Source organism: Bacillus sp. AR4-2, from assembly GCF_008274865.1.
GTDB lineage: Bacteria > Bacillota > Bacilli > Bacillales > Bacillaceae_G > Bacillus_A > Bacillus_A cereus.
Map to the genome: position 1 here is coordinate 2284102 of NZ_CP031062.1, position 230686 is coordinate 2514787.

The window sequence follows — 230686 nt, forward strand, 5'->3', positions numbered from 1 at the left end:
TTATCTGTTTTCTTAGATCACTTCAATCATATTGAAATGAACATGAATTGTTCGTCCGTACGCCATGTATTTTCTGGTGGAGAAGAACTAAGTTCAGGGTTAGTTAGACGATTTCAACAGAAATGGAATTATAGTGGACAAGTGAAATTAACCAACTTTTATGGACCAACTGAAGCCACTATTTATGTGAATGCATTTGATATTCAGCCTAATCAAGAATTTGTTTCTATTGGGCAGCCAATACAGAACACGCAATTATATGTATTAGACCAAAATCAACGCTTGCAATCAATAGGAACTGAGGGTGAGTTATATATTGGTGGTGCTGGTTTAGCGCGTGGATACTTAAATCGTCAGAATCTTACTACTGAAAAATTCATTTCGCACCCATTTCGATTGGGGGAACGACTATATCGAACAGGAGATTCAGTAAGATATCTAACTGATGGAAATATAGAATTTATAGGTAGAATGGATCATCAAGTCAAAATGCGTGGTTTTAGGATTGAATTAGGAGAAATTGAAGCCACTTTAGAAAAATGTTCGTTTATTAAAGAGGCTGTCGTATTAGTTAGAGAAGACCGTCCAGGTGATCAACGATTGGTTGCATATGTAATAAGCGATGGAAATACCGAGGAGTGGAGAGAGTATTTACAAAACCAATTACCGAATCATATGATTCCAGCGCACTTTATAGAGTTAGAACACTTCCCACTTACTCCGAATGGGAAAATTGACCGAAAGGCCTTGCCAGCACCTGATGAGCAAGCTATTGAAGATTTAAATGTGCTACCTCGGACGCCATCGGAAGAGCTTATTGCCTCGGTTTGGAGCCAAGTGTTAGGAACAGAAAATATTGGTATTCAAGATTCCTTCTTTGAACGTGGTGGGCACTCACTACTTGCTACTCAAATTGTCTCTCGATTGCAAGAACTGTTCCAAATTAAAATTCCATTACGTGAACTTTTCAAGCACGATACAGTGGAAGCATTGGCGAAACGGGTGGATCAGTTACGAAAAGAAGATAAAAAACGAGAGGTTGCTCCCCTTGTACCTATGAAACGAGAAGAAATTATCCCACTTTCCTATGCGCAGAAACGTCTATGGTTTATTGATCAATTAATGCCAAATAGTGCTATGTACAATATTCATGCAGCGTGTCGCTTAACAGGTGAATGGTCAATTGAAGCATTGGAGGCCGGATGGAATCAATTGTTGGAGCGTCATGAATCATTAAGGACGATAATTCTAGAACAAGAGGGTGAACCTTTTCAACAAGTTCAATCTCATGTATTCAGACATATTCCTCAAACGAATCTAACAGATCTCTCTTTGGAAGATAGGGAAAGAGAAATGAAACGGCTCATTCAAAACGAAGCTGAGGAACCATTTCATTTTGGACAAGATCCTCTGATTCGAACACGAATATTGAAAGTGGACAGGGAAGAATGGATTCTCATTTGTACGATGCATCATATTATTTCAGATGGATGGTCAATGGGAATCTTACTTGAAGAATGGATGGCTTTTTATGAAGGAGCATTAAGCAGAAAACCGGTGGAATTGAAGGAATTATCTATCCAATATGCAGATTTTGTCATGTGGCAGAAGGAATGGCAAAAAGAAGAAAATTTGAATCAGCACCTTCAATATTGGAAGGAAGAATTATCTGGGGAACTACCGGTTTTACAATTACCGATGGATCGTCCTCGACCTGCAGTTCAAACCCATCGTGGTGCAAGTCAGTCCTTAATAGTGGCGAATTCCCTACAGGAAAAGCTCAAAGATTTAAGTCTGCAAGAAGGATGCACTTTATTTATGACATTGATGGCAGCGTATCAAAGCTTCCTTTCTCGTTATACAGGACAGGATGACATCTTGGTTGGAAGCCCAATCGCTAATCGAAATGTGAAAGAGATTGAGGGATTAATAGGTTTCTTTGCAAATACGTTGGTTTATCGAGCTGATTTCAGTGAAAATCCGTCGTTCCAAGAACTTTTGTCGCAGGTAAGAAAAAAAGCACTAAAAGCATACGAGTATCAGGACATCCCATTTGAGAAAGTGGTAGAATCCGTAAAGCCGGAACGGAATACAAGTCATTCACCAATATTCCAAACTATGTTTACTTTACAGAATGCGAAGCAAGAATTTCCTCAGCTATCTGAAAGACAAATGGAACTCATGGAAAGCCATGCTTCTGTAGCGAAATTTGATTTGAGTTTATTTGTTACTGAGACGGAAGAAGGATTATCACTAACCTTTGAATACAATACTGATTTGTTTGATGATACAACCATTGAACGTATGGCAAGTCATTTTGAGCATTGGTTAAATCAAATTGTCTCTCATCCAAAAGGTGTATTATCAGAACTGAATATGTTATCGAAAGTAGAATATAAGCAACTACTAGAGGAATGGAATAAATCGCGTGTTATAGATATGGAAGAAAGTACGATTCATACAATGTTTGAAGAACAGGTGAAAAAAACACCAGAAGCAATTGCAGTAGTGTGCGAAGATGAAGAACTAACATATCGAGAGTTGGACGAACGCTCGAATCAGTTGGCACATTATTTACAAAAAAATGGTGTAACATGCGAATCATTAGTTGGGATTTGCGTCACACGTTCATCTGAGATGATTGTCGGTCTCTTAGGAATTATGAAGGCGGGAGGAGCATATGTCCCAATTGATCCAGCGTATCCGGAAAGTCGACTACAGTACATTTTAGAAGATGCTCAAATAAAGGTACTGGTGACACAGGAAAAGTTACAACAAAAAATGGTTATACCTAAACTCGTCAACGTGATTTGTATTGATAGTAATCGAGCAGAAATAGAACAAGAAGTAACTACGGTATGTACGAGTGAAGTGACGGGCGATAACTTAGCCTATATTATCTATACTTCAGGTTCCACTGGAAATCCAAAGGGAGTAATGATTGAGCACAGGAATACAGTAACAATGATTCATTGGGCGCATCATACGTATTCCCGAAAGGAATTAGCGGGAGTGTTAGCTTCAACTTCGCTATCTTTTGATTTATCCGTTTTTGAAGTATTTGTTCCCTTAACGATGGGTGGTAAGGTGATTGTCACTGAAAATGCTCTACATCTAGAGAAGTTGTCTACCAAAGGTGTAACTTTGGTTAATACTGTACCATCGGCAGCGAAGGAACTGGTTCGAGCAAAAACAATCCCTTCTTCGGTAAAGGTGATGAATTTGGCTGGAGAACCATTGCCATATTCGCTTGTTCAAGATGTATACGAGAGAAGTACGATCGAAAAGGTGTACAACCTATATGGACCGTCCGAAGATACTACGTATTCCACGTATATGGAATTAGAAAAGTGTGACATGCATAGGGTACCACCAATTGGTAAACCAATATTCAATACAGAAGTATATGTACTGAGTGCCGAACAAAAAATGGTTCCAATTGGTGTAGTTGGTGAGCTATACATTGGTGGATCAGGGTTAGCGCGTGGATATTTAAACCGCCCTGACTTAACGCAAGATCGTTTTATACCGCATCCGTTTAAAGAAGGAGAGCGAGTATACCGGACTGGAGATCTAGTAAGGTATTTACCAGATGGAAATTTGGAGTATGTTGGACGAATCGATCATCAAGTGAAAATTCGTGGGTTCCGGATTGAACTAGGAGAAATTGAAGCGACATTACAAAGGCATACACTGGTTAACGAAGTTATTGTGATGGTGCAGGAAGATTATCCTGGCGATCCGCGTTTGATCGCCTATGTTGTAGGAGACGGGGATGCTCAAAAGTGGCGTGATTATCTCAAGGATCAACTACCAAATTATATGATTCCAGCCTATTTTGTTGGATTAAATGCATTTCCACTCACTCCTAATGGGAAAATTGATAGGAAGGCCTTACCAGCACCAGAGAGACAGGAGATAGCAAGTGGTTATATTGCTCCTCGTACGTCTACGGAAAAAACAATCGTTTCGATATGGCATGAAGTTTTAGGTATGGAAAACATCGGAATTCAAGATTCATTTTTTGAAATTGGTGGCCATTCACTACTCGCTACGCAAGCTGTTTCCAATCTTAAAGAGGCTTTTGGAATCGAGATACCATTGCATGATTTATTTATGTTTCATACGGTGCAGCAATTGGCAGAACAGATTGATCAATTGCTCGATAACAAAAATCAAGAAATGCAGAATGATAGTAAGGAGAATGTAAGTCTTCAAGACTATGTTCAAAAAGAAGCAGAAGTGAGTAATGATGAAGAATTATTGGAACTACTTAAGCAATTAGAGGAGCTATCAGAGGAAGAAGCACAAGGGATATTCGAGAGTAATTTGATTGAGGAAGGGGTAAAAAAATGAGAAGTGATTTACTTGCAAAGCTGAGTTCACTTTCTCCTGAGAAGAGAGCATGGCTTCAGAAGCAAATGCAAAAAAAGGAGAATAAAGAAGCACTCCCGTTGTCTTATGCACAACAACGCTTGTGGTTTATGGACAGATTTAATCCAAACAGTTCTTTATATAATATTCCAACGGTATGGCATCTAAAAGGAAATTGGATACCTGAAGCATTAGAAAAGGGATTCAATCGACTCATTGAACGCCATGAATCATTACGAACTGTTTTTAAAGAAGTAGGAGAACAACCTGTGCAACAAATTGTCGAATTCCTTCCTAGAGCATTACCTGTAAGATATTACTCTCAACTTCCTCTAGAAGTAAAAGAAAAAGAGGTAGATAGTTTAATTGCGAGAGAAGCGCAAGAACCATTTGATTTAATAAATGGTCCTTTAATTCGTAATCAGCTTGTTCAATTAGAGAAGGATGAATGGTTATTACTGTGTACGATGCATCATATTATTTTTGATGCTTGGTCCATTGGTATATTCATGAATGAATTACTTGCTTTCTATGAAGAAGAAACGGGCGGAAATCCTGCTAAATTAAGTTCACTATCCATTCAATATGCAGACTTTGCGAAGTGGCAAAAGGAGTGGTTGCAAGGTGATGTGCTAAATCGTCAGCTTACGTATTGGCAGGAAGAATTGTCTGGTGAACTTCCTATCTTACAACTGCCAGTGGATCGACCTCGACCGGTTAAACAGACTTACTCTGGGGCTACGCATCATGTAATTTTTCCTTATAAATTGCTCAGTCAATTGAAGGATATAAGTCGACAAGAAGGATCTACTTTATTTATGACTTTAATGGCCGCATACCAGAGCTTTCTTGCTCGTTATACGGGACAAAAAGATATTCTAGTTGGTAGTCCGATTGCAAATCGAAACCATAAGGGAGTAGAAGGATTAATTGGTTTCTTTGTTAATACGTTGGTTTACCGATCAGATTTGAGTGGCACCCCTACTTTTCGAGAGATTTTGAACCAAACAAAGAAAAAGGCGTTAAAAGCTTACGAATATCAAGATATACCATTTGAAAAAATAGTAGAAGCTGTGCAACCTGAACGAAGCATGAGTCATTCCCCTATATTTCAGACCATGTTTACGCTACAGAATATAAAACAAGAACGACTAGATTTGCCTGATAGAAGTATTGAAATGGTAGAAAGTAATATGTCTATTGCTAAATTTGATTTGAGCTTAACTGCCTATGAAGTGGAAGAAGGTCTATTCGTCTCATTTGAATACAACACGGATTTATTTGATAGTAGTACCATTGCACGTATGGCAGGACATTTTGAGAACTGGCTAAATGAAATCACGTATCATCCAGATGAATCATATGCAAAGCTGTCAATGTTATCGGATAATGAGCAAAAACAACTCCTAGAAGAATGGAATGATACGGACGTAGTTTATGGTCACGATTGTATGATTCATGAGCTATTTGAGCAGCAAGTTGCACGGACACCTGATGCAGTGGCGGTAGTTTATGAGGGGGGAAAGCTAACGTATCAAGAACTTAATGAAAAATCGAATCAATTGGCACATTTTCTACAAAAACGAGGTATCGGACCTGAATCATTGGTTGGTATATGTATTGAACGTTCTCCTGATATGATTATCGGTCTCTTTGGGATTTTGAAGGCAGGTGGGGCTTATGTCCCACTGGACCCAAGTTATCCCGAAAACCGCCTGAGATATATTTTGGAGAATTCACAAATTCAAGTGCTGTTAACAAAAGAAACACTACAGGACTGGTTACCTAAAGATATTCAAGCAATTTGTTTAGACCGGGATCAAGTGATGATTTCTAAAGAGAGTAATTTAGCTCCGGTAAGTGGAGTAACAGCAAATAACTTAGCCTATATCATATACACTTCGGGTTCGACGGGAAATCCAAAGGGGGTAATGATTGAACATCATTCCGTTATCAACCGTCTACAGTGGATGCAGAAAAAATACCCATTGTCCGAGGAGGATACAATCCTACAAAAGACACCGTTCTCATTTGATGTTTCTGTCTGGGAATTATTTTGGTGGTCATTTGTAGGAGCACGTGTTTGTTTACTTCCACCAGGAGGAGAGAAAGATCCTGCGGTGATTGAGGAGTATATTGAACGATATCGTGTGTCCACCATGCACTTTGTTCCGTCGATGTTATCTACTTTTTTAGATTATATGGAACTATATAATTCGAAAAGGGATGTATCGTCTTTAATTCAAGTTTTTACTAGTGGAGAAGCGTTAAACACTGAGCAGGTTCGCCGGTTTAAGGGGATCTTTTACAATGTTCAGCAAACAAAGTTAATTAACTTGTATGGTCCTACTGAAGCAACTGTGGATGTGACTTATTATGATTGTGATTTAGAAAAAGAAGCAATGCTTATTCCGATTGGTCGTCCGATTGATAATACAGAGTTGTATGTGCTAGATCAATATCAACAAGTGGTCCCGATTGGTGTGGCAGGGGAACTTTACCTTGGAGGAGTAGGATTGGCACGTGGCTACTTCAATCGACCGGATTTAACTATTGAACGTTTTATTCCGCATCCTTTTAAGGACGGGGAACGATTATATCGAACGGGTGACTTGGTGAGATATATGAATGATCGTAACTTAGAATATATTGGAAGAATAGATAACCAAGTTAAAATTAGAGGATTCCGAATTGAATTGGGAGAAATTGAAGCAGCTTTACATGATCACTCATCTGTAAAAGAGGCAGTCGTGTTGGTGAAGGAAGATCGACCAGGAGATAAGCAGTTAGTAGTTTATGTAGTGGGTGAAGGGGATACTGGAGAGTGGCGTGAATATCTCAAGAAGCAACTGCCACATTATATGGTTCCGGCATACTTTTTCAAAATTGAAGGTATGCCACTCACTCCAAATGGTAAGGTGAATCGGAAAGCCTTACTGGAATTAGAAGAACAGTTCATAAGTGAAGATATTACTTCATCACGAACACCAGTGGAGGAGCTTATCGTTTCCGTTTGGAGTCAAGTGTTAGGAATGAAAAATATTAGTGTTCAGGATTCCTTTTTTGAAATCGGTGGTCATTCACTACTAGCTACTCAAGTAGTGTCACGTTTACAGGGAATTTTTCAAATTGAATTACCAGTACGTGAACTATTTGAATATACAACGGTGGAGTCACTGGCAAAGCGATTAGATCAGTTACGTAAAGGAGATAAAAAACGAGAGATTCCGCCGCTAATACCAATGAAACGAGGAGAAGCTATCCCACTATCTTATGCCCAACAACGCTTATGGTTCATTGATCAATTTACACCTAATAGTGCCCTTTACAATATGCCAATGGTATGTCGCCTTACAGGGAATTGGCTACTTGAAGCATTGGAAACGGGATGGAATCAACTAATAGAACGTCATGAATCACTGCGGACGGTCTTTCACGAAGTGAACGGTCAACCCGTACAGCAAATTGAACCGTATGCTTTTCAATCAATTCCGAAAACGGATTTAACTATGCTTTCTTCTGAAGATCAAGAAGAAGAAGTTAAACGTTTAATTCAACAAGAAACAGAAGTGCCATTTGATTTAACAGAGGGTCCATTAATCAGGACAAGTATTTTGCATGTGGGAGAGGAAGAATGGATACTCCTTTGTACTCTACATCATATCATTTCAGATGGATGGTCAATGGGAATCCTACTTGAAGAATGGATGGCATTTTATGAGAAAGCAACGGATGGAAAGGTAGCGGAACTTGAACCATTACCGGTTCAATATGCAGACTTTGCTCAGTGGCAAAAAGGATGGCTAAAGGAGGAGGTGCTTAATCAACAACTCCAATATTGGAGGGAAGAATTGTCTGGGGAGCTTCCTGTACTCCAACTTCCTATGGATCGCCCGCGACCCGCAATACAAACTCATCACGGGTCGACATACACTCTGGTTCTGCCAAGCAGGCTACATGATAAATTGAATGAACTTAGTCGAAAAGAAGGGGCTACACTCTTCATGACGCTTTTAGCTGCATATCAAAGTTTTCTATCTCGTTATACGGGACAAGAAGATATTCTGGTCGGAAGCCCAATTGCGAATCGGAATTATAGAGAAATTGAAGGACTAATTGGTTTCTTCGTTAACACGCTGGTTTATCGAGCTAATTTGAGTGGTAGGCCGACATTTCAAGATGTACTATATCAGGTTCGTCAAAAGGCATTGAAGGCGTATGAATATCAAGATATTCCATTTGAAAAAATTGTAGAAGTTGTGCAACCGGAACGAAGTACAAGTCATTCGCCAATCTTCCAGACTATGTTCATCTTGCAAAATATGAAACAAGAGTTTCCGATGTTATCTAGTAGAAGTATTGAAATGATAGAAAGCCATAGTCCAATTGCAAAGTTTGATTTAAGTGTAATGGCAGCTGAGACGGAAGAGGGATTACTTTTTACTTTTGAGTACAATAAGGATTTATTCAATGCTACTACTATTGAACGGATGGCAGGACACTTTGAGAAATGGCTACATGAAGTTTCTCATCGCCCACAAAATCCGTTGCATGACCTGAGCATGCTATCAGAACCCGAGCGTACTTTGTTATTAGAAACATGGAATGACACTGTAATGGAAATGTCTCATCAGGGTCTTATTTGCGACAGATTTGAGGAGCAAGTAGCAAGGCGTCCGGATGCGATTGCGGTAGTTGATCAAACAAAACAGTGGACTTATGGTGAACTGGATGCACAAGCAAATCAGTTGGCAAATGTTTTACAGCGAAAGGGAGTAGCCCCAGAGTCAGTGGTAGGAGTTTATCTTCCGAGGTCAGCTGAGCTGATGGCAAGTTTACTAGGCATTTTAAAAGCTGGTGGAGCTTATGTCGTTTTAGATCCGTTGTATCCAAAATCAAGGTTAGAATACATGATTGAAGATGCAGGAATTCAATTTGTAGTGACGGCGGAAGGACAAGAAGGACATTTCGCACACGTCGAAATGGTGAGGTTAGAAGAATTAACGGTGGAAAGCGTAATCGCACCTACACGTCAAATAAATCCAGAGAACTTAGCCTATATTGTCTATACCTCTGGTTCTACAGGAAAACCGAAGGGTGTCATGGTTGAATATCGCTCATTAATGAATATGGTTTCTTGGCATCAGGAAGTTTATCATATTTCAGCAGAGGATCGTGCGACTCAGATTGCAGGGGTTGCTTTTGATTCGGCTGTTCAGGAGATTTGGCCGTATCTAACTACTGGTGCAGCACTCTACTTGTCAACAGAGGAACTGAGAATTAATCCAGAAGCACTAAGGGACTGGCTCATTAATTCACGAATAACAGCTAGCTTTGCACCTACGCCTATTCTGGAAAGACTCTTGAAATTATCTTGGCCAGATAAAACGGATCTTCGTTTTATCATTACTGGTGGGGATCAATTAACACAGTATCCATCTAACGATATTCCTTTTGCGGTAATTAATCAGTATGGTCCATCGGAAAATACAGTCGTTACCACAGATAGTTATGTACCTATAGGAGTGACAACAGGTACGCCATCGATTGGTCGACCGATTGCGAATACAGAAGTTTATGTATTAGATTCTCATCTTCAGCTAGTACCAATTGGGGTAATTGGAGATCTCTATATTGGAGGGAAGAGTCTTGCACGTGGATATGTTAATCGTCCGGATCTTACAAAGGAAAAATTTATTCCACATCCTTTCAAGTCAGGAGAACGTCTCTATTACACAGGAGACAAAGCAAGTTATCTTTCTGATGGTAATCTCCAGTTCCATGGTCGTATAGATGACCAAGTGAAAATTCGTGGTTTCCGGATTGAATTGGGAGAAATAGAAGCTGTTTTGCAGTCACATTCCTCTGTAAAAGAAGCAGTTGTATTGGTACGAGAGGATAATCAAGGTGATAAGAGATTAGTAGCTTATGTAGTTGGTGAAGGAAGTGTCCATGAATGGCGAGAACATCTACAAACACATTTACCAAATTACATGGTTCCAACAAACTTTATTGAGATGGAATTTTTACCACTTACACCGAATGGAAAACTTGATTTGAAGGCATTACCTATACTTAGTGAACAATCCGCTGAAAATACTGTATACCCACGAACTCCGCTGGAAGAACTTATCGCTTCAGTGTGGAGTCAAGTGCTAGGAATAGGAGACATTGGTGTTCAGGATTCTTTCTTTGAGCTTGGTGGTCACTCTCTACTTGCTACACAAGTGGTCTCACGCTTACAGGAAGTCTTTCAAATCAAATTGCCAGTACGTGAACTGTTCGAATATTCAACGATCGAGGCATTAGCGAAACGAATGGATCAGTTACGTAAGGGGAATGAAAAACGAGAAATTCCACCATTGGTGCCGATGGAACGCGGAAATAATATTCCACTATCTTATGCCCAACAGCGCTTATGGTTTATTGATCAATTTGCACCTAATAGTGCCCTTTATAATATGCCAATGGTATGCCGCCTTACAGGGAATTGGTTACCTGAAGCATTGGAGTTGGGATGGAATCAGTTGATAGAGCGTCATGAATCTTTGCGGACGGTATTTTATGAAGAGGATGGCCATCCTGTGCAGCAGATTCAACCGTATATTTTCCGTTCTCTGCCACAAATGGACTTAACTAAGCTTTCATTAGAGGAGAGAGAAAGAAAGTTGGAGCAATGGATTCAAACTGAAGTCGAATCTCCATTTGATTTAGAACAAGGGCCATTGTTCCGTGGACAAATTATAAGAATTTCAGAAGAAGAATGGGTTCTTCTGTGTAATATGCATCATATTATCTCAGATGGATGGTCGATGGAAATCTTACTTCAAGAATGGATGGCATTTTATGATAATACGATTGGTGAAAAACAAGCAGAACTGGAACCACTACCAGTTCAATATGCCGATTTTGCTCAGTGGCAAAGAGAATGGTTGAAAGATGAAGTACTATATCAACAACTTGCATATTGGAAGGAAGAATTATCTGGTGAGTTACCAGTCTTAATGTTACCAATGGATCGTCCGCGTCCGCCAGTGCAAACCCACCATGGATTAACTCATAATGTTTTGTTATCGCGCCCATTACTGGATAAATTAAACGAACTAAGTCGTCAAGAAGGGGCCACACTTTTCATGACCTTATTGGCATCGTATCAAAGTTTCCTTGCTCGTTATACGGGACAAACGGATATTATTGTTGGTAGCCCAATTGCAAATCGAAATTATCGAGAAATTGAGGGGCTGATTGGTTTCTTTGTCAACACCTTGGTTTATCGAGCTGATTTAAGTAATGCACCGGCATTTCAAGAGTTGTTGTCTCAAGTGCGGATAAAAGCATTGAAGGCGTATGAGTATCAAGATGTTCCGTTTGAGAAAATTGTAGAGGTTATCCAACCTGAACGAAATACAAGCCATTCTCCGATTTTCCAAACCATGTTTACTTTGCAAAATGCGGGACAGAAGCTACCAGAACTACATGGAAGAAATATAGAAGTAATGGAAAGTAATGCTCCAATCGCTAAGTTTGATTTAAGTTTAACAGCTGCAGAAGTGGAAGAGGGTTTATTACTTACTTTTGTTTATAGAACTGATTTATTTGACAGCTTAACTATTGAATCCATGGCTGAACATTTTGGAAACTGGTTGAATGTAATCGTGGAGAATCCTGATAAATCATTGGCTAAGTTGCCTATATTATCAGGATTACAGCAAAAACAGTTGAAAGATTGGAATAATAATGCTGTAGCATATCTACGGGAAAGTACGATTCATCAGCTGTTTGAAGAGCAAGTAAATCGTACACCTGATGCGGTAGCAGTGGTAGATGAAAAACAGCAGTTAACATATCGAGAGCTTAATGAAAAAGCTAATCAATTGGCCCACTATCTTCAGCAATGTGGGATTAGGAATGAATCATTAGTTGGAATTTGCTTTGAGCGTTCAGTTGAGATGATTGTTAGTATTATGGGGATCTGGAAGGCTGGAGCAGCATACGTTCCATTGGACCCATCATATCCAGAAAGTCGCATACGATATATTTTGGAGGACACTGAAATTCAAGTATTAGTTACGAATGAGTCATTAGAAGGTTGGATACCCAAAGAAGTCAAGGCAGTTTGTCTAGATAGGGATCAGGCAATGATTTCAAAAGAAAGCATTCTTTCACCAAAATGTGAAGTAACAGGAGAAAACCTAGCGTATGTTATCTATACTTCGGGATCGACGGGGAACCCAAAGGGTGTCTTGATACAGCATCATTCTGTAATAAACTTGTCGCATGGTTTACAAAAAGAGGTTTTCGAACATGAGATACCATCTAACATGCATGTCGGTTTAAATGCTTCAATTGCCTTTGATGCATCTATTCAGCAATTACAAATGTTGATTTATGGTTCAAGTTTGTATATTATTCCAAGCGAAGTACGAAGTGATCCGGAGCAGTTTGTAGCTTATATTAGGGAGAACAAGTTAGAAATCTTTGATATAACACCTTCATTGCTTCAATTACTTATAGATGTCGGATTGTTAGAAACGTGCGATGGCGTTCATGTTCCAAGTAAGGTACTGGTTGGTGGTGAAGCAATTATGCCGTCATTATGGGAACAGCTAGTAGAGACTGATAAAATCCAGTTTTATAATGTATATGGTCCTACAGAATGTACGGTTGATGCAACATGCTATCATATCAAAAAAGATAGTAGGAGAGTAACAATTGGGCGTCCATTGCCTAACATCCAAACTTATGTATTAGATAGAAATAGGTTGCCAGTTCCAGTTGGTGTGATGGGGGAACTTTATATCGGAGGAGCAGGTCTAGCAAGGGGGTACTTGAATCGTCCAGAGTTAACATCCGAACGATTTATTTCTCATCCATTCAAAGAAGGCGAGAGGTTATATAGAACAGGTGATCTTGTGAGATATCTTCCTGATGGTAATATAGACTACTTAGGAAGAATGGATAATCAAGTGAAGATTAGAGGATTTCGAATTGAACTTGGAGAGATTGAGTCGACTTTACAAGAGCATGACTTGGTAAAAGAGGCAGTTGTAATGGTTAGGGAAAATCAGTCGGGAGATAAGAGGCTGGTAGCTTATGTAGTGGGCGAAGGCAGTTTAGAAGAATGGCGAGAGTATCTTAAAACAAAACTGCCAATCCATATGATACCTTCCTACTTTGTCGAAATGAAAGAATTACCGCTAACCATAAATGGAAAGATTGATCGGAAATCGTTACCTATACCAGATTATCAAGGAACACAAGAAGGATACGTGGCCTCAAGAAATGAACGTGAACATAAGCTTTCTATCATTTGGGAACGTGTGCTAGGTTCAAAACGTATTGATATGAATGATAACTTCTTTGAAATTGGTGGAGATTCAATTCTTAGCATTCAGATTGTCGCGCGCGCGAAGCAAGCTGGTTTACAATTGACACCAAAACAAATATTTGAACACCAAACGATTGCTGAGTTGGCGCAAGTAGTCAAAGAAGAACAAGGTGTACAAGCTGAACAGGGAATTATAACTGGAGAGACGATACTTACACCTATTCAGCAAAGGTTTTTTGCACAAAATCATCCTAACCCACATCATTGGAATCAATCCATGTTCTTTAGAACGAAAGAGAAATTGGACATAGGATCACTGGAAAAGGCGGCAGGTAACCTTCTACTTCATCATGATGCTCTGCGTTTAAGATATGAACGTTTACCTAATGGGGTTTGGAAACAGTGGAATGAAGGAATAGAAGAACAATTGATGCTTACTGTCATTTCATTAGACGAAGTGCCGGAAGCGGATTGGCATCAGGTTATTCAAAAAGAGATTAATGTTGCACAAGAAAGTTTGAATTTACATGATGGTCCGCTAATGAGAATGGTGTATTTTGATGAAGGTGAGCACGCTGGCCGATTATTTTGGACAATTCATCATTTAGCCGTGGATGGTGTTTCTTGGCGAATTTTATTGGAAGATTTGCAAACAGCATATACGCAAGTAGTCCAAGGGCAGAAAATTCAATTACCTATGAAGAGTACATCTTTTAAAGAATGGTCGGAGAAATTACATCATTACGCTGAAACTGGACTATCAAAAGAAGTGCTACATTACTGGGAGGAGCAGGCTGAACAAGACGTAGTTAAATTGCCGGTAGATGGTACTATAAGTAATCCAGTAAGCGCAGTAACTGAGGAAATTACTGTGGTGTTAAATGAGAATGAGACCCGTATGTTATTGCAAGAGACTTTAAGCACTCACCGTGTCCAAATCAATGAAGTATTATTAGCAGCATTAGTACAAGCTATGGCAGCATGTACGGGGCAGCCGATATTGAGCGTAGATTTAGAGGGACATGGTCGAGAAGAGATTATTGAAGATGTTGATTTATCGAGAACTGTGGGATGGTTTACAAGTATTTACCCAGTTCATTTAAATATTACTAGTGCTCATACGCCAATTGCAGCATTAAAAGCAGTTAAAGAACAAGTTCGCAAAATTCCTAATAAGGGTGTTGATTATGGGGTGTTGCGTTACATGAACGCAACAATGTGTGAGCAATTAAGCTCCCAATATACACCGTCTATTAGTTTTAACTATCTTGGACAATTTGACCAAATGTTTTCTAGCGATGCAATGTTTATTCCGGAGAATGAATTTAAGCGTTTAGATCATGCTGCCGGTTCCAAGCGATCGCATGTAATTGATGTAATTGGGGTTGTAACGGATGGAAAACTTCAGTTCACTTGGGTATACAATGTTGGACAATTTGCCAAATCAACGATTCAAAGTATTGCACAGAATATGCTATATCAACTGAGTACATTGATTCAATTTTCAGATAGAGAATCTGCACTGACCATTTCGGATTTTGCAATGACTAATCTTAGCCAAGAAGGTTTGACAAATGTACTAAACAAAATGCATCGCGGAAAGAACAATCAGATTACTGATTTATATCCACTATCACCTTTGCAAGAAGGTATGATTTTCCACACATTGCATGACCAAGGGGATGAACATGTTGCACCGTATATAGTGCAATTGAGTTTTATGATTCGAGGAAAAATGAATATTCCTACATTTGAGCAGGCGTGGAAATCTGTAATTCAGCGGCATGAAATTTTTCGTACAGCATTTGTATGGGACGAAATTGAAGAACCTGTACAAGTGGTGTATGAAAATATACCATTTAAAGTGAACAAAGAAGACTGGCGTACAATGACAAGTGAAGAGATAGAGGAAAAAAGAAAAGTCTTTTTGGCATTAGATCGAAAACAAGCCTTCCAATTTGATGAAGCACCATTGATGCGGGTAACAGTCATTCAAGAAGGTGAGGAAGAATATCGGATTGTTTGGACCCATCACCATATTTTACTGGATGGATGGAGTTTACCATTGGTCTTTAATGAATTACTTACAGTCTATCAGAAGAGAATGAATGGAGAAGCTGTGAAATTACCTAAGTCCTCACCATATAAGAAATATATCCAATGGTTAAGAGAGCAAGATAAGGAGCAGGCGGAACAATTCTGGAGAGAGAAGCTAAAAGGTTTTACTGCGCCAACTTTGCTGGGCTTAGAAAGTAAAGAGGAAGAAAAAGGTTACACAGAGAAGGTTACGTATTTATCAGAAGAGCAGACTCAAGCGTTACAAGGATGGGCGAAACGCAATAAACTTACTTTGAGTACAGTAATTCAAGGTGCATGGGCATATCTCATGAGCCGATATAGTGGAGAAAATGACATTGTTTTTGGTGTAACAAGCACAGGGCGTTCTACGGAGATTATTGATGTTGAAAACATCGTAGGTCCTTTCATTACAACGTCACCGACGCGAATTCAATTGATGGATGATATAAAATTAATAGATTGGTTGCAGAAGATACAAGAGGAAGAGATAGAAAGAAGACAATATGAGTACGCTTCTTTGACAGAGATTCAGGGGTGGAGTGAAGTTCCTAGAGGAATACCGCTGTTCAATAGTTTATATGTGTTTGAAAATTATCCAGTGAAAGAGGAGTCTTCAGAAAATCTGGAAATTGGTGAATTGGAAGGGGTAGAACAAACCCACTACCCATTAGGGTTAGCTGTAGTTCCAGGAATCCAGTTATCGTTAAAGTTAATGTATGACCGTAGTAAGTTTAATAGAGTAACCATTGAACGAATGCTGGGTCATTTACACCAAGTGTTAATGCAAATGCTTAAAAACATTGATCAAAATCTATCGGAGCTAGTATATATTACGGAAGCTGAACAAAGAAAGCTATTGGAAGAATGGAATAATAATACTATATCCTATCCACGTGAGAATGCAATCCATCAACTATTCGAAGAGCAAGTAAATCGTACGCCTGACGCGTTGGCAGTGGTAGATGAAAAACAGCAACTAACATATCGAGAGCTGAATGAAAGAGCTAATCAATTAGCCCATCATTTACAGAAATGTGGAATTGGGACAGAGTCATTAGTTGGCCTTTGCTTTGAGCGTTCAGTTGAGATGGTTGTTGGTCTCATGGGAATTTGGAAGGCTGGAGCAGCCTATGTTCCATTAGATCCATCGAATCCGGAAAGCCGCCTACAATATATTTTAGAAGACACAGGAATTAAAGTGTTAGTTACAAATGAAGTATTACTAGGCTGGATACCTAAAGACATCAAGACAGTTTGCCTAGATAGGGACCAAGCAATGCTTTCTCAAGAAAGCAAACTTTCACCAATATGTGAGGTAACAGGGGAAAACTTAGCGTATGTTATCTATACTTCTGGTTCGACAGGGAATCCAAAGGGGGCTTTAGTACAGCACAATTGTGTAATAAACCTATCCTATGGTTTACAAAAAGAAGTTTTCTCACATGAGATACCTAATAATATGCGCGTCGGTTTGAATGCGTCAATTGCCTTTGATGTATCTATTCAGCAATTACAAATGTTGCTTTATGGTTCAAGTTTATATATTATCCCAAGTGAAGTTCGCACTAATCCGGAACAATTTGTGTCCTATATTAGGGAGAATAAATTGGAAATGTTTGATATGACACCTTCATTACTTCAATTACTAATAGATGGAGGATTGCTAGAAATAAGTGCTGATGTTCATGTACCAAGTAAGATATTAGTCGGTGGTGAAGCAATTATGCCGTCATTATGGGAACAGCTAGTAGAGACTGAAAAAATTGATTTTTATAACGTATACGGTCCTACAGAATGTACGGTTGATGCAACGTGTTATCATATCCAAACAGATAGTAAGAGAATAACAATTGGACGCCCATTGCCAAACGTTCAAACTTATGTATTGGATAAAAATTTGTTACCTGTCCCAGTTGGTGTAACAGGTGAGCTATATATTGGTGGTGCAGGTATAGCGAGAGGATACTTGAATCGTCCAGAATTAACAGCAGAGAGATTCATCCGTCATCCATTTAATGAAGAAGAGCGTTTATATCGTACGGGAGATTTGGTTCGTTATTTACCTGATGGTAATTTAGATTACTTGAGAAGAATTGATAATCAAGTGAAAATTAGGGGCTTTCGTATTGAACTTGAAGAGATTGAAGCGAGTATAGAGAGGCATCCATTGGTAAAAGAAGCAGTAGTTTTGGTAACAGAGGATAAATTAGGAGAGCAGAGATTGGTTGCTTATGTAGTTGGAGATGGTAGTATGCATGATTGGCGTGAATATCTCAAGACACAAGTACCGAATTATATGGTTCCCGCACACTTTATTAAGGTAGACGAGATTCCTCTTACAACGAATGGAAAAGTTGATCGAAAGGCATTGAACAATTTAACTATTCTAAGAGAAAATAACTTTTCTACAACAATCATTCCAAGGGATGAAATTGAATATCAGTTGATTAAAATCTGGCAGGATGTGTTACAGATAGAAGATGTCTATGTAAATGATGATTTCTTTAATAGAGGAGGACACTCTCTCCTTGTAATTAAATTAGTTTCAAAAATTAAGGAGAAGTTTGGAAAAGAGATTAAGGTGTCTACATTGATTAAGAATCCAACAGTGGAAGGAATCGCATGCCTTATTCGTGATAAGCATGATATGACGAAATCAGTAGCAGCGCTAGTTCCACTACAAGAATCAGAGAAAAGATCTTTCTTCTGCGTTCATCCGTTTATGGGGAATGTATTCTGTTACATTCAACTAGCAAGATTGCTTAAGAACCATTGTTCATTTTATGGTTTACAGAATCCTCTTATAGAAAAGAAAGAAATTGACGAGTTAACTTTGCCGGAAGTAATTCAACTTTACATCGAAGAAATCAAACGTGTTCAGCCAGAAGGTCCATATCGTCTTGGAGGATGGTCTTTAGGCGGTGCAATTGCTTATAAAATCGCAACTGTACTAAAGAATAAAGGTGAGGAAGTTGAGTTGTTGATACTAATGGATACTAAAGTACCTTCAGAGCAGGACTATAAAACAACGGAGGATATGCTCTCATATACATGTGAGCATTTCATTCCTAGAGATTTTACTGAGCAGGGGGAAGGCCTCTTCCATGAACAAGATATGCTTGTAGAGCGATTAATTATGGAGGGAGTACTCCCGCCTGATGCAGATCTTATGAATTTGAAGCAAGTTATCAATGCTCATAGGAAATGCCTGAACTTAATGGCAGAGCATGATTTAATACCATACTCTGGAGAAGTTCTCTACTTTAGTGCTGAGGAAGGAAAAGAGTTGTTTACAGATTGGGGACCTTTATTAAAAGGTAGAGTAAATAGGTATTCAGTCCCTGGATCACATGAGGAAATAGTAGACTTCCCCGCAGTTGAAAAGATAGCTAAGTATCTATTAAATGAATTTGAAGGGATAAAAGAAACATCCCTTTCATTAACTGAAAAGTAAAGAGTGCAAAAGATGCAACGCTATGAACGAAAAGGGCAGCCCAATAACTGCAAATAAAGTGTAGGCAATAATGAATATATCAAGAGTATTACTTTTTAAGAGGATAATGTAAAAAGTAATTGGTAGAGACATAGAAATCTTTGTAATAGAAGCGAATGCCTGATGATATTACTAAGGAAAGGTGCATATTTTCATTGATATGTAAATATGCACCTTTTCTATTGTATTTGCAATTTAATAAAGTTAATTTGAATTTATGTAACGCACATATATGAAGCCATCTTTTAAAAAAGGAAGTGATTTATCATACACATTCAAGCTGTGAAAATACCAAAGAATATTGAAAGTCATTTGTTTAAGCAACTTAGTAACTTGGTTTCAAATGAGAAGAAAGAACGAATAAAGCGTTTATTAAACTCATGCGACGTTAATAGGACCCTGATAGGGGATTTACTAATCCGATCTCTAATCTGCCAAAAGTATAAAATTAATAATGAAGAAATTAGATTTAAATATAATGAGTATGGAAAACCTTTTGTTGAAAATTTTTCTGACTTTCATTTTAATCTGTCACATTCAGGAGAATGGGTGGTTTGTACTACTGCTAATTTTAATGTGGGTATTGATATAGAAAAGATTTCAGAGATAGAGGCTCTTAAATTAGCAAAAGAATTTTTTTCAGCGGATGAATTTTATGATATATCTAATATGAATTCTGATGAACAAATTAATTGTTTTTTTGATTTATGGACATTAAAAGAAAGCTATATAAAAACGATTGGAAAAGGGCTTTATATCCCGTTAAATTCATTCTCTATAAAAAAAGAGTCACGAACTTTAATTTCATACAAGAATATACCTAAAAACTTTTACTTTAAACAATATAACATTGATCCAAATTATAAGTTATCTGCTTGTGCAACAAGGGATGAATTTCCGCAAGAGATAATAATTAAAGACATTTATGCAATTTTCCAAAATATATACAAATTTGAAAGTAAGGAGAAAATCAATGCAGAAGACTAAACTTTTTTGCTTTCCACATGCTGGGGGATCTGCTTTTAGTTACGCAAAATGGAAAAATCACTTTAATCCATATATTGAGGTAGTCCCGGTAGAGTTAGCTGGTAGAGGATATAGAATTGAAGAAAACTTGTACCAAAGTATGGAAGAGGCAGTAAATGATGTCTACAATAAAATAGTTATGCAGATAGATGATTCGCCCTACATTCTATTCGGGCATAGCATGGGAAGTTTGATCGCCTATGAAGTAGCCAGAAAAATAAAAGATTCTAAAAACGTATCGCCTAAATTTCTTGTTTTGTCCGGTAGAAATCATCCAAATAGTAAAATAAAAAATATCCGACATAATCTTTCTAATGAGCAATTTAAAAGAGAAGTTATTGCAATGGGAGGTACACCATCTGGGGTACTGCAATCAGAAGAATTAATGGAGATCTTTCTCCCTATTCTAAGAGCAGATTTTAAAATCGTTGAGACGTATATTCATGACAAAAATACACAACCATGTGATATTGATTTTCTTATATTTAATGGGGAAAATGATGAATTTACTACATATGATCAAGTAATAAAATGGGAACGATACACAAGTAAAACGTGTACTTTTCATTCTTTTGAAGGTAATCATTTCTTTCTAAATGAAAATATTGAAGAAATAGCAAAGAGTATTATAGGAAAGTTAGATTCTAAAAGATTATCGACTAGTTTTTAGGATTTTTCAAAGTATGCTCATGCCTAAGAAACAAAAATATTAATGATGAAAAATACAGGCATTGCTGAAATTTTATTGAATATATGCATAGAAGCCTAAACGAACTGTTTAAATGCAGAAACTCTAAGCAAAATGTATATGAATTGACTTTAGTTTAAGCTTACCTATAATACCATCTAGATTCTTTATTATACTTAATACAAAGTACATAACAGTTAGGGATGCAATATGTGAAGTAAAAAGGCGGACTCTTATAATTATGAGTGGGCCTTTTGGTTTTATGGATATCAAATTAGTGAGCAACATTTCAAAGGGTATCTTGTGATATAACTAAGTAGAATTTTTTAAACAAGGGGATGATGAGATGAATAAATTGAAGGGGAAAATTGCATTGGTAACAGGGGCTAGTAGAGGGATAGGCCGAAGTATTGCCTTACATTTGGCACAGGCTGGTGCGTTAGTCGTTGTTCACTATAGTAAAAGAAAAGAAGAAGCAGAAAGTGTAGTGGATCAAATTAAACAAGATGGCGGTTCCGCGTTTGCGATTAGTGCAAACTTAAGTACTTTTAATGACATTAATAAATTGTATGCAATGATGGTCAATCTCTTCAAAAATATATAGGTGATACTACATTTGATATCCTTGTAAACAACGCTGGGATTGGGCAGGTGTTAACGTTAGAGGAATCTACGTTTTTTTAGTAGGCTCTTTCTAGCTAATGATAAGGTACCAGCAAATAAACTATTTTGTCTAATTGACAAATAGAAAGTTTACATAACGTTTTTCTGGTAAACAATTCTGAGTCAAATAGTGTGATCAATTAAGTTATTTAGTGCATCTTTCATCATAAATATCTAAAACTACATATTTATGAAATTTTCACACTATGTTTAGTCCTAAATCATACGATTTTAATACAAAATACTATAATTTGATTAATAATAGTAGTGAAAAAAATATTAAATATATCTAAGTTTTAAAGCTAATAGCTAATGTTAGAAGCTGGTGTACCGCATAATAGCACATATGCAAGTATTAAAGTCTAGAACTCATCTAGTAGCGTTATGTACAATAAGGAAATTATGGGAAATAGACAACAAAATGCTGAAATCCAAACAGTACCTGTAAAAGAGGGAGATTATATAGAATTTACTCATATAGAAGGGGAAGCAGCAAAGGAAAAAACACGCACGACTTTAACTAACCTTGAGAATGGAAAACAGGAATATATTGGAAATAGAGGAGCGTATCGGGCTACATCTACAGGATTAATTAGATAATAAACGTATAAAAAAGTTGGGGAAATCCCCAACTTTTTTATCATTTTAGTCAAGAAGGTTCCTTCTTCAAGGAATGCGAAGTGAGTAGGTAGAGATAAATTGGCTTCGAATAAGGGATGGCAGGAAGCTTTATCAATAAGTATGCAAATATTTTAAAAACTAATTTTTATACAAAAAGTGTATACTTACGACAGGAAAGTTTACCTTAACCAACAATTTTGTTTTTAGTAAATTTAAGATGCGTAATTAATATGCATTTTTCGAGGAAAATGTAGAATTATGTCAAATTATCTTCATTTACATGACCATGAACGTGGTATAAAAATGAAGCATATTCAAAATTATTAAAGGGGCTGAAAAAATGATTAAAAAACTTATTATTGGTTCTATTGTTTTAGGAACAGCAATAGGAGTAAGTAAACCTACATATGCTTCAATAAATGATTCTCCATCACAGTTTCAAGATAGGGGAGATGCCCAGGTTCAATCAATACCATCGCCATGGCAGTATTTAGGGCAAACTTCTAGGGAACTTCAAATTAAAACTAAGGATCCAAAAGTGCTTGCTTTTGAATTAGCAAAAGAAGCTCCATTTTACGAAGATGAATTAGTGGATGTTTGTTCTGCAATCTTAAGAGAAAATGTAGATGTAATATATTGGACAAGTAAGGAATGGGCTAGATTTGAAGTAGAAAATTACGAGTTTAAACATGAAATGAAAATTTATAGAGATAAAGAACGTCAGCAATTAATTACTTCACTAGAATCATAAGAAAATAGAGGCTATCTTTAATAAGATATGCATCCAAAAATGTAGACAGGAAAAGAAAGCACATAAAACTGTTTCGATATTGGAAAGTAAACTAAAAAAACAAGTATAATTACTTGTTTTTTTTAGTTGCAGTAATTATTTAGAAGGTTTAGCTTGTGTATGATCACCTACATTTATTGGATAATCATAATCCGCTCTACACCATGATTGGGACATAAAAGCTAGAAAGATATCAATCCATTTATTCTTAAATGGAATTAATATTCCTCCGTCATGGTATGTTTCGTTATATTTTGAAAAATCATTTCACAAACAATATGTAATCCTCTATGGCAACATTATTAAATTTGAACGATATTAACAGAACTTTGTTGATAATTAGCTAAAAAAGTATTGTACGATTAAATGTGTTATGTTACATTTACATTACGAATTTGTTACTTAATATTATAAATGTTTCGGTATTGTTTCTTTATATTTCTGAAACATTACAAAATCTATAGGTGTTTTATGTGTATAGGAGTGTGTGTAGTAAAGAGTCTGAGTTGAAAATACGTGCACACTTTAAATTTCCTTTCTGTCTGAATGAAGAAGACTACCAACTAATTAAAGGGTTTAAAGTAACAACTTTAAATAAAATGTGCTTCCTTTCCCACACAAAAATTAGTACATATTTAAAGTACAGCCTAGTTACTACACAGACTCTTGTACATATAAACATTAAGGTGAAATAAAGATATGGATTTATTACATAATAAGCATTACTTAGCTAAACGTAAAAATATTATCTGTGCATTTTTATGAAATGTTAAAATACCTAGATGATATTTTTTGAAGATTTCTTGGATATGTTTATGAATAACAATTTCTAATACTTAATGATTCTCTATTACTTAAATATCCAATAATTTATGTGATTGGATTTATAGGATGTATGTACATTCACTTATATAGGGAAAATGAGGTTTTTCATATGAAGTATAGTTACAAAGTGTTTATATTTATTTGGACAATTATTTTATTGTTTTTTCTACTTTATTATGGTTACAGTGAAATTTCCGAAACCGAGCAAGTGCCAGTCATAACAATCAAACAATAAAAATAAGAGATACTAAAAAAGCAAAATATAATAAAAATAGATACCCTAAAATGTTTAAGAACAGGAACAATTACATACATAAACAACCTTACGATTTCCATGCATACCCCGCGTCATTTGGGCAATAGGGGGAAAAGTATTATTATTTGGCGTGCGCAATCTTCCGTCACTAGTAGAAACGGAAATTTCCTTATCCCTGCTGAAGGAGGAAGATGTCTACCTGCCAGGGATCGGATCTATTCTGCATCTAGAAACATTGGAATTAAAATTGTAGAAAACAAATAGTGAAAAGGGAACATATCTTGTGTTTCCTTTTTTATTCTTGTAGATAAGTCTGGGGAGAAAAAGGGGATTTCTGCACGAAACATAGATCTTATTGATATACTAATTGTGCTTTACGTATAGCTGGGAGTGGATGTGATGGCATTTGCAATTGCTGCGAGATTCCGTCATTCTTTTCATGAAATTGAATTATTAGACATTCCAAATATATTGTTTCCGAGTCCTTGCGGATTTTCATATTTCCAAGGCCGTTGCTTCGCTATTCTTGTTAACTGTTTATCATGATGAACACCGCAGGACTCTTTGTAAAGGCGGAAATTGATTATAGGACCATATGTACAAGTTGAAGGGGAATGGTAAATTGTTCAAAATAATGGTTATAGAGTACAAATAAACATTAAGCAGTATAAAGACTTTCTTAGCGTCTTTGCCTCAAATTCTAACTTAATTGAAAAGAGCCTCCATTACTTTATTGGAGGCTCTTATTTTTCACTTCAGTACAGAAGGTGATATTTTTTCTAACCAGAGAATGCCATCATATTGTTCTGTCGGAATCATGATTTCTTCTTTTAATTTATTTCCCCAATAACTTGCTGCAGTAGGAGTAAACATCCATGAAGTTTCTGGTCGGTTACTTTCTCCTTTTAAGTTAACGAAAACATGGGGACTTCCTACCGGGCTGATGATTTTTTCAACGCTTGGTTCTTCATGTTCATTATGTACAGGAATAACATCTTCATTAACATCATCCCAACTGCTGCCACTATACGCAAATACACCAATTGTGTCCATTTGGTCTTTGATACGCTGTGGAAGATAATCCATCATATTTGGGCCAACATAATTGTATTGCTGCATCTTCGTAAAGTCTAATATCATTTTTGAAATATGTTTTATTTTTATTGTAATACCTATCCTGTTCAATCAACTCTGACACTGCTGTATCAAATTCACTCTTTACTTCAGGATTTACTTTTTGCAACCATTCTTTTGCATAAGAGCGGAATGAAGATTTATAAAACAAATTCATATCAAAACCAGCTAATGTGAGTGGCTTTCCTTTTTCTTTTTGTTCTTTCATATAGGTAAATAATTGTTCAAGTTCCTCAGTTTTCCATACAGAGTATAAGGATTGTTTCATCGCTTCTGTAGCGGTTGAGTTATCAAAATTTTGCTGAACAGCTGCTGCTTCCCAAAGCCCTGTTTCAAATGCAATCACATCATATTCCAGGTGTAACAGCTTGAGAGGAAGTGCTGGAAGACGGGATCCCTAAGAAAGCAAAAAAACTAGGTGTGAAATAATCAGTTATTTGTGATGGTGGATTCTCCTAGGTGGAGGGTTCGCCGTTTTTTATTATATGTTATGTTGTGGTTTTTATATAAAGCATATTGAAAAGATGGATTAAATCTTCTGGAATGATGTCTCCATAATTAATAACTTGTACAATAACCTTTCAATTATCACTAAATCCATTCATATCAACAAGTTGTCCCATATATCCCTTTGTAGCAATATCTTTTAAAGTACGCTAAAAATACCCTTTATTTTATCTTTATCTTATCTTTACCTTATCTTTAAATTTTTATATTAAACTTGAAACCTTAAAGTATTGATATATGAGTCTAAAAAGGGCGGGAGATAGATGTTCATTACATAGTTTGTATATAACCAATTACCTTTGAAAAATTGAATTTCTTATACGAGGAGGAATATATGAAGGATACAAGTAAAAAACAAATTATAAAAGTGTTCCTTATTAGTATTTTAGGCTTAGGAACAATACTTGGAATGCTATATTTTAATCATAAAACCAATATTCAACAAAATAAAGCGCAAGCCACCGAAAAACGTGTATTGCAATATGAGTCTACCTTAAAAAAAGAATTAGAAAAATATAATTTAGGAGAGAAAACACCAATTTTATTAGGAATTATGTATCAAGAGAGTAGAGGTGAGGGAAACGATCCTATGCAGTCATCTGAATCACTTGGATTAAAGCCAAATGAAATTCAAGAGACAAGCTTGAGCATTGAACAGGGGGTAAAGCACTTTGCTAAAATGTACAAATATGGAACGGACAAGGATGTTAGCATGGATACAATTATTCAAAGTTATAATATGGGCCCAGGGTATATTGATTTTATTGCTAGTCAAGAAGTTAAACAACACTCGGAGGATTCGGCCAAAAAATTTTCTAAGATGAAAGTTGATCAAAATCCAGCGATGTATACTTGTGGTGGAAATAAAAATAATTTTAGGTATCCATATTGTTATGGTGATTTCACATATGCCACAAAGGTAAATGAAAAAACAAAACTTATTGAAGAACTTCTTCGAAATGTACATAGCTTTTCTAAATAAGTTGCAGAATGAAATATAATGATACCATCAGTTATTAACAATAATATCTAAGAAAAAACTACTTTCTGTCTTAATTAACATAATTTTCAAAAACAAATCCCGTGGATGTTAATATTTGTTATATAATATATTTGTCAAAGCATTATCCCTAAAGTTTCTAAAGTCAAGCTGTAAGATAGTTTGTTTGGCCCGTATTTTCACCTTAAAAGTGGAGTTTAAATATAGTTGCAATTTTTTGAGGGGGGAAAAGTAAATGTTTATAAAAACAGAAAGATTATTAATACGAAAATTTGAGTTCAAAGATTGGCAAGCTGTTCATGAGTATACATCAGATATCAATGTTATGAAATACATACCTGAAGGGGTTTTTACTGAAGAAAATACAAGAAACTTTGTGAATGAAAACATTGGTGAAAACGCTAAAAACTTTCCTGTAGTATTAATTGATAAAGATATTCTGATTGGTCATATAGTTTTTCATAAATATTTTGGTGAGCATACATATGAGATTGGCTGGGTGTTCAATCCTAAATATTTCAATAAAGGATATGCTTCTGAAGCAGCACAAGCTACATTGAAATATGGCTTTAAGGAAATGAAATTACATAGGATTATAGCTACATGTCAGCCACAAAATACCCCATCATATCGAGTAATGGAGAAGATTGGAATGAGAAGAGAAGGCTATTTCAGGAAGTGTATACCACATGGGAATGAATGGTGGGATGAATATTATTACGCTATTTTAGAAGAAGAGTAGTGCCTTGGAACGCATCATTTAAATTGACACTCCTATTCCTAAATAGGTAAGTTGACTATCTTTATTGGAGATTCTTGCTACTAAAGGCGAAGTTTATTTCCGGTATCGCTGACGTGCAAAACTTTGTATAATCTGATCTTATCTCTAAATCACAACTGTTACCCCATCACCATCAAGTTAAAGTTTCATTTTATTTTGCTAACTTGAGGGTGATGTGACGTAACCTTAATTATTTAAAAATTTTAAAAAGGCCCCTTAGCCATGTTAAAGGGACCTTGATCACGCAAATGATCTGTAAGCCAATTCATTTTTGATATACAGATCATTTGTATGATAATTTTTATAAATAATTGCTAAATAGTGAATTTACATAAATGCTTTTAGAAGTTCTTGAATTAATGGGATTGCTCCACCTATAAATTTTAAAACTGCCATTGCGATTTCCATATTATTCTCTCCTCTTTTTCGTATTAAAATGTAATAAATCTTTATAACCTTATTATAGTAAGCGCTTACAATAATAACAATACATTTCCGTATGCAATATTGCATATTTATACATTAGATCTCTATTATTCATTTTTTAATGGTACTATAGCGAGGTGAGAGTCTTTAAGGGTTCTCTTTAATAGGAGGAAATATGGAAAGAGTGCAAGCGATTTACAGTAATCAAAAATTTAAGAGTTGGGTTAAACAGGTATTAGCTGTAGGAGGAGTAATAGGGTGCTGTTATTTGGTGTTATATGTTTTCTGTTTCTTAGTTATCATGTAAATAGTATACAACTAAACTAGTAGAGTCTTGCCTAGAGAGGTAAGGCTCTTTATTGTAGTACCTGGAGATGAGCAAACTACATACAATATCTCTCAGGTTTTTCAGATCACTTTGTAGGATTCCTTGTTTAGAACACTAATTCATATCATTGAAAACAGAATTCTATGGATAAAAAATATGTTTTTACTAGATACATACTAAAAAGATAAGCATAAATTATATTAGATTTTGGCAAAATCTTTTTGAATTGGAAAAGGATTTAAATCTTACTTATAGATTTGATTCCTTTTTATATACCATAATCCTTATATTGATACGTAAATATAATACAGTAATAATAAATTAAAAGCAAGAATTTTAGTAGCGGTACGTTCACACATCCATCAACTTAAGATTTTCAAACAAAAAATTCTTTTTTTAATTGATTAATAGTAAACGAGAAAGATTGGCAAATTAACAACTAAAGAGATTTCTTCAGGTAAAATCTATCAAAAGGTCCTTTACAAAATTTATACATAAGTCAATTATAAAATCATGTAAATATTATGTATTTTTGTAAAAGAAATTCATTGACACTTGTGTATATAAGTAACTATACTCGTTACATCAAATTGAATGCGTGATAATACGATTTTATTATTATTACAAACATGTAAATATAAAAATAGAAAATCTCAATTTGATAAATACAATGGTAGAGGTGTTTATTTTAATGAAGCACAAATTAATTGCAACAGGTATCCTTGCAGGAGCTATATTATCCTATTCTTCTAATATTTTAGCAGATACTCATAAATTCCCTGATGTTCCTACATGGGCTGATAAATCAGTTAACTATTTAGTTGATAAACAGGTATTAAATGGTTATCCAGATGGAACTTTTGGTTCAAATGACTCTTTAGACAGAGCTTCGGCTACAAAAATTATGACAAAAGTTTTAGGTATAAAAATTGATCCTAATGCAAAACCATCTTTTACAGATTCACAAAACCACTGGGCTACTCCTTATATTGCTGCTGCTGAAAAAGCTGGTATTGTTAAAGGTGAAGGGAATGGAATCTTTAATCCATCCGGAAAAGTAACTCGTGCTGCTATGGCTACCATGCTAGTAAATGCATATAAACTACAAAGCACAGCAAATCATAACGAGCAGGTTAGATTTGAAGATTTAAAAGGGCATTGGGGAGAAAAACATGCCAATATTTTAATAGATTTAAAAATTTCTAATGGTACCGAGAACGGTTGGCAACCAAATAGATTTATAACACGTGCTGAAGCTGCTCAACTTACTGCAAAAACAGATATGTTACAACAAAATTTAAACGATGAAAAAGAGGTTATTACTGCTACCTCATATGAAGATTTAAATTTAACAGTGGCTTCGAAAATTACAGCTCAAGAGATTGATAGTTTTATTGCAAAATATCATTCAGATAGTCCCTTAGTTGGACATGGACAAGATTTTATCAATGCGCAAAATCAATATGGCGTGAGTGCTCATTATTTAGCAGCGCATGCGATTTTAGAATCTGGATACGGAAAATCAGAAATCGCATATCAAAAACATAATTTATTCGGTCTACGTGCATATGATGGAGATCCGTTTAAATATGCGAAATATTTACCAAGCTACGGCGATAGTATTGCTTATAATGCTAATTATGTACGAGAAAGATATTTAGAAGAAAGTGGTATGTATTATAACGGGTCAACATTAACTGGCATGAACGTGAAATATGCATCAGATAAAGGCTGGGCTAAGAAAATTGCGGGTATTATGGAACGTATTAAACCGTTTCGTGTAGAAGACTATACATATGCAAAAAAATTACCAAAGAATCCTGAAACATTAGATGTCGACGCGTTATCTAATGAAATTCCATATAAAATGTATGCAGACGGTTCAAGCTCAAATGTTGTATCATCAGCTACTTACTATCAGGTACCTTATCCATTTAATTTAAAAATTAAAAGTAGACCAGATGTAGCTGTCGAGGAGAATAAAGTTGGTACAGTAACTCCTGGAACAACCATCTTTATTTATCGTGAAGATCCGAATGGATGGGTAGAATTCTCTTTTGAAGCTAATGGAGAAAAATATTGGACATTAAAAAATAAATTAAGTATGTAATTAAAAAGATCTATTTCACTAGTTTTAAAAGTATGGGATTGTACAATTGATTCTCTAGATTGGAAATACAATAAATTACCCGTTGATGTAGCAGCTGCAAAGATTATTCAAAATGTCTTAGCAGGTGCGACATCCGCATACTTTTTTTGGAAAATGTTGCGCAAAGTAGGTTCATTTTCAGCACTATCTCCTGGTTTACCGTAATCTTCAAGGATGTAATATTCCTTATCTTAAATGTATATATTGAATATATGAATATATTGTGTTATGATGTGAATTAGAAACTCGCGTGTTTCAAATACAACATTTTTATCTTATTGATGACCTCTTATCTTTCCGTAAGAGGTCCTTTTTTATCCCTCCGTATTGCATAGCCGCTAAAATACTATGAAAAGATACTAGAGACTACTACAATGTGATATTCTCTAGTATTTTTTCTTTATCCATATTATCTATTGTTGGGTAATCGATGAATTATTAATTTTTGTATAATTTTCACAAAATAACTTTGAACCATTATTTATTTCAATATAAAATAATAAAGGAGTATATATGAATAGGTATGTCCTTTTTATGTGATGATAATGCGGATTGAAGCGTAATACTGAAACGGTAAATGAGAAGAATCAGGGCCGAAACAGATAGTAAGGAAAGTAAAACAGTAACAGCAGACAATACTTATAATGAAAACGTTCATAATGGACTGTCTATGGATGGAGAAAAAATACGAAAAGATAAAAGGGGCAAATGAATATGAACAGAGCCTTTAAAGGTACCGTATTAGCAGGGATAAGTGTGGGTTTCTTGCCAGCTGGTTGTACAAGAGAAACATATGTCCTAACGCAGTCCAGAATATAAGCAAGTAGATTAAGTATTCTAAGCAGATAAATGAAGACTATAGCGATGAAGAAATTGAAAGACAACTAAGAGGTATAGCATCCTGACTTTCTAAATAACATGAGTGTTTCTATAGAATGAATCCTTAGGAGGGCTATTGTGGAACCTTTAATCAATGCTATTTTATACTTTGTATTTTTATTTGGAGCACTGTTTCTTATACTGGGTACTGCATTGGTTTTATTAATCGCGGCTGCATTACCAGTAATCTGGAAGAAGAATCTATCATTCCTAATGATTAGCTTAGGTATAAATATACTTGTCATTCCATTGTCTTTTTTTATTGGCGGGATGGCAACAGATTCCCCTGGTAGTACGATACACGATTTTTGGGAAGTATTTTTGTTTATTCAGATATTTCCGTTTCCCCTAGTACTGCTATCTTTAGTTTGGTGGCTTGTGCGTCGAAAAAAAGCAAAAGTTCATGTGTAGCGTTTTTAATGCAAATAAGCTGTCCGTTTGGGCAGCTTATTATATTTATTACTAAGCGTGATTATTTCCAAAATGAATGCAATACCACTATACAGTTAAATTGAAGGTGAACCATATTGAAATCTTATCAAACTTTAGCCCACTTGTATGCATTAGGACTAGGCTGCGGACTTTGGAATAGAGAGGAGGTTATTTCATGGTGCGATAGTTTGATTGAAGCAAATGATCACCCGCCATATGAAATTATGGAGATATCTTTAATGTCTAAAGCAAAGCTGATATATATAGAATCGGCTTTACTGTCATATAGCCGCATAGTTGATGAAAACCCCTCGGTAAACATCCTTCTTTCAGTCTTAAATGAAAAGTTAGTAGCTCAGAAATGGAATATTAAACAAGCTATTACTTGCTCTACTCGATTACTAGTAAATAGAGGCCTGTATTGGGAAGAAGAATATTTTGATTTATACAGCCTTAATGATAGCTATGACTTAGCACAGGAAGGTATCCATTTTAATGAAAAAGATGTGATTTCTGCTTATATCGATACATTAGGTGTTTTTCGCGTCCATTTTAACGAGTTTGAAGATCTCTATTTACAAGTCATGAAACAGAAGTGGCAAGGGTAGAAGGCAGGAAAAAGAATCATTGAATCGTAAGAGTTACTTCCTGTATTTATCACCAAATTTATCTAGCCAAGACAAATCTGTCTTCGTGTTGATGAATTTTTGTCTCTTAATAACTTAATGCTATCGTTTTTAATTTTTCCGACAGCAAGCAAAGTTAGCATGTTTAATGCATAATGAGACGCCTGTAAATGAGCATTACTATTTAAATTTTTACCAGAGAGTAATTTAGTTAATTAGTAGAAAAAGGAAGGGGCCTATTTGGCTCCTTCCTTTTTCTCATACATACATAACGCTTGTTGACAACTTATGAAATAATAGCATTCATCGCTATTAAAATATAACATTAAAAGCAATTAATTAGATATGTAATTTTGCATATATTGTACTATTTCATGAATAGGAACAAAACTATTTATCTCTTTCTGTATGGAGACAAATAGATTTAGGTTTACTTAAGGTAAGAAGACCTGATCATTGATTACTGGTTAAACCATATTTCTACGTATTTGAAAAAAATATTTTACTGGATTGCATGTTAAAGAGAGTGAGGACTTTATGAAATGTAGGGTGTTCCTTGATTTCTTACTCGTGATTTTACTAGGAGGATGCATTGGAAAAGAAGTTACGTTATATACAATTTCAAAAGGGGATATTAGTCAGTGTATCCAAAGATGCGCTCCGCTTCCTGTTTCCTATCTTACTAAATTACCATTCCAAGCAAATTCCTTCTCTTTCAAACAATTCATCCATTGAATAAAGATAATTTGGCCATACGTATCGGAGGACATGAAACCTTTTCAATAAGATTTGGAATATATTTCAATATAATTCCGATACTATAACAGATCGAAAATTTCTCTATTGGAGGTATATAATGGCATATCCATTTCGTAACTTAGTATTTGAAGGTGGCGGGGTAAAGGGAAGCGCTTATATAGGTGCCATCCGTGCACTAAATGAAGAAGGGATTTTACCAGAAATACAACGATTTGGGGGTACTTCAGCAGGAGCGATTACTGCATTACTTTTAGGTCTTTCTATTCCATTCGCAGATCTTGTAAAAATCCACAAAGACATGAATTTCAAAGCGTTTAAAGATGATGATTTTTCGATTGTACAAGATAACATTCGTTTATTTTTTGATGGTTTTGGTATCTATAAAGGGGATTTCTTCACTGAGTGGGTAGGAAAGATTGTTGAAAAGTGGACAGGGAGTAAGGACACAACTTTTCAGCAGTTGTATGACAAAACAGGAAAAGACGTGTTTTTCCAAGGAACGAACGTTTCTACACACGAGCTTCGTACGTTTTCTCGCGAAACGACACCTGATGTCCCGTTAGTAGTTGCTGTGCGGATTTCGATGTCCATCCCATTCTTTTTTAAATCTGTGGAATGGGATAAAGATTATTATGTAGACGGAGGTGTACTCGATAACTACCCAATTCGTTTATTTGATCGGAAAAGTTTTGTGAATAAGGAAGAACACTTCACGACCACAGATACGATTGACGAGGTTAATAAATTGATAAGCAATATGGAGGATCATTCTACACTAAGTAGCTTACACACGAAATACAATGCATCTTTCTTTGATCCTACAGATGAAATTGTCTACAACAAAGAAACACTAGGTTTCCGTTTAGAATCCCAGGCCGAGGTTGCCATGTTAAAACATATCGCAACTTCAACAGAACATCATATTGGCCATTCTCTTATTCATTTTGCATGGAATTTGTCTCAAACGATGATCAAAGGTCATGAGAGTGGAAAAACAACCAAAGAAGATGCTGCCCGCACTGTATTTATCAATACATTCTTTACGCCGTCATTTAATTTCGATATCACAGAAGAAGAAAAGAAAACACTCATGAATTCAGGCTATACTTCTACTAAAGACTATCTACATCAGTTTAATACGTCTGAAGTAAAAATGTTTAATCGACCATAAAGCCGAGTGTAATGCACTTGGCTTTTTTTAATCGTCCTGTAAATTTTTTTAGTAGCTAATAAAAATTCAAATAGACTATGCATAGAACAAGAGAGAGGAGATAACAGAAAGTAATAAATATAAGTTTTGATGACCTCTTATTTTGTAAAACTAGGGTGTAGAAAGGGTGAAACAGGTGGAGGAAAAACGAATTATGATTTATAAAATTTTTCGGCTAACACAGTACAAAAGAGAATCCTAAAACCGTGGATGGGAATGTATCAAAAATGAATAGAGTAAAAAGACGGATTTCTTGTGAAAGTAGGGATTTACTTTTTCTTTCTACTGATAATAAAGCGTTATGTAGACTGGAAATGTATAAGGTATTCATTGCTATTCCTTCAAAATGCTAATGTTACATCATATTAAAATAACCTCTAATTTAAGTATTGAAATTCTCTAAATCTCGATGTATTATATTCTTGTATTTTCTCACTTTGCAAATCCGAGAAAACATCATCACTTCTGAAAGAACCTGAACTCCAGCGGGTTCTTTGGATTTACTTGAACTTATTTTTGAATCATTGTATTATATTTTCGAGTCTTACTTATATAAATCATTATCAGGAGAATCTGCAAATTTGCAGGTTCTTTTTTTATTTTATTGAAAGTAAACTTTTAGCCAGTCGTTTATTTTCATATTATTGGTTTTTATACGTGTTTGGTAAAAAATCAATGAGTTGCAAAAACATCTCTATTTTTATTCCATAACTTTCTAAATTTTGTTCGCGATAGTTTGATATTGTAAAAAAAGAAAATATGTGGCACGATATCACTTTGTTTTTTATACAGCTTTGTAATTAAACTATAATATTGTATTTTTTCTTCATTATTGAAATTAGTAATAATAAAATGTATTATTGAAAAGCACAATTTATAATTCAAGTAATCAAGCATATGTACCCATAATAATTCGAACATTCAGAAATTATAATATTGTCTAAAAATGAGGTGAGATTCATAGAAACAGTACATATTAAGTGGTATGGCATGTATAGTATAAATGACTTTTATAATAGGGAAGAAGCTTCTAAGAAGGGGCTATTTGCAATCTCTAGAGTATATGCTAAGAATGTAACATTGCTCTATATAGGACAAACCAAAAGAAGCTTTATACAAAGGATAAGAGAACTTAATAAAGAGTGGACTTTTGAGGAGAGCGAATTAAAGATTACATTAGGAATAATAGAATTTCCTAGTGGTGAAATTTACTCTGAAAAGAAGGTGAAAGAGATAAAATCTCTTTTGATTTTACGACATACCCCATTAGAAAACGAAACATCTTTATTATACTATAGAGGGAAATTTAATTTAAAAATTATAAATAAGGGAAGAAGAGGCTTAATTGTTAAAAAGCTTTCTACAGGAGATCTAATGTGGACGTAATTGGAATCACCTTTGAATAAAATTGAAGGTTTCTTAAGTGCAGAAGCTTATCAATTTTTAATGTATTAAACTATTTTGAATAACATATGTCAGATGCTTGAAAAAACACAAATTTTATTATGATATGAAATCCTGTATGGAAAGTGTAGTTTATTTCTATTGTTTAATAAAAATATTAAGAATTTTAGGGATAATACATAAAGAGTAGAGGAGAAAGTAAACACGGAGGTTTGAAGAATGGGACAAGTAAGCAGATTTCAGGAAAAACAACAGAATCGTCGTCAAAAGGCAATTTTTAATATTGCATTTACTTTGGTATTAGTGACAGTTGGTATAGTGACATACCAATTGTTTACCCCTTCTAATACATCAACGAAAGCAATTGCTCAAGAAAAGAAAGTAACAAAGATAGAAGAGAAGAAAACTGAAGATAAAGAAACAGCAAAGATAGAAGAGAAGAAAACTGAAGATAAAGAGACAGCAAAGATAGAAGAGAAGAAAACCGAAGATAAAGAAACAGCAAAGATAGAAGAGAAGAAAACTGAAGATAAAGAAATAGCAAAGATAGAAGAAAAGAAAAGCGAAGATAAAGAAGCAGCACAGTTAGAAGGGAAACAAAAAGTAGAAAAATTGGTAAAAACGAACGGAAATGAAAATAAAGAGGAAGAAAAAACGGTATCTCAAGAAAAGGATCTTCAAACTAATCCTTCATGGAAGCCAATTGGTACAGAGCAAGGAGCAAAACCTGAAATGAAATTTAAAGAAGGAACAGTAGATTGGAGTGAGATGAAAAAAGCAATCTCTTATGCTGTTGATGTTCCAGAGAGCCAATTGATTTTCGATTTTATTGGAAATAATGGTAATAATAAAGCCTACGGTAATGTACGAGATAAGCAAAGTAATAAAAAATATAAGGTTAATATTGATTGGATAGAGAATCAGGGGTGGAAACCAGCATCTGTACAAGTGGTAAAATAAATAATAGAAATGTAATTATGTATTTAAAAGTTTACTTTTGTAAAAACTCAAAAAAGAGTCCGTATTAATCGGGACTCTTTTTATTATGTTGACAGCAATAATTACTTGGACTCATTTGTTAGATGCTGATGCGGACAAACTTGGAAGTCTATTAAAAAAATAATCTATGCGTCTACTGTATGTAGGTAAATAAACCTCACGTTCAAAAACAAAAGGTAACTCAATTATCAAACTCATATAAAGTTTCAATCTTGTCTAAATACCCATTAGGATATGCAACTGATTATCCATTTTTCTTTACATAATCTCCAGATACAGTCCATATCAACTATAGATTCTTGTCTTATGCTAAATGTAATCAAAAAGCAAGTAGATAAAGATAATGACTAAAACATTAACTCTAGATACTTTTTTGATGAATATTACAAATAAACAGGAGGTAATGAAAAATGATTAAAACATTATTAGCAGGGACAATTTTAAGTACAGGATTATTAGCGGAGGTGCAGGAGGTGCAGAAGATGTAAAAACAGATGAAAAATTACATGTTGTTGCAGATAAAAGCGGAAATATTACACATAAAGAAATTAATAAAAATGAAATTCCAAAAGATGCAGAACCAGCAACTCCTAAAGAAGATGTAAAATAAAATAATTAAATTCAGAAATCTAATAAAAAAGGACTGGGCATAGATTGCCCGGTTCTTTTTTATTTTGTGGGTGTTTTTGCCCATCGCCTCGAAAAGGGGGAATAAGAAAAACATAGCATGAAAAATCCTGATAAATAAGGGTTTTGAGTTGCTTTTGAAATGTATATTTCAAAACATATACAATTGCATTGACACGTTTTAAATATTATTAAGTTTTATTTTTGAAATGAAAAAAGCTCGATTTTCAGTTATGTCATAAAGTGTACCTTTATAAACATCGACTTTTCAGTGCCAAATAGTCCATATTTAGCAGAAAAATAGCCTTAGCGTGCACCTAACACCTTAAAATGCGTCCAAATTGTGTCTAAACGTACATTATCAATAGTCAACAATGCATAAAATTTTCGTCTTTTTTATTACATGAGGCTTTTCATGTTTATAAACCAAAAGATTGGATATATGATTCAAATGGTGGAGAGTCTATTCACGAATATCCGATAAATAAAGAGAATTACGCGCTAATGGGATTAGAATTTAAGCTATTAGATAAAGCAATGATTGATAAGAACACAGAAAATGTTAATCAGGCATTATATGATTGGACAATTGTACGTAACTATCGCTATAAAAAATGGCCACAATTGATTGGAGAAACAAAAGCTGAAGCAATAGAGGGTTCAGCACGATATCTAGAGTATCGTTATAGTAACTTAACTGGTGGGAATCTTATAGTACTTGCAAAGAAAGAGAAGCCATATCAGGTTATTTTTATGGAGGCGTTCAACTTTATTGCTAATGGACAGGCAGAATCTCCATTGTTATTTGGAACGTATCCTTTATGTTAAGATTTGAATAAGAAGTTCGTTTTTTCTGATAATTAATATTTATAAAAATTGTATAATTAATATGCGTAAGTGATTTTAAATTTCATTAATGTATTCCTTTTCATCTGAATGAATTATTTATTGCAACAGGTTTCCCGTCCAAAATAAGATGTTCAAACAAAGGACAATATAAGTATCTTTATAATGATTTTTCAATATAATCAATGTGTTTATGAAAGGAACTCTGTGTTATTTTTGCTTTTTTACTAACTAATACAGCTTCAAACAAAGGACACAATTGCTACATACTAAGTGTAATTTATTACCCATTCAAAATTCTGTCTATTCAATCTTTCTAAAAATAAAAAAAGATTAAACTCATAAATATACAAGTTATAATGAGGGCGTCGAGACACAATTTATTACCTCTAGAGAAAATATCAAATCTCGTTTAGGGTTTAAAAATTCTTAAAGACCTTGCCAGTAATTTTCTAAAATTGGACATACTGACATGATTACTATACGGAGGGGAGTGGATTAGAAGGGAAGTTTATTCAACTCAATAAAGAAAGCGCTATCAAATGAAACTTGTTTTGAATCGATCATTCTAATAACTTAGATTCAACTACAGCTAAAAATAATGAATTATGGGGGTGCTTATATGAACATGAATGTAGCATCTATTAAAGAAAAAAAGATTGTTAAATACAAAAGTTGTTTTGATGTGATTGGGCCCATAATGATAGGCCCTTCAAGTTCACATACTGCAGGTGCTTTGGCTATTGGAACAGTTGCTAATAAATTATTTCAAGGTCTTCCCAAAAAAGTTGTGGTAAAGTATTATGAATCATTTGCTGAAACCCATAAAGGTCACGGAACTGATTTTGCAATTATTGCTGGTATATTAGGCTTTGCTGCTGATGACAGCAAAGTGCCAGATGCTATTAAAATAGCAGAGTCTAAGGGAATTGACATTACCTTTATTGAAAAATTGGGTAATAGTCCTGCTGGTCATCCAAATACGGCAGATGTATATGTAGAGGATGAAAGTCGAAGTATTAGAGTGATGGGTATTTCGGTCGGTGGTGGGTTGATTGAAGTCAAACATGTTGAAATTGATGGATTTAGCTTAGATCTGCAGGGGCCATTGCCAGTTGTTATTGCGATTTCGGAAAGAGCTGACTTTGAATTTGTTTTACGCAGGATCTTTAAACAATATGATGTGGAAATTAACAGCTTTCATAGTTTGGAAGATAAAACAAAATATTTGTATGCATTCGCTTTGGATTCGATATTGCCTGGTAATGTTCAGAAGGAATTAGGAGATTTAAGCAATATTGCTAACCTTATTATTCTTTAGTTACATTAAGGAGTGAAAAATATGTATATGTCTATAAAAGAGATTGTGGATGCAGCTAATAAAAGCAAAAAGCCAATTTATAAATTAGCAATCGAACAGGAAATCAAACAAACTAAAACTTCTTATGAAGAAGTTTGGAGTAAAATGGAAAGAAATTTAGCGACTATGCAACATGCAATAAATAAAAGTATCGAAGGCGACGGTGTATTTTCTCCAACCGGTTTAACCGGAGGGGATGCTGTAAAAATTAAAAACTATCGAGAAAATAGGAAAACTCTTTCTGGAGATTTGATGGTGTTAGGGATTCAAAGTGCTATCGGTGTTAATGAAGTAAATGCTGCATTAGGAGCTATTTGTGCGACTCCAACAGCGGGTGCGAGTGGGACGATTCCGGGAGTCTTATTTAGTATTAAAGATACATTGCAGTTAAGTCATGAAGATATGATTCATTTTCTATTCACTTCAGCGTTATTTGGAACGATAGTCGCAAACAACGCTTGTATTTCAGGGGCGTACGGAGGATGTCAAGCTGAAGTAGGAAGTGCCTCAGCGATGGCGGCTGCAGCTGCTGTAGAAGCTGCGAGTGGAACGCCACAGCAATCTTCTGAAGCTTTTTCGACCGCATTACAAAATTTACTCGGTTTAGTTTGTGATCCGGTCGCTGGTTTGGTAGAAATTCCTTGTGTAAAGAGAAACGCCATTGGAGCGACAAATGCTTTAGCAGCAGCAGACATCGCATTAGCCGGCGTAAACAATATCATCAATGCTGACGAAGTTATTGAAGCAATGTATAGGGTTGGAAGACAGATGCCCCGTGAGTTAAGAGAGACAGGTTTAGGCGGAATTGCGGCTACACCTACAGGGATTGCCATTAAAAATAAAATCTTTGGGGAGAAACAATCAAATCAATAAACAGCTATCGAGTATATTGTGAAATGTTTAACAATATGTACTCTATAGTTCGCCTAAGGATGTCTGTATGTTGGGGGAATTATCAATAAAATATACTACTATATAATTAAAATATTTTGTAAGTGGTAAAAAAACCTTCAGGTTGATGCTTCGCTAACTTTTTGATTTTGATTAATTTAGAAGAGGGATATTCGTTGAGGTGCACTATATAAGCAATTCATTTTTCAAGAACGGTCTATATTCCTATACCTTAAATAGAGAATTGAGAATAGGACATAAGGAGGAATTATTATATGAATGGGAATACTGCAAAAAACATAGAATTTCAAGCTGATAATACTGCAGTACAAAATGAGAATTATCTAGACCATAAAAAGTGGCATAAACAGGATACTACCTGGGCATTGAGCCTTTTTGGAACAGCAATTGGAGCAGGGGTACTTTTTTTACCGATTAATGCAGGTTCAGGTGGTTTATTATCATTGCTGTTAATTACCATACTTGCCTATCCTGTTATGTATTATTCACATAGAGCGCTCGCTAAAATGATTTACGCTTCGAACTCTGCCGATGAGGGGATTACAGGTACTATAAGAGAGTATTTTGGAAATAAGGCAAGTATCATTTTTAACATTGTATATTTTGTCTCCATTTATACGATCGTGCTGATGTACTCGGTCGCACTTACAAATACCGCTAGTAGTTTTATCGTGCATCAATTGCACATGCCGGAGCCTCCAAGGGCCATTTTATCGCTTGTCTTAGTACTCGGTCTTATCGGTATACTAAATTTTGGTCAAGATATAACTGTAAAGATCATGAGCATGCTAGTGTATCCTTTTATAGCTTCTCTACTTTTTATCGCAATATCTTTGATTCCACAGTGGAATACGTCAATGCTTAGTTTTTCAAGTGTTTCTACTGCCTCAACAGGAACAGGATATTTAGGAATTATATGGATGATACTTCCAATTATCGTATTTTCGTTTAATCATTCGCCTATGATTTCATCATTTGTTGTGAAGCAGAGAGCTAGTTATGGAATAGACGCTACTGATGCCAAGTGTGCTCAAATACAAAAAGTTTGTTATATCATGACATTCGCTGTTGTTATGTTCTTTGTTTGGAGCAGTACTTTAAGTTTGACTCCAGATGATCTTAAGGTGGCAAAAGAACAGAACTTGTCAATCCTATCATACCTTGCTAATGAGCTTAATTCGCCAGTAATCACTATTGCAGCTCCTATGATTGCATTTGTGGCTATTACAAAGTCTTTCCTTGGCCATTATATAGGAGCGTATGAGGTAATGCGTGACATGATTATCAAGTCCGGTAAAAAACGTGGGAAAGATATAGGAGAAAAAACAGTTAAGACAATGATTCTTACTTTTGTTGTATTAACATGTTGGTATGTTGCTTATACAAATCCGAGTATTCTTGGAATCATTGATGCCCTTAGCGGTCCGCTAGTTGCTGCTATCTTATGTCTATTACCAATGTATGCAATTCGTAAAGTGCCTGTACTAGCTAAATATAGAGGTAAGATGAGCAATGTATTTGTCATTATAATAGGTATACTTACTGTACTAGCAAGTATTAAGTCACTATTCTAATCCACTATTGTTAGTATTGATGCAAAAATCGTGGGATATGAAAAAAGAAAGATTCTTGTCGGAACTGAATTTTATAGTGTTGAACCAAAGGGGGCACGGTTTTGGACAAACTTTTCATCTTGGAGAGTTTGTCTTTTTTTGATTATGTGCATAACTTTTTTACTAGCTATATGAAGTTCTTTGATAACTTGATATAGGAGGTGGTGGGGAGAAAATAGAGTGCGAAAACCGTACCATTCGGTTCCTGCGTAAAATATCAATCGTACCAAGAGAACGTCCAAGCGTTGGACCTTTAGGAGGGTACACCCCGAAGTTACGCTCAAAGTGTTGAAAGGCTACCTTTGTCACTCAATAGTTTTTATATTTCTATTCATTACCAATGTCACATAATACAAGAAAGATAACCATGAAACAGATATCAAAAAGATAGAAAATGATTATTTTGCTATTTTCTTGCTGTTTAATAAATTAAAAGACACCTTAAATTAAGGTGTCTTTTTAATTACACATAAAACGAAGGGTTAGATTAGCCAAACGCTATAAAATCTAGGGGAGTATTAATTAAATAATATATAGTTATCGAGTCAATAGAATATACTTCTTGAAAAATTCGATATTTATTATTTTTAAGAATTATACATTTTTTTATATTTTAAAAATAAATATCGTATATTCTAGATTATTATTATACAATATATCAATTGAATTATATATAAGAATGGAGAGTTTTAATTGAAATTATTAAGAAACAGTAGGGTTGGTACAAAACTAAACATATTAATAGCTATATCAAGTATCGCTTGTATAGTATTATCCCTAATAGGTTTTTCGGGACTAGAAAAAGGAAAGAATGCTTCCTCTAATATGTATGAGGACAGCTTATTGCCAATTGAATGGATAGGAAATGTAGAATCTAACTTTTATCATGTTAATATGAATTTTATGGAAATAATGGTGTCCAAAGATGAAAAAAGAATGAACGATTTAATAAAAGAAATGGATGGAATTCGAAAGGAAAACGATCAGTTATTAAAGCAGTTTGAAACTAAAGTTATTTCTAATAAAGAAAAAGAACTATATAGCAAATTTCATGAAGCGTTTAATGAATTAAGAACTCTGATGAAAAAAGCACAAGAATTAGGGAAATCTAATAATGAGGAAGCGTATGCCTATTATCTAAAAGAAATTGAACCTAATATGCAAAAAACAATTCAGTCAATTCGTGAACTAATTATATATAACAGCAACAATGCAAACCAGTTACAGAAAGTTAATAATAATAGTGCTCAAAATACAATGATAATGTTTGTGGTTATATCAATTTTAGCAATTGTCATAGTTATATTTATTGGATATATTATTAAATTTACTATACGAAAACCGCTTATTTTATTACAAAATGATATGGAAAAAGTAGCTGCAGGTGATTTAACAATACGTACGTCTTATAAAGCAAATAATGAGTTAGGAATTATTGTACAGTCTTTCAATAGTATGTTAGATAACCTACAACAATTAATTGCGAATGTTAAGGTGACAACACAAGAGGTGATTTCTTCTACGGAGGGGGTTTTACAAGACACAAAGCGAGCATCTAATATTTCAAATGAGGTTGTTCAGACCATTTCTGAAGTAAAAGAAAAAATAGCAGGACAGGTAACTAGCATTCAAGAGAGTTCATCCTCAATGGAAGAAATAACAATTGGTGTGCAAACAGTAGCTGAATCTTCAGCAGTAGTTGCTGAAGTAGCAGTAACAACCACAGAACAAATACATACCGGTAGTGAAGTGATAAAGCACTCTATTATTCAAATGAATAGTGTTCATGATGTTGTCGAGGAAACATCAAAAGTAATAGATAGACTTGTTACACGTACACAACAGATTGATACAGCCCTGGATGCAATCACTAATATTGCTGAGCAAACGAATCTTCTTGCTCTAAATGCTGCTATTGAAGCGGCACGTGCTGGAGAGAATGGGAAAGGATTTGCAGTGGTTGCAGCAGAAGTGAGAGATTTAGCTGAAAAGTCTAAAGAGTCCGCAAATGAAATTAACCATTTAATTAAATCTATTCAACAAGATACTCAAGATACAGTTCAAGTCATGCAAAAAGGAGAACAAAAGGCAGCAGAAGGAAAAGAAGCGGCCCACAAAGCGGATCAAACATTCTCATCTATTATGAGAGATATTGATAAAATTACAAGTCAAATTCAAGAAGTTTCTGCAGCAACAGAAGAGATGTCTGCCGGCACAGAAGAAGTAAATGCGTCTCTTTCACTAGTATCTGATACTGCAACACAAGTAGAAAGAGAAACAATTCAAACAGTACAATCAATTCAATCACAAGCAGTTTCAATCAAAGAAATTTCAATTCAATCCAACAGGATGAAAGAAAAGGTAGAAGCATTAACTGAATTGCTTTCAAGATTTATTATTACGGAACAAGAAAAAAATTAATAAATGTGGATACAGTAACAATAATATATTCTTATTTTTATCAAAGTGAAAATTTTTGTAGAATAGATGGGATGGAAGGGAATTAAATGAATAATGAACTAAAGTATAATATTTACGAATTACAACAATTCATTCAAAAAATTATTCTGATATTAAAACAGCATGTGATATTGCTATTTATCAAGAAAATAATTCTAAATATCTAATTTCATTAGGATTTTTAAATAAATCATATATAACTTATTTAGAAGCTAAAAGATTTTATCGTGAAAATGAAGAACTTGCAAGTGTAGAATTTGATAATTTCTTTGATGCGTATGATAAATTAGAACACGAATTAAAACAAGTTATTTCAAGAGAAGATAAAAATCCTTCATTACTACATAGTAGACTTAGTCAGTTTCAGCAGAAAGTTGAAAATATAAATGACCTAATAAAAGTAATACAAAATGCTCGTTAATGAATGTTTTTTGCTTTGGTATATAGAAAGTAAACATTAAAAACATTTTAGAAAGAATCCGTTTTGTAAATCCATTTATCGATACTTTTTATGAGAGAGCACTTACAGGGAGTGCTCTCTTTTTATGGGTTATGTTGGAATGTAAAAAACACTTAAACTAATGGTAATTAATGTAAATCTATATTATTAAAGTTAAAGTAGTTATCAAATCTTAGGAAGACTCCCTAAGGTGCCTTAAATTAGTAAAGCGCAGTATCCCCTTTTTAATTCATTTATTCATTAATTCATTTATTTATTTATTTATTTAAATATTAATAATAAGATTGAAAATGTTATAATTAGTAAAGATTTCTAATAATTAGATTGAGAGGATACAATATTATGGGTTATAAGTTTCGTAGAATTATCCAAGTTTCTCCGGGTGTGAAAATTAACTTTACATACACTGATTCGGGAGGAAGAACCGTTCCGCCTGAATCAAGAGTAACAACTTATGTACCTGGCACCGGAATCTCGTATACACCACGAATAGCAGAGTCAAATAACTATTATAAACAACGAGGATTTCAAAGACAAAACACTCCCTATCCCACTATGAATGAACAGGATTACAATACGATAAAAGCATTTGAGCCGGTAAGAGAAACCAATACTTACCTTGTTACTGCTTTTCGTAAGAAGGATAATCAAGTAAACTCCGTGGGTAGAAAACTAATGAAACCACTTTCCATAATTGCAGGCATTTTTGCAGGCCTATTCTTACTTATGATGCTTGTTATACCTGCTCTATTCCTGGCAGTCATGTCTTTCCTATGCTATAAAAATATAAAAACACCATTTGCAGTTGTATGCCCAGAATGTGATGCTGAGAATCTATTCATTTTTGAAGAAGAGAAAATTGCTTGTCGTAAATGTGAGAGCACTCTTATTATACAAAAATAAAAGACGTTCATTTGAGCGTCTTTTATTTTTGTTTGGACTTTTATTTTCAAAATCATAAAATTGGATTCATTTACAAATAGATTAGAGCTCCACTTCTTGTAGGAGGGTCGTACTTATTAGTTTTTCAAGTAACAATCACTTTAATCCAATGTTATCAATTTCTAAAATATGTTACGATTTGAACTGGGAGGGAAATATATGAAAATGAAACAGGAAGATATGTATAAAGAACTAATAGATAAGAAAAGAACGGTTACTATATTTTTAAAAAGTGGTGTTCCGATACGAGGAAAAATACTTTCAATGGATACATACTTCTCATTTTCTGAATTCTGATCTTACTGATACCTGGTCTATTGGTTATTCTTTTTATTTAAATGCAATTAATGAAAAAAAGTGAATGCTATACAAAATATGGTTATAGAGCATCCGGAATCGCCAGTAAATAAGGGGAATATTATTTGTAAATTGATTGATCATGGTCATATTGCACTTACTAAACAAAGTTTTACAGAAACCCAACATGGAAATAAATCTAAAAAAGAAATAAAAGAGAAACAATATTATAAAATACTTAAAGATAAGTTTAATATTTTTTAGACAAATTTTATTTCTCTTCATCTCTATTCATTCATGGAGAGAAAAGGTTCTTATAAAAAGAACTTAATATCTGATCAGTTGTTAAATTATCATTTTAAATATATAATTGAATTTCAAAAATATGTGATTTAAATCACATATTTTTTTGAAATTATTTATTATTTGAGGTGTATAGAGTGGGGAAATCTCGCGAACAAACAATTGAAAATATTTTAGAAGCGGCTAAGAAAAAATTTGGAGAGAGTGGATATGATGGTACAAGTATCCAAGAAATTGCAAAAGAAGCAAAGGTGAATGTTGCTATGGTTTCGTATTACTTTAACGGAAAAGAGAATCTTTACTTAGAGGTATTTAAAAAATATGGTTTTGCAAAAAAACTACCGAATTTTCTTGAAGAAACGAAACATAATCCTAAAACTGCTCTAAGACAATATTTAAATTTCTTTATTACACATATAAAACAACATCCTGAAATTGGAACGCTTGCATATGAGGCAATTATCAAAGAAAGTTCACAATTGGAAAAAATAAAACCATATATTATTGGGAATTTTGGACAATTAAAAGAAATCTTATTGGAAGGGAAAGAACAAGGGGTTTTTCATTTCTTTTCGACAAGCCATGCTATTTATTGGATTACCTCCATAGTCTTATTTCCGAAATTTAAAAAGTTTATTGATTCGATGAATCAAAGTGACTCCGACGATATGCAAACAGAGTGGATAACAGATGATCTTGTAAACAGAATTATTTCTTCATTAATACATAATCCTACATTATAAAATATCCCTTATTTAAAAATGAATCGACAACTGATTCAATTTCCCGATTCATGAAATTACTAAAAAGTATTTGGAGTTATAACCACTGGTATTTCACATCCTTAAATAATTGTAAGTGCCATTATTTAGAATGTATCGGTATAAAAGTACATAATCCTTTTTTTAGATGATAAAAAATTAAAAACTGCTAGTGCCATATGTATGTGTTGAATAGGATTAGTTACGTTATAATTTGTAAGTTTATAAATTACATAGATAGAATTTTTAAACATTTTACATTTCTAAATAAAGTTAAAAATCCACATCTACAGAGGTATTGGTGGGTGTGGATTTTTTAATTTTTTAGAGTAAGTGACTAAGATTTCTATGTCATAGGAGGGCTCTTAATACAGTATGCAAATCGTGAATTGTTTGTATACAAACATGAGGTAGTATCTCACTATATAGATATGCGATTAGGCATATTTTATTTGATGAATTATAACTCTTATCTCCAAATATCTAACGAGACCTTACTAGAGATATTGGATTCGTATAACGAATATGTAAATAAAAAATAAAAAAATTAAATAATTCATATGAAAGGATGGGAAGAAGAAAGTAATTTAATAATGTTACTCCTTGAATTATATTATCTATAAATACATGTAATGTAATATGAAATATTACATATTTAAATAATTACTGTATGTAAAATGTTATATTCTTTGATGGAATATATAATTGGAGGAAACATTATGAATAAGAATTTAAAATTTACTCAAATGATGATTGGGATTAGTACGGTGGCATTATCATTTGGAAGTATTCAAACACAGGTATCAGCAGAAGAAAAAGTACCCTATAATATCTTACAGATAAAACCAATTGGGACAGAAACTTCAAAAGATGAAATCGTACATGTTACAAAAACTGACGAAACATTGACTTTTGAAGAGCGTTTAAAAGTAGGCGATTTTTCACAACGTCCTACTCTGGTTATGAAACGTGATGAAATTCAATTAAAGCAAAGCTACTCTCTGGCAGAACTGAATAAAATGCCTGATAACGAACTCATTGACACACTCTCAAAAATTTCTTGGAATCAAATTACTGATTTATTTCAATTTAATCAAGATACGAAAGCATTTTATCAGAATAAAGAACGCATGAACATTATCATTAATGAATTAGGACAACGAGGAAAATCGTTTACTAAAGAGGACTCAAAGGGCATTGAAACATTTGTTGAAGTACTACGTTCTGCTTTTTATGTGGGATATTATAATAATGAATTAAGTTACTTAAAAGAGAGAAGCTTCCATGACAAATGTTTACCAGCATTAAAAGCAATTGCAAGAAATCCCAACTTTGCATTAGGTACAGCCGAGCAAGATAGGGTAATAGCTGCGTATGGAAAATTAATTAGTAATGCTTCTAGTGATACTGAAACAGTGCAGTATGCGGTAAATATTTTAAAACACTATAATGATAACCTTTCTACGTATGTAAGTAATTATGCAAAAGGACAAGCTGTATATGAAATTGTAAAAGGAATTGATTATGATATACAGTCTTATTTACAGGATACGAATAAGAAACCTAATGAAACAATGTGGTATGGAAAGATTGATAACTTTATAAATGAGGTTAGTAGAATTGCTCTCGTGGGGAATATAACAAATGAAAATAGTTGGTTAATTAATAATGGCATTTATTATGCAGGACGTTTAGGGAAATTTCATAGTAATCCAAACAAAGGATTGGAAGTTATTACACAAGCGATGAACTTGTATCCTCGTTTAAGTGGAGCTTATTTTGTAGCAGTAGAACAAATGAAAACAAACTATGGTGGAAAAGATTATAGTGGAAATGCAGTAGATTTACAGAAAATACGTGAAGAAGGGAAACAACAATACTTACCTAAAACATATACATTTGATGACGGATCTATTGTCTTTAAGACGGGAGATAAAGTAACAGAAGAAAAAATTAAGAGATTATATTGGGCAGCCAAGGAAGTAAAAGCACAATATCACCGTGTAATTGGAAATGATAAAGCACTAGAACCAGGTAATGCTGATGATGTACTAACAATAGTAATTTATAATAATCCAGATGAATATCAATTAAATAGACAATTATATGGATATGAAACAAACAACGGTGGAATTTATATTGAAGAGAAGGGGACTTTCTTTACATATGAGCGTACGCCAAAGCAGAGTATTTATAGTTTAGAAGAGTTGTTCCGTCATGAATTCACTCACTATTTACAAGGAAGATATGAGGTTCCTGGTTTATTTGGAAGCGGAGAAATGTATCAAAATGAACGATTAACTTGGTTTCAAGAAGGGAATGCAGAATTTTTTGCAGGATCTACACGTACAAATAATGTTGTTCCGCGTAAAAGTATGATAAGTGGCTTATCATCTAATCCAGCAAGCCGTTATACAGCAAAGCAGACTTTGTTCTCAAAATATGGATCATGGGACTTTTATAAGTATTCCTTTGCACTACAGTCATATTTGTATAATCATCAATTTGAAACATTTGATAAGCTTCAAGATTTAATCCGTACAAACGATGTGAAAAATTATGACTCATATCGTGAATCATTGAGCAACAATACACAATTGAATGCAGAATATCAAGCGTATATGCAGCAGTTGATTGATAATCAAGATAAATATAATGTACCGCAAGTAACAAATGATTATTTAATTCAACACGCACCAAAGCCGCTAGCTGAAGTGAAAAACGAAATTGTGGATGTAGCAAATATAAAAGGTGCCAAAATTACAAAATATGAGTCGCAATTCTTTAATACATTTACCGTGGAAGGCAAGTACACAGGTGGTACATCAAAAGGTGAGTCTGAAGATTGGAAAGCGATGAGTAAACAAGTAAACCAAACTTTAGAGCAGTTATCCCAAAAAGGTTGGAGTGGTTATAAAACAGTTACAGCCTATTTCGTAAACTATCGTGTGAATGCAGCTAACCAGTTTGAATATGATATTGTTTTTCATGGTGTTGCAACAGAGGAAAAGGAAAAAACGACTACTATAGTAAATATGAATGGACCATACAGCGGGATAGTAAATGAAGAGATTCAATTTCATAGCGATGGTACAAAAAGTGAAAATGGAAAAGTTATTTCTTATCTATGGAACTTTGGAGATGGTACTACAAGTACAGAAGCAAATCCTACCCATGTATATGGAGAAAAAGGAACATACACTGTGGAACTAACAGTAAAAGATAGTAGAGGAAAAGAAAGCAAAGAACAAACAAAAGTTACTGTAAAACAAGATCCGCAAACAGGTGAATCTTATGAAGAGGAGAAGGTACTCCCGTTTAATACGCTTGTAAAAGGAAATCTGATTACTCCTGATCAAACAGATGTTTATACGTTTAATGTTACAGATCCAAAAGAAGTAGAGATTTCTGTGGTAAATGAACAAAATATTGGGATGACATGGGTACTTTATCATGAATCAGACATGCAAAATTACGTAGCTTGTGGTGAAGATGAAGGAAATACTATAAAGGGAAAATTCGTAGCGAAACCAGGGAAATATTATCTGAATGTGTATAAATTTGATGATAAAAATGGTGAATATTCACTATTAGTAAAATAAATTCATTTCCGATATGTATACGAGAGTTGTATTTTAGGAGGAGTCTGTCACGATAGGCTCCCCCTATTTTTTTATTTATAAGGATGAAACTAAGCTTCCAACCTGTGTTCCGATTGGGAGGCATACAGGTGACACTCCAGGATTTAGTACTTTTGCTGAAGTACACTTGACGGAGAACGCATGCTTGTTATCAGGTTTGAGTAATACGAAAAGCGCTAACAGTCAGGATTCTTCTTCCATTTGGTGAAAAAGAAAAAATTTCCACGGAACAATAATTTCTCAAGTAGAATATTTTGTTATGTGGAAAATAAAGTAAAATGAATATTTACGTTATAGAAGAAGTGCTGTAAAATATTGTTTATATTAAGATTTTTTGTATATTTCAATAATTAATTCTATTGGCTTTCATTCCAATCAAAAAACTGTCATAAAAAAAGAGGGGGGAAGACATTATTTGCTAAAATTTGTTTGTAAAAGCTTTTAACCTGTTAAGAGCAATCCTAAGGTAGACTATTAATTTCTTTAATAATTTTTGCTTTCCTTTAGTACTTGGCATAATGCATTAAAAAGTTTAAATTTTGAAAGGAGAATTTGACATTTTATATATATAGTATTTTTTATTGTATTCCTAACCATTCAAAGAGAAGGGGATGTGATTAAGGTGAATAATACATATAATGAAAAGACGCATACATTGATTAAACAATTATTAAAAAAGTTTTCACCAAAAGTTCCTGGCTTTGCATATATGGCCAGTTTTGATAGCGGAGTAACGTATAAAGGTGCAGTTGGCTTAGCTTCTATAGAGGAAAATCTACCGATAACCACAAAGAGCGTTTTTAATATCGCTTCAGTTTCTAAACAATTTACAGCGTTTTCTATATTACTCTTAGAACAAGAGGGAAGATTGAGTTTAGATGATTCAATTGTAAAGTTTGTCCCTTCTATAGGAACATATGCTGAACCAGTAACATTGAGGCATCTAATTCATCATACTGGCGGACTAGTTGATTATATGGAATTGGCTCAAGCAGAAAATATTAAATTTACTGATATATTAACTGTGGAACAATCGCTAAAACACCTTAATGGTCATCAAATTGCAAGGTTCCCTGTTGGCACAAAATTTGAGTATAGCAATACAGGATATTTTTTATTGTCATTGGTGGTAGAGAAGGTAAGCGGGAAGTCTTTACGTCAGTTTGCAAAAGAACGTATTTTTGATTCTTTAAATATGAAAGACACAACAATTGTAGATTGCTACCCAACTACTATATCAATTGCTAGGGGGTATTCAAAGAATGAACAAGGAGCATATATGGTCTATGAAAGCCCTTGGGAACATACAGGTGATGGGGCAGTTCATGCAACAGTCGAAGACCTGGTAAAGTGGGGAGAAAATTTAACTACAGGTACCGTTGGCCGAAAAGAACTTGTTAAAAGAATGAGCGAAATAGGCCTGGAAATTTCTCCAACTGGGGAAACGATTATTGACAATGAAGATTATGCTTTTGGGCTAAGGCTTGCAGAAGGTTTTAACTGTCGATACTTGGAACATTCAGGTAGCTGGGCAGGTTATCGTTCATACTTCATGCGGTTTCCAAAAGAATATTTGACTGTTGTAGTACTAAGTAACTATGATGGATTTGACTCTAAAAAATATGCTAATGAAATAGCAGGAATTATTTTAGAAAAGTAAAAAATAGGGTGTAGAAGAGTATCTGGATTTGGTTAACCACACGTTGTTTTAGGTGTAATTGATTTTGGGAACGGAAGGCAGGCATATATTTATGCCTGCTTTTTTGTATTAAAATGAACATAGATATTAATTTTTTGTAAATATGGAACAATGTCATTACTTACAATGTCTATTAAGCGTTGAAACATTTTTTATTTAATAAATTAAGAAAGAAATAATGATTTTTAATTAAGGGAGAAGATTGAATTGAAAAAATTATGGATGCTGTTTTTCATTTGTTTCGCAGTTATGTTGGTAGGATGTAATAAAAACGAACCGCCAAAACAAGCATTTGAAGAATATATTAATTTATGGAATGATAAAAAGTTTGCAAATATGTATGATCATTTATCAGATCATGCCAAAAAATCGATTTCTAAAAAAGAATTCACAGAAAAATATCAAAAAATCTATGAGGGGATTGGAGCTAATAATTTAAAAGTTAAAATGAAAGGAGAGAATACGAAAGATAAAGAGCTTTTTCTTTTTGAAGTTAAGATGGATACGGATGTAGGACCAGTTTCATTCATCCATGAAGCAAAACTTGTGAAAGATAAAGAGTCTTGGAAAATAGATTGGACGCCAGACTTCATTTTCCCAGGTATGAAAAAAGATTACAAAGTACGTATGCAAATAGAGCAAGGAAAACGCGGGGAAATATATGATCGAAATGGAAAAGGGCTTGCAACGAATGGTAAAGCAACTGAGGTTGGAATTATTCCAGAGAAACTAGGCGAAACAGCAGCGCAAACGAAAGAAATAGTAGCACAATTACTTGATATGTCTACAGAAGAGGTTGAACAAAAGCTCACAGCGAAATGGATAAAACCAGACTCCTTTGTACCAATTGGTATTTTAAAAGAGGGAACCAGACAGAATGATTATATTGAATTAGAAGGAGTTTCATCTCGTCCAGTAAATATTCGTACGTATCCATTAGGTGAAGCAGCGGCACACTTAACTGGATATATAGGAAAGGTGAATGCGGAGGAGTTAAAATCACTTCAAAAACAAGATTATCAAGTAGACGATTTAGTAGGTAAGACTGGTTTAGAGAAAGTGTTAGAAAATAAATTGCGTGGTGAAAAGGGTGGACGCATATTTATAGAAGATGAGAATGGGAAAGAGATTAAAAACGTAGCAAAAAAAGAAGAAAAAGAAGGAGAAAATGTTACGTTAACAATTGATGCTGCAATTCAAGAAAAAATCTTTAATGAGATGAAAACTGAAGCAGGATCTAGTGCAGCGGTCAATCCTAAAACGGGTGAAACAATCGCACTTGTAAGTAGCCCTGCTTATAATCCAAATATAATAGTTAGAGGAGCATCGAAAGCCCAGCGAGAAGCATGGAGTAACGACTCGAAACTACCAATGATGAATCGCTTCACACAAGCATTTGTACCAGGTTCCGTATTTAAAACGATTACAGGTGCAATTGGTTTGGAAACAAACACAATAAATCCGAAGGAAGAATTTAAAATTCAAGGATTGAAGTGGACAAAAGATTCATCTTGGGGAAATTACTATGTAACGCGTGTGAAGGATGCAAGTCCAATTGATTTTGATAAGGCAATGAAGTACTCTGATAATATTTATTTTGCTCAACAAGCTTTGAAAATAGGAAAAAATCAGTATGTAAATGAACTGAAGAAATACGGTTTTCATGAAAAATTACCAATCGAATACGAATTTCCTATTTCAATCATTGCAAAAGATGGGATAAAAAACGATATCCAACTAGCAGACACAGGCTATGGACAAGGACAAGTATTAATGACGCCACTTCATTTAGCATTAACATATGCACCGATTGTGAATGAAGGGAATATTCCGTCGCCTCATCTTTTAAAAGAAGCAAAAGTAGCGGGGAATTGGAAAGAAAATGTGGTTTCTAAAAAGAATCAAGAGATATTAAAGAATGCATTAATCAAAGTCATTAATGACCCTGATGGCGCAGGGAGAATTGCAAAGGTTGATGGTGTAACGCTTGCTGGTAAAACTGGTACAGCAGAACTGAAAGAGTCGAAAGAAGCAGACGGAAAAGAACTGGGATGGTTCGCAGCTTTCGATGCAAATGCGCCAGACATGATTGTTACCATGATGATTGAAGATGTAAAAGGAAGAGGAGGAAGTAATGTTCCAGGTGAAAAAGTAAAACATGTATTTCAGAAATAACACTTAATTATAAGGTGAATTTTTTCACTACATTTATTATATGTTTACTTAACTCAAAGGTATAAATTGGGGGGAATATAGAGCAATTAAATTTCAAAAAGCATTCTTTCTAATCAAGAATGCTTTTTTGCTGCGACTCTAGAAAGTTAATACCTTATCTTAATTTTCATTTCTGAAAAGTTGGCATTGCTAATGGTAAATAGAAGAGTATAGCAAATTGAAATGGATAAGTGGAGTGTTACGTTAAATTTAAAAAATAGATTACTGTAAGTGGATTTTTATCATTGTATGCTTTACTGGTTTTTTAGTAGTATTATTCTGCCTGAAAAAAGATAAACAATGGAACAAATGAAACTTGTATCTTGTCTATATATTGAAACCATAATAAAAGTGAGGGCAGTTTTATGTTTATTCAAATAAGTTTGAGGTGTGGAAATGGAACAGACGTTTATTGAAAAGTGTAATCATGATGAGCTGGACTATGTTATAAAAGACTATTGGCAAGATGTATGGAATTATTCATTTATTATTACGAAAGATCCACACTTATCAGATGATATCACGCAAGATGTATTTATAAAGGTGTTTAAAAATTGGAATTCATTTCGAAAGGAGTCATCTATTAAAACGTGGTTATTAAAAATTACAAGAAATACGGCAATAAACTATTTGAAATCATCCTATTTTAAAAGGATATCTTTAATAGGATTTTTTAGTGACGATAAGCAATCCTTGTCAGCAGAGCAAGAATTTTTTAACCAAGAAGAAATGAATGAGGTGTGGAAGGTTGTATTAAAACTACCTAAAAAGCACCGTGAAATAATCATATTGGATGCAAAATATGAATTATCTTATGAAGAAATGGCTGAAACGTTAGGAGTATCCATTGGAACTGTAAAATCGAGATTAAGTAGAGCGAGAAGTAAGGTTTCAAAATTAATAGGGGAGGGTAGTAGTGATGAACAATAAACAAAATCCTGACTGGTATAGAAAAATAAAAAAAGGCCCAATGGAGAATCGTAAAGATGAAGAAGAATTTATTTCTAAAATAAAGCAGTCTATATACGAAAATAATGAAGTGGATTTTGTAAAACATAAAAGACCATTTCGTAAAAAAGCATTACCTATTGTAGTTGTTTTAGTTTGTACAATGTTATTTTTCATTGTTCAACAACCTTGGCTTGATGATAATAAATCACCAGTACAAAGTAGTACACAAATTAAGCCTAAAACAAAAGATGAGTCTGCTCAAGATCCATCATTAAAACAATTTATGAATGAACTATATCAAAGTACGAACTCAAAAAATGAAAATGACCTGTACAAAGCGTTAAATGATGAAGTTCTATTTAAAGGGAAGAGTTATAAGAAGGATGAACTGAAGTTTGATGAAGATATTTTTCATGAGTTGCAAGTCGCCCTTACAATGGGGGGAGAGTTTGCAAATGATACAAAGCAAGTATATAAAGTACCAAGTGGATTGACGGAAAGTAACCAACCAAAGCAAGCACATTTTATATATGCAACTGTTACTGGAAATAAAACAAAAATTTTAGCAGAACCAAAGCGAGAATCACAAGTTTTATATGAAGTATCTAATGAAATGGTAAAAGCTTGGATTCCAGAAAAAGTGCAGAATGATGGATATATAAAAATATCGACAATTAACGGTAATACTGGATATGTACAGAAAGAGTACGTTTTAACTGATATTAAATATTCATTTATGTTCGAAAAGAATAATGAAGGTATATGGAAAATAATAAATATAGATTCTATATGGTAAAAGAGGAAGGTTCACTTTAATGAACCTTCCTCTTTGTTTTTATTCTCTTTTTGAAGAGTATTCCAGTACTCTAAAATTTCTGATGTAACGAGAGCGGCAATGTTTTTTTCGGAATTACTGCCAGGAATAACGACAGAAATAGCAATTTGTGGATCTTCAGTAGGAGCATATGCAATGAAAAGAGAATGATTTATCATTCTTTCTTGCTCATTTGGAAAACCTGTAATACCTGTTTTACCTGCGACGTCAAAGGGCAACTTTTTAATTTCCTCTATATTTTGACTCATTCCACCTTGCACGACACTCCAAAAGTTCATCGGGTAACGATTTGAACTTTCTAAAATGGGTTTAAACTTTTTTGTTTCCTTACCATCTTGACCAATAATCGCACTTACGATTTGAGGTTTATATTTATCACCTTTACTTGCCAATGTTGCTGCATATTGAGCGAGTTGAAGAGGAGTATGCACTTCATTTCCTCCCCAAGAGGCATTTAATAAAGCAGAAATCCCATTTTCAAATTTATTAGATGGATGGAATTCATATTGTCCGTCTTCTTCAAAGGGCAAATCAATCCCGGTTTTAGAACGTAGGCCGAATTGCATTAAATAATCTGTCCATATATGTGCCACTTTTTCTATATTTCCATTATTTTGGTTGAATAAGGGCAGAGCTACTTTTGCTGTCATAAATGTGTTAGATGAATTAATGATAGCCTGCCTCGGTGTAATCTCACCTGTTGGTGTTCCAGGTGCATTCGTAATGTTATTTTGATTATCATACTGAAAAGTACCTTTATCTAAATAAGTATCTTCGGGTTGAAAAAGTTTTTCGTTTAATCCAATTAAAATAGTAAGTGGTTTTATAGTAGAAGCCATATTTACATAAGATTCACCATACTTTAATTTTTGAATCGCTTTATTTTGCGAAAGAGATTTAATATTTTCTTTTCTAGAAGATACATGTGTATTTAATATATTTGGATCAAAAACTGCCGAGTTGACCATAGTTAAAATCGCGCCAGTTTTTGCATCGCTCACTACAGCATAACCAGCTTTAGCATCAGGTGTTTTCTTAATTTGCGATCTTAATGCTTCTTCTGCCTTTTGCTGCAACTCAGAGTCTAAAGCTAGCCGTACATCTTTTCCTTTTTGTACTTTTTGAATGTTCCATAAGAACTTTTTATTATTCAAGTTAAAAATAAGAGTTTTACCTGGTTTTCCTTTTAAATCATTTTCATATTGCAGCTCAATCCCGCTTTTTCCAACAGCCATATGCTTTGGATTAAGGTCATTTTCTACATACCCAATTACTTGTGAACCAATTTCGTGTTTAGGATAATATCGAATCCATTCATCTTTAATTATTACATTATTGGGTTTGTTTTTGTTTATGAATGCAAGTTCATTCTCAGTTATATCAGAGTATAACGGTATATCATTCATAGTCTGCTTTTTACAAGATTGTTGTAATTGAGATTTTATGTTCTCTGTAGAAATATCATGTTGAAACTCGCTTGAAAATTGATTGAAAAAAGCTAATGTGCTTGATGTATCTTGTCTCGATAGCTTTTCATCATTAGAAGTGCAATATAGAGACTTAACTTTCTTATTTGTAGCTAGTATTGCACCATTTTGATCAAAAATCTTTCCTCTTTCAGCTGAAGAAGTTGCGATAGTAATTGAAATGAAGTTGATTTTTAATAAAATTAGTAAAATCAAACCTACAATAGAAAGAACCGCAAATAATCTCCATCTTTTTGTATGTAACATATAACCCTCCCTTATGTAGCCTACTTCATCTTATATTTAATTATTTTTTTTGTAAATGTGGAACAACTGTATTGTTTAGGTTGTCTATTAAGTATTACAGCATGAAGAAAGGAATAATTAGCATGAAAAATTACTAGCACGTTTATATGTAAGTTTAATAAGAGTCATTATACAGTTTAGCACTTCTAATGCAAGTGGCAAAAAATAGAGAGAAAACAAGAAGGGAGAGTTATTAATTCCGTAGCTAAACGAAAAGGAATGGTTGCTTACAAGGATTAAGCAAAAAATTGAGGCGATATTTATAACCGATTATCGGTATCTAATATATAAGGAATGCTTTTAGTATTTGTAGCAATTCCTGAAAGGATTAAATGGAGGATTTATGAAAGAACAAAAAGGCAAGAAGCAGAAGACATATATATCTATTCGATTAAATATAATGTTCCTTTGCATATTTGTACTATTCTCAGCTATTATTATGCAGCTAGGAAAGGTACAAATCGTTGAGGGAGAGGCTTATAAGAACCAAGTGGAAAGTAGTCAAAATGCAATAACTAGTATTCCAGTTCCACGTGGACAAATTTTAGATCGAGAAGGGAAAACAGTTGTTAATAATAAATCTCTTCGCACAATTACGTATACAAGGATGAAGGGAATTACGAGTGAAGATATTTTAAAAACAGCAAAAGACTTGGCGAAAGTACTTGAAATACCTGAACAAGATATAAATAAATTAACAGATATCGATAAAAAAGATTTTTGGATGCAGTTGAATTCGAAACGTGCGGAGACAAAGATTACTAAGAAAGATATAGAAAAGTTTAAAGAAAAGGGTATAGAGGGAAAAGAGTTAGATAAAAAAATAGAAGACTTAAGAAGAGGTCGTGTTACAGAGGTAGAATTAGCAGAATTAACAGCAGAAGATTTAAAGGTGTTAGCTATTAAAAGTAAAATGAGTTCAGGTTATCAACTAACACCACAAATCATTAAAAAAGATGTAACAGATGAAGAGTATGCGCGGATAAGCGAAAATCTTGCGAATTTTCCAGGAGTAGATGCAACTGTTGATTGGGAACGTAATTATGTAAACGGTAATTTATTTCGTTCTGTATTAGGAAATATTACGAGTAGTGAAGAAGGATTACCGAAAGAAAATTTAGATTCTTATTTAGTACGTGGATATAACCGTAATGATCGTGTTGGAAAAAGTTATATTGAACAACGATATGAAGATGTATTACACGGCACAAAAGAAGAAGTGAAAAATATTACTGATAAATCAGGAAACATTGTTAGCGCAGAAATAATCTCTAAAGGAAAAAGTGGTAATAGTTTAACATTAACGATTGATATGGAATTACAAAAGAAAGTTGAAGAAAGTATAGAGAAAAACTTGAGAGCTTTTAAGAGTTCAGAGCCACTGCTCGATCGAGCTTTTGTTGTCATGACGAATCCAAAAAACGGACAAATTTTATCAATGGCAGGCAAAAAGATTGTAGAAAAAGAAGGGAAAATAGAGGTTGAGGATTTGGCATTAGGAAACATGACAACTTCGTATGAGCTAGGGTCAGCTGTAAAAGGTGCTACTTTATTAACTGGATATGAGACAGGGGCAATACATCCAGGAGATCAATTTTATGACGCGCCGATGAAATTTAAAGGTACACAAGCTAAGAAATCGTGGAATGTATCCGGATTTGGTAATATTAATGATTTACGGGCTTTACAAGTATCTTCGAATGTATACATGTTCCAGACAGCATTAAAAATTGCGGGAGTCAATTACGTACCAAATGGCTCATTGGATATTAAACAAGGAGCATTTGATACGATGCGCTATTATTTCAAGCAATTTGGTTTAGGTGTCCCAACAGGTATTGATTTACCGAATGAAATAATTGGACAAACGAGAAAAGTAGATAGTCAACCTGGGTTTTTACTAGATTTTTCTATCGGTCAGTATGATACGTATACGCCGTTGCAATTAGCGCAATATATTTCAACGATTGCGAATGGTGGTTATAGAATGCAACCTCAAATTGTACAAGAAATACGAGAACAATCAATAAAAGAAGAGGTCGGCAAAGTTATACGTTCCATAGAGCCTGTCGTATTAAATCGAATTGATATGAAGAAAGAACATATTGATCGGATAAAAGAAGGGTTTAGATGGGTATTCCAAGAAGGTGATGGAACTGGCGTGAAATATTTCAAAAACGCGCCATATAAACCAGCAGGAAAGACAGGAACAGCCCAAACTGTATATGGTGGAGATGACCCGATTGGCAGAAATGCAAAAGGAGAACGTATGGAATGTTACAACTTAACGTTAGTTGGATATGCTCCATATGATAATCCAGAAGTAGCATTTTCCGTAGTAGTTCCATGGCTTCATGATGATAAAAATGGAATTAATTCTATAATTGGAAAGGAAGTTTTAGATGTATACTTTGATTTGAAACAGCAACGTATACATGGTGAATCTACTAGTACAGGTAGTTCTAAGCAAAATTAAGATGCTTTTCTCAGGGAAGAGAACCTGTTTGTATAAAGCCATTTATAAGAAAAAAATGAAATGTGAAATAAGAGATAGCGGCGATCATAGCTACTATCTCTTATTTTGTTAATAACTCTCATACTAGCTATAAAATTTTTTTCAGTTTATGGAACAAATTTGGTTCGGTGATTGTCTATTATGTGTACGTATAAAAAGGTACTAAAAATTTGGAAGGAATGATGATTTTGAAAAATAAGAGGATGTTAAAAATAGGAATATGCGTTGGTATATTAGGTTTAAGTATTACAAGCCAAGAAGCTTTTACAGGAGGGGCACTGCAAGTTGAAGCGAAAGAAAAGACTGGACAAGTGAAACATAAAAATCAGGCGACGCATAAAGAGTTCTCTCAACTTGAGAAAAAATTTGATGCTCGATTAGGTGTATATGCGATTGATACTGGTACAAATCAAACAATCTCTTATCGATCTAACGAAAGATTTGCCTTCGCATCAACCTACAAGGCTTTAGCCGCAGGAGTATTACTACAGCAAAACTCAATTGATTCATTAAATGAAGTAATCACCTATACGAAAGAAGACTTAGTGGATTATTCACCTGTTACAGAGAAACATGTAGATACTGGAATGAAACTAGGAGAAATTGCTGAGGCAGCTGTTCGTTCAAGTGATAATACTGCAGGGAACATTTTATTTAATAAAATAGGAGGACCTAAAGGATATGAAAAAGCGCTTAGGCATATGGGGGATCGGATTACTATGTCTGATCGCTTTGAAACAGAATTAAACGAAGCTATTCCAGGAGACATTCGTGACACTAGTACAGCGAAAGCTATTGCTACGAATCTTAAAGCTTTTACGGTCGGAAATGCACTTCCAGCTGAAAAGCGTAAAATTCTTACAGAGTGGATGAAAGGAAATGCTACAGGAGACAAACTTATTCGTGCAGGCGTACCAACTGACTGGGTAGTTGGAGATAAATCAGGTGCTGGCAGTTACGGGACAAGAAATGATATTGCTATCGTTTGGCCTCCAAATAGAGCACCAATTATCATCGCAATTTTATCTAGTAAAGATGAGAAAGAGGCAACTTATGATAATCAACTCATTGCAGAGGCAACTAAAGTTATAGTTAAGGCTCTTAGGTAATAGTATTTTAGTTTTCGCATTTTTAACATGAAAGTATTAAAAGTATAAAGTTAGAAAACGACTCTTTTCGTGTGATAAGAGTCGTTTTTGTATTCTTATTATTAAAAAGGTAAAAGTAAAAATATAACGAATATATATGACATATCTCATATGAAATTTCATGTACTGTATTATTTTATTAATTTAAATAAATTTCAAGAAAGTATAATATAATTCAGTTAGCATATAGAAGTGTTTGATGAGAATGTAAAGGAGAAAATATGAAAAAAGAAGATTAATAGAATTGTAGATTATTTGTATATTAGTAGGTTTTACAATCTTTTTATATTTACAGAATAATTTAATAAGTATAACTGAGATTAAAATAACCTCTAGTAAAATACCATCCTCTTTTAAAGGGTATAAAATTCTACAAATTTCAGACTTACACAATAAAAAATTTGGTGATAATCAAGATGTGTTAATTCAAAAAATGAAAAGTATAGACCCAGATATTATTGCAATTACGGGTGATTTAATTGACAGTAAATCATACGATGCAGAAGTTAGTATGCAATTAATACGAGAAATGGTAAAGAAGTATCCTGTATATTTTGTGACAGGAAACCATGAACAATGGTCTGGAAAGTATAACAGTTTAGAAAAAGAGTTGAAGAAATATGGTGTCAATGTTTTAAGGAATGAACATGTAGGCATTCGAAAGGGTGAGCAAGAGATAAACTTGCTAGGTATTGATGATCCAGAGTTTGGTACTGGAAACCGTGATGAAGGAAATATTATAATAGATGAAATTAAAAAAGCAAAAATTGAAATGCAGTCAGATAGATATAATGTATTATTATCCCACAGGCCTGAATTTATAAAGGAATATACGAATGAGAGGTTGGATTTGGTTTTATCGGGACATGCTCATGGAGGGAAAGTTAGATTGCCATTTATCGGAGGATTAGTTGCGCCAAATCAAGGTGTTTTATCTAAATATACAGCAGGTTTATATGTAGAACAAAATACATCAATGGTAGTGAGTAGAGGATTAGGAAATAGTATCATTCCGCAAAGGATTTTGAATAGGCCAGAAATTGTAGTCGTGCAGCTAAATTAAGCTGTACGATTTTTTTTATACAAAAATGAGTAAAGGGGCTTTCTGTATTTTGCAGGAGTAAACATTACAATTTTGTTAAAAATTTTCTACGTTACATAAAGTAACAAAATTTGACCCTCAGTGTTTGTTATAGTGTAAATAATCAAAAAACTTAAAATTTGTCGAGTGAAAATTGTGATAAGTAATTCATATAAAAAACTTAAAGGGGTGTACACATGCATAAAGAATATGAAATTGAAGAATACACGGCGATTGAGGAACAGATCCATTATTATTGTAAATGTTTATTAGTAAGTCATCCTGATCAAATAATAAAGTATTTAGAAAAAAGGTTAGAAAAATATGCAGAAACATTACAATATGCACATTTATATCCTGACACAGTTATTTTACCGTTACAGCAATTAGTTATCGAATATTCTTTAGACGTTGCTAGAATTCGGAAGTATATGAATTTAAAAACGTAAAGTGAAATTTATAGTTTAAATGAAACAGAGTCGACTTTAGGAAATGAAATTCTAATGTCGACTCTGTTTCATTGTTTAATATCGGTGATTGAACATACATACTAATCAACGAAGTTTGACATATAATTAAGCAAGAGTAAAATAAAAGTGAGTACTCACTCATTTTTATTGGAAAAGGAGGATGAAACGTGCAACAACCTTCAATTATTTTACGGACTGTATCAAAAAGTTTTGGAAAAAAAGAAGTGTTACACAATCTTTCATTGCAAGTTGAAAAAGCAGAGATTTTTGGTTTTGTTGGACCTTCTGGATCGGGGAAAACAACGCTCATTAAAATGATTGCAGGTATTAATGAGGCAACGAAAGGTGAAGTGCTTGTTAATAATACTAATATGCCTAATTTAAATGAAATGAAACGAATTGGTTATATGGCCCAGGCGGATGCATTATATGAAGAATTGTCAGCATATGAAAATGCAGATTTTATAGCAACGATGTATGGATTAAAGGGAAAAAGTAAAAAGACAAGAATTGCAGAGGTTTTTGAACTTGTACAATTGTCACAGTATATGAAAAAGCAAGTACAACAATTTTCAGGTGGAATGAAAAAACGCTTATCATTAGCAATAGCACTCCTCCATGAACCAGAAATATTAATTTTAGATGAGCCTACAGTGGGGATAGATCCGCTTCTTAGGAAAACGATTTGGGAAAAATTTTATGATCTTAAAAAGAAAGGCACAACGATTATTGTAACGACGCACATTATGGATGAAGCTGAATTTTGTGAGCGTCTAGGATTAATTAGAGAAGGGAAACTAGTTGCGGTTGGAACAACTGAAGAATTGAAAAAACGCGTGTCATCTGGACGGATTGAAGATGTCTTTTTGTTGGAAGAGGTGGTGTCATCATGAGAGTTACTGGTGTAATCATTCGTATTATTCGCCAATTTTTTCGAGATAAGCGTTCGTTAGCGATGATGTTTGGGGCACCAATGTTATTACTTTGGCTATTATCGCTAGTGTTTACACAAAAAGACTATATACCGCAAATTGCTGTTGTTGATATGCCCGCTCAAATAGTAAAAGTGATGAAAAATCAAGAAGCGTCAATTTATGAATACAGTAAAGAAAACGCGATTTCTGAGTTAGAAAAACAAAAGGTAGATGCAATACTTCGAATAGAGAATGGAAAAATGAAACTTCTGTTGGAAGGTAGTGATTCGTCAAAAAATCGTGCTGTACTTCAAGTATTGCAAAAAAGCACAGAGAAGAATGATGTATCGATTATGAAACCTGAAGTAAATTATTTACATGGCTCTAAAGACTTTACGATGTTTGATGGGCTTGGTCCTGTATTAATTGGTTTCTTTACATTTTTCTTTGTATTTATATTATCAGGTGTATCTTTCGTAAGAGAACGTTTAAGTGGTACGCTAGAAAGGTTATTATCCACCCCAGTAAGAAGATGGGAAATAGTCGCAGGGTATATTATTGGTTTTGGAATCTTTGCCTTTATACAATCCATTATTATCGTAAGTTTTTCCGTTTATATTTTAGATTTATACGTAGCTGGCTCCATATGGCTAACGTTACTTATTACATGTATGCTCTCTTTAACTGCACTAACATTAGGTACGTTTTTATCGGCATACGCAAATAATGAATTTCAAATGATTCAATTTATACCGCTTGTTATTGTGCCACAAATCTTCTTTTCTGGATTGTTTCCAATGGAATCTATGAATAAGTGGCTACAAATGTTAGGGAAAGTATTTCCACTCACATACGGCGCTGACGCAATGAGACAAGTGATGATTCGGAATCAAGGGTTTACAGAGATTGCATTAGATCTTACTGTATTATTACTTTTTTCACTATTATTTGCAGTAGGAAATGTATTTGCTTTAAAGAAACATCGCAAAATATAATAATAACAAAAAGGAGCTTTATAAATGCAGAAGGATTGGCTGGAGGAATTAATAGCTGCAACTAATACGGATAAACGAAATGAACGTCAAATGCGAATATTAGAGGCGGCTGTTGATATGTTTGGAGAAAAAGGATACGCTTCAACTTCAACAAGTGAAATTGCAAAACGGGCTGGTGTAGCGGAAGGAACCATCTTCCGCTACTATAAGACGAAAAAAGATTTATTACTAGCGGTCGTAATGCCAACTTTAACTAAGTTCGCTGCACCATTTTTCGTTCAAACCTTTGCAAAAGAAATATTTAAATCAGAGTATGAATCGTATGAAGGACTTTTAAGGGTTGTAATTCATAATAGATTTAAATTTGCTCAAAAACACTTTCCTATGATAAAAATATTAATTCAAGAAGTACCATTTCAACCAGAACTAAAAAATGAAATACAGCAATTAATAGAAACAGAACTTTTTTCACATTTCAAAAAATTGATTGTGAAATTTCAAGAAGAAGGAGAGATTATTGAAATACCGTCATCTTCCGTATTACGTCTTACTTTATCAGCTGTATTAGGTTTATTATTAACACGATTTTTATTATTGCCTGAAGAAAAATGGGATGATGAAGCGGAAATTGAAAATACGATTCAATTTATATTGTATGGATTAACTCCACGAATTTAAGCGTTGAAATGTGAATTACATACATTACTTTTAAGTAAAAATAAATCGCCTTTAAAAAGGCGATTTATTTTCATTATATATTTTTGATAAATAAGTACTTGTTTACTAAAAACATTCTAAATCAGCGTGTTTCTTTGTCTCTTTTTCTAAGACCTAATAATCCTGCTAGTCCTAATAAACCAAGCCAAGCCCAATTATTATTTCTATCACGATTATCATTTAAATCATTTGTTGTATTAACATTTCGAGTTCTTACATCATTATTAACTCTGTCTAAGTTATTGTCATTTACTCGAGTTGAAATATTAGTGTTATTAACTCTATTCATATTATTTCCATCGTATTCAGCTTGCGCAGATGTACCTAAAAACATAATAGATAGTGCTAAAACACTTAAAATAGATGATAATTTCTTTTTCATAACAATCCCTCCTTTCTTAATCATTAATTTCTCCGAAGCATGTGTGTATTATTCATTTCACAATATCTAAACCTTCATTAATTGGGCGCACATTTATAGAAAATAGAGTTGAATGATTGTTAATATATCATTGGATATATATTTCTCATAAAAATAAAGGAATCAAACTTTGCTTAAAATGTTAATCTTAGTACAATTTATATTATACGGACTAGCACTAAGGAGGTAATGAGATGCGACAATTTGCAAAACCTACAATCGTCGTAAGTAAATGTTTAGAATTTGATGCTTGTCGTTATAATGGAGAGATGATTCCAGATGTAACAATACGAAATTTGCAGCCATTTGTTACATTTATACCTGTTTGTCCAGAAGTGGAGATTGGATTGGGAACTCCTCGTGAAACGATACGAATTGTAGAAGAAAATGGTATGAATAGACTTGTGCAACCGTCGACACGAGAAGACGTTACTGAAAAAATGGAGCAGTTTTCAAATGACTTTTTACAAACGATATCGGATGTGGATGGTTTTATTTTAAAGAATCGTTCACCAAGTTGTGGTACGCGTGATGTGAAAATTTATTCTGGTTTTGAAAAAGCACCAGCAAAGGGAAAAGGAGCTGGCTTATTTGGCGGAGCAGTAGTAAAAAATTTTTCGCATCTTCCTATTGAAGAGGAAGGCAGATTGTCGAATTTTATTATTAGAGAGCATTTCTTTACAAGGCTATTTACAATCGCATATTACAAAATGATTAAACATAATAAAAATATGAAAGACCTTGTATCGTTTCAGTCGGACAATAAATATTTATTTATGGCATATAATCAGGTGAAACAAAAGGAATTAGGGCGTATAATTGCAAATCACAAAAATGAAAAGATTGAAGTGGTATTTGAAAACTATGAGAAGACTTTATATGAATTATTTATGCGTGCGCCCCGTTATACATCGAATGTAAATGTATGCGAGCACATTTTTGGATATTTTAAAACAAAGCTAAAAAAACAAGAAAAAGATCATTTTATAGAACTGTTACAAAAGTATGCAGAAAAGAAAATACCACTTAGTAGTTTACTTACAATTTTAAAATCATGGGCCATTCGATTTGATGAAAAGTATTTATTAAGACAAACGTATTTCGAACCATACCCTGAAGCATTAGTAGAAATTTCGGATTCGGGAAAAGGTAGAGATTATTAAACAATAAATTACATAATTCGACACAAAATCTCCTATGTTGTTGTAGAACAATGTAGGAATTTTTTTGTGCATTAGTACAGAATCTGTTTTAAAATTAAGTTATGACAGAATTATAGCAATTGTCTAACTAATATTCTTGTCTTTTAAGTTGTTATGTTTGTAGTAGAAACTCGCACGCTGTCGAAACTCAATATTCGATAAGGGGTGTGTAGCGGAATGGAATTTACTCTAACTCGCGAAAAACAAATGATTAAAGAAATGGTACGTGACTTTGCTGAAAAGGAAATCGCACCGAAAGCTGTATATTATGACAAAACTGCAGAGTTTCCATATGAAACATTTCAAAAAATGGGCGAACTAGGATTATTAGGCATCCCATTCCCAGAAGAGTATGGAGGTTCAGGTGGCGATACGGTATCGTATGCGTTAGCAGTTGAAGAAATTGGTCGCGCTTGTGGTGGCACCGGTTTAAGCTATGCTGCAACAATTTCATTAGGTGCTTCTCCAATTTATTATTTCGGTACAGAAGAACAAAAACAAAAGTATTTAGTTCCAATGGCATCAGGTAAAACATTAGGTGCCTTCGGATTAACGGAGCCGAATGCTGGATCAGATGCAGGTGGTACTCAAACGAAAGCGGTATTAGATGGTGATGAGTATGTAATCAGTGGTGAGAAGTGTTGGATTACAAACGCAGAGTATGCAAATACAATTATTGTAACCGCTGTCAACGGTGTTGAAGAGAATGGTAGAAAACGTATTTCTGCATTTATCGTGCCTACTACGAGTGAAGGGTTAACGATTTCAAGTCCTTACGATAAGATGGGTGTTCGTGCTTCTAATACTTGTGAAATCGTACTTGATGGTGTTCGTGTACCGAAAGAAAATATTCTTGGTGATGTAAATAAAGGTTTTAAACAATTTTTATATACACTTGATGGAGGGCGTATTTCAATCGCAGCATTGGCAGTTGGTATTGCGCAATCAGCCTTTGAACGTGCATTGCAATATGCGAAAGAACGTCAACAATTTGGAAAGTCAATCTCTAATTTCCAAGCGATTCAATTTAAATTAGCTGATATGGCGACTGAAGTAGAGTTAGCTCGTAATTTAGTACATAAAGCAGCTTGGTTAAAAGATAACGATAAACCTTTCGGCAAAGAAGCGGCAATGGCAAAACTATTTGCATCGGAAGCGGCAAGCCGTATTGCAAATCAAGCAGTACAGATTCATGGTGGATATGGCTATATGCGTGAATATGAAGTTGAACGACATATTCGTGATGCGAAGCTATTAGAAATTGGTGAAGGAACTTCTGAAATTCAACGTCTCGTAATTGCTAGACATTTAGGATGTAGATAAAAGGGAGGAATCACTATGTTTCAAAAAATATTAATTGCGAATCGCGGGGAAATCGCTGTTCGTATTATGAAAACTTGTCAAAAACTTGGTATTCGCACTGTTGCTATTTATTCTGAAGCAGATGAAAATGCCCTTCATGTGAAAATGGCAAATGAAGCTTACTTAGTAGGTGGACCGCGTGTCCAAGAAAGCTATTTAAACCTTGAAAAAATTATTGAAATAGCTAAGAAGACAAATGTAGAAGCAATTCATCCGGGTTATGGTTTATTATCAGAGAATCCGTCTTTTCCGGTTCGCTGCAAAGAAGAAGGAATCGTATTTATCGGTCCTTCAGAAGAAATCATTACGAAGATGGGAAGTAAAATCGAATCACGTATCGCAATGCAAGCAGCAGATGTCCCAGTAGTCCCAGGTATTACTACAAATATTGAAACTGCTGAAGAAGCAATTGAAATTGCAAAACAAATTGGTTATCCATTAATGCTTAAGGCATCCGCAGGCGGCGGAGGCATTGGTATGCAGTTGATGGAAACTGAGCAAACGCTCACCAAAGCGTTTGAAAGTAATAAAACAAGAGCGCAAAACTTCTTCGGTAACGGAGAAATGTATTTAGAGCGATATATAGCAGATGCGCATCATATTGAAATTCAGCTTTTAGCAGATACACATGGTAACACAGTGTATTTATGGGAGCGTGAATGTTCGGTACAGCGCCGAAATCAAAAAGTAATCGAAGAAGCACCTTCACCATTTTTAGATGAAGGTACACGAAAGGCGATGGGAGAAGTTGCTGTACAAGCTGCAAAAGCACTTGGCTATACAAATGCAGGTACAGTTGAGTTTCTTGTAGATGATCAGAAAAATTTCTATTTCTTAGAAATGAATACGAGATTACAAGTAGAGCATCCAGTGACAGAAGAAATTACGGGATTAGACCTTGTAGAACAGCAACTCCTTATCGCAAGTGGAGAGAAACTATCATTTACTCAGGATGATGTAAAACGTAGTGGTCATGCCATTGAAGCTCGTATTTATGCAGAGGATCCGAAAACATTCTTCCCGTCACCTGGGAAAATTACAGATTTAACATTACCGTCAAATGTACGAATTGATCACTTCTTAGAAAATCATGTAACGATTACACCTTTCTATGATCCAATGATTGCGAAAGTCATTGCACATGGCGAGACTCGTGAAGAAGCAATTTCGAAATTACATGATGCTCTAGAAGAATTAAAAGTAGAAGGTATTAAAACGAACACGCCAATGCTACTGCAAGTTTTGGAAGACGAAGTGTTCAAAGCGGGTATTTATACAACGGGTTTTGTAACGAAACAACTCGTTAAAAAATAAGATCTAACAATATTAAGGGGGAAAAAATGATGACGAAAGTATACGCATCGATGGCAGGAAACGTTTGGAAGATTGTTGTAGGAGTAGGAGATACAGTAGAGGAAGAGCAGGATGTCGTCATTTTAGAATCTATGAAAATGGAAATCCCAATCATTTCAGAAGAAGCCGGCACAGTTATGAAAATTAATGTGCAAGAAGGCGATTTTGTAAATGAAGGAGATGTATTATTAGAAATTGAATAGGGAGATATAGGGGGAAGCGAATTGAAACTACCTAATTTTGCTGTCATTAAAGAAGTCGGGCCACGTGATGGCTTACAAAATGAAAAAAAGATTGTTGGCACAAAAGATAAAGTAAAATGGATTCAACTACTTACAGAAGCAGGATTGTCGTATGTTGAAGTTTCCTCATTCGTTCACCCAAAATGGGTCCCTGCATTAGCAGATGCAAATGATGTATTTTCTGAGCTGAAAAGGGATCCAAATGTTACATATGCTGCGCTTGTTCCGAATCAAAATGGTTTGGAACGAGCTTTTTTGCAAAATGTAGATGAGGTGAATGTTTTTTTATCAGCAAGTGAATCTCATAATAAAAGTAATATTAATAAATCGATTAAAGAAGCATTAGTTGTAATTGAAGATATAACAAAACAGGCATTATTCGAAGGAAAAAAGGTAAGAGGCTATGTTTCTACTGTATTTGGATGTCCTTATGAAGGGGATATAAGTGTTACAGCAGTTGACGAATTATGTAATCAACTATTTTCATACGGCATTTATGAAGTTTCTCTTGGGGATACAATCGGTGTAGCGAATCCATTACAAGTAGAACAAGTATTAGAACATCTATTAAAGAAGTATGATGCTTCGCAGTTTGCCATGCATTTTCATAATACGTATGGAATGGCTCTAGCAAATGTAGTTAAATCATTAGAATACGGTATTACAACATTTGATAGTTCTTGTGGTGGACTCGGGGGCTGCCCTTATGCACCAGGAGCATCAGGTAATGTTGCTACTGATGACCTAGTACATATGCTCCATAAATTAGGAGTTCAAACGAATATAGACGAAGAAAAGTTATTGCGAGCTAGTCAATTTATTCAAAGTAAGCTAAATATCCAATTACCGAGTCATGTGTATAGAGCGCTTCAACATAAAACGATAAGTAGGTGAGAAGATGCTACAATTACAAAACATTTCAGTTGATTATGTAACACCTCACGTTGTAAAGATTTCGTTATATCGTGAAAGACAAGCAAACTCATTATCTTTAGCGTTATTAGAAGAGTTACAAAACATATTAACTCAAATAAGTGAAGAGTCCAATACGCGTGTAGTTATTCTAACAGGTGCTGGTGAAAAAGCATTTTGTGCTGGTGCTGATTTAAAAGAACGTGCTGGTATGAATGAGGAACAAGTTCGCCATGCTGTTAGTATGATTCGCACGACTATGGAGATGGTTGAACAATTACCACAGCCAGTTATTGCTGCTATAAATGGAATCGCACTTGGTGGTGGTACGGAATTAAGTTTAGCTTGTGATTTTAGAATTGCTGCTGAATCTGCAAGTCTTGGTCTTACTGAAACGACACTTGCAATTATACCAGGAGCGGGTGGTACACAGCGCTTACCGAGATTAATTGGTGTTGGTAGAGCGAAAGAATTAATTTATACAGGTAGACGTATTTCAGCGCAAGAAGCAAAAGAATATGGTTTAGTAGAATTTGTTGTACCAGCTAATTTACTTGAAGAGAAAGCGATTGAAATAGCAGAGAAAATTGCTAGTAATGGACCTATTGCTGTTCGATTAGCAAAAGAGGCAATTTCAAATGGTATTCAAGTTGATTTACATACCGGATTACAAATGGAAAAACAAGCGTATGAAGGTGTAATCCATACGAAAGATAGATTAGAAGGATTACAAGCATTCAAGGAAAAACGCACACCAACGTATAAGGGGGAGTAAATATGTTAGATCAAAAACAACAATCTAATTCATTTGAAGAACGAGTTGAAACGATTAAACAAGGCGGCGCACCAAAGTATCATGAACAAAATAAAGCAAAAGGAAAATTATTTGTTCGAGATCGTTTAGCGCTTCTATTTGATAATGGCGAATATGTAGAAGATGCATTATTTGCTAACTGTGAACAAACAGGCTTACCTGCGGACGGCGTTGTAACGGCAACGGGTAAAATACATGGTCGTACTGCGTGTGTAATGGCCAATGATTCTACTGTAAAAGCTGGATCATGGGGATCACGCACAGTTGAAAAGATTTTACGTATTCAAGAAACAGCTGAAAAACTACGTGTTCCGTTATTTTATTTAGTTGACTCTGCTGGAGCGCGTATTACAGATCAAGTAGAAATGTTCCCAGGACGCCGTGGTGCAGGAAGAATCTTCTATAATCAAGTGAAATTATCAGGTAAAGTTCCTCAAGTATGCTTATTATTTGGACCTTCTGCAGCTGGTGGTGCCTATATTCCAGCCTTTTGCGACGTTGTAATGATGGTAGAAGGAAATGCATCTATGTATTTAGGATCTCCTCGTATGGCTGAGATGGTTATCGGTGAGAAGGTAACTTTAGAAGAGATGGGCGGGGCTCGTATGCATTGCTCTGTATCAGGATGCGGAGATGTTTTATGTAAGACAGAAGAAGATGCGATTACACAAGCAAGACAATACATTTCATATTTTCCAAACAACTACTTAGAAAAGACTCCATTGGTTACACCTCAAGAACCGAAACAATTCGATAAAACGTTAGAACAAATCATTCCAGAAAATCAAAATGCTCCTTTCAATATGAAAGATCTCATTAATAGAGTTATTGATGAAGGTTCATTCTATGAAGTGAAAAAATTATTTGCTCAAGAGCTAATTACAGGCTTAGCACGTATTGATGGTAAGCCAGTTGGTATTATTGCAAATCAGCCGCGTATGAAGGGCGGCGTATTATTCCACGATTCAGCTGATAAAGCTGCTAAGTTTATTAATTTATGCGATGCATATCATATTCCATTATTATTCCTTGCGGATGTACCAGGATTTATGATTGGTACAAAAGTAGAGCGTGCCGGTATTATTCGCCACGGTGCAAAAATGATTTCTGCAATGAGTGAAGCAACTGTACCGAAGATTTCTATCGTTGTTCGTAAAGCATATGGCGCTGGTTTATATGCGATGGCAGGTCCAGCATTTGAACCAGATTGCTGTCTGGCATTACCGACAGCCTCTATTGCGGTAATGGGTCCAGAAGCTGCGGTTAATGCTGTATATGCAAATAAAATTGCAGCTTTACCAGAAGAAGAGCGTGCTAGCTTCATTGCTGAAAAACGTGAAGAGTATAAGAAAGATATTGATATTTATCATTTAGCATCAGAGATGGTGATTGATGGTATTGTTCATCCAAACAATTTACGTGAAGAGTTAAAAGGACGTTTCGAAATGTATATGAGTAAATATCAAGTATTCACAGATCGTAAACATCCTGTATATCCAGTTTAAAAGCCCTATTTAGGGCTTTCTTGCTCAAAAAGTTAAGGAGGGGAAAACATTGAAACAAGCAGTTTGGTTTCCAACAGAAGAGTACAAGGAAAAAACACGTTTATATGGTTGGATGAAATCATTGGGATATGAAGACTATGAAACTTTTTATAATAAATCTATTGAGGAAACAGCTTGGTTTTGGGGAGAGGCAGAAAAAGCAGTAGGCTATCAATGGATGAAACCTTATACAGAAGTGTTAGACTTAGAAAATGGTACACCGTTTGCACAGTGGTATAATGGCGGAACATGTAACGTTGTAGAATCAGCTTTATCTCGCTGGCTTGCGGATGAAGAGACGAGAATACAGCCAGCACTTCAGTACGAAGGGGAAAATGGAACTTCAAAATCATTTACATATGAAGAGCTTGACAACTGGGTAAGCCGTGTTGCAAATGGTTTGAAACACGCGGGTATTGAGAAAGGTGATCGTGTAACAATTTATATGCCGATGATTCCAGAAACAGTTGTTGCGATGCTAGCTGTAATGAAAATCGGAGCAATTATTTCACCAATATTCTCAGGCTTTGCGTCTGATGCAGTCATGACACGTGTGCAAGCGGCAGGTTCAAAAATGATTATTACCGCAGATGGATTTTCACGCCGCGGTAAAATTGTTTCTTTAAAAGATGAAGTAGATAAAGCTTGTGAACATTGCCCAACTGTTGAAAAAGTTGTTATCGTTCGTCATGCAGGAAATGATTTTACACCACATAACTATGATTTTTCGTGGAGTACGCTAGAAAAAGAAAAACCATTCATACATGCCGAGGAAATGCAAAGTGATGATCCATTAATGCTCATTTATACATCAGGAACGACTGGTAAGCCGAAAGGAACAGTACACACGCATGCAGGATTTCCTTTGAAAGCAGCTTTTGATGCAGGATTTGGAATGAATATTAAACAAGGTGATCGTGTATTATGGGTAACTGATATGGGCTGGATGATGGGGCCGTTTCTATTATTCGGTTCACTCATTAATGGAGCAACGATGGTTATGTACGAAGGTGTTCCAGACTTCCCAGAAGCAGACCGGTTATGGGAGACAGTTGATAAATATGAGATTACTCATCTAGGTATTTCGCCAACGTTAATCCGAGCATTGATGGCAAAAGGTGATGAGTATGTCAATAAACATTCTTTAAAGAGTTTGGAAGTATTCGCATCAACAGGAGAACCTTGGAATCCTGATCCATGGATGTGGCTGTTTGAAACAGTTGGAAAAGGAAATGTCCCAATCTGTAACTACTCAGGTGGAACTGAAATCTCTGGTGGGATTTTCGGTAATGTTCTTATTAAGCCAATAGCACCGATTAGTTTTAACGCATCTTTACCAGGAATGGCAGCTGTCGTACTGGATGATCAAGGTAAACCAATTCGAGATGAAGTCGGAGAATTATGCTTAGAGAAACCTTGGGTAGGTATGACGAAAAGCTTCTGGGAAGATGATGAACGTTACGTAAACACATATTGGTCGCGTTTTGAAAATAAATGGGTCCACGGTGACTGGGTCATTTACGATGGTGAACAATATATCATCACAGGGCGTTCAGACGATACGTTAAATATTGCAGGTAAACGTATTGGACCTGCTGAATATGAATCTATTCTTGTGAAACATAACGATGTAATCGAAGCTGCTGCAATTGGTGTACCTGACGAAGTAAAAGGTGAAGTTTGTCATTGTTTTGTAGTGTTAAGAGACCATGTAACATTCACAGGGGAATTAAAGAAAGAATTAATGAGTTTAGTAAACTCTCATATTGGAAAAGCGTTGTGTCCTAAAGACATCCACGTTGTAGAAGATTTACCGAAAACACGTAATTCTAAAGTAATGCGCCGTGTTATTAAAGCAGCTTACTTAGGAAAAGAGTTAGGTGATTTATCATCGCTTGTAAATCCTGAAGTAGTTCCGTTTATTCAGGGGTTACAGTCTAGTAAATTATAAAGTTAGAAAGGATCTCTGTATAAATAGAGATCCTTTTTTATGTTTATAAAAAGAAAAGAAGTGAATTTGATGAAGAAGAAAAATTCTACTATTAGTGTTAAGTATGTCTGTTTTATAGTTTTTATTAAAATACGATACTGTGGCATGTTTATTCATTGGAGTAATTAAATTTTGTTAAGGATGAAATTCAATAAAAGCGTTATTTTAATAGGCTGTTACGAAATTTAATTTGAAAGGCACATCCAAATGATAAAAAAAGAGCACTATAAATCAGTGCTCTTTTTATTAGAAATTGCTTAGTTCTTAAAAATAAAATCTTTACGGACAATTCACAATGGTAATAATGACGCTAGCCATTGTTCCAGGAGAATCAAGAAGTGAAGCAGTAACGGTTACTGTTCCAGGCCCATTAGCGGCTAGAAATACAGCGGTAAAGTTACCTGAGGCATTGGTAATGACAGCAAGAGGAACCATGAAAGCAAGAGATGGGTTACTAAACGAAAAACTGACCACTACCCCTGGAGTAGGAATACCGTTTACTAATACTTGACCCGAAAAAAATAAAGTATTATTTCCTTGAGTGGATACACATGCTGTGGTTTCGTTAGAAGTCAAGGTAATAGATGCAGGTCCAGCAGGAAGATTAAATCCAGTTGGTCCAGTTGGTCCAGTTGGTCCAGTTGGTCCAGTTGGTCCAGTTGGTCCAGTTGGTCCAGTTGGTCCAGTTGGTCCAGTTGATCCGGTTGGTCCAGTTGATCCAGTTGATCCAGTTAATCCAGTTGATCCGGTTGGTCCAGTTGATCCGGTTGGTCCGGTCGATCCAGTTGGCCCAGTCGGTCCAGTTGATCCGGTTAATCCAGTAGCTCCTGTAGAACTGGTGGGACCGGTAGGGAATTGAAAAGGTTGAACAGGTGGAAGTGTAGGTCCAATAGAACCCGGATTAAGTGCAGCAAAAGATAAAAACTCGTCCATTATTTATCACCTCTAAAAATCGTATTACTAATAGTAAATGTAATGATAGAGCAAAGTGAAACGGACAAGCGGTTTTATTTTAACAAATTAAACAAAGTAGTTATATGATAGAAAGAGAGATTAGTATGATTCCTTTAGAAATTAAATATAAAAAGGCGATTATCTTCAAATCGCCTTTTAGGTAATGCCGTGTAATTTTATTCAGTTATTTGAAATATAGTTTCATTCGGTTTGGAAAATCCATACAGTTTCCTTGCGAATTTTAAAATTTCTTCTTCACTACTTGTTAAAGCCTTGACATCCTTGTTAAGGGAATGACCATCCTTCTTTACAGAAGATAATTTTTGTTGTTCCGTATTAAGTGTGATTTGTTTTTCTTTAATCATTTCTTGTTGGTTATTCAGAGAATATTGAAGGACAAAAATTATAGGTAATATAAAAGCCAAAGTAGTTATAATACGGCGTCTTGTTTTTTTAATACTACCTTGTTGGGTATTAGGATTCACTTGCTGTGAGGGTATATTAGGATTTGATTGGTGTGATGATACTTTTGGGATGTTTCCCATTAAAATGCCTCCATTACTGATTGTCGAATTTAAACCGTTTAATAGTATTATAAATGTTCAATAAGGATTTTAGAAGATATTTTAATATAGGTGAGTTTTGTAAAGTTTAAACAAAATCTTTATTTAAATAAAAGAAACCCCGCTTGTCTCTCGGGTTTCTGAAGGCAATGAAAGTACTCGACTAATTAAAGATTCCATGAATTTTTTGGTGAAAATACTGGTGAATTCGTCTGAATTAATGAGGGCATCTAAAGCTTTATACGTACGTGAAGTAATTAAAAATCGATTTATAAGAGTTAGCTTGTTTTTTCTTAATAGCCCACCTAATCAGTAAATACATATATCTGTTGAAATCTTTACGTGTTCATTGATAAAAAGCTGACTATATTCAGTCAGCTTTTTGTATAATACATTCTAGTATTTATCGGTTCCAAAAGACATATTCTTTCCTTTAAGTTGGCATCGAAAATATTACCAATTTTTCCTTTTACAATGGCAACAAATAAAGAAACATTTACAACGACACTTATTTCGTTTAGAACTCCAATCGTCATCACAATGACACTTTTCTTTAGATTTCCACCAATCATCATTACAATGCTTTTTCTGAGAACTCCAATTATCATCACAATGATGCTTTTCTTTAGATTTCCACCAATCATCATTACAATGCTTTTTCTGAGAACTCCAATTATCATCACAATGATGCTTTTCTTTAGATTTCCACCAATCATCACAACAATGCTTTTTCTGAGAACTCCAGCAATCATTTTTCCAGGACATTTATTTCTACCTCCTTTCAATAGTGTTCATATTATTCTATGTTTTAATAAAAAAATGGCTTGTTTATTAACCTACTATTTTATCTTTATATGATAGAGTGTCTTCTACTTGATATAGAATTCATACAAACTATGCTAATTTTTAAGAGAAAGTGGAGAGAACTACTACTAGTTATGGTATTTTTCAATAAACACTTGTTGAAGAAAATGTTCTGATTACAAATAATATCTTATTTTCGAGTACGCTTTTTAAATGTATATTTCACAATGAAAAATGGGAAATCCACAAATAAAGTCTATGTATATGTGAGTTAATGGGAAAATCTAGTGTGTTTTTAAGGGGCGTCTTATTTAAAAGAAAAAAGGTTTGTTTTAGAAAGTGGTGTCTAAACATTAAATGGAGTAGGACTAAATTCACGGCCGCTCATTAAAAAGCTTTTAATTAGGAGAAGTCTGTTTTTATAATGAATAATGAAAAGAAAGTTTGGTACAATTGTTTGTTTTTTTCTTTTTATGTGTTTGCCTCGTACCCTTTTAAGCTAGTGGACATACTTTACTAATAGAAAGGATTAGGGGGTGAGGTATTGGGTTCTCGATTTAATAATTGTAAAAAGAAGTGTACATGTAAACAAGATGATTGTTGGGAAGTATTCGAAGAGTGTAAAAAAGAACAGCATGAGAAATGTGATAATTCTTGTGTACAAGGAATTAGAGATGAACTTAAGAAATTAATTAATCGAACAGTTCAAATTAATACAGAGGGACGTACTTATGTAGGTACTGTTTCGTCTGTAAGTTGTGATGTAGTTAGGCTTGCGGCTATTCCTGGATCGGTTGGAGTAATTATTTCCATTTGCAAGATTGAAGCAATTTTCCCACCGGTTACAACGGTTACTGCTGACTTTGATTTTAATGGTATTGATGTAGCAAACAAAGCATAATTATGCTGCTTTTTTGTAAAGCCATTCACATGAATGGCTTTATTTTAATTTTATATAAAAGGAGAATATATTCTTTATATAGAAATAAGTTTGAGGTTATAAAGCATGATGTACGAAAGGAGCAAGGAAGTGATTAAACTAGAAAGCTTTAAGAAATCTGATTTTAAACAATTAATAAATTGGATTAATTCCGAAGAATTTCTAATACAATGGTCAGGAAATGCATTCACATTTCCTTTAGACCAACAGCAATTAGAGAAGTATATAGAAAGTGCAAATACACTCGCTTTCAAAGTAGTAGATGAAGAGACTTCAGACGTTATTGGACATATTTCGCTTGGGCAAATAGATAATATTAATAAGTCCGCTAGAATTGGAAAAGTATTAGTTGGTAATACGAAGATGAGAGGACGTTCTATAGGAAAACATATGATGAAAGCAGTACTTCATATTGCTTTTGACGAATTAAAACTACATAGAGTAACTCTTGGTGTGTATGATTTTAATACATCGGCCATTTCATGTTACGAAAAAATAGGGTTTGTAAAAGAAGGCTTATTAAGAGAGTCAAAAAGAGTAGGAGAAACGTATTGGAATTTATGGGAAATGAGTATGTTAGAATATGAATGGAAGAAGTAGCAACGATAGTAATTTATAATTATATTATGTTGACAAAGGGGTTTGGTGGTTATAGTGAATAATAAAACAAAAATAATTTCAATTGCAGCTGTTTCGGGAGGAGGTAAAACTACAATTACAGAAAGATTAAAGCATAAGTTTAAAAACTCAAAAGCTCTATATTTTGATAGTTATACATTTGATAACTCTCCTGCTGATATTTGTAAATGGATTGATGATGGGGCGAATTACGACGAGTGGGTATTAACACCATTAATTCATGATATTGAGCAACTTATACAAAATAATACCTTAGACTATATTATTGTAGATTATCCTTTTGCATACTTAAATAGTGAGATGCGAAAATTCATTGATGTAACTATATTTATTGATACGCCTTTAGATATTGCGATGGCTAGAAGGATTTTGCGAGATTTTAAGGAAGGTACAATAGATGAAATACATAATGATTTGGAACATTACATGACATATGCGAGAAAAGCTTATTTAGAGGCAATTCATACTGTTAAGCCGAATTCAGATATCATATTGGATGGTTCTTTATCTGTAAGTGAAATAATTAATCACGCTGTAGAGGAACTTGGCCGAAGAGAAGTGATTGTCAATGGTTAAATGTATAGAGGAATATATACAAGTTGCTGATTTTAAAATGTATACGAAAATATTCCAAGGAAAGAAGCAGCAGCCTGTTATTATATTGGAATCAGGCTATGGTGATTATTCGAAGGCATGGAATCAAACTGCTGAAGAACTGACGGAATATGGTACGGTACTTACATACGATCGGGCTGGATTAGGCAAAAGCGGGAAGAGTTCCAAGAAACGTATTAGTTCTGAAATGGTAAAAGATTTGAGAACATGCTTAAATCTTTTACAACTGAAGCCACCTTATATTTTTGTAGGACATTCTTTTGGTGGTATAAATGCACGTTTATTTACTGATTTTTATCCTGAAGATATGTTGGGAATAGTTTTGGTTGATTCGACACCAGAAAATTATAAAGAAGCATTTTTGCCAATCATGTCTCCAGAATTTCAAGAAGCTTACTATAAACAATTTGTACATGAAAGTTCTTATGAAGAGTTTATGTTTAGTCTGGGTGAAGCAGATAAATATTGTCAGTCGACGAGAGATATTCCACTCGTCGTGTTAGCTGCTGGTAAAAAAGCTTTTTATTCGCAAGATGCACAAATAAAATGGTTACAATTGCAAGAAGAATTATTAAGATTATCAAACAAAAATAAACTAATAATTGCAGAACAAAGTGGTCATTATATTCAAAAAGATGAACCACATTATATAACAGATGCTGTTAGGTGGATAATTGAAGTAAGGGAAAGATAAATGTGTACACTTTATTTCAATATAATTGGCAAGTAAGAGATGATTGGTTTAAGTGGTGTGAACAACTTTCAGAGGAAGATTTACTTTGCAAACTGGGGGTATGTTAAAAACATGATTTCATATTGTAGATGTAGAGTATAGTTGGATTAGTGCTCTTAAAGGATAAGAAGATAGCGAACCGCAATTTAAAGATTATCAATCAATTCAAAAAGTGAAAGCGTTATCTGATTTATATAAACGAGAACTTGAAGTTTTTTTGCAGTCATGATCATCTAGCCTAGAATGCTAGCACACTTAAAATAAGCCGTATAAAAAGTTAATCATTGGTGCTTTGATTATATAACGTCGGCGAAATAAATAGTGTGAAGGACAGCTATTCTAACAAGTATTTTATGTAACGTTCGTATATTTAAATTTTCTTGTAATTAATCGAATTCTAATTTTTTAGAAACGGATAATGAGGTATGGGTGTTGATCTTTTTTATTGAATAAAATGGATTGATTTTTCGGATTTTCATTACAATATAAAAATTAAAATTTTGTTAGTTGTTAAAAAAAAGATGAGAAAAAAATAGAAAAAGAGGGCTAATGCCCGCTTTTTCTTTTAATTTGGTAATTAATCACAGATTGGTATCCCAAGCACTCTTAGAGCTAATGCTACTTGAAGGGAAATCTCTAATCTAGCAATTTCAATACCAGCTACTGAAAGAACTAAAAAAGGTTGTCCGTTTACAAATACAACACAACTATCCATAGTTAAGCCTCCTTTCTAGTAATCTACTATAGTATATGAGTAGAACTTTAAAGTGTAATAGTTCGATTGTTGGATTTAATAGAATTAATAGATTAACCCATTTAAACTAAACAAACGAATACAACGAAAGGAAACAGAGATGGATGTATGCCTCAAAAAATATAGGTTTTAAGACATGTAATGGGATATGAAATTCATCATATTGGTCAGTTATCTATATGGGCGAGAGAGTTAAACTTGCAACTAGTTTCAGCAAATTTGATTGGAAGAGGATGATAGAATTAAAAACCGACTTGCATCTCAAGCGCAAGTCGGTTTTATATATAAGAAGATTTCTTAATTGAAATCCTCGGATTTTTTCTGACGTATATGTAAAAACATTAAGGTGGTAATGATTAAAAAAATCATTATAGTTTGTATAATTAAATTTTTAAACTGAAGCAATATTGTCCAAGATGTAAGGGCGTCTTTAAAAGCTTGGAGTGCAGAGTACGAGGAAGGATCAAAACCATACTGGAGCAACTTTTTTGTTTCAATAAATGAAATATTTTCTTCATCTGCATCTAATATTACTGAAATTAGTCTAGTATCTCCAAGTTTTGCTGTACTGACAAAACTATAATTACCGTTAGTTGAAAAACTAGTTTGTAAGCCATCAACACCTTGAAGTTTAATGTTTTCATTAAGGGAATATATCATTTTATTCGTATTGAAAACCTGGGAATCTTTGAAGGTAAATTGGTAAGAGGTTAGTTTCGTAATATTCAATACATCTGGAAAATCTTTTACTAATCGTGCTGCTAGTTTAGCTGCGTCTATTGCTGTTGTAGTTGATTGTTTATTTGTATCATGATTAATTCCAGTAGAGTTTAGAAATGGAGATGGTTGTAATAACTGTAGTTCTTTTGCTTTTTTATTCATTAATATTGTAAAGTTATCTTCATTTCCAGCAATGTGTTCTGCTAGAGCGAGTGCAGAACGATTATTCCCTGCTAGTAGCAATGCATGAAGTAAATCACGAACCGTTGTTTTATCATTCGATGTTACTTGTATAGGGCTTGTTTCTACTCGGAAAACTTCGTTACTTATTTGTACTAAGTCATCTAACTGTATCTTTCTATCATTTAGTTGCTCCAATACGATATATTCTGTCATTAATTTAGATAAAGCAGCTGATTGTACTGGAGTTTCTTCATTTTTTTTATAAACAATTTCACCTGAATTAGCATTTATTAAAATAGCTGATTTAGCTTGAATAATCGGACCATTTACATAAAGGTAAAAATATAAAACGATAAGTGCAGTAATGAAAAAAGATAATAATAAAATAGCGAATTTTTTTAAGAATTGCATAAGCGATCCTCCTATTATGACATCAATAATAGTATTGTAAAAAGGAATGCTTAATTAGGAAGAAAGAAAAGGTAAAGAATTTCTAAAGAATTATAAAGGATTATTAAATTTAGGGAAATAATAGAAAAAGTTCAATTTCTTATATGATAAGAAATTGAACTTTTTATTTGTAATATTAACATTTGTATGGGAGTAGTTTTACAGTGAATGTTGTTTTTTCGTCATCACTATATACTTCAATTGTTCCTTTATGCAACTCGACTATACTTTTTGCAATTGCTAATCCAAGTCCAGATCCACCAGTGTTTGTAGAGCGAGATTTCTCAACGCGATAAAAACGTTCAAAAATATGAGGTAAATCCGTACTAGGAATAGGTTGTCCGTAATTTGTTATATCAATTGTGATCATATTATTGCTTTCATAAGCAGTAAGGTCAATATAGCGACCTTCGCTTCCATAAGCGATAGCGTTTATAATAAGATTTTCAAACACACGTACTAATTTGTCACCATCAGCTAATACCATGAGCTTTTGAGACGGGAAAGAAGGCCGACATTCTATATTAGCTTCTTGAACCTGTATGCGGAATTGAACAGTTAATTGTCCAAGTAATTCTACAATATCAATAGGAACAGAATACAAGCTTAATTCTTTATTTTGAACACGTGTATATTCGAACAAGTCATTCATTAATGCATTAAGACGAGTTACTTTATCGTAAATGACTTGAATATAGTATCGCAATTCCACTTCATCTCTATAATTATCATGATGGATTAAATTTACGTATCCAACTATAGAAGTAAGGGGAGTGCGTAAGTCATGTGATACATTTGTAATAAGTTCACTTTTTGCTTGTTCAGCTTGTCTTTCTTCATCAATGGAGACTTTTAATTGTTCAACAATTTCATTGACCCCGATTGCTAATTCTTCTAGATAATTATGATTTACAATAGAAACTTTATGATTGAAGTTTCCATTTGCAATATAACGAATTTCTTCTATCATTTTTTTTATACAAGTTTCATAATAAAGTTTTTTCTCGTGACGATAAAAAATGTAAAGATAGGATGAAAAAATAGAAAATAAAAACAAATAAGATACAATCATCATCCATAAAGACTCTTTAATCCCTTTATACTTTTCATAACCAAAAATTCGAATGAATTCTTTACCGAGTTCGGTTAGAGTAAGTGAACTTTCAATTACACTCGTAACGAGGCGATAAATAATTAATTCAGTAATAGGAGTGAGTGTGATAGCTAATAAAAGCCAAAAAATAAGTTTCCATTTAGGAATATCTTTTAATATATCAAATGCTTCATTTCTCAATTTTATAGCCAACTCCCCAAACAGTATGAATAAATTTTTCTCCATTTATTACTGTTTCAAGTTTATCTCGTAAGTTGCTAATATGGACCATTACCGTCTTATTTGAACCATAACCATCTTCATTCCAAACGCGTTCGAAAATTTCTTCTGAACTAAATACTCTTCCTGTATTACTCGCAAGTAAATATAAAATATCGAATTCAATAGAGGTTAGTTTAATGTACTCTCCATTTACTTTAACTGTATGATTATGTTTGTGTATTTCAACAGAGCGAATACGAATAATACCATCTTCATTCTTTTGCGAAGTAGCATTTTGGAAAGAGGATCTTCGTAATAAAGCTTTCACTCTAGCTACTAATTCTAATGGATTGAATGGTTTGATCATATAATCATCGGCACCTGTCATAAGGCCTAATATTTTATCCATATCTTCTGCTTTTGCACTAAGCATTAGAATTGGTACAGTATTATTTTCACGCACTTCCTGACAAACTTCTAATCCGTTTCGTTTTGGCATCATAATATCCAAAATCATAAGGTCAACTTCATATGTAGAAACCTTTTGCAATGCTTCATCGCCATCATAAGCTTTATAAATGTTATAGCCTTCATTTCGCAAATAAACAGCAAGTAATTCAACAATTTCTTTATCATCATCAATAATTAATATGTTTTTATTCATTGTGTAGTTCCTTTCCTTACAAATCATCAACATTACTATAATATCAAACATTTATGTACTTGTAGCGATGATTCTGTATAAAATTTCATGTAACGTATTAAAAAGGAGTAAAAAGATTAATATCGAATATAAAATAACAAAGATATTTAGATTCTACATTATAATGAAAGGTAGTTATAAGGGGGATTTTCTATGTTATGTAATGATAAATATTCATTTACTCCAACTGGAAAAATAGAAAATGATATTAAAGCTTTTCTACTAAAATATAATAAAGAGTTTACATATAAACATTCAATTCGTGTGGCAAATGAGGCAAAAAAGATTGCAGAAAAGTTTCACGTAGATAAAGAAAAAGCAGCAATTGCAGGATATTTACATGATATTAGTGGCATTTTTCCAAACGAGGAGCGGATTGCAGTTGCTGAAGAATTTGGTGTAGAAATAGTGGAAGCGGAAAGAAAGTTTCCTATGATTATTCATCAAAAATTATCGAGGGTAATCGCAAAAGAAATATTTAAAGTCGAAGATGAAGAGATTTTAAATGCAATTTGTTGCCATACAACGTTGCGTAAACATGCAACGAAGATGGATTTAGTATTATTTGTTGCAGATAAAATAGAATGGGATCAAAAAGGGACACCACCATATTTAATAGAAATAAAAAAAGGATTGGGAAAATCTTTGGAAAAAGCAGCTTTTGTATATATTTCATATTTGTGGGAAAGGAAAGATACATTGAAAGTTATACACCCGTGGCTAGAAGAAGCATATTGGGATTTAAAAAGAATTGTACAGTAGAAAGGACAAGGAAATGCAATTAAAAGAATATATGAATCAAACATTTCCAGAAGTTACATTAGGACCCTACTTATTATCTCAGTGGGAAAATCATTTGCATTTTGATTTCGGAAAAGATAAATATCAAATTGTAGAAGGAACCAACGATTTAAATATGGAATACTTTTCTCAACTATATACATATAATAAATTCTTATTTGAAGACATATTTTCAAAAGAAGATGTAGTGTTTGTAGTGACAAATGTTTATAGATTTAAAAAGGAAAACATAAAAACTCCACAGAAAATAAATGTATACAATAAATATATTAAGAAAAGAGATTTAAGATTTCATATAAGACAAGAAACATTACCGTTTCTATTTGAAGATGAAGAAGCAGATTTATATTGTACATATCAATTTTCTTTAAAATGTCTCGTAGAAGATATTAAGTATGAATCGCTTATACAAGCTGCTAATCATGAGGATTTTTCTGATTTGTATCCTCGATTTGGACAAAAAAAGAAATTTTTTATCCAGATGTATTTCTCATTAATGCAACGAAAGATATTGTCATGTTTATGTATGATGATAGAGGATGTGAAGTAATTGCGAAGAATAAAGAAATAATACGAGATTTATATAAGAAATACAAAGAATGGATTCCAGATTATGAACGAGAAAGTATAGATAACATATTTAAATGACAATAGGGGAAGTGAAGCGTGTAATGAAACGTATTGCAATTGTATCTGCATGGGAACCAGAACTGACGTATTTGCATCAACATTATCCAAGTGAACGTGTTGAAAAAAGGGCAGCTTGGGAATTTCATTTTCATACTATTAATGAGTTGGAAATTATATCAGTTGTTACTGGTGTCGGTAAAGTAAGCTGCGCTAGTTGTGTACAATTGTTAATTAGTGAGTTTCAGCCAGATGAGTTGTTTATGACAGGAATATGCGGAAGTTTATCAAACAAGGTGAAAAACGGTCATATTGTAGTCGCACTAAACGCAATACAACATGATGTTACTGCTGCTGGTTCAGGGGAAGATGTTTTTAATTTATATAACGGTAGAACAGCACCTATTGAAACAACAAAATCACTTGTAAGAAGAATAAAAAAAATACGATCGTATGATCCGATACATTTCGGTACATTTTTATCAGGAGATCAACGTATTCGTAGTTCGGAAATGAGATATTTACTCCATACCGTATATGGAGCATTGGCAGTTGATCAAGAAGTAGCAGCTTTCGCCTATGTATGCCAAATAAATAAAAAACCATTTCTCTGTTTAAAAGCTGCTTCAGATCAAGCAAATGATAAAACGAAAGAAGAACAAAAAATCTTTAAAATGCTAGCATGTGAAAGAGCATGTGAGCATTTAATTGCTTTTTTACGTGTTTATGAGGTTAATGTAGTAAATAATAGATAGTTTGTTATAAAACAAATCAATAGTGAGTTATATGTAGGGAAATGTCCGCTCATTTCAAATTAAGAGCTGAAATTTATAATAGATGGAATATATTATATGGGTACACGTTGAGTTTAATATAAGCAGTTGGAGGGCAATTTTATATGATTCAATATAAAAGGTGTAGTGAAGTAAATATTGATTTAGTATATGAAGCTTTTAAAGATGGATTTTCAGATTACATTATTAAGATGGAGGTTTCAAAAGAGGATTTTATACAACGTTTTTTGGGACCAGAAGGTAATTTGCTAGAACATTCTTTTCTTGCTTTAGAAGAAGGCAAACCTGTTGGCGTAATACTAGGTGGTATAAAGGATTATGAAAGTATAAAGACTATGCGCTGTGGAACATTAGCGGTTCATCCTAATTACCGCGGTATTGGTGTAAGTCAAAAATTATTTGAACTGCATAAAGAAGAGGCGATTCAACATGGATGTAAGCAACTTTTTCTCGAAGTCATTGTAGGAAATGACCGAGCGATTCATTTTTATAATAAGTTGGGCTATGAAAAAGTGTACGATCTTTCTTATTATAATTTAAATGATTTGACTAAAATAATGAATAAAGATTGTAAGGATAGTGAAGTAAACCAATTAGAATTTCCAACTTTTAAAGATGAAATTCAGAAATGGTTAAACTTCCATATAAATTGGCAAAATGATATTGATTATATCAAAAAAACAAATAATGTATTTTATGGTGCATATGTCGATAATGACTTAAAAGGCTCTCTATGTGTAAATAAACAAGGTAAAATTAGTTTTATTTTCGTAGACAAAGATTATAGAAATATTGGTGTTGGGATGAAATTATTACAAGTAGCAAGAGAAGAATTAAATTTATCAAGTTTATCAATTGGGTTTCCTAACAATAATTTACTGGAAGGTTTTCTTAAGAAATGTGGATTTGAAAAGAATTCTTTAGCGCAATATGAAATGTATTTATTACTCTAAGAGCGGAAAGATTTATTCTTTTCGCTTTTTATTTTGCTGTTATGTTGGTAAATGCTCCGCAACTATAATTTATAATGAGAGGGATTTTGTTTATCCTTAAGTTATTTTTTAAATTGTCAATTTCATGCTAATAATTTTCTTTGTATAATATTCTAATTTTATGTAGAATAGATACGATGGGAGGGGATGAAATGAATAATGGATTAAAGTTTAAGATTTTTGAATTGCATTGTCTCGTTCAAAAGACTTATTCTGATATTAAAATAGCGTGTAATATTGCTATTTATCAAGAAAACACTTCTAAATATTTAATTTCATTAGGATTTTTAAATAAATCATATATGACTTATATAGAAGCAAAAAGATTCTATCGCGAAAATGAAGAGCTTGTAAGTGTAGAATTTGATAATTTCTTTGATATGTATGATAAATTAGAAAACGAATTAAAACAAGTTATTTCAACTGAAGATAAAAATCCTTCATTGCTACATAGCAGACTTGATCAGTTTCAACAGAAAGTTGAAAATATAAATGACCTAATAAAAGTATTGCAAAATGCTCGTTAATGAATGCTTTTTTCTTTTTTGTATAGAAATTATGTATTAAAAACATTTTAGGGATATTACATATTAAAGAGGTGGCTTTTGTTGATTACAAAAGTCATCTTTTTATGTTAGGAATAGATTGTATACATTTTAGCAGTTTTATATAAATAATAGAAATTTATACGAGGTAAATATCATGGGAAATAAAAAAGAAATAGCTATAGTTGCATTAACTACAGGATTCGTTTTAACAAGTGTAACACTATATGGAGTAGGTCATGCAGAGGAACCTGGTCAAATGCAAGTTGAAATTCAAGAGGATTCGTTCCGTACAGGTAATCTGACACAACCATCAAAAAAGGCACCAGAGAATGTAGTGAAAGATGCACTTAAGGAAAATACGGAGCATGCTTTGTCTCCAAAACAAGTTAGTGCAGAAACAGGAGTAGATTACAAAGTTCTTCAAAAACGTGGTTCTTATGATGGAACTACACTTGTGCGCATGCAACAAATATATGAAGGAAAAGAAGTATATGGCCACCAGTTGACTGCTCACGTAGATAAAAAAGGTATTATTAAAAGCATTTCAGGAGCTAGCGCACAAAATTTAACACAAGAAGATTTAAAGAAACCTATTAATTTATCAAAAGAAGAAGCAAAACAATATATTTATAAAAAGTACGGAAACGATACTAAATTTATTTCTGAGCCAGAAGTTAAGGCAGTTATTTTTGTTGATGAAAATCATGGGGAGGCTAGCAATGCATATCAAGTTACATTTGCTGCTACAACACCAAATTATGTATCTGGAACTTATTTAGTGAATGCTCATAATGGTGAAATGTTAAAAGATATGGTACAAGAATCAAGTTTGAAAATAAGTGAAGAGTATGTTGAATCCGTTAAGGAAAATAAAACTAGCAATTTCACATCATTAACTGGAACAGGAAAAGATGATTTAGGCGTAACTCGTACATTTGGTATTTCTAAACAGACCAGTGGGAATTATGCACTTGCTGATTACACAAGAGGACAAGGAATTGAGACATATGATGTAAATTATAGAGATATTACAAATGAAGAAAGTTATTATCCTGGTATACTAGCAACTAGTGTTTCAACAACATTTAATGATCCAAAGGCGGTAAGCGCTCATTTCTTAGCAACAAAGGTATACGATTTTTATAAAGAAAAATATAAGCGTAATAGTTTTGATAATAAAGGAAAAAAAGTAGTTTCAGTTGTACATGCATGGGATTCTGGAGGAACAAATGATCCTGAAAATTGGGAGAATGCATTTAGTACTAATATTAATAACATTAGTATGCTTTTATATGGAGATCCTATGGTAAAAGCATTCGATATAGCGGGTCATGAATTTACACATGCAGTTACATCAAGTGAATCTAACCTTGAATTTTCAGGAGAATCTGGGGCAATTAACGAGGCATTATCGGATATTATGGGAACGGCTATAGAGAAATACATAAATAATGGGGAATTTAACTGGACAATAGGAGAACAAACTGGATCGACTTTTCGTAATATGAAAAATCCAACTGCAATTAATTTTTCAGAAGGACTACCGTATCCTGATGATTATAGTAAATATAATGATTTAAATGGAGAGGATTATGGAGGCGTTCATTTTAACTCAAGTATTATTAATAAAGTTGCGTATTTAATGGCACAAGGTGGTACTCATAACGGTGTAAATGTAAATGGTATTGGTGAAGATAGAATGTTTGATATTTTCTATTATGCAAATACTGATGAATTAAATATGACTTCTAATTTCTCTGAATTGAAATTGGCATGCCTTAAAGTGGCAACTAATAAATATGGAGCGAACTCAATTGAAGTTCAAGCAGTCCAAAATGCTTTTGATGCGGCAAAAATTACAGGAACGGTGAAAGAAAACGAAAAAACAGCAGAAAACCAAGCTCCAGAGTTAACTGTACCGTTTACGATTACACTACGTGTAGGTGATACGTTTGATCCAATGAGAAATGTAAAAGCTGTTGATAAAGAAGAGGGTGATTTAACAAATAAAGTAAAGCATAAAGGCGATGTAGATACTTCAAAACCAGGTACATACATTGTGGAATACTTAGTCGTTGATTCCCAAGGGAGAAATACAACGGCTAGACAGACTGTAATTGTAGAGGGAAATGGAGAAACATCAGATTTAGAACCTAAATTAACAGTGCCTGTTGGAGCGACAATTCATGTAGGAGATTCATTTGTTCCAATGGCAGAAGTATTAGCTATCGATAAAGAAGACGGTGATCTCACTTCTAAAATCAAAGTTGATGGTGAAGTAGATACAACTAAAGCCGGTACTTACGTATTAACGTACACGGTTACAGATTCTAAAGGTCATGAAGTAACGGCGAAGCAAACTGTAACGGTCAAAGTTAGAGAAGAAGTTAAAAATGATAAACCAATACTAAAAGTACCTGCTACAACTTCAATTACTGAGGGTGATCAATTTGATCCATTGGTAGGGGTATCAGCTACTGATAAAGAGGACGGTGACCTTATTTCTAAAGTAGCGTATGAAGGAACTATAGATACAACTAAAGCTGGTACTTATGAAATAATATATAGTGTTAGAGATTCCGTGGGTAATGAGGTAAATGCAATACAAAAAGTATTAGTGAAAGATAAAGAAACTAGCAAAGCTAATGGCCTTGCTAATAAGGAAAATAAGAGTAATATCTCAAACAACAGTAATAGCGATAAAAAAGAATATACATATAAGGAGCTTCCAAAGACGGGTGTAAGTACAACTAACAGTGCAGCAATCGGCATATTGATGATTATTACAGGCACAGTACTCACTTTTGTTCGCAAATTTAGAAAGATACAAAAATAATAGTAGGGATCATTCGTTTGAAGAAAAGAGTTCATTATTCAAAAGAAATAAAATAGAAAGTAAGTAAAACAAAATATGGATTTTTTACTTAATAAGATTTTAGTAGTTAAGCGGTGCATTTGGCTTCTATAAAAATTTGTAGTTGGATCATGTTCTGTCTACAAAACTACATTACATAAAAAACACGTTACTATTCTCATTAAAATAAAAGAATAGTAACGTGTTTTTTGGTTTGGAAAAAGCATAAATCCTATAGTTCATGAATCTGGGAGTGCTTCTAATCTGCCATTGATGAGTTACTGAAAACATTTTGTTTTAATGGAAGTTTCACTCTAAATGACAACATGAGATTTTCGATATTTACCAGGTGTTTCATTGGTGAATTTTTTAAAAATTTTAGTGAAATAACTTTGATCGCTAAAATTAAGCGAAGCGCATATGTCTGATAAAGGATAGGTGGTGAAAGTTAATAATTTCTTTGCTTCTTCGATTCGTTCACGTTGAATGTACTCAATTAATGAAATACCGACTTCTTTTTTAAATAATATAGATAAATAATCTGAATTCACATTTGCAAATTTAGCAAGTTGTTTAACAGATATTGGATTGTAAATATTTTTAAAAATGTAGTTTTTACAAATAGCAATAGTCTGTGAATATTGCTGTGTTTTTTGTGCCTTTACACGGTCTGCAAAGGTACAAAAAGCATTTTTTAATAAATCCCAAACAGATTCTTTGTCTTTTGAATCTTCTGTTCTTTGGATATGTAAATCATAAATTTTGTAAGCAATCCCAGATGGAAGTCCCCCTTTTATCGCATATCTAGTAGCGAGCGTGATGGATGAAATACAAATGTTTTTATGACGTCTTAATTGATGGAATGAAGATAAAGATGAAAGAGTCTCTTGTTGGAATTCGTAATAATATTTGAGTACGGTTTCTTTATCCCCTTCTTCTATAGAACTAAGTAGTTGCTGCTCTATATATAAATTATGATAAATAGATTCGTCTTTTTGCATTGAAATATATACATCTTCGTTTAAGATGCTGCTATGACTTATATGAAGTGAGTCACTGTTATTTGAAAAGGTGCTTACATCTGAATTTTTTTTATAGAGAATGTTATAGAACAATATCGCTATATTTACAAAGAAATTTTGATCTTTGACTGACAATGAAAAATAATGGTCTCTTGTTCTTTTATAATTTGGAATAAAATTAAGGTTACTATCCGCTTTACTTGTAGAAAAATTTACATGTGTCAAGGGCCCAATAATAACAGTACCGTTCACCATATAATCGCTCTTTATGTGAATTAAAATAAAGTGCCCTAGATATTCGTGAGTTCTGAAGATGGGGGAATTATATGTATCATTTCTCTGAAAAAGCATATGTAACTGTTCTATTTTTGATGTATATAACGAATGTGAATCATTTTTTGATTTAAATTCTAAAAGAATATTTTTGTTACAATCTAAAAAACAAACTGGAATTTCGAAAGATTGAAAAAACACATTGCAAATGTACTCTATCTCAACTAGACTGAGTTTTTTAGTCATATTCTTCCTCCTTACAGTTATGCGTAATAGTTAAATAAACATATATTCCTTTTTCATAAGTAGATACGGAAAACCTTTATCAATAAAAAATATAAATAAAAGTTATAAACTTCTAAGAATAATACCATAATTTAACATGAATAGCACATATTATTTGAATATACAGGTAATAGTTTTGGACAGTAACGTAAAATATGAATCGTCACACTTATTTGTTGGTTATTACTTATATGTATTAAAAAATGATTAAGATTGGATTTTAAATAGGGATAGGAAGTGAGAAATGAATAGATTGACAGTAAGTGACTAGTCGAAATTAGCAGTGAAAGCTATTATGTAACAAATGTAATGATTCTTGAAATAGGGATATACGTGTAATTTAGGGGAGAAAATTACATATATCATGTGGAGAGACAACGTAATAATAGAAGATAAGAAAAGTGAATAAGTGATTGTAAACAATGGATTGTTGGACGACTATGTTTTATGTTATTCGTTTAAATCTGATACTTGGCACACTATTGCTTTTAAGAAGGTAATAGTAATAAAGAAATTTTTAAAATGATAGAAGTAGTAAAGGGGATAAGAGAAATGAAAAAAATATTTAGTGTGCTTTTAGTGTTATTCTTAACATTTTCTACATGGTCTAGTGTATTAGTAAAGGCAGATTCACCATCTAAAGGTACTTTAACGATTCATAAGTATGAACAAGAAAAAGATGGAGCGCAGGGACTAGAAGGTGACGGTTCTGCAAATCAAGAGGTGCCAAAAGATGTGAAACCATTAAAAGGTGTAACGTTTGAAGTGAAAAGGGTTGCTTCTTTTGAAAAAATTTCAAACGATGGGAAAATCGTAAAAGAAGACGTGAAACCTGTAATGGGAGCCACTCCAAATCAAGTAGTAACAGATGATAACGGACAAGCTGTATTAAAAGATCTTCCGCTAGGACGTTATGAGGTGAAAGAAGTGGCAGGACCTCCACATGTTAATCTAAATCCCAATACGTATACAGTGGATATCCCATTAACGAATAAAGAGGGTAAGGTGCTAAACTATGATGTTCACATGTATCCCAAAAATGAGATTAAACGTGGTGCAGTGGATTTAATAAAAACTGGTGTAAATGAAAAAGCATTAGCAGGTGCAGTATTCTCTTTATTTAAAAAAGACGGTACAGAAGTGAAAAAAGAGTTAGCAACAGATGCTAATGGCCATATCCGAGTGCAAGGATTGGAGTATGGAGAATACTATTTCCAAGAAACAAAAGCTCCGAAAGGCTATGTAATAGATCCAACTAAACGTGAGTTTTTTGTTAAGAACTCCGGAACAATTAATGAAGATGGAACTATTACTTCTGGTACAGTAGTTAAAATAGAAGTGAAAAACTATGAAGAACCAACAATTGATAAAAAAATTAACGGAAAAATGGAAGCGTTACCAATAAATCCGTTAACTAATTATAATTATGATATTAAAACATTAATTCCAGAAGACATTAAGGAATACAAAAAATATGTGGTAACAGATACTTTGGATAATCGTTTAGTGATTCAAGGAAAGCCAATCGTGAAAATTGATGGAGCAGAAGTAAATGCAAACGTTGTTGAGGTAGCTATAGAAGGTCAAAAAGTAACAGCTACAGTAAAAGATTTCACAAAATTAGATGGTAAAAAAGAATTTCATTTGCAAATTAAATCCCAAGTAAAAGAAGGAGTACCATCTGGTTCGGAAATTTTAAATACAGCAAAAATACATTTTACAAATAAAAATGATGTAATTGGAGAAAAGGAATCTAAACCTGTAGTTGTTATTCCGACAACTGGAATAATTGAGTTAACAAAAATTGATAGTGCTAATAAGAATAAATTAAAAGGTGCAGAGTTTGTACTTAAAGATAATAATGGAAAAATAGTTGTCGTAGCAGGAAAAGAAGTAACAGGTGTATCAGATGAAAATGGTGTTATTAAATGGTCTAACATTCCATATGGAGACTATCAAATTTTTGAAACGAAAGCACCAACATATACAAAAGAAGATGGTACAAAAGCATCTTATCAATTATTAAAAGACCCCATTGATGTAAAGATTAGTGAAAATAATCAAACGGTTAAATTGACGATTGAAAATAATAAAAGTGGATGGATTCTTCCGGTAACGGGTGGCATAGGAACGACTCTTTTTACTGTAATAGGCCTTACGTTAATGCTTACAGTGGCATTTGTTTTCTTTAGAAAAAAGTTTGCTAGAAATTAAGATTTTAGGAACATGTAACTATGGGAAAAGGGGAGAAGCAAAATGCTTCCCTCTTTTCGATATTTAAGCATATACAGAGGTGGAAATATGAAACGAAATCTTGTTTTTGGGGGTATTTTTTTATTTGGATTAGGTATTTTTTTATATCCTACTATTAGTAATTGGTTGGCGACTCGTGCACATTATTCTGAGATTAGCTCTTACGATAAGAAGATCAAAGCGCTACAAAAGAAAGAAGTCGAACGTAGGGAAAAAGAAGCAGCCGAATATAATAAACAAGTTCAAACTTCTGCGAAAACATTTACAGATCCATTTTCTGAAAAAAAAAGTAATTATCAAGCGTATGCTGATGTGTTAAATTTAGGAGATGTAATGGGGTATATTGAAATATCGAAAATTAATATAAAACTGCCAATCTATCAAGGGACCTCTGAGGAAGTATTGGGTCGCGGGATAGGTCATTTAGATTTTTCTTCGCTCCCGGTAGGTGGAGAAAGTACGCATACTATTTTAACAGGGCATCGTGGTTTACCATCAGCAAAATTATTTACAGATTTAGATAAGTTGAGCAAAGGAGATCTTTTTTATATTCATTCTTTAGACAAAGTTCTTGCTTATAAAGTAGATCAAATTAAAGTAGTGTTACCACACGAAACGGACGATCTACAAATTGTACAAAAAAAAGATTATACAACTTTAATTACGTGTACGCCTTATGGAGTAAACACCAATAGATTGCTAGTTCGAGGTGTGCGTGTGGAGTTAAACGAGAAAGAAAAACAAAAAGTGAGTACAGAGATATTTATATTTAATAAGTGGACTGTAATAGTTCCAATCCTATTGTTATGTGTGTTTCTAGTCGTAATTTATAAGAAAAGGTTAACTAGATAGAATGTATTTATTTATCCTGCATTAATGGGAAGTGGGACCGGAAATTCAGAGATAAGTAAAGAAGGTATATAGGGGATTGAAGTAAATCATCATTAATAAAAATTTCATTTTATTCGACTATAGAAAAAATACGGTAAAGGTGGGAACAAAGGAATTGAGGCTACGATTAAAGCTGGTAAGTATTCATTTTATTGTTTTGTTAATGTTAAGTGTAAGTTTTTTCGTATATGTACCAAAAGAAGCATATGGATCCACGACAAACCTAGAAAGTCTAGGTGATATATCGCGTTATAATGCTGTTGTTTTTGGTAACCATAAAGCAGTAGGTGGCGACATTGAAGGGGCAATTGCAGTTCAAGGTGACATGGATGCATCGGGGTATACGATTGTAGGTGCTGCAGCGGGAACATCTAATATAGTAGGTGAAAAATGGGTTGATGAGGGATATCCGTCTTTGTTATTGTCTGGAAAATTTAAGAAATCAAGAGAAGAATCTTTTATCATTCAAAACGGAATAGTTGTAATGACAAAAGAGAGTGATCCAGATCGCATAATACAATCTTCTTATGATCGTATCGTTTATAAAGAAAAACTAGAAATTGACGCGAAATTTAATGAATTTCGCAATATAGTGAACCAAGTCAGTAAAAATGCAGGTCAATATAAAACGAATACCCCAATTCCAAATATGAGTCATGGAATCGGAAAAGATATAAACAATCCTAATATTTATGTTTCATCAGAATTGACAGGGAAAATCAATTTAGATATAAGAGATGTATTTTTACCGAGTGCTAAGGACAAAGATTTTATTGTTATGTATTCGGATGCGATAGAGGTTACATTTAAAAATGGGGCTATTCTATATGACAAGAACAATATTGGAAGGGCTACGGATATAATTCCCACATCACAACCCTATTCTCCTAATTCACCATTTACTGAGCTATACAGTAAAATGATTTGGGTTTTTCCTAATGCGAAAAAGATCACAACAGAAGGATATGGTGTTGTTGGAAGTGTGTTTGCTCCCAATGCTGTATTAGAAACAAAAGGCGGTTCGATTAATGGACAAGCATTTGTCGGTGCGGTACAACAAACTGGTGGATTTGAGTTTCACAATTTCAAATTTAACTGGAAACATTGGAACAAGCCTAGTACAGGAAAAGTAAAAATAAAAAAGGTTGATAGTAATAATGATAATAAAAAATTGGTGGGAGCAAAGTTTAAAATTGAAGATTCAAAAGGAAAAATAGTTGGAGAACTAGTAACAAATGAAGAAGGAGAAGCGATATCAAAAGACTTACCAACAGGAAACTATACCGTAGTGGAAGTAGAAGCACCTAAAGGTTACGAATTATTAAAAGATAACATAACTGTAAAAATAGAAAAAGATGCAGTAGTAGAAATTAAAATAGGAAATAAGAAATTGCCAGATCCAATGGGGAAAATGAAGCTTGTGAAAGTAGACATAAGTGATAAAAATAAAAAACTAGCAGGGGCAAAGTTTCATATAGAAGATTTAAATAAAAAAGTAGTTGGAGAACTAGTAACAAATGAAGAAGGAGAAGTAATATCAAAAGACTTACCAATAGGAAACTATACCGTAGTGGAAATAGAGGCGCCTAAAGGTTATGAATTATTAAAAGATAAAATAGCTGTAAAAATAGAAAAAGATACAGTAGTAGAAATTAAAATAGGAAATAAGAAATTGCCAGATCCGAATGGGCAATTTGAAATTGAAAAAGTTGATGATACGGATAGTGAATTAAAGCTAAAAGGCGCTGTATTTCAAGTGTTAGATAAAGAAGGGAAAGAAGTTAGTAGATTAATAACGGATGAAAAAGGAAAGGTAATTTCCAACCAATTAGCAATTGGAAAGTATACGATTAAAGAAATAAAAGCACCGAACGGATACATGTTACTTAGAGATCCAATAGAAATAGAAATTACAGAAGCAGTAAAGACACAAAAAATAACAGTGAAAAATGCGAAGAATAATTGGGTAATTCCTAATACTGGTGGGAGCGGAACAACAATTTTTTACGTGATTGGTATTATGCTAATGTTTGGTGTGCTATATTTCTGTAAGAAAAATCGTATATTATGAACTAATTTTATAGAGTTAGACAGATTGTTGCGTTAGAGAGTTTTTAGGGCATGAGTTCGGTATTGTACTGGACTCATGTTACTAAATTTGTTGAAGGAGGGAGCATAATAGTAAACATAGAATATATTAATGAATTAAAATATTTAAGAGGTGAAAATGGTGGTAATAAAACAAGACGAAATTAAAGTAGTTGTCGGAGCTGGAGTGTTTAATAATAATCCAGGCTGGATTCAAACACAAGAAGATGAACTTAACTTACTAGATAAAGCTACGTGGGAAGAAAGATTTGAATACAACTCTATTTCAGCTATTTTAGCTGAGCATGTATGGGAACACCTTACTTTTGAAGAAGGTGTAAGAGCAGCTGAAATTTGTTATGAATTTTTAAAACCATCTGGTCATATTCGGTGCCGAGTCCCTGATGCATTCTTTCAGGATGAGGCATATCAAAATATAGTTCAAATAGGGGGCCCCGGTCCGAAAGATCATCCAGCAGCAAGTCATAAAATCGTTCATAATTATAAAACATTAACGAAAATGTTTGAAACTGCTGGATTCGAGGTAGTTTTACTTGAATATTGTGATGAAAATGGTCGGTTTTATTACAACGAATGGGATGCAAACGACGGTGTTATTTTCCGTTCGAAAAGGTATGATTCTAGAAATAAAGGCGATAAACTTGGTTTTCCATCGCTAATTGTCGATGCGATTAAGCGCTAATCATTCAACAAAAAAAGGAGTTAATCCTATGATTTCATAAGTCGCAAATGCGGCTTTTTTATTTGTACGTAAATCTATATTTAATTTTCAATACTATATAACTCGATTTAGAAAATATTTAAGTTTTTCTCAGCGTCATTCGCTTTAAATTAACACTTCGTTGACATAAATATTTATTTTATATTTATATTCGTGTAAAATGAAATAAGAACATATATTCTATATAAGGAGGCAATCAAAATGATAGCTGAAATTGGGAAACTAACTGATGGATATATTGTAAAATTTGAACGTGAATTTCCATATACGGTAGAGGAAGTTTGGTCTGTATTAACAGAAAACAGTAAGCTGAAAAAATGGATGTCCAATTTACAGATTGAAAGCCTTAAAACTGGTGGAATAATAAAGTTCGACATGATGGACGGTTCATTCATAAATATTGATATTTTAGAGTGTCAACTAAACTCAGTACTTGAATTTACTTGGGATAAAGACCGTGTCCGATTTGAAATACATAAAGAGGAAAATGGTACTCTTTTACTTCTTAAAGAGTACATTCATGAATTAACAGATCATACACCGAGAGATGTAGCTGGTTGGCATATTTGTTTAAATCTTTTTTCTTGCGTTTTAGAAGGAGAAGAGAAAGAATTTTCTAAAGATGAATGGCAACAATGGTTTGAAATATACAAGGGTAAGATTCATGAAGTTAGAGGATAATTACATAATAGGTAATATTCATTATGTAATTATTATATTATAAAAATGCTTTTATGGATAAATAAGAATAGAGGTTAATATGAAAGTAAATCAATTAATTGCTAATAACATAAATAAATTAGATGCAACTATACCGTTTAATAAATCGTTTGGAATTGCTGGGTTATCTGGATCGGGTAAAACAACTTTTTGCCAAACAATTGGTGAAGAGTCAAAAAAACGATTAGTTTCTTTATTACCAAAGGCTGAATATCAATATTTATTTCCTAACATTATGGAAACAAATTTTAGTGCTATTAAGATGGAAGAAATGCCATTAGTACTTTTTTTAGGGAAATCATCGATTTCGTCTAATCCACGTTCAACGATTGGTACTCATACTGGTGTTTTTACAGAGGTTCGGGAAAAACTTGCTGAAGTATTTAATCTTTCTCCAGAGGTCTTTTCATTTAATAATCAATTAGGCTGGTGTACTGGTTGTAAAGGCCGTGGTACTACAAAAAATGTTGAGTGTAAAAAATGTAAGGGAAAACGTTATAGTGAAGAAATTGAAAAACATGAAATTGATTTGTTGGCCAAGCCACATTCAATTTCAAATATTAATGATTTAAGTGTTGAATCTATTCTTTCAATAGCAAAAGAATTAAATATTAGTGAAGAAAAACAGCATATACTGCAAAATATTATTAATATGAACATTGGTTATTTAACATTAAATCGAATTATGGGTACGTTGTCAGGTGGAGAGTTAACACGACTTTATTTGGCTGAATTCATGGCAGTAAGTGAAAATGCTGTAATTATTATTGATGAGATTTCAGTTGGACTTGATCATGAAACATTATTGAAAATTTTGGAAGAGATTAAACGATTAGGGTGTAAAAATCAAATTTGGCTTATTGATCATTCAGATACGGTACTAGATACAACTGATGAGCAATTGTTCTTTGGACCTGGTAGCGGAAAATATGGCGGGAAAATTGTGAAAGAATCACCAAGACCAAAGTCAATACTGTGGGATCGAAATAAAGAAATACCAACAGAATATTATACATTCTATGATTTATATTGCCGTAATATCCAAATGGAGGAGTTTCAAATTCCTAAAAACAGGCTTGTAACGGTTACAGGAGAATCAGGATGTGGGAAATCTACACTTGTCAATGAATGTCTAGCTACAGATTTCTTGAAAAGATATCCAAAAGATAAATTAGTTATGGTGGGACAAGACCGAAATCAATCAATTACAAGTCGATCAACTGTAGCAACTTTCCTAGATATTAAAAAGAAACTAACAAAGTATAGTGAAGACATTGATGATATTTTTGAGCGCTCGATTGAGGATATTATTGATGAACTTCCAAATGAAGATATCGCTTATAAACGTTTGAGCCTACTAATTAAGTTAGGACTTGGCTATTTAACATTAGAGAGAAAAACACAAACATTATCGACAGGTGAGTTTCAATGTGTTCATTTAGTTTCGGAATTATTTGCAAACACTAGAAATCCACATACATTATTCATTTTTGATGAGCCTTCAAAAGGTTTATCACAAAATATTTTAAATCAATTTATCGATAGTATTAGAGGTATTCTGCAAGATGAATCAGTTTCTATCATTATGATTGAGCATAATCGTTACATGTTAGAAAGCTCTGATTATATAGTTGATTTTGGAAAAAGGCAGAATGAATCTGTAGAGCATTTGGATGTTGTTAATCATGAGGATTACTATCGTCAAAAAAGTAATGTGAATAGCACAGAGAAAATAAATATCTCTTCAATGCTTAAGCAGAAAAAAGGAGTTCACTATTTAGAAGAAAATCATATTAACTATTTTAAAAATGCCGAAAATGTTTATAAGGGCGGTATTTTAAAAAGTTTATCATCAATGGCTAGGTTAATTTATGGTGAATATGAATCTGATACAATCGCACCTGTTATTGCTATTGATCTTGAAAAACATTTATATAGTCAATATAGTTTCTTATATGAGCTTGGTGGATTAATTAATCATATTGTAGCTGCTCATCCAATTAATAAAGATACGAGAAGTTTTGATTTCTATTCACAGGACAATCATTGTCCATCTTGTTCTGGACGTCTTCAAATTGAAGTTTTTGATAAAGATATTGCCATTCAAGATAAAAGTGTTCCATTTTGGGATGGGCTATTCGATCCAGAAATCATGAAGGTATTAAAATTTTATCAGCATGAAAAAATAGAATTTCTATTCGAAGAAATAAAAAATGAGCTTGGTCACGATTTGTCAAAGAGCTATAATGATATGTCAGAAGAAGAAAAGCATACGTTTTGGTATGGATATTTTGAAAAATCATTTTATGATAAAAAAGGAAAGACACGTAGAACATGGGTAGGGTTTAATACAATTATTGGTGGATATATTGTTATTTCAAAAGCACCTATTAAAGAAGAAATTAAGAGTTCAAAAAAAATGATGAAATGTCCAATTTGTGAGGGGACGGTTTTAAATCATCATAAACCACTTAAATTTGGTAACGTAGATATTCGTGAAATAATCAATCAGCCTATTAATAAAGTATTGAAAACAGTTGGTGATTTACCGGCACTTGTTAAATTGAAGTCTATTGTTGGTGGCGATATGGTATTGACGGAAGATATTTCTTTATTGCCAAGAAAAGCACAAGTTGCACTGAAGATGTTTGAATTAGAACAAGCAAGCTTTTCAAACTATGAAATGGTGTTACAAAATGTCTTACCATTCTGGGGCGAAATAAAAGGAAATATCGAATCCATTAGTGTTAATAATCAAGTAACTGTTTGTGATTTCCCTAATGTTTATGAAACGAGAGAAACCATTATAGATAAGTATTTCACAAATGGTAAATATAAAAAACTTACGTATGTATACGAAGCATTTGGATACAAAAAATTAGTTACCCAAATTAATAAAATTAAAAAAAGTAATCCATGTCCATTTTGTAAAGGTAAGAAAGTGATAACCGAAGATAATCTACATGATGGTGTCTTTAAACTAACAATTCCATGTGTAACTTGTAATGCAAGTGGTATTAATGACGAAGGGTTAAAAGAAGTTGTCGAGGGCGTGGATGTACAAACGTGGTTAACTGGAAAAGCAAGTGATGTTGTGAATGAAAGCTTATTAACAGAAGCGGTTGGAAAAATACCAATTTTTAATCGCATACGTGAGTTGGATAAACGAGATATGATGGCGGTTTATGAATGTTTAGAGAAAAATAACTGATGATGGATTGTCAATTGTAGTAGTCATAAAATAGGAATATAGGTTTTTAATTATGTAAATATAACATGTTAAATTATCGTTTAAATCGTCAAAAAAACGATTGACCCTCACACAATGTCATTGTTTAAGATAAAGTTGAGCTTCAAAGTAGATGTAACTTATAGGAGGAAATCATGTTTAAAATAGGGGATTTTTCAAAACTATCTTCCATTAGTATACGAATGTTGAGACACTACGATAAAGTGGAATTACTACAACCAGTAAAAGTCGATGAGCAGAGTGGATATCGATTTTATTCAGCAGACCAATTAAAAAAAGTAAATCAAATTCAAACGTTAAAAGCTATGGGGTTTAATATTGCTACCATCAAAGAAATAATAGAATGCGATAATATAGATACCATAAAAGAGCAATTTTTAAATCGTAGTGCTCAAATTAAAGAAGACATGAATAACCTCCAAAAACAATTACGTCTCCTCGAAGACTCAATGAAAACGATGAGAGAGGATGTTGTTGAGATGAATTATCATGTTTCAATAAAAGAAATTCCAGAAAGAACTGTAGCTAGTGTTAGAAAGATTATTCCATCGTATAATTGCGAAGGTGATTTATGGAGTGTATTAATGCAAGAAATTCAAATGAAAAATATTAGTGTTGCCCAACCGAGTTATAGTATTGCGGTTTTCCATGATCATGAATACAAAGAAAATGATGTAGATATAGAAATACAGCTAAGTATTCTAGGTAAGCACGAAAATACAAAAGACGTTACATTTAAAAATATGGAATCGACTCATGTAGCTTCTATAACAGTTAATGGAAGTTATGAACAGATGACAGCTGTAAATGAGGCTGCGGCAAAATGGATTGAGACAGAGGGTTACAAATTAGCAGGCCCGATGTTTAATATTTATCATGTGAGCCCAGCGATGGAATCCGATCCTAATAAGTGGGTTACAGAAGTTTGTTATCCAATAAACAAATAAGTAATAAAAAAAGGCATGTTTTATGCCTTTTTTTATTTTATTAATATCTCAAAATATATAATTTTTCCTCTTTACAGTTTTCGTATCGGACTACATAAGGCAATAAAGACTTCAATTATTTTAGTAAAAGCAGCTAAAGCAAATATAAATACAGGATTGTAGGCTGAAATAATTCCACCTACTAATGCCCCCAATGGCATAGATAATCGTGTAAGTACACGAGAAAAACCTAAAACACGTCCTTGCAAATTGGATGGAACAGTTTCCTGCCGAATTGATGTAACAATCGTATTCCATGTGATATTACATGTCATCGCGATACCGAAAGCAATTCCGGGAGCAAGCCAATATGTACTCCATAAAGCAAATGTTAATCCAAGCGCTCCACAAAATAGGAGTAAAGGAATAAGTATACCACGTCGAAATTTCTTTTCTAAAGGAACGGCAATTAAGCTTCCTAAAAGCCCACCTATTCCTATTAAAGTATAATTATAACCACTTTGTGCGGAGGTAAGATTTAATGTCGATAATAAATAATACATAAGTACACCTAAAACAGCACTTGCTCCAAAGTTACCTACCATAGCTTGAAGTGACAAAGCTATATTTAACCGATCATTTTTGAGCCATTTAAATCCATCAAACAAATCATTTAGTACATTTTGCAATATTTTTTTATCAGTATTCTTTTTATTTAAGTTTTTCATAGAAGGTAATATAATCACAGTAATTAATGTAGCAATAAATGAAAGAGCATTAATCCAAAGTACTTGAAAGCCGCCAATAAAAGATATGAAAAGCCCAGCTATGATTGGACCAAACAAACTAGCCAATTGATTAACCATTTGATATAAAGAATTAGCCTTCGTTAATGATGCACCTGCGATGTGTGGAATGACTGTAACTGTTGTTACATCAAAAAGCATGGACATAACTGCTAAGATAAAAGTAATTACGTATAAATGCCAGACTTCTAATATATGTAATGCATGTAAAATTGGTACGAGACTTACTAAAATAATATTGGTAATATCCGCCATCCAAAGTAACTTTTTTCGATCATATCGATCAACTAGTACACCAACTAAAGGGCCAAATAAAACGATTGGCAATACGTTTACAGCAAATAAAGAACTCATAATTACAGCTGAACCAGTTAATTGATAGGCAATCCAAGGCAGTGCAAAAGTATATAATGAATCCCCGATTCGTGAAATGAGTAAACCAAAAATAAAAATCTTGTATTCTTTTGAAAAAATTGTCTTGACAGTTAATCTTCGTTCTTGTACAAATTTCACAATTGTATGAACCACCTTTAGTAAAGAGGAATTTGAAAATAATCCGTCCAATACGTATTAAATATAGAATTCTGTAAGAAGTTGTTGAATCCTACCTTTATAAGGTTAATTTTATATAAAAGTGTAGGGAATAGAAATTAGGGCGGCTTTTATTGGATGAGGCGGTATGATTCGAGAACAAAAGGGGTTGCTGGATAAAGAGTTAATCTTATGACCTTTTCCGCAATTATTGTTGTTAGCAGAACTTTTGAAAGAAGATCCTACATTAATATATCCCTTTTTTAGTTAATAATAGCCTCCTTAATACTAGTTAATACAAGGAGGCATTAAATTTTTAATAATTAATGATATGTGTACCCTCCATCAGGAAATAATACATTACCCGTAGTAAAACTATTTTGCATTAAATATAGGACAGTATGTGCAATTTCATCATTATATCCAGCTCGTTGTACAAGTGAAAGAGATTTATAAGCTTCGTAAGCAACTAGTCTATTTTCATTTTGTTCATTTTCTCTTTGTATTGTTCCAGGAGAAACCACATTAACTCTAATAGGAGCTAATTCCACAGCTAAGGCCTTCCCTAAACTTTCAATAGCACCATTGCAAGCTCCATAAGCAGGCGCACCTTTAAGTGGTCTTTGACTAAAGGCACCGGACATTAACACGATCGATCCAGAGTTTGAAAGAAAAGGAATTGCATATTTTACGGCATAATATTGAGGCCAAAACTTTCCGATGAAGCTACTTTCAGCAATTTCCTCTGTAGAGGTAATTGGTCCAAGTGTATAAGAGGCTCCCGGTGTGAATAAATGATCAAAGTTCCCAACTGTCTTGAAAAAATTTTGTAATTGCTCTTTATTTTGATTATCCAATATATAAGTTTGAAGATGATTGTTATTTATTACTTCTCGAGCAACTTTTAATTTTTCTTCCGAGCGTCCGGCAATAATAACATGTGCGCCTTGTTTAATTGCTTGAGTTGCTGTTGCTAATCCAATACCAGAACTCCCGCCAATGATAACAATACGGCTATTTTCTAATGTAGTAATAGACATATTTTAGCCACTCCTTTAATAAAAAACTTTAGAATATAACTGTGCTATGCTTTTATTATTCGCTAAAAGGGAGCAAGTGAAAAGTACGCACTTTATATGTACATAGTCGCAAATTTCGTACTAATTGCTATTTATGCGGATAAGTAATACGAAAAATTTCTACATATTGTTTATCCCGCATTAACGGGCAGTAAAACTCTCACCTCAAAGTTAGGAAAATGCAAGGAAGTTAGGTAAGAGATCAACTGCCCGTAAAAGCCCGATTGGTTCAACTAATAATCAGTGTGGGATGAACAAAACCCCCACTGATTAAAGTTTCACTTTATGATATCTGAGGAGAGGTGAGAAAAATGGATTTACAAGAACCGAAGTTAAAAGGGGTAATAGCAACATTACAAATAATCGGTGGGAAATGGAAGCCACTCATTTTGTTTATTTTGCTAACAGATGGAACGAAACGTTTTGGTGAATTAAAGAGATTAATACCAGATATATCTCAAGGGACGTTAGCAAAGCAATTACGTGAATTAGAGCAAGATCAACTAATAAAACGCGAAATTTATCAAGAAATACCACCTAAAGTAGAATATAGCTTAACTGAGCATGGAAAAACAGTCAGTATTGTTTTGGATAGTATGTGTAGTTGGGGAAGAGGGCATTTAGAATATATAGATAAAGATAAACAATAAAAATATTATGTAAACTTATTGTGGTTTGAAGGGAAATGTTGTTTTAATAATTTGTATTTTATAATATATAATTAAGGAGTGTCGTAGGTTATTATACATATTTAATTTATTTTTACAAAGGGGAAATAATAAGATGAACGAATTAGAGTATAAAAGCTTCTATGATAAAGTAGGAAGATTAAATGGATGGGATTTTAGTAAAATAAAATGTGAAACTGTAGGAGATACATGGGACTTTTATAGTGAGGTAAAAGAAAGGTGTAAACCATCACATATTTTACTTGATGTTGGTACAGGCGGAGGAGAAAATGTACTTAACATAGCATCATCAGCTAAATTGTTGATTGGAATTGATAATTCTAACGGCATGATTGAAACGGCACATTCCAACTTGAAAAAATCAGGTGTACAAAATGTTGAGTTTCTTCAAATGGGTTCTGAAGCTTTAACATTTCCACATGCACATTTTGATATTGCTTCAAGTTGTCATGCCCCGTTTCTGGCATCTGAGTTAGCGAAAGTAATGAAAAAGGGTGCTTTTTTCTTAACGCAACAAGTAAGTGAGAATGATAAATTAAACCTGAAAGAAGCATTTGGCAGAGGACAATGCTTAGATGAACGAGATGGCACTTTAAAAGAAAAGTATATGGATGAACTTATTAGTGCAGGATTTGATCTCGTGCAAGTACGTGAATATGATGTTACTGATTATTACAGTACGTCTGAAGATCTCATTTTCTTATTAAAACATACGCCTATTATTCCTAGATTTGGAGAAGAGGAAGAAGATTTTACTATTTTACAAAAGTTCATTGAAACGAATAGTTCTGAAAAAGGGATTCGTACGAATTCAAAAAGATTTATGATTATCGCTGTTAAATTATAATATATTTTAGTGTAAAAGCTGCTTTTCTTTAAATGAAAAGCAGCTTTTTGTGTGGAAAAGAATACAGGAAATACTTGAAAATAATAGAAATAAATAAAGTATAAATTAAAAAATCAAAATATGGAGGATAAATGTTTTGAAACGTTACTATATTAGCAATGAAAAAATAAATGTACATATTACTGAATGGGGGAATAATGACAAGCCCGTTATCTTTTGTTTACATGGATTAGGTAGTACGAGTTTAAGTTTTATAGAAATTGCTGAAGAATTAAAAGAAGAGTATAGATTTATCTCCGTTGATGCACCTGGACACGGTAAAACCCCGCCATTTGAAAGAACAGAAGATTATGAGATGCAAAATTTAGCAAATTGGTTAAATGAAATAATAAATGAATTGAGAATCGAACACTTCTATTTTCTATCACATTCATGGGGAAGTTTTGTAGCGTTATTTTATTTGTTAAATCATCCAGAAAAAGTACAAGGAAGTATTCTTATTGATGGTGGATATCAAACAAAAAGGCTTCAAGAAGAAGCGTTGGAAGAAGAAATTGCTTATTATGAAAAAGACTTTGATGAATACGTTTTTAATAATTGGGACGAATTTTTCAAAAGTGAAAAAGAAGCTTATACTAGGTGGTCTTCATTGTTAGAAGTTGCTGTAAAGGATCTAGGGATCGAAATGGATAATAAAGTATGGTGGCATGCCAGGGGGAATACAGCTAGTAATATAATAAGAGGTATGCATAAAGATGAAACGATAGATATATATGAGAAGCTACCGGCTAATATTGTATTACTTCGAGCTACAGTCCCACAAGTTTGGGCGGATTATAGAGATAAGACAGTACATGTTTTTAAAGAGAAAACGGACAGTATAGTAAAAGTAATTCCTGATACTACACACATGTTGCACTGGGATAAACCAGAAATTGTTATAGTGGAAATAAAAAATAATTGGAGCTAACATATTCATACTAAAGTTGTAGTTTCTATATGAAAAATCCATCCTTCCGTTTGATTTTATCTATTTATAAGTGTAATACAATACGAATAGATAATAAGAAATGAGGGGAATGTAAAGTGATTACACATATATCAGATATAAAACTACAAACGGTTTCGATAGAAGGGGTAAAACAAGTTTATAAGGACATATTATCTTTTCCAATAAAAAAAGAAACAGCATCCTTCATTCAATTTGAAGTAACACCTTATACAACAATTAGTTTTCAAGAAGTGTATGAACCAATTGCACCTGCACATTTTGCTTTTGAAATCCCATATTCAAAATTCCATGAAACAGCAAGATGGCTTGAGGAGTCTGGATTACTCATTGTGAAATGGAAAGATGGTCATATAATTGATGAAGAGGATGGTCGATTCAATTTATACTTTAAAGACGGAGATGGAAATCTACTCGAAATTATCGCGCATAGTTATGTTAAAGAAGATGTATTAGTACCGCAGTCACCTTTAAACATTTTATATGTAAGGGAAATTGGTCTTCCTGTTAAAAGTGTACCTGTTTTTACGGAATGGCTAAAATCAAATCTAAATATGAAAACGATGGAAGACGGGGATATTTTTAACTTTGTAGTTGGTGGCACTGCTTATGTCGTCGCAACTTGGTGGCAGCGACCTTGGATTCCAATCGCGATGAAAGCTCTATCACCGAAAGTACACGTTTCTTTTGGAACACCAGACGTCGCATTTTTACAGCGAATCCAAAATAACTTTAAGAAAAATAGTGTATCATTTGAATGTAAACGTAATGAAGTATCATTTATTGAGCAAGGATATACATTTTCAATTGTGCATACATCAGAGTTTCATTCTGATATTCCTAAACAATTAAACTTACCGCTTTCTATTTAAGGATGAAAAGCGGTAAGTTTTTTGTATATTCGTGAAAAAGGTTTTAGCTAGGGTTACAGTGAATTTAAAGAGAAGTATAAGGTGTTATTTTAATTTATGTTAAGGGGAGAAATGAAGTGGTTTTAGGTAATCCAATTGCAAAAGGGAATACTGCAGAAATTTATTTAACTGATGATAAGGTTGTAAAATTATTTAAAGATTACCTCCCAGATACAGAGTCTATAAAGGAAGCAAAAAAACAAAAATATGCGTATTCATGCGGACTGCCAGTTCCAAACGTATTTGAAGTGACAAAGATACACGATAGACAGGCAATTATTATGGAATACGTAAAAGGGGACAGTGTTGGTTATCTCCTACTTAATAATTTAAATGAGGCAGAGCGTTATATCGGACTTTGTGTTAATGAGCAAAAAAAATCCATGCTATACATGTGAATACAGATGAAATGGAGTTAATGAGGGAAAGGTTAGAGCGTCAAATTAAATCTGTACATAAATTGGATGAACGCAAAAAGAAGGATATATTACAAAAATTAGATTTTATTACATTTGATTATAGGCTATGTCATGGAGATTTTCATCCATTTAATTTGATTTTGGATAAGGAAGAGAAAGTGAAAGTTATAGATTGGGTAGATGCTAGTTCAGGTGATATTCGCGCAGATGTATTTCGAACATACTTGTTGTACTCACAATCTTCGGTAGAATTAGCTGAGATGTATTTACATATATATTGCAGTCGTACCGGCATATCAAGAGATGAAGTTTTTCAATGGGCTCCTATTATTATTGCAGCTAGATTTTCTGAAAAAGTATCACCGCAAAATGAAGTGTATTTGAAAAGATTATTGAATCAGTATTTATAAGTCATAAAAAAGGTTGTCAGCTAATTAATAAATGCTGTTGTTTAACCAAAGTTTCCTTGCAGTTAAACAACAGCATTCTTAAATATTGATATAGGTATTATTATTTTCGATCTTCATCCTATAAAGGTTCATAATCCGTACTTGTTCCTCCGTTAATTCTTCTTTATCCCAATACATATGTATTAAGCTATATTCAAAAATCTCCTTTAATTTAATAAATAACGGAAACTTGTCTTTCATCTCTTTTGGTAGCTCATTTTCCTCTTGGTAGCCTTCAAATAGTGCTTTTGTAATAGAATACTCATAGTCAACGATATTCCCATTTCCAGCAAATGAATATTCTATCGCACTATAAATAGGAACGGCTAAATCGAATATGTAAAAATGTTTTTGGAATGAATCCAAGAGAATATCAACTTAACAAAATGCCTATTCAATCATTTGTTAAACTAAATTTAAATAAAGAAGGGGCGTTTAAAATGAATATTTCTAGAAAAATAGAGGTTGAACAGTTACGAGATAGGAAGAGTGAGCTATTTGATAAAGAGGTACTTAACATATTAAATGGTCAAGTTATGTATGAAGAATTTAAAAACGAAAAGCTAATGGGTGATTCTGATTATGCCCCATTTAATGAGGCAATGTGTGTGAACTCGGCTACTACTCAAGTTTTTAATGAAGAGTTTATTAAAACAAGAGCGAAAGGACATAACAGTTCAGTAGAAAGTTATATAAAAAAGGTTATAGATCCGTTAGAAAACCTTTTTACGAAAAAGTATAAATGTATTGTTCTATGGTTTGGTGAAGATATGTTTTGCCAAATGAACCTACTTACCATACTTTCTCACCTTGAACAGTCTGCTTATGAAGGGAAGGTATACTTAAATAGCTTTAGAGAGGATGAATTTAAAGTAAATCAAATTGAACTTGAATTGGGGAATTATTCTTCTATATACAATGAAGTATTAGTAAACCATAAAAAGACCTCTCATAAAGTACCACCTGTAATGTATCAGGCTATAGACTTATTTTTAGAAATGTTAACAGAAGATAATGCAGTAATGAAATTCATCTCTAAAAATAAAGATTTATCAACTCGTGAATTATTAATAAAGTTGTTTTATCTTTTTCCAACAATCGGATATGGAGATACTCAGTACATAGAGCTGATTAATAAAATAAAGAAGAAAGCTACACCCAAAATATAGGTGCAGCTTTCTTCTTATAATTGCTCAAGTAATTCTAATTCTTTTTCTACAAATAGCATTAGTTCTTTAATTGTTTCACCAGAAAAATCAAAACGAATACCGGCTGCATCATACACTTCTTTTATAGATTGCGAGCTTCCTAGTGATAATGCCTTTTTATAATTTTCTAGCGCTTGCTTAGGATCCTCTTTATATTGTTTATACATTTGTAATGCACCAAGTTGGGCGATCGCATATTCAATATAATAAAATGGTACTTCAAAAATATGGAGTACAGGTAACCAACTCGTTGCTATCCAGTTTTCGTAGCCATCAATATGTATGACGCTAGACTGATAATGTTTTTGAAGTTGTAAGTATTTTTCATTTCTTTCTTCAGAAGTATGACTTGGATTTTCATACAGCCAGTGTTGAAATTGATCGACAATAAGCATAATAGGTAAATATGAAATAACATCTTTAAAGAAGTTAATTTTTGCTTGTTTTAAATCTTTTTTGTCTGTATAGAAGGTATCCCAATAATTAAGCGAGAATAACTCCATTGTCATACTGGCTAGCTCAGCTGTTTCAGCTGGAATTTCTATATACTGTCGTAATTTTAATGGTTTTATGAGTTCGTTATGAATACTATGACCCATTTCATGTATAAAAGTGACAATATCATCTTGTGTATAATTTAAGTTCATAAAAATATAAGATAATTGTGAAGCTGGTAAGTACTCACAAAAGCCACCAGCTGCTTTTCCTTTGCGGCTTGTTAAATCAAGACAATTGTGTTTATACATTCGGTTTAAAAGTGCTGAAAATTCAACATCTAGTTTATTAAAGATATGAGTGCTCTTTTCAATTAAATCATTTTCATTTGCAATAGGTTTAAGTACTTTTTGATCTGGAGTTACAGCTGATACATCCCACGGGCGAAGCGTATCAATTTGCAGTTTATCTTTTTTCTCTAGCAATATTTTATCTTTAAGAGGCACAACATACTTACGTATGGATTCAGCTAGTTCATAGCAATCTTTCGCTGAATAATCAAAACGCTCGTATTTTTTGAACATATAATCGCGATAATTCTCTAGTTGAATATTTTTTGCTTTTTGATGGCGAATTTCAATTAATTGATTTAATATATTTTGGAGTTCTTTTTCAACAGATAAAAATTGTTCAGAAATAATGGTTTTTGCCTTTTTACGGGTGTCACGATTCGAATCTTGTAAATAGGATTGTAATTCTGTTATCGTTTTTTCTTCTTCGTCCCAAATTCCACTTAATCCTCCAGTGATTTCAAAGTACTCTGTGATTAATTTGTCTTCCTTTATTTCTAATTCGATATTTTCCTCACAAAATAACTTTTGAGCATTTTTTATTTTTGTATCTAATAAACCATATACGTTAGAATCTAATTCCATTCGAAAAGGTGACTCTAAATATTTATTATCCAATAAATTTTGATACCGCTTTAAAAGTGGCTTTACAAATTGTTGATCATGTTCAAAAGTATCCTTTATTTCTTCATCATCCGTATTACATTGAAAGGCGATGTAATGTGATCTTAATTGTTCTTCGATGTCCCAAATTACTTTTGACTGCTCTTTTAACCAATTTTCAAGGTCTAGTTTTGAAGAAATCATTTTATTTAATAAAGTCGAAAGAGTTTTTTCCAATTGTAGTACATTACTAATATCAATCGTATTTACACGTTGCATTATATATCCCTCACTTTTTATGTATTCATGGAGATATTCTATTTATTAATTGTAATTCCCTTTTTAAGAGGAGAAAATGTGAAATAATGTTAAATTATAGAAGGTATTTATATGTGAAAGTAAAAGTTTATCGTAAATGAAAATTTACGGAGGGAAGTGCAATGAAAAGAGGAAAGAAGTTGATTGTATTTTTATTTTCAATTGCTTTATTGTGTGCTTGTGAGCCTGAAATGGAAGAATCTAAAAGTGAAGATTCTATAGTTATGGGTATTGCTACAGCGACAGTCAAGCAGGAATCTTTTTTTAGTGCTGCTATATGGGATGAAAAAGCAAGAATAGTAGATTTAGAGATTGCTGATAGCGAAAATGCTAACGAAATAAAAAAAGAAATTAATAAAAGATTGCAAATTCAAGGCATTATGTCCTATAAAGTAAATATATCTCAAAGAAACAAAGAGATTGTAAATGCAGAACAAAGATGGCAGTTAGTTTTTGGACAGATATTTGATGACGTATTGAGAAAGAATGGATATGAATGGTTTGGTATTCAGCAAATAAATTATAAAAAGAATCAACCTGTTACCATTGATATAAAAACTAAGATTAGCGATGATGAAGTAGGGGCGAGAGAACTTGGACAGAAAATAGAAAAAGAAGTTGAAGGGGTACTTAAAACAGAAGCAGTAAAGAAATGGATTGAAAATGATTCATATGCTATTGGGATTTACGATATAGATGATCGGAAAATTAACTAATTGAGGAATGAATGCTATATAAATGAAAAATCTATAGAATTACTGAAGGAGGTGTAAGATGTATAAGTATTTACATATTTTAAACGACATAGAAAATATGATTCAAAATGGAGAAATAAGAGAAGGAAAGAAATTACCGTCTATACGGTCACTCGTTACGCAATATGAATGTAATAAGGCAACAGTTATACGTGCTCTTCATGAATTAGAAAAGCGTCACATTATATATTCTGTCCCTCAAAGTGGATACTACGTTGTTAAAAAATCAGAGAGTACTATAGAAAATAACGAGATAATTGATTTTGCCTCCTCAGCACCAGATCCAGATGTTTTTCCGTATTTAGATTTTCAACATTGTATTAATAAGGCTATTGATACGTATAAAAATGATTTGTTTGTATATGGAACGCCGAAAGGCTTACCATCTTTAATACCAGTTATTCAAAAACAACTAGCAAATTATCAAGTCTTTACAAAAGAAGAAAATATTTTTATAACATCCGGTGTTCAGCAGGCACTTGCTATATTAACTTCTATACCATTTCCGAATGGAAATGAAACTGTATTAATTGAACAACCAACATATCATCTATATATTGATTATCTAGAAATAAATAAAGTTCCTGTAATCGGTATTAAACGTACGAATGAAGGTATCGATTTGAATGAATTGGAGCAAATATTTCAAACCGGAAAAATAAAATTCTTCTATACGATACCGAGATATCATCATCCGATTGGAACGTCTTATTCTAAAGATGAGAAAGAAAAAATCACACTATTGGCTAAGAAATACAATGTATTTATAGTGGAAGATGATTATTTAGCAGATTTAGAAACTGATTCAAAAGCAGATCCATTATATAGCTTGGATAATTGTAGTCATGTCATATATTTGAAAAGTTATTCGAAGATTATTTTTCCAGGTTTACGGGTTGGAGTTGCGGTCATTCCACCATCCATTGCAAATGCGTTCTATACATACAAAAAGATACTAGATATTGATAGTCCGATGATTTCTCAAGCGGCTTTAGAAATTTATATAAAGAGCGGTATGTTTGAACGTCATAAAAGTAAAATTAATTCTTCCTACTATAATAGATCAATAAAACTAGCAGAAACATTAGAAAAAGTGCAAAATGAAGATCCATCATTATTTACATATAATAGACAAAACACATTTGGAATACACACCTGTTTAGAAATGCAGAAAAACACAGTTACAGAAACACTTATACAAAAATTAGGTGACATGCAAATAAGTGTCGATACTATTGATAAGAATTATATGAGGAATTTCCCTAAAGAAAAACTATTAAAATTAAATGTTTCGAATGTAAAAGAAGATAAGATTGAAGAAGGTATTCGTAAAGTAATTGGGGAAATCAAGCAATTAAGACAGTTTAATTTTCAGTTTAGAAAAGAATAATTTGAATTAGGAGGTTTGTTTGGTTTTGAGGCGAAAAATCATTCTCTTGTTTGTATGTAGCGCTATAGTAGTTGGTGTAATGGTTGTGGCTAAATATAAAAAAAGAGAATCAATGCATAGCAGTTGCAAAGTATTCAAGAGGTATTATCGTAGATCAAAATAACGAACCTATAACTAATGTGAAAATTTATGAAGATTCAATTGAAAGTAAGATGCGTAGTATTTCAAATGCACAAGGTGAATTTGAAATACCACATGGAGTTTGTGGTGAAATTGCATTAAAATTAGTTACTCAGAATGGGGAAGTCTATACGAGAAAATATGATAAGAATCATGTATAAGAAGAAAACTAAAGGTGAATAAAATGAAACCATTACAGAGAAAAGTAGCAGTTGTGGACGGAGCAACTATATATGTAACTGAATAACTATATGTTTTTTAAGAGCGCTCTTAAAAAAGAGTGCTCTTTTTCATTAATGTAAATATTTACTTAGCATCTTTTTAAAATGATTTTTATCATAATTTACATATTGCGTAGCTGTATTTCGTATTGGATCTCCGGCATAAAATCTTTCATACAATTCGTGTCTAGATCCTAATGGACTTCCAAAGATATCCCAGGCCAACTTAAATAATTTTGTGCGTTGTTCGGCATCTATATTCGTTCCTTTAAAGTACTTTTTCAATAAATCAGCTATCGGACTTTGGAAGTCATTCGAGCTCGAAGGAAGTTGAATGAACCCACCTGCTCCAATTAATTGTAAAATTTCTATTGCACGGGGATAATATTTGGAACCAAGATTCCTTGCAGTTTCGATATATTTAAAATTCGGCAAATAAGTTTTCGTTTCATTTGTAGTACCTTCAACTTCTGCAGCAATTAAAAGTGCGCGAATTGTTTCGATTTGCATAATTAATTCCCCAAGCTTCTCTTGAACATGCAAATAAGTAGTAGCACCGATCGCTTCAGCAATTTCACAAGCAATTGCAGTTATAAATTCTAGCTTTACTATTAATCGTACAATTGCTTGGTGATAAGCTAAACTACTAGAAGCTACATCTGACTTTATTGCCCATAACGCTTCAGGGTTGTTATATAGTAAGACTCGTTCCCATGGTACAAATACATTATCAAAGATTAATAGTGCATCAATTTCATCGTACTGTGAGCTAAGAGGGGAATCAACTGTAATTGAATGTGTATTCGCAAATGGTTCTCTACAAACCATATGTAATCCAGGGGAATTGGCTGCCACAATGAGAAAGTGAGCTAAATCTTTTTGAGTATCAGTCAGTTTTGCTAATGGATAGATTAATAAATCATTTGAATAAGGAGAAGCAGTACCAATCATTTTAGCACCACTTAAATAAATTCCATCAGAAGTTTTTTTCGTAACTCTTAGTAATCCTAAGTCGTTTGTATTCAACATTGATTCTGTAGATCGATTTATTTGTGGATCACGTTGAACTACGCTTAAGAATAAGTGATTATCTCTCGATTCTTCATAATAAGATGTAATTTTATCTGGAAACTGTGCATCGAATTTTTTATAAAAATATTTTGATACGTACCAGCCAGTAAGTCTCGATCTTGCGTAATCAGATAGTCTACTCATTACACCGTCTGTAGCATAACTCCACGTTTCAAAAGCGGTTCTCCTCATTAATAATTCGTTATAGGAATTCGGAACTAAAAAGGCTGTATGAACAAATTCTTTCGTTTTTGGACTAACATATCCAACAGAATCTCTTCGTATTGGATCATCAAACAATGTAAATAAATTAGAAATGGTACTTAATGTTCCTGCAAAATGTTTGTCTGTAGTTACATCTACTTTTTGACCATAGAGCCAAACGTTACGACCATCTTGTAAGCTCTTTATATAGTAATCTTTCAAATTTTGCATATTTCCTCCTTCTAAAGACTATTCATATATTTGGACATCTTTTAATGGTGGGGAATATACGTGGAAAGTTATTACTGCTGAATCTGTAGCATTATACATTTTATGCACAGTATCTTTTTTTACTGTGAAAATATTTCCCTCTGTAAACTCTTCAATCCGCTCGCTATTATTTTCGTACGTTATATTTTGTAACGTACCATTGACTATTAGTATACATCCTACAGATATTCCATGATCGTGCACAAAGGTCTTTGCTTTGCTGGGGAAATTTAATACTAAAATCTCTACAAATTCAGATTGATAGATAATGTTCCTTCCGTATTCAAGGTTAACTGGTGAAGTAATAAAAGGAGCTATTTTATGAAGTGAAATATTTAATGATTGAATAGTGTGTATTAAATTGAACGTATCGTAGTTACATAGGTTATTAAATGCCTTTCTTATGTTATGAATCAATTGCATGTACAACTTCCTCCTAAGCATTTGCAGTGAAAGAAAGTAATCTCCTATTATATCGTGTGTAGTCGATTACATAACATTGTATTGAATAAATTCAAAAAGGTGACTGGTTTTAATTGGGTAATATTTGCTCTAGACTACATGGTAATTAATTCCTTTTTTATGGTATGCTTGAACTATAGCCCGCTTTCTATTGGAAAGGTGATGAAATAAATGGCAGTTCTTTTAGTGGATAATCTATATCAAATGTCTATTGTTTTACTGATCTTATGTTCATTTTGTTTTTATAGATATTTAAAGAAAATAAAAAGGGAAAGAAAGCTTACAGGTTTTGAAATTACAATGTATATCGTGACGCAACTTGCGTATTTCATTTGGGCGGCAACGACTTTTCTTAAAATGTTATCAGAATAGTAATCTTAAAGTATTAGACGCTGAACAGAAAGGTACAGGAGCATTAAAGGTATAAACGTGGGCAAGGGTAATTTATCATCTATTAGGTAAATAAATTTAGTCGAAATCTAGATGGATAACAATATTACTTATAACATCTTTATAAAAAGAGAGGATATAAATGGAACAATATAAGTTAATTGTAAAAGGGCCTAAACAACTTGAGTGGGAAACAAATGAAATTAAGGACATACAGGACGATGAAATTATCGTTAAAACAATCGCAGGAGCGATAAGCATTGGGGCCGAGTTACCACAGTATAATGGATCCGATATTACGGAAACGAATCCTTCTTATCCAAGAAAAACTGGATATGAAAGTTATGGTGAAGTAATTCAAGTTGGTAATCAAGTAACACATGTAAACGTAGGTGATAAAGTAGTTTCTTTTTATGGACATGAAACGATAGGGATAGTTAAGGTACATAAAGTAATTCGAGTGCCTAGTTCTATACAACCTAAAGTTGCTTTATTATCCATTCTTTCATGTGATGCTGCTAAAGGAGTATTGAAACTAAACCCGCGACATGATGAAAAAGTACTTATAACTGGAATGGGAGTTATTGGTTTGTTCGCTTGTTATTTCTTAAAATACTATGTAGGCATTGAGCACGTGGATGTTGTTGAGCCTAATAAAAATAGAAGAGATTTTGCAAAGAAGTTTGGTCCAAAAAACATATATGATTCAGAAGAGAAAATAATAGAAACATATAATTATGGTTTCGAATGTTCTGCTACAAATAGTGGGTTCCATACTTTGCAAAAAGCTCTTAAAACTAATGGTAAAATATGTATACTATCTGATGGTAATATAGAAGAACTAACATTAACTGCTAACTTTTATCAGAAAGAATTGCAAATCATTGGATCAAGTGATGGATACGATTATCAAAAGCATGCAGATTGGTTTTTTGAAGAAATAGGAAAAACACCATTTATAGAAGAGATCTTTCAACATGAAATACATTATACTTCACTCATACAATGCTTTGATGAATTGAGTTTAGGGATAATTAAACCATTAAAAGTATATGTTTCATATGAATAACGAAAAAAATGAGCAAATATTTGTCACATACCTTACAAATGTTTCGTCACATTTATGATTACTAAATGAGGAGGAACATATATGAAAATATTTGTAGCAGGTGCAACGGGTGTAATAGGACGTTCTTTATTGCCAATGTTAATAAAAAATGGGCATACAGTTTTTGCGATGATCCGTAATACTTCACAAGTAGAAGCAATGAAAAAGGTTGGTGCCATACCAGTAATAGCTGATGTATTTAATAGAAAGGCTGTATTTTCTGTATTAGAAGAAACAAATCCCGATGTAGTTATTCATCAATTAACGTCATTATCTTCATGGGATTTTGAGGATAATGCAAAAATTAGAACAAAAGGCACTCGTAACCTTGTCGATGCAGCTAAAAATGTAGGGGTACAGAAAATAATCGCTCAAAGTATTTCATGGGCGTATGAACCAGGGGATACATTTGCGACTGAAAAAGATTCACTACATATTACTGCTTCCATGCCTCGACAAGTCACTGTTAATGGCATATTGAAATTAGAAGAAGCTGTTACTGAGTTACCTGAATCGGTAATACTTCGTTATGGCACATTATACGGACCAGGAACATGGTATGCGGAAAACGGATTAATAGCAAATCAAGTTCGTAATAATGAGATTATTGCATCAGATGGGATAATCTCGTTTATACATGTCGAAGATGCTGCAAGAGCTACTATGCTAGCCCTTAATTGGCCTTCAGGAATCGTAAATATTGTAGATAATTATCCAGCAACTAGTAAAGAATGGTTACCAATATATGCAGCGGCGATAGGGGCACCTAAGCCTAAAGTTCAAGATGGGAAAGATAGTTGGGAAAGAGGAGCTTCCAATAATAAGGCGCGTAAAGAGTATGGTTGGATACCTTTATTTCCATCATGGTCTGAAGGGTTTAACAACTTAATAGGTAAGTAAAACACAACTTTAATGGGAATGATAGTAAAATACACCATTAAAGGATTGGGTTATTATGAATATAATTTTGGAAAGTATTATATTAACTTTTACTGGAATAATTGTTTTGAAAATGACAGGTAGTGCATCTGTCAGCCAAATGACAAGAGCTGAAATCATTATAGTTGTATCAATCGGCCGTATTATTGTGGAACCTGTATTAAGTAGAAAAGTAGTCCCATCTATATTTGCGGCTATCATATTTGCAAGCATACTACTTATCATTCATTTCTTTGAATTGAAATCAAGGAAGGTGGAACAATTTCTAAATGGAAGTAGCATTATAATTGTTGAAAACGGAGAGATTGTAAAAGAGAATTTGATGCAGGCAAAAATGTCGGAGCAACAACTATATATGCAATTAAGAGAAAAAGGAATCCATGATGTAAAGAGTTTACAGCAAGTTACAGCGGAACCGAATGGTCGTATTGGTTATCAATTAATAAAAGAAGCACAACCAATAACTTTAGAAATGTTAGAAAAAGTATTAGATCGGTACAATATAAAAAGATAATTTCTCGTGAGAAAAAGCCAATACTATAACGGAAGTATTGGCTTTTTTATTTTTCTACAAATGTAAGGATTAATAAAATAGGGTGGATTTTAAACCAATCATTATAATAGATATAGGCTTATAATTGTGCTATATTCAATGGACTTATAGTGAATGTGGTAAAAAATTAATTTGGCATAGGTAGACGCAGCGTTAAAATTTATAAGTTTTTAATGTGATACTAAAAATGGATTGAAAATAAGGAGATAGATACATAATGGAATTTTGGGAATCAAGTTTTATCGAAAAACAAACGATGTGGGGATTTGAATCTACAGAATCTGCAATTTTGACAAAAGATTTTTTTTTCTTGAAAAGAACGTTAAAGACATATTAATTCCGGGTATTGGATATGGAAGAAATGCAAAGGTTTTTATCGATAATGGTATAAATGTAACAGGTATTGAAATTTCAAAAACAGCCATTGATTTAGCAAAGCAAAATGGACTAGAAGATATTAGTATCTATCACGGTTCGGTAAATGAGATGCCTTTTAATAACAAACTGTATGATGGGATATTTAGTCATGCACTTCTTCATTTGTTGAATGAACAGGAAAGAGAGAAATTTATTGAAGATTGTTATAATCAGTTAAAACCAGGCGGATATATGGTTTTTACAACTGTTTCTCAAAAAGCCCCAATGTACGGAAAAGGAAAACAGCTGGAGCAAGACTATTATGAAATAATGGAAGGCGTAAAAATGTTCTTCTATGATTCTGAATCTATAAAACGAGATTTTAATCAATATGGATTAGTACAAGTTTCGGAAATTGATGAACCAAATAAGAACGTGGTAAATAAACCTTCAATCAATTTTTTTACGATAAAATGTAAGAGAGAACTATAATTAAAAGTTATTAAGAATGATTAAAGATGTTTATATATTGATTATGCACAAATAAAAAGGACAAGCATATAATAGAAGTACCTATTAACTTTAAGTAACCTTAACTTTCTTTAATAGGATATCTCAAAATCCCCAAAAAGAGCACTTGCGGAAACAAGTGCTCTTTTATTTTTTGTTTCATAAATATTTATAGTTGCAAATTTCGTGCAATAAAAATAAATCTGAGAGAAATAATCATATCTTTATTATACGATTATTTTTGAACTACAAACGTTATAGCATTTGTTTTTAATTGAATGTGTCTTTCATTACGAACTATATTATAAGCTAATTCTTTTAATTCAACTTTTACTTCTTTCCATCCTTTATAAATGCTTTTTAATAGACGTATTATTTCTTCGGTTGGGAGATTAATTTCAATTAAAGCTTCTAATTCTTCATTCGTTTTTAAATCAATTTCTTGTATGTTAGAGTTAATAATCAAACAATTAATACCGCCGTTTTTTGTCCCTTTTTTCATAGAATGAAGTACGTTTTTAAAATCTTCTTCTGATTTGACATGTTCTAAACTTGATACTGCAACGATATAATCATAAGCGTTAGAGTCAATATGATAGTTTTCAATTGCTGCTTGTTCTGTTTTTATAACCTCGAATACATCATGTTCTTTGCTATAAGTTTGTAGCTTTGTTAAAGCGGAATTAAGTAAATCAACACATGTAACAGTGCCGCTAGTATTTCTTAACTTTTGTGCAATTGGAATGCTATTTCTACCGACGCCAGAGCCAAGATCAAGTACTTGCAAGTTGTTTTGTCCTTCAAAGTGATCCATCAAGTCCATAACTATTTTAACCGGTTTGTACAGCCAAGAGCCAATTTCAAATAGTTTATATTGTTCATAGCAAAGGTCGTGATATTTCTTTTCTTCTTGTCTTATGTAATCGATACGGTTCACATTGTTTCAGCTCCAATATTTTTATTACAAAATGAATAGGTGGGACAGCCTTTAACATTTGTTTGAATTCGAAAAATACCACCAGCATGTGGATACTCTTTTAATTCGTCATCCGTCATTCTTGTTCTGGCTGTTGTAACATATAAATCAGTTAAGTTAGGCCCACCAAATGTACATGATGTTACATATAACGCAGGAATTGGAATACTTAATATTTGTTCTCCAGTAGAGGGATTCCATCTAGTTATTTTTGAACCTCCCCAATGTGCAATCCATAAACAACCTTCTTCGTCAATTGTCATACCATCAGGTAGACCATCATTTTCAGAGAAAATGATTACATCACTTGGATTATGAATTTCTCCAGTACGTATATTATATTGATAGCGAACCACTTTTTTAGTAGGTGTATCTATAAAGTAAAGGTATGTATGATCAGGTGACCAAGCGATTCCGTTTGAAGTATTTACATGTGAAACTTTTTTCTCTACACTCAAATTATGATGTAAACAATATAAGGAACCTGCAGCATTCATACCGTATGTATCTGTAGAACCTGCCCAGAAACGACCAGCTGGATCACATTTTCCATCATTGAAACGATTTTCTATTAAATGTGGTTCAGGGTCAAAAATATGTGTCAGTTTTTCGGTATTTACATTAATAGAATAAAAGCCTTTTTCCATAGCTAAGAGTAGTACATCCTCTAAATATGGAACAACACAGCCAATTTGTTGATTGAGAGCAATTACTCGGTTCGTATTAGCGGTAGGATTGTATATGCATAATTTTCTCTCCATAATATCAACCCAATATAAAAGTTGCTTTTTTCCATCCCAACATGGTCCTTCAGCTAAACTTGCTTTAGCATCTAAAACTAATTCTATATTACTGAACAAGATGTTCACCTCGCGTTATAAGATATTAATATAATTCGATAAGAATAGAGGTAAACCTTTTAGTCAAAGGATATTAAAATTTATACTGTAGAAAAATGACCTTCTCACAAGTGATTAAAAAAGTGTATAAACAAGGAGAGGAAAATGCATATGATGTTTTATGAGATTGTTTGCTTTTCTTGTAAGAATATATTTCGTGTTTACGAAGGCAGTGAAAAATATAAGCGATTTAAAGAGAAACCAAACGGGGTATATTGTTGTGATGAGTGTAGTCATAAAATTCAATTAGAAGCGATAAAGAATTTTTTTAGGTAATTAAACTAAAATTCCGGAAATCATAACTTAATTTTTATTTTAGAAGATTTTTTAAGAATAATGTCTAAATATAGAATGTAAATAAAGATGAAGTATACACAAAACAATTCGTTTAATCGATAAGTATATATTATGAAAATTGAGTTAGAAATAAAAACGGCAAGCTAGAATTCGCTTGCCGTTTTTTTTATAGTTTTGTATGTATTTGTATACCTTTTGCTTTTTCTTTTTCGTTCTTTACGCGTACAATTAAATTATAAGATCCAGATTTTGGTGCTTCAAAAGAAAGTAAACCTTCTTTTTGAGAAGTGACTTCTTCTTCGTAAATGACCTTATCGTCTTTAGTGATTTGTAATAAAATTGTACCCTCTTCAACGGTTGCATCAAAAGGAAATTGTACATTTCCTTGTTCAGTTTTGATCGTTTGTACATCGTAATACCCTTTCAGGGAGCCAATGTTTAAAGTTGTTTCGCCGTTTTTTTGAACCTTGGTGACTTTTACTGCTGTATTACCACATGCGCTTAATAATACAACAAGAGTTAGAATGAGAAATAAACGTAGTAATTTCATAGTGATCCCCTTTTTATCATTATAAAATTTTTCCAATGCGTAAATTAGTTTATCATTTTTTTATAAACAAATATATACATTAAAACTAAAAGTTGTTATTTAGTGATAATCTCTTATATACCATTTGGTTTCTATTAGTCTAAGAAACTTCAGTACATGTTGAATATTCGATTAATAAAATGTTATAGGAGTTAAATATTTTATCTTACTATTAGATTACTTGAATAAAAAGAAAACACCGAAAGTATATATAAAAGCAGGTACTTTCGGTGTTTTCTTTTTTACTATCGTGAATACATTTTCGGACATTCATCACCACTTGGCTCATAAAAACAATGGCTTTTAAACTGTCCTACAAATGGCTGATTATACCATTCAGGTGGACAAGCTCCGACTGGACGGAAATACCAAAGAGCCCATCGTGCAGGCCAGCGCCATTGACCTTGTAAAACTTTTCGTGCGATTTCTTTTTCTGATTCACGAGCGCGTTGATAAAAATATCCATATTGTACTGCTTCAAATCCGCCGGGGCTTTGATATACAGCGTCTCGTACGGTACGGAGTTGTTTAAAATCTAAGCAATCACAAAATACACGGTTTACTACAACGCATCCAACTAACTCCTCACCTTGGCGACCTTCGCCTTCAGCTTCAGCACGAATTAATCGAGCTAGTAAATCAACATCACTTTCGTTGTATGGAATAAGGGGCATAGTGATACCACCTTTCTGTTATAGTAAAGAGTGTATGTTATAAAACAATCTGCGTGCTTTTTTACATAAAAATAACATTTAATTTTAAGAGGAGCTTGTATAAAAAGAGCTAATTAGTAATAGTAGATAAATACAAAAGGGAGAGGTATTATGTATCGAATTCATAAAGACCATATTATTTACTCAATGTCACCAGAAAATAAGCCTTGTATGGAAGTGGAAATTGGGAGCAGTCTTGTATTTGAAACATATGATTGCTTTGAAAATCAAATCGATTCTGAAGATGTTGTGTTTCAAGAATTAGATTGGAACCGAATTAATCCGGCCACTGGACCTGTATATGTTAAAGGAGCAGAACCTGGCGATATATTAGCCGTAACGATTGAAAAGATTAAAATTGCAGAGCAGGGCGTTTTGACTACAGGTGCAAACCTTGGTGTAATAGGTGATGAGTTAAATGAAAATACAGTGAAAATTGTCCCAATACATAATGAACATGTTTTGTTTTCAAGTGAACTACAAATCCCGATTAATCCAATGATTGGGGTAATTGGTACTGCACCGAAAGAAGAGAGCATTTCATGTGGCACACCGCATGATCATGGCGGGAATATGGACTGTAAAGAGATTAAAGAAGGAACAACATTACTACTACCAGTTAATGTCCCAGGAGCACTATTAGCGTTAGGTGATTTACACGCAGCGATGGGTGATGGTGAAATTGGTGTTAGTGGTGTAGAGGTTGCTGGTGAGGTAACGGTAACAGTTCAAATTATAAAAGAAAAGAAATGGCCGTTACCAATGGCTATTCAAAAAGGAAAAATGATGACGATTGCTTCAGAGAAATTGTTAGATGATGCAGCAAGTCGTGCTGTACATAATATGGTAACATTTTTACATGAAGAATTAGCAGTGTCTAAAGCTGATGCAACTCTTTTATTATCGGCAGCAGGTAATTTAAAAGTTTGCCAAGTTGTGGATCCGTTGAAAACGGCGCGTATGGAATTAGGGATGGATTATGTGGAGAAACTAGGATTTACTTTTAGTAAATTTCATATTAAATAGATAAGGGACGAAAAAGGATACCTTTGTATAAAAGCATCCTTTTTTTAATTTACGGATTTTGTGAAAAGAGGTAGTATTTATTTTATATAAGTATATTTGAGATTGTGGATTAAAAAGGAGTTCAATAATGGTCAAAATTATGATTGTAGAAGACGATATGAAAATTGCAGAACTATTATCAACATATGTTGCGAAATATGGTTATCAAGGAGTTATTGTATCGGACTTTCAAAATGTATTAGACATTTTTTTAGATGAACAACCAGAGTTAGTTTTATTAGATATTAATTTACCGAGTTTTGATGGTTACTTTTGGTGTCGTCAAATTCGTGGTGTTTCTACATGTCCGATACTATTCATTTCGGCTCGTGAAGGTACGATGGATCAAGTTATGGCGTTAGAAAACGGTGGCGATGATTTTATTCCGAAGCCTTTTCATTATGAAGTTGTAGTGGCGAAAATTCGTAGTCATTTAAGACGTGCATATGGAGATTATGCACCGAAACTAGAAGAGCGAATGATTGAGCAACAAGGCCTTTGTTTATATCCTGAAAGACTTGTATTGAAACTTAGAAACGAAGAGATTGATATAACGAGAAACGAAGCTATTTTATTAGAGACATTAATGAAAAATTATCCGCGTGTTGTGAGTAGGGAAGTGTTGTTAAATAAATTATGGGATAGCGAATCTTATGTTGATGATAATACATTAAGTGTAAATACAACACGTGTGCGTAAAAAGTTACAAACGTTACATATAGAAGGTGCGATTGAAACGATTCGTAGTGTTGGATATAGATTGCATATTACTTGGGATACTGGTATAGAAAAATGATAAGGTTGTTTATACGTGATCATATACCACTTATTTGCTTTACTATAATTCAACTACTAGCTATATTTCTCGTATATTGGTTTGATGGGCATAATCATATTACAACGGCGTTATATGCAATGTTTCTAGGTGTTTTCTTTATGGGAAGTTATTTAGTGTTTCGTTATTTTACACATCGTTCTTTTTATGAGCGCTTAGCAAACCCGATGCAATCTTTGGATGAATCTGTTCAAAAATCTGATTTTGCAGCTGTATCGGCTGCTCTTCAAGAACTACTTGAGGTGCAATATCGACATTATCAAAATCAGCTGCAAATGCAAGAGAGAAAAAATAATGACCATTTAACCTTTATGAATCAATGGATTCATCAAATGAAAACACCTTTATCTGTAATAGAATTAATTACACAGGATGAAGTAGATTCACGTTTTGAAAGTATAAATGAGGAAACTGATCGATTAAAAAAGGGATTAGAAATGGCTCTGTATGTCGCACGTTTAGAAGCATTTACACAAGATTTTTATGTAGAAAGAGTACAACTATATAAAATAGTGAATGATTCGGTACATGAGCATAAACGGTTCTTTATCCGGAATTTTGTATATCCAGAGCTTGAAATTGATAAGGACATTACAGTAGAAAGTGATGCGAAATGGTTACAATTTTTAATTGGACAAATACTATCGAATGCGATTAAATATTCATCTGGTAGTAGAGAGAAGATTAAAGTGAAAGCTTGTAAGGAAGGTAATAATGTTATACTTGAAATTGCTGATAATGGTGTAGGAATACCGAAGCAAGATTTACCAAGAGTGTTTAAACCTTTCTTTACAGGAGAAAATGGTAGAGATTTTAAAGAATCAACTGGAATGGGGCTATATCTCGTACATGAAATTACGAAGCAATTAGGACATAGTGTAGAAATCCATTCAGAAGTTGGTAAAGGTACCGTTGTACGTATTAAATTTTAAATGTGTAAAAATGACTCAGGCTAAAGAACTTTTGAAATAAGTTTTTTGGCCTTACTTTATATGGATTAAATAAAATGATATAAAAGACTGGTATGATCTTAATAAAAGGTCGTGTAAGTATGTGTAATGACACAATAATAAATAAGGCTGTTAAATGAGAGGTTTTTAATAATTTATTAATATTTAAATAGTTTTTTGTAAGAAAAAAGCTCGCCCTTTGAAAGAGCTAGCTTCATGAATTTTAATTAAGTAAACAAACTTAATAATTTATATCCAATTAATCCTAAAATAGTGATAGGAACCATCATTAAGAAAGAAGAAATTCGATTAGCATTAGAGCGTTCTAATACAAGAATCAAGATAATCCCGACTATGACTTCGGTATATCCAACAGGTAACATGTGACTATAGTCTTCAAAATTTAAAAGAATGTGAAGTCCATCCGTTATAAAAACGCCACTAATAAGCGCGCTTCCGAATTTATGAAGTGGATCCGTAGTATCTTTCCATAGAAAACCTGCAACTCCAAAGATAGTTCCTCCTATACATGCACATACAATCCATACGGATATAAAATAAATAGAGTGAGCTACATTTTTAATAACTATTGCATAACCATAGTAGCCTAATACCATACCGAGTAGTGCAAGGATACCAGAAAGTATAGCTGTACGCTTAGAATAACTAAAGCTAGCCACAAAAAAGGATGGAACTAACCAAACGCTTCCTAGATTAGCTAATGAATTCCAATGTCCAGGAAGTATACCTTGCCCCAATTTAGTTAGTATACCAACAATTATCCCTACTATAATCGGGACGAGAAAAATCCTTAAAAACATATTTAACTTTGTGATTTTTAATGTCCTGTCCATAAATTCAATCCTTACATTAATATTTTCTGTAAAGATATAATAGCTTATTACAAGGGAATAATCAATAAAAATTTATCGAAAAACAATAAGTGATTATTGGATAATGAATAACATTTTGTTTTTATACAAAATTTATCCCGCTTTAATGGGCAGTAAGACCCCCACCTCAAAATTCAGCGAAAGCAAAGAAATTAGGTGGGGGTCGGGCTGCCCATTAAAGTCCGATTTGTTCAACTAATAATCAGTGGGGATGAAGAAAACCCCCACTGATTAAAGTTTCACTTTATATAATAGAGAGTGCTTAGAAGTTTACTACTGGGGAAATCTAAAGGACGTATTACAATCAATGTAACTTGTGCTTATTCAACATGAAGTTAAGGAATGATAAATAAACCTAAAAGAAAGCAATCTTTTTAACAGCACATATAATTGCATTTACTCATACAGTACTAGTATGGTACAATATGGTTATTAACGACGGAAAGGAATGATGGGTGGACGATGATTAACTAATCTTATTTTTAAATGTTGAAATTCAATAAATTTCAATTTCTAAAAAATAGGATTAGTCTGCCCAATTTCCATACAACGGTATTGCTATTTATATTGCGCAATAGCTTATTTGGGTATAAATAATGTAATGACTAATCCTGCCAAATTTATTTGGGAGGATTTTTTATTCTCCCTTAATGAAAGGGATCGGTATTTATGAAAGAACTATTAAAATTAAATGATGTTTATGTTGAAATAAAAGAAAATATGTTGTTAGAGAAAATGAATGTGACAGTAAAACAAGGGGATGTTATCGGATTAATCGGTAAAAATGGTGCTGGTAAATCAACGTTACTTCAATTAATAAATGGGAAGATTGAACCTTCAAAAGGTACTGTTGAATGGATGCAAATGAATATGACAACAGCATATGTTGAGCAAGAAATAGAATCTTTTATTAGTAATGATGTAATTGCAAAAGAAGCAGAACTTCTTGCAAAATGGGGCGTGCCAACGAACGATTTTCATACTTTAAGTGGTGGTGAAAAGCTGAAAATTCGATTAGCAAAAGGATTTGCTGAAAATCCTAATGTCTTAATATTAGACGAACCGACAAATCATTTAGATGAGATCAGTACGGGATTTCTCATTAAACAAATAAAAAACATGAAAGGTACAGTTATCGTTGTATCGCATGATCGATATTTTTTAGATGTTGTCGCAACAAAAATATGGTCAATTGAGGACAAAAAATTAATTGAGCATAGTGGTAATTATACGAGCTACATGAAAGCACGTGAGCAAAAAAGAAAGTCGCAGCAGCGTGAATATGAAAAGCAGCAAAAAAAGATAGAACAAGTAGAAACACATATAAAAGAATTGAGTTCATGGTCACAAAAGGCACACGCGCAGTCTACAAAACAAGAAGGTGTGAAAGAATTCTATCGTGTAAAAGCGAAGCGAATGGATGCACAAGTGAAGTCAAAACGAAAACGACTTGAAAAAGAGCTGGAGAAAGCGAAAGTAGAACGTGTGAAAGAAGAGTATTCAGTTGAGTTTTCTATTCAAGCGAACAAAAAAGTAGGAAAACGTTTTTTAGAAGTGAAGCAATTAAAAAAAGACTTTCATGGGAAAGTATTATTTGAAAACGTTAATTTTACAATTCAGCACGGTGAGAAAGTTGCGATTGTTGGACCAAACGGTAGTGGGAAAACAACATTACTGAAGATGATTATGGGAACGGAAACTGCTGAAGGAGAAATATGGATTTCACCATCTGCGAACATCGGCTATTTAACACAAGAAGTTTTTGATTTACCGCTTGATAAAACACCAGAAAATTTATTTTTTAAAGAGACGTTTGAAGAAAGAGGAAAAGTCCAAAATTTAATGAAACATTTAGGGTTCCAAGCTTCTCAATGGAAAGAGCCGATTGAGCATATGAGTATGGGAGAAAGAGTAAAATGTAAGCTAATGGCTTATATTTTAGATGAAAAAGATGTACTCATTTTAGACGAACCGACGAATCACTTGGATCTACCTTCACGTGAACAACTTGAAAATACATTAGCTGAGTATAACGGAACATTAGTAATTGTATCTCACGATCGATATTTTTTGGAGAAAACAACTAACACAAAACTCGTGTTTTCAAACAATACGATACAAAAGCAGCTAGAAGAACCTACGAAAACAAGAGATGATATTGAAGAGCTACGTTTAACGTTAGAAACAGAGAGACAAGAAGTATTAGGGAAATTAAGCTTTTTAACTTCTAACGACAAAGAATATAAAGCACTGGATGAACGGTTTATGGAACTTACGAAGCAGATTAAGGAGCTTTAATGTAAGTAAGGGGGATTAACATGGATGAAGAGAGATTCACTAAGTTATTTAAAATAGATTGTGGAGATATATACCTACAAGAGTTTACGGTCAAAGATGCAGAGAGTATTTATAACATATCCAATCAACCGGAAATAGAAAAATTTTTACCGGACTGGAAATCGACGAAAGAACAAAGGGTTAATTGGGTTGTAAATTATGAAATACCAGAAAATAGAGCGTTTCTTCATGCAGTGAGAACTACGACTAACATAGATGATCACATATTAAGACTAGGAATATTTAAGAAAACCACAAATGAATTTATTGGATGGTGCTGTACGGGTATTAAAGATGAACTTCCTTTACCAAATAGAGAAATTATGTATGCAGTTTCAAGTGAATATCATAATAATGGTTATGCAACGAAAGCAACTAAAGGAATGATTAACTATTTGTTTGGAAAAACGAATGTAGATCACCTTAACGCAATTGCTTTAATTAACAATGTAGCATCAAATAAAGTTATTGAAAAATGTGGGTTTATTTATAAGAGCCAACAGAGGATAGAAAATCAAATATATAATCATTATATATTGAGAAGATCTGAGTGGATAAAAATATAACGTTGGGTAGTAAAAGACCGATAAAGCAATCGGTCTTTTCTCATTTATATAATAAAGGTTTCATATACTTTGTATTTCCTGCTACTATACAATTATTATAAGATAGTTATGCGTTAATTTCAGTTTGAAAATAGTTTTATTATCAGTTTTTTTAGAAATCTTACAAGCGTGTAAGATAAATGAAAGACGAATCAATATGAGCTGTAAGACAATTCATTTACACTCTGTTATGAGACGTGCAAATGAAGGGAGAATATACATGGAAATTTTACATGCAAAAAGTATTAGTAAAGTATATAAAGGGAAAGTACCTTATAAAGCATTAGTTGATATTGATTTATCAATTCAAGAAGGTGAATTTGTAGGGATTATGGGGCCATCTGGTAGTGGAAAAACAACGTTATTAAATATGGTATCTACTATTGATTCTCCATCATCGGGAGAAATTTTAATAAATGGTACAAATCCTTTCCAATTATCATCAGAAGATTTAGCGTTATTCCGCAGAAAACAATTAGGATTTGTTTTTCAATCATTTAATCTTCTTAGCACACTTACTGTAAAAGAAAACATCGTATTGCCGATGACTTTAGATGGTGTTTCCGTGCAAGAAATGAACAAGCGATTGGAAGAGATTGCAGAGAAGTTAAATATTACAGATATCTTGAATAAAAGAACATTTGAAATATCAGGGGGACAAGCTCAAAGAACAGCAATCGCTCGTGCGATCGTTCATAAGCCGCAATTATTACTTGCAGATGAACCAACAGGGAACTTGGACTCTAAATCTTCAAATGATGTAATGGAGATGCTTGATACTCTTAATAAAGAAGAAAAAGCAACGATGATGTTAGTTACACATGATCCGTATGCTGCGAGTTTTTGCAGTAGAGTAGTATTTATTAAAGATGGTCAACTATATAACGAAATTTATTGTGGTGAAAGCAGACAAGCCTTTTATCAAAAGATTATGGATGTTCTTTCTTTGTTAGGAGGGAAAAGGCATGACTTTTCGTCAGTTCGCATTTAATAATATTTTTCGTAATAAGCGTACATATGCTGCCCATTTTTTAAGTAGTACATTTTCTATTATGGTTTTCTTTACGTATGCTCTTTTATTATTTCATCCTGATTTACAAGGGGAATTAAAATCAACAAGTGCAACAATGAGTGCATATGGTACGATGGGATTTACAATTTCGCAAGGTTTGATTTTTGTATTTTCATTTTTCTTTATTTTATATTCAGTTAGTTCATTTTTAAAAACTCGTAAGAAAGAATTTGGCATATTAATGATGCAAGGTATGTCAATGAGACAGTTTAAGAAATTATTATTAATTGAAAATATGTTGATTGGACTTGGTTCAATTTGTATAGGGATTTTCATTGGACTCATATTTTCTAAACTAGTTTTATTGATAAGCGCAAGTGTATTAATGATTAATAATGGTTTGCCTTTTTATACACCAGTGAAGGCTGTATTATTAACAGTTATCACTTTTCTTTTCTTATTTTTCATTGTTTCACTATTTACATTTAAAATGGTAAAAATAACGGAACTTGTCGAACTTATTCGAGCAGAGGAAAAACCAAAACCTGAACCGAAATCTTCAATTTTATTATCACTGCTTTCTTTAATTAGTATAGGATATGGATATTTCTCAGTATTTCGCTTTATTTCAATTTCCAGTTTTACTACACTTGGAATGGGTGTCTTACTAGTAATTATAGGAACGTACTTTTTATATACACAGTGTAGCGTTTATATATTACATCTTGCTAAAAGGAGAGAATCTTTCTTTTTAAAAAGAACAAATATATTAACGTTTTCTGAATTAATTTACCGTATGAAAGATAATGCAACGATGTTTTTTATTGTATCTATTATTTCAGCAGTTGCATTTACAGCTATTGGTACAACAGCTGCTATTGGTAATAGAAATTTAGTGTGGATGACAAACCCATATACATTTCTGTATGAAAGCTCTGAAAACAACAAATTGGTAGATAAACATCTCTCTATTATAAAAAAACATCTCTTGGATGCAAATATTCCGTATCGAATGGCTTCATCTTCAAGTAAATTTACAGAAAGTAACGTAAATGTATTGAAATTAAGTGAATATAACGAACTTACGAGAGCACTCGGGTACCAACATGAAACGATTGAAAAAGAAGATGAAATTTTACTAATCCCTGGGAGGGTGTCACAAAAGCAAGAATTTAAAAATGGTGACTACAAAAAAAATATTGAAGTCATTCAAGGAGATTGGACAAAGACATTTCGTGTGAAGAAAACTGTAGAGAATTTAGTTTTACCACATGATTCTAGTAGTATTTATATTGCTGTTCAAGATCATGTGTATGATGAAATTCCTCTGACGAGTAATCCAGAGGATGAAGATATTCAACATCGTACTTACGGATTTGTTGTAGATGATTGGATAAGAACGAAAGAGATTTCAAATCAATTAAAAAGTATATTCGATAAAGATCTTAGGGACAGTGATTTCTACTTTGAAGCTTTAACATTAAACTTGTTGGAGGCAAAGCAAAAAAATGGTTTATTACTTATGGCAAGTGTTTTAGTCGGAATCGTTTTCTTTACATTTGCTGCTAGTTTTATTTATTTCCGATTATATACAGATTTGGACCGTGATCAACAACAATATAAAATGATTTCGAAAATGGGATTAAGTAAACAAGAGTTAAAAAAAGTTGTAACGAGACAGTTATTATTAATGTTCTTCTTACCGATTGCTGTTGCGGTGATTCATACTGTAGTAGCGTATACGGCACTGCAACAATTAGTTAGTTTTTCTATTTTAAATAGCTCGATTTTTATTTTAATTTCATTTATATGTATACAAGTTTTATATTTCTTTATTACTCGTTGGCGTTACCTACAAAAGCTTTATAAGACTATGGAGCAATAAAGGATATCAACTAATAAAATTACAGAAAAGCATGTAAAAAATGATATGAATTATGAAAGGAACCGTGATGAAAAGAACTTTAACTATTTTTATGTTAGCTATAATACTTTTAATAAGCTTTAGTTCATGCTCTAAAAAGGATAACTCATTTCCTGCAAACGGTGTATTAATTATTGGAGATGAAAATAATATTTCACCAATTATTAATCGTTATAAGGAAATTACGAAAGAAAATGAAGTGTTTTCTGTGAAAAAAGGTGAAGTTGGAAATGGACATGTATTAATTTTAAATGAATCTACAGCACTAGCACTGATTAAAGAAAAAATTTTTCATAAACGAGGTAATGGCTCCAATTATATTTTAGATACGTTACCAAAATTCCCAAAAGAAGGATCACTATTGTTTACAAATGAAGACGAAAAGAATATGAAAAGTATTAAAATAGAAGGAAATGAGATTCCTGTTACATACGATAGTGACACTTGGATAGGAAACACTCGTAAATATCCAACGCAATCGTATGTGATTGTAGCAAAAAATAGCGTATATAAGGAAATAAAAGCAAATGAAACGAAAATGCACCTTCTTCAATTAAAGAAATCTCTAGGTGATGAAAGACCTAAAATGTCGACAGATAATACAATGGTTAATGAAAATGTCAAAGTAAAAAAGCTAATTAAAGGTTTGGAAGGAGAAGTATCTTTTCAATTTGTAACGATTGGCGAAAAACCTTAAAAAAGAGTTCGGAGTTGATAAAAATTTCATCAGCTTCGAACTCTTTTTAGTTTATAGACAAATCAATTATTATGCTTTACATTACTTCATTTAATCGAGTCTCGTTTGTTTCCTCAATCCCATTTGAATTTTGAACTGAATTATTTTGGGCTTCTTTTTCTTTACGAGCCTTTTGTAGCATTTCAAGGATGATCCATAAGGGAACACCTTTATCCTTTAACATCTTCCATAAATCTAATTCATTAAATTTATGCTCAGGCTGTTTCATTTCTTTTTCAGATAAACGAATATCAAACTTGATAGGATCACTTATTTTCTTACTTTCAAGTTTAGTAGAAGAGATAGTATTATGCTCAAGATTAGATGGAGTTATTTTAGTAGGTTGAGACAATGTATGAATATTTGATCCGATTTGCATGATTTTTCCTCCTTTTCAAGCAATGAGATTAGTTTTCTTATGGTTTTTAAATCTTTTTAACATGAGGAAACTATATCTAATTATAAATCTAAATAAATAGATTTACAAGTTATATTGTAAAAAGTAAATACTCACTTGAATTAATATTTATCAACATTTTTATATGTTTTCTATATATACAACGTATATAAAATACTTTACATTATGTTTAAGTTGTTAAATTATTCTGTTAATTTTTTAAAAAGAAAAATGTAAACGTTTTATTAGGGGGAGAAAGTATGGGGAAGTTATTTTTAAAAATATGTTTTTTTGCATTAGTGACCGTATGTTCATTCGCAGCGAAAATATCATACGCTGAAGAGAGGCAACAAAATAATTATCCTATCATATTGGTGAATGGATTTGCTGGATGGGGTAGAGAAGAAATGCTTGGCGTAAAATATTGGGGTGGTGTTCATGATATACAGGAAGATTTGAAACGAAATGGTTATACGGTACATACCGCAGCTGTTGGACCTGTTTCTAGTAACTGGGATCGTGCATGTGAATTGTATGCACAAATTAGCGGTGGGACAGTAGACTATGGTGCAGTCCATGCTGAGAAACATGGACATAATCGTTTTGGCAGAACTTATAGTGGTTTTGCGCCGAATTGGAGTGAAACAAATAAAGTTCATTTAGTTGGACATAGCATGGGTGGACAAACGATTAGAACATTAGTACAGCTATTAAAAGAAGGTAGTTTTGAAGAAAAGAATTATGTGAAAAATCACCCAGACACCAAAATATCACCACTATTTGAAGGCGGAAAATCATACGTTCATAGTGTTACAACATTAGCAACTCCTCACAATGGTACAACACTTGCGGATGGTAGTCTTCTACTGCCGTTCGTTAAAGATTTACTCATTACAGCTGCAAGCTTTGGAGGAAACAATAATTTATCATTATATGATTTTAAATTGGATCAATGGGGTATAAAGAAGAATGCTGGAGAGTCCTTTTTCCAATATAGTAATCGTATTCTAAATAGTTCACTTTGGAAAAATACAAAAGATATAAGTCAATGGGATTTAAGTACAGATGGTGCAAAGGAGTTAAATAATTGGGTAAAGACGCAACCAGATGTGTATTATTTATCCTATAGTGGACATGCATCACAAGCAGCACCTATAACAGGTTTACATTTGCCTCATATAACGATGAATAAAGTGTTAATGGGAAATGCATTTTTCTTAGGTTCTTATGCGAGATATGAAGAAAACCGTCCACTAGTTGATACTTCTTGGTGGCAAAATGATGGTGTAGTAAATACAAATTCTATGATTGCACCATCTTCTAATGTTACTGTAAATAATAATGAGTCATTACAGATTGGAAAATGGAATCATATCGAAACGAAAGCGAATTGGGACCATCTCGACATGGTAGGGTTAAGTGTTTCAGACTCGTTAGGTTTTTCTAGCATTCAAGAGTTTTATAGAACAATTGCTGAAAAGCTATCACGTTTACCGAAATAGGTAATAATAAAGCGCTCTCGATGGAATTCGAGAGCGCTTTATATTATATTGAAAGAGGGATTTGGTAGAAAAATATGGGGGGATATTATGAAAATTCAAGTTGTATTATCAGGATACGGAACAGTAGGCAGAGAGTTTATAAAATTATTAAATGAAAAATATTCATATATATATGAAACATATGGGATTCAATTAGTTGTAAGCGGCGTATTAGGGAGAAATATTGCAATACATAATGAAGACGGCTTATCACTTCATCATTTATTAATGTATGGTGGCGGTACCGCTGCAATTGAAAAATATTTAGAGTATCATCCGAAGGAACGTGCAACAACTAGCATAAGTGGTACTGTATTGGTAGAATCAACAGTTACAAATCTTAAAGATGGAAATCCAGGGAAACAATATATGAAACAAGCGATTGAAAAACAGATGGATATAGTAGCAATTTCTAAAGGTGCGCTCGTTACAAACTGGAGAGAAATAAATGAAGCAGCAAAAGGCGCAAATATACGAATTCGATATAGCGGTGCAACAGCCGCTGCACTACCGACACTAGATATCGGACAATTTAGTTTAGCCGGTTGCAGTATTGAAAAAATAGAAGGAATATTAAATGGAACAACTAATTATATTCTTACGAAAATGTATGAGGAAGATATGACATTTGAAGAAGCACTGAAAGAAGCACAAAATAAAGGAATTGCTGAGACGAACCCTATATTAGATATAAGTGGTTCAGATAGTGCGTGTAAATTGTTACTTTTGACAAACAGCTTAATGGAAACAGAGAAAACACTTACTGATATACATATAAAAGGAATCGAGCACGTTACAAAACAGCAATTTAGAAATGCTAAGGAACAACATAAAATTATTAAATTAATAGCATCAGCATATAAGGATGAGGGTGGCAATGTCAATTTAAATGTTGAACCGTGCGAAATAGAAAAAGATCATCCGTTAGCAAAAGTAAATGGGACCGAAAAAGGAATTACGTTCTTTACAGATACGATGGGACAAGTTACTACAATTGGTGGGGCTTCTAATCCACGAGGCGCTGCAGCTGCAGCTTTAAAAGATGTAATTAACTTATATCGAAAAGATTTGTAAGACCGTACCGCCCTTTATAAAAAATACATATGTCGTGGACCTTTTGAGAATGAAATAAATATGCAAAAATGATTGCAGGGGGTAAGGAATTGTTTAAGGATTTTAAAGTTGTTAAAGATCGTCCCGTTTATATTCAGTTGAAAGATTATTTGAAGAAGATGATTATGAAAGGGCATTTGCTCGGGGATCAAAAAATCCCATCAACAAGGGAACTAAGTGAATTACTAAGTGTGAGTAGAAACACTGTACTCGCTGCTTATGCAGATTTAGAGCAAGAAGGACTCATTTATGCAGTTAAAGGAAAAGGGAACTTTGTTGCGAAGGTGGATATATCTAACACTTCGTCTGTTGAAATAGATTGGAAAAAGAAACTTAATACAGTGACCGCATTAGCGGATGAATTAGATTTAATGAAACATGGTGTTCGTTGGGAAAAGGGAATGATTGTTTTTAATAGTATAGCCCCGGATGAGAAGCTATTTGATGTTGAAAATTTCAAAAGAGCTTTTCTTACTCGTATGTCCATTGAAGGAGACATCGTATTGAACTACGGATATGCAAAGGGATATAGACCGTTAATGAATTATTTACTTCATTACATGGAAATGAAAGGTGTAGACATTTCGAATAAAGATATTCTAATTACAAATGGATTTACAGAAGGATTGGATATTGTACTCTCTTCTTTATCAAAAAAATCCGGGCGTGTCATTTGTGAGAATCCAACTCACCACGCTGCACTTAAGCTTTTCCGTTTACATGGACTTGAAGTTCATGGGATTGATATGCATGAGGATGGTATTGATACGAATGAAGTTGAAAAAAGTTTGCGTGAAAAAGATTTTGATTTTGCTTATTTAATTCCTTCTTATCATAATCCAACCGGTATTGTTACGAGTTCAGAGAAAAGAACGGAATTGATGAGGTTATTCTCAAAATACAAGGTTCCTATTATAGAGGACGGATTTAATGAAGAATTACGTTATTCAGGTTCACATTTAGCCCCATTATTAACTTTTGCTGGAGCTGGCAATAATGTTATTTATATTAGTAGCTTTTCAAAGGTACTTTTCCCTGGTTTACGTGTAGGCTGGATTATTGCAGATAAAGAGCTGATTCATTATTTAGAAAGCGTAAAAAGAGCAAGAACGATCCACACATCTACGTTAGATCAAGCTGTTCTGTTTCAATATTTACATGAGGGATATTTTGAGAAATATTTAAAAAAGGCAAGATCTGTTTATAAGAAAAAATATGAGTTAGCTGTCGGGGCATGTGACCAGTACATTCATTTCAAAAGAATGACTGGAGATGGTGGACTTCATTTATTTATAGAACTAGAAGAGCATATGAATGCCCGCACACTTTTACAAAAGTGTTATGAGAAAGGCGTTACGTTTTCACCTGGAGATGTTTTTTACTCTGATGGAGAAGGAGCGAACACTTTCCGATTAGGTTTTTCGCGCTTGAAAGAAGAAGAAATAGTTCGGGGAATTAAAATAATTGGTGATACATTAAAAAATGAAATTTGGAGTTGAGAAAATGAAAATCGGTGTTATTATGGGCGGGGTATCGTCTGAAAAACAAGTTTCAATTATGACGGGGAATGAAATGATTGCTCATTTAGATAAAAATAAGTATGAAATAGTTCCAATTACATTAAATGAAAAAATAGATTTAGTTGAAAAAGCGAAAGACATTGACTTTGCGTTGCTCGCATTACACGGAAAATACGGAGAAGATGGGACAGTTCAAGGAACACTGGAGAGTTTAGGGATTCCTTATAGCGGAAGTAATATGTTATCTAGCAGTATATGTATGGATAAAAATATTTCGAAAAAGATTTTACGTTATGAAGGTGTAGAAACACCAGATTGGATTGAACTTACAAAAATGGAGGATCTAAATCTTGATGAGTTAGATAAGTTAGGATTTCCATTAGTAGTAAAACCAAACTCTGGCGGATCGAGTGTCGGAGTGAAAATCGTTTATAATAAAAATGAATTGATCTCAATGCTAGAAACTGTATTCGAATGGGATTCTGAAGTAGTAATTGAAAAGTATATAAAAGGTGATGAAATTACATGTTCAATTCTGGATGGAAAACAGTTACCTATAGTTTCAATTCGACATGCAGCCGAATTCTTTGACTACAATGCAAAATATGATGATACTAGTACAGTTGAGGAAGTTATCGAACTTCCAGCAGAAATTAAGGAACGTGTAAATAAAGCGTCACTTGCTTGTTATAAAGCATTAAAATGTAGTGTTTATGCAAGAGTTGATATGATGGTGAAGGACGGAATTCCATATGTAATGGAAATTAATACATTACCAGGGATGACACAATCAAGTTTATTGCCAAAAAGTGCAGAAGCAGCGGGGATTAGTTATAGCAAACTATTAGATATGATTATTGAAACATCATTAAAAGTTAGAAAAGAAGAAGGGTTTTAAGGGAATTATATAACGAATTTTTTTGACAGTTTCACGAAGTATGCTATGATGAATACATTATAAAAACAAAATATTTATCCACTAGGGGGGCCTCTTATAGGCTGAGATCAAATGTGATTTTGAGACTCTTAGTACCTGATCTGGTTAATGCCAGCGTAGGGAAGTGGGAAAGACGTTGCTATTTAATGAGTAAATAAATACTGTCGATTTCACTTTCTTTATGCCTGTAAAGAAAGTTTTTTTATTTTACAGCTTTAATAATTGTGGATAAATACTTATATTTTATACATTATTGGAGGGATTTAAATGACTTTTTCACAATCATTACGTAAAGAAGTAGATTCAATTTGGGAAGCGAGTTTTAACCATCCTTTTGTAAAAAAACTTGGTGAAGGAACGTTAGATTTAGCTAGTTTTCGCTATTATGTGCTTCAAGATTCATATTATTTGAGTCATTTTGCTAGAGTACAAACATTAGGAGCTGCAAAAGCTCTTGAATTAGAAACGACAGCTCGTATGGCACACCATGCCCAAAATACATATGAGGCGGAATTATCATTACATGAGAATTTTGCGAAGAAATTAGGGATAACAAAAGAAGAAAAAGATAATTTTATCCCTGCTCCAACTGCATACGCATATACTTCACATATGTATCGTGCTGCGTACGAAGGACATTTAGGCGATATCATTGCAGCAATTTTACCTTGCTATTGGTTGTATTATGAAATTGGCGAACGCTTAAAAGAGTGCCAGCCGGAAGAGCCAATTTATAACGAATGGATTTCTGCTTATGGATCTGATTGGTTCCGTACGCTAGTTGAAGAACAAATTACACGTTTAGATACTATCGCTGAAAAAGTAACAGAGGCAGACCGCAAACGTATGAAACAGCATTTTATTATTAGCAGTCAATATGAATATTCATTTTGGGAAATGGCTTATACATTAGAAAAGTGGCCAGTGGATACAGACGTAAAAGACGTAATTGGATAAAGAATAGAAGTAATGTTATAGATAGGTATGGATCATACCTATCTATATATTTTTTCTTGTCAAATTTGCGTAAAGTCATTAGTGCTACGGATATGGCGAAATAGAATATCGATAATTTAGCTCATTTACTTGTCTACGCATTAACTGGATAAACTTCTGTCACATTTATTTTACAATCAAAGAACGTAAATGTTGGTGGTATGAAGTTAAATAAGAAAAGAAACCCGAGCTGTTAGCTGTAACGGAGTTGTTTTTTCTTTGCAGGAATTTCTAAATTATCATGGAGTGTTGTTAATACGATATGCAAATATGCATATCGTATTTTTTTTGAGCTCTTTATGTGTTAAAATCAGATATAGAGATATGGAAATATAAAGAAGCAAAAGCAGGAATATCCAATGAATTTTGAGAGGTGTTATATGTTTACAAATAAGAAATTAATTCGATTTGGTTTATCGTTATTTGTATTTTTAGGGATAATTAATTTTACAATCAGCTATTTCCAAACATATCTTGAAACAGCAGCAGATATTAAATGGATAATTCCAGAAATTTGGAAAACCATTTTACTAGATGTTCCTCAAGGGATACTTGTTCTTTTAGGCGCAATTGCTTTATATGATTTCACAAAAGAGGCATCACAAAAAGACGCATCAATCTAAGTGTGTCTTTTTTCTATTAGGAATTTCATAGAGAGTTTTACTGGAGAAATAGAATGAAAAGCCCTAATTAGGGCTTTTTTTGTTGGAATTTCTTATCCGTCATAGAAACCGGTCACTTGGAGGTGTTATAGCGAAAGCCATTTACAGTACAGAAAAATCTAAGCAGCAGACGGAAATATATAGGATATGGCATCATAATTATTGAGAAATTAATTGAACTTAGTAAGTATGAAGATATGACGCTAGAATTCATATTTTTTAATTTTTATTTATCCCGCTATTTGCCGGGCAGTAAGCCCCCCCCCTCAAAATTCAGCGGAAGCAAAGAAGTTAGGTAGGGGATGAACAAAACCCCACTGATTAAAGTTTCACTTTATAAAAATGAGCCCATAGTAAAAATAGGTATATGAACAAGGTGCATCATCTAGTGATAAGTCATACTTTGTTGGTGTACGTATTGAACTTAGTTTATAGCGCTATTTCTACTTAGATGTAACGAACAGGAATATAGGGAAGTATCGATGAGGTTGTATTTTATAAACGGAGGTTATGAAAATGAATCAGTTTCAACAAGAACTACAAGCTTTAAGCCTTAATGATTACCGGTCTGGAAATATTGTCTATTGGGACCAGCAAAACCAATATCCATATTACTATATTGAAGATGCTGCTCGTCGCTGTGGCGGTTGTGGTCGTTGTGGCGGTTGTGGTGGAGGTCGTTGTGGCGGCTTCCGTTGTGGTGGCTTCCGTTGTATTGGTTGCTTCGGTTGTTTTGGTTGCGGAGGCTGTGGCGGTTGTGGCGGCTGTGGTGGTTGCTCTAACTGTTTTGATGGTTTTACTGATACTACCGGTACTATTGTAACGTATGAATATTGATAACATCTATCTTGCTAGTTGCGGGCAGTAACATCCCCAAAAAAATTCAGCGAGAGCAAAGAGAAGTTAGGTGGCGGACTGCCCATAAAAGCCCGATTGGTGAGAGCTGATTAAAGTTTCACTTTAGCAATTAAAAAACATTAGTTATATGTACGTGCCGACAAAGAATATAGCCATTATTAATGGATATATTCAATCATTCAAGTGAAAAAGTAACAATAAGATATATAGATGTAATCAAGATGTGATGGATAAAGCAATGACTAGATTTAAAATCTAATCATTGTTTTTTTCTTATGGTTTTATCATTAAATATCTGTCTAGTTTGGGCATTGCTTCCTTCTAGCTAATGATTTTATTACAACCGTGTAAGGTTAATGTAATGTTAATCGATAGTAAAATAAGTTGCTTAAGTGTATTTTAAATAAGATTAAAAAGTACTGTTTATCTACAAAATAATAGGGTAAATACTATGTAATTAGGAAGTGTATGAATATGGTTGAACTAAAATCTATTTTCCATTCGTATAAACTAAAGAGAAAAATAGCTAAAGATTTATACGGAAAAAGAGATGAATTATCACTGTTATTAAATGAATTTAATAATATGAAATGTACAGTAACATCTGAAAAGAAGAAAAATAATATATTATCTCGTTTGCAACTAATTTATCAAAATATGAAATCGGATAAGCAGTACCCTCTAGCAGTTGCTTTTGATAGTAAATTATTGGAGCGATTAGAAAAAGAATCTCTACATACTATTGAGGAGGGTGTAACATGTCTACATTTAATGTTAGATATGAATTATGAGAAGATAAAACAATATGGTTCGGGTACAAGTAGGTCATTCGTTCCATTATCGCAGTCTTCTATTTGTCTTGCTGATTGTATTTGTTTAACAGGAGTTGTAGTAGGTTTACTAGGAGCAATTTCATTTGGGGGATTACTGTTATCTATATGTTCAATTACATAAAGGTTGATATTTGTAAAAAGGGCACCGAATTAAGGTGTTCTTTTTTGGTTTTTTTGTAAAGTTATTGTAAATGATAAGTACAATGCATTAGGTGTAATGTATAATTCGAATGTATTGAAATAAAAATATTAATAGAGGTGTTATACATGATAATTACTTTGAATTTTTAAAAGAGTCGGTTTGATAATAGTTTATGTAGATAAACAGTTTTTACGTTTCTTTTAAATACTTGGTTTAAATGGATTAGATTAAGTAACTATTGTTCTAGCTTTTTGATAATCAAGACAACTGAAGAAAGGAAGGAATCATTTTATGAAAAAATTAAGGCTGCTAACATTTGAAAATATAGTAGAACCCCTTTTAAATGAAAAGGTATCATTTATATACTTTCCTATTGAATGGCTGGACATCGTAGAGATACATTATAAGACATTTTTATTAACGAGTAAGTTGAAACGTTTGAATGAAAGATTGTATGATATGTTTTCGGATATATTGTTTATTCAGCATAACCCGTACGTATTAAATGAAAATACACCATGGATCGTATCGAAAGAACCTATTAGACAAGAGCAGCTCGATTATATTTTTCAAAGTTGGTATGAGATTATTCATGATTGGAAACCAAATAGATTAGTAGAACCACCAAAATATGAATGGCAATCCGATTTGATTTCTAATTTGCCAGTACTACATGATAATGAAACGTATTCTAAGTGGGTGCCCGCTTTAATCTCACATATTTTTTGTGAGCGTCCTATATATTTAGAAAATACAAATGAAGAAGAAATCTATTTTTCCCCTCTTAGATCACAAAATATTTGTGAGGCGATGTCTGGGCCGATAAAAGATGAAAAAACACAAGATTTTTTCTCCTATGTATATCGATTCGAATGCATAACCCGCGGTGGTGAGAACGCTCCATTATTAAATATTTCAATAGGAATTCGGAGATTTTATCAAGAATATAAGATGATAGGTCAAACAAACCTTGATATGACAACGTTTGTTTGACTTTTTTTGATAAAATGCAAACATTTTGCAAACATAGGTTATCCAAAGATACTTTTACCGAAGTTTTTAACTGCTTCTTCCTGCATATTCGGTAAAACATGAGAATAGACACTTAATGTCATTGAAATATCTGTATGACCCAATCGCTCACTGATGATTTTAGGGTTAACTCCTTGTTTCAATAGTAGAGTTGCGTGTGTATGTCTTAAATCATGGAATTTAATTTCTTTTATACCTACTTTGTGTGTCATCCTAATGAAACTTTTTCTGAAATGTGCTCTTTTTATGATTCTTCCAAACTCATTACAATTTATTAAATCTTGATCTAGATAAGCAGAACCAAACCTTAATTTCTCTTTATTGATTAAAATTTTATGTTTTTTTAAGGCCGCTATTGTTTCATTAGGTACAGGAATTGTGCGTTTTGACGAATTTGTTTTTGCAGTTTTTTTGATCTTATTGTCATGACCAGATGTTTGATTTATTGTAACAGTATGTTTTTCAAAATCAATGTCCTGCCATCGTAAACCTAGAACTTCTCCTAGACGCATACCTGTAGTTATTGCAAGTAGATACCCAATGTGATATCGTGATTCTTGTGAATGAGCTAAAAACTTTTTTACTTCTTCCTCTGTCCAAGTCTGGATAGGGGTTTTTTCTTTTTTAGGTATCTCAGCAAAATCTGCTGGATTTCGAGAAATAATATTTTGTTTTACGGCTAGGTTTAAAGCGCTCTTTAAAATTCTATGCATAAGCAGAATAGAATTGTTTGCAATCCCTTTATCTATCGCAGTCTTATAACATTTTTGAATGTGTATAACATTTAATTTATGGAGCGCAACCATTCCTATACTAGGTATAACATGTTGGTTGATAAATGCCTTATAACCAGCAAAGGTACTCTTTTCTATGCTCATACTTTTAATTTCTAGCCAATGATTTAGATAATCTTTTAACGTAACTTTAGATGGTTCTATAAAAGTTCCTTCATTCAACTCTGTAATCTTCTTTGCCACATCGGCCTGTGCTTCTTTTTTTGTCTTATATCCAGAAAACCATTTCTGTCTTCTTTTTCCTGTCTCTGGATCAGGACCGATATCAATAACGATGCAATATTTATTTCCTCTTTTTCGAATATGTCCTTTCACTTAAAACACTCCTTCATTTTGTTTTGAATCATGTTGTATAAGTCTGGTTGTAATTTTGCTGCTATGAAAATTACATGTTTGGACATATCAGCGATGGGTATATTTTACCATATATGAGCAAATTCAGTTATAGGATATGATTTTCATCCATTGTAAAAAATAGTAAAATATTTATAGAATTAGATAAAGGGGGAGAAAAGACTATAAAAGAATTCACAAATGACCCTGGCGGGCACAAAGTAAGTGATTCTGGTGGCTGGAAGGAAGAATTAGACCCAGGAACAGGCATATAGTACATAAGTGGAGCTTAACGGCTCTTTTTTTATTGTAGAAAAAAAAGCCGTTAAGCTCCCTTGAGAAACGTTGATATATAACGATTTTAAAACTTTCTCAATAAGAATCAGATAACTACACGACTGAATTTTGGAAAAAATGTGATATTATGAAAATAATAAAATAAACGGACGTGAAAAAGACCTACGACTGTGCAAGTGGTGCTCGCAACACCCTTACACCGTCCTCCCTAAACGCGCTAGGGAAAACACTTGTCATAAGTCTCAAACATAATTATAACACACAACCTAGATATAATGGCACGTTTTCCTGTAAATATAAGACATCTAGGGTAACGTGTCTTTTTTGTCCATAAGGAGGGCAAGGATTGTGCAAGTTTTATTGGATTTAAATGACATGCAGGAGTGTCTAAAATCAAACGGTTATACAAATCGTAAATTGGCAACACGTTTTAAAGTAACGCATACAACAGTAAATAGTTATTTTAAGAAGCAAAGTAAATTTGATTTTATGCACTTGGTTGATGCGCTGAAGCTATATAAGCCTAAAAATGTTGATTTTAGAAGGGAATGCATCAAAGAGTGTATACCTACACTATCACATAAAAATTTGAAATTAGCATTAGAAGTGTTAGATATGTTTGGAGAATATGATCTTCAAGACCTAGTAATTCAACGAATAATGAGTTTTAAAACTAATAAAAATAAAAGCGAAGAAGAAAAGAAAAAAAGTAATTCAAAAACTGTGAGGATAAATTTAAATTTGGTTCCGTTATACAAAACATTAAGAGAAAGGAGTGAAAGTACAACTACTCCTAAGAGGTTCTTTGAGAAAGTTGAGAAGATGAGAAAAAATCAAAAATACTCAGATAACGAGCTGGTAATAATATCTGTTTTAAATACAATTTACTCTTTTTTTGATTTAGGTAATTATAAGATGGTTAATGAACATATTCAGCAATTATTGCCGGACATCTTGGGAATTAAATGTCATACATTAAGGGATTCTCTTTTATTAAGAATAAAAGAAATGGAAGTTTTCGTTGCACTTCACGAAAATAAATTAAACGAATCGCGTGAATTCTGTTTTGAAATTATAAATGATCAAAGTAATTGCTATGTCAGTACAAAGGCAGTAGCATATTGTAAAATTGGAGAAAGTTATGTTTTCTCTGATTATCAAAATGCTAAAGAGTACATGGAGAAATCATTAAATATAATTGGCGTTCCAGTGAATAAAAAATTAGAAGTAAGAAGAGAAAAAGTACTTAATACACTATTATTTTTAAGAATATATCATGAAAAAGATTTACATACCATTAACCCAGAAAATCTAGATTATGCTGAAAAAGCATTCTTATATGTAAAGCTAGGTGAAAAGCAAAAAGCGATTAAAATTTTACAAGCTTTACAAAATACAAATGGATATCTTAGTAGTTTTCAATTGTACTATATGGGGCTTGCGGTCGGAGGAGAAGAAGGGAAGAAATACCTAGAAATGTCCATAGAAAGTTTTTCTAAATCAGGTGATTATTTCTATGTATTCCTACCAAAGACAGCATTGAAATGTTATAATTGAATTATACAAAAAGGGTGGTGAAACGCTTGAAAAATAAGCTTGTGAAAATAGTTTTAACTATTACTACTGTAGCTTGTCTTTCTATTACAGCTTTTCAGGTGACGGAAAAAGATAAGGTGCAAAGTGCTAAAGGACAAAAAACAACTTTATATATGATTGATCCAGGCCCAGGAGGCGGTTAATTAATATAATATTAGAAATGACACTATCAAATTGATAGTGTCATTTCTGCTTTATAGGGAATGGAAACATTTTGACTGAAACGACAAAAACTTTCCACTTTAAGACGGTTAATATATAAAACAGGATGTAAGGGGAGAATTAAGGATGACGAAAGAGGAAATTGTAATCCTATTTTTAGATACTGTGAAAGAATGTGCACCAGATCAATTAGAAGAATATATAGCAGAAATTAAAAAAATAGCCGTTCCTAATTAGGGGGCTATTTTTCTGTTTTATTATGGTGTTTGTTAAGAGCTTGAGCGATAGCTAGCATTTGTTCTAACGCCATATCTTCTTTATCCTTTGGTAGCGGTTCTAGCCATTCCATGATTTCCTTGAATTTTTTATATTTATCATCACTAGAGTCGTCACCTTTATTTTCTCCGTACAAATAATTTACAGGTACATTAAATCTCTTCGCTATCTTTTCTATAGTTTCACGACTTGGGAATGCTTTTCCATTTTCAAACTTTGAAACAGTCCCCTTAGTTAGATCCACTTCTTTCCCGAATTGTTCTTGATTCATTTTGTTATCTATTCGAATTTGTTTAATTCTATCCTTCATTTCCATACTTAAATACTCCCCTTTTTACGATATATCGTAAATTACATTAATTACATTATAAAGTTTCCTAGCAAGAAACGTAAAGAGTTAAAAAAGTTTCCTTCTATGAAATTTTTTATAAAAAACACTTGAAGTTTCACGTGATGAAACTTATAATGAGTTTGTAAGCATCAGAAGGGAGTGATCAGATGCAAAATCAAAAACAACTAACGGCACTTCAAAAAGCTTTTGAAGATTCTGGTCTTAAATATCATGAATTAGCTAATATGGTTGGTATATCAAAGTCTTACTGCTATAAAATTATTAATTATAATCTAAGAGTTTATTATGATGTAGCTGTTAAAATATCAAATGTTTTAGGTAAAGAAAGCGACATTCTATTTAATGAACAAGAAAAAAATTTTGAACACAAAGTTTCATTCAGTGAAACGAAAGGGGGTGAAAAAAATGAGCCAATTACAAGTTTTGCAACATCCAGTAAGTGAGTTTGTTTTTATGGCAGGGAATCAAGTTGTTCATGATAGTGGAAAGAAACTTTTCGCAGCAGCTTGGAGAGACGTAAAATCAGTGTTTGCAGTAAACAGTTATTGCAACATTTTACAGAAAGATTTCAATGAGGAGATATCATACATAAAAGCATGGCGACCAAGATTAGTATGATTATCCATCGTTAATATAATTTTGGAAGGAGAAAAAAGAAATGGGATTAGATCAAATCATTAAAGAATCAATCCGAGAAGTTGTTCGAGAGGAGATACAAGCTGCTTTAGCGCAGTTCCAACAACAATCACAACCAAACAAAGTAATGAGGGTGAAAGAAGCAGCGGATTATCTCAATATCGCTGTTTGTAGAATGTATGAATTAGCAAGTCATCCACAGTTTCCAGTGATTAGGGAAGGGCGCAAATTACTTTTCCTACAAAAGGATTTAGAAGCTTGGCTTGAAACACAAAAGGAGGTGATCTAGTGGAAGATACGACATCGTTAGTTATATTCGCAATGTTTATCGCGTGCAGCGCATTGTTACTTTACATTACTTATGAACCAATAAAACAGTGGGCTTGGAGTGACGTAAAACAAAATAAAAAGACCCATGGCAGTGGGTCCTTTAAGAAAAAACAGTTGTTATAAGTATATCACGGAAAGTAGGGGAATAGTACATGCGTTTAACTGAATATCAAGTGCTATTACCTAATAAGTTTTGGAACTTAGCAAAGAGCAAGGATGAATTAAAGCAAATGATTGACCAGTATTTCAAGGCTGGTTATCCGCATTATGAAATTCAACGAATTATCAAAAGTGGACAAGCATATGTGGCGGTTTGTACAAGGAGGTAAATAAATGGCAACATTTCGAGTTAATAAAAGTAAAAATTACACAACCATTAATAATACAGGTCTTCGAGATGAACGTTTAAGTTGGAAAGCAAAAGGGATATTGGCTTACATTTTATCGTTACCAGATGATTGGGTGTTTTACATGGAGGAAATATCTACTCATGCGAAAGATGGAATTGATAGTTTAAGGGTAGGAATGAAAGAACTAAAAAAATTCGGTTATGTTAGAAGGTTTCCTGTAAAAAACGAAAAGGGAAAGATAACTAACTGGGAGACAATTATTTATGAAATTCCACAAGTGGAGAATCCACATATGGAAAAACCACAAATGGAAGTTCCATTTATGGAAAATCCAACGCTACTAAGTACTAATAAACAAAATACTAATATACAAAGTAGTAGTAGCATCTTCTCTTTCTACGAAAATAATTTCGGTATTTTAAATTCATTCATAGCCGAAAGTATTTCAAAATGGGTAAACGATACAAGCGAAGAACTTGTACAAGCAGCTATGGAGCGTGCTTTGAAACAGCAGAAGAAATGGAATTATGCTGAAGGGATTTTAAAACAGTGGGTTAACAAAAACATTCGTACTTTAGCTGATGTAAATGCAGCAGAAATAGAGTTTAAGAACAAAGGTGAAAAAGGAGCGAATAGATATGGCAACACCAATGAAAAAACTGGCGGAATCCCTGGAATCGAAGGTGAATTACCATTCTGATCAATGTATGAATCACTCCTATGTAATAGGTGGACAAACAATCATTAAGCCAATTCAAATGATTATTTATCAAGGAAAACCTGTTTGCCCAAGATGTGTAGTTGAGCAAAACGATAAGGTTTTGGAAGAACAAGCTAACGCTCATTATAAGAAGATTAGCCGTTTGCAGAAATTCAACATGCTGGAAAAAGCTAGTGTTATTACAAATAAGAAAATTCCTCTTTCAAGATTATCTGATTACAGAACCGGATGTGATGAAACGATTAGTCACAAGAAAGCTGTAGAAGAAACCTTGGAGGATTTAAAGAACGGAGAAATAAGAAAAGTTGTATTTACAGGAAATCAAGGGACGGCAAAAAGTTTCCTAGCATACAGCATGCTTCATGAATTAAATCAATATTTTTGGGATGTCAGTCAAAAAGAAGAAAATTATCATCTTATGAAAAGTTGCTTGTACGTCGAATTAGAAGCAATAACAAGAATGATTATGGATTCTTTTGATGATAAGAGCAGTAAATATACACTTCAATATTTCGTTCAATTAATTGGACAAGCTGATTTTGTAGTATTAGATGATCTTGGGGCAGAAAGTGGTTCAACGGATTCAAATAGACAGGCATCTGATTTCATACAACGCCTGTTATATGCGGTATCAAATGCTAGACAGGGAATGAGTACATTTACCACAACAAACTTTACTGGAAAAAAACTTTTTAATAAATACGATGCTAAGACCGTTAGTCGTTTATTTGGTGATTCAAAGGTATTGAAATTTACGACAGCTGATCAAAGGCTTGCAAACTTAGCTTTCTAATAAGGAGGAATAAGCATGTGTGTATTATGTCATGATACAGGAATTATTCGTAAAGAAACTTATCCAGGTGTGATTGAAACGAGCGGTTGTAATTGTGAAGTGGCAATACAGCAGCAAGAAGAAAACGATAAGCGTTGGCAAGCATGGTTAGTGAAATTCGAATCAATGAAACAAGAGCTGCAACGGAATCAACAACAAAAAGTTAGCTAACAAGAAAAAGGGGGATTTCAGTCGTATGAAGCCTACGAAAGTTGAAATCGATGTTACTGATAATAAAATTTATGTGGTCAAAAATGGCGAGGTCACGCCACTGAATCCTCCAGTAACAGGATTCGGGGAACAAGTAATTACTTGGCAAGGTGGAAAAGTTGATCGTGTTTCAACTACGATCACGGAAAAAATTAAATAACTGGGGATGCGATTATGAAGCAATTAACTATTGATGACGTTATAGGGAGTTTCCATTACAACGCTATAAGCACCAGTGAAAAGTTTTTGAATCCAAGCTTTGAAGTACATTTTTACGATAAAGAGGAACGGCAAAAGATGGATTGCTTTGATGTTAGGAATGAAGCTGAAGCTTGGGATGCAACATTAGAAGAGTATGGGAAAGGTATTCAGAAGATTAGGATAACTTATTCAAATCGTACTAGGGCACAATTTTTGGCACTTGATTAGGAGGGAGAATGATGGCGGCTTTAAATCGTTGGTTAACCGATGAAGAATATGCAAGAGCTTTATCTAATGGAATTAGTAGAAAGACGCTACATTATCGTGTTTATGAAGCGGAATGGGATTTAGAAGAAGCAGTAACAGCACCACCAGGAAGCGTAAGACATAACAAGTTTGAGGGAGTGCACACGAAATGGCGTAGAATCGCTGAGGCGAATGGTATAAACGCAGCTACATTTTACAGTAGATTAAATAGCGGTTGGGGATATCAAGAGGCCTCTACGAAACCAGCTATAAAAAGAAAAGGTTTGGGAAAAGTGTGGTTAGAACGAGCTAAGCACAATGGAATTGGCTATAGCACGTTTATGACAAGAGTAATCACTAGAAAGTGGGATATAGAAAAGGCTGTAACAACACCAGTAATTAGGACTGGAAAAAATGCCTCAGTACGATTCGAGAAATCGATTGTGAGAAACTGAAGGAATTAAAAAAAGGGGTTGGAGATAATGAAGGAAGTAATCAAGGAATATATAAATCAATTGCAACAATCAGCGCTAGAAAACAGAAAGGAATCAGATAAAGCGTATGATGCTGGAGATTTAGGTTTATCAGGTTACTATCGTGGTCAATGGATTGCGAATGAGGGAACAGCAATTGCATTAGAGACTATCATGATGCGAAACACATTGATATTCGGTATAGATGAGGCTCAAGAAAGGGTTGGAAAATTAACTAAAAAACTTGTGGAAGCTAAAGAAGTAGCTAATGAATTAGCTTCCACTAAAGTTTATATTCAAGATACTAGAAAGAAGGAACTTGACCAATATATTGAAGAATTACGGATTGATTTCATAAAAACTTTTCATCACGAGCCCGAAGGATTCTATCTGGTAGCGGAAGGACAGAATGGACGTTGCCAGATATCTTTATCGAGAAGACGAAATTTTTCCGAGAAGTAATAACTTCTAAAGTGTTATCTCCAACCACTACATCATTTGGATCGTTAAAGTGGAAAAATAAAGTGCCTCTTAAAGATGTATATGGGGGAATATCCAATACAGGTTGTAAACATTTATCGTCTATAAAAAATATCGTTTGGTGTTCAGTTCCGCTTGATAAAACACCATTATGTATCGTGTCTCTGGGTTGTGTTGTAGCGCAATAGCGATCACCAGGTTTGCTATAAGAGTTAAAAGTTCGTTTATTGTTTAAAGTAAACTCTATTATCGAAATAGGCAAGGCGCTTTTGTTAGTAATAATAACATCAATAATTGCTCTAAAATCACTTTGCCAATATACATCAGGCGTGTCTAAATCAATTCTATCAGGTCTCATTATGCTAGCTAAAGAATTATTGCCAATTTGCTGACATGTAATATTTGCTTTATTTCTTTGAAAGTTAGCAAATGTAATGATAAAGGTCACTAAGGAAATCAAAAATGTTGCAATTGGGATTATATTCAGTTTTAGAAATTCTATTAATTGAGTTATATCTCCAGTATTAATGATAATCACCTCCTTTTATACTCATTATACGATATAGGAGGACGGTATAGGTGATTAGTTACTGTAATCAAATTTGAATTTTGTATAAAAATTAAAGAAGCCTATACCTCAATATAGTATAGGCCGAGGGACTAAAATTAATCTGTTATCAATTTCGAATAGATATTTAAATCGATAAGCTTCCCAGCTGATATTTCGCTTTTTCTTAGAGTCCCTTCAAAAGTGAATTGTAATTTTTGTAATACTTTTATGGAGTTCAGATTTTCAGGTTCAACTTTTGCTTCGACACGATTTAGTTTCAAATGTGTAAAAGCGTAATCTAATAGAGCAGAACTCGCTTCAGGGGCATAACCTTTGCCCCAAAATGCTTTCGAAACATCATAGCCAATCTCAGTCTTTAAATTTTCGAAATCTAAGGAATTATAACCGCATGAACCGATGATTTGATTAGATTCTTTCTCAATAATAGTAAAACGCATAGCTTTATTATTTTGAGTTAGTTCACTGAGAAAATGAATCATATCTTTCGCTTGGTTTTCATCAGTGAAATTACTTATATTCATGAATTTTGTAACGTCAGGATCAGACCATATTCTAAATAAGCTTAATGAATCTGATTCTTTCATTTGTCTTAAATGCAATCTTTGTGTGTGTAGTTCTGTAATCAATACTTTTACCTCCATTATGTTGTTGTGATAGGTAGATTAAAAATATTGATATCTGCGCATAATTCAGTCCCTTCTGGATTAGTTAACTCTTATTATACAAAAAATTACTAAATTGAACAAAAGCGTTATTTTAGTTGGGTATTATGAGGTTTCATTTGAAAGGAACATCCCAATGATAATAAAGAGCACTATAAATCAGTGCTCTTTTTATCAGAAATTGCTAAGTCCTTAAAAATAAAACCATTACGGACAATTTACAATGGTGATAGTCACGTTAGCCATTGTTCCAGGAGAATCAAGAAGTGAAGCGGTAACGGTTACTGTTCCAGGCCCATCAGCTGCTAGAAATACAGCTGTAAAGTTACCAGAAGCATTGGTAATGACAGCAAGAGGAACCATAAAAGCAAGAGAAGGGTTACTAAATGAAAAACTGACTACTACTCCTGGAGTAGGATTACCGTTTACTAATACTTGACCCGAAAAAAATAAAGTATTATTTCCTTGAGTAGATACACATGCTGTGGTGTCGTTAGAAGTCAAGGTAATAGATGCAGGACCAGCAGGAAGATTAAATCCAGTAGGTCCGGTGTTGCCAGTAGGCCCAGTACTTCCGGTAGGTCCAGTAGACCCAGTAGACCCAGTAGACCCAGTAGACCCAGTAGGCCCGGTAGGTCCAGTAGATCCAGTAGGTCCGGTGTTGCCAGTAGGCCCGGTACTTCCGGTAGGTCCAGTAGATCCGGTGTTGCCAGTAGGCCCAGTAACACCCGTTGAACCAGTGGGACCGGTAGGGAATTGAAAGGGTTGCATAGGTGGGAGTGTAGGTCCAATCGAGCCGGGATTTAGTGCAGGGGAGGATAAAAACTCGTCCAATATAATTCACCTCTGAAAAATTAGTATTACTAATATTAAATGCAATGATAGGGAAAAGTGAAATGGACAAGCGGTTGTATTTTATAAATTTAACAAAATAGTTATTTGAGAGAAAAATAATTATTTCAAATGTTGTAATTGCGATTCAGCCATTCCCGCACCAATAATAGCACCAATAATTAATGCACAAGCAATTAAAATACCTAAAATTATCAAAATAGCAAAAGTGATTTTTTTCGCTGTATCTCCTTTCGGAGCAAAAATAGCTAAAACAATTGAGATAGATAGTATAAAAATACCAGTTAAAGAACCGAAGTGTATATATCTAGAAAATGAACCGAAAAATAAGAATGCAGTTAAAAACATTGAAATGAAACCAAAGTATTTTCTCATTGTTTTAGCCTTTCTTGAAAAAATGAATTATACAGATTATACCATTATTAAAGTGAATTGAAGTTGAATTTAAACAAAATCGTTATTTGATTAAAAAGAAAAAAGAGCACATGTTGATATGTACTCTATGCTAATCATTTTAATATCTATTCAATTGTTTCTTTTGTATCAGGTGTATCAAATTTATCAGTCAATTTAAAGATTGCTTCTAAAAGAATTGTAGATAAAATCGCAAAGATTAATACAGCATGTGGTGATAATTGCACTGCTGTGAAATTAAGTTTTGCTAGCCAAAAATATCCGACATACATTGTCAGGAAGGTACTAACAATTGAAATTGTAAATCCTAAGAAACCTAATTCTTTTAACTTTTCTTCAGATAATTTAAATACGCGTAATAAGAAAGAGAAGATGATTCCAACTATGAAAAATCCAATACATAAAGTCAATAGTGACATTATACTTGGGTATTCAACGTCATCAGGCATCCATTGTTTCATTCCTACAATTATGGCTGTAGGGAGCACGATAGGCATTAATAGTGGCGATACTATTAGAAAAATTGCCAATACTCTATTGATGTTGTTTTGATTATTCATAAAGCCTCCAAAAATAATTTAAAAATAATATCCTAGTGGATTCTAACACAGAAGTGTTAGTAAAGCCACAGTTAAAAAAGTGAATTTAAACAAAAACGCTATTTTAGTAGAAAAGGAGGGTTGCTTGTGATTAACCAAATTCACAACATGGATTGCTTAGAGGGAATGAAATTACTGCAGGATAAATCAGTAGACATGATTTTATGCGATTTACCTTATGGAGTTACGCAAAATAAGTGGGATGTGGTCATTCCTTTTAATGAATTATGGCAGCAATACGAACGGATTATTAAAGATAGTGGAGCAATAGTTTTAACTGCTGCACAGCCATTTTCAGCACAGTTAATAGTGAGTAACCCTAAATTGTTTAGATATGAATGGATTTGGGAGAAAACAGCAGCTACAGGTCATTTAAATGCAAAGAAGATGCCGATGAGAGCCCATGAAAGTATTTTAGTTTTTTACAAGAAACTCCCGACATATAACCCTATAAAAACAACGGGACATGCTCCAGTAAATTCATATACAAAGCATCAAGACGATGGAAGTAATTACGGAAAAACGAAGGTTGGTATTAGTGGCGGAGGCAGTACAGAACGTTATCCAAGGAGTGTGCAGCGCTTTTCAACAGATAAGCAGAAAGAAGCTATACATCCAACTCAAAAGCCAGTTGCCCTTTTTGAATATCTGATTAAGACCTACACCAATGAAGGTGAAACGGTCCTAGATAATTGTATTGGATCAGGAACAACTGCAGTAGCTGCTCTAAATACAAATCGTAATTTTATAGGTTTTGAAATTTCAAAAGAATATTGTGTGGCAGCTAATGAACGGATTAATAATTTGCAACAGGTATTACAGGTGATTTAATACAAAAATTTCATTTTATAGAAATAAGGAAACTAAAAAGAGCACCATGCATCAGTGCTCTTTAAGATAGGAGGTAACACTTTGAGCTGGATGGTTAGGTTAAAAGTATATGATGTAGAAAAGGAATAAGACCTACATTTTATTATTAACTCAATATAAAAGAGCAATTAGCTTTTGCTAATTGCTCGGCCCAAGGTAATAGACATAGAGTGGGTATTAGTAAAATTGGCTATTCACGAGCCTGTTTACAGTGTAACCAAGATTATTAAATGTATTCCCTCTTTAAAAACCTTATTCAAACAGTGTTATTTAAAGAGGGAGTGGAGTAATGAAAAAGAATACTTTCCCTTTATACATAAAATGATTTTTTAATTCTCAATATTATATGAGTGTTAAGACAAAAATGTGTAATTAAAAGAGCAGCTAGCAAAAGCTAACTGCTCCAATCATGGAAAAACTGTAGAAACGGGTTTTCTACACTATTGACGGAATATGGGGTTTTATTTAGTGGGGTACTTAAATATTTTCGTTTAAAATTAATCCATATCCTACAAATAAAATAAGTGCTAAAAACACAAATAATGACAATATTAGTAGAACCATAACTTTCCAATTTTTTATCTTAGAGAATCCTATCAAACTAAGAAAATAAGCTCCTGTTGTAAAGACTAGTAAAATAAATAAAAGATAAAAATATACTGTATCCATAATGGATTCATTCATGTTATGTGGCGATACCTCGAGATATAAAAAGAATAAACCGATACAAATGATTGAAAAAATCCAGGACCATAACTTTATATTTTGTTTCATGTTTTCTCCTTTGTTATTAAAAAGTTTTATTATTTTATTTTAATAAAGATTAAAGGAAAAAGAAATAGCAGATGAATTGTAAGAATGTTTTTAACAAAATAATCCTTTTAAAGTAAAACAAACAGAATATAGTCCGGCTAGAAAACTAGAGGACACCAATTCATTAAAGCAGCAATTAAAGCTGTTTTAGGAATAGGTGTCCTTTTTATTTTGAAAAGGGAGATGGGGAAATGAGGGTGTTAAAGGATCAGTTACATGAATGGAAAAATCAATCCAAGCAAGGAAAGAAGAAAAATAAGAAAAAACCAAAAGAGAAATTAAGTACTCGTGAAATTGAGGATTTAATGGGGATGCATAGACCTTGTTACGAACGAAGACGTGGAGCAATAAGACAAAAGTAATCTAAAAATAAAAAGGAGTGGTCTTACATGACTAAACAATTATCTTTCTTACCAAAAATTGATAGAACAGCGACACAAGAGGAATTAGAAGGTGTGTTGGAAAGCGTACGTATACATAGACAATTTGGGATGATGCGTAAAGAAATGAAAGTCACTCCTTCTTATGAAATACGTGAGCACGGTTCTACACATACAGTTGGTAAGCCATTAGAAGATGTTGCTATAGCAAATATTCAACAAAGTAAACGAGAAGAGTGGCTTGAAAGAATGTCAGTACGTATTGATCAGTTTCTAAATCGATTAGGAAACGGACGTGCAGGAAGTATACAAAGAGATATTATTTATAAACGTTATTTAGAAGAAGAGGACGTATGTGATTACATGGTTTATAACGCAATAGGGATGTCAGAGCGTACTTATCGACGTTGGAAGTCTAAAGCGTTTTATAAACTTGCTTTTGCGCTTGGATTAGAAGTTTACGAGACAGAAGAAACGGGAGGGAATGAATAATGAATTTCGTTCAGCCAATACGTGATCCAGAGCTAATACAACAAATTAAAGAGTATTTAAGGGAAAAGAGTGAACGGAATTATATTTTGTTTGTAATAGGAATCAATACTGGTCTACGTATTAGTGACATTTTAAAACTGAAGGTTGGAGATTTAAAAGGAAGTCATATCACAATGCGTGAAATGAAGACCGGTAAACAGAAACGTATTCAAGTTACTGTAGCGTTAAGAAGAGAGTTAAAGTGGTACATTGAAGATATGGAAGATCATGAGTATTTAATTAAGAGTAGGCAAGGAAAGAATAGACCAATAGGAAGAAGTATGGCTTATAAAATACTTAGTACCACAGCAGCTGAGTTTGGCTTAGACGAGATTGGAACGCATACACTACGTAAGACATTCGGATATCATATGTACATGCAGACAAAGAATATAGCATTGCTAATGGAGATATTCAATCATTCAAGCGAACGGGTAACATTAAGATATATAGGAGTAAACCAAGACGCAATGGATAAAGCAATGACTAGGTTTAAAATCTAATCATTGCTTTTTTCTTTTTAATTTTTGTTCCATATATAAATAGATAAGGAATGAGCTTTTTGGGCTATCAATAATGATAGATTAGGTTAATTTTACACGTATACGAAATTTATCACTATTCGTCATGAACCTTTATTTATGGTATTTTTATATGTATTTACTCATAAGAATGAAACTAGCTTAGTATTTACTGGGGGGATTAAGAATGCATAGAGATGAAACCTCATTACATCCTGATACGGGTGTTACATCTGTAATGTTTGTTGAACGCTCATTAAATGAGATTCGTTTTTGGTCTAGAATTATGAAGGAGCATTCTTTTTTTCTTCGATTAGGGTTTAGATGTGAGGATACTCAACTAATCGAAGAGGCCAATCAATTTTACCGATTGTTTGAACATATCGAACAAATAGCGTATTCTTATACAAATGAAACGGATCCTGGGCAAATACAAAGATTTAATTCAGAAGTACAACAAGCAGCAACTAATATTTGGGGATTTAAACGAAAAATTCTAGGATTAATTCTCACATGTAAATTGCCAGGACAAAATAATTTTCCACTGTTAGTCGATCATACAAGTAGGGAAGCTAATTATTTTAGAAACCGTTTAATCCAATTGAATGAAGGTAAATTAGATGCCCTTCCAGATGCTATCATTAAAGAAAATGTTTTCTTTTTAAGGATTATGGCAGACCATGCTAAATTTATTGGTCATCTTCTTGATCCATCGGAAAGAAAGCTTGTAGATACGGCCCGGAATTTTAGCAATGATTTTGATGAATTAATGTATCAAGCAATTGACTTAGAATCTATGAAACCACAATCCCAAACAGTCCCTCTTTTAGATCAATTTTTAGATCAAAATCGTGTGTCGGTTGCATCTCTTCGGGATTTTAAGAAAACAGCACGTGATTTAATTGAGCAATGCAAAATAAAGAGTATCATCCATCCATTATTAGCAGATCATGTCTTCCGTGAGGCTGATAGGTTTCTTGAAATAATTGATATGTTTGATGCTCATCTTACGAATATTAAATCATAATCTAAATAGTCTGCTTAATTTCAAATAAGAATAAACTCCGTTATTTAATATATAACTAGGTTAAATTTCAATATGAATTTTCAAAAATACAAATAAATAAAGGCTGCCACATATTATTGATGGATAATATGTGGCAGCCTTTATTTATTTGCACTGTATTTAAAAAAATGAAGGGTTTTGGCCTAATATACGTTTTAACTGCATACAGTTCCTCATTTTTATTGTGTTGTGTAACTCAAAAGAGTGGGTATTATAAAGCTATGAATAGCAAGGGATTCAGCGACAGGGGCAGTTACACACAATATAAGATATGGGTAAGTGAATATAATGTGAAATCAAGATATAATAGGATTTAGAGGTGAATATTCAAATGGATTATGAGAAGTTAGTAATAGGTGTTGTTGGGGTAATAATAGGTGCGATATTAAATCATTTTTTAAATCAGATAAGAGAAAGGCGTGGCAGGGAATATAAGAATAAGGAGATAGTTTTAAAAGAAGTCTATGCTCCTTTATATAAGATATTATCGCAGGATAAAAGTTACATTTCAGGTTATAAAGGACCGGGAAAGTTAGGTGAAATAGAAAATATTATACATAGCAATAGTGAATTTGTAGACTCTAAATTAAGAGGAATTGTTGAAGCTACAAAAGCTGGGGTTCGTTTTATGGATGTAACATCAGGGGATTATAGTGGTCTTAAAGCAGGATATGATTTTGAAGAACTATTTTGCTATGTATATTCAAAGTATAATAGTTTGAGAAAAGAATTAGGGTTGCCATACGATAAATAACTAAGTATAAAACAATAATGTATAGAAAAAAGTGGCAGAGTCGTGACCGCTTTTTGGCAGTAAATGTGCCGGTTGTTTTGAAATCAATGTGATATATTTGTATTGTGAGTAGTGGCGGAAAAACATTGCTTGCAAAATTCCTCTGAAAATGGATCGTCATGACCGGTGGCGATGGTTGCAGATTGGATGAATAGTTGTTTCTTTTTTTCACATTCAATTGCAATTTACGTTGTGTAAACGGAGAAGGGCTTTTGCTCTTCTTTCAATTACTTAATTATTGTTAGAACAGATAAATTTAAACAACATTAGGTGATTGGAAGAAGAATAAAACTTCATTTACCGTAATTGAAATACAAATTAATACTTAATGAAAAATCATCCATTCGGGTGCTTTATTTTGTAGGATATCCTTCTTTTCTGTCGAATAGATAGAATGGGGAAGGAGGGGTAACAGTGAACAATCGTGGGAATGCAATTAAGCAAATAAATGAGTTTATCAGCTCGAAAAATGAAAAAGTAATGTTAATTAGAGGGACACACCAATATGCAAAGCATTCTTTGGTGTTAGAATTACTTGAACAAAGTAAGAATTTGAAAACAGGCGTATTCAGAGTTACAACATTTCAAAACGTTCCGTTGTTTTTGAATCAAGCAGGATACGATGTTCCAATGAATAAAACAATAACTTCTGGAAAACCATATCAGCTGAAAAATAAAATAATCTATTTTGATTCATTACCGACTAAATCAACATGGGGAAGAACACCTTCTGAATTAGATTTCGCTATAGTTTATCCAATGGATTCATTCTGTGATAAGAAAAATGAAGCTAAAGAAGAGCTTATGCGTGATATTCTCGAATGGAAAAATATAAAGAAGGTTTTCATCGTTTCATGGACGGACGTCAGATGGAATTATGAATGGTTAAAACCATATGTTGATAGATCGATAGTATTTGATGCTGAAGAAGAGAATCCAGAATATCACAAGAATGTACTTAAATGATTAAAGCATCCAAAACGGGTGCTTTTTATTTTGTATAATAAATCTAAGGCGATTTGAAAGGGGATGTTCAGGTGAGGAAATTGGATCGTTTTACTAAACCATATTTTGAAATAAGAGGAGAAAAAGAAGTTGGAGTGTATGAAATAGTTAGACATAAAAGTAATGAATCTATTCTGTTCGAAGAAAAATTCAATTCATTAAAAGAAGCTAGGATGTTTATTTATCAATATGCTCATAATAATTTAGAATGGTTAAATGTAAACAGTGATATAAGTGAGTTTAACTTTAAAGATAATAGAGATGAGAAAGACAATAAGTGGCATGATAATGCAATCGAAAAAGTTTATAAAAAGGAATATAAAGACCTTAAAGATTGGAAGAAATAAAAGTAGCAAATTTGCTGCTTTTTTATTTTATAAGAGAACTCTTTGTATGTGTATATTTTGCTTAGGTCGAATTCTAGTTTTGGTTCTTTGTTTTCCATTTGTTTTACCTATATTTCAATCTGAGTTAATATAACAACTTACATATAATAGCACTAAGCGTTCACATAGTGGCTGCTTTTTATTGTGGTGGACCAATTAGTAAATGAACGTATATTTTTGTAGCATTCCTCCGTTTTATGTAGAATAGGTATTACGAGAGGAGATGAATATTTTGATTCCGGAAATTAATAAGGAAATGGAAGCATTAATTAGAGGGTGGGGTTTACCGAAGGTTCTTAAAGAGCAAGGAGATAATATTGATTTCAAATTTGATGATAATGGATTAGTTGATACCAAGGAAAGTGGTTATGGGGTTGAAGATGGGAAAGTAAAGTTTGCCATTTGGAATAAACGAACTGGAAAAGTTTTATTTACCATGGATTTTCATAAACCTAATTCAATGATAATTGATCTACGTCAATGGAATGAAAAAACACTAATAGTAGATTTGTTATATGTTCATGAAGAATCCTTGAGAAAAAAAGGAATATCTAGCTTTTATATTGAAAAAATTAAAAGTATTACGGAACATATCTATGTAATAGCTAATACAAATGCAAATAAATTCAAAGGTAGTAGTAAAGTTAATGCGTTAACACAAAAAGAGTTAAAAGATTTTTATGAAAAAAGAAATATAAATCTATTAAACTGAAACATCCGTAATGGGTGTTTTTTTATTGTGTAAAAATTACGTAGGTGATGATTCGTGTGTTTGGGATATTTAAAAAGTTTATGAATGATATGATTGCTCTTTTTCAACAAACCATTCAGTTATTCAAGGATACTAATCACAAACAATTCACTATAACTTCATTAAAAATTTTAAATCCCATAGATAAGATGGTCGAAAAGGAAATGGCGCAATTGAAGGATATAAAGGATGAGAAGGAGTGGGGATAATTGAATAGTGTTATAGATGGTAAGATTGCTGCACTTGGTCTTATACCTATTGATAAGAAAGCATATATCAAATACTTTAAACCTCATGAGAAAGCGTACAAGAAGGCTGGGATTAATGTTAATCGATTCAAGTATTACAAACTATATGGCGAGAAACACATGCTTTATTCTGTAGAATATCTGGAACAAACATCAATAAAAGAATTACTGGAAAGAGATAAAGGTAATAAAGTACGTTGGGTAAAGACGGATGAATGAATACAAAACAAAACAACAGAAGCGTAAGTTCTATGACAGTGGTGAGTGGAAGAGAACACGAGAACGAGTAAAGAAGCGTGACAACTATGAGTGTCAGGAATGTAAACGTAATGGTCGTGTTCAAACTGATACCAATGAGTATAGTGAGAGTGCAAGGCGTAAGAAGACTCAACTTGTTGTCCATCATATAAAAGAACTTGAACATCATCCGGAACTTGCATTGGAAATGGACAATCTAGAAACAGTCTGTGTGAATTGCCATAATAAAGAACACGGTAGAACATTCAAAAAGAAAATCAACAAATGGGAACATGATGAAAAATGGTAAAAAAGAATCGGCAATAACAATCCCCCCCTTAAAATATTTCATCAAAAATTGTTCTAAGGGGCACCGGAGGAGGGGGTCGTTTTTCCAGATTTTTAAGTTGTTTCGTATAGGACCCCTACCCAGTATGAAAATATGATTGAATCGAGGTGATATTATGGCGGACATTGATGAGCGTGAGGTGCTAGTAAACAAAGAAAAAAATCGTTTAAAAAGATTATTTAAAGACATCCCACCTAGTAAGTTAAAAGTGGTTGAAGGATTAATTATTCAGGCAGCAAGATTACGAGTTTTATTAAATGAGATGTGGATGGATATATCTGAGAATGGTGACTATGAAATGTTCTCACAATCTGATAAAACAGAGCCGTATGAAAGAGAACGACCTGTTGCCCGGTTATATAATACCCGTGATCAATCATATCAAAGGGTTATTAAACAACTAACGGATTTGTTACCAGAAGGAAATAATAAAAAAGAAATTAAGAAATATTCGGCAAGTGATTTAATATGATTGTTCATAAGTATGTAAGTGAATATATAGAACTATATGAAATAGGAACAGTGGTATTAAATAAAGAACGTATCATGCTTATAAATTATTTAAAGCATGATATATTAACCCGTAATGATTTACATTTTGATGTGGATTTAATTCATAAATGTGTAACTTTCATAGAAAAGTGGCATTTCAAATTAAATTCCTTTCAGAAATTTTTAATAGCATTTGTGTTTTTGTTTGATGAATATGATGATGTTTATTTTGACCAACACTTCTGGATGATGGCAAGGGGGGCTGGTAAAAACGGATTGATTAGTGCATTGACACACTTCTTTATTAGCGAATTGCACGGTATTGAGCATTACAACGTATCAGTAGTTGCTAATACAGAAAGACAGGCTAAAACTTCTTTTATAGATGTTTATGAAAAGAATAAAAAACATGAAATATTAGACGAGTTATTTGTATCAACAAAACAATTGATAACAAATAAAGCTACTCGTTCGACTTTTGAATTTCATACGTCTAATGCAGGGAGTAAAGACTCGTTAAGGGACGGGTGTGTTATTTACGATGAGATACATAGATATGAAAATAGCGATGTTGTAGAAGTGTTCTCTAGCGGTTTAGGTAAAGTGCCTAACTCTAGGGAATTTTTTATTACCACAGATGGATTTGTTCGTGAGGGTTATCTTGACAAAATGAAAGAGCGAGCTATGAATATCCTGAAAGGGAAAGAAAAAGAAGATAGATTGTTTCCTTTTATTTGTAAGCTTGATAACGCTGAAGAAGTAGATAATCCTGATATGTGGGAAAAAGCAAATCCGATGTTTAGTAAACCAATGAGTCAATACGCTAGAGGATTGTTTAAGAAAGTTATGCGTCAGTATAAAAATCTAGAAAACGATCCGTCTAATAGAGAAAATTTCATGACTAAAAGGATGAATATACCAGAAGTAGATTTAACAAAGTCTGTGGCTTCATGGGAAGAAATCATGCGTACTGGTTATGAAGCAGACGGAGAAACGCTCAGAGAAGTTCCAGAATTAAAACATAAAGTAGCTGTAGGCGGTCTCGATTTCGCCAGCATCAAAGACTTTGCTGCGGTCGGTTTATTATTTAAACATGGTGAGGATTATATTTGGAAAGGTCATTCTTTTGTACGTAAAGGATTCTTGGATAAGGTGAAACTGAAAGCACCTATTTATGAATGGGCTGAAAAGGGTTTGTTAACTATTGTGGATGAACCTGTAATTAATATCTCTCACATTGTAGATTGGTTTGTGAAAATGCGTGAGATATACGGTGTTAATACGATTGTGGCCGATACATTCCGTCTTGATCTTGTTAAAACGGCACTTGAAGCTGAAGGATTTACATTGTTGTATATTCGTAATCCAAAGGCGATACATTCTCTTTTAGCTCCAAGAGTTGAAACGTTATTTGCAAACAATCTTATTATTTTTGGAGATAATCCATTAATGCGTTGGTACACCAACAACGTCTACGTCCACATCAAAAAAGACGGCAACAAAGAATATTTGAAAAAAGATGAATTCAAGAGAAAAACAGATGGATTCCAAGCCTTTATCCATGCATTATGGCAAGCGGATAACATTCTTGTGGATGAATTCGACTTTATGTTAGACGGTATTAAATTCTAATAAAGGGGGTGATAATTATTGGATGGTTGGACGCTGTATTTAAAAGAAATAGTGAATTAGGATTTATGTTTGATGTGGAAATGTTTATTGAAAAATCAAATAGAGTCCACATGAAGCGACTTGCAATTGATACATGTATTTCTTTTTTAGGTAGAACAATTAGTCAGTCGGAATTTAGAGTGAAAAATGGTGAAGAGTTCGAAAAGGATGAGCTTTATTACCGATTAAATGTTAGACCGAATAAAAATATGACAGCTAGTACCTTTTGGGAAAGATTCATTTACAAACTTATTTATGATAATGAAGCTTTGATTATACAAGCTGATGATGGTGATCTACTTATTGCTGATGACTTTGAACATAACGAATATGCTGTATTTGAAGATACCTTTACGAATGTCACAGTAAAAGATTATCAGTTTAAGAGAAGCTTTAAACAAAATGAAGTCATTCATTTAAGATATCGGAATGACAAATTATCACCTCTTATTGATGGTTTGTTTACTGATTATGGTGATTTATTCGGGAGGATATTAAGTTCTCAAAAGCGTAAAAATCAAATTCGGGCTACAGTTGATATGGACATGCTCGCTGCAAAAAGTAAAGAACATCAGGCAAAACTCCAAAACTTCATTAATGATATGTATAAAGCGGTTGGAGAAAATGACATTGCCATCATTCCGCAACAACCAGGATTTAAATACGAAGAAACATCGGGTGGAGTGAATTCTGGTCAAAGTGTGGAAGAAATAAACAAAGTAACTAGCGGATTTTTAAATCAAGTAGCAATGGCTTTTGGTATTCCGACTGCTTTGTTATATGGTGAAATGGCTGATGTTGAAAAGCAAACGAAAAATTATATGCTTTTCACAGTGAAACCTTTGTTAAAAAAGATATCAGATGAAGCGAATGTTAAATTTTTTGAACAAGAAGAGTATCTTTCAGGTCAAAAAATTGAAATTAAAGCGGTTTCTTATCAAAGTATATTCGAGCTTGCTGAAAGTATTGATAAACTCATTTCTTCTAGTGCATTCACAGGTAATGAGCTTAGATTGGAAGTAGGATATGATATTTCAAATGATCCGAACTTAAACAAACATTATATTACGAAAAACTATACAGAAACTCATTTAACTGAAGGAGGTGAGAAACAAAATGACGGTGAAAATTGACGTTAAAGGGCCAATTATTTCTAATGATGAAGCTTGGATTTATGATTGGTTTGAAATGGATGCTGCAAGCCCTGGTAAGATTTCAAAAGCGCTTGATGATGCCAATGGTGATGATTTAATCATATCAATTAATAGTCCTGGTGGTTATGTATACGAGGGGTCAGAGATTTACACAGCGTTGAAAAATTACCCTGGTCATGTGGAAGCTCAAATTGTTGGTTTGGCTGCAAGTGCGGCTTCTGTTATTGCAATGGCTGCTGACAAAGTCCGAATTTCTCCAACTGCACAACTCATGATTCATAACGCTTCAATGTGGAATGGTGGAGATCATCGCGATATGTCAAAGGCTGCCGAAATGCTAAAAACAACAGATCGAGCAATTGTAAACGCCTATGTCATTAAAAGCGGTAAATCAGAAGAAGAACTACTTCATATGATGGCTGAAGAAACTTGGATGGGTCCACAACAAGCATTAGAAAATAACTTTGTGGATGAAATCATGTTTATGGATAATCAGATTAAAATGACAGCTTCAGCTTCTACTGTTGCCATGCTTCCACAGAAAGTAATCAATGGTTTTAGAAATGGAACAATGAATAAAGGCCAAGGGATTACAAAAGAAGATTTAAACATTGCTTTATCAGGCCTAAAAAACGAAATCTTAAACGATTTACAAAACAATAAAGAAGAACAACTAAAGGAGCCGAATCCTAAACCTGTAAAAAACAGTGGGATTAAAGGGCTCCTTTTAAAATTATAAAAAAATGGAGGAAACACACAATGGTCATTAAATTTAATAAATCTGAAGCATTTAATAAAGCGAAAGTAAAGTTAACGGATGCTTTAACTAATGCAGAAAGTACAGAGCAAGAACAAACGGCAGCATTTGAAGGTTTCTTTGATGCAATGCAAACAGATGTAATCAGCACAGTTCGTAATCAGTTAAATGATGAAATGTTAGATCGTTCTATTCTTCAACAACGCGGTCAAAATGTATTAACTGCAGCAGAAACAAAGTTCTTTAATGCAGTTGTACAAGAAGGTGGATTTAAAGACGGTTCTATCCTGCCAGTAACTACGCAAGAACGTGTATTTGAAGACTTAGTTAAAGAACATCCATTACTGGATGCTTTAGGGCTACAAGATTTAGGAGCTGTAACTAAGTTCATTTATTCTGATGCAACAAAAGCATATGCATGGGGCGAATTGTTCGGTGAAATTCGAGGGCAAGTAAATGCAGCGTTCCGAGAAGAAAAAATTGGTCAACTTAAATTAACTGCATTCGCAGCTATTCCAAATGATATGTTAGAGCTCGGCCCTGAATGGGTTGAACGTTATGTTCGAACTCTATTAGTAGAATCATATTCAGTAGGTTTAGAGTTTGGATTTGTAAATGGTGGCGGATCAGTAGCACATCAACCTGTAGGTTTAATGAAAGATGTAAATGCAACTACAGGCGCGGTTACTGATAAGAAATCATCCGGTACATTAACATTTGCTCCTTCTCAATTTGGTGAGGTTGTTGCTGGAGAATTATATGAAGTGGTAAAAGCTTTATCAACTGATGCGAAAGGGAAATCACGAAAAGTCCTAAATAACATCGTAATGGTTGTAAATCCTGTAGATTCAATTGGTGTACAAGCACGTAACACAATCCAAACATCAACAGGCCAATGGGTAATGGCGCTGCCTTATAACATTCAGACTGTTGAATCTGAAGAAGTGCCAGTAGGTAAAGCGTTATTCTTTGTAAAAGGTCAATATCTTGCAGCGATCGCAGGTGGTTACAAACTTAAAAAGTTTGACCAAACATTAGCAATTGAAGATGCTATGCTTTATACAATTAAACAGTTTGCTAACGGTAAACCAAAGGATAATAAAGCAGCTCTTGTTTATGATTTAAAAATTTCATTCACACCACCGACACAAGGATGATGTAAATGGATACAGTAATTTCAGTTGTAATATTGCAGGGATTTAAAGATAGGATGCACTTAGGGGATGAGGAAGATGATAACCTAAAGCGCATCCTTTCTACGTCTAACAAGGCATTACTTAGGGTTTGTGGGAATTATGATTTAAATAAAGACGAGGAGTTCAAAGAATTAGTCTTTGAACGTTCTCGTTATGTTTATAACGATGCATTAGAGTATTTTGACAAGAATTTTTTAAGTCAGATTAATAGTTTAGGTATCGATAAAGCATTAGAAGAAATTAAATTGGACGGTGATTAATATGCGTCCTTTTCAGTACAAGAAACCACTGAATACAGGTGATTGTAGAAATCGAATTATCATTGAGCAACCTGAAGTAATAAAAGATGATTTGAATCAAGAAGTTGAAACAGGTAATTGGCAAGAAGTAAAAAAAGTATGGGCAATGATAAAAACGGTAAAAGGTTCAGAGTACATTGAAGCTTCAGCTTCACAGTCTACACGAATTTATCGGTTTGTAATTCCTTATACAACAGGAATTACAGAATTAATGCGAATTAAAATGAAGGATCGTATCTTTGACATTATCGAACCCCCAATGAATGATGATGAAATGTATCAAACATTGACTATTATCGCAAAGGAGCATGTTTAATATGAATGATTTTGCGAGCGAACTTGCTAAAGAATTGCAAAGATATGCAAATGTTGTGGAAGAAGAATTATTGACAGCGCAAGAAGAAGTTGCTGATGTTGCTGTGAATAAATTAAAACAAAACAGTCCTAAAAAAACAGGTGCTTATCGTAAAGGGTGGCGTAAGAAAAAAGAAGATAATGGTGTTGTTATTCATAATACTCAAGGACAATTAACACATCTTTTAGAAAAGGGACATGCGAAAGTTGGCGGTGGACGTGTTCCGGGTCAAGTTCATATCCGTCCAGTTGAAGAGTATGTAATTGATGAATTGCCAAGACGTATTGAAAGGGCGGTTCAACAATGACATTAGGTGAATTAACAAAAATTCTTGAAGCTACAGAATATCCTGTGGCTTATTCGCATTTCACAGCAACACCGACCAAGCCAGTTCCAGCGCCACCTTATATATGTTTCCTTGTGGATGGATCAGCAAATTTAATGGCTGATAACAAGGTTTATCACAAAATAAATGATTTAAATATAGAGCTTTATACAACTAAAAAAGATTTAGTCGCAGAAGCAAAGCTTGAAAAGGTCCTAGACGATCACGAGATTCCTTATGACTCGTACTGGACTTTTATTGAATCTGAAAAAATGTATCAAAAAATATACGGAACGAGGTTGATATAAATGAATGAAAATAAAGTAGCTTTCGGTCTGAAAAATGTCCACTATGCACTCTATGACATTAAAGATGGTGTAGTTACATTTAGTACACCGATACGATTACCAGGTGCGGTTGAATTAACATTTGATCCACGAGGTGATTTAATTGAGTTCTATGCAGATGACATGCTTTACTACGCAGCAAGTAATAACCAAGGGTATGATGGCACTTTATCAATCGCTCATATTCCGGAGCAATTTGCAATTGATGCATTAGGTGAGGAATTAGACGAAGAAGATGGTGTGTTAAATGAATTAGCCGATGCAAAAGGAAAATCATTTGCATTGTTATTTGAATTCGATGGCGATGTAAGAGCCACTCGACACGTTATGTTTAACTGTTCAGCAAGTCGTCCAACACTTGCATCTAAAACGAAAACAAATTCAGCAGAGCCTAACACAAATGAACTTAAATTTGTATCAAGCCCCATTGATATTAATGGAAAACGTATGGTTAAAACGAAAACTACAACTAAATCAAAACAAGAAATCTATGATAATTGGTATAAAAAAGTTTATACAAAAGTACCTGCATTACCAAAGGGAGCGTAATAACAAATGGAAAAGACAATTACAATAGACGGAAAACAAGTCAGATTAAGAGCTACAGCAGCAATAGTTAAGCGATATAAAGCACAATTCAGACGTAATTTATTTTCAGATTTGATGGCATTAGGGGCAATTAACGCTTTAGCTTCATCAGATGGGTCAGAACAACCAATTGATATGTCTAATGTCGATATGAGTAAAGTAGATTTTGAATTTATTTATGACTTAACGTGGATATACGCCAAAACGGCTGATCCTAATATTCCTGATCCTATGACGTGGCTAGATGGATTTGAAGAATTCCCAATTGAAGAAATTATGCCTGAGGTCATGGAATTAGTTCAGGTCACTATGGGAGCAAAAAAAAAATAAAGAAAAATAATGGAGAGCAAGGGACATTCAGTGATGAAGAATTTACCACTGAATTATTCCTTGCTCTTTGTTATAAAGCGAAATTAACAAGCTGGGATTTAGAAGATATGACAATCGGTGATTGCTTTGATTACATTGCTGAATTTGCTGAGCTAGAGAATCCAGATAAAGAAAAAGTTAGAAAAGCAAATCAAAAAGACTTCGATTCATTCTAAGAAAGGGGTGAGAAAATGGCAGGAAGAATTAAAGGGATTACGATTGAAATTGGTGGTAATACTCAGCCCCTACAAAATGCTTTAAAAGATGTAAATAAACAAAGTGATGCTTTGGCTAAGGAATTAAAAGATGTTGAGCGTTTGTTAAAGTTTGACCCTGGTAATTTGGAAGCATTAGCGCAAAAACAACAGTTACTTACACAACAGATTGAAAACACAACGCAAAAATTAGATAAGTTAAAGGCAGCGGAACAACAAGTTCAAGCGCAATTTCAAAACGGTAAAATTTCTGAAGAACAGTATCGTGCATTCAGGCGTGAGATTGAATTTACAGAAGGGTCACTTAATGGTCTTAAAAATAAACTAGGAAACATGAAAGCTGAGCAAGAGAATGTAGCGAGTTCCACAAGGCAATTAGAAACATTGTTTAGAGCTACAGGAAAAAGCGTTGATGATTTTGCAGGAGCATTAGGGAATCGTCTTGTGAATGCAATTCGAAATGGAACAGCTACAAGTCGTCAGTTAGAGCAAGCGATTGGAATTATTGGTCGTGAGGCATTAGGTACAGAAGCTGATATTGAAAATTTACAAAGAGCCCTCCGATCTGTGGATGCCGGAAACTCCATACGGCAAGTACAAAATGAGTTAAGAGAATTACAACAAGAAGCTGGTAGAACCGAGAAAAAGTTTGAAGGACTACAAGTAGGATTAGAAAACGTTATTGGTGGATTAGCAGCTGGTGGCGGGATTGCAACCGCAATTGAAAAAGCAATGGACATGTCGAAGTTAAAAACAAAAATTGAAATAGGATTTGATGTTCCTGAGTCCTCAAAAAAATCAGTAGAGGATGCTGTGAGAGGAATTTCAGCCTATGGATTAGATGCAGAAGAAGCACTTGAGGGTGTAAGAAGACAATGGGCTTTGAATAAAAATGTTAGTGATGAAGCAAATGCTTCTTTCGTAAAGAGTGCAGCTGTTATTTCTAATGCTTATGCTGGCATAGATTTTACTGAATTAATTCAAGAAACAAATGAAATCGGTAATGAATTAGGTATTTCACAAGAAGGCGCTCTCGGTATGGCTGATGCCTTATTAAAAATGGGTTTTCCACCGGAACAATTAGATATTATTGCTGAATATGGTGGTCAGCTGACGCGAGCCGGATACAATGCTGAAGAAGTGCAAGCTATTATGGCAGCTGGGGTCGAAACAGGTACTTGGAATTAGATTATAGTTCCCTTGTATGGCGACATACAATGAAAAACTCCTTTAATTCAGTGAAACTCTCAAATGAGACAATACTGAGCGAAGCCTTTTAATTAAGGAACGTGCAACGACTAGTCGAAAGACGTAGGGTGTAAGCATATGACACTCGAAACGGGGAGCAACTCAAGTAGTTGAAGATATAGTCTAATCTATACGGTGACGTATAGCAGTTCATAGAGAACGGGCGTGACCTTGCGAATCACGTTGAATGTAAATGATTGATAATCTCTTAGATGGTTTAAAAGAAGGGCGTATTAAAGCGGCTGAATTCGGTCAAGGTGTCGATAAAGCTATGAAAGAATCGCTTGAAGGCACAAAAATTTCAGCAGAACAAGTTGAAAAATGGGGTCAGGCAGTAGCTAAAGGTGGTAAAGATGGATCGGCAGCAATGACTGAAATTGCACAGGCTTTATCAGAAGTTGAGGATGAAACAAAGCGTAATGAATTAGGTGTTAAGTTTTTCGGTAGATGCTGAATTGTGCCGAAGTAAAATCGCGGTATAAAGCAAAGAGGGTGCGAATCCTAATTTGAACCGAAGGCTATACAAAGTATAGTCAGGGGCAGAGCATAGAGGGTGAAAAGATATAACCCCTCCACGAGACCGCGACACTTATTAGTGAAAACGTATGCCGAACTTACAGGAAATGAACTGTAAGAAGTAGAGGATAAAAAGCCTTTACGATAACAAAATGACAATGTATGAAGATCAAGGGCAAAACATCATTAATACTTTGCTAGGCGCGAAAGAGAAAACAGTTGATTTTGGGAAGCAACAAGATAAACTGAATGATTCTATTAAGAAAATGGATGCAAACCCAGCGGTTAAATTTCAAAAAGCGATGCAGGATTTACAAGTTGCGCTTCAGCCAGTTCTTAGTGTCATAGCGGATGTTATTTCCAAAATAGCTGAATGGGTTTCAAACAATCCAAAGTTAGCAGCCACATTAACAGCTGTTGCAGTAGCTATTGGGGTTATTTCTGGTGCGATTTTAGCGCTTGCTCCTATAGTCATGACAGTCATGAGCTTCTTTGAAATTGGAGCTTTAGCAGCAGCTGGACTTGTTGCTATTGTCCCTATTATTATCGCAGCTATAGTGGCTCTAGGAATTGCTATTTATAAAAATTGGGATTCTATAAAACAGTGGACTATAGATATGTGGAATTCTATTAAAGAATATTTAATAGAACTTTGGAATGGCATCGTTCAATCCTCTAGTGAAGCATGGAATTCATTTTTAGAAACAATGCATGCATTTTTTGATCCGATAGGTCAATTTTTCAGCGATTTATGGACAGGTATAGGTGAGATATGTAGTACTACCTGGAATTCTATTGTTGAATTCTTTTCTGGAGCTTGGGCTTCATTCACTGAAATGATGCATAGTTTCTTTGATCCGATAGGTGAATTTTTTAGTAGTTTATGGTCCGGAATTGTTGAAACGGCGTCTTCTTGGTGGACTTCTTTAGTTACAACAGCTTCTGAATTGTGGGGAACACTCGTACAAGCTTGGCAGGAAACGTGGAATACTGTACTTACGGTCTTAGACCCTATCATTTCATTGATTTCTACGGTCCTAGAGGCAGGTTGGTTATTAATCCAAGCAGGGGTACAAATTGCGTGGGCAGCGATAAGTCAGTATATTATTCAACCAATCCAAGAAGCTTACAATTGGGTGAGTAAACAAATTAGCGAAATGGTTACATGGCTTGGTACACAATGGGAAATTGCAAAAGCCGTGGCTCAAGTTGCATGGGGATTACTTAAGCAATATATTATTCAGCCAGTCCAGGAAGCTTGGAGTACAACAAAAGAAAAATTCAGTGATTTGATTTCTTGGTTAAGCTCACAGTGGGAACTTGCTAAATCGTATACTCTTATGGCTTGGAATTTGGTTAAACAGTATGTAATTCAACCTGTTCAAGACTTGTGGAATACAACCAAGCAAAAACTTGGTGAATTAGCAAATTGGATATTAAGCAACTGGGAATCTATAAAATCTTATACACTTACAGCTTGGAATTTAGTGAAGAAATATGTAATTGATCCTGTCACTGAGACGTATAATCAAGCCAAACAAAAATTCACTGATTTATATAATTCAGCTAAAGAAAAATTCGATTCCGTAAAGAGTGCCGCACAAGAAAAATTCGAAGCAGCTAAACGTTTTATTATTGATCCAATAAAAGATGCAGTTGACAGTGTAGAAAAGTTTATAGGGAAAATCAAGAGTTTCTTTAGTGACTTGAAGTTAAAGATTCCTAAACCTGAGATGCCACCTCTTCCACACTTTAGCTTGCAAACTAGTACAAAAAATATTTTAGGAAAAGATATTACATTCCCTTCTGGACTAAATATAGATTGGCGCGCAAAAGGTGGTATCTTCACTAAACCAACTATCTTCGGAATGAATGGTGGAAACTTGCAAGGTGCAGGAGAAGCCGGAAAAGAAGCGGTTTTACCATTGAATAAAAAGACACTTGGAGATATTGGCGCAGGAATCGTAGCAGCCATGCCACGACAACAATTTATTATGCCGGGAGAAATAAATCAATTAATGGGTGATATGAGCCGTATGATGGCTAGTTCTGTGAGTCAATTATCAGGATTAAAGAGTGTCATGAGTGGTGTGTATGGAAGCATGTCAAATAGTAGACAAGCTATGGCAAGCAGCGTATCAAATCAAGTGATTAATTACGGATCTGGTTCGTCTTCTAGTGGTGAAGTTATTCCAATGCTGGGTGGAGATTTAGTTATTGAAGTGCCTGTTAATTTAGAAGGAAGAGACGTGGCACGCGGTACTTATCGCTATACAACCGAGTATCAAGAAAGAGAAGCAAAAAGAAACTCAGCCTTTTAGGTTTGGGTTTCTTTTATTTTAGAGAGAAGTGGGGTGACGGTATGAGTTCTTTTACATTTAACAATATATGTAAGGATTTTATTCAAATCGAAAAAGGATGGAAAAGACCAGCTTGGGCGCCATTAAAACGAAAATTTCTAAGTGTTCCAGGTTATCCAGGTGCAAGATTATTAACGACAGAAACTGAAATGCGAGTTTTACCTGTTCCGGTCGGAATTATTGTTCCTGATGGATCTGACCTAGAAACATTAAAAGAAGAAATAGCAGAGTGGTTAATTACAGAAAAACCTGTTGAATTAGTCTTTGATGTAACACCTAATAGGACATACCTAGCAGTTATTGATGAAGATTTTGATCCCGAGGATTTTGTTGCTTTAGGTAAAGGTACTTTGAATTTTGTTTGTCCGATGCCATATAAGTTAGGACCTACTAAAACAGTAGAATTTGAAATGGATGGGCGTGGGTTAATAGCAAATTTTCAAAACAAAGGAAGTGTAGAATCCAATCCAATTATAGAGGTTGAAGTGACAAAACCTTCTACATTTCTTGATGTATGGAATGGAACGAATTATTTTCGCATTGGATATCCATTAAAAGCAGACCAAGTTCCAGTTGAAAGAAATCAACGTGTGTTATGGGACGAGATGGGAACAACCATAGGATGGACGGATGTACCTAAAACTGAGGACATGACTGGTGGAGGAAAGTTTAAATCAGATGGATACCGTTTTATGGCCGAGTATCTAGGTGAACCTACAGTAAAAGGATGGCATGGTTGCATAGCCAAAAAGAATATTCCACAAGGACCATTACAGGATTTTATCATGCAAGCTTACGTACATATTAATAGTTATCATTGGGATCAAATGGGGCGTGTGGAAATCGGTCTTCTTGATGAAAATAGCGATTATGTAGCCCGTATATCAATGAGTGATGTCCAATGGGAAGCCGAGCAAAACAGTGGATTTGCTAGTGTGGGGAACAGTAAGAAACCTGGTGGGCAAGTTTTAATTAATGAACATGGAGATCATCCAGATACTTGGACTAATTTTAGAGGGCGATTATGGCTCGCTAGGACCGGTAATAGATGGGAAGCGTATATTTCTAAGTTTATATTAGGTACTGAAATCGATGATGCTGAAAGGTTCGTTGTCTGGTTTGATGAAAATAACGTGAATATGAATAAAGTCACTCAAGTACAAATCAGCATTTCTCAGTTCTCTAACAACATGTTTTGTTCGCAAATGTCTATTGACGATTTGAAAATTTGGAAGGTTAACATGAATACACAAAATAATCCTCCTTATATCTTTGATGTTGGTGACAAAGTAGTTATTGATACTGAGCGAAGTCTTGTAACGATAAATGGTAAAAGTGCTATTAATCTAAAAGATATATTTAGTGACTATCCTGTTATTCATAAGGGTTCGAATAAACTAGAAATCATGCCTTCAACTGTCGGAACAGCCAAAGTAATGTATAGGGAGCGATTTAGATGAGGACACCAAGTGGAATCTTACATGTTGTTGATTTTAAAACGAGTCAAATTGTTTCCAATATACAACCAAAAGATTATTGGGACGATAAACGACATTGGGAGATAAAAAATAACATTGATACTTTAGAGTTTAAAGTATTTGATAATACAGATCATGCAGCGACACTCATGCAGCAAAATTTAGTTTTAAAAGAAGTTCGTGATGGTCGCATTGTTCCATATGTAATTACTGAAGCTGAGAAAGATTCAGATGATAGATCAGTCATTGCTTATGCATCTGGTGAATGGATTCAACTCGCGAAAGCTGGCATTATCAATCCACAGAAGATTGTAGGTAAAACAGTCAATGAGTTTATCGATATAGCTCTTGTGGGTACGAAGTGGAAAAGGGGGAAAACAGAATACGCTGGCTTCCACGCTATGACGATTGATGAATTCATAGATCCACTGAAATTTTTAAAAGACATTGCTTCCTTATTCGATTTAGAAATTCAATATCGCGCGGAAGTTGTAGGGTCTCAAATTGTTGGTCGTTATGTAGATATGGTGAAAAAGCGAGGTCGTGATACAGGCAAAGAAGTAACTCTTGGTAAAGATTTGATGGGTATCAAACGAATTGAGAATTCCCAAAACATCTGTACAGCCCTATTAGGGTTCGTAAAAAAAGAAGGTGGAGACTTTATAACCATCTCTAGTATTAATAATGGAGTTCCTTATCTTGTAGACAATGATGCATTTCAGCGATGGAATGAACGAGGACAACATAAATTTGGCTTTTATACACCGGAAACAGAAGAAGATATAACACCACAACGTCTTTTAACTCTTATGAAAACAGAACTAGCCAAACGGATCAATACATCTTATATATATGAAGTTCAAGCACAAAGTATAGGGCGTGTGTTTGGACTAGCTCATGAGCTAATTAATGAGGGGGATACAATCCGAATAAAAGATACAGGGTTTACACCGAAGCTTTATTTAGAAGCAAGAGCAATTGCTGGTGATGAGTCATTTACTGATCCTTCACAAGATAAATATGCATTCGGAGATTATCGAGAAATTGTGGATGCTAATGAAGAATTACGTAAGCTCTATAATAAAGTCCTGGCTTCATTAGGTAGTAAACAAGAAATTCTTAATCGGCTAGATGAGTTAGTTAAAGAAACTGTTGTAACAGCAAATAATGCTCAAAAAGAATCTGAATCCGCTAAGAAACTGGCTGAAAAGGTCCAGGAAAACCTAAAAAATAATACGGTAAATATTATTGAAGCTAAAAATCCACCGACGGATAATCTTATAGTAGGTAAGACATTGTGGCGAGACATTAGCAAAGGTAAACCGGGTATTTTAAAAGTGTGGAACGGTAATGGTTGGGAGCTACTTATTCCTGATCCAGAAACTATCAAGAAAGAAACTATGGAGCAGGTTAATAAGGATATTCAACTTACAAAAGAAGAATTAAATAAGAAAGTGGAGGAAGCACAAAAAGAAACTGCTGGTCAATTCAAGGAAGTAACAGAAAACCTTCAAGAAGTTTCTTTAACTATTAAAAATGTACAAAATTCTCAAGGTGAAATTGCCAAAACTTTCTCTGAAATGAAACAAACCAACGAAGGCTTTACTAAATCTATTGAATCGCTAAAAAAAAAAGACGGTGAAATCACTGAAAAATTAAATACAGTGGTAGAGACTGCTGAAGGTACGAAAAAGACCCTCTCTGAGGTGCAGCAAACAACTAATAATCTAAAGAAAACCACAACTGAAATTACAGAAAAGGCTGGCCAGATTAGTGAGAAGTTGGAGATTGTAGAAAAGAAAGTTAATAACGATAAAGCTGGAGGGCGTAATCTGTTATTAGATTCAAACGTCAAATATGAAAAAACAGATTATCTAATCAATCCATATTCTCTAACTGAAAATTTTGTTGCAGGTGAGGAATATACTTTTGTAATTAAAGGGAGTGTCCCGCAAGGCCAGAAATTTGGAATTTGGCAGAATGGTGGTTCAAATAATGTTGGATATGCAATAAGTGTTTATGCGAATGGAATTACCTATGTAACTTTTAAAGCCGTAGCAGCAACGAGTGGTAATGAAAGAAAGTTGAGTCTATATAACTTTCCAAGTAACACTACAAAATCCGTTGTAGAATGGGTCGCTTTATATAAAGGTAATAGGCCACAGGATTGGACACCAGCTCCAGAAAATCAAGTAACGAATGATGAATTCACGAAGAAAACAAGCGAGATTGAAAAAAGTGTGAATGGTATTAAAGAAAGTATTAAAACGGTAGAAAAAACACAAGTCAATTTTAGCGAGCGTGTTACTACTGTAGAGAAAACAGCAGACGGTATTAGAGAAAAAGTTACTAGTTTACAAGAAATACAAACCAAACAAGGTACGCAGTTACAAGAGGCTAAAGCAGGTTGGGAAACTACTGCAAAAGCTTTGGAAGGAAAAGTAGAAATAAAAGATGTTGAAAATTATGTAGGTGGTTTAGGTACTGTAAACGAGTTACGTGATGCTGAGTTTAAGCTAGGGCAAAAATATTGGTTTTGGAATAGTGGTAATGGAGCTACTGGCTCTGTTGACACGAATTTAAAATACAAAGGTATGAATACATTTTCAATCACTGTTACTGGCCAGACTCAAGATCGTTGGTGGGGACTTACAAGTCAATTCATTAATTGTCAGGTAAACGAAGACTTTGTTGCATCAGGTTATTTCAATACGGATGGGAAAACACCTATTGATAGTGGTGGTGCATTTATTGAAATTGAATGGTGGACGGCTGACAAAAAAACTCGTGTTAAAACAGCTAGGACGAATATCAAAGTTGTAAATAATACGTGGATTCGTGCTGTATGTACAGATAAAGCACCTGCCAATGCAGCGTTTGTGAGATGGCGTTATTACATTACAAGAAATGGGCGTTTATGGTGTGCTGCACCCATGTTACAACGTGGCACTATAGCTACAGAATTTTGGTTACATCCGAAAGATCAAACTGATGTTGATAAAATGATAGAAGATATCGCCAATAGAGTAGCTACTGAGAAATACAATCAGAAAGTTACAGAGTTAGAAAGAAGTATCGCTGCTAATGAAGAAGGCGTTACTATCATTTCCGGAAAACAGGAAAGTTTTATTAATGAGACCTATAATGCCTATGTAAAGAAAACGGAATCTAAGTTACAGGTATTAGATGAAGGAATCCTTGCACAGATTTTAAAGGACGGTATCATTACTTCTATTAATATGTCACCTGGTAAGATTACAATCGATGCTGAGAAGCTGAATATTAATGCTGATACAATGGTAAAATGGTTAACTGCAAAAGGCATTGATACGAATCTTATTAGAATTGATGGTGATAAGATAACCATTGATAAAGATGGTGTAACTGTTAAAATGCTAGACTTCCTATTCCAAGACGAATGGGGCACAAAAACAACTGCAGTATCAAGACGAAACCTAATAGCAGATCCCGATTTTTCTAGTGTTACAAAGAAAAACATTGGGAATGCAGATTATTATGGATTTGAAGGTGGATATGGCCTTACTTGGAAGTCCTGGGGAAATGTCGTAATAGAAAAGAATACACATATATTTGATTACGAGCAAATGGTGAATGCTGCAAGGGTAGATATGTATAACTATCCAGAAGCAATCGTGAATAATGGGATACATCCTGGAAATGAATACACATTATCTGCTCATTTTAGAGCATCAATGATAAATGGGGTACGTAAAACAGGGAAGCCGCGTTTACAAGTATGCTGCGTTACATTCCGAGACAATGTAAGTTACGATACATGGCATGAACAAAAAATGGATTTCCCTGAACCGTCTACCTATTATGGAGAAATCAGAAGATACTCTTTCACTTTCAAAGTGCCGACAAACTATATTCCGCAACAGCATGCATTAATTATTAAGGTTTGTTCTGGAAATGCTGACATGAGACAAGGGACAGCGGTTTGTGTATCGGGTGTAACGCTATACAGTGGTAAATATGCATCTATGTATAACTGGGATCGAGCAGCAGCCGAAAGGGCCGATGGCCTTCAACCGTTCAATAGAATTGCTATAGGCGGTGTAAATAACAACATAGGTCCAGCTGATAATGGGCAGACCTTTGATATAAGTACAGAAAAGGATGTATTCATACATCAACCTATTCTAACGCAGGGAATAAATTTAGGGCGTAATAGAATGGGCCAAGCTGGGTCCATTCGTTTCTTTGATGGCGGTCAAGGCTATGGATTTTATTTTATGGGAATGGGAGGACAATGGTACAAGCTACCTAACGTTTAGGAGGAAAATATATGGATGATTACAAGGATTTACAAGGTTATCCCTTACAAGCGGGGCAAGGTGCTCCGTTTGCTGGTAGGTTAGTAGATTCAGAAAGAAACGAAAACGGAGTATTTGTGCGAATTCCTTTTGATATGCTAAATAATGCCGGTTTATATGGTGCTAATAAAGTAGAGGTGTGGGGGGAAACGGATGGAACGATATATTTCCGTATTGCAACAAGATGCGAAATCTGTAAACGTGGAGCACGTCTATATGAACTAGATATGGGATTTGCGAAAAAGCACATTTGTATGGAGTGTTATACATCGCTTACGAGTTCTTATCCGCCACAAGAACCACCAAAACCAACTAATGAAAATAATACGCAAACAGAGCAGGAGCAGCAATAGCTGGTCTTTTTTTATTTCTGTTTATATTAGTTTTTAAGTGTTTTAATTATTAATTATAATATATAATAAATATGATTTTGTTGTCATACAATTTAATATCGCATTTAGGAGGTATATTATGAAAAAGAAGTTTATGTTAACGATGCTTCTGCTTGCATTAATGGTAGGATTACATCCTAATTCAATGACAAAAGCAGAAACCACAAGTGTACAAGGTGAACAATTTGAACAAGGGAAGTATGATTTAAAAGCTGAATCCCCGTTTGGATATAACTGGAATAAGAACTCCCCTTATGCGGGAACAGAAACAGGTAAAGTGAAATGGGAATACAAGCTTTATAAAAAGGATGGTGGTATTCAACTTTTTAGTGCTCCACCAGCAATTGGAAGAGATGGGACGATTTATGTTGGGAACAACAATAAAAAATTGTATGCATTTAATAAAACTGGTTCCATTAAATGGGTTAAAGATGATGTAACAGATTCAAATATTTCACCGGTTATAGCGGAAGATGGAACTATTTATGTTGCATACGGCAAATTGACTGCTTTGAATCCAGACGGTTCTATTAAATGGCAAGTTAAAGATGCACAAGCTGCACATACACCTATTATAGATAGTGAAGGTACAATTTATGTATATACTTCAAAATCAATAACTGCTTATAATTCGAATGGATCAAAGAAATGGGAATCAAGTAAGATGTTTGAAGGAGCTAATAGCGGTAAGAATTCTATGTTGATGTCAAAAGATGGAATTATTTATACTTTACTTTCAAGTGGCGAAAATTATTTTCTATATGCCCATGATAAAAATGGTAAAGAATTATGGAATAAAAAGGCTAGGGGGGATGCGGGCAACCCCGGTTTTTCTCTTGGATTAAACAATGAATTATATATAAATGGTGGATCTATCATTCATATTTTTGATAAAGACGGAAATCTAATAAAGCAGTGGAAGCCAGATAAGATGCGTTCAATAACTGCTTCTACAATCTCTTCGAAGGATGGGACAATATATATAACTGGAGATGGCTCGCTAGCTGCATATAATCAAGACTACACATTGAAGTGGAAAACTTTATCGGATGGAGGGGTTGGGAACTCACCAGTAATAGATAAAAATGGTGTAGTTTATGTTAATTCAGCACAAGCATTATACGTAGTAAATCCCGATGGAACGCTAAAATGGAAGATGCCATTTTCATTGTTTCATCCTGGTTCTACCAATGATACTATAATCATTGGTAGAGATGGAACTTTATACTTGCCGGGATATGTTCCAGAAGTAACTTACTTTGGTCCTGAAAAAACGTATTATTCAGTAGTAGCTATTGGCGATTCTTATACAGACACTGTGTGTACTAAAGATAGTACATACATGGAAGTACTTAAATCGCTGGAAGCAAAAAGTAAGACTGCTAAGTTAACAGATGAAGAGAAGAAAGAAGCGCGTGATATTTTGAAGAAATTATCGGATGATCTTGATAAAACAGATAAATAAAATCAATTGGATTAATACAATTAAATGGTTTTTGAGAAAAGAGAGACAAGTGTCTCTCTTTTTTTATTATAAATAAGGAGATGGAAAGATGGATCGTATTGATGTATTAATGAAAGCATTTATTGCTACATTTGGTGGCTTTTGTGGGTATTTCTTGGGAGGATGGGATGCAACATTGAAAATCTTAGTAACGATGGCAGTTATTGATTATTTAACTGGCATGATTGCAGCAGGGTATAACGGAGAATTAAAAAGTAAAGTTGGTTTCAAAGGCATCGCCAAAAAGGTGGTGCTTTTTCTTTTGGTCGGAGCGGCAGCTCAATTAGATGCAGCGTTAGGAAGTAATAGTGCTATTCGTGAAGCGACAATTTTCTTCTTCATGGGTAATGAATTACTTTCACTTTTAGAAAATGCCGGACGAATGGGTATTCCGCTTCCGCAAGCTTTAACAAATGCAGTTGAGATTTTAGGCGGTAAACAAAAACAAGAAGATAGAAAAGGAGATGTTAAGTAATGGGACAAATTATTGATATTTCAAAATGGAATGGTGACATTAACTGGCCTATAGCAAAGCAATACATTGATTTCATCATCGCTCGTGTACAAGATGGTTCAAATTATGTAGATCCATTGTATAAAGGATATGTACAAGCCATGAAGCAACATGGTATTCCTTTTGGTAACTATGCATTCTGTCGTTTCGTTTCTGCAAATGATGCAAGAATAGAAGCTCGTGACTTCTGGAACCGTGGAGACAAGAGCGCGACAGTCTGGGTTGCAGATGTTGAAGTAAAAACAATGAATGATATGAGAGCGGGCACACAAGCATTTATTGATGAACTGCGCCGATTAGGTGCTCAGAAAGTTGGTTTATACGTTGGTCATCATATGTATGCTCCGTTTGGTATGGCAAATGTAAAAGCTGACTTTGTTTGGATTCCTCGTTATGGCGGTAATAAGCCAGCTTATGCATGCGATATTTGGCAATACACAGAGACAGGTAATGTACCTGGTATCGGTAAGTGTGATTTGAACCAATTGATTGGCAGTAAATCATTATCTTGGTTTACAGGAGAGGAACAAACAGAACAATTTGTTGCTAATGGTGGCTATCAATACGTTAAATCTGGTGGGTTTGGTATTTCACTGGTTCAGGAAGTCGTAAATGCTATGAATGAGCGTGGAACAAAAGGGAAGGTTGTCTCTGATCCATTAACTGGTTTAGCTTACTTACAAACTGAAGTACTACCTAATGGCGAGCTTGATAAGATTACAGCTTGGATGGATGAAAGAAACTGGTGGTACGAGTACATTAAAAAATAAACATTGAAAGCTATCCTGTTGGGTGGCTTCTTTTAATTTATATTTACTAATTCATCATATCTAAACTGAGTATTTAAACCGAAAGCATCCGTGCAATATAAAGAACACGATTTAAAAGGAAAAACTTACTACATTACGACTTATAACGTCTATATTTCTATAAAATAAAAAAAGGCCAGCTTATAGGCTGGCTCTTTTTTATGGATGATATACTCCCTGAGCGTAATGATAAACTGTTTTTTCATTTGCTTTTGAAATCGGATTAGTTTTGTTAGGACCATTGTAATAACCAAGAGTCACAATATCGTAGTAGTGTGTTGATCTTGAAGCCCAGAAAGAATAATTCCCCTTACCACTAGGCATTTCCACTGAACCCTCAAATGCGCCATTTGCTCCTACAGTACATAAAATATCTTTTTTAGCAAAATTTAGTGCGCCATCGAAGTAAATGTAAAAAGTTGTACCAGCAGGTACTGCTTGTCCATTTGCGTCATATGCATATCCTTTGAATGTTGTGTTTTTATATGCATAAACTCGATACTTTTTACCTTGCCCATAGTCGATATACTCATTGTTTCCGATGTTAGTAATTTGCACTTTGTCGACAAGTGGCGTGTTTTCAGCTGCACTTGCATTATTGCTTGGTAAAATAAAGCCAAATACTACTAATCCAATTAGCATAAGTGAAGTTAAAATTTTCTTCATAATCACATCTCCTATAATGGTTTTTACACCCTAAATTTTACAGGGGTTAAATGTAAATTGCAACATTCATATATATTATATTAATATGCAATATTGCATATTAATAATGGTGCCAAATATAAATTGCACAATAGAAAAGAATAGTTTGATGGGAAAAATAGGGGTCGTCCTGTTGGCGGCTTTTATTTTTGAATTAACAAATTCATCGAACAAAATAAAAGAAGCGTCCGATAAACGAACGCCCCAAACACAAGGAAGGTAAAACATACTTTGTAATAGCTAATGAAGCCTATGAATATGTGAATAAAAAGTATATCCTCTTGTGTGTGTATTAAAATTACTTAGTATTAGGAATCGGTCTTCTTCAGTATCTTCCTTAATTACAAGAATTTGTGGTTGCTGATTTTATGAGACAAAATATTTTATATCTCAGGGATTTTATTTATTTGCTAATTTATTTAAGGTGTCTAAGTCTTTTTCCAAGCGTTCTTGAGCTCTTTGGATTTCATCAGATGTAAGGTCACCATTTTTCATTTTATATTCAAGCCATTCAATATATCCACTTCCTTCAGTGGGGGCAGGACAAATATTCTCAGTAGCTTTACCTATGGATATAATCGTATTATACGATTTACTATTATTATCTTCTAACTCTTGAGCAAACAAATAAAGATTTCCTAATTTATCCATAGACAAAGAATTATTATTAGAAAATACAGCTTGTGAAGAAGAAAGGTCAACTTTCCATTTTAGTGAACCATCAGAATTTAATACGTGTATTCCATCGTTTTTCACCCCAGTATAGATTATCCCATTATTATCTAGAAGTGGAGAAAGAGTAACCAAATCTTTAGTCGGGTATTTCCATTTGATAGACCCGTCTTTGTTTAATGCGAATAAATTTTTAGTACCACCAACATATATTACTTCATCTTTTTGGGATATGATAGGGGTTCCATATAAATTTTCATTTAAGTCCCATTCAGCTTGTATCGTCCCAGATGGGGAGACAACAAGTAGTTTTTCAGAAAGAGTAATATAAATTTCTCCGCTTAAACCTATAGAATAGTTACCTTTTATCTCTTCAGGTAGTTTAAGCTTCCATTTTTCTTCACCGTTATTTTTATGTGCATATAAATAACTTCCAGTTATGGTATAGATTGTTCCGTCAGCAGCAATTAAATTTCCTGTAGAATATAAAGTGCTTCTCCCTAACATACTATTAGATTTCCATTTAAGTGAACCATCAGGATTATATGCTTCTAAACTAGAACCATAAGTACTATAAACATAAATAGTCCCATCTTTTCCTATTGCAGGAGTTTGATAAAACCCTTTATTTTGAGACTTCCATTTAAGTGAACCGTCAGAATTTAACGCATACAAGGGGCCAGCAGAGAAATAGATAGTATTATTTGCACCAATAGATGCTGGGGATTTTATATTAGATTCCTGTGATGTATATTCCCATTTAAGTGAACCATTAGGGTTTAACGCATATAATTTGTGATTCATATTCCCAGCATAAATAGTTCCGTCATTTCCTACTACAGGTTGTCCTAGAAATGAATTCATACCAGTTATCCTATATTTCCATCTTATGTTATTTACATCCGTACCGTTATATGGTGAGTTGTTGGACCAATTATAAGCTAAAGGTTGATGTGCTCTAGAATCATATTCTCCTTGTTCATATTGAGAACCTTGTGGGAAAAAATTCTCGTATTTTTCTTTTTCAGCACTAATATTAGAAGAATGCGTAAAAGAAGTAATTAGTACCATTACTAAGCTTAGTAATATAAATTTTATTTTTTTCATTAATATACTCTCCTTTTTTGTTTTAATTTTTATATTTTAACATTTTTATATAGAGATTTAAATAAAGAAGAAATTGATGAGAATTTTATTTTTTAACTGTACCGCAATTTTAATAAAAAAGTGCTAACAAATTTGCAAACAAACTTGCTAACACCTATAAGAAATAGACATAAATTATCGCTGATATGTCTTCTTTGAAAATAGCTTTAATCAGTTAAATCACACTTATACGAAATGTTCATAAAAATCGTCTTAATATCAAGAATATAATCATCCAGATATTCCTTTACTTTTAAGACGAAAACGAGGCATGATATTGATTTCTACCTCAGAGTTTGCGTCAAATAATAAAAAAATACGGTTTGTAAAACTAAAAATACAACAAGCTACAACCGGCATGAAATGGATTAAGATATTTAGAAATTTAAAAGATGATTTTCAAATAGGGGGAGAGGTGGATTTAGACCATATTCTCCAATATCCGAAAGATTATATTGTAGGGGAAAATAAAAGGGTGTTATTTCCATACAATGAGAGAATTTATAAAGTTCGAGGTACTAAAATAGAACCGGGTATAACAGTAAAGGAAAGAGAGTATTTATTTAAAGAATTTCAGCGTAAATTCTCTTATTTCACAATACTTCCAGAATGTAAAAAGGTAGCAACAAATAACAAAAATGAATTATTTCCTTTATTTGCACCAAAAGGATTAGAGACATTAACATTAGAAGTTTGGTCTGAAAATATAGCGCTGGAAATAGAACAAGCATTACTTGATAGCAAAATTGTTTTGACTAAAGTTGGTGAAAATTCTTATGTATTGAATACAGATTTTCCGGTGTTATTAAAGATTGTGAGATACAATATTGAAAAGGTGTTACAAAATCCATATAAAATGCAATATTGCCAAAAATATAAAACAAATCTTGTAGATGATGTTAAGAAAGCTGTCTATGCTACCGCGGGTGAGCGCAGTGATGCGACATTAGCATTAATCGCAATGAAAAATTGTGATGGACGCGAAAAAATTGATCCAAAACAAATCATTAGAGAGGGATTTGCAAGAACAAACCGTATTTCAACATTTATTAATTTATTTATAGGACAAAATGTATCTCGTAAAACAATTGTAAATAGTGTTTTTAGTCTATTAGAACAAAAAGGATTTTTGAAGCGTAGTTGGAATAAGATAAATTTACCTTGTACATATGTTAGTTTATCAATTGAACGAATATCGAAATTCGATTTCTTACCTATTTTTTCAAAAATAAAAGGAAAAGAAATTTTATATAAATTATATGGGAGTACAGAGTGGCAAACGATTGATTACGTATTATTAAATATAAATAAACATAATGCATTTTTACCACAACCATCAAAGAGAAATGATATGGGGGCTCTTTTTAAACAATATGTTTTCGAAACATTAATGGAAATTGTACAATATGCAAAAGAACAAAATGAACAAGTTTACTTCATTGTAGATGCAAATTTGAGAAAATATTGGATAAAAGAGTTACAAAATAAAGAAATTAATATAGATATTTTACCTGATATTGTTCCAGAGGTCTTAAAGGTTCCAAATTTAAATATTATTAGAATAAATACAGGTTTTGATGTACCAAGTTACGGTGTAATAGAGCGGGATGATGCTCTAGATAGCATTGGCTTATATGCAGATCAAAAAGGGATGTATTATAGCACTGGTGAATATTCACTTAATTGTAGTGGGATTTTTCAGCGATATATACTTGAAATTTTACCATTGGGTGTAAAACCTGTAGAAAGGGATTATATCGCTAAAATGATACATTACATGTGCTGTAATTCTAGTATGCTTTCGAAAAAGAATGTACACATGACATATTCCGTACATATGGAAAAAGTAATGAAGACTTATATTACTGACATAGATGCAAGAGAGTTTAAAGAATTTGATGATGAATTGGATGTAGATGTAGTAAAGGTAGAAAAGAAAGATTCAATTACTCTACTTTAAATACTAGTAAACAAATCCTGCTCGTTATATCGATCAGGATTTGTCATTTTTTTATGTAAATAAGGATATCCTTTGTCAAGTATCTTTTCGTTTACATATTTACTTTATGTGCAGACAGGATTAATATGTTTTTTAGAAATACAAAAACTATATCATATGGAAAAAGATTTTTATTAATTGAAAAAATTTGAAAGGAATGGGGAATTGTGAAGAAATTAGATGTGCTCTTAATGCTATTGAGCGGCCTCTTTCCAATTGCAGGACTTACAAAGCAAATCCCTCTAGAACAATCTATATATATTGGAGGGCTTTTATTTTTTACTAGTTTCGGTAGTTATTTTGCTAAAAAGATGTATTCACGTATATGCAGCTGGATAGCGTATGCGCCATTTATAACATTACTGTTAGTTATTTGGCATCAGGATATTTCAACAAGTTCAATCATAACAAATGCAAAAATTGCTGCATGTGTCGCGTTAATTCCATGTTTATTCCGTTTTCGTACATATGGACTTACTTTGGGCTTATTCTCATTATGGGCCGCTTTACTATGGGATATAAAAGAAGTACAGTCGTTAGTCATACTTGAACGCATAACGAGTTTAATGACAAGCCATTATGTATATATATTACTATTAATTGGAGGACTTGTATTAGGAGGATTACTTGCGATGTTCATTCACCGCAAAGAGAAAGATAATAATAAAGAAAATATAAATCTACTTGGACCAAAAAAGAAACGCAAAAGATTATCAATTAAGATTAGACTTCCAAGATTGCCGAAATTAAAGATGAAACTATTTAAGTTTGGTGGGAAAGAATCTAAAAGTAAAATGGCAGAAAAGAACCATGAGTATAAGTACGAAGAACCAGTTGCAACATATGAAATGACAGAGCAAATAGATCCATACAAAGAAAATGCAGTTCAAGGTCAAACAAGGATGGAACGCCGAAGAAATAGGTATAATGCATAATGAAGTTTAATAACCCCGTAATGACTTATCTTAATATTGATAAATCATTACGGTTTTTTTATGTAATGAAATGAAGGTTGCTATTGCGGAGGGGAACAGCATATTTTATAGGTAGGAACCAAAATGAAATAAGGGGAGGATAAAATGCTTATCATTACATATATATCTGCTTGTATATTATTCTTAGTTAGCTTTTTACATGTATATTGGGCTTTCGGAGGTAATTGGGGGACAAATAGTGTTATTCCAACTAAATCAGGGGAAAAGGCGTTTACACCTCGCGCCGGAATGACATTGTTCATTGCATTATTATTAAGTATGGCAGCAATAATTTTGTTGCAACAAGCAAATATTGTTCATTTTGCAGTTCCTAATGTTATTATTCAAGTCGGTTCCTGGATTTGTATGATCGTCTTTTCTATTAGAGTAATTGGTGAATTTAACTATTTTGGTATCTTTAAACGCCAAAAAGATACGCACTTTGCAAGAATGGATACCGGTTTATATATTCCACTTTGTGCATTTTTATCTTTATCTTTTTTATTAGCAATAATTTTGTGAGTGAATAATAGTAGTTTCCGTTCTCAAAATATATGTAAAAGTGAGAAATCTAAGAGTAAATAAAAAGGATGTAAGCGCCTTCTTGTCGAAAGGTAAATTATTATGAAAGGCGGTGACACTATGAAGTATGTAAAAGTTAGTATGAATGGTGGAAGTGAACATAAATTCTCAATGACTTTAGATCGGTTTGAAGAACTTATTACTACAGAGAATGGGATATTAGAAAATAAATTAGTATGTATTGAAAATGTAATGATTAATCCTACTAATATATCTTCTGTAGTTGAAAGAATTGGTGTACCGGCTAAGTTTATGGAAGCTTAAAATCGTTAGATAAAAAACATCCATTGAGGATGTTTTTTAATTTATAAATATGAAATTGTACAGTGAATATTTGAGTAGATTTTTTAGCAATGACTATGCATATATTAAGTACCTGAACATGGTGCTTAATACATGCACGAAATAATAAGTACAAGCATATATTATGTAGTAGGACAAGATCTTCGTGTCCTACTTAATACTCAGAAAAAACCTCTAATCACATAAGAGCAGCCAATTGCAGGGTGCTCTTATTTTTTATGAAAATCTACTATGAGCCTTATTTTATAGTAGGATGCAATAATAAAGGGCTATTTTGAAATAGTGTTTTTTAGCCTTTAATTTTAAATTTATCTTTAACGTTAATAAATATTAAAAATAATATGATAGCAGAAATTAAGTTAGATAAGTAGAAATTTTGATGAAACAGTAGTTCAAAGATGACATCGAAAGTAACGAATAAGGCAATAGCAGGTAGTATGCAAATAAATATAAATCTCCAATTTTTTAAGTAATGTTTATAATTTGTAAGTACTTTATCCATAAATATAGCTCCTATATTTTTGTTTTTATATAATTATACATTTAGATACAAGGATTTTCAAAGTAAAAATATTTAGCAATTCAAAAATATAAGGAGAGCTTTTGTTGAAAATCCAGATTGCTGTAGTAATCTGAATTTGACTTTAAAGAACTATACTAAAATGATACACTATAATCTACGTTATTTTTGAAATGAATAGAGGGATTTGTGTGATAGATAAAATTAAAAATGCTGTAGAGGATATGTACGAAGATGAGGCTAAAGGTTTACTTCAAAGTATTCTCATACAGTTAAACTTATTAAAAGAAAACTATAGTGAAGATACAATTAAAAATTTGATGGATATTCCGAAACAATTAACAAGTAATCCTACTTATAAAAGGAATGTAAAAGAAAGTACGCACGTACATATTGCTTTTGATGATTCAACGGCTGGTTGCTTGAAATATATGTTAAGTCAAGAAGAATTATTTGAAGAGAGTGTTGTTGCTTTTTCGGAATTCTTTTCAATTGGACCGATATATAAGTTGCATACGAATGAGGGGCAACTAGCAAGACAGAAGTGGTTAATAAATAACTTAACTGCATATGATAGTTATTTTGAAGAAGAATATTTATTAAGATTTATAGCAACTATAGAAGAACTACATACTATTCCTGTTGAAACGCCTATTACAATTTGGAGGGCTGATAATGCACATGAACATGTAGGTCTAAGTTTTGTAATAGCACAATTAAAGGATAAGAAAAACATTCGAATAATTAATACGTCTGAAGCAAGCAGAGAAATATTAAAACAAGAGTATGATATTCGTGGAACGGGAGAATTACCACCTGAAAGTTTAGCTCTATTCCAAAAAAGTTTTATAAAGTTACCTTATTTAACTGAAGAGAAGCGCATGAAGTTTGAACATGAGTGGAATAGATTATCGGAAAGCATAGAATGTTTAAGAGTGTGGAAAGAAAATGAAGTGCATTCTGTACAGGAAGATTATTTTGATCAATTTATAATTGAATGCGCGAAAAGTGTGGGTGCTGATCGAGAGTTCCTCAAAGCTCCTAGAGTAATTGGTGAAGCACTTGGTCTTGTTGAACAATTGGTTGGAGATACTTTCTTAGAATATCGCTTGAAACAATTAATTAAACAAGAAGTATTTGAATTTGAAGGTTCGTTAGATGAAATGCGTTTTTATAGTGTGAAGTTAAGGAGATGATAAAAATATTCTATTTTTAAAAAACTCGTATTTTTAATAATACGAGTTTTTTAAGTTGAATTTGGGCTATACATAAGCTTCCCAGAGAGGGCATATCACATATGAATGATAAAGGTAATGAATGAAAAGAAGGTGATTTGTTAATATGTATAACCAACAAAATTATCCATATGATCAAGCGATGTATTATAATCCACATGACTACGGGTATGAACCTACAAATGAAGTGAGAGATATTGAACAAGAAGATTACAGACCAGATGATGCGGAGGATGCTCCAACGTCACCACCACCGTCACAAGCGCCATCGTTACCGTCTACATTTGCTTCTCCAGCACAACCAGGCAATATGAAATCATGGATGTGTAACTGTTTAGGAAGATGGGGCTATTTACGTTTACATCGTCCTGGACCTTTTGGAAGGGATTTATGGTTCTTTCCGACTGAAGTGAGAAGAAACGGAGTATCAGGTTACACTTGGCAAGGTGGTCGTCGTCGTAAAGTAAGTTATCGCTATCAACAAATTAGTAATTTTATGTGCTTCGCATAAAGAGAGGTGGGAGAGTAAAACGATTGTACTCTCTCACTTTTTTATTTTTCAATATACGAAGTAAGATTTTGATTAAAAATTTACAATTTTCACGTTTTTATTAGAGTATAATGCATATGTTGGTTGGTTTTCAAAAACAAATGAGAGTGAGGGAATACAATGTCAATGAAAAACAAAGTTGGGTTAAGCATAGAGGATGGCATTAATTTAGCTTCAGCTCAGTTTAAAGAAGATGCGTATGAAATTTATAAAGAATCGCGAAAAAAACAACCTATATTATTTGTAAACCAAGTTGAAATCGGTAAAGAATGGCTCATTACTAGATATGAAGATGCTCTGCCACTTTTAAAAGATAATCGTTTAAAAAAAGATTGGACAAATGTGTTTTCTCAAGATATAAAGAACATGTATCTTTCCGTTGATAATAGTGACCACTTAACAACACATATGCTAAATTCAGATCCACCTAACCACAGTCGTTTACGATCTTTAGTTCAAAAAGCTTTTACACCGAAGATGATTGCACAATTAGACGGAAGAATTCAGAGAATAGCAGATGATTTGATAAGTAATATAGAGCGAAAAGGTACATTAAATCTTGTGGATGATTATTCGTTTCCGTTACCAATTATTGTAATAAGCGAGATGCTCGGTATTCCAAAAGAAGATCAAGCGAAATTTAGAATTTGGTCTCATGCTGTTATTGCATCACCAGAAACACCTGAAGAAATAAAAGAGACCGAAAAACAACTATCTGAGTTTATTACATATCTTCAATATTTAGTTGATATTAAAAGAAAAGAGCCAAAAGAAGACTTGGTGAGTGCTTTAATACTTGCAGAGAGTGAAGGGCATAAACTTAGCGCTCGGGAACTATATTCAATGATAATGCTATTAATTGTCGCAGGACATGAGACGACAGTGAATTTAATTACAAATACGGTATTAGCACTTCTTGAAAATCCAAATCAATTACAGTTATTAAAAGATAATCCAAAACTAATTGATTCGGCTATTGAGGAAGGATTGCGTTATTATTCTCCAGTTGAGGTTACAACTGCAAGATGGGCAGCGGAACCTTTTCAAATTCACCATCAAACAATACAGAAAGGAGATATGGTTATTATTGCATTGGCTTCAGCGAACCGTGATGAAACAGTATTTGAAAATCCAGAAATATTTGATATTACACGGGAGAACAACCGTCACATTGCCTTTGGTCATGGTAGTCATTTCTGCTTAGGAGCTCCACTTGCGAGGTTAGAAGCAAAGATTGCTATTACTACTTTGTTTAATCGAATGCCTGAACTACAAATAAAAGGGAATCGTGAAGAAATTAAATGGCAAGGTAACTATTTAATGCGTTCTTTAGAGGAATTACCTTTAACTTTCTAGAATAGTTAAAAGGAGACATGCATACATCGAAAATGATTTACATAGAGTATGTATGTGTTATTTAAATTCGAAACGGAAGGGTGAAAACATCCCAATGATCAACTAATTCTATTTGTAAGAGATCTTCGTTAAAAAACGAAATATTCTTCTGAATAGGGTTAGTCTGTACATTTATAGAAAAGGGATGTATTTCGCTCTGCGAATATATAGTCTTTTTATATGATTTGTGCTGCCTCCTGTTCAGAACATGAAATAGGAGGCTTTTTTATGTCGACAAATGTAGTAACGAAACAAAACAATGGGGTATCACAAGTATTAAAAAATCGGTTTGTTCAAGGGATTTTAGCATCAGCATTATTTTTACAAATAGGAATATGGGTTCGAAACTTTGCGGTATTACTATATGTAATGGAAATGACAAAAGGTGATGCTTTTGCTATTTCGATGATTTCAGTTGCTGAATTCGCTCCAATTTTTATTTTTTCATTTATTGGCGGTACTTTTGCTGATAGGTGGAAGCCAAAGAAGACAATGATATGGTGTGAAACGTTAAGTTCCATTTCAGTATTCGCTGTATTAATTACGCTTATGTTTGGAACGTGGAAAATTGTGTTTTTTGTGACACTCATCTCTGCAATCCTTTCACAGTTTTCACAACCATCTGGAATGAAATTGTTTAAACAACATTTATCAACGGAACAAATTCAATTAGCAATGTCTATATATCAAACGATATTTGCAATATTTATGGTATTAGGACCAATACTAGGGACATTTATCTTTCATAGTTTTGGAATTTATATTTCAATCATCATAACAGGTATCTCGTTTTTACTTGCGGCAGTTGTATTGTTATTTCTTCCGAAAGATCTTGAAAACGACGTAGAAAAGAAGGATATCACTCTGTTGCAAGAGATGAAGGATGGTATTAAGTATGTCAAAAAGAAAAAAGCATTAACTTTGCTAGGGCTTTGTTTTATGGCTGCAGGACTAGGTATAGGATTAATTCAGCCATTAGGTATATTTATTGTGACTGAGCAGTTAGGATTATCAAAAGAAAGTTTACAGTGGCTACTAACAGTAAATGGTGCGGGAATGATTGTTGGCGGAGCCTTAGCAATGGTATTTGCGAAAAATGTTGCTCCGCAAAAGATGTTAATTATCGGTATGCTTGGTCAAGCAATTGGTATTGGCATTATAGGATATTCTACAAATTTATGGGTGACACTTACAGCGCAGCTTTTTAGTGGTTTAGCTCTTCCTTGTATCCAAATTGGTATAAATACACTTATTATTCAAAATAGCGATACCGATTTTATAGGTCGTGTAAATGGTATTTTAAGTCCGCTTTTTACCGGTTCAATGGTAGTAACGATGAGTATAGCTGGCTCATTAAAAGAGATGTTTTCATTAAGTATGATGTATGAAGGGACGGCTTTACTTTTTATAATTGGATTATTGTTTATTTTACCTATATACAATTTAAAGCCAGTAATAACGGTAGAAAGTGAAATAAGTAGTAAAGGAAGTGCCGTACAAAATGAATCCTAATCCAAATGTTAAATACCCTATTGAAGGAAATCAAAACGTTCAATTTATAAAAATATAATAACAAAACCTAATATACTTGTTGGTGACTATTCTTATTATGATGCGAAAGATGGAGAAACATTTGAAGATCGAGTATTACATCATTATGAATTTCTTGGAGATCGCCTTATTATTGGAAAGTTTTGTTGTATTGCATCTGGAGTTAACTTTATTATGAACGGAGCCAATCATCGGATGGATGGATTTTCGGCATATCCATTTAATATATTTGGAAATGGGTGGGAGAAGTATACACCTAGTTTGTCTGATTTACCTTATAAAGGTGATACAGTTATAGGAAATGACGTTTGGATTGGTATGGATACAACAATTATGCCCGGAATAAAAATAGGGGATGGTGCAATCATTGCAGCTAAATCTGTTGTGACTAGAGACGTCGCACCATATACAATTGTTGGTGGAAACCCTGCAAATAAAATAAAAGAGAGATTTTCAAATGAAATAATTCAAGAATTATTGCAAATTCAATGGTGGCACTTTGATATTGAAAAAATAACTGGAAATATTGATGCTATTGTACGCGGAGATATTGAACCATTAAGAAAGCTAAAAAGGGAATGAAAAATGGATGACAAATAGTATCATACCTCCGAATTTTGTTAATGATAATAGAACAAGGAGGTGTGATACTATGGCACAAGACGTTTTATGTGAAGTAAACAACTGTAAATTTTGGGCGAACGGTAATAAATGTAGTGCAGAGGCAATTTACGTAGTAAGTCATAAAGGTAAACATGCATCTACAACGGAAGAAACAGATTGCAAAACATTCGATCCAGAAGTGTAATTTCTTTAAGGGTAGCCAAATCGTGGTTGCCCTTTTATTAATGATAGTATTGATAATAAATATCATTTTCATTCATTGTTTTTAACTTTTCTTGTTATTTTTTCATATTCTCTTCATAAGTGATGTAATCCAACTCAATTCATGTTCAATTCGTGATTTACTAAATTCAATGACTTCAGTAATAAAAGATGAGGTAACATCTAGAGACTGAATAGCAGTAAGCTGATTATGTAGTACGTTTTGACGTACAGTCAAAATCTCTTTTCTATCCTCATAGTCAAGTTTTTCAAATAGAGCAATACGAACAAGAAATTCTGTATTGTTTGTCGCAAGTTTTTCAGGAAACTCTCGTAACATTTCAGAAAAAATTTCTTCTCCTGTTTCTGTTATATCGTACATATTTCGGTTTGGTTTTCCGACTTGTTTATGTATTTTTTTCGTTATAGCACCCATATTTTCAAAGCGCCGAAGGGCAGGGTAAAGCATGTTGTGATTTAACTCAAAATTCTCACCTAAACGATTTTGAACATTTTTTTTGATTTCATATCCATGTTTTGGTCCTGTCGTTAATTCTGCTAGCAGTAAAATGTCAACGTACATAAAAATCCCCCTTATATATTTCTCAAGTTCTCTAATGAAAAATCTCCTTTTGTATATGTTAAAATAACATATGATAGTTTATACAACTTTGAACTGCCGACCTATCACTTTTATTGTAAAAGAAAAGGGAGGAAAGAACTATGGCTTCACCTGAAAATGTTATTTTAGTTCATGAAATTTCAAAGCTGAAAATAAAAGAAGAATTATGGAATCCATATGAATGGTATCGTTTGATGAGGGATAATCACCCAGTTCATTATGATGAAGAGCAGGATGTATGGAATGTTTTTTTATATGATGATGTAAATCGTGTTTTATCAGATTATCGCTTATTTTCAAGTAGAAGGGAGCGCAGACAATTCTCAATCCCTCCTTTAGAAACTAGAATAAATATAAACTCTACAGATCCACCAGAACATCGCAATGTACGTTCCATTGTTTCTAAGGCATTTACTCCAAGAAGTTTAGAACAGTGGAAACCTCGAATACAGGCTATCGCAGATGAACTTGTACAACATATCGAAAAATGTAGTGAAGTTAATATCGTTGAACAGTTTGCTGCACCTTTACCTGTTACCGTTATTTCTGATTTATTAGGAGTCCCAACAACAGATCGTAAAAAAATTAAAGAATGGTCTGATATTTTATTTATGCCGTATAGTAAAGAAAAGTTTAATGATCTGGATGCCGAGAAAGGGATAGCATTAAATGAATTCAAAGCATACCTTTTACCGATTGTTCAGGAAAAGAGATATCATTTAACCGATGATATCATATCTGATTTAATTCGAGCTGAATATGAAGGCGAAAGATTAACCGATGAGGAAATTGTAACCTTTTCATTAGGTTTACTAGCGGCTGGGAATGAAACCACTACAAATTTAATTATTAATAGCTTTTATTGCTTTTTAGTAGATTCACCTGGAATTTATGAAGAGTTAAGAAAAGAACCTAACTTAATTTCAAAAGCGATTGAGGAAGTATTACGCTATCGCTTTCCTGTTACATTGGCCCGGAGGATTACAGAGGATACAAATATATTTGGTCCTTTAATGAAAAAGGATCAGATGATTGTTGCGTGGGTTAGTGCAGCGAATTTAGACGAGAAAAAATTTTCACAAGCCTCTCAATTTAATGTACATCGAACAGGAAATGAAAAGCATTTAACCTTTGGGAAAGGTCCTCACTTTTGCTTAGGAGCACCACTTGCACGTTTAGAGGCTGAGATTGCATTAACTACCTTTATAAATACTTTTGAAAAAATAGAGCTATCTCCATCTTTCTGTTTAGAAAAATGTATATTGGAAAATGAACAAACATTAAAATACTTACCTATTCGTTTGAAAGCTAAATAAAAATCTTAACAAGGTGCATACATTTGCATCTTGTTTTTTGTTTCTCAATTGTGAGTTTTCAGTAATTACCTTAATATGGAATTGTATAAAGCGTAGAGGAGGATTCTTATGTTGACTTGTAATGGAAGTAAATCATTTCAAAAGTTTATTAAAGGTGTTACAGATCTTATGGAAAACGGTTTATTTGAAGAAGAAATAGTGTGTGGCATTGAAAAGTTACTAGAAGAACTTTTAGAAAAGAAAACATGGCTTCCGTTAGATAAACAGAAGGCCAATTTGACTCAATATGCACGACATTTATTGTATGAAGATCCGCTCAAACGTTTTGAAGTACTAGCTCTCGTATGGAAAGATGGACAATCTACACCTTTACATGATCATGACGGCACATGGGGAGTAGAAGGCGTTTTTACAGGAAGGATTATGGTGCAGAACTTTATACAAACGAAACAACTTGGAAATTCACTTGTTTATTTAACACATACAGGAAATCTTTATTTGGGAGAAGGAGAAACAGATAAAGTAATTCCACCAGCGGATTGTCATATTCTTGAAATCAGCAAAAATGAAAGCGTTATTACGATTCATGTTTATGGAAAACGGTTAGAAAAGTTTAAAGTATATATCCCAACTGAAGAAAAAAATGTGTACATGTGTGAGACGAAATACATTAGTTATAATTCATAGTTTAAAATCCAAAGCTTTTTTAAAAAGAAAAGCTTTGGATTTTATTTTTAATTATTTCTTGACCTGAAACGCTTTTCATAAATTATAAATAAGAAGTACCTCACGAGGATTGTATGAAAACGATACCTAATAATTAATTAGAACTCGTGTATTTATAGAAAGTGGTGAAGAAATAATGAAATTAATTGCAATTGATTTAGATGGAACTCTTCTTTCGGGGAATAAAATGATAAGTAAAGAAAATGCAGAAGCAATTCGAACATGTCAAGAAGCTGGCCATGTTGTAGCAATTTGTACAGGACGTTCTATTGTTGACATTGAGCGATTATTGTTAGAAGTTAATTTAGAGTGTCCAATCATTGCGGAAAATGGGGCTCTTATATATAAAGATAAAAAAATGATGAAGAGATATCCAATTCAAAATATGCAGGCACTTGAAATCGTAGAATATCTTGAAGAGAATGGTTTATACTATCAGCTTTATACTGATAAAGGTGTGTATGTACCGGATTATGGAGTAGAGAGTGTACGTAATGAAATTGAGTATGTGAAGAATTCAAAAGAAAATTTCGACTTGAAAGAGTTAGAAACAATCGCAGCATTATATCTTGAGCATACAGCGTTTCATAGTGCGGAAAGTTGTAAACCAATTGTAGAAACAGATATACATGTGCATAAACTATTACCATTTTCTTATGATATTGAGAAATTAAAAAAACTAAAAGAAACATTTCTTCATAATACGGATTTAGCAATTACATCTTCATATTGGCACAATTTAGAGATTAATCATCGAGATGCTCAAAAAGGGAATGGATTATATACTTTAGCAGAACATCTTAATATTCCGGTTGAAAACACTGTAGCGATAGGTGATGGACTAAACGATGTTTCTATGATGGAAAAAGCGAATATATCAATTGCAATGGGAAATGCAGTTGAAGAAATAAAAGAAATGTGTAAATACGAAACGTTATCAAATGAAGAACATGGTGTGGCACATGCTTTATATAAATATGTAATGTAATTAAAAAAAAGAAAAAAGAATCCAAATGGATTCTTTTTTCTTTTTTATTAGGGGTAAGGTATTCTATGAGATTCATAGAAGCCTTATTACATTTTATTATATAGAATATATTGGAATAAATGTTTAAATTTTTCATAAAAATTGTGAATATTTTATGAACTTTATACTTATTGCATGTTTATACCGCTATTAGTAACGTGTATGACTCTCAAGTGAAAATTCAGTGAATGTAAGGAGGAATTCAAGTTACTAGACAATAAGTGAGGAATCAACGAAATATATACTAATTAAAGGTATATTCAGTATATATATTCTTTTCTTATTTTAATTGAAAAATAAAATTTGTTCGAATAATTATTCTACAGCTATATACCTACACTAGCTTTCTTCGTATAATGGAGAAGTATGAATTTTAGATTTGTATTAATTTTACATATTGAGGTGAAAAAGGAATGAATTCGCGGCTAATGGAACTTATTGATGTGAGTACAATAGAAACCATGGCAGAACAATTTTATAAATTAACTAATATATCACATCAACTTCTTGATGCTGAAAAAGAATGTGTTTTTTCATTCGGAATGAATGAGATAAAAAAGAGTAAACTTCCAAAGATTGAAATCCCCATTTTCTTATACAATCAACATTTAGGATCTTTTGTTGTATGGTCCAAAAAAAGTGAAATTTTCAGTTGTCAAAAATACTTTGAAATGCTCTCAAGTTTAATTTTAGATAGCGCAATAAAAGTATTTCAAAGTAAAAATACAACGTTGCTTTCTCAGAAAGAGGAGGAACTACATACGATTTTACAAAACATGCCTGTTATGGTCGATGCGCTTGATTATAATGGAGATTTTGTTTTGTGGAATCGAGAATGCGAAATTGTAACAGGTTATACCGCTGAAGAAATAATTGGAAATCCCAATGCACTGCAATTATTGTATCCTGATCATAATTATCGCCATCAAATACAAAAGAAATTTTTAACTTGTGGAAAAAATTTCAGAGATTGGGAAATGCACTTAACATGTAAAAATGGTGAAATCAAAACAATAATGTGGTCGAATATATCAGAACAGTTTCCTGTAACAGGATATAGTTATTGGGCTGTTGGTGTAGATATTACACATTTAAAAGCGATAGAAGAGCAGTTAAAACAACAAACATCTGAACTGGAATTAATTTTTAAAGCTTTACCAGATTTATGTTTTTTAACAGAAGATGATGGCACAATTATAGATTACAAGGCAGGATCTCCTACAAAGTTTTACGTACCCGCAGAAGCTTTTATGGGAAAAAAGTTTTACGAAGTATTACCATCTTCAGTAGCACAGCAGTTTCAGGAAGCCATTAATCAAGTGAAGGAAAAAGGAACGAATGTAATTGTAGAATATCCACTCACACTTAATGGAAGTATTGATTTCTTTGAGGCTAGGTGCTTACCATTATTACATGATAAAATTATGATTATTGTACGCGACATTACAGAGCGAAAAAAGACAGAAGAATTGCTAAATAAATCAGATACGCTTGCAGCAATTGGTCAATTAGCAGCTGGCGTGGCTCATGAAGTAAGAAATCCTTTAACTGTAATTAAAGGTTTTATACAGTTATTTCAAATTAATAAAGAAGATCAAGAAAAATATTTTGATCTTATGCTCTCTGAAATTGAAAGGATAGAAGCAATCCTGCAAGAATTTCTGGCAATTGCTAAAACAGATGAGATAAATACAGAAAAGAAAAATATTTATCAAATTTTTAAAAATGTCGTATCGTTAATGAATACAAAAGCAATTATGACAAATATTCAAGTTGAACTATTTACGGATGACAAAGATATAGTTATTGAATGCTCAGAAAATCAATTGAAACAAGTATTTATTAATATTTTGCAAAATTCAATCGAAGCTATGCCAAATGGTGGGGGAATTTCAATTCACATAAAAGAAATAAATGATGATGGTGTCATCATTCATGTAATAGATGAAGGAATAGGAATACCTGAAGAAAGAATTAAGAGATTAGGTGAACCTTTTTATAGTACGAAAGAAAAAGGGACTGGTATTGGATTAATGTTAAGTTATAAAATTATTGAAAGTCATCAAGGGACAATTAGTATCATGAGCGAGGTTGGTGTCGGGACAACAGTAACTATTTACTTACCGAAAGTACTAAGTAAACAATCTCTTTCTAATTGTGACGACAAATGTATAGCAATACGCACTAGTAGTAATTCTTAAATCAATTAATACCCAATAACAAAGCGATTAGTGAAAACTAAGCTTTTTGTTATTGGGTATTTTTTATATTTAATTTAGTAAACTTTACCTTTTCTTTACCTTTGTTTTAATTTCTATTAAGTTTTAAACATTATATTGATATTTGTACAAAGCAATGTATAGAAATTGTACATTACTTTTAATATAGAAATGTGATTATTATTTGAAATATTGTAAGGAGGAGATTATGACAAGGTGAAAAAGCAAGAGAAGAAAAGTGGTAGAGTAGTACCTCTCCGGTTAAATATTTTATTCCTTTGTGTATTTTTATTATTTTCTGGCATTATTATTCAGTTAGGGAAAGTGCAAATTTTTGATGGAGAAACATATAAAAATGAAGTAGAGAAGAGAGAAAATGCAACCGTTGGTCTTTCTGTACCACGTGGGAAAATATTTGATCGTGAAGGAAATCCAGTAGTTGATAATAAGTCTTTACGTACGATTACATATACAAAGGTGAAAGGTGTAAAGCAAGAAGAAATATTAAAATCAGCAAGACAACTTGCAGACATTATTGAAATGCCGCAAGAAGATATAGACAAGTTAACGGAGACTGATAAGAAAGACTTTTGGATGCAATTAAATCCAGAACTTACTCAAGACTTAGTATCAAAAAAAGAAATAGATAAGTTCCGAGATAAAGATATTACCGGAAAAGAGCTAGACAAAAAAATAGAAGATTTAAAAAGGAAGCGCGTTACAGAAAAAAATCTTCAAGAACTAACGGCTAAAGATATAGAAGTGTTAGCTATTAAAAGTAAAATGACCTCAGGTTTTCAAATGGCACCTCAAATTATTAAAAAGGACGTTAGTGAACAGGAATATGCGGTGATTAGTGAAAATTTAGCGAACCTTCCAGGGGTAGACGCATCAGTTGATTGGGAGAGAATCTATGTAAATGATGGATTATTCCGTTCTGTCCTTGGTAACGTTTCAAATGCTGATGAAGGATTGCCACGTGAACGATTAGATTATTATTTAGTGCGTGATTATAGCCGAAATGATAGAGTTGGCAAAAGTTATATCGAACAGCAATACGAAGATGTACTTCATGGTACAAAAAAAGAAGTAAGAAGCATTGCTGATAAACAAGGAAATACTATTAGAACGGAAACGGTTTCGGAAGGGAAAAGCGGTAAAAATTTAACTTTAACAATAGATATGGAATTGCAAAAAAAAGTAGAGGAGAGCATAGAAAAAATATTAAAACAATATAAAGGATCAGAATCAATGTTAGACCGTGCTTTCGTAGTAATGATGAATCCGAAAAATGGCCAAGTATTATCGATGGCTGGGAAAAGGCTTGTAGAAAAAGACGGGAAAATGGAAGTTGAAGATTATGCTTTAGGCACGCTGACAAGTTCATATGAGCTTGGATCAACGGTTAAAGGTGCGACAGTGTTAACAGGGTTTGAAACAAATGCAATAACTCCTGGAACACATTTTTATGATGCACCTATGAAATTTAAAGGAACTAAGGAAAAGAAGTCTTGGAAAAATTTTGGTGATATAGACGATCTAAGAGCGTTACAAGTTTCTTCAAACGTTTATATGTTTAATATAGCATTAAAAATTGCTGGTGTGGATTATGTGAAAAATAGTTCACTAGATATTAAACAAGAATATTTTGATAAAATGAGATATTATTTCAGGCAATTTGGACTAGGCGTACAAACTGGTATTGATTTACCGAATGAAACTGCAGGACAAATTGGAAGAAAAGATAATCAGCCTGGTTTCTTATTAGATTATTCTATTGGACAATATGATACGTATACACCACTTCAGCTTGCACAATATATTTCGACTATCGCAAATGGAGGGTATCGAATGAAACCACAAATTGTTCAAGAGATTAGAGAACAAACCGTTCAAAAAGATGAGGTTGGTAAAGTAGTACAATCAATAGAACCCGTTGTTTTAAATAGAATCGATATGAAACAAGAATATATTAATCAAGTAAAAGAAGGATTTAGAAAAGTATTTCAAGAAGGAGATGGAACGGGAGTAAGAGCGTTCCAAAAAGCACCATATAAACCAGCTGGTAAAACAGGGACCGCACAAACTGTATATGGTGGAGAAAATGAAATTGGGCGAAATGCGAAAGGCGATCGTAGAGAATGTTATAACTTAACATTAGCTGGATATGCGCCATATGATGATCCAGAAGTAGCATTTTCTGTTGTAGTACCGTGGGTTGAAAATGATAAATCGGGCATTAACTCCGATATTGGAAAAGAAGTTTTAGATGCTTATTTTGATTTGAAAAATAAGCGATTAACTGGTGAAGCGCCAAAAACAGATGCCTCTAAAGAGAATTAAAATGGACGAAACGTCTCTAGCATTCATGTGAACTAGAGGCGTTTTTATCTGGGGATAGATTAGAAATGAGGTATATATGAAGCTGTTTATTCTAAAATATTGGAGGAACATATGTAGCTACATATTAATTATAATAGGGGTTATTTTTATTAATAAGTCCTTTTTATTTTGTATGGTAGAAGGAATTTCGATGCAACCTACTTTGAATGAAAAAGATTATATACTTGTTAATAAGGTAAACGTCTGTTTATCGTCTTTTCATCATGGAGATGTTGTCATTATAAAAAAAGAAGACGAGCCTACTTACTATGTGAAACGAATTATTGGATTATCGGGGGATAATATACAACTAAAAAAGGATGAGGTATTTATTAACGGTAAAAAGCGTGATGAGTCGTATATAAATTTAGATATGTCACAAGTATCCAATCGTTTTTCAAATTTTAGAGAAATAAAAGTTCCTACGCATAAATTATTTGTGTTAGGTGATAATCGTAATCATAGTAAAGATAGTATGAATACACTTGGACTTATTGATGAGTTAAATATAATAGGTAAAGTAGAAATGGTATTTTATCCATTTGATCATATAAAATGGATAAAATAATTCTATTAGCTATTCACGTTTTATAAAATCAATCATATATTAATAGCATAGGACAAGCAGAAAAGTTTGTTCTAACCTCACAGAACACTCCTTATCACGGTTAGGCATCTACATAGGTAGATGCTTTTTTTATGTTGATGACTGAAAATTATTTATCAATATAATGTAGCAAGCATATTAGGACTATTAGGGGAAGATTACTTGTACAAATAACAGTATGCTTAATTAAAACAATGAAATGTAAGGAGTGAGGAATAAGTGCTAAATATTTTAGTGGTTAATTTTCCAGCAGAGGGACATGTAAACCCTACATTAAATTTAGTAAAAGCTTTTACTAAACGAGGGGATAACGTACATTATATTACAACGGCAAACTTTAAGGATAGAATTGAAGATTTAGGAGCTACTGTACATATTCATCCGGATCTATTAAAAGAGATTTCTATTGATGCTGAAACCTCATCTGGGTTAAATGCTTTCTTTCATGTGCATGTTCAAACTTCTTTATATATATTAGAAATTACGAAACAATTATGTGAAAGTATAAATTTTGATTTCGTAATTTATGATATATTTGGCGCAGGAGAGTTAGTAAAGGAGTATTTACAAGTTCCAGGTGTAGTGTCCTCACCTATATTTTTAATTCCGCCAGAATTTTTGAAGACATTACCTTTTCATCCAAATGCAGATATGCCATTCCAACCAGAGGAAATCTCTGAAAAATTACTAAATCAGATGGAACATAAATTTGGAGTAAAACCAAAGAATAATCTTCAATTTATGAATAATAAGGGTGATGTTTGTCTCGTATACACAAGTCGCTATTTCCAACCTAATAACGAATCGTTCGGAGAAAATAACATTTTTATTGGACCGAGTATTTCAAAGCGTAAAACAAATATAAAGTTTCCACTGGAATCACTTAAAGAGAAGAAAGTTATTTATATTTCAATGGGAACACTGCTTGAAGGACTCGAACCATTCTTTAATACTTGTATTGATACTTTTTCAGATTTTGATGGGATAGTTGTAATGGCAATTGGTGATAGAAATGATATTTCTAAAATTAAGAAAGCACCAGATAATTTTATAATTGCTCCATACGTACCACAATCAGAAATATTAAATGAAGCAGATGTTTTTATTACACATGGCGGTATGAATAGCGTACACGATGCCATTCATTATAATGTCCCATTTGTAATAATACCGCATGATAAAGACCAGCCAATGATAGCGCAAAGATTAACTGAGCTTGAAGCGGCACATAGACTATTGAAAGAACATGTTAATGTGCACACTTTAAAAGAGGCCGTAACAGATGTTCTTTCAAATGAAAAGTATAAACATGGTATAAGAAAACTTAATGATAGCTTTTTAGAATGTGGTGGTTCAAAAGAAGCAATTGCAGTTATTGAATCTCTTTTAAATAAAGTAAAACTTTAATCGGTAGGGATTTTACTACCCATAAATAGCGGGATAAATAGTCGTAACTGTATACAAGCATAGAGGTTCTCACCTTTATGCTTGTATATTCTTATCCAGCAAATTGCACAGCAGTATTTGCATGTAAAAAAGCAGTATCAAAAACGGGAACAGTAAGATCATTTTGGGAGATGAGTAAAGGTATTTCAGTACAGCCTAATAATATACCTTCAGCGCCGTTTTGAATTAATGATTTTGTAATTTGTAATAACTTTTCTTTAGATGTTTCTGAAATGATCCCTCTACTTAATTCATCTAATATGACATGGTGGATAAAGGTTCTTTCCTCTTCATTTGGGATAATTGTCTCAATGTTATATTTCGCTAATCGTGATTTATAGAAATCTTGCTCCATCGTTTGTTTTGTTCCTAATAGTCCGATACGTTTTATATTCTGTTCTACCATTTCTTTAGCACTTACATCACCAATGTGAAGAAGCGGGATAGATATTGCTTGTTCTACTTCCTCGGCAAATAGATGTACGGTATTTGAACACATTAATAAACATTCAGCCCCAGATTTTTCAACTTTCTTTGCAACTGTAACTAGTTCATTTTTCACTTCTTCATATTGATGGTTTTGTAATAAAGTAGTTACTTCACCAAAATCCATACTATATAAAACTAACTTTGCATTTTGATCGTATTGAGATAGTGTAAGCGTATTAATATGTTTATAGTATAATGATGTAGATTCCCAACTTAATCCTCCAATCAATCCAATAACTTTCATAATGCATTCCTCCCGAAACGATTTTGAATTCATTATTTCACAATTCCGATAAGAATACAATGATTTAAATGCACTGTTTAATAAAAAATAAAAATAGTAAGAAAAGTGTTGAAATTTACATTCTTTAGTGCCATAATACGAATTACAAATTAATACTTATCCAGAGAGGTGGAGGGAACGGCCCTAAGAAACCTCAGCAACCCCTATGCAATTTTATAGGAAGGTGCTAATTCCGCAGAGGACACGATGTGTTTTTTGAAAGATAAGAGGATTCTTGAACGTGAAAGAAAATGACCTCTTATGTAAGAGGTCATTTTTTTGTTGTATAGAAAGGGAGTGTCGATGCATAATTCATTTTTAAATTAAATATAGAGTAATAAAAGTTGACTAATACGAGAGGGGAATTGTCATGAACAAATTATCAACAAAGTTAGTAGTAGCAATTGGTATTGGAGCAGCATTATACGGGATATTAGGACTTTGGGGGTTTTCTATTGCACCGAATACATTTATTAAACCAGCATTAGCTATATTAACTGTTTTTGGAGCATTATTTGGTCCAGTGGCAGGACTGTTAATCGGACTTATCGGTCATACCGTAACAGATACGATTGCTGGCTGGGGTATTTGGTGGGGCTGGGTTATTAGTTCAGGTATTATTGGTTTTTCAATGGGTCTTATTCAAAAAAGAGTTGGCTTTAGTGTGAAAAACGGGTCGTTTAACAAGGGGGATATTTCTTATTTAGCAATTACTGGGCTAGTTGGTATTGTCATTGCTATTATATTTGCTGGGGCATTCGATATTATTGTGATGGGAGAACCATTTGACAAAATTGTTATACAAGTATTAGGAGCAACAATTTCCGATGTTATCGTTTTCTTAGTACTTGGATTGCCACTTACAATTGGCTTGGCCAAATCTAATAAGAAACATACACATTTAAAAATTGAAAAGTAGGGATGTTAACATGCAACCAATTATTTCGTTTGAACAATTTACCTTTCAATATGGGCATGCTGCGCAGCCTACTTTAAGTGATATTACCTTTCATATATACCCTGGGGAAAAAGTACTAATTGCTGGACGAAGTGGTTCAGGAAAGTCGACATTAGCTCATTGTATAAATGGGCTAATCCCATTTTCTTACGAAGGGACTAGTACAGGTAACGTTTTAATTGCCGGTAAAGATCCGAGGGAAGGAAGTATTTTTGAACAAAGTAAGCAGGTAGGAACAATTTTGCAAGATCAAGATGCTCAATTTATTGGTCTGACAGTAGAAGAAGATGTAGCTTTTTATTTAGAAAATGAATGTGTAAAGCAAGATGACATGAAAAAGATTGTTTCGGACTCATTAAGAAAGGTGAAGATGCATACGTTTCATAAACAAAGTCCACATGAATTATCAGGAGGTCAAAAGCAAACAGTTTCTCTTGCTGGTTTATTAACAACAAATGCGGATATATTATTGTTCGATGAACCGTTAGCGAACTTAGATCCACTAAGCGCCGTACATACGATAGAACTTATGAAAGATATACATGAGCAATATAATAAAACGATTGTTATTATCGAACATAGGATAGAAGAAATTTTAAAACTGGATTTAGACAAAGTTATATTAATTGATGAAGGTAAAGTCATTGGGATAGGAACACCAAAAGAAATCTTAGCGTCAAATATATTGCCACGTATTGGCTTAAGAGAGCCTATTTACATCGAAGCATTAAAGAGATTACATTTTGATCGTAATAATGACGTAATATATCCAATGGAAAACCTTCAAAAAGAAAAGGTAGGCAACGTTCTAAAAGAGTGGATGGAGAAACAAGTCATATTAAAAGGTAATACGAAAAACAAGGAATTACTTAAATTGGAGAATTTATCATTTTCATACCCTAATAAACAAAAAGTATTAGAAAATGTAAACCTTTCAATATATGAAGGAGAAATTGTGGCACTGTTGGGACATAATGGAGCAGGGAAATCCACATTAGCTCATAGTCTTATAGGCATAAACAAAATAAAAAATGGGAAAATCTTGTTAGAAGGTGAAAATATTAGTTCTTGGTCTATTCGTAAACGTGGGAAAATCATATCTTACGTGATGCAAAATCCAAATCATATGATTACACAGCCTACTGTTTTTGAAGAAGTTTCATTTACATTAACATTACATAATTTTTCTAAGGAAGAAATTAAGAATAGAGTAGAAGGAACTTTAAAAATTTGTGGTTTATATCCATTTCGTAATTGGCCAATTCAAGCACTAAGCTATGGGCAAAAAAAGAGATTAACAATCGCATCTGTATTAACAACAAATCCTAAACTTATCATATTGGATGAACCGACAGCGGGACAAGATTATTATCATTATAAACAATTTATGTCGTTTATTAAAAAACTAGCTAAGAAGGGTATTTCATTTATTTTTATCACTCACGATATGAATCTCGCACTAGAATATGCAGACCGTGCAGTAGTTCTACATGAAGGGAAATTTATTGCGGATAATACAGTGTCTAATGTATTTGGTGATCAAGAAACGTTACAAATAGCTAACTTAAGAGAGACTTCTTTAACCAAGCTTGTTAAATTTAGTGGGATTGCATGTCCGGAAAAATTTATGGAACTTTATTTAGATAGTAATAGGAGGGAGGAAGGTGCATAGTACATATTTTCATCGTATGGATGGGGTAGTGAAATTGTTTTTATTTATTTTTTGTATGACGCTTACTTTTTTGTTTTTTGATTTTCGGGTGTTGCTAATATTATTTATTATTGGGTGTATTGGACTCAGCGTTGCTAAAATTCCATTTCGTAAAATTTTAATTGTTTTTAGTGTCATATTTACATTTAGTTTATTAAACTCTGTCATGATTTTATTTATTACACCAACTCATGGATCTGAATTAACTGAATCATATACCGCGTTTTTACATATTGGATATGCAACGATTACATATGAAACATTATTTTATGCAGCTACACTTTCATTAAAGTATTTTACGTTATTACCATTTACACTTCTTTTTATTTACACGACAGATCCAAGCGAATTTGTAAGTAGCTTAAGTAAACTTGGTATTCATTATAAGATTACATATGCAGTAAATATTGCACTACGATATATTCCTGACATCCAATCTGAGTATAAAATTATTAAACACGCGCAAGAAGCGAGAGGAGTGGCTTTTGAAAAAGGAGAAGCAAGTTTATGGGTTCGTATGAAGAATCGCGTTTTAATTTTCTGGCCTCTAATCATTCATTCTCTAGAAAGAATAGATACGGTTTCAAATGCAATGGATTTAAGAGGATTTGGAAAGAAGGATAAACGTACATGGTTTTATACAAGTAAGGCGAAACGTGAAGATTTTATCGCTTTATTTGCCGGTGTTTTCATATTCATTGTTGCGGTATATTTAAAAGTAAACGTATTTCAAAACTTTTGGTATCCATTTTAAAGCACTCTTTAAACGAGTGCTTTTACTTATTTTTATGTAGACATGCTCAAAAAAGGGATATATACATAATGTATAATACGAACCAGTTAAAATGATCAACTACCTATTAGTTTTCAAACCAAAAGGAGGAGAAAATATGAGTTACGGTGGTTCTTGTGGTTTTGGTGGAGGTTTTGCTTTACTAGTTGTGTTATTCATTCTATTAATAATTGTAGGATGCAGCTGCTGGGGCGGAGGATACTAATTTTTAATTAGTCTTCACAAATGTAAACTAAAAAAACATTGAAGATACTTATGTATCGAAACAAATAAAAAAGGAGCGACTATGCTCCTTTTTTATTTGTTTTAATGCGTATTCTTATTATATTTCGGGAACGTAATCGTTAAAGTCGTTCCTTTACTAACGATACTTCTGATTTTTAAACTTCCATGCATCGTCTCAATAATCTTAACAGCAACCATCGTACCTAAACCGGTTCCTTTTGTTTTTGTACTAAAATACGGTTCACCGAATCGATGTATTTGCTCCTGTGACATTCCAACTCCGCTATCTTCAATTCGTATTTCAACTTTACTATTATTGATAGATGAGGAAATATTTAAGGTACCACCATTAGGCATTGCTTCAATACTGTTTTTTATTAAGTTTAAAAAACATTGTTGAAAGTGTTGTTTATTACCAACAATGGTTGCCTCAGAAAAATCCTGTGTAATATGTATCGTATTCATATTACACAATGGCAATATCATATTAATAACTCGATTTAACTCTTGTTTTACTGAAATTTGATCTAATTTTTCTGGAGAAGGTTTGGCAAACGTTAAGTAATCATCGATAATTTCTTGGGCACGATTTAACTCTTCAAGTATATGTTTAATATATTCGTCTCTTGATTCAGGAGTTAAATTTGGTGTTTTTAAAAGCTGTGTAAATCCTTTTACAACCGTTAAAGGATTCCTTACTTCGTGCGATATACTTGCAGCGAGTTGGCTAACAATCTCCATTTTTTCCATTTTAATTAATTTTGAGCGCATTAATACAGCATCTTTTATAACTTCATTTATATAAACAATAAATAACATTAAAGTAGTCGGTAATACCATGAAATAAATAATATACAAATTATTCACTTCAAAATCTGATAAAGTTAATACAATTACAGTTGTAAATATTGCTAGGAAAAAGGTTAAAAACATGGAAAAAGCTACTTTAAGCTTTCTATTATATGTATTAAATTTTGAAGATGCGAGTGCTGTAACGATGAACATTATTCCGTAAACAACGACTGTTAGCATATTAAAGCCATAAAATATAAATCTTGTAATTAATAAAATTGTAAACAATATGATACCGACAGGGAATCCACCATAAAGCGTACCTATTATGACCGGAATTTGTCTTAAATCATGAATACAACTTTCATCCATATAGATAGGGTATCGCATACATAAAATAAGCGGGATACTAGAACAAAGGGTAATCAGTAATATTTTGTATTTTTTCAAATAATGCCTGCTATCATATATGAAATAAAAAACAAATATACTACATAAAATGTATAGAAGATTATTTAATACGTTTTGATTAATATAAACAAAGTCCATAATATTTGCCTCGTTATTCTGAATTTACTTAACATATGTATTATACATAATAACATATGTTAAGGTGAATAAACCTTGTTAATACAAGATTTGTTTGGCTTTTTGTTATAAAATAAAAACATTTTGAAAACGTTAGCTATCCAAAGATACTTTTACTAAAATTTTTTACTCCTTCTTCCTGCATGTTCGGTAAAACATGAGAATAAATCCTAAGAGTTAATGAATACACGGAGATTTCAAAGAGTTGTAGACAAGTTTTCCAATTGGGATACAGCTGAAGAATTGTGTAAGGCAGCGAGGGATAAAAAAGAAATAATTCCAGTAAGGGTTTATTTGGGAGGTGGTTTTAAAACTGATGTTGTCGAGTACATGCGGTAGTAAAAGGGAGATGGACATATGAAAAAAGTAGAAATTGATGTTAGTAGCAACAAACTTTTAATAGTTTAGGATGGAAATGTAACAGTAGTCAATCCACCAATGAGCGGATTTGGTGAGCAAGTCACGGTTTAGATAAACGGTAAGGTTGATCGTGTAGATACTAAGTTTACTGAAAAGATAAAATGATTATTTTTAGAAAGATACCCAGACGGATTTAGTCGAGAAGCTAGTCAAAATCGCGTAGATGTGAAGTGAAAATCGTAAAAAAAAGAGTCATGAGCGGAAAGGCTCATAGCTCTTTGTATAAGGGTAATGGTTTTATAGGTAAATATTATTATTAAATTCTAAAAAATTCAATGTTAGTAAATTAATTGGTATGTGATTTGGGTTTTATAGAAAGAGATCAGCTAACAACAGCTAGCTGATCTGCAGGTTCTGTAAGACAAAACAGAAAAGAATATTAACAGAATATAGAGGTTTATCCTGGTTGTTTGAACGTAGTTAAAGAAAGAATATCACATACTATCAATTTTAATAAAAACTATCTGTGGCTTTCACTTCTTTATTTTATTCACAAATAGTTCCAGTAGCTATTCCGGTTGGAGCGACACCTACTGGGACATTAGTGATAACAGTATTCGTAGCAATATCAATAACGGAAACAGTATTACTAGCTTGATTTGTAACATATGCTCGAGTGCCATCAGGTATGATGGTTACTTGATCAGGGGATAAACCAACAGAAATTGTATCGATCACAGTATTTGTCGCCACATTTATTACCGATACATTATTGCTAACTTTATTTACAACGTAAATAAGGTTTCCACCCGGTGTAATATCTATGCCAACAGGTTCAGTACCTACGTTAATTGTATTAATAACTGCATTGGTAGCGGTGTTAATAACAGAAACCGTATTGCTGTTTTGATTCGTGACATACGCACGAGTACCATCTAGTGTAAACACGATTATTCTAGGACGAATACCAACAGGGATGGTAGCAATAACTGTGTTGGTAGCAGTATTAATGACAGAAATTGTGTTGCTTAATTCGTTTGCAACATATGCAAGGGCACCATTTGGGGAAACAGTAATCCCTTGTGGAGCGATGCCAACAGGAATGGTATTAATAACTGTGTTTGTTGCCGCATTAATGACAGAAACCGTATTATTACCATGATTTCCAACATAAACAGTTGTGTTATTTGGAGAAACAGCTACACCTATTGGATTAGTTCCAACAGGAATGGTAGCGATAACAGTATTAGTAGCAGTATCAATAACGGAAACGGTATTAGAAAAAATATTAGTAACATAAGCACGAGCTCCATTTGGTGAAACTGTTACTTCAAGTGGTGCATTACCTACAGTAATAGTATCAACTACTATATTTGTTCCGGTGTTAATTACAGATACTGTATCATTTGTAGGGTCATCTATGAGTCCTGCATTTGTAGCATATACTAGGAAATTACATGCAGGTCCGGTTGGCCCAGTAGGTCCGGTCGGTCCAGTAGGTCCCGGTGGACAATCACAATCTCCAGTAGGTCCCGGTGGTCCTTCCGGCCCTTGGATTCCTTGCACTCCTTGAGGTCCAGTGGCTCCTGGTGGTCCTTCCGGCCCTTGAATACCTGACACACCTTGAGGTCCAGTGGTTCCCGGTGGTCCTTCCGGCCCTTGAATCCCTGGCACACCCTGAGGTCCAGTGGCTCCTTCCGGCCCTTCCGGTCCTTGAATTCCTTGTACACCTTGAGGTCCAGTGGGTCCCGGTGGTCCGGGAATTCCCATTCCGGTCCCTGAACCAGTAGGTCCCGGTGGTCCCGGTGGCCCTTGAATCCCTTGTACGCCTTGAAGTCCTTGAGGTCCCGGTGGTCCTTCCGGCCCCTGAATCCCTGGCACGCCTTGAGGTCCAGTGGCTCCTTCCGGCCCTTCCGGTCCCTGAATCCCTGGCACACCTTGAGGTCCCGGTGGTCCTTCCGGCCCTTCCGGCCCCTGAATACCTGGCACGCCTTGAGTACCCTGAGCTCCTCTAGGTCCAGGAAATCCTCTAGGTCCAGTGGCTCCAGTCGGCCCGGGTGTTCCGATGTTACTTAATAGCGAACTATTCAAGATTCCTTGTAAAATTAAGTTGAAAGTTTGTTGTAATAAGGGGTCCGATATATTTGAACAACTTATAAGTGAAGACAAGCTTTGGAATAGAAATTGGAATAATGCTGAGATTTGAGTGAGAGATGCGGTAGGTAAAGAATTAATTAATTGGTTTATAGTTCTTATAACTAAATTTCTATTTGGTGTATTTGGTTGTATTGCTATTAATAAATCATTTAATGCCTGTAATGCTAATTGGAGTATTTGTATAGTTGTTGGATTTGGTGTTGTGAAAAAAGAAAGGATGGCTTGATTTAATTGATTTATTATTTGCAATAATTCTTGTTGTTGAGAATTCGAGAAAAAAACAGGTGTACAGCAATTACTTTGATCACAAGGGGATATAGAAATAAAGCAGGGTTGCTGAAATTTATCACACGAATTTTGGGAATTTGATTTTCGATTATATCTCATAAATACCTCCTTTTAAAAAATGAATATTAAGTAATTTTTGATAAATTATTAGCAACTGAGTTTGTAGGTATATGTTTAATGTGAAATGTTTTTTCCTTCAAAGTATATGCCAATAAAATGGAGGTGTTCATATGGGATATATAATCAATACTTGGTTGTTAGGAGGATGTTGTAATCATAGGAAAGGAAAGGAAGGTTACAAAGTTTATAGACAAGCGATTGTATTTTAAAAAGCGTTATTGTAATAAAATTTGAAGTTTATTAAAAAGAAGGAATGAAGGAAGATGTAAAAGATTTTGAAAGATCCATAAAAAAGAATTCAGTAAAACTCTGAATTCTTCTACACGTATTTTTATTTGTTAATCCATTTAGAAATAATAGGATAATGAAAGTCTTTTTCTTGTAGCACATATAAAATTCCTTTTATAGGTCCAAAAATTAACAAGAGAAACAGTATTAGATATAAAGGAGCTACCCCGAAAATAAACAAAGCGTTATTTGAAGCCAAGTCTAAATTAGACCAAAATAGCATTAAGATTCTTATTATGAAAAGATTCCAAATTACTGTGATTATCCAAATGAATAGTTGGTAAAAAACAGCTTCAAGGATATTTTTTTGAATGTTTTGTGATTTGTATACAAAATAGAAAACCAAAGGTATATAAAAAATTGTGACACTAAAGAAAATAAGAATAAAAAAAGATAATAATGTAAGAAAATGCATAATTAATTTTATGTTCTTTTCTTTTCTTGAGTTAGGATTATTAAGGTCCTCCTATATTTATGAGATTTGTTGTGCCTATTAAAATATGTACTGTTGGTAATTATAACATGAAAATGGATTGTAATAGAATAATGCATTAAAAAGAACAAGTAATAAATTAAACAAAAGCTTTATTTTATTATAGATAAATAGGTGACTCAGCAATTGTGCTAGCCGAGTCACCTAGTACTATGGAACCAAATAATGTTCTTTTTCTATATGTAGTTATGTGGAGTTCTTAGAGGCTAGCCCAATAGACAGTTAAGGGATAAATAAAATCATTTTAGAGAGTTTTACATTTTATTATGTTAATGCTACAACAGCAAGAGTTAAGCCCAACGTATTTAATGTATTAGAATATGGTCCTACATTAACAGTAAGGGTACTTGTTATACCTGAAGGTGTAGTGAAAATAGCGGGTGCTGATACAGAAGTGAATCCTGCAGTATATCCCAGAGAAGTACCAGAGCCAATGATTGGATTATTATTAAGATACATAGTGATACCTGCCGAATTACCTCCTGGTTGAATGATAACTTGCACTTCATAGATTACCAAATAGGTTCTTCCACCTTCAAGTAAAACAGTTGTTGGTGGTGTGAATGAGATTGCCGTACCATTAGAATTTACCACGGTATCTAGTGGAATCGCAGAATTTACAGAGACTATTGATGGGGTAGTTTGAACAACATTTAAACTGTTAGCCGTGGGGGATGGACAAGTGCAAGGTTTGTGAATGTTAGAGTTATTATCATTTTGGTAATTCACAAATAATCAAGCCCCTTTGCGTAAGATAATTTTTTATCCTATATAAAACGTAGCTTTTTTGTATCTAAGTGATTTTTAATAAGTTTTTAAAGATAAGTCGAATATTGTTGGTCAGTTAACTTTTAAAAGTATTTGATACTCTGGAATTTAAAAGTGCATCTGATAAATATATATGAATGTTTTTTAAGGACATTACTGTAAGTTAGGAAACATAATAAAATAGTTATTTTGTTAAATAAAAACACATGCACAAAAATTGTGCATGTTCAAAAAAGTTATGTCTTGTCTATGTAAATATATGCTTAACTAATATATACCGTGTGTATGTTTGAACAAAATGGTTATTTATTAACAAATATAAAGAGCGCTTTTTAAGATGCTCCATGACCAAGATGTGTATCGAGAAGGATACTAAAAGATTAATAATGAGATGATCATGATTATTGTATGTACATTTCTAATGAATGTGAAGTCTTTAAATGCAATCAAAAAGAGCACGCATATAAGCATGCTCTTGGACAAGAAAGGTAGATTTCTATGAGTGGATATCTCCATACAATACTATATGCTTGTCCAGTTAAAAGGTGAAAAGTTTTAATGAAATCTTTATTTTATTAATTTGTAGGTTGATACAGTTCCACAAACGAAAAGAACCAAGTAAAAAAGTCTTTGTAGTAGACCTGCAGGTAAGGGGAAAAGAAAAACAAGTGAGATAATGATTGTTATTACTATTAAGTTTAGTAAACAGAAATATGTCCATTTTCTAGTTTTTTTAAGATTCTTTGCAAAAATAAATAGTCCTGGAAATACAGTAAGCATACCTATCCAAACTAGAATAGAATGTCCAATTAGGTTTACATCTGCAGGAATTAATCCTGAGACTATAGTGGAAACTCCTATTATAATTATAAAAAATGTTGCTATTTTATTAATTTTTGTTTTTTCTAGATGTTGTGAAATATATAGTACTCCAATACAAAATGTTATTCCATTAAGAATAAAGAGTAAATTCATCCAAAAGTGATTAGGGGAGCATATTTCATAAGGAGCTATTTCGTAGGTGAATTCTCCACAGGTTGTTACACCTAGATCACTCATTGCATGATGCAAATAGTTATAAGATGCTGTAGAAGTGAAAATAAAGAAAGGTTCAATTAAAAAGTATAGGCAAGTTGCAATCCAACTAAATAAGCCAATCCTATTTGATATATACATTAGATGCCTCCTTTGATTTTGTTCATAAAGATGCTTAAAGAAGAAGTAATATTATTTGTACATTGATGGAAAGGATATTTGAACTAAAAAATGTTATAAAAATTTCATTTTGTAGAAATAAAGAAACTAAAAAAGAGCACCATGCATCAGTGCCCTTTCGGATAGGAGGTAACACTTTGAGTTGGATACTTAAAAAGTATATGGCATAGAAGAGAAATACGACCTAAAATTTATTATCAACTCAATACAAAAGAGCAGTTAACGAAGGTTAACCGCTCAGTCCTCAGAGAAAGGAAAAAGAACATTACAGATGTCAATGTGAATTCAAGCTGTATCAGCCCATTTATAGTATCGGACATAATTAAAAATTTTATTCGGATAAACTAAAAAAAGACAGCTAGCAAAAGCTAACTATCCTGATGAATAAGTAGAACGAAATGGTCATTCGTATTCAACCTTGGTGTACTTATATTGTTAACACTTTTTAGAAATTTATTCAATAAAAGAGCAGTTAGCCCAGCCTAACTGCTCCATACAGAGGTAATAATCTAGATGCATAGATATTATATGCCAAATTATTTATTTTATTCGAGACAGATTAAAGAATTTGTCCTTATTAGTGAAATATAGTTAAAGAATCTCTTTAAGAAACAGAAGCAGTAACCAAATAAAAGAGCAGCTAGCAAGAGCTAACTGCTCAACCCTCGACCAAGAGAGCTAGAGTGGGAAGAATTTAAAGCTGACTTTTTACAGTCCTATATAGTATCGGTGAAATATAGAATTTTATTCGTGTGAAACATAAAAAGGGCAGCTAGTAAAAACTAGCTACTCAGCCTTCGGGTATGAAGGGAAATCAGAAACTGTATATACATTATTAACGGAATATTGGGTTTTATTCAGGAGTTAGAGGAAAATGAATAAATTTAGACTGTTCCAACTTGGTTTTGGTCTGCAACATCAGAATCAAATGTGTTTGTTGCACTAACACCGTTAAATGTATTGAGAACAAAAGCAACGTTAGATGAACCTGAACCATTATAAGCTTTTGTATTTTCTTTTGGAGAAACGTTATAAAAATCACCTAAGTTGAAAGAACCGTTACTATTTTGCACAACCATATTTCCGACAATAGATGGCATAGCTTTCACCTTCTTTCCTAGGAAGCATTTAAATTAGTATATGGTGTATGCGTCTAGTAGTTCATTTGAAACTGAGAATTTTGAAATGAAGTTTGATTGAAAACCTAATAAAATAATCCTTTTGAAATTATATAGGTACAATTCACATCTGAGCGGCTTTTTGAATGTAAGAAGGTATTAAATTAATGAGAATGTCTAAAAATGGAAAAACTGTTTCATAAGAAGGAGTGAGAGGATTGGATAATTTATAGAAAAAGAAACTAAAAAAAGCAATTGCTCGTCGGACAAAGGTTATACAAAAATATGAGAAAGACAGAATAGATAAAGCTCGGAGGAATCTTTTTATACAGACAAGTATAATGAAATAAATATAGTCCGGATAGAAAACTAGAGGACACCAATTCATTAAAGCAGCAATTCAAGTTGTTTTAATGAATTGGTGTCCTTTTTATTTTGGAAGGGGGAGATAGGAAAATATGAGGGCACTACAAGACTAATTACGTGAGTGGAAAAAACAATTGAATCAAACAAGAAAGAAAAAAAGATATAGAGTTCAAGTAGTTGTGAGATAAATTGAAAATAGAAATTGATAAGTAAAAAGATAAATAATTAAACATGCGGATGTATTGAATGCAAATGAAATAAAAATTAAATAGGTATATTTTTAATTTTTAAGTTAAGTATAGAGAAGAAATGAATTATCTAGATATTAAGAAAGGATGGATTTTTACAATGAGTTCAAATGAATCAAATTTCAGTTTTACCAGTAACAAAGATATTGTAAAGTACCTTAATGTAAGAAAAGACCCTGTTGATTTAAGAGACAAAATGTTTCGGAGTTACTTGTTTAGTAATGAGGCGGATTTGCCAACGCAAGTCGATCTTCGTCCTAAAATGTCAGGTATAGTAAATCAATGGAATATAGGTTCTTGTACGGCAAATGCAATTGTTTCAGGGTTACGAGAATATCTATTATTACAATCAGGTCGTCCATTTACTTGCTTATCTCGTTTGTTTTTATATTATCATGAACGAGAAATAGAAGGACATATTCAGGAAGATAGTGGAGCGAATGTTCGTGATGGTATGGGGGTTCTTAAAAATATTGGGGTATGCCCTGAAGAGGATTTTCCTTATACCGAGAATTTTAGAGATAAGCCATCACCAAAGGCTGAATCAGATGCTGCACTTTATAAAATTGGAACCTACCATCGTATTCAAGATTTATCGGGATTAAAGGCTGCACTTGCTCATGGATTAGTTGCTGTACTTGGATTTGCTGTACCAAAATCTTTTATGTCAGAAGAAGTGAAAAAGACTGGTATAGTTCCAGTATCAGGAACAGATGATGTAATTGTTGAAGATGGTCAACCAGCGGGACATGCTGTTTGTGCTGTTGGATATGACGATGATAAGCAAACGGTTATTATTCGCAACAGCTGGGGAGAAGACTGGGGAGATAAAGGATATTGTTATTTCCCATATGAATTATTTAAAAATGGAATTGTGCAAGATATGTGGACAGGTCGTTAATTAGAAAAGCGATGGAAGTATGGAAACTACAAAACATGTTATGCATGCAAGTGGTGTAGAGGTATCAATGATTCCAGATGAGCTATTCTGTGCTATTCGTTATTGAGATAACGATGGTTTTGGAGAGCCAATTAGTGGTCTAGAATCAGGTAATCCAATTGAATTAGAGGGAGTCTACATTGATAAAAATCATGTATATCCTTCAATTGGAAATCCTGATGATCCAGTTTTGTATTTTACCCATCATCCAGTAGGTTTTGTTATCTACAACGGAAAAGGTATGAGTAATATTTTTGTACAAGCTGGGATTTTAAAGTGAACGAAAAACAAATATAGTCCGGCTAGAAAACTAGAGGACACCAGTTCATTAAAGCAGTCATTTAAGCTGTTTTAGGAATAGGTGTCCTTTTTATTTTGAAAAGGGAGATGGGGGGAATAAAGGTGCTAAAGGATTAATTACACGAGTGGAAAAAGCAATCAAAACAAGCAAAGAAGAAAAATAAGAAAAAGGGAAAAGAGAAATTTAGCGCTCGTGAAATTGAAGAGTTAATGGGAGTTCATGGACCACGTTATGAAAGAAGACGTGGAACAATAAGACAAAAATAAATTAAAAATAAAAAGAAGTGATCTTACATGACTAAACAGTTATCTTTTTTAACAAAAATCGATAGAACAGCAACACAATTGGTGAGAGTACGGTTTCCTCCCTTTTCCTTGCTACCGACAATGATGTGTTATGTTAACTTCATATGAATTGGTTATACATCGTTATTCCTTCGTTTCTCGCTCTATTCTATATATTTGCATACCAAGTATGTGTATATCATATATTAATACAAGTAATCATATATACCCAATCTGTATGATATATATAGATCAATACTTTAAGTAGTACAGCACTCTATTATAGTGAGAAAGGAACATCAGATTTATGAATAACCTCAACGTTCTTTGTGAACAATTTGCTAAAATACTTAATGGAAAAAGCAATATAAATCAAGGTGTTTGTTCTGTCTCCTTGCACCGTAATATCAAAGTGTTTGTTCAAGGACGACCAAGCACCTCAGTGATACCGGTCGGGATATCTTTTGAATCGTTAGATCAAAATGGTAACGCATTGAACTTTGGAGAAATTGCTATTTTACAAGAAGAAATTCCTTTATTTATGCAATCAATTGTTCAACAGGGGATTATTGTTAGTGCTTTACATAATCATTGGTTATATATGAAACCATTGATTATGTATATTCATATCCAATCTGTTGAACCACCATTAAGTTTTGCGAAAAAATTGGCAAATTCTTTTTCATTTTTAAGTAGTTATCCAATTACTGATAATGAGAGTTAATGTTAAATAAATCATATTTAGCCACTTCTTATCTTGATAATTATGTAAGTAAGCTGTCCATATGGACAGCTTATTTTATTTTTCCGCATAGCGTAGGTTATTTTACAAAATGTTGGTGGTATCCCATGCCCATCAACCTAAGATTATATAGGTTTAATTTCAAGTGAAATTATTTCATTCTTCTAAAGATCCAGTGTAAGTTCTTTAAAGATTTGCATCTCAAATAAACCAAGAGACCTTATAAATCATAATTATTTTTAACACAAAACAATTCTTTAAAATTATCAATTTTTAAATTTCGAATGGGAATTTTTCATTCTAATACCTCTTTTATTTATATAATTAAACTTTTAACGTTACTCTACAATTTTTAAAAACATGTAAATAATCTAATCCATCTTGTATCAATTACCAAAATCATCAAAAACCTACCGTTCCATCTAAAACCAGTTACAGACCTTTGTCCTACAAAAATCGGATAATACCAAAACTGCTTACCATTATTAAGCCATATATAGGTGTTTCGAAATAAACAGAATGAAATTGCTCCTGGATCAACAGCAAATGGTGAAGCTACTGATTGTTGAAGAATAAATGATGGGGGAGGAGATGTTGGGGCTTGTGAACTTTGACCTGGTCTACCTGGAAAACTAGGGATTTGAAGACCAGGGAATTGACGATCGAAGTATTGATCATAATTTATATAAGGATAATAAATTGAATCATTATATATTAAAAGTCACCTCTTTATTTTATAATTTCCTAAATTATTAATATGTAATAGAAGGCGTATTGCGAAATGAAAGACAATTGCCAAACGGTTATGTAAGAGATGCCGTTGTATATAGTATTATCGCAAGCGAATGGCCGGTTATAAAAGAACAACTATTACAAAAACTAGCAGTATATAAATAAGGAATTATGGTCAAACATATATAACCGAGATACTCTCATTTATTCGATTTGGGGGTATCTCAATTTTGTTAGCTTGATAGCGATGGGGTAGAGCCCCATCGCTATCAAGCTAAGAGAAGACAACTACCCTAAAAATGAAATTTTGTGCTAACTTGAAATAAAAAAGCTCATTTTTCTTTTTGGGTAAATCTGTTTTCTTAACATGTATGGGGACCCATATATGTTGTTATAGAATCTATATTTGTATATTCCGGAAAAAATATAAAGGAAAACGTATTAGTGTTTTTGTATTCAGGGATATATTTCTAATCAAACGAGTTTAGGAATTGGATGTGTCATTTTGTATTATGAATAACTATAGAATAGTATGGTAAAGAGACATGTAATTTCAGATCATTCAATAATTATAATGATAAGGAGCATATTAGTGAAAAAACTTACTTTTAAGGATTTGAATTCACCGGAAACCATGCGTAATCCCATTATGTTCTATAAAAACCTCATCAAGCAACAAGAGCGTTTTTTTCAAATTGATGACTTTTATGGCATGGGAGGGACATGGGTCGCATTACACTATGATGATGTGATTACTATTCTGAAAGATGCTCGTTTTATCAAAGATTTACGGAAATTCACATCACCCCATGATAAGCAACACCCAAATTCGGAAAATACAGCTGCGAGTAAACTGTTTGACTGGTTGATGAATATGCCAAATATGCTTACGGTAGATCCACCTGATCATACTCGCCTACGTCGTCTAGTCTCTAAAGCCTTTACACCACGTATGATAGAAGATCTTCGTCCCCGTATTCAGCAAATTGCCGACGAATTGTTGGTTGCTGTACAGGAAAAAGGAAAGATGGAAATTATTTCAGATTTTGCTTACCCACTACCCATTATTATTATTTCAGAGATGCTCGGGATTCCCGTCACTGATCGAAACCAGTTCCGTGAATGGACACAAATACTCATGAACGCCTCTGTGAATCCTAGTCAAGGAACTGCAGTTACAACAACACTTGAAAAGTTTATTCAATACATCGAGGTATTGCTTAACGAAAAGCGTCTAAATCCTGATGCTGATTTGATAAGCAAGCTCGTTCAAACAAAAGAGCAAGAAGACAAGTTGAGTAATAACGAGCTTCTCTCGACAATTTGGCTGCTTATTATCGCTGGACATGAAACTACAGTTAATCTAATCAGTAATGGTGTACTGGCATTACTTCAACATCCCGAACAAATGAATTTACTAAGGGAAAATCCTTCCCTGATTTCTTCCACTGTTGACGAACTATTACGCTATTCCGGCCCGGTTATGTTTATTAGCCGTCTTGCTAGTGAAGATATGACAATACATGGAAAAAGGATTCGCAAAGGTGATTTAGTTCTACTCTCTCTAACTGCTGCAAATATTGATCCACAGAAATTTACTTATCCGGAAACATTGAATATTTCACGAGAAGAGAATAATCATTTAGCCTTTGGGGCTGGTATACATCACTGTTTGGGGGCTCCATTAGCACGTTTAGAAGGACAAATTGCATTAGGTACTTTGCTACAGCGGCTTCCTAACCTTCGCCTAGCAATCAAACCGGATCAATTAAATTATAATCATAGTAAAATTCGTTCTCTTGTTAATCTGCCAGTTGTTTTCTGACCTATAATTACAATGGGCTTAAGCTGTTGTCTTTATTGGATAAAATTGTTATTTTAAAATTTTATAGTACTTCCAGAATGAAGTTTTTGCTAACTTGCAACAAAACTTTATTCTAGAGTAATTCTAAATTCTTAAGTTGATGGATGTAGGGTCCCACCACATCGCCATCAAGCTAAGATTAAGTAAAATTCCGTTCAACTAGATTTGTCGGTTTTCTAAAAGATTGATATCAGTTATCTAAAAATCTGCATACAAAATTAACCTTTATAAGGTGAATTTTGTGCAAGTTATTGAAGAATATGTGGAGATAGATATTGCTGTAGTTCTTCAGCGAACAAATGAAACTTATCTTGAATCGATAGATTTATACAAAACGCCATACTTTCTGTATTTTTTACAAAAGAATAATGCTTTCTATAAGTTATAGGTATAAATTCATCAAAGGTTTATAGTAATGTAAATTGACCCCTATAGTGTGTTGCAATTTAATAAGTTCAGATAAGTTTTTTTTAGTTGTGACTGCATTGTATAATGAAAAAGTGTGGCTTTTTGACTTTTGGTGCACGGAGAATTGTTATTATTTTCCAACGATAAAAGTTTATGTCAGAGCTACCAAGGAGAGATCATACGATGTCCGAGAAGATGCATGCTGACGAATTGAAAATTGAAGAGCGACTTGTGCGTCGTTTGCTTGTCGATCAGTTCCCCCGCTGGGCAGAGTTACCCCTTCGTAAGGTGGAGCCAGTCGGAACGGTAAATGCCGTTTTCCGACTTGGCGACGAATATTCCATTCGGCTAGCGAGAAGGGAAGGACCGACGACACCAGGAGGAAGCGAGTTCTTATGGCTACCCAAAATCGCGCCATTAGTCCCGCTTGAAATCCCTGTACCTATCGCTCAGGGGCGCCCAAATAAAGAATACCCATGGTTTTGGGAGATACATTCGTGGCTGAAGGGTGAAACGGTGCCGATAGAGGCGCTTGAAGAGATTCAGGCAGCACGCGATCTCGCAGAGTTTGTCCTAGCGTTGCAACAAGTCGATCCAACGGGAGGGCCGTTAAGACGCGGCATTCCTTTGGCCCAACGGGACAAGGACTTCCGATATTGGCTAGCACGATTTAATGGCGATCCCGCGGTGTCTGCTGTATGGGAGTCGGCTCTTTCTGCCCCTCCATGGAACGGTCCTCCTGTTTGGCATCACGGCGATCTAGATGTACGTAACTGGCTCGTACGTGATAAGCGTATTAGTGGTGTGATTGATTGGGGGACAATGGGAATAGGTGACCCTGCGTGTGATGTAATGGTCGCGTGGAAGTTGCACTCGCCAGAGGCGCGCGATGTGTTCCTTGATGCTACTCGTACGGACGGTGCTACATTGGCAAGGGCCCGCGGATGGGTCGTATCACAGGCAGTTGCAATCCTTGCCTACTACACGCCGCAAAACAATCCAACTTTGTACAATGAGGCGAAATCCTGGCTAGACCTAGTGCTAGCTCAAAAGTAATTCAGTAATTTTAAGAAAGAAACATATCTCAGTTATTCAACGGGCTTATTCAGAAAGCGAGAGAACCATAAAAATCGTTATCCTTTCAAGTATTTTACTGAAAGAATAACGATTTTTTCATTTTGGGGGAATTTTGTCTCCTTAACTTGATGGGCAAGTGGTTCTACCCTATATTGTAACAAAATGATATTAGGAAGTTTATCTAATTAAAAATCCCACTTGTAGTGGATTTTTGATGAGGTTGCTTAAATTTCTTCTAATAGTTGCTCGATTTTTTCAGCATTAATAGACCAGTTTAAATCTTTTTTAATCAAACCATCTTTTTTAAGCTGACTCAGAATAGCACTGGTCGTTTCTCGTGTAGAACCAATCATGTTTGCAATGTCAGCATGTGTCAATTTCATATTGATGGTTTGCCATTCGTTTATTCTTCTGCCAGTTTTTTCACTTAACTTCAATAATAAGTATATTAGACGGTATTTAACATCACTAAGAGCAATTTTCTCGCTTAAGCTATAAACTTCTTTTAAACGGTTTGAAAGTATATTTATAAATTTCAATGCAATTTTGGGGTTCCTTTCAATAAATCCCTCAAAATCATTCCTTGCAATTATACATAAATAAGTATCTGTCATTGCTTCAGCATAAACCTGGTCATTTGTTAAAGATAAGGTAGATGTTTCTCCAAAAATATTACCACTTGTTAAAATATCAACAGTAAACTGTTTTCCATGATGATTCATACGAAATAAGCGTACTTGACCTTTCTTTAAAAAAAATAATGCTTCAATTGGCTTATCTGGAGATAATATAATCGTTCCTTTTTTAACAGGTTTCATCTCACTTAATTCTTCAACGGTTTTAAGATCGTCCATTGGTAATTCTTCTAATAGACTAATTTGTGAAAGAAGTAATAAGTTATCCACTTGAAATCATTCCTTTCACTATTTTTATTTTCATTATACCGTTCTTTGTAATTTTTACTGTAATCTAAATTACTGCATAAAAGTAATTAATTAGTATAGTACCAGGTAGGGGTGGTTTTGTGGAGCCAGTTTTATATACAATGGATGGGTGCTTAAGCTGTTTTAAAGCAAAACAACATCTAATTCAAAGTAATATTTATTTTATAGAAAAAAACTATTTAATGATCTAAATGCTGCATTAGAAATAAGGGGTTTACTAGGAGAAGTTAATGCCAACGTATTTGTAGATGGAACCTTCATTTTAAAGGGACGTGAAATTTTAAGAGTAAAAAAATAGGGATAATCCAAATAAATGAAAAACATACATATTTTTGAGGGATAATTAATTACTATAAAAAATAAATCGAGTTATAGCGAAATTTTCGTTTATATATGGTTTGGCATAATGGGAAAAGAATCGCTAATCGTCCGTTAATTAATCTCACGTTCAACAACAAGCTATCTAATAAGATACTTCAATTTTTAAATTAGCACAGTAATAAGAACTAGCATGTGTATTTTCGTTGCAAAATATTGAATAGTTACCTTTTAAG

Annotated in this window: 197 protein-coding genes, 26 pseudogenes and 2 riboswitches (1 of these 225 cut by a window edge); of the genes and pseudogenes, 178 read left to right on the top strand and 45 right to left on the bottom strand. The window is 33.4% G+C overall.

All coding sequences use genetic code 11. The annotated features are described in order from the left end of the window. From DN399_RS11840 to DN399_RS11870, 7 genes and pseudogenes are all read left to right on the top strand, one after another. Positions 1–4356 carry the 3' portion of a non-ribosomal peptide synthetase gene (locus DN399_RS11840; protein WP_149149588.1) on the top strand. 2115 nt of this gene lie to the left of the window's left edge, so 4356 of the gene's 6471 nt are visible here — the last part of the coding sequence; the start codon falls outside the window, past its left edge; the stop codon is at positions 4354–4356. Beyond that, the gene (locus DN399_RS11845) at positions 4353–19235 is read left to right on the top strand and encodes a non-ribosomal peptide synthetase (protein ID WP_149149589.1); all 14883 of its coding nucleotides are present in this window, start codon (positions 4353–4355) and stop codon (positions 19233–19235) included. The genes DN399_RS11840 and DN399_RS11845 overlap by 4 nt, the downstream gene beginning before the upstream one ends. A 321-nt stretch (positions 19236–19556) precedes the next feature. After that, complete coding sequence (locus DN399_RS11850) at positions 19557–20261, top strand: 4'-phosphopantetheinyl transferase family protein (protein ID WP_149149590.1); 705 nt, start codon at positions 19557–19559, stop codon at positions 20259–20261. Then, a complete protein-coding gene (locus DN399_RS11855) occupies positions 20248–20970 on the top strand; it encodes a thioesterase II family protein (protein WP_149149591.1) in 723 nt (240 codons plus the stop codon). The genes DN399_RS11850 and DN399_RS11855 overlap by 14 nt, the downstream gene beginning before the upstream one ends. Before the next feature lie 364 nt (positions 20971–21334). Then, positions 21335–21663, top strand: a pseudogene (locus DN399_RS28365) (SDR family NAD(P)-dependent oxidoreductase); the annotation flags it as partial. Between the two features lie 297 nt (positions 21664–21960). Beyond that, a pseudogene (locus DN399_RS11865) lies at positions 21961–22251 on the top strand (putative mucin/carbohydrate-binding domain-containing protein); the annotation flags it as partial. A 361-nt stretch (positions 22252–22612) separates the two neighbouring features. Continuing rightward, positions 22613–23023: a hypothetical protein gene (locus DN399_RS11870; RefSeq protein ID WP_049107779.1), complete on the top strand. Its 411-nt coding sequence runs from the start codon at positions 22613–22615 to the stop codon at positions 23021–23023. A gap of 135 nt (positions 23024–23158) precedes the next feature. Here the strand turns inward: DN399_RS11870 and DN399_RS11875 are convergent, their stop codons facing one another. Next, a complete protein-coding gene (locus DN399_RS11875) occupies positions 23159–23287 on the bottom strand; it encodes a hypothetical protein (protein WP_149150115.1) in 129 nt (42 codons plus the stop codon). Positions 23288–24542: 1255 nt separating this feature from the next. Here DN399_RS11875 and DN399_RS28065 point away from each other — a divergent pair. Next, the gene (locus DN399_RS28065) at positions 24543–24689 is read left to right on the top strand and encodes a hypothetical protein (protein ID WP_006929300.1); all 147 of its coding nucleotides are present in this window, start codon (positions 24543–24545) and stop codon (positions 24687–24689) included. 204 nt (positions 24690–24893) lie between these two features. On the opposite strand, the pseudogene DN399_RS28735 reads toward DN399_RS28065, so the two are convergent. Beyond that, a pseudogene (locus DN399_RS28735) lies at positions 24894–25650 on the bottom strand (erythromycin esterase family protein); the annotation flags it as partial. A 468-nt stretch (positions 25651–26118) separates the two neighbouring features. Between DN399_RS28735 and DN399_RS11890 the strand changes: the two are divergent. Further along, positions 26119–26766, top strand: a complete 648-nt coding sequence (locus DN399_RS11890; protein ID WP_000655733.1) for a lysozyme family protein — start codon at positions 26119–26121, stop codon at positions 26764–26766. Positions 26767–27019: 253 nt separating this feature from the next. Beyond that, entirely contained in the window at positions 27020–27526 is a 507-nt protein-coding gene (locus DN399_RS11895) for a GNAT family N-acetyltransferase (protein ID WP_000470146.1), read from the top strand. A 366-nt stretch (positions 27527–27892) separates the two neighbouring features. Here DN399_RS11895 and DN399_RS11900 read toward each other — a convergent pair whose 3' ends face one another. Next, positions 27893–28078, bottom strand: a complete 186-nt coding sequence (locus DN399_RS11900) for a hypothetical protein (protein ID WP_001987408.1) — start codon at positions 28076–28078, stop codon at positions 27893–27895. Between the two features lie 932 nt (positions 28079–29010). On the opposite strand from DN399_RS11900, the gene DN399_RS11905 reads away from it, so the two are divergent. Continuing rightward, complete coding sequence (locus DN399_RS11905) at positions 29011–30429, top strand: S-layer homology domain-containing protein (RefSeq protein WP_000680975.1); 1419 nt, start codon at positions 29011–29013, stop codon at positions 30427–30429. 24 nt (positions 30430–30453) lie between these two features. Next, positions 30454–30567, top strand: a pseudogene (locus DN399_RS11910) (polysaccharide deacetylase); the annotation flags it as partial. Here the strand turns inward: DN399_RS11910 and DN399_RS28740 are convergent. After that, positions 30555–30647 (bottom strand): annotated as a pseudogene (locus tag DN399_RS28740) (peptidase M56); the annotation flags it as partial. The pseudogenes DN399_RS11910 and DN399_RS28740 overlap by 13 nt on opposite strands. Before the next feature lie 778 nt (positions 30648–31425). Here DN399_RS28740 and DN399_RS11920 point away from each other — a divergent pair. The 20 genes and pseudogenes from DN399_RS11920 to DN399_RS12030 all read left to right on the top strand — a co-directional run bounded on the left by DN399_RS11920 (position 31426) and on the right by DN399_RS12030 (position 56659). Continuing rightward, positions 31426–31758, top strand: coding sequence for a hypothetical protein (locus tag DN399_RS11920; protein WP_006920377.1), 333 nt, complete (start codon positions 31426–31428; stop codon positions 31756–31758). Positions 31759–31874: 116 nt separating this feature from the next. Then, on the top strand, positions 31875–32387 hold the full coding sequence (locus DN399_RS11925; protein WP_149149593.1) for a protein kinase: 513 nt from the start codon (positions 31875–31877) through the stop codon (positions 32385–32387). An 874-nt stretch (positions 32388–33261) separates the two neighbouring features. Next, positions 33262–34335, top strand: a complete 1074-nt coding sequence (locus DN399_RS11940; RefSeq protein ID WP_000331135.1) for a patatin-like phospholipase family protein — start codon at positions 33262–33264, stop codon at positions 34333–34335. A 990-nt stretch (positions 34336–35325) separates the two neighbouring features. Further along, positions 35326–35760, top strand: coding sequence for a hypothetical protein (locus tag DN399_RS11945; RefSeq protein WP_025709602.1), 435 nt, complete (start codon positions 35326–35328; stop codon positions 35758–35760). 237 nt (positions 35761–35997) lie between these two features. Continuing rightward, positions 35998–36738 (top strand): YrrS family protein, encoded by a 741-nt coding sequence (locus DN399_RS11950; RefSeq protein ID WP_149149595.1) that lies wholly within the window; start codon positions 35998–36000, stop codon positions 36736–36738. Between the two features lie 1050 nt (positions 36739–37788). Beyond that, positions 37789–38202, top strand: a pseudogene (locus tag DN399_RS11955) (hypothetical protein); the annotation flags it as partial. Between the two features lie 670 nt (positions 38203–38872). Continuing rightward, a complete protein-coding gene (gene sdaAB / locus DN399_RS11960) occupies positions 38873–39571 on the top strand; it encodes an L-serine ammonia-lyase, iron-sulfur-dependent subunit beta (RefSeq protein ID WP_149149596.1) in 699 nt (232 codons plus the stop codon). 21 nt (positions 39572–39592) lie between these two features. Next, entirely contained in the window at positions 39593–40483 is an 891-nt protein-coding gene (gene sdaAA / locus DN399_RS11965; protein WP_149149597.1) for an L-serine ammonia-lyase, iron-sulfur-dependent, subunit alpha, read from the top strand. Between the two features lie 293 nt (positions 40484–40776). Beyond that, positions 40777–42096 (top strand): aromatic amino acid transport family protein, encoded by a 1320-nt coding sequence (locus tag DN399_RS11970; protein WP_149149598.1) that lies wholly within the window; start codon positions 40777–40779, stop codon positions 42094–42096. 732 nt (positions 42097–42828) lie between these two features. Continuing rightward, positions 42829–44556 carry a methyl-accepting chemotaxis protein gene (locus tag DN399_RS11980; protein ID WP_149149600.1) on the top strand — a complete coding sequence of 576 codons (1728 nt, stop codon included), beginning with the start codon at positions 42829–42831 and terminating at the stop codon, positions 44554–44556. Positions 44557–44642: 86 nt separating this feature from the next. Beyond that, positions 44643–45016, top strand: a pseudogene (locus DN399_RS11985) (hypothetical protein). Positions 45017–45397: 381 nt separating this feature from the next. Further along, entirely contained in the window at positions 45398–45958 is a 561-nt protein-coding gene (locus DN399_RS11990; protein WP_149149601.1) for a DUF4236 domain-containing protein, read from the top strand. A gap of 198 nt (positions 45959–46156) precedes the next feature. Next, a pseudogene (locus DN399_RS11995) lies at positions 46157–46273 on the top strand (LSm family protein); the annotation flags it as partial. Further along, positions 46272–46558 (top strand): annotated as a pseudogene (locus DN399_RS28640) (arylamine N-acetyltransferase); the annotation flags it as partial. The pseudogenes DN399_RS11995 and DN399_RS28640, both read left to right, overlap by 2 nt. A gap of 176 nt (positions 46559–46734) precedes the next feature. Then, positions 46735–47340 (top strand): TetR/AcrR family transcriptional regulator, encoded by a 606-nt coding sequence (locus DN399_RS12005; protein ID WP_149149603.1) that lies wholly within the window; start codon positions 46735–46737, stop codon positions 47338–47340. A gap of 737 nt (positions 47341–48077) precedes the next feature. Further along, a complete protein-coding gene (gene colA / locus DN399_RS12010; protein ID WP_149149604.1) occupies positions 48078–50960 on the top strand; it encodes a collagenase ColA in 2883 nt (960 codons plus the stop codon). Between the two features lie 661 nt (positions 50961–51621). Next, positions 51622–52659, top strand: a complete 1038-nt coding sequence (locus DN399_RS12015; RefSeq protein WP_149149605.1) for a serine hydrolase domain-containing protein — start codon at positions 51622–51624, stop codon at positions 52657–52659. A gap of 246 nt (positions 52660–52905) precedes the next feature. Further along, positions 52906–54873, top strand: coding sequence for a penicillin-binding transpeptidase domain-containing protein (locus tag DN399_RS12020; protein ID WP_149149606.1), 1968 nt, complete (start codon positions 52906–52908; stop codon positions 54871–54873). 435 nt (positions 54874–55308) lie between these two features. Next, positions 55309–55842: an RNA polymerase sigma factor gene (locus DN399_RS12025; RefSeq protein WP_149149607.1), complete on the top strand. Its 534-nt coding sequence runs from the start codon at positions 55309–55311 to the stop codon at positions 55840–55842. Continuing rightward, entirely contained in the window at positions 55832–56659 is an 828-nt protein-coding gene (locus tag DN399_RS12030) for an SH3 domain-containing protein (RefSeq protein ID WP_033696287.1), read from the top strand. Before DN399_RS12025 ends, DN399_RS12030 begins: the two co-directional genes overlap by 11 nt. A gap of 11 nt (positions 56660–56670) precedes the next feature. On the opposite strand, the gene DN399_RS12035 is transcribed toward DN399_RS12030, so the two are convergent. Further along, positions 56671–58431, bottom strand: a complete 1761-nt coding sequence (locus DN399_RS12035) for a peptidoglycan D,D-transpeptidase FtsI family protein (protein ID WP_149149608.1) — start codon at positions 58429–58431, stop codon at positions 56671–56673. 382 nt (positions 58432–58813) lie between these two features. Between DN399_RS12035 and DN399_RS12040 the strand changes: the two genes are divergently transcribed. The 7 genes from DN399_RS12040 to DN399_RS12070 all read left to right on the top strand — a co-directional run bounded on the left by DN399_RS12040 (position 58814) and on the right by DN399_RS12070 (position 66271). Beyond that, positions 58814–60946 (top strand): peptidoglycan D,D-transpeptidase FtsI family protein, encoded by a 2133-nt coding sequence (locus tag DN399_RS12040; protein WP_149149609.1) that lies wholly within the window; start codon positions 58814–58816, stop codon positions 60944–60946. Between the two features lie 221 nt (positions 60947–61167). Further along, entirely contained in the window at positions 61168–62094 is a 927-nt protein-coding gene (bla, locus tag DN399_RS12045; RefSeq protein WP_149149610.1) for a class A beta-lactamase Bla1, read from the top strand. 289 nt (positions 62095–62383) lie between these two features. After that, the gene (locus DN399_RS12050) at positions 62384–63196 is read left to right on the top strand and encodes a metallophosphoesterase (protein ID WP_149149611.1); all 813 of its coding nucleotides are present in this window, start codon (positions 62384–62386) and stop codon (positions 63194–63196) included. Between the two features lie 215 nt (positions 63197–63411). Continuing rightward, positions 63412–63663 (top strand): hypothetical protein, encoded by a 252-nt coding sequence (locus tag DN399_RS12055; protein ID WP_000548621.1) that lies wholly within the window; start codon positions 63412–63414, stop codon positions 63661–63663. Between the two features lie 188 nt (positions 63664–63851). Continuing rightward, entirely contained in the window at positions 63852–64577 is a 726-nt protein-coding gene (locus DN399_RS12060; RefSeq protein ID WP_001187075.1) for an ABC transporter ATP-binding protein, read from the top strand. Beyond that, positions 64574–65593 (top strand): ABC transporter permease, encoded by a 1020-nt coding sequence (locus DN399_RS12065; protein WP_006928521.1) that lies wholly within the window; start codon positions 64574–64576, stop codon positions 65591–65593. The genes DN399_RS12060 and DN399_RS12065 overlap by 4 nt, the downstream gene beginning before the upstream one ends. Positions 65594–65617: 24 nt before the next feature. Then, positions 65618–66271 carry a TetR/AcrR family transcriptional regulator gene (locus DN399_RS12070; protein ID WP_001168188.1) on the top strand — a complete coding sequence of 218 codons (654 nt, stop codon included), beginning with the start codon at positions 65618–65620 and terminating at the stop codon, positions 66269–66271. Positions 66272–66392: 121 nt separating this feature from the next. Here the strand turns inward: DN399_RS12070 and DN399_RS12075 are convergent, their stop codons facing one another. Beyond that, entirely contained in the window at positions 66393–66692 is a 300-nt protein-coding gene (locus DN399_RS12075; RefSeq protein WP_149149612.1) for a WGxxGxxG family protein, read from the bottom strand. A 233-nt stretch (positions 66693–66925) separates the two neighbouring features. Between DN399_RS12075 and DN399_RS12080 the strand changes: the two genes are divergently transcribed. From DN399_RS12080 to DN399_RS28385, 10 genes are all read left to right on the top strand, one after another. Continuing rightward, complete coding sequence (locus tag DN399_RS12080) at positions 66926–67894, top strand: YbgA family protein (protein ID WP_113304432.1); 969 nt, start codon at positions 66926–66928, stop codon at positions 67892–67894. A 216-nt stretch (positions 67895–68110) separates the two neighbouring features. Next, entirely contained in the window at positions 68111–69256 is a 1146-nt protein-coding gene (locus tag DN399_RS12085) for an acyl-CoA dehydrogenase (protein ID WP_000397282.1), read from the top strand. Between the two features lie 15 nt (positions 69257–69271). Next, positions 69272–70609, top strand: coding sequence for an acetyl-CoA carboxylase biotin carboxylase subunit (locus tag DN399_RS12090; RefSeq protein WP_149149613.1), 1338 nt, complete (start codon positions 69272–69274; stop codon positions 70607–70609). Positions 70610–70635: 26 nt separating this feature from the next. Beyond that, positions 70636–70851, top strand: coding sequence for an acetyl-CoA carboxylase biotin carboxyl carrier protein subunit (locus DN399_RS12095; RefSeq protein ID WP_001987345.1), 216 nt, complete (start codon positions 70636–70638; stop codon positions 70849–70851). 21 nt (positions 70852–70872) lie between these two features. Continuing rightward, positions 70873–71784 (top strand): hydroxymethylglutaryl-CoA lyase, encoded by a 912-nt coding sequence (gene mvaB / locus DN399_RS12100; RefSeq protein ID WP_000775436.1) that lies wholly within the window; start codon positions 70873–70875, stop codon positions 71782–71784. Between the two features lie 4 nt (positions 71785–71788). Further along, positions 71789–72577 (top strand): enoyl-CoA hydratase, encoded by a 789-nt coding sequence (locus DN399_RS12105; protein WP_000939818.1) that lies wholly within the window; start codon positions 71789–71791, stop codon positions 72575–72577. 2 nt (positions 72578–72579) lie between these two features. After that, on the top strand, positions 72580–74121 hold the full coding sequence (locus DN399_RS12110) for an acyl-CoA carboxylase subunit beta (protein WP_000886744.1): 1542 nt from the start codon (positions 72580–72582) through the stop codon (positions 74119–74121). A 49-nt stretch (positions 74122–74170) separates the two neighbouring features. After that, positions 74171–76111 (top strand): AMP-binding protein, encoded by a 1941-nt coding sequence (locus DN399_RS12115; RefSeq protein WP_000806481.1) that lies wholly within the window; start codon positions 74171–74173, stop codon positions 76109–76111. A gap of 334 nt (positions 76112–76445) precedes the next feature. Continuing rightward, entirely contained in the window at positions 76446–76661 is a 216-nt protein-coding gene (locus DN399_RS28380) for a hypothetical protein (protein WP_000236250.1), read from the top strand. 45 nt (positions 76662–76706) lie between these two features. Next, entirely contained in the window at positions 76707–77009 is a 303-nt protein-coding gene (locus tag DN399_RS28385) for a hypothetical protein (protein ID WP_255478121.1), read from the top strand. 17 nt (positions 77010–77026) lie between these two features. Here the strand turns inward: DN399_RS28385 and DN399_RS28645 are convergent. The 3 genes and pseudogenes from DN399_RS28645 to DN399_RS12130 form a co-directional block, all read right to left on the bottom strand. After that, positions 77027–77083: pseudogene (locus DN399_RS28645) on the bottom strand (exosporium leader peptide-containing protein); the annotation flags it as partial. Positions 77084–77280: 197 nt separating this feature from the next. Continuing rightward, entirely contained in the window at positions 77281–77649 is a 369-nt protein-coding gene (locus DN399_RS12125) for an FtsB family cell division protein (RefSeq protein WP_000526886.1), read from the bottom strand. Positions 77650–78041: 392 nt separating this feature from the next. Continuing rightward, complete coding sequence (locus DN399_RS12130) at positions 78042–78452, bottom strand: hypothetical protein (RefSeq protein WP_179953532.1); 411 nt, start codon at positions 78450–78452, stop codon at positions 78042–78044. Positions 78453–79015: 563 nt separating this feature from the next. On the opposite strand from DN399_RS12130, the gene DN399_RS12135 reads away from it, so the two are divergent. The 5 genes and pseudogenes from DN399_RS12135 to DN399_RS12155 form a co-directional block, all read left to right on the top strand. Beyond that, a complete protein-coding gene (locus DN399_RS12135; protein ID WP_000535577.1) occupies positions 79016–79372 on the top strand; it encodes a hypothetical protein in 357 nt (118 codons plus the stop codon). A gap of 105 nt (positions 79373–79477) precedes the next feature. Then, a complete protein-coding gene (locus DN399_RS12140; RefSeq protein WP_149149615.1) occupies positions 79478–80011 on the top strand; it encodes a GNAT family N-acetyltransferase in 534 nt (177 codons plus the stop codon). A gap of 54 nt (positions 80012–80065) precedes the next feature. Then, positions 80066–80626, top strand: a complete 561-nt coding sequence (locus DN399_RS12145) for a nucleoside/nucleotide kinase family protein (RefSeq protein ID WP_072939479.1) — start codon at positions 80066–80068, stop codon at positions 80624–80626. Continuing rightward, a complete protein-coding gene (locus DN399_RS12150) occupies positions 80619–81359 on the top strand; it encodes an alpha/beta fold hydrolase (protein ID WP_000237653.1) in 741 nt (246 codons plus the stop codon). The genes DN399_RS12145 and DN399_RS12150 overlap by 8 nt, the downstream gene beginning before the upstream one ends. Before the next feature lie 2 nt (positions 81360–81361). Next, positions 81362–81621, top strand: a pseudogene (locus DN399_RS12155) (DinB family protein); the annotation flags it as partial. Positions 81622–81975: 354 nt separating this feature from the next. Here the strand turns inward: DN399_RS12155 and DN399_RS12160 are convergent. Next, positions 81976–82113, bottom strand: a complete 138-nt coding sequence (locus DN399_RS12160) for a DUF3956 domain-containing protein (protein ID WP_000376554.1) — start codon at positions 82111–82113, stop codon at positions 81976–81978. Positions 82114–82278: 165 nt separating this feature from the next. Between DN399_RS12160 and DN399_RS12165 the strand changes: the two are divergent. After that, positions 82279–82389: pseudogene (locus DN399_RS12165) on the top strand (DinB family protein); the annotation flags it as partial. Between the two features lie 60 nt (positions 82390–82449). Here DN399_RS12165 and DN399_RS12170 read toward each other — a convergent pair. The 3 genes from DN399_RS12170 to DN399_RS12180 form a co-directional block, all read right to left on the bottom strand. Then, positions 82450–83466, bottom strand: a complete 1017-nt coding sequence (locus tag DN399_RS12170; protein WP_149149616.1) for a D-alanyl-D-alanine carboxypeptidase family protein — start codon at positions 83464–83466, stop codon at positions 82450–82452. A 175-nt stretch (positions 83467–83641) separates the two neighbouring features. Beyond that, positions 83642–84799 carry a sensor histidine kinase gene (locus DN399_RS12175; protein ID WP_001243312.1) on the bottom strand — a complete coding sequence of 386 codons (1158 nt, stop codon included), beginning with the start codon at positions 84797–84799 and terminating at the stop codon, positions 83642–83644. Beyond that, positions 84789–85484: a response regulator transcription factor gene (locus DN399_RS12180; RefSeq protein ID WP_001038807.1), complete on the bottom strand. Its 696-nt coding sequence runs from the start codon at positions 85482–85484 to the stop codon at positions 84789–84791. The genes DN399_RS12175 and DN399_RS12180 overlap by 11 nt, the downstream gene beginning before the upstream one ends. A gap of 192 nt (positions 85485–85676) precedes the next feature. On the opposite strand from DN399_RS12180, the gene yqeK reads away from it, so the two are divergent. The 6 genes and pseudogenes from yqeK to DN399_RS12210 all read left to right on the top strand — a co-directional run bounded on the left by yqeK (position 85677) and on the right by DN399_RS12210 (position 92121). Further along, positions 85677–86285 (top strand): bis(5'-nucleosyl)-tetraphosphatase (symmetrical) YqeK, encoded by a 609-nt coding sequence (gene yqeK, locus DN399_RS12185; protein WP_000882449.1) that lies wholly within the window; start codon positions 85677–85679, stop codon positions 86283–86285. 13 nt (positions 86286–86298) lie between these two features. Further along, a pseudogene (locus DN399_RS28390) lies at positions 86299–86972 on the top strand (DUF3885 domain-containing protein). Continuing rightward, on the top strand, positions 86969–87706 hold the full coding sequence (gene mtnN, locus DN399_RS12195; RefSeq protein ID WP_001987381.1) for a 5'-methylthioadenosine/S-adenosylhomocysteine nucleosidase: 738 nt from the start codon (positions 86969–86971) through the stop codon (positions 87704–87706). Before DN399_RS28390 ends, mtnN begins: the two are co-directional and overlap by 4 nt. Before the next feature lie 143 nt (positions 87707–87849). Further along, a complete protein-coding gene (locus tag DN399_RS12200; RefSeq protein ID WP_098906011.1) occupies positions 87850–88698 on the top strand; it encodes a GNAT family N-acetyltransferase in 849 nt (282 codons plus the stop codon). 191 nt (positions 88699–88889) lie between these two features. Continuing rightward, a complete protein-coding gene (locus DN399_RS12205; RefSeq protein WP_001059025.1) occupies positions 88890–89264 on the top strand; it encodes a hypothetical protein in 375 nt (124 codons plus the stop codon). 175 nt (positions 89265–89439) lie between these two features. Beyond that, positions 89440–92121 (top strand): M4 family metallopeptidase, encoded by a 2682-nt coding sequence (locus DN399_RS12210; protein ID WP_149149617.1) that lies wholly within the window; start codon positions 89440–89442, stop codon positions 92119–92121. Between the two features lie 332 nt (positions 92122–92453). Here DN399_RS12210 and DN399_RS12215 read toward each other — a convergent pair whose 3' ends face one another. Further along, complete coding sequence (locus DN399_RS12215; protein ID WP_149149618.1) at positions 92454–93680, bottom strand: AraC family transcriptional regulator; 1227 nt, start codon at positions 93678–93680, stop codon at positions 92454–92456. Between the two features lie 591 nt (positions 93681–94271). Between DN399_RS12215 and DN399_RS12220 the strand changes: the two genes are divergently transcribed. The 7 genes from DN399_RS12220 to DN399_RS12250 all read left to right on the top strand — a co-directional run bounded on the left by DN399_RS12220 (position 94272) and on the right by DN399_RS12250 (position 104610). Further along, on the top strand, positions 94272–95933 hold the full coding sequence (locus DN399_RS12220) for a SpaA isopeptide-forming pilin-related protein (protein WP_179953533.1): 1662 nt from the start codon (positions 94272–94274) through the stop codon (positions 95931–95933). Positions 95934–96020: 87 nt separating this feature from the next. Further along, complete coding sequence (locus tag DN399_RS12225) at positions 96021–96824, top strand: class C sortase (protein ID WP_080353301.1); 804 nt, start codon at positions 96021–96023, stop codon at positions 96822–96824. Between the two features lie 154 nt (positions 96825–96978). Further along, positions 96979–98934, top strand: a complete 1956-nt coding sequence (locus DN399_RS12230) for a SpaA isopeptide-forming pilin-related protein (protein WP_149149620.1) — start codon at positions 96979–96981, stop codon at positions 98932–98934. 159 nt (positions 98935–99093) lie between these two features. Beyond that, the gene (locus DN399_RS12235) at positions 99094–99654 is read left to right on the top strand and encodes a class I SAM-dependent methyltransferase (RefSeq protein WP_149149621.1); all 561 of its coding nucleotides are present in this window, start codon (positions 99094–99096) and stop codon (positions 99652–99654) included. 240 nt (positions 99655–99894) lie between these two features. Next, complete coding sequence (locus tag DN399_RS12240) at positions 99895–100374, top strand: SRPBCC family protein (protein WP_000559843.1); 480 nt, start codon at positions 99895–99897, stop codon at positions 100372–100374. Between the two features lie 79 nt (positions 100375–100453). After that, the gene (locus tag DN399_RS12245) at positions 100454–103624 is read left to right on the top strand and encodes an ATP-binding cassette domain-containing protein (RefSeq protein WP_016122551.1); all 3171 of its coding nucleotides are present in this window, start codon (positions 100454–100456) and stop codon (positions 103622–103624) included. 173 nt (positions 103625–103797) lie between these two features. After that, positions 103798–104610, top strand: coding sequence for a MerR family transcriptional regulator (locus DN399_RS12250; protein WP_149149622.1), 813 nt, complete (start codon positions 103798–103800; stop codon positions 104608–104610). Positions 104611–104681: 71 nt separating this feature from the next. Here the strand turns inward: DN399_RS12250 and DN399_RS12255 are convergent, their stop codons facing one another. After that, a complete protein-coding gene (locus DN399_RS12255) occupies positions 104682–105908 on the bottom strand; it encodes an MFS transporter (RefSeq protein WP_149149623.1) in 1227 nt (408 codons plus the stop codon). Between the two features lie 341 nt (positions 105909–106249). Then, positions 106250–106966 carry an SDR family oxidoreductase gene (locus tag DN399_RS12260; protein ID WP_048535362.1) on the bottom strand — a complete coding sequence of 239 codons (717 nt, stop codon included), beginning with the start codon at positions 106964–106966 and terminating at the stop codon, positions 106250–106252. Between the two features lie 350 nt (positions 106967–107316). Between DN399_RS12260 and DN399_RS12270 the strand changes: the two genes are divergently transcribed. The 5 genes and pseudogenes from DN399_RS12270 (at position 107317) to DN399_RS12290 (ending at position 111290) form a co-directional block, all read left to right on the top strand. Then, complete coding sequence (locus tag DN399_RS12270) at positions 107317–107655, top strand: winged helix-turn-helix transcriptional regulator (protein ID WP_149149624.1); 339 nt, start codon at positions 107317–107319, stop codon at positions 107653–107655. Positions 107656–107788: 133 nt separating this feature from the next. Next, entirely contained in the window at positions 107789–108541 is a 753-nt protein-coding gene (locus DN399_RS12275; RefSeq protein WP_149149625.1) for a class I SAM-dependent methyltransferase, read from the top strand. 136 nt (positions 108542–108677) lie between these two features. Next, positions 108678–109511 carry an alpha/beta fold hydrolase gene (locus DN399_RS12280; protein WP_149149626.1) on the top strand — a complete coding sequence of 278 codons (834 nt, stop codon included), beginning with the start codon at positions 108678–108680 and terminating at the stop codon, positions 109509–109511. A gap of 116 nt (positions 109512–109627) precedes the next feature. Then, the gene (locus DN399_RS12285; protein WP_102956490.1) at positions 109628–110422 is read left to right on the top strand and encodes a VOC family protein; all 795 of its coding nucleotides are present in this window, start codon (positions 109628–109630) and stop codon (positions 110420–110422) included. A 116-nt stretch (positions 110423–110538) separates the two neighbouring features. Then, positions 110539–111290, top strand: a pseudogene (locus DN399_RS12290) (aminoglycoside phosphotransferase family protein). Between the two features lie 78 nt (positions 111291–111368). On the opposite strand, the gene DN399_RS12295 reads toward DN399_RS12290, so the two are convergent. Then, entirely contained in the window at positions 111369–111695 is a 327-nt protein-coding gene (locus DN399_RS12295) for a protein kinase (RefSeq protein ID WP_016122559.1), read from the bottom strand. Here DN399_RS12295 and DN399_RS12300 point away from each other — a divergent pair. Next, the gene (locus DN399_RS12300; protein WP_231691984.1) at positions 111686–112498 is read left to right on the top strand and encodes an AraC family transcriptional regulator; all 813 of its coding nucleotides are present in this window, start codon (positions 111686–111688) and stop codon (positions 112496–112498) included. The genes DN399_RS12295 and DN399_RS12300 overlap by 10 nt on opposite strands. A gap of 14 nt (positions 112499–112512) precedes the next feature. Here DN399_RS12300 and DN399_RS12305 read toward each other — a convergent pair whose 3' ends face one another. Next, positions 112513–114204, bottom strand: a complete 1692-nt coding sequence (locus DN399_RS12305; RefSeq protein ID WP_016122561.1) for a M3 family oligoendopeptidase — start codon at positions 114202–114204, stop codon at positions 112513–112515. Between the two features lie 161 nt (positions 114205–114365). Between DN399_RS12305 and DN399_RS12310 the strand changes: the two genes are divergently transcribed. The 3 genes and pseudogenes from DN399_RS12310 to DN399_RS12320 all read left to right on the top strand — a co-directional run bounded on the left by DN399_RS12310 (position 114366) and on the right by DN399_RS12320 (position 116729). Further along, the gene (locus tag DN399_RS12310; RefSeq protein ID WP_149149627.1) at positions 114366–114959 is read left to right on the top strand and encodes a DUF4030 domain-containing protein; all 594 of its coding nucleotides are present in this window, start codon (positions 114366–114368) and stop codon (positions 114957–114959) included. Between the two features lie 58 nt (positions 114960–115017). Then, positions 115018–116388 carry an aminotransferase-like domain-containing protein gene (locus DN399_RS12315; protein ID WP_149149628.1) on the top strand — a complete coding sequence of 457 codons (1371 nt, stop codon included), beginning with the start codon at positions 115018–115020 and terminating at the stop codon, positions 116386–116388. 25 nt (positions 116389–116413) lie between these two features. Further along, positions 116414–116729, top strand: a pseudogene (locus DN399_RS12320) (hypothetical protein). 132 nt (positions 116730–116861) lie between these two features. Here the strand turns inward: DN399_RS12320 and DN399_RS12325 are convergent. Together DN399_RS12325 and DN399_RS12330 are read right to left on the bottom strand one after the other, a co-directional pair. Beyond that, complete coding sequence (locus DN399_RS12325) at positions 116862–118295, bottom strand: 4-hydroxyphenylacetate 3-hydroxylase family protein (protein ID WP_149149629.1); 1434 nt, start codon at positions 118293–118295, stop codon at positions 116862–116864. An 18-nt stretch (positions 118296–118313) separates the two neighbouring features. Further along, positions 118314–118757 carry a cysteine dioxygenase gene (locus DN399_RS12330; protein ID WP_001176008.1) on the bottom strand — a complete coding sequence of 148 codons (444 nt, stop codon included), beginning with the start codon at positions 118755–118757 and terminating at the stop codon, positions 118314–118316. A 210-nt stretch (positions 118758–118967) separates the two neighbouring features. Here DN399_RS12330 and DN399_RS12335 point away from each other — a divergent pair, with 210 nt between their 5' ends. From DN399_RS12335 to DN399_RS12355, 5 genes and pseudogenes are all read left to right on the top strand, one after another. Then, positions 118968–119168, top strand: coding sequence for a hypothetical protein (locus DN399_RS12335; RefSeq protein WP_000279689.1), 201 nt, complete (start codon positions 118968–118970; stop codon positions 119166–119168). Positions 119169–119328: 160 nt separating this feature from the next. Continuing rightward, a complete protein-coding gene (locus DN399_RS12340; protein ID WP_078439914.1) occupies positions 119329–120255 on the top strand; it encodes a zinc-binding dehydrogenase in 927 nt (308 codons plus the stop codon). Between the two features lie 81 nt (positions 120256–120336). Then, on the top strand, positions 120337–121194 hold the full coding sequence (locus DN399_RS12345; RefSeq protein WP_006929510.1) for an NAD-dependent epimerase/dehydratase family protein: 858 nt from the start codon (positions 120337–120339) through the stop codon (positions 121192–121194). Positions 121195–121249: 55 nt separating this feature from the next. Next, entirely contained in the window at positions 121250–121747 is a 498-nt protein-coding gene (locus DN399_RS12350; RefSeq protein WP_001021411.1) for a DUF421 domain-containing protein, read from the top strand. 256 nt (positions 121748–122003) lie between these two features. After that, a pseudogene (locus tag DN399_RS12355) lies at positions 122004–122635 on the top strand (class I SAM-dependent methyltransferase). Between the two features lie 253 nt (positions 122636–122888). Here DN399_RS12355 and DN399_RS12360 read toward each other — a convergent pair. Then, a complete protein-coding gene (locus DN399_RS12360) occupies positions 122889–123590 on the bottom strand; it encodes a class I SAM-dependent methyltransferase (protein ID WP_098528812.1) in 702 nt (233 codons plus the stop codon). Next, positions 123587–124489 carry an SMP-30/gluconolactonase/LRE family protein gene (locus DN399_RS12365; protein ID WP_025709570.1) on the bottom strand — a complete coding sequence of 301 codons (903 nt, stop codon included), beginning with the start codon at positions 124487–124489 and terminating at the stop codon, positions 123587–123589. Before DN399_RS12365 ends, DN399_RS12360 begins: the two co-directional genes overlap by 4 nt. A 144-nt stretch (positions 124490–124633) precedes the next feature. On the opposite strand from DN399_RS12365, the gene DN399_RS12370 reads away from it, so the two are divergent. After that, positions 124634–124804 carry a DUF2197 domain-containing protein gene (locus DN399_RS12370; protein WP_000551048.1) on the top strand — a complete coding sequence of 57 codons (171 nt, stop codon included), beginning with the start codon at positions 124634–124636 and terminating at the stop codon, positions 124802–124804. A gap of 187 nt (positions 124805–124991) precedes the next feature. Here the strand turns inward: DN399_RS12370 and DN399_RS12375 are convergent, their stop codons facing one another. Both DN399_RS12375 and DN399_RS12380 read right to left on the bottom strand, forming a co-directional pair. After that, positions 124992–125375: a BA_1872 family lipoprotein gene (locus DN399_RS12375; protein ID WP_000771814.1), complete on the bottom strand. Its 384-nt coding sequence runs from the start codon at positions 125373–125375 to the stop codon at positions 124992–124994. A gap of 284 nt (positions 125376–125659) precedes the next feature. Further along, positions 125660–126088: a cell wall hydrolase gene (locus DN399_RS12380; RefSeq protein WP_001128402.1), complete on the bottom strand. Its 429-nt coding sequence runs from the start codon at positions 126086–126088 to the stop codon at positions 125660–125662. Positions 126089–126238: 150 nt separating this feature from the next. Here DN399_RS12380 and DN399_RS12385 point away from each other — a divergent pair, with 150 nt between their 5' ends. From DN399_RS12385 to DN399_RS12395, 3 genes are all read left to right on the top strand, one after another. Further along, the gene (locus DN399_RS12385; protein WP_000285661.1) at positions 126239–127153 is read left to right on the top strand and encodes an acetamidase/formamidase family protein; all 915 of its coding nucleotides are present in this window, start codon (positions 126239–126241) and stop codon (positions 127151–127153) included. Between the two features lie 127 nt (positions 127154–127280). Next, complete coding sequence (locus DN399_RS12390) at positions 127281–127988, top strand: response regulator transcription factor (protein ID WP_000239007.1); 708 nt, start codon at positions 127281–127283, stop codon at positions 127986–127988. Further along, positions 127985–128959: a sensor histidine kinase gene (locus DN399_RS12395; protein WP_002164532.1), complete on the top strand. Its 975-nt coding sequence runs from the start codon at positions 127985–127987 to the stop codon at positions 128957–128959. The genes DN399_RS12390 and DN399_RS12395 overlap by 4 nt, the downstream gene beginning before the upstream one ends. Before the next feature lie 245 nt (positions 128960–129204). Here the strand turns inward: DN399_RS12395 and DN399_RS12400 are convergent, their stop codons facing one another. Continuing rightward, on the bottom strand, positions 129205–129831 hold the full coding sequence (locus tag DN399_RS12400; RefSeq protein ID WP_149149630.1) for a DUF6518 family protein: 627 nt from the start codon (positions 129829–129831) through the stop codon (positions 129205–129207). Positions 129832–130539: 708 nt separating this feature from the next. Here DN399_RS12400 and abc-f point away from each other — a divergent pair. The 5 genes from abc-f to DN399_RS12425 all read left to right on the top strand — a co-directional run bounded on the left by abc-f (position 130540) and on the right by DN399_RS12425 (position 136445). Next, positions 130540–132168 carry a ribosomal protection-like ABC-F family protein gene (gene abc-f / locus DN399_RS12405; RefSeq protein ID WP_000661373.1) on the top strand — a complete coding sequence of 543 codons (1629 nt, stop codon included), beginning with the start codon at positions 130540–130542 and terminating at the stop codon, positions 132166–132168. Positions 132169–132188: 20 nt separating this feature from the next. Further along, the gene (locus DN399_RS12410; RefSeq protein ID WP_149149631.1) at positions 132189–132773 is read left to right on the top strand and encodes a GNAT family N-acetyltransferase; all 585 of its coding nucleotides are present in this window, start codon (positions 132189–132191) and stop codon (positions 132771–132773) included. 259 nt (positions 132774–133032) lie between these two features. Further along, complete coding sequence (locus DN399_RS12415) at positions 133033–133803, top strand: ABC transporter ATP-binding protein (protein WP_000404284.1); 771 nt, start codon at positions 133033–133035, stop codon at positions 133801–133803. Next, positions 133778–135709, top strand: a complete 1932-nt coding sequence (locus DN399_RS12420) for an ABC transporter permease (RefSeq protein WP_000144180.1) — start codon at positions 133778–133780, stop codon at positions 135707–135709. The genes DN399_RS12415 and DN399_RS12420 overlap by 26 nt, the downstream gene beginning before the upstream one ends. Positions 135710–135776: 67 nt before the next feature. Then, the gene (locus tag DN399_RS12425) at positions 135777–136445 is read left to right on the top strand and encodes a lipoprotein BA_5634 family protein (protein WP_000831672.1); all 669 of its coding nucleotides are present in this window, start codon (positions 135777–135779) and stop codon (positions 136443–136445) included. A 76-nt stretch (positions 136446–136521) separates the two neighbouring features. Here the strand turns inward: DN399_RS12425 and DN399_RS12430 are convergent, their stop codons facing one another. Continuing rightward, a complete protein-coding gene (locus tag DN399_RS12430) occupies positions 136522–136863 on the bottom strand; it encodes a DUF3914 domain-containing protein (protein WP_001165495.1) in 342 nt (113 codons plus the stop codon). Positions 136864–137141: 278 nt separating this feature from the next. On the opposite strand from DN399_RS12430, the gene DN399_RS12435 reads away from it, so the two are divergent. From DN399_RS12435 to DN399_RS12480, 10 genes and pseudogenes are all read left to right on the top strand, one after another. Then, positions 137142–138383 (top strand): esterase/lipase family protein, encoded by a 1242-nt coding sequence (locus tag DN399_RS12435; protein WP_000517071.1) that lies wholly within the window; start codon positions 137142–137144, stop codon positions 138381–138383. An 87-nt stretch (positions 138384–138470) separates the two neighbouring features. Continuing rightward, entirely contained in the window at positions 138471–139496 is a 1026-nt protein-coding gene (locus tag DN399_RS12440; RefSeq protein ID WP_046392717.1) for a homoserine dehydrogenase, read from the top strand. A gap of 89 nt (positions 139497–139585) precedes the next feature. Then, complete coding sequence (gene pdxR, locus DN399_RS12445; protein ID WP_086385295.1) at positions 139586–141034, top strand: MocR-like pyridoxine biosynthesis transcription factor PdxR; 1449 nt, start codon at positions 139586–139588, stop codon at positions 141032–141034. A 4-nt stretch (positions 141035–141038) separates the two neighbouring features. Continuing rightward, positions 141039–141953, top strand: coding sequence for a D-alanine--D-alanine ligase (locus DN399_RS12450; RefSeq protein WP_002025855.1), 915 nt, complete (start codon positions 141039–141041; stop codon positions 141951–141953). Positions 141954–142026: 73 nt separating this feature from the next. After that, positions 142027–142132, top strand: a riboswitch (TPP riboswitch). Positions 142133–142259: 127 nt separating this feature from the next. Then, positions 142260–142949: a thiaminase II gene (gene tenA, locus DN399_RS12455; RefSeq protein ID WP_000144509.1), complete on the top strand. Its 690-nt coding sequence runs from the start codon at positions 142260–142262 to the stop codon at positions 142947–142949. A 398-nt stretch (positions 142950–143347) separates the two neighbouring features. After that, positions 143348–143611: a DUF3937 family protein gene (locus DN399_RS12465; RefSeq protein ID WP_016122577.1), complete on the top strand. Its 264-nt coding sequence runs from the start codon at positions 143348–143350 to the stop codon at positions 143609–143611. Positions 143612–144166: 555 nt separating this feature from the next. Continuing rightward, entirely contained in the window at positions 144167–144487 is a 321-nt protein-coding gene (locus tag DN399_RS12470) for a heterocycloanthracin/sonorensin family bacteriocin (protein WP_001071364.1), read from the top strand. 145 nt (positions 144488–144632) lie between these two features. After that, a pseudogene (locus DN399_RS28265) lies at positions 144633–144767 on the top strand (site-specific integrase); the annotation flags it as partial. A gap of 209 nt (positions 144768–144976) precedes the next feature. Continuing rightward, positions 144977–145462, top strand: coding sequence for a hypothetical protein (locus DN399_RS12475; protein ID WP_002024190.1), 486 nt, complete (start codon positions 144977–144979; stop codon positions 145460–145462). 312 nt (positions 145463–145774) lie between these two features. Then, complete coding sequence (locus DN399_RS12480) at positions 145775–146476, top strand: pPIWI_RE module domain-containing protein (RefSeq protein ID WP_000736205.1); 702 nt, start codon at positions 145775–145777, stop codon at positions 146474–146476. A 38-nt stretch (positions 146477–146514) separates the two neighbouring features. Here the strand turns inward: DN399_RS12480 and DN399_RS12485 are convergent, their stop codons facing one another. After that, entirely contained in the window at positions 146515–147624 is a 1110-nt protein-coding gene (locus DN399_RS12485) for a site-specific integrase (RefSeq protein ID WP_000675852.1), read from the bottom strand. Positions 147625–148287: 663 nt separating this feature from the next. Between DN399_RS12485 and DN399_RS12490 the strand changes: the two genes are divergently transcribed. Both DN399_RS12490 and DN399_RS28080 read left to right on the top strand, forming a co-directional pair. Then, positions 148288–149496: an AimR family lysis-lysogeny pheromone receptor gene (locus DN399_RS12490; RefSeq protein ID WP_149149632.1), complete on the top strand. Its 1209-nt coding sequence runs from the start codon at positions 148288–148290 to the stop codon at positions 149494–149496. A 26-nt stretch (positions 149497–149522) separates the two neighbouring features. Next, the gene (locus tag DN399_RS28080) at positions 149523–149678 is read left to right on the top strand and encodes a hypothetical protein (protein ID WP_179953514.1); all 156 of its coding nucleotides are present in this window, start codon (positions 149523–149525) and stop codon (positions 149676–149678) included. A 260-nt stretch (positions 149679–149938) separates the two neighbouring features. Here DN399_RS28080 and DN399_RS12495 read toward each other — a convergent pair whose 3' ends face one another. Continuing rightward, on the bottom strand, positions 149939–150289 hold the full coding sequence (locus tag DN399_RS12495; protein ID WP_102956497.1) for a helix-turn-helix transcriptional regulator: 351 nt from the start codon (positions 150287–150289) through the stop codon (positions 149939–149941). 182 nt (positions 150290–150471) lie between these two features. On the opposite strand from DN399_RS12495, the gene DN399_RS12500 reads away from it, so the two are divergent. From DN399_RS12500 to DN399_RS12545, 12 genes and pseudogenes are all read left to right on the top strand, one after another. Further along, positions 150472–150768 carry a helix-turn-helix domain-containing protein gene (locus tag DN399_RS12500; protein WP_149149633.1) on the top strand — a complete coding sequence of 99 codons (297 nt, stop codon included), beginning with the start codon at positions 150472–150474 and terminating at the stop codon, positions 150766–150768. After that, a complete protein-coding gene (locus tag DN399_RS12505) occupies positions 150731–150943 on the top strand; it encodes an ORF6C domain-containing protein (protein ID WP_102956499.1) in 213 nt (70 codons plus the stop codon). Before DN399_RS12500 ends, DN399_RS12505 begins: the two co-directional genes overlap by 38 nt. A 40-nt stretch (positions 150944–150983) precedes the next feature. Next, a complete protein-coding gene (locus DN399_RS12510) occupies positions 150984–151250 on the top strand; it encodes a helix-turn-helix domain-containing protein (RefSeq protein WP_098520263.1) in 267 nt (88 codons plus the stop codon). Then, positions 151250–151414: a hypothetical protein gene (locus DN399_RS28085; RefSeq protein WP_000390298.1), complete on the top strand. Its 165-nt coding sequence runs from the start codon at positions 151250–151252 to the stop codon at positions 151412–151414. The genes DN399_RS12510 and DN399_RS28085 overlap by 1 nt, the downstream gene beginning before the upstream one ends. A 29-nt stretch (positions 151415–151443) precedes the next feature. Continuing rightward, the gene (locus DN399_RS28090; RefSeq protein WP_102956500.1) at positions 151444–151620 is read left to right on the top strand and encodes a hypothetical protein; all 177 of its coding nucleotides are present in this window, start codon (positions 151444–151446) and stop codon (positions 151618–151620) included. Positions 151621–151624: 4 nt separating this feature from the next. Beyond that, the gene (locus DN399_RS12515; protein ID WP_149149634.1) at positions 151625–152341 is read left to right on the top strand and encodes a DnaD domain-containing protein; all 717 of its coding nucleotides are present in this window, start codon (positions 151625–151627) and stop codon (positions 152339–152341) included. After that, positions 152280–153155: a P-loop NTPase family protein gene (locus DN399_RS12520; RefSeq protein WP_149149635.1), complete on the top strand. Its 876-nt coding sequence runs from the start codon at positions 152280–152282 to the stop codon at positions 153153–153155. Before DN399_RS12515 ends, DN399_RS12520 begins: the two co-directional genes overlap by 62 nt. 15 nt (positions 153156–153170) lie before the next feature. Then, positions 153171–153365 carry a hypothetical protein gene (locus DN399_RS12525; protein WP_016124626.1) on the top strand — a complete coding sequence of 65 codons (195 nt, stop codon included), beginning with the start codon at positions 153171–153173 and terminating at the stop codon, positions 153363–153365. Between the two features lie 25 nt (positions 153366–153390). After that, complete coding sequence (locus tag DN399_RS12530; protein WP_000805174.1) at positions 153391–153564, top strand: DUF3954 domain-containing protein; 174 nt, start codon at positions 153391–153393, stop codon at positions 153562–153564. Positions 153565–153578: 14 nt separating this feature from the next. After that, positions 153579–153833, top strand: a complete 255-nt coding sequence (locus tag DN399_RS12535; protein ID WP_149149636.1) for a hypothetical protein — start codon at positions 153579–153581, stop codon at positions 153831–153833. A gap of 8 nt (positions 153834–153841) precedes the next feature. Then, positions 153842–154306: a nucleoside permease gene (locus tag DN399_RS12540; RefSeq protein ID WP_149149637.1), complete on the top strand. Its 465-nt coding sequence runs from the start codon at positions 153842–153844 to the stop codon at positions 154304–154306. Positions 154307–154333: 27 nt separating this feature from the next. After that, positions 154334–154507, top strand: a pseudogene (locus tag DN399_RS12545) (glyoxalase); the annotation flags it as partial. Between the two features lie 963 nt (positions 154508–155470). Here DN399_RS12545 and DN399_RS12560 read toward each other — a convergent pair. Next, positions 155471–156001, bottom strand: coding sequence for a GNAT family N-acetyltransferase (locus DN399_RS12560; RefSeq protein WP_149149638.1), 531 nt, complete (start codon positions 155999–156001; stop codon positions 155471–155473). A 259-nt stretch (positions 156002–156260) separates the two neighbouring features. Here DN399_RS12560 and DN399_RS28395 point away from each other — a divergent pair, with 259 nt between their 5' ends. Both DN399_RS28395 and DN399_RS28400 read left to right on the top strand, forming a co-directional pair. Then, positions 156261–156476 (top strand): hypothetical protein, encoded by a 216-nt coding sequence (locus DN399_RS28395; RefSeq protein WP_000237382.1) that lies wholly within the window; start codon positions 156261–156263, stop codon positions 156474–156476. 45 nt (positions 156477–156521) lie between these two features. Next, on the top strand, positions 156522–156797 hold the full coding sequence (locus tag DN399_RS28400) for a hypothetical protein (protein WP_255478123.1): 276 nt from the start codon (positions 156522–156524) through the stop codon (positions 156795–156797). 17 nt (positions 156798–156814) lie between these two features. Here DN399_RS28400 and DN399_RS28650 read toward each other — a convergent pair. Further along, positions 156815–156871, bottom strand: a pseudogene (locus DN399_RS28650) (exosporium leader peptide-containing protein); the annotation flags it as partial. 178 nt (positions 156872–157049) lie between these two features. Between DN399_RS28650 and DN399_RS28405 the strand changes: the two are divergent. Then, positions 157050–157325, top strand: coding sequence for a hypothetical protein (locus DN399_RS28405; RefSeq protein ID WP_254905231.1), 276 nt, complete (start codon positions 157050–157052; stop codon positions 157323–157325). An 85-nt stretch (positions 157326–157410) separates the two neighbouring features. Here DN399_RS28405 and DN399_RS12575 read toward each other — a convergent pair whose 3' ends face one another. Next, the gene (locus tag DN399_RS12575) at positions 157411–157863 is read right to left on the bottom strand and encodes an epimerase (RefSeq protein ID WP_149149640.1); all 453 of its coding nucleotides are present in this window, start codon (positions 157861–157863) and stop codon (positions 157411–157413) included. Positions 157864–157989: 126 nt separating this feature from the next. On the opposite strand from DN399_RS12575, the gene DN399_RS12580 reads away from it, so the two are divergent. From DN399_RS12580 to DN399_RS12740, 32 genes and pseudogenes are all read left to right on the top strand, one after another. Continuing rightward, positions 157990–158733, top strand: coding sequence for a DNA-methyltransferase (locus tag DN399_RS12580; RefSeq protein ID WP_255478124.1), 744 nt, complete (start codon positions 157990–157992; stop codon positions 158731–158733). A gap of 1043 nt (positions 158734–159776) precedes the next feature. Further along, positions 159777–159947 carry a hypothetical protein gene (locus DN399_RS28095; protein ID WP_086385658.1) on the top strand — a complete coding sequence of 57 codons (171 nt, stop codon included), beginning with the start codon at positions 159777–159779 and terminating at the stop codon, positions 159945–159947. 27 nt (positions 159948–159974) lie between these two features. Next, positions 159975–160457 carry an ArpU family phage packaging/lysis transcriptional regulator gene (locus DN399_RS12590; protein WP_149149642.1) on the top strand — a complete coding sequence of 161 codons (483 nt, stop codon included), beginning with the start codon at positions 159975–159977 and terminating at the stop codon, positions 160455–160457. Next, entirely contained in the window at positions 160457–160999 is a 543-nt protein-coding gene (locus DN399_RS12595) for a site-specific integrase (RefSeq protein WP_149149643.1), read from the top strand. The genes DN399_RS12590 and DN399_RS12595 overlap by 1 nt, the downstream gene beginning before the upstream one ends. 205 nt (positions 161000–161204) lie before the next feature. Continuing rightward, on the top strand, positions 161205–162044 hold the full coding sequence (locus DN399_RS12600; protein ID WP_149149644.1) for a DUF2935 domain-containing protein: 840 nt from the start codon (positions 161205–161207) through the stop codon (positions 162042–162044). A gap of 370 nt (positions 162045–162414) precedes the next feature. Beyond that, the gene (locus DN399_RS12605; protein ID WP_149149645.1) at positions 162415–162837 is read left to right on the top strand and encodes a hypothetical protein; all 423 of its coding nucleotides are present in this window, start codon (positions 162415–162417) and stop codon (positions 162835–162837) included. Between the two features lie 453 nt (positions 162838–163290). Then, on the top strand, positions 163291–163842 hold the full coding sequence (locus DN399_RS12610) for a hypothetical protein (protein WP_065845245.1): 552 nt from the start codon (positions 163291–163293) through the stop codon (positions 163840–163842). 71 nt (positions 163843–163913) lie between these two features. Continuing rightward, complete coding sequence (locus DN399_RS12615) at positions 163914–164228, top strand: hypothetical protein (protein ID WP_065845246.1); 315 nt, start codon at positions 163914–163916, stop codon at positions 164226–164228. 271 nt (positions 164229–164499) lie between these two features. Then, positions 164500–164979, top strand: a complete 480-nt coding sequence (locus DN399_RS12620) for a hypothetical protein (protein WP_065845247.1) — start codon at positions 164500–164502, stop codon at positions 164977–164979. Between the two features lie 56 nt (positions 164980–165035). Then, positions 165036–165227 (top strand): hypothetical protein, encoded by a 192-nt coding sequence (locus DN399_RS12625; RefSeq protein ID WP_065845248.1) that lies wholly within the window; start codon positions 165036–165038, stop codon positions 165225–165227. Beyond that, positions 165228–165485: a hydrolase gene (locus DN399_RS12630; RefSeq protein WP_065845249.1), complete on the top strand. Its 258-nt coding sequence runs from the start codon at positions 165228–165230 to the stop codon at positions 165483–165485. Next, complete coding sequence (locus DN399_RS12635) at positions 165478–165813, top strand: HNH endonuclease (RefSeq protein ID WP_065845250.1); 336 nt, start codon at positions 165478–165480, stop codon at positions 165811–165813. The genes DN399_RS12630 and DN399_RS12635 overlap by 8 nt, the downstream gene beginning before the upstream one ends. A 154-nt stretch (positions 165814–165967) precedes the next feature. Beyond that, positions 165968–166324: a hypothetical protein gene (locus DN399_RS12640; RefSeq protein ID WP_000763336.1), complete on the top strand. Its 357-nt coding sequence runs from the start codon at positions 165968–165970 to the stop codon at positions 166322–166324. Next, positions 166321–167976 carry a terminase TerL endonuclease subunit gene (locus DN399_RS12645; RefSeq protein WP_149149646.1) on the top strand — a complete coding sequence of 552 codons (1656 nt, stop codon included), beginning with the start codon at positions 166321–166323 and terminating at the stop codon, positions 167974–167976. The genes DN399_RS12640 and DN399_RS12645 overlap by 4 nt, the downstream gene beginning before the upstream one ends. An 8-nt stretch (positions 167977–167984) precedes the next feature. Further along, positions 167985–169148 (top strand): phage portal protein, encoded by a 1164-nt coding sequence (locus DN399_RS12650; protein WP_179953536.1) that lies wholly within the window; start codon positions 167985–167987, stop codon positions 169146–169148. Further along, positions 169132–169908, top strand: a complete 777-nt coding sequence (locus DN399_RS12655; RefSeq protein WP_149149647.1) for a head maturation protease, ClpP-related — start codon at positions 169132–169134, stop codon at positions 169906–169908. Before DN399_RS12650 ends, DN399_RS12655 begins: the two co-directional genes overlap by 17 nt. A gap of 20 nt (positions 169909–169928) precedes the next feature. Beyond that, positions 169929–171083, top strand: coding sequence for a phage major capsid protein (locus DN399_RS12660; protein ID WP_149149648.1), 1155 nt, complete (start codon positions 169929–169931; stop codon positions 171081–171083). A gap of 5 nt (positions 171084–171088) precedes the next feature. After that, positions 171089–171382 carry a hypothetical protein gene (locus DN399_RS12665; RefSeq protein WP_149149649.1) on the top strand — a complete coding sequence of 98 codons (294 nt, stop codon included), beginning with the start codon at positions 171089–171091 and terminating at the stop codon, positions 171380–171382. Position 171383: 1 nt separating this feature from the next. Next, complete coding sequence (locus DN399_RS12670) at positions 171384–171737, top strand: phage head closure protein (RefSeq protein ID WP_149149650.1); 354 nt, start codon at positions 171384–171386, stop codon at positions 171735–171737. 1 nt (position 171738) lies between these two features. Next, positions 171739–172083: an HK97 gp10 family phage protein gene (locus DN399_RS12675; RefSeq protein ID WP_149149651.1), complete on the top strand. Its 345-nt coding sequence runs from the start codon at positions 171739–171741 to the stop codon at positions 172081–172083. Continuing rightward, the gene (locus DN399_RS12680) at positions 172080–172409 is read left to right on the top strand and encodes a hypothetical protein (RefSeq protein WP_149149652.1); all 330 of its coding nucleotides are present in this window, start codon (positions 172080–172082) and stop codon (positions 172407–172409) included. The genes DN399_RS12675 and DN399_RS12680 overlap by 4 nt, the downstream gene beginning before the upstream one ends. Continuing rightward, positions 172410–172997 (top strand): major tail protein, encoded by a 588-nt coding sequence (locus DN399_RS12685; protein ID WP_001004911.1) that lies wholly within the window; start codon positions 172410–172412, stop codon positions 172995–172997. 6 nt (positions 172998–173003) lie between these two features. After that, entirely contained in the window at positions 173004–173366 is a 363-nt protein-coding gene (locus DN399_RS12690) for a hypothetical protein (protein WP_149149653.1), read from the top strand. A gap of 230 nt (positions 173367–173596) precedes the next feature. Continuing rightward, a pseudogene (locus tag DN399_RS12700) lies at positions 173597–174805 on the top strand (DUF2207 domain-containing protein); the annotation flags it as partial. Positions 174806–175064: 259 nt separating this feature from the next. After that, positions 175065–175313 (top strand): annotated as a pseudogene (locus tag DN399_RS12705) (hypothetical protein); the annotation flags it as partial. Positions 175314–175536: 223 nt separating this feature from the next. Next, positions 175537–177705 carry a phage tail tape measure protein gene (locus DN399_RS12710; protein ID WP_149149656.1) on the top strand — a complete coding sequence of 723 codons (2169 nt, stop codon included), beginning with the start codon at positions 175537–175539 and terminating at the stop codon, positions 177703–177705. A gap of 41 nt (positions 177706–177746) precedes the next feature. After that, the gene (locus DN399_RS12715; protein ID WP_149149657.1) at positions 177747–179204 is read left to right on the top strand and encodes a distal tail protein Dit; all 1458 of its coding nucleotides are present in this window, start codon (positions 177747–177749) and stop codon (positions 179202–179204) included. Continuing rightward, the gene (locus DN399_RS12720) at positions 179201–183520 is read left to right on the top strand and encodes a phage tail spike protein (protein WP_149149658.1); all 4320 of its coding nucleotides are present in this window, start codon (positions 179201–179203) and stop codon (positions 183518–183520) included. Before DN399_RS12715 ends, DN399_RS12720 begins: the two co-directional genes overlap by 4 nt. Before the next feature lie 11 nt (positions 183521–183531). Further along, on the top strand, positions 183532–183912 hold the full coding sequence (locus DN399_RS12725; RefSeq protein ID WP_149149659.1) for a hypothetical protein: 381 nt from the start codon (positions 183532–183534) through the stop codon (positions 183910–183912). A gap of 118 nt (positions 183913–184030) precedes the next feature. Next, positions 184031–185416, top strand: a complete 1386-nt coding sequence (locus tag DN399_RS12730; RefSeq protein WP_149149660.1) for an outer membrane protein assembly factor BamB family protein — start codon at positions 184031–184033, stop codon at positions 185414–185416. 88 nt (positions 185417–185504) lie between these two features. Further along, positions 185505–185930: a phage holin family protein gene (locus DN399_RS12735; RefSeq protein ID WP_065703361.1), complete on the top strand. Its 426-nt coding sequence runs from the start codon at positions 185505–185507 to the stop codon at positions 185928–185930. Next, positions 185930–186739, top strand: a complete 810-nt coding sequence (locus tag DN399_RS12740; protein ID WP_149149661.1) for a GH25 family lysozyme — start codon at positions 185930–185932, stop codon at positions 186737–186739. Before DN399_RS12735 ends, DN399_RS12740 begins: the two co-directional genes overlap by 1 nt. A gap of 198 nt (positions 186740–186937) precedes the next feature. Here the strand turns inward: DN399_RS12740 and DN399_RS12745 are convergent, their stop codons facing one another. Together DN399_RS12745 and DN399_RS12750 are read right to left on the bottom strand one after the other, a co-directional pair. Then, on the bottom strand, positions 186938–187444 hold the full coding sequence (locus tag DN399_RS12745; protein WP_016118526.1) for a hypothetical protein: 507 nt from the start codon (positions 187442–187444) through the stop codon (positions 186938–186940). Between the two features lie 438 nt (positions 187445–187882). Further along, complete coding sequence (locus DN399_RS12750; RefSeq protein ID WP_149149662.1) at positions 187883–189262, bottom strand: outer membrane protein assembly factor BamB family protein; 1380 nt, start codon at positions 189260–189262, stop codon at positions 187883–187885. A 316-nt stretch (positions 189263–189578) separates the two neighbouring features. Here DN399_RS12750 and DN399_RS12755 point away from each other — a divergent pair, with 316 nt between their 5' ends. The 4 genes from DN399_RS12755 (at position 189579) to DN399_RS12770 (ending at position 193120) form a co-directional block, all read left to right on the top strand. Then, on the top strand, positions 189579–191261 hold the full coding sequence (locus DN399_RS12755; protein WP_025710282.1) for an RNaseH domain-containing protein: 1683 nt from the start codon (positions 189579–189581) through the stop codon (positions 191259–191261). A 206-nt stretch (positions 191262–191467) separates the two neighbouring features. Continuing rightward, the gene (locus DN399_RS12760; protein WP_006926091.1) at positions 191468–192235 is read left to right on the top strand and encodes a DUF3959 family protein; all 768 of its coding nucleotides are present in this window, start codon (positions 191468–191470) and stop codon (positions 192233–192235) included. 144 nt (positions 192236–192379) lie between these two features. Then, positions 192380–192796: a DUF3995 domain-containing protein gene (locus tag DN399_RS12765; protein ID WP_000905571.1), complete on the top strand. Its 417-nt coding sequence runs from the start codon at positions 192380–192382 to the stop codon at positions 192794–192796. 120 nt (positions 192797–192916) lie between these two features. Then, positions 192917–193120 carry a hypothetical protein gene (locus DN399_RS12770; protein WP_149149663.1) on the top strand — a complete coding sequence of 68 codons (204 nt, stop codon included), beginning with the start codon at positions 192917–192919 and terminating at the stop codon, positions 193118–193120. A gap of 328 nt (positions 193121–193448) precedes the next feature. Here the strand turns inward: DN399_RS12770 and DN399_RS12775 are convergent, their stop codons facing one another. Continuing rightward, complete coding sequence (locus tag DN399_RS12775) at positions 193449–193661, bottom strand: hypothetical protein (protein WP_000362067.1); 213 nt, start codon at positions 193659–193661, stop codon at positions 193449–193451. Positions 193662–193870: 209 nt separating this feature from the next. Between DN399_RS12775 and DN399_RS12780 the strand changes: the two genes are divergently transcribed. The 6 genes and pseudogenes from DN399_RS12780 (at position 193871) to DN399_RS12810 (ending at position 199218) form a co-directional block, all read left to right on the top strand. Further along, the gene (locus DN399_RS12780; protein ID WP_088363627.1) at positions 193871–194875 is read left to right on the top strand and encodes a DUF1835 domain-containing protein; all 1005 of its coding nucleotides are present in this window, start codon (positions 193871–193873) and stop codon (positions 194873–194875) included. A 145-nt stretch (positions 194876–195020) separates the two neighbouring features. Continuing rightward, the gene (locus DN399_RS12785) at positions 195021–195425 is read left to right on the top strand and encodes a hypothetical protein (RefSeq protein ID WP_000282680.1); all 405 of its coding nucleotides are present in this window, start codon (positions 195021–195023) and stop codon (positions 195423–195425) included. A gap of 159 nt (positions 195426–195584) precedes the next feature. After that, positions 195585–196820 (top strand): cytochrome P450 family protein, encoded by a 1236-nt coding sequence (locus DN399_RS12790; protein ID WP_000062124.1) that lies wholly within the window; start codon positions 195585–195587, stop codon positions 196818–196820. Between the two features lie 267 nt (positions 196821–197087). Further along, a complete protein-coding gene (locus DN399_RS12800) occupies positions 197088–198371 on the top strand; it encodes an MFS transporter (protein ID WP_149149664.1) in 1284 nt (427 codons plus the stop codon). Beyond that, a pseudogene (locus DN399_RS12805) lies at positions 198361–198992 on the top strand (Vat family streptogramin A O-acetyltransferase). Before DN399_RS12800 ends, DN399_RS12805 begins: the two are co-directional and overlap by 11 nt. 70 nt (positions 198993–199062) lie before the next feature. After that, positions 199063–199218, top strand: coding sequence for a DUF1540 domain-containing protein (locus tag DN399_RS12810; protein ID WP_000046095.1), 156 nt, complete (start codon positions 199063–199065; stop codon positions 199216–199218). 102 nt (positions 199219–199320) lie between these two features. Here the strand turns inward: DN399_RS12810 and DN399_RS12815 are convergent, their stop codons facing one another. After that, on the bottom strand, positions 199321–199818 hold the full coding sequence (locus tag DN399_RS12815; RefSeq protein ID WP_149149665.1) for a PadR family transcriptional regulator: 498 nt from the start codon (positions 199816–199818) through the stop codon (positions 199321–199323). Positions 199819–199958: 140 nt separating this feature from the next. Between DN399_RS12815 and DN399_RS12820 the strand changes: the two genes are divergently transcribed. The 7 genes from DN399_RS12820 (at position 199959) to DN399_RS12850 (ending at position 209541) form a co-directional block, all read left to right on the top strand. Then, on the top strand, positions 199959–201173 hold the full coding sequence (locus DN399_RS12820) for a cytochrome P450 (RefSeq protein WP_149149666.1): 1215 nt from the start codon (positions 199959–199961) through the stop codon (positions 201171–201173). A 108-nt stretch (positions 201174–201281) separates the two neighbouring features. Then, positions 201282–201860: a cysteine dioxygenase family protein gene (locus tag DN399_RS12825; RefSeq protein WP_086388163.1), complete on the top strand. Its 579-nt coding sequence runs from the start codon at positions 201282–201284 to the stop codon at positions 201858–201860. A 175-nt stretch (positions 201861–202035) separates the two neighbouring features. Further along, positions 202036–202887 carry a Cof-type HAD-IIB family hydrolase gene (locus tag DN399_RS12830; protein ID WP_097960824.1) on the top strand — a complete coding sequence of 284 codons (852 nt, stop codon included), beginning with the start codon at positions 202036–202038 and terminating at the stop codon, positions 202885–202887. A gap of 452 nt (positions 202888–203339) precedes the next feature. Then, entirely contained in the window at positions 203340–205127 is a 1788-nt protein-coding gene (locus DN399_RS12835) for a PAS domain-containing sensor histidine kinase (protein WP_016122581.1), read from the top strand. A 234-nt stretch (positions 205128–205361) separates the two neighbouring features. Beyond that, the gene (locus DN399_RS12840) at positions 205362–207488 is read left to right on the top strand and encodes a peptidoglycan D,D-transpeptidase FtsI family protein (protein WP_149149667.1); all 2127 of its coding nucleotides are present in this window, start codon (positions 205362–205364) and stop codon (positions 207486–207488) included. 76 nt (positions 207489–207564) lie between these two features. Continuing rightward, on the top strand, positions 207565–208095 hold the full coding sequence (gene lepB / locus DN399_RS12845) for a signal peptidase I (RefSeq protein WP_098564262.1): 531 nt from the start codon (positions 207565–207567) through the stop codon (positions 208093–208095). 258 nt (positions 208096–208353) lie between these two features. Next, positions 208354–209541, top strand: a complete 1188-nt coding sequence (locus tag DN399_RS12850; RefSeq protein WP_000932165.1) for a macrolide family glycosyltransferase — start codon at positions 208354–208356, stop codon at positions 209539–209541. Between the two features lie 91 nt (positions 209542–209632). Here the strand turns inward: DN399_RS12850 and DN399_RS12855 are convergent, their stop codons facing one another. Next, the gene (locus DN399_RS12855; protein WP_063547418.1) at positions 209633–210313 is read right to left on the bottom strand and encodes an aspartate/glutamate racemase family protein; all 681 of its coding nucleotides are present in this window, start codon (positions 210311–210313) and stop codon (positions 209633–209635) included. A 153-nt stretch (positions 210314–210466) separates the two neighbouring features. Continuing rightward, positions 210467–210582: riboswitch (SAM riboswitch) on the top strand. Between the two features lie 140 nt (positions 210583–210722). On the opposite strand from DN399_RS12855, the gene DN399_RS12860 reads away from it, so the two are divergent. The 4 genes from DN399_RS12860 (at position 210723) to DN399_RS12875 (ending at position 214019) form a co-directional block, all read left to right on the top strand. Continuing rightward, positions 210723–211271 (top strand): ECF-type riboflavin transporter substrate-binding protein, encoded by a 549-nt coding sequence (locus DN399_RS12860; RefSeq protein ID WP_001038210.1) that lies wholly within the window; start codon positions 210723–210725, stop codon positions 211269–211271. Positions 211272–211281: 10 nt separating this feature from the next. Next, entirely contained in the window at positions 211282–212982 is a 1701-nt protein-coding gene (locus DN399_RS12865; protein ID WP_149149668.1) for an ABC transporter ATP-binding protein, read from the top strand. Further along, entirely contained in the window at positions 212975–213775 is an 801-nt protein-coding gene (locus tag DN399_RS12870; RefSeq protein WP_149149669.1) for an energy-coupling factor transporter transmembrane component T family protein, read from the top strand. The genes DN399_RS12865 and DN399_RS12870 overlap by 8 nt, the downstream gene beginning before the upstream one ends. 136 nt (positions 213776–213911) lie before the next feature. After that, entirely contained in the window at positions 213912–214019 is a 108-nt protein-coding gene (locus DN399_RS12875; protein WP_000120182.1) for a YjcZ family sporulation protein, read from the top strand. 101 nt (positions 214020–214120) lie between these two features. Here DN399_RS12875 and DN399_RS12880 read toward each other — a convergent pair whose 3' ends face one another. Both DN399_RS12880 and DN399_RS28745 read right to left on the bottom strand, forming a co-directional pair. Continuing rightward, positions 214121–215380, bottom strand: a complete 1260-nt coding sequence (locus tag DN399_RS12880) for a sensor histidine kinase (protein ID WP_149149670.1) — start codon at positions 215378–215380, stop codon at positions 214121–214123. A gap of 136 nt (positions 215381–215516) precedes the next feature. Further along, positions 215517–215603 (bottom strand): annotated as a pseudogene (locus DN399_RS28745) (tyrosine-type recombinase/integrase); the annotation flags it as partial. 173 nt (positions 215604–215776) lie between these two features. Here DN399_RS28745 and DN399_RS12890 point away from each other — a divergent pair. Next, positions 215777–215890, top strand: a pseudogene (locus DN399_RS12890) (DUF3954 domain-containing protein). Between the two features lie 435 nt (positions 215891–216325). On the opposite strand, the gene DN399_RS12895 reads toward DN399_RS12890, so the two are convergent. The 5 genes from DN399_RS12895 to DN399_RS12920 form a co-directional block, all read right to left on the bottom strand. Next, complete coding sequence (locus DN399_RS12895; protein ID WP_149149671.1) at positions 216326–218323, bottom strand: YVTN family beta-propeller repeat protein; 1998 nt, start codon at positions 218321–218323, stop codon at positions 216326–216328. 352 nt (positions 218324–218675) lie between these two features. Further along, positions 218676–219047: a magnetosome magnetite crystal formation protein family gene (locus tag DN399_RS12900; protein WP_050566480.1), complete on the bottom strand. Its 372-nt coding sequence runs from the start codon at positions 219045–219047 to the stop codon at positions 218676–218678. Between the two features lie 342 nt (positions 219048–219389). Beyond that, positions 219390–219854, bottom strand: a complete 465-nt coding sequence (locus DN399_RS12905; protein WP_049107916.1) for a hypothetical protein — start codon at positions 219852–219854, stop codon at positions 219390–219392. A gap of 606 nt (positions 219855–220460) precedes the next feature. After that, the gene (locus DN399_RS12910; protein ID WP_006915381.1) at positions 220461–221069 is read right to left on the bottom strand and encodes a DUF998 domain-containing protein; all 609 of its coding nucleotides are present in this window, start codon (positions 221067–221069) and stop codon (positions 220461–220463) included. Between the two features lie 923 nt (positions 221070–221992). After that, positions 221993–222208: a spore germination protein gene (locus tag DN399_RS12920; RefSeq protein ID WP_001139345.1), complete on the bottom strand. Its 216-nt coding sequence runs from the start codon at positions 222206–222208 to the stop codon at positions 221993–221995. A 227-nt stretch (positions 222209–222435) separates the two neighbouring features. Between DN399_RS12920 and DN399_RS12925 the strand changes: the two are divergent. From DN399_RS12925 to DN399_RS12940, 3 genes and pseudogenes are all read left to right on the top strand, one after another. After that, positions 222436–222576: pseudogene (locus DN399_RS12925) on the top strand (DUF3983 domain-containing protein). A gap of 364 nt (positions 222577–222940) precedes the next feature. Continuing rightward, the gene (locus DN399_RS12930; RefSeq protein ID WP_000097509.1) at positions 222941–223741 is read left to right on the top strand and encodes a C1 family peptidase; all 801 of its coding nucleotides are present in this window, start codon (positions 222941–222943) and stop codon (positions 223739–223741) included. A gap of 931 nt (positions 223742–224672) precedes the next feature. Beyond that, entirely contained in the window at positions 224673–225089 is a 417-nt protein-coding gene (locus tag DN399_RS12940; protein ID WP_033692076.1) for a DUF1259 domain-containing protein, read from the top strand. A gap of 370 nt (positions 225090–225459) precedes the next feature. Here the strand turns inward: DN399_RS12940 and DN399_RS12945 are convergent, their stop codons facing one another. Continuing rightward, positions 225460–225822 carry a collagen-like protein gene (locus DN399_RS12945; protein ID WP_149150119.1) on the bottom strand — a complete coding sequence of 121 codons (363 nt, stop codon included), beginning with the start codon at positions 225820–225822 and terminating at the stop codon, positions 225460–225462. 44 nt (positions 225823–225866) lie between these two features. Between DN399_RS12945 and DN399_RS12950 the strand changes: the two are divergent. The 3 genes and pseudogenes from DN399_RS12950 to DN399_RS12960 form a co-directional block, all read left to right on the top strand. Next, positions 225867–226004 (top strand): annotated as a pseudogene (locus tag DN399_RS12950) (GNAT family N-acetyltransferase); the annotation flags it as partial. 427 nt (positions 226005–226431) lie between these two features. Beyond that, positions 226432–227664, top strand: a complete 1233-nt coding sequence (locus tag DN399_RS12955; RefSeq protein ID WP_006919365.1) for a cytochrome P450 family protein — start codon at positions 226432–226434, stop codon at positions 227662–227664. A gap of 642 nt (positions 227665–228306) precedes the next feature. Next, the gene (locus DN399_RS12960) at positions 228307–229167 is read left to right on the top strand and encodes an aminoglycoside phosphotransferase family protein (RefSeq protein WP_255478132.1); all 861 of its coding nucleotides are present in this window, start codon (positions 228307–228309) and stop codon (positions 229165–229167) included. A 245-nt stretch (positions 229168–229412) separates the two neighbouring features. Here the strand turns inward: DN399_RS12960 and DN399_RS12965 are convergent, their stop codons facing one another. Continuing rightward, positions 229413–230093 carry a Crp/Fnr family transcriptional regulator gene (locus tag DN399_RS12965; RefSeq protein ID WP_006919362.1) on the bottom strand — a complete coding sequence of 227 codons (681 nt, stop codon included), beginning with the start codon at positions 230091–230093 and terminating at the stop codon, positions 229413–229415. Positions 230094–230686 lie beyond the last annotated feature (593 nt).

Excerpts from the sequence above, each read along its gene's own strand:
- DN399_RS12065 (WP_006928521.1), top strand. The coding sequence starts at position 64,574 with ATGAGAGTTACTGGTGTAATCATTCGTATTATTCGCCAATTTTTTCGA.
- DN399_RS12375 (WP_000771814.1), bottom strand. The coding sequence starts at position 125,375 with ATGAAATTACTACGTTTATTTCTCATTCTAACTCTTGTTGTATTATTA.
- DN399_RS12350 (WP_001021411.1), top strand. The coding sequence starts at position 121,250 with ATGAATATAATTTTGGAAAGTATTATATTAACTTTTACTGGAATAATT.
- DN399_RS12480 (WP_000736205.1), top strand. The coding sequence starts at position 145,775 with ATGAAAAAATTAAGGCTGCTAACATTTGAAAATATAGTAGAACCCCTT.
- DN399_RS12735 (WP_065703361.1), top strand. The coding sequence starts at position 185,505 with ATGGATCGTATTGATGTATTAATGAAAGCATTTATTGCTACATTTGGT.
- DN399_RS11890 (WP_000655733.1), top strand. The coding sequence starts at position 26,119 with ATGAAGGATACAAGTAAAAAACAAATTATAAAAGTGTTCCTTATTAGT.
- DN399_RS12930 (WP_000097509.1), top strand. The coding sequence starts at position 222,941 with ATGAGTTCAAATGAATCAAATTTCAGTTTTACCAGTAACAAAGATATT.
- sdaAA (WP_149149597.1), top strand. The coding sequence starts at position 39,593 with ATGTATATGTCTATAAAAGAGATTGTGGATGCAGCTAATAAAAGCAAA.
- DN399_RS12450 (WP_002025855.1), top strand. The coding sequence starts at position 141,039 with ATGAAAATCGGTGTTATTATGGGCGGGGTATCGTCTGAAAAACAAGTT.
- DN399_RS12390 (WP_000239007.1), top strand. The coding sequence starts at position 127,281 with ATGGTCAAAATTATGATTGTAGAAGACGATATGAAAATTGCAGAACTA.
- DN399_RS12270 (WP_149149624.1), top strand. The coding sequence starts at position 107,317 with ATGGATTTACAAGAACCGAAGTTAAAAGGGGTAATAGCAACATTACAA.
- DN399_RS12470 (WP_001071364.1), top strand. The coding sequence starts at position 144,167 with ATGAATCAGTTTCAACAAGAACTACAAGCTTTAAGCCTTAATGATTAC.
- DN399_RS12730 (WP_149149660.1), top strand. The coding sequence starts at position 184,031 with ATGAAAAAGAAGTTTATGTTAACGATGCTTCTGCTTGCATTAATGGTA.
- DN399_RS12040 (WP_149149609.1), top strand. The coding sequence starts at position 58,814 with ATGAAAGAACAAAAAGGCAAGAAGCAGAAGACATATATATCTATTCGA.
- DN399_RS12835 (WP_016122581.1), top strand. The coding sequence starts at position 203,340 with ATGAATTCGCGGCTAATGGAACTTATTGATGTGAGTACAATAGAAACC.
- DN399_RS11970 (WP_149149598.1), top strand. The coding sequence starts at position 40,777 with ATGAATGGGAATACTGCAAAAAACATAGAATTTCAAGCTGATAATACT.
- DN399_RS12520 (WP_149149635.1), top strand. The coding sequence starts at position 152,280 with ATGGCAACACCAATGAAAAAACTGGCGGAATCCCTGGAATCGAAGGTG.
- DN399_RS28090 (WP_102956500.1), top strand. The coding sequence starts at position 151,444 with ATGCGTTTAACTGAATATCAAGTGCTATTACCTAATAAGTTTTGGAAC.
- DN399_RS12600 (WP_149149644.1), top strand. The coding sequence starts at position 161,205 with ATGCATAGAGATGAAACCTCATTACATCCTGATACGGGTGTTACATCT.
- DN399_RS12655 (WP_149149647.1), top strand. The coding sequence starts at position 169,132 with ATGACGGTGAAAATTGACGTTAAAGGGCCAATTATTTCTAATGATGAA.
- DN399_RS12815 (WP_149149665.1), bottom strand. The coding sequence starts at position 199,818 with ATGTACGTTGACATTTTACTGCTAGCAGAATTAACGACAGGACCAAAA.
- DN399_RS12300 (WP_231691984.1), top strand. The coding sequence starts at position 111,686 with ATGAATCCAAGAGAATATCAACTTAACAAAATGCCTATTCAATCATTT.
- DN399_RS12305 (WP_016122561.1), bottom strand. The coding sequence starts at position 114,204 with ATGCAACGTGTAAATACGATTGATATTAGTAATGTACTACAATTGGAA.
- DN399_RS12535 (WP_149149636.1), top strand. The coding sequence starts at position 153,579 with ATGAAGCAATTAACTATTGATGACGTTATAGGGAGTTTCCATTACAAC.
- DN399_RS12140 (WP_149149615.1), top strand. The coding sequence starts at position 79,478 with ATGATGTACGAAAGGAGCAAGGAAGTGATTAAACTAGAAAGCTTTAAG.
- DN399_RS12660 (WP_149149648.1), top strand. The coding sequence starts at position 169,929 with ATGGTCATTAAATTTAATAAATCTGAAGCATTTAATAAAGCGAAAGTA.
- DN399_RS12595 (WP_149149643.1), top strand. The coding sequence starts at position 160,457 with ATGAATTTCGTTCAGCCAATACGTGATCCAGAGCTAATACAACAAATT.
- DN399_RS12900 (WP_050566480.1), bottom strand. The coding sequence starts at position 219,047 with ATGCATTTTCTTACATTATTATCTTTTTTTATTCTTATTTTCTTTAGT.
- mtnN (WP_001987381.1), top strand. The coding sequence starts at position 86,969 with ATGACAATAGGGGAAGTGAAGCGTGTAATGAAACGTATTGCAATTGTA.
- DN399_RS12095 (WP_001987345.1), top strand. The coding sequence starts at position 70,636 with ATGATGACGAAAGTATACGCATCGATGGCAGGAAACGTTTGGAAGATT.
- DN399_RS12720 (WP_149149658.1), top strand. The coding sequence starts at position 179,201 with ATGAGGACACCAAGTGGAATCTTACATGTTGTTGATTTTAAAACGAGT.
- DN399_RS12830 (WP_097960824.1), top strand. The coding sequence starts at position 202,036 with ATGAAATTAATTGCAATTGATTTAGATGGAACTCTTCTTTCGGGGAAT.
- DN399_RS12180 (WP_001038807.1), bottom strand. The coding sequence starts at position 85,484 with ATGAATAAAAACATATTAATTATTGATGATGATAAAGAAATTGTTGAA.
- DN399_RS12260 (WP_048535362.1), bottom strand. The coding sequence starts at position 106,966 with ATGTCTATTACTACATTAGAAAATAGCCGTATTGTTATCATTGGCGGG.
- DN399_RS12710 (WP_149149656.1), top strand. The coding sequence starts at position 175,537 with ATGACAATGTATGAAGATCAAGGGCAAAACATCATTAATACTTTGCTA.
- DN399_RS11905 (WP_000680975.1), top strand. The coding sequence starts at position 29,011 with ATGAAGCACAAATTAATTGCAACAGGTATCCTTGCAGGAGCTATATTA.
- DN399_RS12510 (WP_098520263.1), top strand. The coding sequence starts at position 150,984 with ATGGGATTAGATCAAATCATTAAAGAATCAATCCGAGAAGTTGTTCGA.
- DN399_RS28380 (WP_000236250.1), top strand. The coding sequence starts at position 76,446 with ATGGTAATAATGACGCTAGCCATTGTTCCAGGAGAATCAAGAAGTGAA.
- DN399_RS12940 (WP_033692076.1), top strand. The coding sequence starts at position 224,673 with ATGAATAACCTCAACGTTCTTTGTGAACAATTTGCTAAAATACTTAAT.
- DN399_RS12340 (WP_078439914.1), top strand. The coding sequence starts at position 119,329 with ATGGAACAATATAAGTTAATTGTAAAAGGGCCTAAACAACTTGAGTGG.
- DN399_RS12110 (WP_000886744.1), top strand. The coding sequence starts at position 72,580 with ATGTTAGATCAAAAACAACAATCTAATTCATTTGAAGAACGAGTTGAA.
- DN399_RS12825 (WP_086388163.1), top strand. The coding sequence starts at position 201,282 with ATGTTGACTTGTAATGGAAGTAAATCATTTCAAAAGTTTATTAAAGGT.
- DN399_RS12325 (WP_149149629.1), bottom strand. The coding sequence starts at position 118,295 with ATGCAAAATTTGAAAGATTACTATATAAAGAGCTTACAAGATGGTCGT.
- DN399_RS12025 (WP_149149607.1), top strand. The coding sequence starts at position 55,309 with ATGGAACAGACGTTTATTGAAAAGTGTAATCATGATGAGCTGGACTAT.
- DN399_RS12790 (WP_000062124.1), top strand. The coding sequence starts at position 195,585 with ATGTCAATGAAAAACAAAGTTGGGTTAAGCATAGAGGATGGCATTAAT.
- DN399_RS11845 (WP_149149589.1), top strand. The coding sequence starts at position 4,353 with ATGAGAAGTGATTTACTTGCAAAGCTGAGTTCACTTTCTCCTGAGAAG.
- tenA (WP_000144509.1), top strand. The coding sequence starts at position 142,260 with ATGACTTTTTCACAATCATTACGTAAAGAAGTAGATTCAATTTGGGAA.
- DN399_RS12895 (WP_149149671.1), bottom strand. The coding sequence starts at position 218,323 with ATGAGATATAATCGAAAATCAAATTCCCAAAATTCGTGTGATAAATTT.
- DN399_RS12070 (WP_001168188.1), top strand. The coding sequence starts at position 65,618 with ATGCAGAAGGATTGGCTGGAGGAATTAATAGCTGCAACTAATACGGAT.
- DN399_RS12635 (WP_065845250.1), top strand. The coding sequence starts at position 165,478 with ATGAATGAATACAAAACAAAACAACAGAAGCGTAAGTTCTATGACAGT.
- DN399_RS12160 (WP_000376554.1), bottom strand. The coding sequence starts at position 82,113 with ATGGATAGTTGTGTTGTATTTGTAAACGGACAACCTTTTTTAGTTCTT.
- DN399_RS11895 (WP_000470146.1), top strand. The coding sequence starts at position 27,020 with ATGTTTATAAAAACAGAAAGATTATTAATACGAAAATTTGAGTTCAAA.
- DN399_RS12465 (WP_016122577.1), top strand. The coding sequence starts at position 143,348 with ATGAATTTTGAGAGGTGTTATATGTTTACAAATAAGAAATTAATTCGA.
- DN399_RS12495 (WP_102956497.1), bottom strand. The coding sequence starts at position 150,289 with ATGGAAATGAAGGATAGAATTAAACAAATTCGAATAGATAACAAAATG.
- DN399_RS12250 (WP_149149622.1), top strand. The coding sequence starts at position 103,798 with ATGTTTAAAATAGGGGATTTTTCAAAACTATCTTCCATTAGTATACGA.
- DN399_RS12380 (WP_001128402.1), bottom strand. The coding sequence starts at position 126,088 with ATGCCCCTTATTCCATACAACGAAAGTGATGTTGATTTACTAGCTCGA.
- DN399_RS12855 (WP_063547418.1), bottom strand. The coding sequence starts at position 210,313 with ATGAAAGTTATTGGATTGATTGGAGGATTAAGTTGGGAATCTACATCA.
- DN399_RS12170 (WP_149149616.1), bottom strand. The coding sequence starts at position 83,466 with ATGCAATTCTTAAAAAAATTCGCTATTTTATTATTATCTTTTTTCATT.
- DN399_RS12420 (WP_000144180.1), top strand. The coding sequence starts at position 133,778 with ATGACTTTTCGTCAGTTCGCATTTAATAATATTTTTCGTAATAAGCGT.
- DN399_RS12500 (WP_149149633.1), top strand. The coding sequence starts at position 150,472 with ATGCAAAATCAAAAACAACTAACGGCACTTCAAAAAGCTTTTGAAGAT.
- DN399_RS12335 (WP_000279689.1), top strand. The coding sequence starts at position 118,968 with ATGGCAGTTCTTTTAGTGGATAATCTATATCAAATGTCTATTGTTTTA.
- DN399_RS12440 (WP_046392717.1), top strand. The coding sequence starts at position 138,471 with ATGAAAATTCAAGTTGTATTATCAGGATACGGAACAGTAGGCAGAGAG.
- DN399_RS12075 (WP_149149612.1), bottom strand. The coding sequence starts at position 66,692 with ATGAAAAAGAAATTATCATCTATTTTAAGTGTTTTAGCACTATCTATT.
- DN399_RS12540 (WP_149149637.1), top strand. The coding sequence starts at position 153,842 with ATGATGGCGGCTTTAAATCGTTGGTTAACCGATGAAGAATATGCAAGA.
- DN399_RS12430 (WP_001165495.1), bottom strand. The coding sequence starts at position 136,863 with ATGCAAATCGGATCAAATATTCATACATTGTCTCAACCTACTAAAATA.
- bla (WP_149149610.1), top strand. The coding sequence starts at position 61,168 with ATGATTTTGAAAAATAAGAGGATGTTAAAAATAGGAATATGCGTTGGT.
- DN399_RS12690 (WP_149149653.1), top strand. The coding sequence starts at position 173,004 with ATGGAAAAGACAATTACAATAGACGGAAAACAAGTCAGATTAAGAGCT.
- DN399_RS12085 (WP_000397282.1), top strand. The coding sequence starts at position 68,111 with ATGGAATTTACTCTAACTCGCGAAAAACAAATGATTAAAGAAATGGTA.
- DN399_RS11900 (WP_001987408.1), bottom strand. The coding sequence starts at position 28,078 with ATGCAATATTGCATACGGAAATGTATTGTTATTATTGTAAGCGCTTAC.
- abc-f (WP_000661373.1), top strand. The coding sequence starts at position 130,540 with ATGAAAGAACTATTAAAATTAAATGATGTTTATGTTGAAATAAAAGAA.
- DN399_RS12820 (WP_149149666.1), top strand. The coding sequence starts at position 199,959 with ATGGCTTCACCTGAAAATGTTATTTTAGTTCATGAAATTTCAAAGCTG.
- DN399_RS12200 (WP_098906011.1), top strand. The coding sequence starts at position 87,850 with ATGATTCAATATAAAAGGTGTAGTGAAGTAAATATTGATTTAGTATAT.
- DN399_RS12315 (WP_149149628.1), top strand. The coding sequence starts at position 115,018 with ATGTATAAGTATTTACATATTTTAAACGACATAGAAAATATGATTCAA.
- DN399_RS12645 (WP_149149646.1), top strand. The coding sequence starts at position 166,321 with ATGATTGTTCATAAGTATGTAAGTGAATATATAGAACTATATGAAATA.
- DN399_RS12725 (WP_149149659.1), top strand. The coding sequence starts at position 183,532 with ATGGATGATTACAAGGATTTACAAGGTTATCCCTTACAAGCGGGGCAA.
- DN399_RS12425 (WP_000831672.1), top strand. The coding sequence starts at position 135,777 with ATGAAAAGAACTTTAACTATTTTTATGTTAGCTATAATACTTTTAATA.
- DN399_RS28095 (WP_086385658.1), top strand. The coding sequence starts at position 159,777 with ATGAGGGTGTTAAAGGATCAGTTACATGAATGGAAAAATCAATCCAAG.
- DN399_RS12345 (WP_006929510.1), top strand. The coding sequence starts at position 120,337 with ATGAAAATATTTGTAGCAGGTGCAACGGGTGTAATAGGACGTTCTTTA.
- DN399_RS28065 (WP_006929300.1), top strand. The coding sequence starts at position 24,543 with ATGGCATTTGCAATTGCTGCGAGATTCCGTCATTCTTTTCATGAAATT.
- DN399_RS12670 (WP_149149650.1), top strand. The coding sequence starts at position 171,384 with ATGCGTCCTTTTCAGTACAAGAAACCACTGAATACAGGTGATTGTAGA.
- DN399_RS11990 (WP_149149601.1), top strand. The coding sequence starts at position 45,398 with ATGGGTTATAAGTTTCGTAGAATTATCCAAGTTTCTCCGGGTGTGAAA.
- DN399_RS12435 (WP_000517071.1), top strand. The coding sequence starts at position 137,142 with ATGGGGAAGTTATTTTTAAAAATATGTTTTTTTGCATTAGTGACCGTA.
- DN399_RS12240 (WP_000559843.1), top strand. The coding sequence starts at position 99,895 with ATGATAGCTGAAATTGGGAAACTAACTGATGGATATATTGTAAAATTT.
- DN399_RS12865 (WP_149149668.1), top strand. The coding sequence starts at position 211,282 with ATGCAACCAATTATTTCGTTTGAACAATTTACCTTTCAATATGGGCAT.
- DN399_RS12225 (WP_080353301.1), top strand. The coding sequence starts at position 96,021 with ATGAAACGAAATCTTGTTTTTGGGGGTATTTTTTTATTTGGATTAGGT.
- DN399_RS11950 (WP_149149595.1), top strand. The coding sequence starts at position 35,998 with ATGGGACAAGTAAGCAGATTTCAGGAAAAACAACAGAATCGTCGTCAA.
- DN399_RS12605 (WP_149149645.1), top strand. The coding sequence starts at position 162,415 with ATGGATTATGAGAAGTTAGTAATAGGTGTTGTTGGGGTAATAATAGGT.
- DN399_RS12750 (WP_149149662.1), bottom strand. The coding sequence starts at position 189,262 with ATGAAAAAAATAAAATTTATATTACTAAGCTTAGTAATGGTACTAATT.
- DN399_RS12765 (WP_000905571.1), top strand. The coding sequence starts at position 192,380 with ATGCTTATCATTACATATATATCTGCTTGTATATTATTCTTAGTTAGC.
- DN399_RS12125 (WP_000526886.1), bottom strand. The coding sequence starts at position 77,649 with ATGGGAAACATCCCAAAAGTATCATCACACCAATCAAATCCTAATATA.
- DN399_RS12410 (WP_149149631.1), top strand. The coding sequence starts at position 132,189 with ATGGATGAAGAGAGATTCACTAAGTTATTTAAAATAGATTGTGGAGAT.
- DN399_RS28395 (WP_000237382.1), top strand. The coding sequence starts at position 156,261 with ATGGTGATAGTCACGTTAGCCATTGTTCCAGGAGAATCAAGAAGTGAA.
- DN399_RS12370 (WP_000551048.1), top strand. The coding sequence starts at position 124,634 with ATGCATATGATGTTTTATGAGATTGTTTGCTTTTCTTGTAAGAATATA.
- DN399_RS12055 (WP_000548621.1), top strand. The coding sequence starts at position 63,412 with ATGCATAAAGAATATGAAATTGAAGAATACACGGCGATTGAGGAACAG.
- DN399_RS12770 (WP_149149663.1), top strand. The coding sequence starts at position 192,917 with ATGAAGTATGTAAAAGTTAGTATGAATGGTGGAAGTGAACATAAATTC.
- DN399_RS12210 (WP_149149617.1), top strand. The coding sequence starts at position 89,440 with ATGGGAAATAAAAAAGAAATAGCTATAGTTGCATTAACTACAGGATTC.
- DN399_RS12665 (WP_149149649.1), top strand. The coding sequence starts at position 171,089 with ATGGATACAGTAATTTCAGTTGTAATATTGCAGGGATTTAAAGATAGG.
- DN399_RS12475 (WP_002024190.1), top strand. The coding sequence starts at position 144,977 with ATGAATATGGTTGAACTAAAATCTATTTTCCATTCGTATAAACTAAAG.
- DN399_RS12745 (WP_016118526.1), bottom strand. The coding sequence starts at position 187,444 with ATGAAGAAAATTTTAACTTCACTTATGCTAATTGGATTAGTAGTATTT.
- DN399_RS12310 (WP_149149627.1), top strand. The coding sequence starts at position 114,366 with ATGAAAAGAGGAAAGAAGTTGATTGTATTTTTATTTTCAATTGCTTTA.
- DN399_RS12330 (WP_001176008.1), bottom strand. The coding sequence starts at position 118,757 with ATGCAATTGATTCATAACATAAGAAAGGCATTTAATAACCTATGTAAC.
- DN399_RS12675 (WP_149149651.1), top strand. The coding sequence starts at position 171,739 with ATGAATGATTTTGCGAGCGAACTTGCTAAAGAATTGCAAAGATATGCA.
- lepB (WP_098564262.1), top strand. The coding sequence starts at position 207,565 with ATGAAGCTGTTTATTCTAAAATATTGGAGGAACATATGTAGCTACATA.
- DN399_RS12275 (WP_149149625.1), top strand. The coding sequence starts at position 107,789 with ATGAACGAATTAGAGTATAAAAGCTTCTATGATAAAGTAGGAAGATTA.
- DN399_RS11870 (WP_049107779.1), top strand. The coding sequence starts at position 22,613 with ATGATTAAAAAACTTATTATTGGTTCTATTGTTTTAGGAACAGCAATA.
- DN399_RS12680 (WP_149149652.1), top strand. The coding sequence starts at position 172,080 with ATGACATTAGGTGAATTAACAAAAATTCTTGAAGCTACAGAATATCCT.
- DN399_RS12960 (WP_255478132.1), top strand. The coding sequence starts at position 228,307 with ATGCATGCTGACGAATTGAAAATTGAAGAGCGACTTGTGCGTCGTTTG.
- DN399_RS12530 (WP_000805174.1), top strand. The coding sequence starts at position 153,391 with ATGAAGCCTACGAAAGTTGAAATCGATGTTACTGATAATAAAATTTAT.
- DN399_RS12875 (WP_000120182.1), top strand. The coding sequence starts at position 213,912 with ATGAGTTACGGTGGTTCTTGTGGTTTTGGTGGAGGTTTTGCTTTACTA.
- DN399_RS12515 (WP_149149634.1), top strand. The coding sequence starts at position 151,625 with ATGGCAACATTTCGAGTTAATAAAAGTAAAAATTACACAACCATTAAT.
- DN399_RS12395 (WP_002164532.1), top strand. The coding sequence starts at position 127,985 with ATGATAAGGTTGTTTATACGTGATCATATACCACTTATTTGCTTTACT.
- yqeK (WP_000882449.1), top strand. The coding sequence starts at position 85,677 with ATGTTATGTAATGATAAATATTCATTTACTCCAACTGGAAAAATAGAA.
- DN399_RS12035 (WP_149149608.1), bottom strand. The coding sequence starts at position 58,431 with ATGTTACATACAAAAAGATGGAGATTATTTGCGGTTCTTTCTATTGTA.
- DN399_RS12215 (WP_149149618.1), bottom strand. The coding sequence starts at position 93,680 with ATGACTAAAAAACTCAGTCTAGTTGAGATAGAGTACATTTGCAATGTG.
- DN399_RS12385 (WP_000285661.1), top strand. The coding sequence starts at position 126,239 with ATGTATCGAATTCATAAAGACCATATTATTTACTCAATGTCACCAGAA.
- DN399_RS12810 (WP_000046095.1), top strand. The coding sequence starts at position 199,063 with ATGGCACAAGACGTTTTATGTGAAGTAAACAACTGTAAATTTTGGGCG.
- DN399_RS12080 (WP_113304432.1), top strand. The coding sequence starts at position 66,926 with ATGCGACAATTTGCAAAACCTACAATCGTCGTAAGTAAATGTTTAGAA.
- DN399_RS12775 (WP_000362067.1), bottom strand. The coding sequence starts at position 193,661 with ATGGATAAAGTACTTACAAATTATAAACATTACTTAAAAAATTGGAGA.
- DN399_RS12740 (WP_149149661.1), top strand. The coding sequence starts at position 185,930 with ATGGGACAAATTATTGATATTTCAAAATGGAATGGTGACATTAACTGG.
- colA (WP_149149604.1), top strand. The coding sequence starts at position 48,078 with ATGAATAAGAATTTAAAATTTACTCAAATGATGATTGGGATTAGTACG.
- DN399_RS12715 (WP_149149657.1), top strand. The coding sequence starts at position 177,747 with ATGAGTTCTTTTACATTTAACAATATATGTAAGGATTTTATTCAAATC.
- DN399_RS12525 (WP_016124626.1), top strand. The coding sequence starts at position 153,171 with ATGTGTGTATTATGTCATGATACAGGAATTATTCGTAAAGAAACTTAT.
- DN399_RS12150 (WP_000237653.1), top strand. The coding sequence starts at position 80,619 with ATGGTTAAATGTATAGAGGAATATATACAAGTTGCTGATTTTAAAATG.
- DN399_RS12105 (WP_000939818.1), top strand. The coding sequence starts at position 71,789 with ATGCTACAATTACAAAACATTTCAGTTGATTATGTAACACCTCACGTT.
- DN399_RS12910 (WP_006915381.1), bottom strand. The coding sequence starts at position 221,069 with ATGTATATATCAAATAGGATTGGCTTATTTAGTTGGATTGCAACTTGC.
- DN399_RS12220 (WP_179953533.1), top strand. The coding sequence starts at position 94,272 with ATGAAAAAAATATTTAGTGTGCTTTTAGTGTTATTCTTAACATTTTCT.
- DN399_RS12415 (WP_000404284.1), top strand. The coding sequence starts at position 133,033 with ATGGAAATTTTACATGCAAAAAGTATTAGTAAAGTATATAAAGGGAAA.
- DN399_RS12590 (WP_149149642.1), top strand. The coding sequence starts at position 159,975 with ATGACTAAACAATTATCTTTCTTACCAAAAATTGATAGAACAGCGACA.
- DN399_RS12205 (WP_001059025.1), top strand. The coding sequence starts at position 88,890 with ATGAATAATGGATTAAAGTTTAAGATTTTTGAATTGCATTGTCTCGTT.
- DN399_RS12860 (WP_001038210.1), top strand. The coding sequence starts at position 210,723 with ATGAACAAATTATCAACAAAGTTAGTAGTAGCAATTGGTATTGGAGCA.
- DN399_RS12685 (WP_001004911.1), top strand. The coding sequence starts at position 172,410 with ATGAATGAAAATAAAGTAGCTTTCGGTCTGAAAAATGTCCACTATGCA.
- DN399_RS12400 (WP_149149630.1), bottom strand. The coding sequence starts at position 129,831 with ATGGACAGGACATTAAAAATCACAAAGTTAAATATGTTTTTAAGGATT.
- DN399_RS12575 (WP_149149640.1), bottom strand. The coding sequence starts at position 157,863 with ATGAATAATCAAAACAACATCAATAGAGTATTGGCAATTTTTCTAATA.
- DN399_RS12640 (WP_000763336.1), top strand. The coding sequence starts at position 165,968 with ATGGCGGACATTGATGAGCGTGAGGTGCTAGTAAACAAAGAAAAAAAT.
- DN399_RS12880 (WP_149149670.1), bottom strand. The coding sequence starts at position 215,380 with ATGGACTTTGTTTATATTAATCAAAACGTATTAAATAATCTTCTATAC.
- DN399_RS12920 (WP_001139345.1), bottom strand. The coding sequence starts at position 222,208 with ATGCCATCTATTGTCGGAAATATGGTTGTGCAAAATAGTAACGGTTCT.
- DN399_RS12505 (WP_102956499.1), top strand. The coding sequence starts at position 150,731 with ATGAGCCAATTACAAGTTTTGCAACATCCAGTAAGTGAGTTTGTTTTT.
- DN399_RS12030 (WP_033696287.1), top strand. The coding sequence starts at position 55,832 with ATGAACAATAAACAAAATCCTGACTGGTATAGAAAAATAAAAAAAGGC.
- DN399_RS11855 (WP_149149591.1), top strand. The coding sequence starts at position 20,248 with ATGCAGAAGACTAAACTTTTTTGCTTTCCACATGCTGGGGGATCTGCT.
- DN399_RS11940 (WP_000331135.1), top strand. The coding sequence starts at position 33,262 with ATGGCATATCCATTTCGTAACTTAGTATTTGAAGGTGGCGGGGTAAAG.
- DN399_RS12245 (WP_016122551.1), top strand. The coding sequence starts at position 100,454 with ATGAAAGTAAATCAATTAATTGCTAATAACATAAATAAATTAGATGCA.
- DN399_RS12090 (WP_149149613.1), top strand. The coding sequence starts at position 69,272 with ATGTTTCAAAAAATATTAATTGCGAATCGCGGGGAAATCGCTGTTCGT.
- DN399_RS12785 (WP_000282680.1), top strand. The coding sequence starts at position 195,021 with ATGTATAACCAACAAAATTATCCATATGATCAAGCGATGTATTATAAT.
- DN399_RS12800 (WP_149149664.1), top strand. The coding sequence starts at position 197,088 with ATGTCGACAAATGTAGTAACGAAACAAAACAATGGGGTATCACAAGTA.
- sdaAB (WP_149149596.1), top strand. The coding sequence starts at position 38,873 with ATGAACATGAATGTAGCATCTATTAAAGAAAAAAAGATTGTTAAATAC.